Annotated in this window: 170 protein-coding genes and 1 pseudogene; 85 read left to right on the top strand and 86 right to left on the bottom strand. The window is 63.8% G+C overall.

Annotated features, from left to right (window positions below; genetic code table 11):
• The first annotated feature begins 421 nt into the window (after positions 1–421).
• The 3 genes from ACIPZG_RS08440 (at position 422) to cydB (ending at position 5268) form a co-directional block, all read left to right on the top strand.
• A complete protein-coding gene (locus tag ACIPZG_RS08440; protein ID WP_400712188.1) occupies positions 422–2746 on the top strand; it encodes an FdhF/YdeP family oxidoreductase in 2325 nt (774 codons plus the stop codon).
• Positions 2747–2845: 99 nt separating this feature from the next.
• Positions 2846–4237: a cytochrome ubiquinol oxidase subunit I gene (locus tag ACIPZG_RS08435; protein ID WP_400712185.1), complete on the top strand. Its 1392-nt coding sequence runs from the start codon at positions 2846–2848 to the stop codon at positions 4235–4237.
• 14 nt (positions 4238–4251) lie between these two features.
• Positions 4252–5268 carry a cytochrome d ubiquinol oxidase subunit II gene (cydB, locus tag ACIPZG_RS08430; protein WP_400712182.1) on the top strand — a complete coding sequence of 339 codons (1017 nt, stop codon included), beginning with the start codon at positions 4252–4254 and terminating at the stop codon, positions 5266–5268.
• A 54-nt stretch (positions 5269–5322) separates the two neighbouring features.
• Here the strand turns inward: cydB and ACIPZG_RS08425 are convergent, their stop codons facing one another.
• Complete coding sequence (locus tag ACIPZG_RS08425) at positions 5323–6111, bottom strand: formate/nitrite transporter family protein (protein WP_400712179.1); 789 nt, start codon at positions 6109–6111, stop codon at positions 5323–5325.
• Between the two features lie 358 nt (positions 6112–6469).
• Between ACIPZG_RS08425 and ACIPZG_RS08420 the strand changes: the two genes are divergently transcribed.
• Positions 6470–6628: a DUF2474 domain-containing protein gene (locus tag ACIPZG_RS08420; protein WP_400712176.1), complete on the top strand. Its 159-nt coding sequence runs from the start codon at positions 6470–6472 to the stop codon at positions 6626–6628.
• A 63-nt stretch (positions 6629–6691) separates the two neighbouring features.
• On the opposite strand, the gene glaH is transcribed toward ACIPZG_RS08420, so the two are convergent.
• Positions 6692–7678 (bottom strand): glutarate dioxygenase GlaH, encoded by a 987-nt coding sequence (gene glaH, locus ACIPZG_RS08415; protein WP_400712173.1) that lies wholly within the window; start codon positions 7676–7678, stop codon positions 6692–6694.
• Positions 7679–7843: 165 nt separating this feature from the next.
• Here glaH and csiR point away from each other — a divergent pair, with 165 nt between their 5' ends.
• The 6 genes from csiR (at position 7844) to ACIPZG_RS08385 (ending at position 13666) form a co-directional block, all read left to right on the top strand.
• Positions 7844–8536, top strand: coding sequence for a DNA-binding transcriptional regulator CsiR (gene csiR / locus ACIPZG_RS08410; protein WP_081502543.1), 693 nt, complete (start codon positions 7844–7846; stop codon positions 8534–8536).
• A gap of 192 nt (positions 8537–8728) precedes the next feature.
• Positions 8729–9283, top strand: a complete 555-nt coding sequence (locus ACIPZG_RS08405) for a helix-turn-helix domain-containing protein (protein WP_043273668.1) — start codon at positions 8729–8731, stop codon at positions 9281–9283.
• Positions 9284–9310: 27 nt separating this feature from the next.
• The gene (locus tag ACIPZG_RS08400) at positions 9311–10657 is read left to right on the top strand and encodes a glutamine synthetase family protein (RefSeq protein WP_400712170.1); all 1347 of its coding nucleotides are present in this window, start codon (positions 9311–9313) and stop codon (positions 10655–10657) included.
• An 87-nt stretch (positions 10658–10744) separates the two neighbouring features.
• Positions 10745–11518: a gamma-glutamyl-gamma-aminobutyrate hydrolase family protein gene (locus tag ACIPZG_RS08395; protein ID WP_400639874.1), complete on the top strand. Its 774-nt coding sequence runs from the start codon at positions 10745–10747 to the stop codon at positions 11516–11518.
• A 68-nt stretch (positions 11519–11586) separates the two neighbouring features.
• The gene (locus ACIPZG_RS08390) at positions 11587–12945 is read left to right on the top strand and encodes an aspartate aminotransferase family protein (RefSeq protein WP_400712167.1); all 1359 of its coding nucleotides are present in this window, start codon (positions 11587–11589) and stop codon (positions 12943–12945) included.
• 157 nt (positions 12946–13102) lie between these two features.
• Positions 13103–13666: a helix-turn-helix domain-containing protein gene (locus ACIPZG_RS08385; protein WP_008095244.1), complete on the top strand. Its 564-nt coding sequence runs from the start codon at positions 13103–13105 to the stop codon at positions 13664–13666.
• Positions 13667–13689: 23 nt separating this feature from the next.
• Here ACIPZG_RS08385 and ACIPZG_RS08380 read toward each other — a convergent pair whose 3' ends face one another.
• Entirely contained in the window at positions 13690–14016 is a 327-nt protein-coding gene (locus ACIPZG_RS08380; RefSeq protein WP_400712164.1) for a hypothetical protein, read from the bottom strand.
• A 193-nt stretch (positions 14017–14209) separates the two neighbouring features.
• Between ACIPZG_RS08380 and ACIPZG_RS08375 the strand changes: the two genes are divergently transcribed.
• A complete protein-coding gene (locus ACIPZG_RS08375; protein ID WP_400712161.1) occupies positions 14210–15016 on the top strand; it encodes a lytic transglycosylase domain-containing protein in 807 nt (268 codons plus the stop codon).
• A gap of 105 nt (positions 15017–15121) precedes the next feature.
• Here ACIPZG_RS08375 and ACIPZG_RS08370 read toward each other — a convergent pair whose 3' ends face one another.
• The 6 genes from ACIPZG_RS08370 to ACIPZG_RS08345 all read right to left on the bottom strand — a co-directional run bounded on the left by ACIPZG_RS08370 (position 15122) and on the right by ACIPZG_RS08345 (position 21532).
• Positions 15122–15892, bottom strand: a complete 771-nt coding sequence (locus ACIPZG_RS08370) for an SDR family oxidoreductase (RefSeq protein ID WP_400712158.1) — start codon at positions 15890–15892, stop codon at positions 15122–15124.
• Positions 15889–16884, bottom strand: coding sequence for an NAD(P)H-quinone oxidoreductase (locus tag ACIPZG_RS08365; protein WP_400712155.1), 996 nt, complete (start codon positions 16882–16884; stop codon positions 15889–15891). The genes ACIPZG_RS08370 and ACIPZG_RS08365 overlap by 4 nt, the downstream gene beginning before the upstream one ends.
• Positions 16885–16898: 14 nt before the next feature.
• Positions 16899–17603, bottom strand: a complete 705-nt coding sequence (locus ACIPZG_RS08360; RefSeq protein WP_400712152.1) for an ABC transporter ATP-binding protein — start codon at positions 17601–17603, stop codon at positions 16899–16901.
• Positions 17590–19368 carry a branched-chain amino acid ABC transporter ATP-binding protein/permease gene (locus ACIPZG_RS08355; protein WP_400712149.1) on the bottom strand — a complete coding sequence of 593 codons (1779 nt, stop codon included), beginning with the start codon at positions 19366–19368 and terminating at the stop codon, positions 17590–17592. Before ACIPZG_RS08355 ends, ACIPZG_RS08360 begins: the two co-directional genes overlap by 14 nt.
• Before the next feature lie 10 nt (positions 19369–19378).
• The gene (locus ACIPZG_RS08350; protein WP_400712146.1) at positions 19379–20257 is read right to left on the bottom strand and encodes a branched-chain amino acid ABC transporter permease; all 879 of its coding nucleotides are present in this window, start codon (positions 20255–20257) and stop codon (positions 19379–19381) included.
• Between the two features lie 63 nt (positions 20258–20320).
• Entirely contained in the window at positions 20321–21532 is a 1212-nt protein-coding gene (locus tag ACIPZG_RS08345; protein ID WP_400712143.1) for an ABC transporter substrate-binding protein, read from the bottom strand.
• Positions 21533–21729: 197 nt separating this feature from the next.
• Here ACIPZG_RS08345 and ACIPZG_RS08340 point away from each other — a divergent pair, with 197 nt between their 5' ends.
• The 5 genes from ACIPZG_RS08340 (at position 21730) to ACIPZG_RS08320 (ending at position 27720) form a co-directional block, all read left to right on the top strand.
• Positions 21730–22758, top strand: coding sequence for a substrate-binding domain-containing protein (locus ACIPZG_RS08340; RefSeq protein WP_400712140.1), 1029 nt, complete (start codon positions 21730–21732; stop codon positions 22756–22758).
• A gap of 59 nt (positions 22759–22817) precedes the next feature.
• Positions 22818–23702: a LysR family transcriptional regulator gene (locus ACIPZG_RS08335; protein WP_400712222.1), complete on the top strand. Its 885-nt coding sequence runs from the start codon at positions 22818–22820 to the stop codon at positions 23700–23702.
• 169 nt (positions 23703–23871) lie between these two features.
• Positions 23872–25305, top strand: a complete 1434-nt coding sequence (locus tag ACIPZG_RS08330; protein ID WP_400712137.1) for an aldehyde dehydrogenase family protein — start codon at positions 23872–23874, stop codon at positions 25303–25305.
• Positions 25306–25310: 5 nt separating this feature from the next.
• Positions 25311–26132: a shikimate dehydrogenase family protein gene (locus tag ACIPZG_RS08325; RefSeq protein ID WP_400712134.1), complete on the top strand. Its 822-nt coding sequence runs from the start codon at positions 25311–25313 to the stop codon at positions 26130–26132.
• On the top strand, positions 26125–27720 hold the full coding sequence (locus ACIPZG_RS08320) for a GMC family oxidoreductase (RefSeq protein ID WP_400712131.1): 1596 nt from the start codon (positions 26125–26127) through the stop codon (positions 27718–27720). The genes ACIPZG_RS08325 and ACIPZG_RS08320 overlap by 8 nt, the downstream gene beginning before the upstream one ends.
• A 65-nt stretch (positions 27721–27785) precedes the next feature.
• Here the strand turns inward: ACIPZG_RS08320 and ACIPZG_RS08315 are convergent, their stop codons facing one another.
• Complete coding sequence (locus tag ACIPZG_RS08315) at positions 27786–28700, bottom strand: LysR family transcriptional regulator (protein WP_400639900.1); 915 nt, start codon at positions 28698–28700, stop codon at positions 27786–27788.
• 206 nt (positions 28701–28906) lie between these two features.
• On the opposite strand from ACIPZG_RS08315, the gene ACIPZG_RS08310 reads away from it, so the two are divergent.
• The 6 genes from ACIPZG_RS08310 (at position 28907) to pgm (ending at position 38872) form a co-directional block, all read left to right on the top strand.
• Positions 28907–29929, top strand: coding sequence for a zinc-dependent alcohol dehydrogenase family protein (locus ACIPZG_RS08310; RefSeq protein WP_400712128.1), 1023 nt, complete (start codon positions 28907–28909; stop codon positions 29927–29929).
• A 490-nt stretch (positions 29930–30419) separates the two neighbouring features.
• The gene (locus tag ACIPZG_RS08305; RefSeq protein WP_400712125.1) at positions 30420–31784 is read left to right on the top strand and encodes a hypothetical protein; all 1365 of its coding nucleotides are present in this window, start codon (positions 30420–30422) and stop codon (positions 31782–31784) included.
• Positions 31784–33124: a GntR family transcriptional regulator gene (locus ACIPZG_RS08300; protein WP_400712122.1), complete on the top strand. Its 1341-nt coding sequence runs from the start codon at positions 31784–31786 to the stop codon at positions 33122–33124. Before ACIPZG_RS08305 ends, ACIPZG_RS08300 begins: the two co-directional genes overlap by 1 nt.
• Positions 33125–33242: 118 nt before the next feature.
• Positions 33243–34892: a VRR-NUC domain-containing protein gene (locus ACIPZG_RS08295; protein ID WP_400712119.1), complete on the top strand. Its 1650-nt coding sequence runs from the start codon at positions 33243–33245 to the stop codon at positions 34890–34892.
• The gene (locus ACIPZG_RS08290; protein WP_400712116.1) at positions 34889–37150 is read left to right on the top strand and encodes an ATP-dependent DNA helicase; all 2262 of its coding nucleotides are present in this window, start codon (positions 34889–34891) and stop codon (positions 37148–37150) included. The genes ACIPZG_RS08295 and ACIPZG_RS08290 overlap by 4 nt, the downstream gene beginning before the upstream one ends.
• A gap of 84 nt (positions 37151–37234) precedes the next feature.
• A complete protein-coding gene (pgm, locus tag ACIPZG_RS08285) occupies positions 37235–38872 on the top strand; it encodes a phosphoglucomutase (alpha-D-glucose-1,6-bisphosphate-dependent) (protein ID WP_400712113.1) in 1638 nt (545 codons plus the stop codon).
• A 38-nt stretch (positions 38873–38910) separates the two neighbouring features.
• Here the strand turns inward: pgm and ACIPZG_RS08280 are convergent, their stop codons facing one another.
• Complete coding sequence (locus ACIPZG_RS08280; RefSeq protein WP_400712110.1) at positions 38911–39609, bottom strand: pirin family protein; 699 nt, start codon at positions 39607–39609, stop codon at positions 38911–38913.
• 186 nt (positions 39610–39795) lie between these two features.
• Here ACIPZG_RS08280 and ACIPZG_RS08275 point away from each other — a divergent pair, with 186 nt between their 5' ends.
• Positions 39796–42300: a UvrD-helicase domain-containing protein gene (locus tag ACIPZG_RS08275; RefSeq protein WP_400712107.1), complete on the top strand. Its 2505-nt coding sequence runs from the start codon at positions 39796–39798 to the stop codon at positions 42298–42300.
• A 6-nt stretch (positions 42301–42306) separates the two neighbouring features.
• Here the strand turns inward: ACIPZG_RS08275 and ACIPZG_RS08270 are convergent, their stop codons facing one another.
• Positions 42307–42837: an NEL-type E3 ubiquitin ligase domain-containing protein gene (locus ACIPZG_RS08270; protein WP_400712104.1), complete on the bottom strand. Its 531-nt coding sequence runs from the start codon at positions 42835–42837 to the stop codon at positions 42307–42309.
• 4 nt (positions 42838–42841) lie between these two features.
• Positions 42842–43267, bottom strand: a complete 426-nt coding sequence (locus ACIPZG_RS08265; protein WP_400712219.1) for an NEL-type E3 ubiquitin ligase domain-containing protein — start codon at positions 43265–43267, stop codon at positions 42842–42844.
• Here ACIPZG_RS08265 and ACIPZG_RS08260 point away from each other — a divergent pair.
• The 5 genes from ACIPZG_RS08260 (at position 43193) to ACIPZG_RS08240 (ending at position 47696) form a co-directional block, all read left to right on the top strand.
• The gene (locus ACIPZG_RS08260; RefSeq protein ID WP_400712101.1) at positions 43193–43510 is read left to right on the top strand and encodes a hypothetical protein; all 318 of its coding nucleotides are present in this window, start codon (positions 43193–43195) and stop codon (positions 43508–43510) included. The genes ACIPZG_RS08265 and ACIPZG_RS08260 overlap by 75 nt on opposite strands.
• Positions 43511–43640: 130 nt before the next feature.
• A complete protein-coding gene (locus ACIPZG_RS08255; protein ID WP_400712098.1) occupies positions 43641–44567 on the top strand; it encodes an alpha/beta fold hydrolase in 927 nt (308 codons plus the stop codon).
• A gap of 75 nt (positions 44568–44642) precedes the next feature.
• Entirely contained in the window at positions 44643–45062 is a 420-nt protein-coding gene (locus tag ACIPZG_RS08250) for a VOC family protein (protein ID WP_400712095.1), read from the top strand.
• On the top strand, positions 45059–45838 hold the full coding sequence (locus ACIPZG_RS08245; RefSeq protein WP_400712092.1) for an alpha/beta fold hydrolase: 780 nt from the start codon (positions 45059–45061) through the stop codon (positions 45836–45838). The genes ACIPZG_RS08250 and ACIPZG_RS08245 overlap by 4 nt, the downstream gene beginning before the upstream one ends.
• A 184-nt stretch (positions 45839–46022) precedes the next feature.
• Positions 46023–47696 (top strand): MFS transporter, encoded by a 1674-nt coding sequence (locus ACIPZG_RS08240; protein WP_400712089.1) that lies wholly within the window; start codon positions 46023–46025, stop codon positions 47694–47696.
• 47 nt (positions 47697–47743) lie between these two features.
• On the opposite strand, the gene ACIPZG_RS08235 is transcribed toward ACIPZG_RS08240, so the two are convergent.
• Positions 47744–48313 carry a hypothetical protein gene (locus ACIPZG_RS08235; RefSeq protein ID WP_400712086.1) on the bottom strand — a complete coding sequence of 190 codons (570 nt, stop codon included), beginning with the start codon at positions 48311–48313 and terminating at the stop codon, positions 47744–47746.
• A gap of 76 nt (positions 48314–48389) precedes the next feature.
• Complete coding sequence (locus ACIPZG_RS08230; RefSeq protein ID WP_400712083.1) at positions 48390–48776, bottom strand: VOC family protein; 387 nt, start codon at positions 48774–48776, stop codon at positions 48390–48392.
• Between the two features lie 255 nt (positions 48777–49031).
• Here ACIPZG_RS08230 and ACIPZG_RS08225 point away from each other — a divergent pair, with 255 nt between their 5' ends.
• The 3 genes from ACIPZG_RS08225 (at position 49032) to ACIPZG_RS08215 (ending at position 50943) form a co-directional block, all read left to right on the top strand.
• Positions 49032–49520, top strand: coding sequence for a heme-binding protein (locus ACIPZG_RS08225; protein WP_400712080.1), 489 nt, complete (start codon positions 49032–49034; stop codon positions 49518–49520).
• Between the two features lie 122 nt (positions 49521–49642).
• Positions 49643–50548, top strand: coding sequence for a LysR family transcriptional regulator (locus ACIPZG_RS08220; protein WP_400712077.1), 906 nt, complete (start codon positions 49643–49645; stop codon positions 50546–50548).
• 137 nt (positions 50549–50685) lie between these two features.
• On the top strand, positions 50686–50943 hold the full coding sequence (locus tag ACIPZG_RS08215) for a hypothetical protein (RefSeq protein WP_400712074.1): 258 nt from the start codon (positions 50686–50688) through the stop codon (positions 50941–50943).
• 107 nt (positions 50944–51050) lie between these two features.
• Here the strand turns inward: ACIPZG_RS08215 and ACIPZG_RS08210 are convergent, their stop codons facing one another.
• Positions 51051–51467: a RidA family protein gene (locus tag ACIPZG_RS08210; RefSeq protein WP_400712071.1), complete on the bottom strand. Its 417-nt coding sequence runs from the start codon at positions 51465–51467 to the stop codon at positions 51051–51053.
• Positions 51467–52786, bottom strand: a complete 1320-nt coding sequence (locus ACIPZG_RS08205) for a flavin-containing monooxygenase (protein WP_400712068.1) — start codon at positions 52784–52786, stop codon at positions 51467–51469. The genes ACIPZG_RS08210 and ACIPZG_RS08205 overlap by 1 nt, the downstream gene beginning before the upstream one ends.
• A 303-nt stretch (positions 52787–53089) precedes the next feature.
• On the opposite strand from ACIPZG_RS08205, the gene ACIPZG_RS08200 reads away from it, so the two are divergent.
• Both ACIPZG_RS08200 and argE read left to right on the top strand, forming a co-directional pair.
• Complete coding sequence (locus ACIPZG_RS08200) at positions 53090–53767, top strand: DUF1028 domain-containing protein (protein WP_400712065.1); 678 nt, start codon at positions 53090–53092, stop codon at positions 53765–53767.
• A complete protein-coding gene (gene argE / locus ACIPZG_RS08195) occupies positions 53760–54920 on the top strand; it encodes an acetylornithine deacetylase (protein WP_400712062.1) in 1161 nt (386 codons plus the stop codon). The genes ACIPZG_RS08200 and argE overlap by 8 nt, the downstream gene beginning before the upstream one ends.
• 56 nt (positions 54921–54976) lie before the next feature.
• Here the strand turns inward: argE and ACIPZG_RS08190 are convergent, their stop codons facing one another.
• From ACIPZG_RS08190 to ACIPZG_RS08170, 5 genes are all read right to left on the bottom strand, one after another.
• The gene (locus tag ACIPZG_RS08190) at positions 54977–56245 is read right to left on the bottom strand and encodes a carbohydrate porin (protein WP_400712058.1); all 1269 of its coding nucleotides are present in this window, start codon (positions 56243–56245) and stop codon (positions 54977–54979) included.
• Positions 56246–56355: 110 nt separating this feature from the next.
• Complete coding sequence (locus ACIPZG_RS08185) at positions 56356–58773, bottom strand: glucose/quinate/shikimate family membrane-bound PQQ-dependent dehydrogenase (RefSeq protein ID WP_400712055.1); 2418 nt, start codon at positions 58771–58773, stop codon at positions 56356–56358.
• 237 nt (positions 58774–59010) lie between these two features.
• Positions 59011–61215, bottom strand: coding sequence for a TonB-dependent receptor (locus tag ACIPZG_RS08180; protein ID WP_400712052.1), 2205 nt, complete (start codon positions 61213–61215; stop codon positions 59011–59013).
• A 125-nt stretch (positions 61216–61340) separates the two neighbouring features.
• Positions 61341–61694: a cupin gene (locus ACIPZG_RS08175; protein WP_400712050.1), complete on the bottom strand. Its 354-nt coding sequence runs from the start codon at positions 61692–61694 to the stop codon at positions 61341–61343.
• Positions 61695–61850: 156 nt separating this feature from the next.
• Entirely contained in the window at positions 61851–62462 is a 612-nt protein-coding gene (locus ACIPZG_RS08170; protein WP_400712047.1) for a LysE family translocator, read from the bottom strand.
• A 101-nt stretch (positions 62463–62563) separates the two neighbouring features.
• On the opposite strand from ACIPZG_RS08170, the gene ACIPZG_RS08165 reads away from it, so the two are divergent.
• A complete protein-coding gene (locus ACIPZG_RS08165) occupies positions 62564–63538 on the top strand; it encodes a GlxA family transcriptional regulator (RefSeq protein WP_400712044.1) in 975 nt (324 codons plus the stop codon).
• Between the two features lie 90 nt (positions 63539–63628).
• Here the strand turns inward: ACIPZG_RS08165 and ACIPZG_RS08160 are convergent, their stop codons facing one another.
• Positions 63629–64480 carry a CAP domain-containing protein gene (locus ACIPZG_RS08160; protein WP_400712041.1) on the bottom strand — a complete coding sequence of 284 codons (852 nt, stop codon included), beginning with the start codon at positions 64478–64480 and terminating at the stop codon, positions 63629–63631.
• Between the two features lie 256 nt (positions 64481–64736).
• On the opposite strand from ACIPZG_RS08160, the gene ACIPZG_RS08155 reads away from it, so the two are divergent.
• Positions 64737–66902 (top strand): TonB-dependent receptor, encoded by a 2166-nt coding sequence (locus ACIPZG_RS08155; protein WP_400712038.1) that lies wholly within the window; start codon positions 64737–64739, stop codon positions 66900–66902.
• A gap of 19 nt (positions 66903–66921) precedes the next feature.
• Here ACIPZG_RS08155 and ACIPZG_RS08150 read toward each other — a convergent pair whose 3' ends face one another.
• The 3 genes from ACIPZG_RS08150 to ACIPZG_RS08140 form a co-directional block, all read right to left on the bottom strand.
• Positions 66922–67533, bottom strand: a complete 612-nt coding sequence (locus ACIPZG_RS08150) for a cell wall hydrolase (protein WP_400712035.1) — start codon at positions 67531–67533, stop codon at positions 66922–66924.
• Positions 67534–67581: 48 nt separating this feature from the next.
• A complete protein-coding gene (locus ACIPZG_RS08145) occupies positions 67582–68499 on the bottom strand; it encodes an AEC family transporter (protein ID WP_400712032.1) in 918 nt (305 codons plus the stop codon).
• 145 nt (positions 68500–68644) lie between these two features.
• Complete coding sequence (locus tag ACIPZG_RS08140) at positions 68645–69508, bottom strand: LysR family transcriptional regulator (protein ID WP_400712029.1); 864 nt, start codon at positions 69506–69508, stop codon at positions 68645–68647.
• Between the two features lie 139 nt (positions 69509–69647).
• Between ACIPZG_RS08140 and sodC the strand changes: the two genes are divergently transcribed.
• Positions 69648–70163 (top strand): superoxide dismutase [Cu-Zn] SodC, encoded by a 516-nt coding sequence (sodC, locus tag ACIPZG_RS08135; RefSeq protein ID WP_400712026.1) that lies wholly within the window; start codon positions 69648–69650, stop codon positions 70161–70163.
• 65 nt (positions 70164–70228) lie between these two features.
• On the opposite strand, the gene ACIPZG_RS08130 is transcribed toward sodC, so the two are convergent.
• The 4 genes and pseudogenes from ACIPZG_RS08130 to ACIPZG_RS08115 form a co-directional block, all read right to left on the bottom strand.
• Positions 70229–70828, bottom strand: a complete 600-nt coding sequence (locus ACIPZG_RS08130) for an START domain-containing protein (RefSeq protein WP_400712023.1) — start codon at positions 70826–70828, stop codon at positions 70229–70231.
• 88 nt (positions 70829–70916) lie between these two features.
• Positions 70917–71753, bottom strand: a complete 837-nt coding sequence (locus tag ACIPZG_RS08125; RefSeq protein WP_008093910.1) for a bifunctional allantoicase/(S)-ureidoglycine aminohydrolase — start codon at positions 71751–71753, stop codon at positions 70917–70919.
• A 132-nt stretch (positions 71754–71885) separates the two neighbouring features.
• The gene (locus ACIPZG_RS08120) at positions 71886–73250 is read right to left on the bottom strand and encodes an LLM class flavin-dependent oxidoreductase (protein WP_400712020.1); all 1365 of its coding nucleotides are present in this window, start codon (positions 73248–73250) and stop codon (positions 71886–71888) included.
• Between the two features lie 16 nt (positions 73251–73266).
• Positions 73267–74242 (bottom strand): annotated as a pseudogene (locus tag ACIPZG_RS08115) (aliphatic sulfonate ABC transporter substrate-binding protein).
• Positions 74243–74494: 252 nt separating this feature from the next.
• Here ACIPZG_RS08115 and ACIPZG_RS08110 point away from each other — a divergent pair.
• Entirely contained in the window at positions 74495–75373 is an 879-nt protein-coding gene (locus ACIPZG_RS08110; RefSeq protein ID WP_400712017.1) for a hypothetical protein, read from the top strand.
• On the opposite strand, the gene ACIPZG_RS08105 is transcribed toward ACIPZG_RS08110, so the two are convergent.
• From ACIPZG_RS08105 to ACIPZG_RS08090, 4 genes are all read right to left on the bottom strand, one after another.
• On the bottom strand, positions 75370–76254 hold the full coding sequence (locus tag ACIPZG_RS08105) for a DMT family transporter (protein WP_400639934.1): 885 nt from the start codon (positions 76252–76254) through the stop codon (positions 75370–75372). The two genes, ACIPZG_RS08110 and ACIPZG_RS08105, sit on opposite strands and share 4 nt — an antisense overlap.
• Positions 76255–76331: 77 nt before the next feature.
• Positions 76332–76994 (bottom strand): class I SAM-dependent methyltransferase, encoded by a 663-nt coding sequence (locus ACIPZG_RS08100; RefSeq protein WP_400712014.1) that lies wholly within the window; start codon positions 76992–76994, stop codon positions 76332–76334.
• A 26-nt stretch (positions 76995–77020) separates the two neighbouring features.
• Entirely contained in the window at positions 77021–77842 is an 822-nt protein-coding gene (locus ACIPZG_RS08095; RefSeq protein WP_400712011.1) for a phosphatase PAP2 family protein, read from the bottom strand.
• A 2-nt stretch (positions 77843–77844) separates the two neighbouring features.
• Entirely contained in the window at positions 77845–78381 is a 537-nt protein-coding gene (locus ACIPZG_RS08090) for a histidine phosphatase family protein (protein WP_400712008.1), read from the bottom strand.
• A gap of 105 nt (positions 78382–78486) precedes the next feature.
• Between ACIPZG_RS08090 and mqo the strand changes: the two genes are divergently transcribed.
• Both mqo and ACIPZG_RS08080 read left to right on the top strand, forming a co-directional pair.
• On the top strand, positions 78487–80076 hold the full coding sequence (mqo, locus tag ACIPZG_RS08085) for a malate dehydrogenase (quinone) (protein ID WP_400712006.1): 1590 nt from the start codon (positions 78487–78489) through the stop codon (positions 80074–80076).
• Between the two features lie 166 nt (positions 80077–80242).
• A complete protein-coding gene (locus tag ACIPZG_RS08080; RefSeq protein WP_400712003.1) occupies positions 80243–81289 on the top strand; it encodes a class I SAM-dependent methyltransferase in 1047 nt (348 codons plus the stop codon).
• 88 nt (positions 81290–81377) lie between these two features.
• Here the strand turns inward: ACIPZG_RS08080 and ACIPZG_RS08075 are convergent, their stop codons facing one another.
• Positions 81378–82622: a saccharopine dehydrogenase family protein gene (locus ACIPZG_RS08075; RefSeq protein ID WP_016394970.1), complete on the bottom strand. Its 1245-nt coding sequence runs from the start codon at positions 82620–82622 to the stop codon at positions 81378–81380.
• A 33-nt stretch (positions 82623–82655) separates the two neighbouring features.
• Positions 82656–83753, bottom strand: coding sequence for a carboxynorspermidine decarboxylase (gene nspC / locus ACIPZG_RS08070; RefSeq protein WP_400712000.1), 1098 nt, complete (start codon positions 83751–83753; stop codon positions 82656–82658).
• Between the two features lie 226 nt (positions 83754–83979).
• Here nspC and ACIPZG_RS08065 point away from each other — a divergent pair, with 226 nt between their 5' ends.
• The gene (locus ACIPZG_RS08065; protein WP_400711997.1) at positions 83980–84438 is read left to right on the top strand and encodes a metallophosphoesterase family protein; all 459 of its coding nucleotides are present in this window, start codon (positions 83980–83982) and stop codon (positions 84436–84438) included.
• A gap of 116 nt (positions 84439–84554) precedes the next feature.
• Here ACIPZG_RS08065 and ACIPZG_RS08060 read toward each other — a convergent pair whose 3' ends face one another.
• The 6 genes from ACIPZG_RS08060 to ACIPZG_RS08035 all read right to left on the bottom strand — a co-directional run bounded on the left by ACIPZG_RS08060 (position 84555) and on the right by ACIPZG_RS08035 (position 92452).
• Positions 84555–85472 (bottom strand): pyridoxal-phosphate dependent enzyme, encoded by a 918-nt coding sequence (locus ACIPZG_RS08060; protein WP_400711994.1) that lies wholly within the window; start codon positions 85470–85472, stop codon positions 84555–84557.
• Positions 85473–85647: 175 nt separating this feature from the next.
• Positions 85648–87351, bottom strand: coding sequence for an amidase (locus ACIPZG_RS08055; protein WP_400711991.1), 1704 nt, complete (start codon positions 87349–87351; stop codon positions 85648–85650).
• Positions 87352–87487: 136 nt separating this feature from the next.
• The gene (gene yghU / locus ACIPZG_RS08050; protein WP_400639944.1) at positions 87488–88327 is read right to left on the bottom strand and encodes a glutathione-dependent disulfide-bond oxidoreductase; all 840 of its coding nucleotides are present in this window, start codon (positions 88325–88327) and stop codon (positions 87488–87490) included.
• Positions 88328–88557: 230 nt separating this feature from the next.
• Complete coding sequence (locus ACIPZG_RS08045; protein ID WP_400711988.1) at positions 88558–89763, bottom strand: NAD(P)/FAD-dependent oxidoreductase; 1206 nt, start codon at positions 89761–89763, stop codon at positions 88558–88560.
• Positions 89764–89857: 94 nt separating this feature from the next.
• Positions 89858–90460, bottom strand: coding sequence for a helix-turn-helix domain-containing protein (locus ACIPZG_RS08040; RefSeq protein WP_008093876.1), 603 nt, complete (start codon positions 90458–90460; stop codon positions 89858–89860).
• A 39-nt stretch (positions 90461–90499) separates the two neighbouring features.
• A complete protein-coding gene (locus tag ACIPZG_RS08035; protein ID WP_400711985.1) occupies positions 90500–92452 on the bottom strand; it encodes an FAD-dependent oxidoreductase in 1953 nt (650 codons plus the stop codon).
• Positions 92453–92623: 171 nt separating this feature from the next.
• Here ACIPZG_RS08035 and ACIPZG_RS08030 point away from each other — a divergent pair, with 171 nt between their 5' ends.
• Entirely contained in the window at positions 92624–93667 is a 1044-nt protein-coding gene (locus ACIPZG_RS08030; RefSeq protein WP_400711982.1) for an ABC transporter substrate-binding protein, read from the top strand.
• 17 nt (positions 93668–93684) lie between these two features.
• The gene (locus ACIPZG_RS08025) at positions 93685–94440 is read left to right on the top strand and encodes a class II aldolase/adducin family protein (protein WP_400711979.1); all 756 of its coding nucleotides are present in this window, start codon (positions 93685–93687) and stop codon (positions 94438–94440) included.
• Between the two features lie 142 nt (positions 94441–94582).
• Here the strand turns inward: ACIPZG_RS08025 and ACIPZG_RS08020 are convergent, their stop codons facing one another.
• Positions 94583–95980, bottom strand: a complete 1398-nt coding sequence (locus ACIPZG_RS08020) for a purine-cytosine permease family protein (protein ID WP_400711976.1) — start codon at positions 95978–95980, stop codon at positions 94583–94585.
• A gap of 233 nt (positions 95981–96213) precedes the next feature.
• Here ACIPZG_RS08020 and ACIPZG_RS08015 point away from each other — a divergent pair, with 233 nt between their 5' ends.
• The 4 genes from ACIPZG_RS08015 to ACIPZG_RS08000 all read left to right on the top strand — a co-directional run bounded on the left by ACIPZG_RS08015 (position 96214) and on the right by ACIPZG_RS08000 (position 98268).
• Entirely contained in the window at positions 96214–97098 is an 885-nt protein-coding gene (locus tag ACIPZG_RS08015; protein WP_400711974.1) for an EamA family transporter, read from the top strand.
• A 74-nt stretch (positions 97099–97172) separates the two neighbouring features.
• Positions 97173–97493: a YbjQ family protein gene (locus ACIPZG_RS08010; RefSeq protein WP_008098148.1), complete on the top strand. Its 321-nt coding sequence runs from the start codon at positions 97173–97175 to the stop codon at positions 97491–97493.
• A 135-nt stretch (positions 97494–97628) separates the two neighbouring features.
• Positions 97629–97817, top strand: a complete 189-nt coding sequence (locus ACIPZG_RS08005; RefSeq protein ID WP_400711972.1) for a hypothetical protein — start codon at positions 97629–97631, stop codon at positions 97815–97817.
• A gap of 151 nt (positions 97818–97968) precedes the next feature.
• The gene (locus tag ACIPZG_RS08000; RefSeq protein ID WP_400711969.1) at positions 97969–98268 is read left to right on the top strand and encodes a hypothetical protein; all 300 of its coding nucleotides are present in this window, start codon (positions 97969–97971) and stop codon (positions 98266–98268) included.
• A 46-nt stretch (positions 98269–98314) separates the two neighbouring features.
• On the opposite strand, the gene ACIPZG_RS07995 is transcribed toward ACIPZG_RS08000, so the two are convergent.
• Positions 98315–98647 (bottom strand): hypothetical protein, encoded by a 333-nt coding sequence (locus ACIPZG_RS07995; RefSeq protein ID WP_400639953.1) that lies wholly within the window; start codon positions 98645–98647, stop codon positions 98315–98317.
• A 297-nt stretch (positions 98648–98944) separates the two neighbouring features.
• A complete protein-coding gene (gene ampC / locus ACIPZG_RS07990) occupies positions 98945–100093 on the bottom strand; it encodes a class C beta-lactamase (protein WP_400711966.1) in 1149 nt (382 codons plus the stop codon).
• Between the two features lie 121 nt (positions 100094–100214).
• Between ampC and ACIPZG_RS07985 the strand changes: the two genes are divergently transcribed.
• Positions 100215–101207, top strand: coding sequence for a bile acid:sodium symporter family protein (locus ACIPZG_RS07985; protein ID WP_400639955.1), 993 nt, complete (start codon positions 100215–100217; stop codon positions 101205–101207).
• A gap of 45 nt (positions 101208–101252) precedes the next feature.
• Here ACIPZG_RS07985 and ACIPZG_RS07980 read toward each other — a convergent pair whose 3' ends face one another.
• Both ACIPZG_RS07980 and ACIPZG_RS07975 read right to left on the bottom strand, forming a co-directional pair.
• Entirely contained in the window at positions 101253–101846 is a 594-nt protein-coding gene (locus ACIPZG_RS07980) for a DUF4157 domain-containing protein (protein ID WP_400711963.1), read from the bottom strand.
• Positions 101833–102396: a TetR/AcrR family transcriptional regulator gene (locus ACIPZG_RS07975; RefSeq protein WP_400711960.1), complete on the bottom strand. Its 564-nt coding sequence runs from the start codon at positions 102394–102396 to the stop codon at positions 101833–101835. The genes ACIPZG_RS07980 and ACIPZG_RS07975 overlap by 14 nt, the downstream gene beginning before the upstream one ends.
• Positions 102397–102484: 88 nt before the next feature.
• Between ACIPZG_RS07975 and ACIPZG_RS07970 the strand changes: the two genes are divergently transcribed.
• Together ACIPZG_RS07970 and ACIPZG_RS07965 are read left to right on the top strand one after the other, a co-directional pair.
• On the top strand, positions 102485–103216 hold the full coding sequence (locus tag ACIPZG_RS07970; protein ID WP_400711957.1) for an SDR family oxidoreductase: 732 nt from the start codon (positions 102485–102487) through the stop codon (positions 103214–103216).
• A gap of 27 nt (positions 103217–103243) precedes the next feature.
• Complete coding sequence (locus ACIPZG_RS07965) at positions 103244–103849, top strand: 2-hydroxychromene-2-carboxylate isomerase (RefSeq protein ID WP_400711954.1); 606 nt, start codon at positions 103244–103246, stop codon at positions 103847–103849.
• Between the two features lie 19 nt (positions 103850–103868).
• Here the strand turns inward: ACIPZG_RS07965 and ACIPZG_RS07960 are convergent, their stop codons facing one another.
• From ACIPZG_RS07960 to ACIPZG_RS07945, 4 genes are all read right to left on the bottom strand, one after another.
• Positions 103869–104414 carry a cupin domain-containing protein gene (locus ACIPZG_RS07960; RefSeq protein ID WP_008098170.1) on the bottom strand — a complete coding sequence of 182 codons (546 nt, stop codon included), beginning with the start codon at positions 104412–104414 and terminating at the stop codon, positions 103869–103871.
• Positions 104415–104491: 77 nt separating this feature from the next.
• Complete coding sequence (locus ACIPZG_RS07955; protein ID WP_400711951.1) at positions 104492–105697, bottom strand: MFS transporter; 1206 nt, start codon at positions 105695–105697, stop codon at positions 104492–104494.
• Positions 105698–105776: 79 nt separating this feature from the next.
• The gene (locus ACIPZG_RS07950; protein ID WP_008098174.1) at positions 105777–106310 is read right to left on the bottom strand and encodes a cytochrome b; all 534 of its coding nucleotides are present in this window, start codon (positions 106308–106310) and stop codon (positions 105777–105779) included.
• Positions 106307–107353 (bottom strand): catalase family peroxidase, encoded by a 1047-nt coding sequence (locus tag ACIPZG_RS07945; protein ID WP_400711948.1) that lies wholly within the window; start codon positions 107351–107353, stop codon positions 106307–106309. Before ACIPZG_RS07945 ends, ACIPZG_RS07950 begins: the two co-directional genes overlap by 4 nt.
• Positions 107354–107483: 130 nt before the next feature.
• On the opposite strand from ACIPZG_RS07945, the gene ACIPZG_RS07940 reads away from it, so the two are divergent.
• Both ACIPZG_RS07940 and ACIPZG_RS07935 read left to right on the top strand, forming a co-directional pair.
• Positions 107484–108005 carry a sigma-70 family RNA polymerase sigma factor gene (locus tag ACIPZG_RS07940; protein ID WP_400711945.1) on the top strand — a complete coding sequence of 174 codons (522 nt, stop codon included), beginning with the start codon at positions 107484–107486 and terminating at the stop codon, positions 108003–108005.
• Positions 108002–108754, top strand: coding sequence for an anti-sigma factor family protein (locus ACIPZG_RS07935; protein ID WP_400711942.1), 753 nt, complete (start codon positions 108002–108004; stop codon positions 108752–108754). The genes ACIPZG_RS07940 and ACIPZG_RS07935 overlap by 4 nt, the downstream gene beginning before the upstream one ends.
• A 106-nt stretch (positions 108755–108860) precedes the next feature.
• Here ACIPZG_RS07935 and xthA read toward each other — a convergent pair whose 3' ends face one another.
• Entirely contained in the window at positions 108861–109673 is an 813-nt protein-coding gene (gene xthA, locus ACIPZG_RS07930; RefSeq protein ID WP_400711939.1) for an exodeoxyribonuclease III, read from the bottom strand.
• Positions 109674–109835: 162 nt separating this feature from the next.
• Between xthA and ACIPZG_RS07925 the strand changes: the two genes are divergently transcribed.
• From ACIPZG_RS07925 to ACIPZG_RS07915, 3 genes are read left to right on the top strand one after another with little or no spacing between them, the layout of a single operon-like run.
• The gene (locus ACIPZG_RS07925) at positions 109836–110486 is read left to right on the top strand and encodes a GNAT family N-acetyltransferase (protein WP_400711936.1); all 651 of its coding nucleotides are present in this window, start codon (positions 109836–109838) and stop codon (positions 110484–110486) included.
• Between the two features lie 50 nt (positions 110487–110536).
• On the top strand, positions 110537–112279 hold the full coding sequence (locus tag ACIPZG_RS07920; protein WP_400712216.1) for an autotransporter assembly complex family protein: 1743 nt from the start codon (positions 110537–110539) through the stop codon (positions 112277–112279).
• Positions 112276–115950 (top strand): translocation/assembly module TamB domain-containing protein, encoded by a 3675-nt coding sequence (locus tag ACIPZG_RS07915; protein ID WP_400711933.1) that lies wholly within the window; start codon positions 112276–112278, stop codon positions 115948–115950. The genes ACIPZG_RS07920 and ACIPZG_RS07915 overlap by 4 nt, the downstream gene beginning before the upstream one ends.
• 9 nt (positions 115951–115959) lie before the next feature.
• On the opposite strand, the gene ACIPZG_RS07910 is transcribed toward ACIPZG_RS07915, so the two are convergent.
• The 4 genes from ACIPZG_RS07910 to ACIPZG_RS07895 form a co-directional block, all read right to left on the bottom strand.
• The gene (locus ACIPZG_RS07910; RefSeq protein ID WP_400711930.1) at positions 115960–116514 is read right to left on the bottom strand and encodes a DUF2589 domain-containing protein; all 555 of its coding nucleotides are present in this window, start codon (positions 116512–116514) and stop codon (positions 115960–115962) included.
• Positions 116515–116586: 72 nt separating this feature from the next.
• A complete protein-coding gene (locus ACIPZG_RS07905) occupies positions 116587–117249 on the bottom strand; it encodes a DUF2589 domain-containing protein (protein WP_400711927.1) in 663 nt (220 codons plus the stop codon).
• 62 nt (positions 117250–117311) lie between these two features.
• The gene (locus ACIPZG_RS07900) at positions 117312–117692 is read right to left on the bottom strand and encodes a transcriptional regulator (protein ID WP_400711924.1); all 381 of its coding nucleotides are present in this window, start codon (positions 117690–117692) and stop codon (positions 117312–117314) included.
• A gap of 281 nt (positions 117693–117973) precedes the next feature.
• Positions 117974–118432: a hypothetical protein gene (locus ACIPZG_RS07895; protein WP_400711921.1), complete on the bottom strand. Its 459-nt coding sequence runs from the start codon at positions 118430–118432 to the stop codon at positions 117974–117976.
• Between the two features lie 151 nt (positions 118433–118583).
• Here ACIPZG_RS07895 and ACIPZG_RS07890 point away from each other — a divergent pair, with 151 nt between their 5' ends.
• Positions 118584–118772: a hypothetical protein gene (locus tag ACIPZG_RS07890; RefSeq protein WP_008093684.1), complete on the top strand. Its 189-nt coding sequence runs from the start codon at positions 118584–118586 to the stop codon at positions 118770–118772.
• A 36-nt stretch (positions 118773–118808) separates the two neighbouring features.
• Here the strand turns inward: ACIPZG_RS07890 and ACIPZG_RS07885 are convergent, their stop codons facing one another.
• Positions 118809–119183: a hypothetical protein gene (locus ACIPZG_RS07885; protein WP_008093687.1), complete on the bottom strand. Its 375-nt coding sequence runs from the start codon at positions 119181–119183 to the stop codon at positions 118809–118811.
• A 196-nt stretch (positions 119184–119379) separates the two neighbouring features.
• Between ACIPZG_RS07885 and ACIPZG_RS07880 the strand changes: the two genes are divergently transcribed.
• Entirely contained in the window at positions 119380–121698 is a 2319-nt protein-coding gene (locus ACIPZG_RS07880) for an acylase (protein WP_400711918.1), read from the top strand.
• 131 nt (positions 121699–121829) lie between these two features.
• Here the strand turns inward: ACIPZG_RS07880 and ACIPZG_RS07875 are convergent, their stop codons facing one another.
• Together ACIPZG_RS07875 and ACIPZG_RS07870 are read right to left on the bottom strand one after the other, a co-directional pair.
• Positions 121830–122552 (bottom strand): UDP-2,3-diacylglucosamine diphosphatase, encoded by a 723-nt coding sequence (locus ACIPZG_RS07875; protein WP_400711915.1) that lies wholly within the window; start codon positions 122550–122552, stop codon positions 121830–121832.
• Positions 122549–123049, bottom strand: coding sequence for a peptidylprolyl isomerase (locus tag ACIPZG_RS07870; protein WP_400711912.1), 501 nt, complete (start codon positions 123047–123049; stop codon positions 122549–122551). The genes ACIPZG_RS07875 and ACIPZG_RS07870 overlap by 4 nt, the downstream gene beginning before the upstream one ends.
• Before the next feature lie 235 nt (positions 123050–123284).
• Here ACIPZG_RS07870 and ACIPZG_RS07865 point away from each other — a divergent pair, with 235 nt between their 5' ends.
• Together ACIPZG_RS07865 and cysS are read left to right on the top strand one after the other, a co-directional pair.
• Positions 123285–124988 carry a glutamine--tRNA ligase/YqeY domain fusion protein gene (locus ACIPZG_RS07865; RefSeq protein WP_400711909.1) on the top strand — a complete coding sequence of 568 codons (1704 nt, stop codon included), beginning with the start codon at positions 123285–123287 and terminating at the stop codon, positions 124986–124988.
• Between the two features lie 9 nt (positions 124989–124997).
• Positions 124998–126380: a cysteine--tRNA ligase gene (gene cysS, locus ACIPZG_RS07860; RefSeq protein ID WP_400711906.1), complete on the top strand. Its 1383-nt coding sequence runs from the start codon at positions 124998–125000 to the stop codon at positions 126378–126380.
• 111 nt (positions 126381–126491) lie between these two features.
• Here the strand turns inward: cysS and ACIPZG_RS07855 are convergent, their stop codons facing one another.
• The 5 genes from ACIPZG_RS07855 to ACIPZG_RS07835 all read right to left on the bottom strand — a co-directional run bounded on the left by ACIPZG_RS07855 (position 126492) and on the right by ACIPZG_RS07835 (position 130857).
• Positions 126492–127883, bottom strand: a complete 1392-nt coding sequence (locus ACIPZG_RS07855) for a sensor histidine kinase (protein WP_400711903.1) — start codon at positions 127881–127883, stop codon at positions 126492–126494.
• Positions 127861–128541, bottom strand: a complete 681-nt coding sequence (locus tag ACIPZG_RS07850) for a response regulator transcription factor (protein WP_008093740.1) — start codon at positions 128539–128541, stop codon at positions 127861–127863. The genes ACIPZG_RS07855 and ACIPZG_RS07850 overlap by 23 nt, the downstream gene beginning before the upstream one ends.
• Positions 128542–128709: 168 nt before the next feature.
• A complete protein-coding gene (locus ACIPZG_RS07845; protein WP_400639982.1) occupies positions 128710–129729 on the bottom strand; it encodes a branched-chain amino acid aminotransferase in 1020 nt (339 codons plus the stop codon).
• A 391-nt stretch (positions 129730–130120) separates the two neighbouring features.
• The gene (locus tag ACIPZG_RS07840; RefSeq protein ID WP_400711900.1) at positions 130121–130483 is read right to left on the bottom strand and encodes a hypothetical protein; all 363 of its coding nucleotides are present in this window, start codon (positions 130481–130483) and stop codon (positions 130121–130123) included.
• A complete protein-coding gene (locus ACIPZG_RS07835; protein ID WP_400639985.1) occupies positions 130480–130857 on the bottom strand; it encodes a glyoxalase superfamily protein in 378 nt (125 codons plus the stop codon). Before ACIPZG_RS07835 ends, ACIPZG_RS07840 begins: the two co-directional genes overlap by 4 nt.
• Positions 130858–131128: 271 nt before the next feature.
• On the opposite strand from ACIPZG_RS07835, the gene ACIPZG_RS07830 reads away from it, so the two are divergent.
• Genes ACIPZG_RS07830 through ureG form a run of 8 tightly spaced genes read left to right on the top strand, consistent with a single transcriptional unit; the run spans position 131129 to position 136681 of the window.
• Positions 131129–131962 carry an urease accessory protein UreD gene (locus tag ACIPZG_RS07830; protein WP_400711897.1) on the top strand — a complete coding sequence of 278 codons (834 nt, stop codon included), beginning with the start codon at positions 131129–131131 and terminating at the stop codon, positions 131960–131962.
• 9 nt (positions 131963–131971) lie between these two features.
• On the top strand, positions 131972–132274 hold the full coding sequence (locus ACIPZG_RS07825) for an urease subunit gamma (RefSeq protein WP_008093745.1): 303 nt from the start codon (positions 131972–131974) through the stop codon (positions 132272–132274).
• Positions 132275–132292: 18 nt separating this feature from the next.
• Positions 132293–132610: an urease subunit beta gene (locus ACIPZG_RS07820; RefSeq protein ID WP_400711894.1), complete on the top strand. Its 318-nt coding sequence runs from the start codon at positions 132293–132295 to the stop codon at positions 132608–132610.
• The gene (gene ureC / locus ACIPZG_RS07815) at positions 132607–134310 is read left to right on the top strand and encodes an urease subunit alpha (protein ID WP_400711891.1); all 1704 of its coding nucleotides are present in this window, start codon (positions 132607–132609) and stop codon (positions 134308–134310) included. The genes ACIPZG_RS07820 and ureC overlap by 4 nt, the downstream gene beginning before the upstream one ends.
• A 10-nt stretch (positions 134311–134320) precedes the next feature.
• Positions 134321–134806, top strand: a complete 486-nt coding sequence (ureE, locus tag ACIPZG_RS07810; protein WP_400711888.1) for an urease accessory protein UreE — start codon at positions 134321–134323, stop codon at positions 134804–134806.
• A gap of 20 nt (positions 134807–134826) precedes the next feature.
• On the top strand, positions 134827–135372 hold the full coding sequence (locus ACIPZG_RS07805; protein WP_400711885.1) for a HupE/UreJ family protein: 546 nt from the start codon (positions 134827–134829) through the stop codon (positions 135370–135372).
• Positions 135372–136046, top strand: coding sequence for an urease accessory protein UreF (locus ACIPZG_RS07800; RefSeq protein ID WP_400711882.1), 675 nt, complete (start codon positions 135372–135374; stop codon positions 136044–136046). The genes ACIPZG_RS07805 and ACIPZG_RS07800 overlap by 1 nt, the downstream gene beginning before the upstream one ends.
• Before the next feature lie 11 nt (positions 136047–136057).
• Complete coding sequence (gene ureG, locus ACIPZG_RS07795; RefSeq protein ID WP_400711879.1) at positions 136058–136681, top strand: urease accessory protein UreG; 624 nt, start codon at positions 136058–136060, stop codon at positions 136679–136681.
• A gap of 5 nt (positions 136682–136686) precedes the next feature.
• Here the strand turns inward: ureG and ACIPZG_RS07790 are convergent, their stop codons facing one another.
• Positions 136687–137415, bottom strand: coding sequence for a DUF899 domain-containing protein (locus ACIPZG_RS07790; RefSeq protein WP_400711876.1), 729 nt, complete (start codon positions 137413–137415; stop codon positions 136687–136689).
• A gap of 226 nt (positions 137416–137641) precedes the next feature.
• Positions 137642–138295 (bottom strand): HAD family hydrolase, encoded by a 654-nt coding sequence (locus ACIPZG_RS07785; RefSeq protein ID WP_400711873.1) that lies wholly within the window; start codon positions 138293–138295, stop codon positions 137642–137644.
• Between the two features lie 93 nt (positions 138296–138388).
• Here ACIPZG_RS07785 and lexA point away from each other — a divergent pair, with 93 nt between their 5' ends.
• Genes lexA through ACIPZG_RS07765 form a run of 4 tightly spaced genes read left to right on the top strand, consistent with a single transcriptional unit; the run spans position 138389 to position 144119 of the window.
• Positions 138389–139006, top strand: coding sequence for a transcriptional repressor LexA (lexA, locus tag ACIPZG_RS07780; RefSeq protein WP_400711870.1), 618 nt, complete (start codon positions 138389–138391; stop codon positions 139004–139006).
• Complete coding sequence (imuA, locus tag ACIPZG_RS07775; RefSeq protein WP_400711867.1) at positions 139006–139617, top strand: translesion DNA synthesis-associated protein ImuA; 612 nt, start codon at positions 139006–139008, stop codon at positions 139615–139617. Before lexA ends, imuA begins: the two co-directional genes overlap by 1 nt.
• Positions 139618–139623: 6 nt before the next feature.
• A complete protein-coding gene (locus ACIPZG_RS07770; RefSeq protein ID WP_400711864.1) occupies positions 139624–141042 on the top strand; it encodes a Y-family DNA polymerase in 1419 nt (472 codons plus the stop codon).
• Entirely contained in the window at positions 141039–144119 is a 3081-nt protein-coding gene (locus tag ACIPZG_RS07765; protein WP_400711861.1) for an error-prone DNA polymerase, read from the top strand. The genes ACIPZG_RS07770 and ACIPZG_RS07765 overlap by 4 nt, the downstream gene beginning before the upstream one ends.
• A 123-nt stretch (positions 144120–144242) precedes the next feature.
• Here the strand turns inward: ACIPZG_RS07765 and ACIPZG_RS07760 are convergent, their stop codons facing one another.
• A complete protein-coding gene (locus ACIPZG_RS07760; protein WP_400711858.1) occupies positions 144243–145064 on the bottom strand; it encodes an aldo/keto reductase in 822 nt (273 codons plus the stop codon).
• On the bottom strand, positions 145052–145957 hold the full coding sequence (locus tag ACIPZG_RS07755) for a LysR family transcriptional regulator (RefSeq protein WP_400711855.1): 906 nt from the start codon (positions 145955–145957) through the stop codon (positions 145052–145054). The genes ACIPZG_RS07760 and ACIPZG_RS07755 overlap by 13 nt, the downstream gene beginning before the upstream one ends.
• 140 nt (positions 145958–146097) lie before the next feature.
• On the opposite strand from ACIPZG_RS07755, the gene ACIPZG_RS07750 reads away from it, so the two are divergent.
• From ACIPZG_RS07750 to ACIPZG_RS07740, 3 genes are all read left to right on the top strand, one after another.
• Positions 146098–146796 carry a CoA transferase subunit A gene (locus ACIPZG_RS07750; RefSeq protein ID WP_008093761.1) on the top strand — a complete coding sequence of 233 codons (699 nt, stop codon included), beginning with the start codon at positions 146098–146100 and terminating at the stop codon, positions 146794–146796.
• Positions 146797–146831: 35 nt separating this feature from the next.
• Positions 146832–147488: a CoA transferase subunit B gene (locus ACIPZG_RS07745; RefSeq protein WP_008093762.1), complete on the top strand. Its 657-nt coding sequence runs from the start codon at positions 146832–146834 to the stop codon at positions 147486–147488.
• Positions 147489–147647: 159 nt separating this feature from the next.
• Positions 147648–149066 carry a short-chain fatty acid transporter gene (locus ACIPZG_RS07740; protein WP_400712213.1) on the top strand — a complete coding sequence of 473 codons (1419 nt, stop codon included), beginning with the start codon at positions 147648–147650 and terminating at the stop codon, positions 149064–149066.
• Between the two features lie 134 nt (positions 149067–149200).
• On the opposite strand, the gene ACIPZG_RS07735 is transcribed toward ACIPZG_RS07740, so the two are convergent.
• A complete protein-coding gene (locus ACIPZG_RS07735; RefSeq protein WP_400711852.1) occupies positions 149201–150106 on the bottom strand; it encodes a dihydrodipicolinate synthase family protein in 906 nt (301 codons plus the stop codon).
• 32 nt (positions 150107–150138) lie between these two features.
• Positions 150139–150921, bottom strand: coding sequence for an aldolase (locus tag ACIPZG_RS07730; RefSeq protein ID WP_400640000.1), 783 nt, complete (start codon positions 150919–150921; stop codon positions 150139–150141).
• Between the two features lie 152 nt (positions 150922–151073).
• Between ACIPZG_RS07730 and ACIPZG_RS07725 the strand changes: the two genes are divergently transcribed.
• Both ACIPZG_RS07725 and ACIPZG_RS07720 read left to right on the top strand, forming a co-directional pair.
• The gene (locus tag ACIPZG_RS07725; RefSeq protein ID WP_043273415.1) at positions 151074–151616 is read left to right on the top strand and encodes a helix-turn-helix domain-containing protein; all 543 of its coding nucleotides are present in this window, start codon (positions 151074–151076) and stop codon (positions 151614–151616) included.
• 10 nt (positions 151617–151626) lie between these two features.
• Positions 151627–152409 carry a helix-turn-helix domain-containing protein gene (locus ACIPZG_RS07720; protein WP_400711849.1) on the top strand — a complete coding sequence of 261 codons (783 nt, stop codon included), beginning with the start codon at positions 151627–151629 and terminating at the stop codon, positions 152407–152409.
• Between the two features lie 123 nt (positions 152410–152532).
• Here ACIPZG_RS07720 and ACIPZG_RS07715 read toward each other — a convergent pair whose 3' ends face one another.
• Complete coding sequence (locus ACIPZG_RS07715; RefSeq protein ID WP_400640003.1) at positions 152533–153114, bottom strand: LysE family translocator; 582 nt, start codon at positions 153112–153114, stop codon at positions 152533–152535.
• Between the two features lie 259 nt (positions 153115–153373).
• On the opposite strand from ACIPZG_RS07715, the gene ACIPZG_RS07710 reads away from it, so the two are divergent.
• Positions 153374–154945: a TerC family protein gene (locus ACIPZG_RS07710; RefSeq protein WP_400711846.1), complete on the top strand. Its 1572-nt coding sequence runs from the start codon at positions 153374–153376 to the stop codon at positions 154943–154945.
• Here ACIPZG_RS07710 and rarD read toward each other — a convergent pair.
• Together rarD and ACIPZG_RS07700 are read right to left on the bottom strand one after the other, a co-directional pair.
• On the bottom strand, positions 154908–155795 hold the full coding sequence (gene rarD / locus ACIPZG_RS07705) for an EamA family transporter RarD (protein ID WP_400711843.1): 888 nt from the start codon (positions 155793–155795) through the stop codon (positions 154908–154910). The genes ACIPZG_RS07710 and rarD overlap by 38 nt on opposite strands.
• Before the next feature lie 33 nt (positions 155796–155828).
• The gene (locus ACIPZG_RS07700) at positions 155829–157415 is read right to left on the bottom strand and encodes an EAL domain-containing protein (protein WP_400711840.1); all 1587 of its coding nucleotides are present in this window, start codon (positions 157413–157415) and stop codon (positions 155829–155831) included.
• A 301-nt stretch (positions 157416–157716) separates the two neighbouring features.
• On the opposite strand from ACIPZG_RS07700, the gene hppD reads away from it, so the two are divergent.
• Positions 157717–158793, top strand: coding sequence for a 4-hydroxyphenylpyruvate dioxygenase (gene hppD, locus ACIPZG_RS07695; RefSeq protein WP_400640007.1), 1077 nt, complete (start codon positions 157717–157719; stop codon positions 158791–158793).
• A 16-nt stretch (positions 158794–158809) separates the two neighbouring features.
• Here hppD and ACIPZG_RS07690 read toward each other — a convergent pair whose 3' ends face one another.
• Both ACIPZG_RS07690 and ACIPZG_RS07685 read right to left on the bottom strand, forming a co-directional pair.
• The gene (locus tag ACIPZG_RS07690) at positions 158810–159592 is read right to left on the bottom strand and encodes a CSS-motif domain-containing protein (protein WP_400711837.1); all 783 of its coding nucleotides are present in this window, start codon (positions 159590–159592) and stop codon (positions 158810–158812) included.
• Positions 159593–159741: 149 nt separating this feature from the next.
• Positions 159742–160425 carry a type 1 glutamine amidotransferase domain-containing protein gene (locus tag ACIPZG_RS07685; RefSeq protein ID WP_400712210.1) on the bottom strand — a complete coding sequence of 228 codons (684 nt, stop codon included), beginning with the start codon at positions 160423–160425 and terminating at the stop codon, positions 159742–159744.
• A 250-nt stretch (positions 160426–160675) separates the two neighbouring features.
• Between ACIPZG_RS07685 and ACIPZG_RS07680 the strand changes: the two genes are divergently transcribed.
• Complete coding sequence (locus ACIPZG_RS07680) at positions 160676–162742, top strand: response regulator (RefSeq protein WP_400711834.1); 2067 nt, start codon at positions 160676–160678, stop codon at positions 162740–162742.
• Between the two features lie 6 nt (positions 162743–162748).
• Here ACIPZG_RS07680 and ACIPZG_RS07675 read toward each other — a convergent pair whose 3' ends face one another.
• The 5 genes from ACIPZG_RS07675 to mexE all read right to left on the bottom strand — a co-directional run bounded on the left by ACIPZG_RS07675 (position 162749) and on the right by mexE (position 171607).
• Positions 162749–164353, bottom strand: coding sequence for a response regulator (locus tag ACIPZG_RS07675; protein WP_400711831.1), 1605 nt, complete (start codon positions 164351–164353; stop codon positions 162749–162751).
• 100 nt (positions 164354–164453) lie between these two features.
• Positions 164454–165509 (bottom strand): tetratricopeptide repeat protein, encoded by a 1056-nt coding sequence (locus tag ACIPZG_RS07670; protein ID WP_400711828.1) that lies wholly within the window; start codon positions 165507–165509, stop codon positions 164454–164456.
• A 252-nt stretch (positions 165510–165761) separates the two neighbouring features.
• Complete coding sequence (locus ACIPZG_RS07665) at positions 165762–167177, bottom strand: efflux transporter outer membrane subunit (RefSeq protein ID WP_400711825.1); 1416 nt, start codon at positions 167175–167177, stop codon at positions 165762–165764.
• Positions 167174–170353 (bottom strand): efflux RND transporter permease subunit, encoded by a 3180-nt coding sequence (locus tag ACIPZG_RS07660; RefSeq protein ID WP_400711822.1) that lies wholly within the window; start codon positions 170351–170353, stop codon positions 167174–167176. Before ACIPZG_RS07660 ends, ACIPZG_RS07665 begins: the two co-directional genes overlap by 4 nt.
• A gap of 12 nt (positions 170354–170365) precedes the next feature.
• Positions 170366–171607, bottom strand: coding sequence for a multidrug efflux RND transporter periplasmic adaptor subunit MexE (mexE, locus tag ACIPZG_RS07655; RefSeq protein WP_400711819.1), 1242 nt, complete (start codon positions 171605–171607; stop codon positions 170366–170368).
• A gap of 118 nt (positions 171608–171725) precedes the next feature.
• On the opposite strand from mexE, the gene ACIPZG_RS07650 reads away from it, so the two are divergent.
• Both ACIPZG_RS07650 and ACIPZG_RS07645 read left to right on the top strand, forming a co-directional pair.
• On the top strand, positions 171726–172949 hold the full coding sequence (locus ACIPZG_RS07650; protein WP_400711816.1) for an MFS transporter: 1224 nt from the start codon (positions 171726–171728) through the stop codon (positions 172947–172949).
• Between the two features lie 133 nt (positions 172950–173082).
• Positions 173083–175875: an amino acid adenylation domain-containing protein gene (locus ACIPZG_RS07645; protein ID WP_400711813.1), complete on the top strand. Its 2793-nt coding sequence runs from the start codon at positions 173083–173085 to the stop codon at positions 175873–175875.
• Positions 175876–175881: 6 nt separating this feature from the next.
• Here the strand turns inward: ACIPZG_RS07645 and ACIPZG_RS07640 are convergent, their stop codons facing one another.
• Both ACIPZG_RS07640 and ACIPZG_RS07635 read right to left on the bottom strand, forming a co-directional pair.
• Entirely contained in the window at positions 175882–176520 is a 639-nt protein-coding gene (locus ACIPZG_RS07640; protein WP_400711810.1) for a TetR/AcrR family transcriptional regulator, read from the bottom strand.
• 193 nt (positions 176521–176713) lie between these two features.
• Entirely contained in the window at positions 176714–177022 is a 309-nt protein-coding gene (locus tag ACIPZG_RS07635) for a hypothetical protein (protein ID WP_400711807.1), read from the bottom strand.
• Positions 177023–177292: 270 nt separating this feature from the next.
• Here ACIPZG_RS07635 and ACIPZG_RS07630 point away from each other — a divergent pair, with 270 nt between their 5' ends.
• Complete coding sequence (locus ACIPZG_RS07630; protein WP_400711804.1) at positions 177293–177772, top strand: isochorismatase family protein; 480 nt, start codon at positions 177293–177295, stop codon at positions 177770–177772.
• Here the strand turns inward: ACIPZG_RS07630 and ACIPZG_RS07625 are convergent.
• Positions 177762–178706, bottom strand: a complete 945-nt coding sequence (locus tag ACIPZG_RS07625; protein ID WP_400711801.1) for a LysR family transcriptional regulator — start codon at positions 178704–178706, stop codon at positions 177762–177764. The two genes, ACIPZG_RS07630 and ACIPZG_RS07625, sit on opposite strands and share 11 nt — an antisense overlap.
• Positions 178707–178853: 147 nt before the next feature.
• On the opposite strand from ACIPZG_RS07625, the gene ACIPZG_RS07620 reads away from it, so the two are divergent.
• The 4 genes from ACIPZG_RS07620 to ACIPZG_RS07605 are packed head-to-tail and all read left to right on the top strand — an operon-like array spanning position 178854 to position 182598.
• Entirely contained in the window at positions 178854–179681 is an 828-nt protein-coding gene (locus ACIPZG_RS07620) for an amidohydrolase family protein (RefSeq protein ID WP_400711798.1), read from the top strand.
• Between the two features lie 42 nt (positions 179682–179723).
• Positions 179724–181073, top strand: coding sequence for an MFS transporter (locus ACIPZG_RS07615; protein WP_008093793.1), 1350 nt, complete (start codon positions 179724–179726; stop codon positions 181071–181073).
• Positions 181070–181810, top strand: a complete 741-nt coding sequence (locus ACIPZG_RS07610; protein ID WP_400711795.1) for an SDR family NAD(P)-dependent oxidoreductase — start codon at positions 181070–181072, stop codon at positions 181808–181810. The genes ACIPZG_RS07615 and ACIPZG_RS07610 overlap by 4 nt, the downstream gene beginning before the upstream one ends.
• On the top strand, positions 181807–182598 hold the full coding sequence (locus tag ACIPZG_RS07605) for a sugar phosphate isomerase/epimerase family protein (RefSeq protein WP_400711792.1): 792 nt from the start codon (positions 181807–181809) through the stop codon (positions 182596–182598). The genes ACIPZG_RS07610 and ACIPZG_RS07605 overlap by 4 nt, the downstream gene beginning before the upstream one ends.
• Positions 182599–182645: 47 nt before the next feature.
• Here ACIPZG_RS07605 and ACIPZG_RS07600 read toward each other — a convergent pair whose 3' ends face one another.
• The 3 genes from ACIPZG_RS07600 to ACIPZG_RS07590 form a co-directional block, all read right to left on the bottom strand.
• Complete coding sequence (locus ACIPZG_RS07600; protein WP_400640024.1) at positions 182646–183119, bottom strand: hypothetical protein; 474 nt, start codon at positions 183117–183119, stop codon at positions 182646–182648.
• 74 nt (positions 183120–183193) lie between these two features.
• Entirely contained in the window at positions 183194–184738 is a 1545-nt protein-coding gene (locus tag ACIPZG_RS07595) for an MDR family MFS transporter (RefSeq protein WP_400711789.1), read from the bottom strand.
• A gap of 2 nt (positions 184739–184740) precedes the next feature.
• Positions 184741–185403, bottom strand: coding sequence for a TetR/AcrR family transcriptional regulator (locus ACIPZG_RS07590; RefSeq protein ID WP_400711786.1), 663 nt, complete (start codon positions 185401–185403; stop codon positions 184741–184743).
• Positions 185404–185611: the final 208 nt, after the last annotated feature.

The following is a 185611-nucleotide window of genomic DNA, read 5'->3' as shown; positions in this document are numbered from 1 at the left end:
GGCTTCGATGGCAGACAGCTTGAACTGCTTGGAATACTTGGTCATGTAAAACACCCCGGTGTTGGATGGGTGTCCAACATCCGGGGCGCAGTTCAAATCTCTGTAGGAGCGGCCTTGTGTCGCGAAAGGGCTGCAAAGCAGCCCCAGAATTCAACGCCAGACCCATCAAAAAGTTCAGGCACGGCAACAGTCTATTAATTAAAAGCCATCAACGTCCAATCATAATAAATGACCGGTTGATCGGTATGCTCTATCACGACCCCATGATAGAAATCACCGATCAACTGGTCATTTCTTTTGATTTGACGATAGTGCGCCGCAAAAATAGCCTGCACGGGTCAACAGTGTCGAAGTTAGTTGTTCAAACCCAATAAAACTTCGCACTGATTATTCCGCCTGTCGCGATCAAGGGTGACCCGTGATGAACGAAGAAGACCATATTAAAAGTTACAACGGACCGGCCGCCGGTTGGGGCGCGCTCATGGGCGTGACCAAGGCCTGGCTGGGCAGTGAGAACGCCGTCAAGAACGTGCGCATGATGCTCAAGACCAACCAGAACAACGGTTTCGACTGCCCGGGCTGCGCCTGGGGCGAGTCGCCCGAAAACGGCATGGTCAAGTTCTGCGAGAACGGCGCCAAGGCGGTGAACTGGGAAGCCACCGGCCGCTCGGTCGATCCGGACTTCTTCGCCCGCTACAGCGTCAGCGCCTTGCGCGAACAGAGCGACTACTGGCTCGAATACCAGGGCCGCCTGACCCACCCCATGCGTTACGACGCCACCACCGACCACTACGTCGAGATCAGCTGGGACGAAGCCTTCGCCCTGATCGCCCGGCACCTGAATAGCCTCGAATCGCCCGACCAGGCCGACTTCTACACCTCGGGCCGGGCCAGCAACGAGGCCGCGTTCCTCTATCAGCTGTTCGTGCGCAGCTTCGGCACCAACAACTTCCCCGATTGCTCGAACATGTGCCACGAGGCCAGCGGCCTGGGCATGGGCGAAACCCTGGGGGTGGGCAAGGGCACCGTGGTGTTCCACGACCTGGAGCAGGCCGACGCGATCTTCGTCATCGGCCAGAACCCCGGCACCAACCACCCGCGCATGCTCGAACCGCTGCGTGAGGCGGTGGAGCGCGGTGCCCAGGTGGTGTGCTTCAACCCGCTCAAAGAGCGTGGCCTGGAGCGCTTCCAGCACCCGCAGCACCCGTTCGAGATGCTCAGCAACGGTTCCGAGCCGACCAACACCGCCTACTTCCGCCCGGCACTGGGCGGCGACATGGCGGCCTTTCGCGGCATGGCCAAGTTCCTCCTGCAGTGGGAGCGCGAAGCCCAGGCCAACGGCATGCCACCGGTGTTCGACCATGCCTTCATCAAGGCCCATACCGACGGCATGGACGCCTACCTGGCGCAGGTCGATGCCACCTCCTGGGGGCACATCGTCGAGCAGTCCGGCCTGAGCAAGGCCGACATCGAACTGGCCGCCCGCATGTACCGCAAGGCCGAGCGGGTGATCATGTGCTGGGCCATGGGCGTGACCCAGCACCGCCACTCGGTGCCGACCGTGCAGGAGATCGTCAACCTGCAACTGCTGCGCGGCAACGTCGGCCGCCCGGGCGCCGGCCTGTCGCCAGTGCGCGGCCACAGCAACGTGCAGGGCGACCGCACCATGGGCATCGACGAAAAGCCGCCGACCTGGCTGCTCGACAACCTGCAGCGGCGCTTCGGCATCGACGTGCCACGCGGCCACGGGCACAACGCCGTGCTGGCGATCCAGGCCATGGAAGAACAGCGCACCAAGGTGTTCATTGCCCTGGGCGGCAACTTCGCCCAGGCCACGCCGGACACCCCGCGTACCCATGCGGCGCTGCGCAACTGCGAACTGACCGTGCATATCTCCACCAAGCTCAACCGCTCGCACCTGGTCACCGGCCGCGACGCGCTGATCCTGCCGTGCCTGGGCCGCACCGAGATCGATGTGCAAGCCGAAGGCCCGCAGGGTGTCACCGTAGAAGACACCTTCAGCATGGTGCACATCTCCCATGGCCAGCTGAAACCGCGTTCGCCGCTGCTGCGCTCGGAACCCTCGATCATTGCCGGCATGGCCAAGGCCACCCTGGGCGACCAGCCGATCGACTGGGAATGGGTGGTGGCCGATTACGCGCGCATCCGTGACCTGATCGCCGACACCATCCCCGGCTTCACTGACTTCAATGCGCGTCTGCAGCACCCCGGTGGTTTCTACCTGGGCAACGCCGCCGCCGAGCGCGAGTGGAACACGGCCAGCGGCAAGGCGCAGTTCAGCGCCACAGCGTTGCCAGAGGAACTGGTCAACCAAGCGGTGCTGGCCCGTGGCGACAAACCCGACCTGATCCTGCAGACCCTGCGCTCGCACGACCAGTACAACACCACCCTGTACGGCCTGGACGACCGCTACCGTGGCGTGTTCGGCCTGCGTGAAGTGGTCTTTGCCAACGAGGCCGACATCCTGCGCCTGGGCTTCGCGCCCGGTGACAAGGTGGACATGGTGTCGTTGTGGGAAGACGGTCTTGAGCGGCGGGTCAGTGGCTTCACCCTGGTGGCCTACGACATTCCCGCTGGCCAGGCGGCCGCCTACTACCCGGAGACCAACCCGCTGGTGCCCCTGGAAAGCTACGGCGACCAGACCTTCACACCGACCTCGAAGTTCGTCGCCATACGCCTTGAGCGCGCGCAGCCGGATGCCCTGATCCACGCTGTCGCCGAATAACCCTCACTTTCCTTCATCCATCGACTGCAGGCACTCGGGCGTGCGGCGCCTGTTTGGCCGCCGCCCGGGCGAGACCTGCCTGTCCACAAGGATATTGTCATGTCGAATCTGAGTGCACTGGACCTGGCGCGGCTGCAATTCGCCTTCACGGTCTCGTTCCACATCATTTTCCCGGCCATCACCATTGGCCTGGCCAGCTTCCTGGCCGTGCTCGAAGGCTGCTGGCTGAAAACCGGTAACGGGGTCTACAAGGACCTCTACAAATTCTGGTCGAAGATCTTCGCCGTCAACTTCGGCATGGGCGTGGTCTCGGGCCTGGTGATGGCTTACGAGTTCGGCACCAACTGGGCGCGCTTCTCCGATTTCGCCGGCAGCGTGACCGGCCCGTTGCTCACCTACGAGGTGCTGACCGCGTTCTTCCTCGAAGCGGGCTTCCTCGGTGTGATGCTGTTTGGCTGGGACCGGGTAGGGCGCAAGCTGCACTTCTTCGCCACGGTCATGGTGGCCATCGGCACGCTGATCTCGATGTTCTGGATTCTCTCCTCGAACAGCTGGATGCAGACGCCGCAGGGCATCGAGATCATCGATGGCCGGGTGATGCCGCTGGACTGGTTCAAGATCGTCTTCAACCCGTCGTTCCCCTATCGCCTGGCGCACATGGCACTGGCGGCGTTCCTGTCCACCGCGTTCTTCGTCGCAGCGTCCGCCGCCTGGCACCTGCTGCGTGGCCGCAACACCCCGCAGGTGCGCAAGATGCTGTCGATGGCCATGTGGATGGTGCTCATCGCCACGCCCGTGCAGGTGGTGGTCGGTGACGCCCACGGCCTGAACACCCTGGAGCACCAGCCGGCGAAGATCGCCGCCATCGAAGGGCACTGGGAGAACACGCCGGGCGAGGCCTCGCCACTGGTGCTGTTCGGGCTGCCGGACATGGACGCGGAAACCACCCGCTACAACATCGAGGTGCCGTACCTGGGCAGCCTGATCCTGACCCACAGCCTGGACAAGCAGATCCCGGCCTTGAAGAGCTTCGCCAAGGAAGACCGCCCCAACTCGACGATCATCTTCTGGAGCTTCCGGGTCATGGCCGGGCTGGGCATGCTGATGCTGGCCTGCGCGTTGCTGGCCCTGGCGCTGCGCCGCAACGGCGCGCTGTACCGCACCCGCGCCTTCCTCTGGTTCGCCTTGCTGATGGGCCCATCGGGGCTGATCGCCCTGCTGGCCGGCTGGTTCACCACGGAAGTGGGCCGTCAGCCCTGGGTGGTCTACGGGATGCTGCGCACCACCGATGCTGCATCTGGCCACAGCGCGCTGCAGATGAGCCTGACCCTGGCAGCGTTCGTGGTCATCTACTTCTCGGTGTTCACCGTGGGGATCGGCTACATGATGCGCCTGGTGCGCAAGGGGCCGTCGGCCCACGACGATCACCCGACCCCGGCACAACCGGTTTCGCTGGCCACTGCGCGTCGCCCACTGGCCGTGGCTGACTGAGAAGGAGCATGACAATGGCAATTCAAGGTATCGACCTGTCGGTCATCTGGGGCGTGATCATCGCCTTCGGGCTGATGATGTACGTGATCATGGACGGCTTCGACCTGGGGCTGGGGATCCTCTTCCCGTTCATCAGCGACTCCCGTGATCGTGATGTGATGATGAACACCGTGGCGCCCGTGTGGGACGGCAACGAGACCTGGGCGGTACTCGGTGCGGCGGCGTTGTACGGCGCCTTCCCGCTGGCCTACTCGGTGATTCTCGAGGCGCTGTACCTGCCGCTGGTGCTGGTGCTGGCCGGGTTGATCTTCCGTGGCGTGGCCTTCGAGTTCCGCTTCAAGGCCCAAGCGAGCAAGCGTCATCTGTGGGACAAGGCGTTCATCGGCGGCTCATTGCTGGCGACCTTCTTCCAGGGCGTGGCGATCGGCACCTATATTTCCGGTATCCCGGTAGTAGACCGCCAGTTCGCAGGCTCGGGCTGGGACTGGCTGGCGCCGTTCCCACTGTTCTGCGGTGTCGGCCTGGTGCTGACCTATGCGCTGCTGGGCAGCACCTGGCTGCTGATCAAGACCGACGGCATGCTCGAATCGCGCATGCGCCACTACAGCCGGCCGCTGACCTACCTGCTGGCTGCGGTGATCGTGGTGATCTGCGCCTGGACGGCCTGGCTGCATGACGACATCGCCCAGCGCTGGTTCGGCGCCAGCCATTGGCTGCGCTCGGCACTGATCGCGCTGCTGGCCGTGGTGGCGGTGGTGGTGATCCAGAAGACCTTGCGCAAGCGCCATTCGCACTTGCCGTTCATTGCCGTGGTGGGCTTGGTGTTCCTGGGTTACCTGGGGCTGGCGATCAGCATCTGGCCGAACATCGTGCCGCCAGGGGTGTCCTTGTGGCAGGCCGCTGCGCCGCTGACCAGCCAGTTGTTTGCCTTGATCGGGGCGCTGTTCATCATCCCGATCATCCTGGTGTACACGTTCTGGAGCTACCACGTGTTCCGCGGCAAGGTGCAGCCGGGGGATGCCTATCACTGAGGGCCTTTCAGGCCCTATCGCCGGCAAGCCAGGGCGAAGCCCTGGCCTGCATCCTCACTGGGTGGCGCTCGTTTCCGCTGCCGGAGCACCATACGACACGTAATACGCCAACCCCACGAAAATCGCACCCCCCACGGCATTACCCAAGAACACCGCCAGCAGGTTATCCAGCAACTGCCACCCGCTCAGGTACCCGGCAAAGATCGCCGCCGGAATCAGGAACATGTTGGCCACCACGTGCTGAAAGCCGATCGCGACAAAGGCCATGATCGGGAACCAGATACCCAGGATCTTGCCGCTCATTTCCCGGCTGGCGTACGACAGCCACACCGCCAGGCACACCAGCCAGTTGCAGCCGATACCCGACACGAAGGCATGCAGGAAGTCGGCGTCGACCTTGCTGGTGGCGCCCGCCAGGGTCTTGCTCAGGTACGGCCCTTCGGTCAGCCCGAGCAGATGGCCGAAAAAGTAGGCGACGAACAAGGCACCGAGCAGGTTGGCCAAGGTCACCCATGCCCAGTTGCGCACCACCGCCCGGAGGCGGATACGCCCGGCGAACATCGCCAGCGGCAGGCTCATCATGTTGCCCGTGAGCAGCTCGCCACCGGCCAGGATCACCAGGATCAGACCGATGGGAAACACCGCGGCGGCCAGCAGGTTGCCGAACGAGGCCCAGGGCGCCGGGATCATCGTGCTGACGTGGATCGCCAGAAGAAAGCCCAGCGAAATGAACGCTCCGGCCAGAAAGCCCAGGATCAAGGTGGCGCGGATTGGCAGGTGAGCTTTTCGAGTGCCGGCTTCGATGGCCAGCTCGGTGATCCGGGAGGGGGTATTGACAGACATTTCAACAACTCGAACGCAAGGACGACGGTTACGCCGTTGGGAGGATTAACAAAAGCAGGGAGTGAGACAGGCTGCGGTTCAATTCAGGGAAGGGGAAAAACCTACTTCGAAGAGCGCGGCACGGTATATGAGGCAATTTGACGCAGTCAAATCGATAGGGCGAATGGGTTGATAGGTGCCATCGATGAACAGGTAAAAGCTAACTGAAGCTGAGGGTGAATCATGAACGGTAGGGTAGATATTCAAGCCGGTGAAACGGCAAGACCCGTTTTCAGGGGTGTTGCACAGTTTGGGCTGATGCTCGTAGTGGGCGCAGGAGGACTGCTGTTGGCTGCACGGCTGATGATGCAGGTGGCCTATGGGTGAGGGTATGGAATGTCGCAGCAGTGGTGGCGCTTCTCGGTTTCAGCGCGTGGCGTGGTTGATCGCTATCTGGGTCGCCAGCGTCATTGCGCTGGGCGTCGTCGCGGGTGCTTTGCGTCTCATGATGGCATGGGCGGGCATGACCCCTCATTGAGAAGCGAAAAGCACGCTGCGGTGGATGGCCTCGAGTTACCAGCCCTCGAGGCCATCATGACCCTCAGTTGGAGGTCTGGCCGCGGTGGTGTTCCATTTTCGGGAAGCTGAAGTAGCCACGCTGGCGCATCAGTTCGCGACGCAGGCCAGGGTGAGCGACGAAACGGTCACGGCCATGCAGCCAGAACAGGTTGTTGATCAGCAGGAACGAGCCGACCGCTACCGGAATCGAGACCTTGCTCACGCTGTTTTCCAACGACTCGCCCAGCTGGAACAGCCAGGTGCCTTCCTCGAAGTTGTCCGGCTGCACGAACTGGTCGATGTAGCGCATGGTCGGGCGGCCAACCGAGTCGGTGTCGAACACGGCGTGGAACACGTCCTCGCGGGTGTTCTTGCTCGGTGGGGCGGTCCAGCGCATCACGCGGCGGGCCAGCGGGTGCTTGTAGAAGGTGTCCAGGTCGGCCCAGTCGTCCAGGTGCTGCAGCAGCGAATTGCCGCCCTCCATGTTCTGCTCGTCGATCTTCATCATCAGCACGTAGTCGGTGATCTGGTTCACGAAGGTGCCGTCGTTGTGCAGTTCCATCACCCGGTGTGGCTGGCGCAGGTAGCTGTCGGAGTTGTCGACGTTCTCGACCACGAAGCGCGCATAGAACTGGCCACTCATGGCATCGAAGTTCGAACGGCCAAGCAGGTGGGCCACAGCGGTGGAGAGTTTCACCATGTCGTCAGCCTGGGCGACGGTGTCCAGCCCCTCGGGCACTACCAGCAGGCCGCCGGTGCTGCGGTCGAGCAGGGTATTGACGATGACCGGGCGCAGGGTGCCCTGGCAGATGTCGTCGAGGATCTTGCCTACCTGGAAGCGCAGGAACGACTTGTACTCCAGCGCCTGCACCGGCCACTCGGCGACCGCAGCGACGAAGGCCTCGACGGTTTCCTTGGTGAAGCGCAGCTCCAGCAGGCGGTCGGACTGTGGCGTCGATTGCAGGGTGAAGCCTTGCAGCAGGGCAGGCTGCTCAAGGACGGGCATATCGAATTGGGTGATGGCGTTCATGGCGACTCCTGGAATCAACTGGTCAAGTGATGGCGCCAAAATATCGCTGAAATTTAAAAATGTCTACATTTTATGAAAACGTAACCATTAAATCTTTTTGTTAACGTTCTGCGTTGCCGGGTGGAGTTCGGTATGATGGGTCCGCCTTGCAAGAGAACCCGCTGGATGGACCTGACAGATCTCGCTGAAACCACATCCGATGCCGCCTATTCGCGCTTGAAGACCGACATTCTCCGCGGCCTGTACCGGCCCGGTGAAAAGCTGCTGATGAGCGCCTTGAAAGACCGCTATGCCGTCGGCGTGGGGCCGATGCGCGAGGTCTTGGCGCGTCTTGTGGGTGAGCGGCTGGTCAGCGCCATCAACCAGAAGGGCTACCGGGTGGCGACCATGTCGCTGGACGAGATGGTCGATGTCTATAAAGCCCGGGCGCACCTTGAGGCGTTGATCGTGGGGCTGGCGGTAGAGAAGGGCGATGAAGCCTGGGAGGCGTCCATCGTGGCGTCGTCGCACACGCTGTCGAAGGTGGTCGAGCTGCACACCCCGCAGGAAATGGTCGATGTCTGGGATGCCCGGCACAAGGCGTTCCATAACGCCATCGCCAGTGGTTGCGGCTCCAAGAGCCTGCTGCAGGCGCGTGCTTTTCTCCAGGACCAGGCTGAGCGCTACCGCCAGATCTGGCTCAAGCGCACGGTATTGTCCGAGGAAGCGTTGCGGCTCAAGCGCGAAGAGCATGCCGAACTGGTCACCACCATCCTGGGGCGAGATGCCGTCAAGGCCAGCAAGATGATGCTGGAGCACTTGATGACACCGGTCCCCATCATCACCCGCATCATCGAGCGCGAAGCCGACATCCTCTAGCGTTGCCTTCCCTTTCAGGCGTGAGCCTTCACGCCGGACCTTCCGTTTGAATCAAACCTCATGACCGTGGCGAACTCTGGATCTCATCCAGCGTTCGCCACGGCGTACGCGCATGCCTCGCTTGACTCGTGAAATTTTTCATGTATTTTTTCATGAAAAATAAGTCCAATATTTTCACGGTGGTGCTGGGCGATGACGATGCACGAAGAGGTTGAAGCGCTGGCGATCCTTATTCACGACCTGCGCAAATTCAAGAACCTGACGCTGGGCGAACTGGCTGAACGCATCGACCGTTCGGTTGGATTCCTGTCCCAGGTCGAACGGGGTGTTTCGCGCCCCACCGTGGCAGACCTGACCGCCATCAGCGAAACACTCGGTGTTTCGACGGCGTACTTCTACAACCTGAGCAAGCCGCGCGAAGTCAATTGGGTGACTCGTCCCCATGAGCGGCGCACGTTGTACCTGGGCTCGGGCATTACCGATGTGCTGGCCTCACCCACCATCGCTGGCGCCTTCTCGATGCTCGACAGCCGTCTTGAGCCCGGTGCGACCAGTGGCGAACAGTACCTGAGCGACCGTTCCGAGCAGGGCTGTTTCGTGCTCGAGGGCGAACTGACGGTCTGGCTCGACGAAGGCGACGCCGTGACCCTCAAGGCCAACGACAGCTTCCAGCTGCAACCCCACGCGCATTTCCGTTACGCCAACCTGACGGAAAAGCTCACCCGCGTGCTCTGGGTTTTCAATTGAATTCGTTCACATAACAAGGATAAGAAGATGAGTGTCATCTTTCCGGATCTGTTGACTGAAGTACGCGCTTTCCGAGCGGAACACCCAGAAGTGCGCTATGTCGACCTGATTGCACTGGATATTCCCGGGCATTTCTATGGCAAGCGCTACCCCATGGACATGCTGGAGAAAGTCGCAGCGGGCACCCCGCTGAAGTTGCCGCAGAACTGCGTATTGCTGGGCACCCAGGGTGGCCTCTACCCGATTGGTGACTATTGCTTTGCCGACGGTGACCCGGATGCACCTCGGCGCCTGGTGCCGGGTACGTTGAAACCGGTGCGTTGGGAAAAGGAAGTGATCGCGCAGATGCTGATTACCTCGGACGGCACCGCAAACCCTATCGAGTTCGAACCCCGCGAAGTGCTGGCGCGTGTGGTTGAGCGCCTCGCCCGGCGTGGCATTCGCCCGGTGGTGGCCTTCGAGCTGGAGTTCTACCTGTTCGACCGCAAGCTCAAGGACGGCCTGCCGCAGTTCCCCCGCGACACCGCGACCGAGGATGAAGACGACCAGCCGAACATGCACATCGAACGGCTGTCGCGGTTCTCGTCCGTGCTGCACGAGATGGTCGATGTCGCCAATGAGCAGGGTGTACCGGCGAACGTCATTACCGCCGAACTTGGCCCTGGCCAGTTCGAAATCAACTTCTCCCACAGTGACGACCCGCTGAGCGCGGCGGACTGGTCGGCGCTGTTCTGCCGGAGTACCCGCGGTGTCGCGATGAAACATGGCCACCGCGCCAGCTTCATGAGCAAGCCCTACCTGGACGCGCCGGGCAGCGGGATGCATGTGCACGTGAGCCTGTACGACGAAGCCGGCAACAACATCCTGGCCGGCCATGAGCAGCGCAACCTGCGCCATGCGGTGGCGGGTTGCCTGGAGCTGCTGCCCCATTGCATGCCGATCTTCGCCCCCAACCACAATGCCTATCGCCGCTACGGCGCCATGGTCAACGCGGCGAGCCGTGCGAGCTGGGGCTTCGAAGACCGTGATGCGTGCATTCGCATTCCCGAGTCCGACCCACGCAACCTGCGGATCGAACACCGCCTCGCCGGCGCCGATGCCAACCCGTACCTGGTCCTGGCGGCGATCCTGACCGGGATGGAGTTTGGCCTGGACCGCGGCGTCGAGCCTATCGCCCCGCTGAACGACGACCGCCAGAGCGGCATCGATTTCCCCAAGGACGCCTTGAGTGCAGTGGCCGCCATGCGCCAGCACCCGATGGTCAACGAGGGGCTGGGCAGTGAGTTCGTGATGGTCTATTGCGAAAACAAACGCCAGGAGCAACTGGATTTCCTGAATGAAATCAATGCGCGCGAGTATCGCTGGTTCTTGTAAGGACCGAGCGTCAAGTCGTTGCGCTGCACCCTCTACCCACAAGTTTGATTCTTACTCGCAACAGTGATTTGCCGGAGGATGAGAGATATGCCACGTGTGCCAGTTATCGGCATCACCGCATGCACCAGCATGATTGAAGAGCATGCGACCCAGAAAATCAGTGAGAAGTACGCACGCGCTGCGGCCAATGCGGCGTGTGGATTGCCTATCGTGATTCCCAGTCTCGCTGAACTGATGGATACCGCCGACATAATTGACACGGTGGATGGGCTGATCTTCACCGGCTCGCCGTCCAATATCGAACCGTTCCACTACAACGGCCCGGCCAGTGCACCCGGCACCCATCACGACCCGCTGCGTGATGCCACCACCTTGCCGCTGATGCGTGCAGCCATCGCCGCGGGTGTTCCAGTGCTTGGCATTTGCCGTGGCTTCCAGGAGATGAATGTGGCGCTGGGGGGCACCTTGCACCAGAGCGTGCATGAAACCGGCTCGTTCATGGACCACCGAGAAGGCAAGGATGAGCCCGTCTCCAAGCAATACGGCCCGCGCCACAAGATGCATATCCAGCGCGGCGGCTTGATGGACCGCATGGGGATTCCATCGGTCATCGACGTCAATTCCATACATGGCCAGGGCATCGATGTGCTGGCGCCTGGGCTCAGGGTGGAAGCCATAGCACCTGATGGTCTGGTGGAAGCGATCTCGGTTCAAGGCAGCAAGGGTTTTGCCCTGGCCGTTCAATGGCACCCGGAGTTCGAGGTCATGGACAACCCCCATTACCTGACGATCTTCCAGTCCTTTGGTAAAGCATGCCGACAACGCTCGGTACTGCGCCAGTTGATGTTGAAATCGGCCTGAATGACAGCCGACCACGAATCCAAAAGTTTCCCCGCAGTTCAACTGCGTTATTTGATGGAGAGAAGTCAATGAGTGAAAAGAATTCGCAGACCCTGGCCTGGCAAGCGATGAGCCGTGACCATCACTTGGCACCGTTCAGCGACGTCAAGCAACTGGCCGAAAAAGGCCCCCGCATCATCACCTCGGCCAAGGGGGTGTACCTGTGGGACAGCGAAGGCAACAAGATCCTCGATGGCATGGCTGGCCTGTGGTGCGTGGCCGTCGGCTATGGCCGTGACGAGTTGGCCGAAGTGGCCAGCAAGCAGATGAAGGAACTGCCGTACTACAACCTGTTCTTCCAGACCGCCCACCCGCCGGCGCTGGAACTGGCCAAGGCGATTTCCGACGTGGCGCCTGAAGGCATGAACCATGTGTTCTTCACCGGCTCCGGCTCCGAAGGCAACGACACCGTGCTGCGCATGGTTCGCCATTACTGGGCCATCAAGGGCAAGAAGGACAAGAAGGTCATCATTGGCCGCATCAACGGCTACCACGGTTCCACCGTGGCCGGTGCGGGCCTGGGCGGCATGAGCGGCATGCACGAGCAGGGCGGCCAGCTCCCGGACATCGTGCACATTGCGCAGCCGTACTGGTTCGGCGAAGGCGGCGACATGACCGAGGCCGAGTTTGGCGTGTGGGCGGCTCAGCAGTTGGAAGAGAAGATCCTGCAGGTCGGCGTGGACAATGTCGCGGCGTTCATCGCCGAACCGATCCAGGGCGCCGGCGGCGTGATCATCCCGCCGCAGACCTACTGGCCGAAGGTCAAGGAAATCCTGGCCAAGTACGACATCCTGTTCGTGGCTGACGAAGTGATCTGCGGCTTCGGCCGTACCGGCGAATGGTTCGGTACCGACTACTACGACCTCAAGCCCGACCTGATGACCATCGCCAAGGGCCTCACCTCCGGCTACATCCCCATGGGCGGCGTGATCGTGCGTGACACCGTGGCCAAGGTAATCAGCGAAGGCGGTGACTTCAACCACGGCTTCACCTACTCCGGTCACCCGGTGGCGGCGGCGGTGGGTCTGGAAAACCTGCGTATCCTGCGCGAGGAGAAGATCATCGAGCAGGTTCGCGAAACAACCGCGCCCTATCTGCAACAGCGCCTGCGCGAGCTGGCCGACCACCCGCTGGTGGGTGAAGTACGCGGCCTGGGCATGCTGGGCGCGATCGAACTGGTGAAGGACAAGGCCACCCGGGCGCGTTACGAAGGCAAGGGCGTCGGCATGATCTGCCGCCAGCACTGCTTCGACAACGGCCTGATCATGCGCGCCGTGGGTGACACCATGATCATCGCGCCGCCACTGGTCATCAGCATCGAAGAGATCGACGAACTGGTGGAAAAGGCCCGCAAGTGCCTGGACCTGACCTACCAGGCTATCCAATAAGGCCATGGCACTTCGGCAGGGGCGCAGCGCCCTGCCGGAGTGCTCGTTTCACCGCCAGGCGCAAGTCCTGGCGCCCATCGCGTCATGCGCTTGATTTGTGAATTTATTCAGGTATTTTCCATGCCAATAATTCATTTATTACTGGCCACGCTTGATCATGGTTCACACGTTAGTGCACGAAGAAATTGAAGAGCTGGCCACACTGATTCGCGACCTGCGCAAGTTCAAAGGCCTGACTTTAGGCGAGCTGGCGCAACGCATCGGTCGTTCGGTGGGCTTTCTCTCCCAGGTTGAACGCGGCGTTTCGCGCCCGACCGTGGCGGACTTGACGGCCATCAGCGAAGCACTCGGTGTATCGACGGCGTATTTCTACAACCTGGACAAGCCCCGTGGCCTGAGTTGGGTGACGCGTCCGCATGAGCGCCGTATGTTGCATTTCGACGGTGGTATCAAGGATGTGCTGGTCTCACCCACCATCACCGGTGGATTTTCCATGCTCGATAGCCACCTTGAACCCGGGGCCACGAGCGGGGAAGAATTCCTCAATGACAGCTCGGAGCAGGGCTGCTTCGTGCTCGAAGGCGAGCTGACCGTCTGGCTGGACGAGGGCGAGCCGGTAACGCTTCATGCCAATGACAGTTTTCAGCTGCAGTCCCATGCAAAGTTCCGTTATGCCAATTTGACGGACAAGCCTACCCGCGTGCTTTGGGTATTCAACTGACGGCACCAGGGCCTTTGCCGACCTCAGCGATCGGCCTCGCGCAAATAGCCATGCAATGCCTCGCCCAGCACATCGAACACCCGGGCGATCCGTTTGATCTTGCGCAGATCACCGTGCATCGCAATCCACACCTCGACGTCGAAGCCGAAACTGCCTGGCAGCACTTCGATCAGTTCGTAATCCTTGGCAATCCGCGTCGGACAGAGACCGAAACCCAGCCCTGCTTTCAGCGCGGACAGTTGCGCAAGGTGGTTATCGGAGGCGATCGCGAAATGTTGGTCCGCTTCGCACAACCCGGCTTCGACGATCCGGGGCAACCGTGGCTGGCGCTGCCTGAAGGCGTTGCGCAATGGGAAGAAAGCCCGACGCCCGAGGCGTTTGCCAATGCGCTGGTTTGAATCGAGCCTGTGCTTCAACGCCAGTCTCAAGGCCGGTTACAAGGGGAGGGGCAAGGGGTATAACTACCAGAACAACAGGCGGGGCACCCGGAACCACCCGGCAAAAGGCAGGGCCCGAGCCTGATCGGCGGCGCGCAGCGATATGATGAGTTCCCAAGCATGGCGATGGGCTCGCAAGAGCCTCCTTGGCGGCATCGGGCTGGCCGTGCTGGTCGCGCCATTGTGCGCCAGCGCCATGTTCAAGTGCCAAGCCAGTGACGGAACCATCAGCTACACAAGCCAAGCCATCACCAGCGCCCGCTGCACCCGCGAGAATGGCGCGGCGGGCGCCGCTGTTGGCGTCAAGGCAAAGGCCCAGCCACGGATCGTGCATTTCGACGACCCCGGCGCGGTGCGGGTGCGGGTGTACACCTTCATGCACAGGGGCGTTCGGCAATATGTAAGCCGGCACCCTGTCGGGATCTCGGCACGGGTCGATGTCCTTGATCTCTATTACATCAAGGGCTGCTATCTGTGCATGGCGCCGAAGGATTTCAACGTCGCTTCACTGCGCCTGGACACGCAATCCTATCGGCGCGAGATCGAAGCCGCTGCGGCTCTATATGGTGTAGACAGGGCGCTGGTCCGCGCCGTGATACATGCCGAATCGGCGTTTCGCGCCAACGCCATCTCCCTAGCCGGCGCCCAAGGGCTGATGCAGTTGATGCCCGCCACCGCCGAGCGCTTCGCCTTGGACGATCCGTTCGACGCACGGCAGAACATTCGTGGCGGTGTGCGCTACCTGGCTTGGCTGCTCAAGCGCTTCAACGGCAACCAGATGCTGGCGTTGGCAGGTTACAACGCCGGCGAAGCGTCCGTGGTCGAGTACAACGGGGTGCCTCCCTACGCCGAGACGCAAACCTACGTCACCCGCGTGCAGTCCTTGACCGAGCGTTATCGCAATCATCGCTAGTACCGCGAGGCGCCTGCGCGCGGCCCTTCAAGGCGCGCCGAACAGCATCGTCCAGTACACACCCTCATTGCTACGCGAGTTCTCGGCATAGGCGGCACCCATCGGTCAGCGCATGAGCCAGCCGCCCGCCACATCGAGTACCTGGCCGGTGATGAAGGCGCTGTCCGGCGCACTCAGGTAACACGCGGCGTCGGCCACTTCCCAGGGCTGTCCCAGCCTGTTCAGCGGCGTATCGGCGATAACCGCCTCATTGGCCGCCGAGGCGACGGTTCTCAGCAGGGGCGTTTCGATGCGTCCGGGTGCCAAGGCATTGGCCGTGATGCCATAGGCGCCCAGCTCTCCTGCCAGGTGTCGGGTGAAGCCGATGATGGCCGCCTTGGTGGCACTGTAGTGGGCGGCCACCAGGGACAGGTAGGCGCTGCCTGCCACCGAGGACATGCTGATGATGCGGCCGAAGCGTTGCTCGACCATTGCTGGCGTAAGCAAACGCGTGAGATTGAAGGCACCGTTGAGGTTGACGGCCACTACCTGCTGCCATTCTTCCGGGCTCATTTGCCAGATCGGCGCGGGATTGCCTCCATGCTTGGGGGATATGCCTGCATTGTTGATGAGGGTATCGATAGTGCCGATTTCCTCGGCCAGCAGACTGCAGGCGTGATGGCATTGTCCGAAGTCACCGACATCCGCAGCTTGCCAGGCAACCTTGAATCCTTGGGCACGCAATCGTTCGCCCTGTGCGTGTACAGCTTGCGGGTTGAGGTCGAGCAGCGCGACGCTGGCGCCTTCCTCGCAGTAGCGCTGCGCAATCGCCGCACCGATACCGCTCGCAGCGCCTGAAACGAGCACATTTCTACCCCTGTGACGACCTGCAATCATGGATTGATCTCCAACATTATCTTGCCAATGTGACGACTGCTTTCCATCAGTGCATGGGCCTGGGCGGCTTCATGCAATGGGAAAGTGCAATGGATGACGGGCAGGCATCGGCCGGCGCTGAGCAATGGCCAGACATGGGCCTGCAGGGCATCGGCGATGGCCGCCTTTTCCGCCTTGGGCCGGGCCCGCAGGGTCGAGCCGGTGAATGTCAGGCGCTTGAGCATGATCGGCATGACGTCCAGCTGGGCCTGGCTGCCCTCGAGGAAGGCGATCTGTACCAAACGGCCCTCCACCGCCAGGGCATCGAGGTTGCGTTGAATGTAGCCGCCCCCGACCATGTCCAGGATCACGTTCACGCCCTTGCCCTCGGTCTGCGCCCGGACCACCGCGGTAAAATCTTCCTCGCGGTAATTGATGGCTCGGCTGGCGCCAGCGTTGCGGCAGGCCTGTAGCTTGGTCTCACTGCCCGCAGTGGCCAGCACCTGTGCGCCGAACTGGCTGGCCAGCTGGATCGCGGTCAGCCCTATACCGCTGGAGCCGCCGTGTACCAGAACGGTTTCGCCGGTTTGCAGGTGGCCACGCTCGAACAGGTTGGTCCACACAGTGAAGTAGTTTTCCGGCAGCGCCGCGGCCTGCAGCAGCGACAAACCGTCGGGGATCGGCAGGCAGTGCGCTGCCGGCGCGCAGCAGTATTCGGCATAACCGCCGCCTGGCGTGAGTGCGCACACCTGCGCACCTACCTGCAGGCCCTGCACCGCAGTGCCGACCGCCACCACTTCGCCCGAGACCTCCAGGCCCAGGTAGGGGGATGCATCGGCAGGTGGCGGGTAGCTGCCCGAACGCTGTAGTACATCCGGGCGGTTCACACCGGCATAGGCGACGCGTATCAGCACTTCGTCCGCAGCTGGCGTGGGAATGCCGACCTCGGCCACACGCAGGCAGTCAGCGCCGCCCCCTGGGCGGTGATCAATCAACAGCATTTTCCGGCTCATGGCGTGTCGCTCCTTCATAGCCCGAGGTAGGCACGTTTCACGTGCGGGTTGTCCAGCAACGCCTGCCCTGTGCCGGTCAGCGTGATGCTGCCGTTCTCCAACACGTAGCCGCGGTGGGCGACACGCAAGGTGTGAACGATGTTCTGTTCGACGATCAGTACCGTTGTGCCCAGCGCAAGGATCTTGTCGATGATCCCGAACACCTGGGAAACCAGCAGCGGCGATAACCCCAGTGAGGGCTCGTCGAAGACCAGGAGCTTGGGGTCGGACATGAGCCCCCGAGCGATGGCGACCATCTGCTGTTCACCGCCGGACAGCGAGCCGGCATGCTGCTCCAGCCGCTCACGCACCCGTGGGAACAACTCCAGCACCTGCTCCAGGCGCTGCTTGACCGCAGGCCGGGCAGCCTTCTTGTAGGCACCCATCAGCAGGTTGTCGCGCACGCTGATGAAGGGGAACAGCTGGCGGCCTTCAGGAATCAGCGTGATGCCAGCGGCGACGATCTCGTCGGGGGCGCAGCCGTCTAGTCGGCGGCCGTCGAATTCAACGGTGCCCTGGGAAGGTTTGATCAGGCCGCAGAGGCTGCGCAGCGTGGTGGTCTTGCCGGCACCATTGGCGCCCAGCAGGGTCACCACCTCACCAGCCTTGACCTCGAGAGAGACGCCTCGCAGCACCTCGGTGTTGCCATAGCCTGCGTGAATGTTGTCAAGCCGCAGCATGGTCGTACTCCTTGCCCAGATAAGCTTCGATGACTTGCGGGTTGCTCACCACGGCTTGCGGTTCGCCATCCATCAGGACCGCACCGGTACTGATCACCACGATGCGGTCGGACAACGTCATGGTTGCCTGCATGATGTGTTCGATCATCAGCACACTGACGCCGGTGTCTCGCACGCGGAGGATGATCTCGATGGCCTTGCCGACATCGGTGGGGTTCAGGCCCGCCATGACTTCGTCCAGCAACAGCACCCGTGGCCGCGTGGCCAGCGCACGGGCCATTTCCAGGCGCTTCATGCCACCGACGGTGAGGTTGCGTGCGCGGGTATCGAGCAATGGGCCAAGGTCGGTGAGCGTGGCAACCTCGGTGGCAATCTGTCGGGCCTCGGCGGGATCGTGGGTATGCAGGAACGCGCCCAGCATGATGTTTTCGCACACGCTCAGGTCGGCGAACGGCTGCACGATCTGGAACGTGCGGCCGATGCCGGCCACGGCGAATTGCGCTGGGCTGGAGGGGCTGACCCAGTGGCCGTCGACGGTGCGTACCTTGACCTGGCCCGAGGAGGGCTGGATGAAGCCCGAGAGCTGGTTGAACACGGTGGTCTTGCCGGCACCGTTGGGGCCGATCACACCCACGATCTCGCCTTCGTTGAGGGTCAGGGACACATCGTTGGTGGCATGCAGCCCACCGAAGAACTTGTGCAGGTTTTCTGCGACCAGGATCGGTTGGCCAGCGCTCGCAGAAGGTTGTTGGACAGGGCGCGCAGGGGCAGGCGGCAGGGTGGCGCGCTTGGCGCCTGGCAGCCGGTCCACCCAGGCGCCGATACGCTGCCCGAAACGCCCGACCAGCCCCTGTGGAATGGTCAGCACGAACGCCACCAACACCAGGCCATAGACCAGGCCATGCACGCCACTGCCAGCGTCCCCCAGCCAGCCGCGAGCGAGTTCGGCCAGCGGCAGGACGATCACCGTACCGATCAGTGGCCCCGACAAGGTCCCCAGGCCGCCGATCAGGGCAAACATGGCGATCTGGATGGACAGCTCCAGCGAAAACATCGCACCCGGTTCGATGAAGGTCAGGTACATGGCGTGGAAGCTGCCGATCAGGCTGGTCAGCGCGGCCGAAAGCGCCACGGCAATCAGTTTGACCTTTACCGCGTTGACGCCAACAGCCTGGGCAGCATCCTCACGCTCGCGCACGGCAATCAGGTAGTAGCCCAGGCGCGAGTGCTTGATCTTCCAGGACACCAGCAAGGTGATCGCAAGGAAGCCGAAAGCGATCAGCAGGTAAGGCCAGCGAGCCCGGAACAGCATCCATTCGGCGCCGAGTTTGAGCGGCACGGCCAGGCCTGCGGCGCCGCCGGTGAGGTCATGCTGATTGATCACCAGCAGGCGGATCACCTCCAGTACCGCGATGGTGGCCAGCGCGAAGAAGGGGCCACGCAAGCGGAAACAGGGCCAGCTGATGACCACGGCCAGCGCGGTGGATACCGCTGCTCCCAGGAGCATGCCGACCCACGGGCTGAGGTTCAGGTGCAGCAGGAGCAGGGTGCTGACATAGGCACCCGTGCCGTAGAACACCGCATGGCCAAGGGACAACTGCCCGGCGAAACCGCCAACGATGTTCCAGGCGCTGGCCAGCGCCGCGTAGCTGCAGATCAGGATGAACAGATGGAAGACAAAGTTGGAGCCCACCGAAAACGGGATAACCAGCAGCAGCGACAGCGCCGCCAGGCTGAGGTAGATGCGCGGGTGCAGAAGGTTCATCGGTAAGCTCCTACTCTGAGCCACGCCCGGCACCGAACAGGCCGGTGGGGCGGAAAATGAGAATCGCCAGGAAGATCAGGAAGTACACGACCTCCTTGAGGTCCGGGGCGATGTAGTAGCCCGCCAGGCTGTCGACCACGCCGATCAGCAGCGAGCCAACCAAGGCGCCGGAAAGGCTGCCGAGGCCACCCAGGACCACGATGACGAAAGCGGTCAGGACGAAGAAGGTGCCAAAGGTAGGGAACACCGGGTACTGCGGGGCGATCATCGCTGCCGCCAGGCCTAGGCAGGCGCAACCCAGGCCGAAGGCGAAGATGTAGATGCGGTTCACGTTCACGCCCATCAGCAGGGCGGCGTTGCGATGCTGCGCGGTGGCCCGTACGGCGCGCCCGAGGAAGGTGTTGTGCAGGAACCAGTGCAGGCCGCCGACCAGTGCCAGCGAGGTCAGGAAGGTCAGCAACTGGCCTGTGTTTGCCCGCAGCGGACCGACCGTCAGGCTACCGGCCCCCAGGCCGCTGGGGTTGCTCACGGTGAGCACGTCGGCGCCGAACACCATCAAGGCGGCGTTCATCAGGGCGATCGACACGCCGACGGTGGCAAAAATCTGGATGTGCCCCTCGGCGGCCAACAGCGGCTGGATGATGAAGCGCTGCATACCTGCGCCCAGCACGAACAGCAGTGCCACCGCAGGCACGACCGTGGCGTAGGGATGCAGGCCGAAATGCACGTTCATCAGGTAGACCGCGTACATGCCGATCATCAGGAACTCGCCATGGGCGAAGTTGACGACCCGGACGATACCGAAGATCAGCGTCAGCCCGATGCTGATGATGGCCAGCGTGCCACCGAGCAACACGCCGTTGAGCAGAAGTTGCAGGAAGATATCCATGAAAGCTCCTCATGCGCAGGCCGCGCGCCATGCCATGGCGCGTGCCTGCGTGCAGCGAGTGGGTCAGGGCTGGCTGGCCAGGGTGGCCTGAGCGACGGCGGCGTCCTGCGGATATACGGTTTTCAGCACCCCTTGCTGCCACTGCATGATGGTGGTTTGCGCCCTTTCGTTCTGGCCGTTGGCGGCGAACTTGGCGCCGATGTTCGCTGCCGTCTGCCCGACCGGAATGTCGATGGTCTTGACGGCCTCACGGATATCGTCCGCGTCGTACGACTTGGCGTTGGCCATGGCGTCGAGGAACACCTTGGCACCGACGTAGTTGATCAGGCTGTGACCGGATCGTGGTTCGCTGCCGTAGCGCGCCCGGTAGGCCTCGGCGAACGCGGCAATACCCGGAGCGCCGGCTTCGTTGGTCTGGAACTGCGGGAAGTCGACGTCCAGCACACCCTCGATGTTCTGCGCGCCAACCACCTTGACGGTGTCCTGCATGGAGTAACCACCGCCGGCGCCGATGATGGCCTTGGGCGTGAAGCCGGCTTCGCGGATTTGTCGGAAGAACAGGGTGGTGTCGTTCTGGTAGGAGGTCTGCAGTACCACGTCGGCGCCGGCACCTTTGAGGCGCAGGATCAGCGACGACAGGTCGACGGCCTTGGCGGAGTAGGGCAGCACCTCCACCACTTGCAGCCCTTCCTTGGCGGCCAGCTCTTTCTGGAAGTTGGCAATGGTGGTGCCGTACAGCGCGTCTTCGTGGATGATCGCGATCTTCAGGCTCTTGGCGTCGACGTTCAGCTGCGGCGCAACCAGGTGGGTGATCGCAGTGATGGTGCCTTCGGCAAAATTGCGCGCCGTCGGGTTGCTGCGATAGACATTCTGCAGGCCGCGTTCGGTGATGTTGTCGGCCACTGCGCCGAGCTCGAAGTAAGGGATTGCGGCCAGTTCGGTGACCTGGGTGGCGGCGAAGGAGAGGGCGGAAGAGTAACTTCCGAACACGGCTACCACGTTGTCGCTGGAGGTAAGCCGGCGGGCGGCACTGACTGCCTGGGCGGCGTCCACGGCGTCGGCCTTGACCAGCTTGATCGGCTCCCCCTTGAGCCCGCCGGCGGCGTTGCGTTCGGCTACGGCCAGCTCAACGCCACGGTAGCTTTCGTCGCCGAGCAAAGCCAGGGACCCGCTGAGTGGGTAGAGGGCACCGATCTGCACATCGGCATGGGCTGTCAGCGAGGCCGACAGGGTAAGGGCAGCGAGGCCGTTGATGGCCCAAGGCATTATTTTCATTGTGTTGCCTCCTGGTATGGCAGCCTGGGCGCTTAAAATTGAACCGGTTCAAGTTGCCGGCCAAAAAAAACACCTTTCAAGGCGTTGGTAGCGTGGCTGTTGTCTTATTGTTGATTCAGGACGACCTGGTTCAAATATGAACCGGTTCATTTTTAGTGGTGGTGGTACACTGCTGTCAAGCAGGAGTCTCAACACCCATGACAAAAAACGACAAACCGAAGCTGCGAGATGTGGCACGGCTGGCCGGCGTCTCGCTGGGCAGTGCCTCGCGTGCGTTGTCCAACCCTGACCAGGTCAAGCCGGCCACCCTGGCCAAGGTCGACGCCGCCGTACGGCAGTTGCAGTACGTGATGGACGGTGCTGCGCGGGCCCTGGCCCTGCGGCGTACCTTCAGCGTGGCGGCGATTTTCCCGACGCTGAACAACCCGATCTATGCCGACTCGATCCAGGCCCTGCAGCAGCGCCTCAACGCCTGTGGCTACCAGTTGATCATCGCCTCCCACGAGTACGACCGCGAGCGGGAGCTCAGCAGTGTGCGCAATTTCATCGAGCGCGGCGTGGAAGGTGTATTCCTGGTGGGGACCGACCATGATGCGGCGGTGTTCGAACTGCTGCACCGCTCACAGCGCCCCTATGTGCTGATGTGGTCGGTAGATGACTGCCGTGAGCACTGTGCGGTGGGTTTCAGCAACGTGCGTGGCGGAGAGCTGATCGCCGAGCATGTGCTCGCGCTCGGCCATCGGGAGGTGGCCATTCTCACCGGCCAGCGGCAGTACAACGAACGCGCCAGGTACCGTATCGAGGGCGTGCGTCAGCGCTTTGCGCGGCTCGGTATCGAAGTGCCCGAAAACCGCATCGTCGAACAGCCGTTCAGCCTCGAGGGCGGGCGGGCCGGCTTCGAACAGGTGCTGGCCATGCAGCCGCGCCCGACAGCGCTGATCTGCACCACCGACCTGCTGGCGCTGGGCGCTTGCGAGCAGGCCAAGCGGCGGCAACTGAGTGTGCCGGCGGACATGACCATTACCGGGTTCGACGATATCAGTTTCAGTGCAATTGCCTCGCCGTCGCTGACCTCGATCAGCATCCCAATTTTTGAGATCGGCCGCATCAGCGCTGATACGCTGATCGCGCAGATCGAAGGCGTGACGGTGGACCCGGTCACCGAGCTGGATATCGCTCTGGTCGTGCGGGAAAGCAGCGAGAAGCTCGGACCGGGTCAGCCGTAGCACGGTTGCCATTGCTCAAGCGGGGAAGTGCAGGGTTGGACAAGGAAAACTATTCGCAGATGCTGGCGTTTCTCTGGGCCCACGAGCACCAGAGCTTCTCGGCTGCCGCCCGCGCCAATGACCTGTCGCCGTCGGCGATCAGCAAACTGGTGACGCGGCTGGAGAACCGGCTTTGCGTCCGGCTTTTTCAACGGGGTACCCGCACGCTGACCTTGACCGAGGAGGGCGCCGTCTACTTGCGCAGCGCTCGGGCAGTCATGGACGCCATGGCCGAAGCCGATTCGCTGGCGGAGGCTTTTCCAGCCACGCTGAGTGGTACCTTGCGGATCCACACCATGGCGACCTTCGCCAAGCACCAGATCATTCCCTGGCTACCAGGGTTCCTTGCGGATAACCCGGGCTTGTCCGTGATGATCGATGTGGGGGCCCAGTATGTCGACCAGTTCGATCAGGGCCTGGACATCGCCATCCATAGCGGCGTGCTCCCTGACTCGTCGCGTGTGGCGCGGCGAATCGGCGAGACCAACTGGATCACCTGTGCGGCGCCGAGTTATCTGCAATACCGAGGCTACCCGGAAAAGCCCGAAGACTTGCTGCAGCATGACTGCTACCACTTCGCCTTCGACAGCCCCTGGAACACCTGGGGCTACGAGTACCAGGGCGAGACGACGACCGTGCCTGTGCGCCCGCGATCCACCTTCACCCAGGGCGACCTGCTGCGCGCCATCGCCCTGAATGGCGGCGGGATCGTACGGCTTGCCGATTTCCACATAGGCGACGACCTGAAGGCTGGCCGTCTGGTCCCGGTGCTGGAGGACTATCGCTCTCGCATCGCCCAGCCCATCTACTTGGTGTACCCCGACCGCAAGAACCTCAGCCCGCGGATCAAGGCCTTTATCAGCGCGATCGAGAAGCGCATTGTCGAGCACCCCTGGAGCCTCTGAACCCAACCTCTGCCACAGGGTTTGATCCTTAGGAAAACCCCCTTTGCCTGGCGATCATACCTGCGCCGGGCCTTTGCCGATTAAGGTGTTGCCACTGTGCTTTCGGGCTCGCGCCGGCTGCGTGAACCCCAAGCTGATCAGTCCCGACACTTTGCTTTCGGAAAAGGCCATGAATAAAAACTACATTGCAGGCGAGTGGGTCGAAGGGCCCGCTATCAACCGAAACATCAACCCTTCGGATACCAACGAGGTGGTGGGCGAGTATGCCAGGGGCGATGCGCGCCAGGCCGAGCAAGCCGTGGAGGCTGCCCATGCGGCACAACCCGCCTGGGCTCGGTTGACCGCCGAGCAGCGCGGTGATGCGTTGGACCGCATCGGTTCCGAGATTCTTGCCCGCAAGGAAGAGCTCGGCATGCTGCTGTCCCGCGAGGAGGGCAAGACGCTGGTGGAGGGCATTGGCGAGGCGACGCGCGCAGGCCGTGTGTTCAAGTTCTTCGCCGGTGAGGCGTTGCGTTTATCGGGCGAGCGCCTGGCCAGCATTCGTCCGGGTGTCGAAGCCGATGTACGCCGTGAACCCGAAGGCGTGGTTGGCATCATCACCCCCTGGAACTTCCCCATTGCCATCCCCGCTTGGAAAATTGCACCGGCCTTGGCCTATGGCAACGCAGTGGTGTTCAAGCCGGCGGACCTGGTGCCGGGCAGCGCCTGGGCACTGGCGGAAATCATCAGCCGCGCCGGCCAGTTGCCCGCGGGCGTCTTCAATCTGGTCATGGGGCCGGGGTCGCAGGTCGGCGACGTGTTTGCCAAGCACCCCAAAGTCAGGGCGCTGTCGTTTACCGGCTCGACCCACACCGGGCGCTCGGTGGGGCTGGAATGCATGGCCCGGGGCGCCAAGGTACAGCTTGAAATGGGCGGGAAGAACCCGTTGGTAGTACTGAACGATGCCAACCTGGAGCAGGCCGTCGAAGTGGCGGTACAGGGGGCATTCTTCTCGACCGGCCAGCGCTGTACCGCTTCGAGCCGCTTCATTGTCGAAGACGCCATTCACGATCGCTTCGTCGCTGCGGTCGTCGAGCGGCTCACCGCGCTGAAGGTCGACAACGCCATCAAGGCAGGGACCGATATCGGTCCGGTCGTCTGCGAAAGCCAGCTGCAGCAGGATTGCGACTACATCGACATCGCCACCCGCGAGGGTGGGCGCCTGGTGTTCGGTGGCGAGCGCGTAGAGCGTGCAACCCAGGGTTACTACCTGACCCCGGCACTGATCGTCGACACCGAAAATCATATGCGGATCAACCGTGAAGAGGTGTTTGGCCCGGTGGCCAGCGTGGTCCGCGCCAGGGATTACGAAGATGCGCTGCGCCTGGCCAACGACACCGAGTTCGGCTTGTCATCCGGTATCTGCACCACATCGCTCAAGCATGCCAGTGACTTCAAGGCCCGTTCCACGGCTGGCATGGTCATGGTCAATGTGCCGACAGCGGGTGTCGACTACAACGCTCCTTTCGGCGGGCGCAAAGGCTCCAGTTACGGTGCGCGGGAGCAAGGACCGTTCGCACGCGAGTTCTACACCGCTATCAAGACCACGTACACGCAGGCTTGAGTACCATGCACGAACTATCGAATTGCCCAAGCAAAATTACCGGCAACACGCGCCTGTTCGCCATCATCGCGGACCCGATACATCACGTGAAAACACCAGAAGACATGAATGCGTTGATGGTCGCAAGGGGAGTCGACCGGGTGATGGTGCCGATTCACGTCGGCCTAGCTCAGCTTGCCGCTGCGGTCGATGGCTTGCGGGCCATGCAGAACCTGGACGGGTTCGTGGTGACGGTTCCCCACAAGAGCGCCATCGTCTCATTGTGCGACAGCGTGTCAGCAGCCGCCCGCCAGGTCGGCGCGGTCAATGTCGTGCGTCGTGATGCCGAAGGCCGGCTGCATGGCGACATCCTCGACGGCGTGGGGTTCGTGGCTGGGCTGCGCAAGGCGGCGATCGAGCCTGCCGGCATGAGCGTCTACCTGGCAGGTGCCGGAGGGGCCGCGCAGGCGATCGCTTTCGCGCTCGCCGAGGCTGGTGTGGCGACGCTGACGATCGCCAACCGCACCGAAGCCAAAGCCCAGGCGTTGGTGGATCGACTTTCAGGGCTGTTCCCGGGCGTGGCATTCCAGGTCGGTTCGCGGGATCCCGTGGGGCATGACCTGGTCATCAACGCCACCTCGATGGGGCTGCGCGAAACCGATGATTACCCGTGCGAGGTGCAGCATCTGGTGCCGGGGCAGATTGTGGCCGAGATCATCATGCAACCGGAGCACACGGCGCTGCTGGCGGCGGCTGCCCAGCGTGGCTGCCGGGTCCATCCGGGACGGCCCATGCTGCAGTGCCAAATTGAGCTGATGGCCGCGGCCATGGGGGTGCACCATGAATAGTTACGACTATGTCATCGTCGGCGGCGGTACCGCCGGTTGCATCCTCGCCAACCGCCTGACCGCGTCGGGCAAGCACCGTGTGCTGGTGCTGGAGGCCGGCGGCGAGCCCGATGGTCGCTGGATTTCGATCCCGGCCGGCTTCAGCAAGCTGATGGTCGACAAGCGTTTCAACTGGAACTTCAAGACCAAGCCCGAAGCCGGGACCTACGACCGCGAGATTGCGGTGCCACGTGGGCGTGGCCTGGGCGGCTCGACGCTGATCAACGGCATGATCTACGTGCGTGGGCAGCCAGCGGATTATGACGCTTGGGCACAAACCGGTGCCAAGGGCTGGAACTTCGAGACGCTCAAGCCTTACTTCAGCAGGATCGAGCACTATGCGTCCGGGGATGAGACGCGGGGGCATGACGGCCCGATGCATATCCACCAGGTCAGCGAGCGCTTCCCGCTGTCCAGCGCTTTCCTGGAGGCTGCGGCACAGGATGGGCAACCCTACAACGAGGACTATAACGGCCCCGACCAGACCGGTTTTGGTTACTACCAGGTGGCGCAAAAGGCCGGCCGGCGCTGGAGTGTGGTGGACGGCTACCTGAAGCCCGCCCGGGCACGGGCGAACCTGCACATCGTCACGCATGCGCATGTGCTGCGTATCGACTTGCAAGGTCAGCGCTGCACGGGCGTGACCTATGTGCATAAAGACACGCAAGTCAGTGTCAAGGCCAGCGTCGAGGTGATCCTGTGCGCGGGGGCGATCCAGTCACCGCAGTTGCTGGAGTTGTCGGGCATCGGGCAAGCCGAGGTGCTGCACGCGGCCGGCGTGCCGCTCAAGCACGCGTTGTCGGGGGTAGGGGAGAACTACATCGATCACTTCGCCACCCGCATGAACTGGCGCCTGAAAGGTGTCGTGACCCTCAACCAGCTGGCGCGCGGCTGGCGCCTAGGGCTGGCGGTGACCGAGTACTTCACTCGACGAACGGGCATTCTCACACTGGGCACGGGCCTGGTGCACGGGTTTGTCAAGACCGACCCTAGCCTGCCGACGCCGGATGTCCAGTTTTTCTTCGTGCATGCAAGCTACGCGAACGCGGCTAACCGGGTCCTGGACCGGCATCCTGGCATGACCATCGGTGTCAGCCAGTTGCGCCCAAAATCCATGGGCTCGGTGCACATCGAAAGCGGCGACCGCAACGCCATGCCGGCAATCCGGCCCAACATGCTGGCCGCGCACGAGGACCAGCAGTGCATAGTCGAAGGCATGAAAATCGCGCGTCGAATCGTCATGCAGCCGGCAATGGCGCGCTATGTCGAAACGGAGACCAGCCCAGGCCTCAATGCCCAGTCGGATGAGCAATGGCTGGATTTTGCCCGCCAGACCGGGCAGACCATCTACCACCCCCTAGGCACCTGCAGGATGGGCGAAGACGCGGCCGCGGTCGTCGACTCGCGCCTGAGGGTGCATGGCTTGCAGGGGGTGCGGGTGGTCGATGCTTCGGTCATGCCCTCCATGGTGTCGGGGAACATCCAGGGCGCGGTGATGGCCGTCGCGGAGCGGGCGGCCGACCTGATTCTGGAAGACTTCCGGGCATAGGCAGCGTGGCGTGTGGCAGGCCGGAAGGCCTGCCACTCGGTGAGTCAGCAGCTCGTGGTGTTCACCTAGAGACTATCGGGATCCCCGAAGAACATCTGTATCCGCGACCGCAACCACCGCTCCGCCGGATCATTGTCCTGCGCCCCCCGCCAAGCCATGTGCAGCTCGAAACTGCGCACCTCGATCGGCAGCTCCTCGGCGCGCAACCCGCCAGCGGCAGTCAGCGCATCCGCCGTGTAGTCCGGCACGGTGGCCACGATATCGGTCCCCGCCAGCAGACTCCCCAGGCCATTGAACTGCGGCACGGCCAGCACCACGTGGCGTTTGCGGCCGATTTCCTCCAGCGCTTCGTCGATGAACCCGGAAAGGTCGCCGGCGAACGACACCAGTGCATGCGGCCTGGCGCAGAAATCGTCCAGGGTGATGCTGCCCGGCACGCTGTCGGCGCGCAGCAGCTTGGGCATGCTGCGGCGCAGCACCTTGCGCTTGGCGTTAGCCGGCAGTTCATTGGTGTAGCTCACACCCACCGAGATTTCGCCCGAGGCCAGCAGGGTCGGCATCAGCAGGTAGTTGACCCGGCGTACCACCAGCACAATGCCCGGCGCCTCGGCGCGAATGCGCTTGAGCAGTTGCGGCAGCAGGGCGAATTCGGCGTCGTCCGACAGGCCGATGCGGAACACGGCGTTGCTGGTGGCCGGGTCGAACTCGGCGGCGCGGCTGACGGCGGTGGAGATCGAGTCCAGCGCCGGGGAGAGCAGGGCGAAGATCTCGTTGGCGCGCGCCGAGGGCTCCATGCTGCGACCGGTGCGCACGAACAACGGGTCGTCGAACAGGTTGCGCAGGCGCGACAGGGCCGCGCTGATCGCCGGCTGGCCGAGGAACAGCTTCTCGGCGGCACGGGTCACGCTACGCTCATGCATCAGGGTTTCGAACACGATCAGCAAGTTGAGGTCTACGCGACGCAGGTCGTTTCGATTCATCGGTGCGCTTCGCCTTAAATGGGGCAGAGGTGAATCTTAAGGCCAAAGGCTGTTACCCTGCACCGATTTCCGGGTGCCAATGCACAGGAAAGCCAGGTGCCCAATCGATGACAGGCATGTCGACTATTAACCGCCACTGATGGTCTAACGGCTAAAGCCCGGATAAGGTTCGTGGTAATACGAGGTTCACACAGGCGAGGTATGCGATGTCCCGCATGATCCGTTTCCACAAGTTCGGCGCTGCCGATGTGCTCCGTTGCGAGGAGCAGGCCGAACCATCCCCTGCCGTTGGCGAGGTGCAGATCCGCGTCGAGGCGATTGGCGTGAGCTGGTACGACGTGCTCTGGCGGCAGAACCTGGCACCGTCCCAGGCCCGCCTGCCGGCCGGGATCGGCAGTGAGATGGCGGGCGTGGTGACGGCGGTCGGCGAAGGTGTCGAAGATATCGCGGTCGGTGACCGGGTGGCCAGCTTCCCGGCCGCCAGTGCCAACGAGCATCCGGTGTATGGCGATGTCATCGTGCTGCCGCGCACCGCCATTACCCGTTACCCGGACGTGCTCACGCCGATCGAAGCCAGCGTGCACTACACGCCCTTGCTCATCGCCTACTTCGCCTACGTCGATCTGGCCCGGGCCAAGGCCGGGCAGACCGCCCTGGTGACCGACGCCAGCCACTGCGCGGGTCCTGCGTTCGTGCAGCTGGGCAAGGCGCTGGGGCTCACGGTCTTCGCCGCCACCAAGGAACCCGAGCAGCGCGAATACCTGCTGGGGCTGGGGGCCGACAAGGTGATCGTCACCGAAGAGCAGGACCTGCTGATGCAGGTTGGTAAGTACACCAACGGGCGCGGCGTGGACATGGTCCTCGATGGCATGGGTGGGCCACAGATGTCGCTGCTCGGCGATGTGCTGGCGCCGCGTGGCAGCCTGGTGCTGTATGGCCTGCAAGGGGGCAATCAGACACCGTTCCCGGCCTGTGCGGCGTTCCAGAAGAACATTCAGTTCTACGTGCACTGCATCGGCAACTTCACCGGCAAGCCGGAGCTGGGCATCACCCAGGATCAGGTGGCCTTGCAGCGTGCCTTGCGCGACATCAACCAGTTCACCGCCGACCAACTGCTGACACCGCAGATCATCAAGGTGTTTCCGTTCAGTCAGGTGGTCGAGGCCCATCAGTGCATGGATGAGTGTCCGTGTGGCGGGCGGGTCGTGCTGGATATGGGACAGCCCTGAGAGGGCGATGGCAACGAAATGGACCCGGGCTAAGCCCGGGTTTTTTCTGCCTGCAGAATAAGAAAATTCCTACAAATAAACTTCAATTTTCCTGTGTGCTTTCCGCGCTAAATATGTCTGTCGATGCCACTTTCCTGAAGTCGCTTTCTGTTTTCTCGATGAGTGATTGATTGCTGGGGTATTTGTCTTCTGACTGCATGGTTTTTTTACCGGCATCTGTATCTTTTATTCGTTCAGCAACGCTTGATAATGGCGCAGTGATACTTAACGCAAGGAGCGTGCGATGGAGAAGGGGTGGCCCCACACCGGGCTAGGGCGCAGGGCAGCTGGTGCGCGAAGGGGATCTTTTTTCTCGATGGCCTGGCGACAGAGTTTCGCTACTTCAGTTTTTCCTAAATATAAATAGGAATTTTCTCCTATTGATTTCGTCGCGCAGTTATTGATTTAAACATCCACTGCGCGACGTGTGACTGAAGCAGTGAGGTGACCCGTGAGCCATATTCACGATCAGGCTATGCACTATATATACCAACAAGTTCTAGAGCGTTTGTTGGGCCATATGACCCAACCCCAGCGTGCCTCATTGCAGTTGCTTATCCAGCGTTTGCTGGTGACGTCCGGAGGACCGGAATACATCGGTACTTTCAAATTGCTCGTGGTGCAGGGCGCCGATAACCGCAGCGCCCGACTGCTGGCCATCTTGCGTGCCGCGCAGTTGAGCATCGCCCTGCGCGCACCGTTGACCTTCCAGTTGGAGGTACGGGTGGTGGGCCTGCCGGCGACCGGACGCATGCTGCTGGAGCAACATCAGCGTTGTTTCGACAACCTGTTCATGCATGACGATCCGCGCGTTCACTTGCAGATGGTCACGGCGGGGAGGGTGGTGCCCTTCGACCGCCAGCCCAGGGCCTGTGAGCCCTGGACATCGGCACGCGATGCGATGTTACTGTTCGGCCATCTGATCGACACGCGGCCCGAAGCGCTGCTGGGTAGCCGCATGCACCTGGAACTGGCCGCCGCCGTGGGGCTGACCTGCGAAGACCAGCCTTGCGCAGATGCGCTGGTGACCGCCATGCCTGTGGGCGAGCGGCGCCGTTACCTGGCCTGGGCCCGCAGGGGCTTGCGCCTTGCGGGGGACACTGGCCAGCTCACTGCGACCCCTTGCCTGGCGAGCCTTGCCGAGCGACTGCGTCAGTTGCATGGGCTTGCCGGGCTACCGGTGGGCGAGCCGGAAATGCCTAGCCATGAGCCGCTTGCACAAGCGCCGATGCGGCTACTGGCCATTGATGATCTATTGCCCCAGCTGCTGTGTGAGGGGGCGCTCGATCGCATGATGGAGCAGCCTTTCGCGCCGTTGCAGGACACCATGCCGCTGGCGGCCTACCTGGACCCGCTGGCAGTGGCGCAGTTGCAGGCGCTGCGCGAGCGCTGCCTGGCGCCGGCCCGGCCACGGGAGGCGTTGCGGTTGGTTGGCCAGCGGGCCTCGGGCAGTCCGCAAAGGCCACAGCCCGCGCGCCTCACCCAGGTTCATGGCGTTGACCAGGCCCAGCTCATCTGCATGCTGTATGGCCCTTTCGCCGAACAGGGGCGGGGGTTGGAGCGCTTTCTGCAGTGTCGCCACCCCGACATGCTGGTGGCCTTGCCTTATCTGCACCGTGCCTTGCAAGGCAAACCTTGCCCTGACGCGGTCAAAAACTGGCTGGTCAATACCAGCGGTCTGTCACTTCGGCATTTGCGGGTTGTCTATGCTGGGCATCTGCAGCACGGTACTCGGCGTTTGTTGGCGGCGCTGGCGCGGCGCGATGTGCACCTGCGCTTGCTGCCCCGCCCGACGGATCGCGAGGCGTCATCCTGATGGGGCGTGAGTTCGCCTACCTCAAGGTCTATCGCTATCTGCAAGCGTTGATCGACCAAGCCGAGCGGGGCGGGGAGCCGCGCCTGCCCTCGTTGCGTGCCTTGGCCCGGCATCTGCGGGTGTCGCTGGCTACCGTGCAGGCGGCCTATGGCCTGCTGGAAAATGAAGGGCGTGTGCGGTCGGTGGCGAAATCCGGCTACTTCGTGCAGCCCCGCGGCAATGGGGGCGCAAATCGCTTGCGCCGCTGCCCCGAGCCCGTGCAGTCGAGCCTCGAAGGTTCGCTGTTCGCCCACGAGCGGCGTTTGGCGCGCCAGCGAGCGCAGGTGCACGCCGTGTCGCCGTTCAGTGCTGGCACGCGCCTGCGGGAAGTGTTGGCGCACCGCTATACCCGCACGGGCAGCCAGCCCTGGAAGCCGGAGCATGTGCACCTGGGCCCCGACGTGCAGGCATTGCTGGAAACGCTGCTGGCAGCCTTGGCGCTGCAAGGGAGCACGGTCCTGGTAGCGTCACCCTGTTGCTGGCGTTTGCTGCAGGTTTTGCAGCGCTTTGGCTTGCAGGTGCTGGAAGTGCCCCTGGATCATCATGGCAGCTTCGATCTTGCCAGCCTGGCACGGCAGCTCGGGCAAGGCACGGTGCGGATGTTGATCATGCCGTCGTGCCTGGGGCTGCCCGGCGGGCGAATGATTTCGCCGCACGATCAGCAACAGCTTGCCCACCTGCTGGCACGGCATCCGGTCTGGTTGCTGGAGAATGATCTGGACAGCGAACGCCGTTTCACCTCGTCGCCCGGCACGTATCTGCGTGACTGGGTCGATCAACGCTGGCTACTGGTGCTGGGTTCCTTGGAAGCCACGGTCGGGGCCGAGGCACCCTACGCCTATGTGCTTGGCCGGCATCCGGCCATGGGCGAAGCGTTTGCCCGGCGTGCGTATCAATTGCCGCCGCTGCGCCAGCAGGCTCTGGCCCAGATGTTCGCCAGAGGGGAGATAGACGAACACCTGAACCGCCAGCGTGTGGCCCTGGCCCGGCGCATGCGACAGCTCTGTCATCAACTGCAGGCGCACCTGGGCGGGCAACTGGACTTTGCCGTGCCCGAGGGTGGGCATGCCGTGTGGGTACGGCTGCTGGAGCCGGTGTCGGTGGATCGCGTGGCGACGGCGATGGCTGGCACCGTCTTGCCAGCACTGGCGGGCGCTCAGTTCAGCGCGCATGGGCGCTATCAACACCACCTGCTGCTGACCTGGACGGGTGAGGGGGCCGACGCGCTGCGCGAGGCGGTCTGCAAGTTGGGCGAAACACTGGCGCAGCCCGGCGGTCGGCAGGCGAAAGACGAAGGGTGAGCGAGCGCCATTCGTCGGCAGGTCGCCGTGCCTCAGGCAAGGCGATCCACGGGTGCTTGCCAGTGCGTGTTATCTGTATGTATAAACAGTATCCGTGCCTGCTGACCGACCGTGCCTTGTGATTGCCCATTCCGTCGATGACCCGCTGTACTACCTGCATAACTTTCGCCAGGTGTTGCAGTGGGTTGAACAACGCTATGCCGACCTGCTCGACGCTCAGGAACTGACCTTCCTGCAGGCCTTCGCCGCCCTGGAGCAACCGGCCCAGGCGCTGATGGTGCGCATGGTGATGCGTAAGGGCGAGCTGTTTCGCAGCGACCGTCTCGACTATGCCGAGATCGGCGATACCGTGCGCGCCCTGCAGCCACTGCAGGCGTTGGGCTGGGTACGCGAGCCCGAGCAGTTGAGCCTTGAGCAGTTGTTCGCGTTGCTGCGCAAGGACGAGCTGGCCCAGTGTTTCGCCCAGCAACTGAGCCGGCCTCGCGCCGCCAAGCGCGACCTGTTCGACCAGTTGCAAGCCCTGGCACTGGCGCCCAGGCCGCTGTCGCGATGGTACGCCGATGCGCCCGTGTGCATTCTTCAGTGGTGCCTGCAGCCGCTGTGCGACCGCATGCGCTTGCTGTTCTTCGGCAACCTGTATCAGGACTGGTCGGACTTCGTACTGACCGACCTAGGCCTGCTGCGCTTCGAACAAGTGCCGTTCAGCCCCGGCTCACGCGCCCTGCAGCAACGCAGTGAGGTCGACCTGGCGATGGCCTTGCACCAGTGTGCCGAGCGCCTGGAACAAGGTGAGGCACCTGCGGCGATCCTCGATGACCTGGCCCCGTGGCGCAGCGACAACCCGTGGCTGACCCGGCGCCATGGGCGCCTGTTGTTTGCCCTGGGCCAGCAGTGCGAGCGGCTGGGCGACTGGGACCAGGCCCTGTCGGTGTATGCCCGCAGCAGCCATGCACAAGCGCGCATCCGCCAGGTGCGAGTGCTCGAACGCAGCGAGCGCTGGCCACAGGCCCATGAATTGGCCCTGCAACTGGCGGCGGCACCCGCCAACGCGCTGGAAGTGCAGGCGCTGGAGCGCATGCTGCCGCGGCTGGCGCGCAAGCTCGGCGGGCCCGCGCAACCGCGCCGACGTACCCTGGCGCCGCAGCTGATCGAGCTGGAGCTGCCGCGCGAGTTCGCTGCACAGGGTGTCGAGGAGGCGGTGCGCCAACACCTGACGCAGGCCGGCGGGCAGGTGCACTACGTGGAAAACACGCTGCTCAACAGCCTGTTCGGCCTGTTGTGTTGGGACGCGATTTTCGCGCCGGTCCCTGGCGCATTCTTCAATCCGTTCCAGGCCGCGCCCCAGGACTTGCACGACAGCGATTTCCAGCTACGCCGTGCAGCGCTGTTCGATGCCTGCCTAGGAAGGCTCGACGATGGCACGCATCGCCAGGCCATCCTCGATTGCTTTGCCGCCAAGCATGGCCTGCAATCGCCGTTCGTGTTCTGGCAGATGCTTGATCAGGCCTTGCTCGAACAGGCGTTGGCCTGCCTGCCGCCCGCACACCTCAAGCAGTGTTTCCTGCGCCTGCTGCAGGACATCCGCAACAACCGCGCCGGCATGCCCGACCTGATCCAGTTCTGGCCCGAGCAGGGCCAGTACCGCATGGTCGAGGTCAAGGGCCCGGGTGATCGTCTGCAGGATAACCAGTTGCGTTGGCTGGCGTTCTGCGCCGAACACGGCTTGCCGGTGGCGGTTTGTCATGTGCGCTGGAGTGAGCCGGCGTGAGCTACAGGGTGGCAGTGCGCGCCCTGTGCGAGTTCGGTGCCAAGGTGGGTGACCTGGACCTGCGCTTTACCCCATCGCCCACTGCTCAGGAGGGCATCGAAGGCCACCGTCGGGTGGTGGCCAGGCGTGCCGCCGGCTATGAGGCGGAAGTCCCCCTCGAAGGCCATTATCAAGGCTTGCAGGTGCGCGGCCGTGCCGACGGCTATGACCCTGTCGCCAACCGCTTGGAGGAGATCAAGACCTACCGCGGCGACCTGACGCGCCAGCCGGCCAACCATCGCCAGTTGCACTGGGCCCAGGCCAAGGTCTATGCCTGGCTCTTGTGCCAAACGCGGCAGTTGCCCGCCATCGAGGTGGCGCTGGTGTACCTGGACGTCGACAACGACGGCCAGACGCTGATCAGCGAACACTACAGTGCCGATACCTTGCGCACCTTCTTCGAAACCCAGTGCCAGTGCTTCCTGGCCTGGGCCCAAGGCCAGGAACGCCGCCTGGCCGAGCGTGACCAGGGCCTTCAGGCCCTGGCGTTTCCCTACCCGCAGTTCCGCCAGGGCCAGCGCCAGCTGGCCGAGACCCTGTACAAGGCGGTGAGCACCGGGCGCTGCCTGATGGCCCAGGCCAGCACGGGCATCGGCAAGACCCTGGGCACGCTGTTTCCGCTGCTCAAGGCCATGGTCCCGCAACTGCTCGACAAGCTGTTTTTCCTGACGGCCAAGACGCCGGGCCGGGCGCTGGCGCTGGATGCGCTTCGGCAGATGACCGAGGCCGCCCCGCAACCCGCCTTGCGCACCCTGGAGCTGATCGCCCGGGACAAAGCCTGCGAGCACCCCGGCAAGGCCTGCCACGGCGACTCCTGCCCATTGGCCCAGGGTTTCTACGACCGCCTGCCTGCCGCACGCGAGGCAGCGGCGCAGCGCCCCTTGCTGGACCGCGACAACCTGCGTGAGGTGGCCCTTGCGCACCAGGTCTGCCCGTACTACCTGGGCCAGGAGATGGCCCGCTGGGTAGATGTGCTGGTGGCGGACTACAACTACTACTTCGACGCCCACGCCTTGCTCTTCAGCCTGGCCCAGGCCAACCAGTGGCGCGTCGCGGCGCTGGTGGACGAGGCGCACAACCTGGTCGAGCGCGGCCGTGGCATGTACAGCGCCAGCCTTGATCAGGGCCAGTTGCTCGCCTTGCGCCAGAGCAAGCCGCAAGGTCTGACCAGCGCGCTGGACCGGCTGAACCGCCAGTGGAATGCCCTGTACAAGGCGCAGCGGGCGCCTTATCAGGCCAGCGAGCGATTGCCCGATGATTTTCTGCGCGCGTTGCAGCAGTGCATCGGACTGATCCAGGAACGCCTGAACCAGCAGCCCGCCGAGCTGGACCCACAGGTGCTGCAGTTCTTCTACCAGGCCCTGCAGTTCAGCCGGGTCGCCGAGCTGTTCGATGAGCATTTCCTGTTCGACATCACCCTGCGCGAGGGCCCGCGCAAGCGCAAGTTGGCCAGCCTCTGCCTGCGCAACGTCAACCCGGCCCGTCTGCTTGGCCCGCGCATGCAGGCCGCGCGCAGCGTGACGCTGTTTTCCGCCACCCTCAGCCCACGGCATTTCTATACCGACCTGCTGGGCATGCCAGCCGACACCGCCTGGCTGGAAGTGGCCGCGCCGTTTCGTGCCGAACAGCTCGAGGTGCGCATCGCCAGCCAGGTCTCGACCCGCTACGGCGAGCGCCAGGCATCGCTGGCGCCGATCGTGGCGCTGATTGCCGATCAGTACCAGCGCCAGCCGGGCAACTACCTGGCGTTCTTCAGCAGCTTCGAATACCTGCAGCAGGTGGCCAGCCTGCTGGCCGAACAACACCCCGCGATCCCGTTGTGGGCCCAGGCACCTGGCATGGATGAAGCGGCACGCCAGGCGTTTCTCGATCGCTTCGTGGCCGATGGCCAGGGGGTCGGTTTCGCCGTGCTCGGGGGTGCCTTCGGCGAAGGCGTGGACCTGCCCGGCACGCGCTTGATCGGGGCCTTCGTCGCCACCCTTGGTCTCCCCCAGGTCAACCCGGTCAACGAGCAGTTCAAGCAACGCCTGGGCCGCCAGTTTGGCGCGGGGTTCGACTATGCCTACCTGTACCCGGGCGTGCGCAAGGTTATCCAGGCGGCTGGGCGGGTCATTCGGGGCGACCAGGACCGTGGCGTGCTGGTGCTGATCGATCAGCGCTTCGCCGAAACGCGGGTGCAGCAGATGTTTCCCAGCTGGTGGCGAACGGCCAGCGAATAATCCCGACGGGCCGTCGCGCGGCATTGCAACTCCCAGTACACTGCGTGTTCCAACCCCAACATCCGTTGAACTCGAGGTTTCTGCATGACGCTCAGTCCTTTGGCAGGCAAGCCGGCTCCGGCCAGCGTGCTGGTCGATATCCCCCGCCTGCTCACCGCTTACTACACCGGCCGCCCTGACGCCGCCGTAGCGGCCCAGCGCGTGGCCTTCGGCACCTCGGGACACCGGGGCAGTTCGTTCGATCTGAGCTTCAACGAAAGCCACGTGCTGGCGATCACCCAGGCGATCTGCCTGTACCGCCAGGAAAAAGGCATCGACGGCCCGCTGTTCATCGGTGCCGATACCCACGCCTTGTCCGCGCCGGCCGCCGCCAGCGCGCTGGAAGTGCTGGCGGCCAATGGCGTGCAGGTGATGCTGTCCAAAGACGACGAGTACACCCCGACGCCTGCGGTGTCGCATGCCATCCTTTGCTACAACCGTGGCCGTGCCCAGGGCCTGGCCGATGGCATCGTCATCACCCCCTCGCACAACCCGCCGCAAAGCGGTGGCTTCAAGTACAACCCGCCCAATGGCGGCCCGGCCGACAGCGATGTGACCAAATGGATCGAGGCCAAGGCCAACGAACTGCTGGCCGCGGACCTCGCCGGGGTCAAGCGCATGGACTATGCCCAGGCGCTGCAGGCGCCGACCACCCAACGCCATGACTACATCGAACACTACGTGGCCGACCTGGAAAACGTCATCGACTTCGACGTGATTCGCGCCGCCAACCTGCGCCTGGGTGTCGACCCGCTGGGCGGGGCAGGGGTGCGCTACTGGTCGGCGATCGCCGAGCGCTACCAACTGAACCTGGAAGTGGTCAACACCGAGGTCGACCCGACCTTCCGCTTCATGACCGTCGACTGGGACGGCCAGATTCGCATGGACCCGTCCTCGCCCTACGCCATGCAAGGCCTGATCGGCTTGCGCGAGCGCTTCGACGTGGCCTTCGCCTGCGACCCGGACCATGACCGTCACGGCATCGTTACCGCCGATGGGCTGCTGCAGCCGAACAACTACCTGGCCGTGGCCATCGACTACCTGTACCGCCACCGTCCGCAATGGCGCAGCGATGCCGCGGTAGGCAAGACCGTGGTGTCCAGCGGCATGATCGACCGGGTGACCGAGCGTCTGGGGCGTGAGCTGTATGAGGTGCCGGTGGGCTTCAAGTTCTTTGCCCAGGGCCTGTTCGACGGTTCGTTGGGCTTTGGCGGCGAGGAGAGCGCCGGCGCTTCGTTCCTGCGCAAGGACGGTACGGTCTGGGCCACCGACAAGGACGGCCTGATCCCGGCGCTGCTGGCGGCCGAAATGACCGCGCGCACCGGCCGCAACCCGAGCCAGGCCTATGACGACCTCACGCAAGCGCTGGGCAAGCCGTTTGCTACCCGTGTCGAGGCCAAGGCCGATGCGCGGCAGAAGGCGTTGTTGAGCAAGCTGGCGCCAGAGCAGGTCAAGTCGACTGAGCTGGCGGGTGAGCCGATTGTGCAGATTCTCAGCCACGCACCGGGCAACGGCCAGGCGATTGGTGGGCTGAAGGTGATGACTGCCAACGGCTGGTTTGCCGCGCGGCCTTCGGGCACCGAGGATATCTACAAGATCTACGCCGAGAGTTTTGTCGACGAGGCGCACCTGCAGCGCCTGGTGGCGGAAGCACAGGTGTTGGTGGATGCGGCGATTGCCTGATTGATCGGTGACTGGGGCCGCCAAGCGGCCCCAGTCACTCAAGCCACATCGACCAGCACGATCTCGCTGTCTTCCACCGCAGTCACCCGCAGTACCTCCTCCCGCTCGATCGCCATGCCATCCCGGGCCTTGGCCCGCACCCCGTTGACCTCCACCAGCCCCTTGGCCGGCACCAGGTAACCCCGGCGCCCGGCATCAAAGTGGTATTCGGCCGTCTCACCGGCCTTCAGCGTCGCCGCCACCAGCCGTGCATCGGTGCGAATCTGCAGGCTGTCTGCATCGCCCGCCCGACCACTGGCCAAGGTCACGAACCCTTCGCCACGTTCACCTTTGGGGAACGGTCGCGTCCCCCACGACGGTGCATCACCCACACGCTCCGGAATGATCCAGATCTGGAAGATGCGGGTATCGACCGTTTCCTGGTTGTACTCGCTGTGCACGATACCGCTGCCAGCGCTCATCACTTGCACGTCGCCGGCTTCGGTTCGGCCCTTGTTACCCAGGCTGTCCTGGTGGCTGATGGCACCTTCACGCACGTAGGTGATGATCTCCATGTCGCGGTGCGGGTGCGGCGGGAAACCGCTGCCGGCAGCGATCAAGTCGTCGTTCCACACCCGCAGGTTGCCCCAGTGCATGCGGGCGGGGTCGTGGTACTCGGCGAACGAGAAGTGATGGTGGGCATCGAGCCAGCCGTGGTTGGCGTGGCCGAGGCTTTCGAACGGTCGCAGTTGCAGCATGGTCGTGCTCCTTGAATCAGTGGAATGACGCCATGATGCGCCAATGAAACATCGAAATTAAGCGTAAATATCGACTTATGATTATCGAAATGGTCGATTGGATAAGGCGTTGTGAAATCTCCGGTTCATCGCCTAATGCACTGATCTGCAAGCATTCGCTGGCGATTTTTGGCAGATGAAGCGAACATGCCCGCTGATTCGATTTTCAACGGAGTGACCGTGGCCCACGAGCAACCCCAGGCCCCCGCCGAACTGACCCCACCCGCCCAATTGCCCTGGTTTCGTCGCCTCGCCGCGCGCCTGTTGGGCCGTGGCCTGACTCGCCTGCAGGCGCAACACCGCGACTCCTGGTTCCTCGGTCACGCCAGTGGCCAGCGTAACGGCCATGCCGATGGCCTGCGCGAAGGCTTCGAGCGGGGGCGTGCAGAAGGTTACGAGGCCGGGCGCCAGGTGCTGGTGATCCGCGATTCGCGCCCCGACAGCGCCGCCGTGCCCGGCCAGGACGACAATTTGTTCGACGACTGGCGCCTGCCGCTGACGGCCGAGCTGAAGAAACGCTTCAAGGCCGATGTGGCCCAGCGCCTGCCCGCAGAAGCCCAGCCCAGCGCGGCGCAGTGGAAGCTGATCTTCAGCGACACGCCGTCCACCTGCGTGGTGGCGGGAGCGGGGGCGGGCAAGTCGACCTCGCTGGTACTGCGCATCCTGCTGCTGCGCCACTACCTGGGCTACGAGCTGGACGCCATGACCGTGGTGACCTTCACCCGCGAGTCGCGCAAAGACTTCATCAAGCGCCTGGTGCAGGTGTTCGCCTTGTGGCAGCTCGACCTGCAACCGGCCCGCGCCCGCGAACTGGTGCGCACCTTCCACTCGCGCATCCTGCCGCTGGTGCGCAGCCTGCCGGGCTTCGGCCAACTGCGCGCCTTCGAGACCCTGGGCAACGAGATGCCCGCCGGCAGCGAGGCGCAAGCCGAGAGCAACCCGTTCGACTTGCGCCTGAACGATGCCCAGCGCCAGCAGCTCAACCTCTGTTACCGCGACCTGCTCGAAAGCAGCCCGCGCTTTGCCGAGATCGTCGCCACCCTGCGCCGTGAGGCCTTGCAGCTCAAACCGTTGGACCCGGACCATCCCGACGTGCAAAAACGCGTGCAGGTGCTGCAACTGGCCGCCCAGCGCGACGAAGAACTGTGCGATGTGATCGAGGACCTGTGGTTTGCCGCCGGCGCCTGGCCGATCAAGGGCATCGAGCCGTGCCGCGAAACCGTCGAGATCCGTGGCAGCCGCTTCCATGTCCATGGTCGCCTGGAGGGTCTCGATGCCTGGGTGGTGCTGGGCTTCGACCCGTCCGAGAGTGCCCAGTACCAGCGCCCCGGCGCAAAGCTTGCGGTGCGCGCGGAGTGGGCGGTGAAGCGCACGTTACTTCAAGCTTTCTGCGACAAGCCGTTGATCTGGCTGGACAACTACGCCATGGCCCGGCGCCTGGCCGCGTCGCTGGCGGGCGATGCCGTGGCCGGCCCTGGCTTCGAGTACAAGGTCAAAGGCGAGCTTGCCCAGGCGCCGTTGCTCGATGCCTTCGTCGGCGCTGCCACCTTCATCGAGAACCTCGGCCTTGAGGTGAATACGGCTGTGGCGGCCATGAGCTTCCCGTCGGGCGACCATGACGCGCTGTTCTTCGAAGCCCTGGCCTTGTACTGGACAGCGCTGGAAGCGCACCTGCTGAACCAGTCGCCGCCCGTGATGAGCTACAACCGCATGTTCGCCCTGTTCGGCGAGAACAACCCGGAGAACCTGCAACTGCTGCCCGACCCGCTGTTGCGGCCCCTGGCACACCTGATGATCGACGAGTTCCAGGACGTGTCGCCACAGATCGTCAGCTGGTTGCGTGCCTGCCTGGCCGAGATCCGTCGGCGTGGCCCGACCCTGCACACCGGGCGCCATGCCCAGCATTCGTCGCTGTTGTGCGTGGGTGACGATTGGCAGTCGATCTATGGCTGGCGAGGCAGTTCGCCGAAGTATTTCATGGAGTTCACCAAGGCTTTCCCGTCGCCGGCCAACACCCGGGTGATGCTGGTCGACAACTACCGCTGCCAGCAGCAGGTGATCGATGCGGCCGAGCACCTGGTCAAGGGCGCGCCGGCCATCGCCGGCAAGAAGGCCCGGGCCGCGGGCCCGGCAGCCGAGTTGCCAGGTTCGCCGGTCAAGGTGTTCGAGCGCGACGAGGCGGCGCTAGGGCAGACGCTGATCGAGCATTACCAGCGTGGCGAGTCGGTGATGATGCTGTACCGCAAAGGCAGCGACAAAGCGCTGATGAGTGAGCACCTGCACAGCGTGTTGCAGGCTGAGGCCGCGTTGCCCGCCGAACAGCGGCGCCTGCGTCAGCTCACCTACCACAGTGCCAAGGGCCTGCAGGCCGATGCGGTGTTCATGCTCGGGGATTGCCAGTACCTGACCAGCTCGCCGTACAAGAACCAGGTGTATCGCCAGGCCGGCCTTGGCCGCGCTGGCGATGCCCAGCCGTTCGACACGGCGCAGAAGGAAGAGGTGCAGCGCCTGGCCTATGTGGCGGTGACCCGTGCGGTCAGGCACTGCTATTGGCATGTGGAAGCGGCCAACGGTGAGGTGGCGGCATTGCCACGTGCGTCAAGCCAAGTGGATGGCCGGCAGGCCTTCTTCGAGGACCTGCGCGGTCAGTAGTGGCGGTCAGTCGTTCATGTCCTGCTCGCGGGTGAGTTGTTCGAACAAGGCTTGGCGTTCCTGATCGCGCCCAGCGTTCAGGCGCCGGCTGGCCTGGTCGTAGGCGTGGTCTTGCAGGGCCATTCGGCGCAGTTGGCCGCCTTCGTCCAGCGGCGCCGTGGGGAGCACCTCGGTGATTGCCTGCAGGACCACCTGAGCCAGCGAAGTCACTGCTTCGTTATCAGGGTCCAGGCAGTAATCCAGGTACTGCATGCCTTGATACCAGCGTTCGTCCACTGTGCCGAACCGCCTCGCAAAGCGCTGGATGAGGTAGCGCTGCCAGGTAGGCTGCCGTGCAACCCAGCCCCTGCGCTCGGCAGCAGTCTGGTCGAGCACGACAACCGCCCGCTCGACGTTGCTCGCCACCTGTGCCGAGATCATGGCTTCGGCGCGATAGAGCATGTCTTGGCTGGGTTCCGGGAAATCCAGCAGCGCCGCCAGGTCCTGGCGTAACGCCAGGCGTATTTCGATCAGGTCGGTTCCGCGTTCCAGCAGCATTGCGTCATCGAGCGCATCGAGGCTGTCCAGGGGGGGGAACGGCGAGGTTTTCCGGCTGCGCTTCGGCGGGCAGTCGTTCCAGTTCGCGCAGGCGTGCCAGGCGTGCCACGCGGGCGAGCTGAATGCGCTCGCCCAGCGCGTTAGTCATTTCGCGGCGATAGAGACGTCTGTAGAAGTTGAACAGGTAGGCGGGGCGTTCGGCTTCCTCGCGCAGCGCGCTGAACCCATCGGCACCGGCGTCACCGCAGGTGGGGGGGTATTGCTGCGCGATGTTGTCCAGGTGGGTGCGCAGTTCTTCATCCTGCGCGGCCTGCTCAAGCAGTTGCCAGACCTGGTTGGCCATGCCTCGCGGGTTATGCTCGGCCTGTGCCGACCCCGCCACCCGTTCGAGCACATCGCGCAGGTGGCGATTGCCATCGTTCTCGAACAGCTCGTCCCAGAGCTGTCGCTGCTGATCGTTGGCGTCTTGCAGCCAGAAGTCTTCGACAGCGGCCGACAGGTCGCTGTCGATATGGGCTTCTACTCCTGTGCCGCGCAGGCTGCGGTTGTTTTGCGCGTCCAGGTCATTGCCGTTGAAGTCCCAAAAACTGTTGTTGCGCCGTGTACTAATGGCTTCGGCGAATGGGCTGGTGAGGCTCTGCTCCAGGTCAGCCCGGGAGGCGGCGTGCGGTAATTAACTGCTCGGTACGGTCGGTCACGCACATGTGGCGGTCGGCGAGGGGTCAGCAGCAGCCGATCGGCTGGGTCAAGGTAGGGTGCCGGCCTGACGAGTACGCGCCAGGCACCAGTCAGGGAGAGAGAGCATGCGTTCGCCGTTCAGTCCCAAGGACCATCTGCTGGACCTTGACGGAATCGAGATTGCCGTGCGTTGTTGGGGGCCGGAAGACGGCATGCCGGTGCTGGCCTTGCACGGCTGGCTGGACAACGCCGCCTCGTTCGAGCGCCTGGCGCCCATGCTCGAAGGCTGTTTCGTCGTGGCCCCGGACCTGGTCGGCCATGGCCGCTCCGACCATCGCCGCCACGACAGCGGCTACTACCTCTGGGAGCACGCCGAGGACATGCTGGCGGTGACCGACAGCCTGGGCCTGGGGCGGTTTCATGTGCTGGCCCATGGCATGGGCACCGGCATCGCTTCACTGCTTGCCGCCATGACCAGTGGCATCGCGAGCATGATCTTCCTCGATGGCATGGGTGCACCGTTCACCGTCGCCGAGGATGACCGGGTGCAGCACCTGGCCCGTGCCTACCGGCTCAAACGCATGGTCCAGCGCAGCCAGCTGCAAGGCTTTGCCGCGCCTGACGGCAGCCAGTTCGACAACCTTGAAGCGGCCCTGGAACAGCGACGCAAGCGCCTGGATGGCGAATTGTCGGAAGACGCCGCGCGGCTGCTGGCCCTGCGCGACTTGCTGCAGGTGGGGGAGGGCTATTGCTGGCGGCATGACCCGCGCCTGGTGCTGCCCGAGCCGATGCCGCTGACCGAGCGCGAGGCCTGCGACCTGCTTCGGGAAATCCGTTGCCCGCTGTACCTGTTGCTCGGCCGCCAGGGCGCATTTACCGGCGGCGCATTCGAGCGGCGCCAGCCCGCCCTGCCAGACCATGCGCGGGTTTCCTGGCACCCCGGTGGGCACCATTTGCACCTGGAGGCGCCGGAGCGTGCGCTGGCCGAGCAGATATTACGCATGCTGAGCCGCCACGACGGTGGCCTGCTGCAACGCCTGGTCAACGAGTGAGCAGGATGGTCAGCGTGCAGGTTCCTGGGCTATCGTGGGCGCTGCCTTCGCGCAACCGCCACAAGGAGATCCGGCATGCGACCCTTCACCCTCAAGCACATCGATCATCTGGTTTTGCGGGTCAGTGACCTGCAGCGCAGCGTGGCGTTCTACCGCGACCTGCTGGGCTGCACGGTCAGCCGGGAGCGCGAAGACCTGGGGATGGTCCACCTGGCCACGGGGGCGGCGATGATCGACCTGGTGACCCTGGATGGCCCGCTGGGGCGCCCAGGTGGCGCGGCGCCGGGCGCTGAAGGGCGCAACCTGCATCATTTCTGCCTGCGCATCGAACCGTTCGACGAACAGGCACTGACCGCCTACCTGGAAGCCGCCGGGGTGACTGTCGAGCCGGCCGAAAAGCGCTACGGCGCCGAGGGCGAAGGGCTGTCGCTGTACTGCTTCGACCCCGATGGCAACCAGGTCGAGCTCAAAGGGCCGGTGGTGGAGGCGGTATGACGCCAGTCACGTTGTGTGAACACTGGATCGACACGCCCGAGGGCAGGCTGTTCGCCCAGGACTGGCTACCGGCTTCAGCGCAGGGCGTGCCGATCATCCTGTTGCATGACTCGCTGGGGTGCGTGGCCTTGTGGCGTGACTTCCCCGCGCAACTGGCCGCTGCCACCGGGCATCGGGTGATTGCCTATGATCGCCTGGGCTTTGGCCGTTCCGATCCGCATCCGGGTTTCTTGGCTCGGGGCTTCGTCGAGGCACAGGCGCAACAGGGGTTCGCGCAGGTGCTGGGTCAACTCGGGGTCGACGCGTTCATCGTCTTCGGCCACAGCGTCGGGGGCGGTATGGCGGTTGCCTGTGCAGCCCATTTTGCCGAGCGGTGCCAGGCGCTGATCATCGAATCGGCCCAGGCATTCGTCGAAAACCTCACCCTGCAGGGCATCCGCGATGCCGACCGCCAGTTCGCCGAGCCGGGGCAGTTGGAGCGCTTGACGCGGTATCACGGCGACAAGGCCCAGTGGGTCCTGCGGGCATGGGTGGACACCTGGCTGCAGCCAGCCTTCACCGATTGGAACCTCGATGCCTTGCTGGCGAAGGTGCGCTGTCCGATGCTCTGCCTGCACGGTGACCAGGACGAGTTTGGCTCGGTGGCGCATCCGCGGCGCTTCACCGAACGGGCCGGCGGCCCCAGCATGATGCGCCTGTTGCAAGGTTGCGGGCACGTCCCGCACCGGGAGCAGGCCGCGACCGTGCTGGCCGAGGTGCAACGGTTTCTGGGGTGATGGCATCTGCCGATGCTGGCAAGTGGATATCCCGACAAAGCCTATTATGCTTACCTTGCAGCGATTCGAGGCGGCCCGCCTCGTCGTGCTTCGCGCAACCAATGCAAGCCCTGGGGCCTGGGTGCGAAGTTGAATCGGGTATGAGGTGCTCCGGCCTGCGATAAAAACAAGACGGAGGCAACCCATGGCGGTTATCGACAGCGCATCCACGGGCAGTAGCGCGCCCCAACGTGGCATCACCAAGGAGGAGCGCAAGGTCATTTTCGCCTCCTCCCTGGGCACGGTGTTCGAATGGTACGACTTCTACCTGTATGGCTCACTGGCGGCGATCATCGCCAAGCACTTCTTCGCCGGCGTCAATGAAACCACCTCGTTCATTTTCGCCTTGATGGCCTTCGCCGCAGGTTTTGCCGTGCGGCCGTTCGGCGCCGTCGTGTTCGGCCGCCTGGGCGACATGATCGGGCGCAAGCACACCTTCCTCATCACCATCATCATCATGGGCCTGTCGACCGCCATCGTCGGCCTGTTGCCCAGCTATGCCAGCATCGGCGTGGCAGCTCCGGTCATCCTGATCACCCTGCGCCTGCTGCAGGGCCTGGCCCTGGGTGGCGAATATGGCGGTGCGGCAACCTATGTCGCCGAGCATGCGCCCAAAGGCCGGCGCGGGTTCTTCACGGCCTGGATCCAGACCACTGCGACGCTTGGCCTGTTCCTCTCGCTGCTGGTGATCCTGGCCTGTCGCACGGCCATGGGTACCGAGGCGTTCGAGGCCTGGGGCTGGCGCATACCCTTCCTGCTGTCGATCCTGCTGCTGGCGATTTCGGTGTACATCCGCCTGCAGCTCAACGAGTCGCCGGTGTTCCTGAAGATGAAAGCCGAAGGCAAGGCGTCGAAGGCGCCGTTGACCGAATCCTTCGCACGCTGGGAAAATCTCAAGGTGGTGATCATGGCGCTGCTCGGCGGCACCGCCGGCCAGGCGGTGGTGTGGTACACCGGGCAGTTCTATGCGCTGTTCTTCCTGTTGCAGACTTTGAAGATCGACCCGCAGACCGCCAACCTGTTGATCGCAGGTTCCTTGCTGATCGGTACGCCGTTCTTCATCTTCTTCGGCAGCCTGTCCGACCGCATCGGTCGCAAGAAGATCATCATGGCCGGCTGCATCATCGCCGCGCTCACCTACTTCCCGATCTTCAAGGCGCTGACCGAATACGGCAACCCGGATGTGTTCGTTGCCCAGGAGCAGAACCCGGTGGTGGTGGTAGCCGACCCTGGCCAGTGCGCATTCCAGTTCGACCCGGTGGGCAAGGCCAAATTCATCAGTTCCTGCGACATCGCCAAGAGCCTGCTGGCCAAGCGGGCGATCCCCTACGAAAACCAGAAAGCCGAGCCGGGCAGCGTGGCGCAGATCCGCATTGGTGAGCGGGTGATCCCAAGCTTCGAGGGCAGCACGCTGGCGGCGGCTGACCTCAAGACCCAGGGCGACGCTTTCACCGCGACGTTGACGGGTGCATTGAAAGAGGCCGGTTACCCGGAAAAAGCCGACCCGGCGAAGATCCATTACCCGATGGTGCTGTTGCTGCTGACCATCCTAGTGATCTACGTGACCATGGTTTACGGGCCGATTGCAGCCTGGCTGGTGGAGTTGTTCCCGGCGCGTATCCGCTACACCTCGATGTCGCTGCCGTACCATATCGGTAATGGGTGGTTCGGCGGTTTCTTGCCGACCGTGGCCTTTGCCATGGTGGCGGCGACCGGGGACATCTACTACGGGCTGTGGTACCCGATCGTGATTGCACTGATGACGGCGGTGTTGGGGATCTTCTTCATGCCGGAAACCAAGGATCGGGATATCAACTGAGCCTTGTGTGGTGGCTGCCGGCGATAGGGCCGGTGCCGCCACTGCAATCAGTCGAAGTAGCCACGCAGGGTATAGGCATAGCCAATATCCACCGCCGTGGCCTGGCCCCGGCTCCAGCGCTTTTTCATCACGAACTCGAACGCCGGCTCGTACAGGCCGTCACGCACCACCGCCCCGCCCAGCACTTCGACGTCATACCAGCCATTGTCCACCTCGACGATTGGCCGCCCAGGCACCTGGTAGCGGGCCAGCAGGTCGCCGAGGGTCTTGGGCGTGAAATGCTGCAGGATGCGCCAGGTGTACAGCATCACGGCGCGGTTCTCCACCTGTAGCACATAGCCGTTGCGCCGATGTTTCAGGCGGCTGCCGGGCTCGAGCAGGGCCGGTGGGTGGCCATCGAGGGTGAAGATGATGTGGTAGGGCAGATTGTCGACCCCGGCCAGAGGCAGCACGACGCCTTCCTGCACGGCCAGGTCGCCACTGTCGCCATGGGTGAATGCGTTGGCCAGGTCGGCAGGCAGCTGGTGTTCGTGCTTGAAACGGTCGAGCAACTGGATGTCACCGACCAGAAAGTAGTCGACCAGGTCGTTGAGCACTTCGCTGAATTCGTGGCGCATCTGTTTTCCTTATTGTGGCGCACGGGCAACAGCAGCCAATGTAGCGAATGGGTACACGGCCTGCCAGGGGGCAGTGTCAGTGTTTCTGGGCGATCTGGATCAGGTTGCCGCAGGTGTCGTCGAACACGGCAACGGTGACCGGGCCCAGGGCGGTGGGCTCCTGGGTGAACTTGACCCCGGCCTTGCACAAACGGGTGTACTCGGCCTGGATGTCGCGCACGCCGAACGAGGTGGCGGGGATGCCATCTTGCCGGAGGGCGGCCTTGTAGGTCCTGGCAGCCGGGTGCGTGTCTGGTTCCAGCACCAGCTGTACGCCGTTAGGGTCGTTGGGCGAGGTCAGGGTGAGCCAGCGGTACTGGCCCATGGGGATGTCGTCCTTGGGCTCGAAACCGAGCACGTAGTGGTAGAAAGCCAGGGCCTTGGCCTGGTCGTCGACGAGGATGCTGGTGACCACGATCTTCATAGGCGTACACCGTACCTGTGGCTCGTAGGGTTCAGTAAAGACGCTCTGGATCATTTCACCACTAAACAGTGTTTTCCGAACATGGCGTAGGAAAAAAGCAAGCGGATCACCGGATCGCCCTGGCAATGCTGGGCGTGCGCGGGTTGGGCGCGATGGGTGCTCGCGGGTAAATATCGCCTTACATTTACCCAGGTCACGCTGGCCTGGCGGGCGCGTATGGTCCTGCTGGCCATCCAGTCCACAAGGAGCGTTACCATGCGTTTGATCAAACTTGCCCTGTTCGGTTGTGCAATGCTGACAGGCCCGGCGTGGGCCACGACGTTGTCCAGCGGTGAGGCCGCGGCAATGGCCAGCAGGGTGGTCGAACGGGCCACCGAGCAAGGCTACAACGTCAGTGCCACGGTGCTGGACGCCGAGCGCAACACGTTGGCCACGATCAGGTCCGAAAAGGCCGGGCCCTATACGCCCAGAGCCTCGTTCAAGAAAGCCTACACGGCGTTGCTGGTCCAGCAGCCTACCCAGGTATTCATCCGTGAGACGCTAAAGAAACAGCCTGAAGACCTGGAGAAGTTCATCGTTGCCAACATTCGCGACAGTGATCAGCTGATTTTCCTGCCCGGCGGAGTGCCGATCGTCAAGGACGGCCGCATTGTCGGGGCAGTGGGGGTGGGCGGTGCGCCCGGCGGCCACCTGGATGATGCGCTGGCCAGGCAGGTGCTCAAGGAGATGGACTTCACCTACTGAACAAAAACCTGCTCAAGCCATAGGCAAATCCTTCATCAGTCCAAGGCGCCAGCAGCGCGGCGCCAAGGTAAAGTGACAGGAAAATTCCAACGGCGCCGCTGAGCGGCGCCAGAGAGGTGCCTGTGGCTTCCTATACCCTGCGACAACTCAAGTATTTCGTCACCACCGTCGAGGCCGGCAGCGTTGCCGAGGCCTCGCGCCAGCTGTACATCGCCCAGCCCTCGATCTCCACGGCGATCAAGAGCCTGGAAGAGAGCTTCGGCGTGCAACTGTTCATTCGCCACCACGCCCAGGGCGTGTCGCTGACACCCAGCGGCAAGCGCTTCTATGCCAAGACCAAGTCGTTGCTGCAGATGGCTCACGAATTCGAGCAGAACGCCCTGGCCGACAATGACACCGTGGCCGGGCAGATCGACATCGGTTGCTTCGAAACCGTGGCGCCGTTGTACCTGCCGCGTTTGATTGCCGGCTTTCGCCAACGCTACCCGGGCGTCGACATTCGCCTGCGCGATGGCGAACAGCAAGACCTGATCCAGGGCCTGACGGCAGGTACTTTCGATTTGGCGTTTCTCTACGACCACGACCTGGACAACACCATCGAGGCCGAGCCGCTGATGCCGCCGCATAAGCCCTATGTGCTACTCCCCGAGAAGCACCGCTTCGCAGGGCAGGCACAGGTGTCGCTGCGCGACCTGTGCCCTGAGCCGATGATCCTGCTGGACGTGGCGCCGAGCCGTACTTATTTCGTCAGCCTGTTCAACGAAATGGGCCTGACGCCGAACATCGTGTTCAGTTCGCCGTCGATCGAGATGGTGCGCGGCATGGTGGGGCAGGGCTTCGGCTTTTCGCTGCTGGTGACCCGGCCACATTCGGAGTACACCTATGACGGGCAGAAGCTGGTGACGCTGGACATTGCCGAGCCGGTGGCCCTGTCGGGGCTGGCGGCGGCGCGACTGAAGCGGGTGCAGTTGACCAAGCCGGCGCAGTTGTTCGTGGATTTCTGCCGGGAAGAGTTGGCCAAGTTTTGACAGCTTCGGCAGCTAGGCGTGCTCGCGGTAGTTCAGGCTGTCGATCACGGCCAGGGTAGATGCACTTCCGAGTGGGGGGGAGGGTGGCTTAGCGATAGCTTCAGCCAGCTATCCAACCACAGCAGAGCGTGAATCTTATGAAATGTATGGTTTTGGCTGTAACACTGATCACTGCGGGCCTGGTGCAGGCGGCAGAACAAGCGGACGGCGAGCATCAACCAAACGCCGACTTGCATGGCATCACTGACCAGGCCTCCCCCCTTGAAAGCGCGGATGCGCCGGTGAAATTGTCCCGGCAAAAGCGCGGAGTCGGCCCTGTCGTGGGTATGTCATGTGAGGGGGGATACAGACTGGTCGGCGACGATTGTGTCATGAGCAATGTCGAGTTCGAATGATCTCGATGCCCATAAGGACCTGCGCTGAACCCAACATCAGCGCAGTACCTGTGGGAGCCGGCTTGCCGGCGAATGGGGCGCAAAGCGCCCCCAGCCATGTCACTGAATCACTCCTGATCCGGCACCACCGCAATCACATCGATCTCCATCAGCCACTCAGCCTGAGCAAGGCCCGCCACCACCAACCCAGTGGAAATCGGGAACACGCCCTTGAGCCATTTACCCACTTCCTTGTACACCGGCTCGCGGAAGCGCGGGTCGGTGATGTAGGTGGTGGTCTTGACGATGTGCGACAGGTCCGAGCCTGCTTCTTCAAGCAGCTGCTTGACGTTCTTCATCGCCTGTTCGGTTTGCGCCCGTGGGTCGCCCAGGCCTACCAGGCGTCCTTCGAAGTCGGTACCGACCTGGCCACGCACGTAGACAGTGTTGCCCGCGCGAACGGCCTGGCACAGGTCGTTGTCCAGGGTCTGGTTAGGGTAGGTGACCTTGGTGTTGAACATGCGGATGCGAGTGTGAGTAGGCATCAGTGGGCTCCGAGGGTGCTGACGTTGCTGATCGAGGAAGTGTGTTGCTCATCCGCATCACGCTGTTCGCGATCGCGGTAGGCCAGGTAGGTGCGTTGGGTGGCAATGTGGCCGGCGACGTGCTTGGCGTCGTGCCACACGCCCCAGATGAACGACGAGCCACGGCGCGACAGCCAGGGCAGGCCGAGGAAGTACACGCCTGGCTCGCGGGATACGCCGCGCTGGTGCTGTGGCTTGCCGTTGGCATCGAAGGTGTCGACCTGCAGCCAGCTGAAGTCCACGCCATAACCGGTGGCCCAGATGATGCTGGTGACGCCGGCCTGGGCCAGGTCCAGTTCCCGCAGCGGGTTGCTGACGCAATCCGGGTCGGGCAGGCGGTTGCGGGCCTCGGGCTCTTCCGGCAGGTCCAGGCCGTTGCGCTCGACATAGGCATCGGCGGCATCGAGCAGGGCCAGGTAGTTCTCGTCGCCAAGGCGAATGTTCTCGGCCAGGTTGTCCTGGAAGCGCGCCACGCCGTTTTCGAACGACTGGGTCAGGCCGACCAGGGTCATGCCCTGGTGGGCGAGGGCGCGGAAGTCCACGGTGTGGCCGCCACGGGCGCCGCTGACGGCGATGGTCACGTGCTCGCGGCCCGGTTTGGCGATCTCGGCATCCCACTCGCCCAGCACACCCAGCCACCAGCAGAAGTCACGGTTGCGGTAGGCCCGTGGCGGGCGGTCGTGGGCGCCGACCGACAGGTACACCTGGCGCCCGGCACGCATCAGTTCTTCGGCGATCTGCACGCCCGAGGAACCGGCGCCCACCACCAGCACGGCGCCTTGCGGCAGTTGCTCGGGGTTGAAGTAGGCGGCGGAGTGGATCTGGTGCAGCTGCTCGTCCTTGGGCGCAATGGCCGGGATCACCGGGCGCTGGAACGGGCCGGTGGCCGCGACCACGCGGTTGGCACGGATCACGCCCTCGTTGGTTTCGATGGTGAAGCCAGGGCGGTCGGCATTGCGCACCACTTTCTTCACTTCGATACCGGTGCGCACCGGCAGGTTGTATTTGCGCACGTACTGTTCGAAGTAGTCGGCTACCTGGTCCTTGCCAGCGAACGCATCGGCGTCGAGGTTGAATTCAAGGCCGGGGAAGCGGTCGTGCCAGACCGGCCCGTTGGCCACCAGCGAATCCCAGCGACCGGTGCGCCAGGCCTCGGCGATGCGCTTGCGTTCCAGCACCAGGTGCGGCACGCCAAGTTTGCTCAGGTGTTCGCTCATGGCCACGCCGGCTTGGCCGGCGCCGACGACCAGGGTGTCGATTTCGATATTGTTCAGTGTCATGTCCGAGCCCTTGTTCAGGCGGTTTTTGTCAGGTCGGTTTGGAGGACCGCCGTTACCTGGGGCCAGACTAGGGATGCAGGGGGAATCGCGAAAATAGTATTTAGCTAGTGCTTGCCGATAAAACGGCGAAGGCCTTGATGGATAAGGCCTGCGTGAAGGTTTTGCGCTGTTTTTCGGGTGTTTTGAAGGGCGCTTTGCAGCCTTAGTTTTTTCCTCTTCAAGGCACAGGAAAAAGGTCGTTTCGCACACTAGAGGCTTCTGTTCAGATTGCCTGCAATCGCACAGAACAACAGGAGCATTCACATGACCTTTTCCATCATCGGTCGCTGCCAGGAAACCGGCCAGGTCGGTATCGCCATCAGCTCGTCGAGTATCGCCGTTGGCGCGCGTTGCCCATGGGTACGTGCCGGTGTCGGCGCCGTCGCCACCCAGAACATCACCTTGCCTGCGCTGGGGCCGCAGATCCTCGATGCCCTGGAACAGGGCCAGTTGCCGCCCGCCGCGGCATTGGACCGGGTGCTCAGCGCCAATGGCTGGAGCGAGTACCGCCAGGTCACGGTGATTGACAGCCAAGGCCAGGTCGCCCTGTTCACCGGCAAGGAAGCGTTGGGCGTGCACAACGCCGTTGCCGGTGAGCAATGCGCTGCGGCCGGTAACCTGTTGTCTTCGCTGCAGGTGATCGAGGCCATGGTGCAGGCCTTCGAAGAGGCCGGTGGGCATTTGGCTGATCGACTGCTGGCGGCCATGCACGCGGCGATGGCTGCCGGTGGCGAGGCGGGGCCGGTGCACTCGGCGGCGCTGAAGATCGCTGGCGAGTTGACCTGGCCGTTGGTGGACCTGCGTGTGGACTGGGCCGACGAAGACCCGATCGGCGTGCTCGACGGCCTGTGGCAGGCGTATCGCCCGCAGATGCAGGACTACGTCACCCGCGCCCTCGACCCGACCACCGCGCCAAGCTATGGGGTGCCGGGTGATGAGTGAGTTCAGCAGCCGCGCCTTGTTGGCGCGGTTGGTCGGCTTTGCCACGGTCAGCCGCGATTCCAACCTGCAACTGATCGGCTTCGTGCGTGATTACCTGGCTGAGCTTGGCGTGGACAGCGAGCTGTTCCTCAACCCTGAAGGTACCAAGGCCAATCTGTTCGCCACCATCGGCCCCAAGGATGTGGGCGGTGTGGTGCTGTCCGGCCATACCGATGTGGTGCCTGTGGATGGCCAGGCCTGGACGGTCGAGCCGTTTGCCCTGAGTGAGCGCGACGGGCGTCTGTATGGCCGCGGCACGGCCGACATGAAAGGCTTCATCGCCTCGGTGCTGGCAGCGGTGCCGGCGTTACTGGCGCAACCACTGCGCATCCCGGTGCACCTGGCGTTTTCCTATGACGAGGAAGTCGGTTGCCTGGGCGTGCGCTCGATGCTGGCCGCCCTGCAACAGCGGCCGCACAAGCCACGGTTGTGCCTGATCGGCGAGCCCACCGAGCTCAAGCCGGTGCTCGGGCACAAGGGCAAGCTGGCCATGCGCTGCCAGGTACAGGGCGCTGCCTGCCATTCGGCGTATGCGCCTTACGGGGTCAATGCCATCGAGTACGCCGCGAAGCTGATCGGCAAGCTGGGCGAGATCGGTGATGCCCTGGCATTGCCCGAACATCATGACCAACGATTCGATCCGCCGTTCTCGACCGTGCAGACCGGTGTGATCAACGGCGGCAGGGCGTTGAACATCGTGCCCGAGGAATGCGCGTTCGACTTCGAGGTGCGCGCCTTGCCGGGGTTCGAGGCCCAGGCCGTGGCCGACCAGTTGCAGACCTATGCCGAGGCGGAGTTGTTGCCGCGCATGCGCAAGGTCAATGCGGCCAGTGCGATTCGCCTGGCGCCGTTGAGTGCCTACCCGGGATTGGCCACGCCGGCGGACAGCGAGGCGGCGCGGTTGGTGGCGCTGCTCAGTAAGTCAGAGGAATTTGGCACAGTGGCGTTCGGCACCGAAGGTGGGCTGTTCGACCAGGCCGGCATCCCCACGGTGGTGTGCGGACCGGGCAGCATGGATCAGGGGCACAAGCCGGATGAGTACGTCAGTGTCGAGCAGTTGCAGGGGTGTGATGCGATGCTGCTGAGGCTGGTGGATTACCTCAAGCAGGGGTGATTGCGCTGGCCCATCGCCGGCAAGCCGGCGATGGGCCGCAAAGCGGCCCCACGGCCTTAGAAGGTCGCCTTGACCTGCAACCCAACCACCAGCGCGTTATCGATCTCCTTCCCGGAGAACGCCCCCGGCTCGATGATGTACTGCACATCGGGCCGCAGGTTCAGCCACGGCGTTGCCTGGTAGCCATAACTCAATTCGATCAGCTGCTCTGCACTGTCGATGTTCGGGAAGGGCTGTCCGGCATTGAACGCAGCGTCCTCCAGCACGTCGCGGCTGCGCGGGTTGGGCACGGCGCGGCCATAACCCAAGGCCACGGTGTCGCGTGGACGCCCTTCGAACGGTTTGTACAGCACCACGCCTGTGCCATACCACTTGGTGAACGGCGAGGCGGCCTCGCTCGACGCCGAATACTGGCCAAAGGCGTGCAGGCTACGGCCTGGCGAGCCGGCATCGTTCCACACCGCCTGGTCGATCAGCAGATAGTGCCCGCCACGGCCGGACACTTCCTTGTCGCTGCCAATGCGCTTCACGTCGGAGCTGTCGTAGTAGTAACCCAGCTTGTACTCACCCGGCAGCTCGCCTTGCAGCTTGTACACCAGCTCCACCGGCAGCACCGTACCGGTCGTGTGCTTTGGCCCCAGGTGCCAGGCACGGCTGGAGTTGCCGTTGCTTTGCGGGTCCACATTAAACGCTGCCACACGCAGCTGCCAGGACGGCGACAGATCATACTTCACGCGCACGCCCAAGTGGGCGTTGGGGTAGTTGGTCCAGCCGCTGCCGCCGGACATGTTCAGCGGGTGGCCGCAGAAGCCGGCGTTCATGAAGTTGCACAGGATGCCGCTGTCCAGGCCGCCCAGGTCGTTGCCCATGGCCATGTAGCCGAGCTTGACGTTGAGCGCTGGGCTGAACAGCGTGCGCTCGTAGCTCAGCTCGGTCAGGCGGGTGTACAGGCCACCGAAGTTTTCCTGGATCGGCAAGCGGTTGCCCACCAGGTCTTCCGAGGCGCTGTTGCCGCGACGGTCGTTGATCGTCAGCTGGACCTTGCCGCCGTTGTCCAGGCCATACAGCTTCGACAGGTCGAACTGCACGCCGAGCTTGAGGTTCTGCGAGTAGCGGGCCGAGCGGTGCAGGCCGCCGTGGGCGTTGTAGGCGGTTTCACCGCTGTAGTCGCCGGTGAACTTGATACCGTCATCTTCGAGCTGGTGACGCAGGCCGCCCCAGTCGCCGGTCATCGTGTTGCGGGTCATCAGGTCGCCTTCGGCCATGGCGGTGGTGCTGGCCAGGGCAATCAGCAGGGGGGAAGTGATGCGAAAAGCGGAAGGCATTGCGGGTTCTCGATTGATCTTTCAGGGCCTCATTGCCGGCAAGCCGGCTCCCACAGGTACTGCAGCGAACCTTGTGGGAGCCGGCTTGCCGGCGATGGAAACGACGCGATTTATGGCAGGGCGTAAGAAATCACATAGTCGCCACGGTCAGTCGACTGACGGGCGCCGCCGGCGGTGATGACCACATACTGCTTGCCGGTCTTCGGTGAAACGTAGGTCATCGGGCCACCCTGGCTACCCACTGGCAGACGGGCTTTCCAGACTTCGTTGCCGTTGCTGCTGTCGTAGGCGCGCAGGTAGAAGTCCTGGGTGCCGGCGATGAACACCAGGCCGCCTTGGGTCGACAGGGTGCCGCCGAGGGTCGGCAGGCCGATCTTGATCGGCAGGTGCATGCGGATACCGAGCGGGCCTGTGTCTTCCACTGTACCCACTGGCACCTGCCAGGCGACTTGGCGGGTCTTCATGTCGATGGCGGTCAGGGTGCCGAACGGAGGCGCCTGGCACGGAATGCCGGCGACCGACAGGAAGCGGTTCTTGTTCACCGCATAAGGGGTGCCCTTGAGCGGCACGGCGCCCATGCCGGTGTTCAGTGCTTCGCCACCGGAGGTGGCCTGGCCCTTGTTCTGCGACGGGATCATCTGGATCCACAGGCCCAGGCGCATGTCGTTGACGAAGATGAAACCATGCACCGGGTCAGTGGAAATGCTGCCCCAGTTCATGCCACCCAGCGAGCCCGGGAAGCTCAGCGACAGGTCGGTGCCTGGCGCGGTGTACAGGCCGTCGTAGCGCATCTTCTTGAAGTCGATGCGGCACAGCAGTTGGTCATACGGGGTGGCGCCCCACATGTCCGATTCGGTCAGGGTCTGCGCGCCGATCTGCGGCATGCCCACCGACTTGGGCTGGGTTGGGGAGTATGGCTCGTTGGGGATGTTGCTGGGCTTGACCGGTACTTCGTCGACCTGGGTCAGCGGCTTGCCGGTGGCGCGGTCGAGCACGTAGATCTGCCCGGCCTTGGTGCCGATCACCACCGCAGGGACCGACTGGCCGTCGTCCTTGGTGAAGTCGATCAGGCTCGGCTGCATCGGCAGGTCGAAGTCCCAGAGGTCGTTGTGCACGGTCTGGAACACCCACTTTTGGTTGCCGGTGGTGGCGTCCAGGGCCAGTACCGAAGCGCCGTAGGTGTGGTCCAGCTTGCTGCGTTCGACGCCGTAGATGTCGGTGGACGACGAGCCCATCGGCAGGAATACGGTGTTCATCGCCGGGTCGTAGGACATCGGCGCCCAGCTGTTCGGGGTGCTGCGCACATAGCTGCTGCCTTCGGCAGGCGCGTTGCGATCTTCCGGGTTGCCCGGGTCGAAGGCCCAGCGCATTTCACCGGTGATCACGTCGAAGCCACGGATCACCCCGCCAGGCATGTCGGTCTGGACGTTGTCGGCGACACGCCCGCCCACCACCACGGTGGTCCCGGCCATCAGCGGCGCGGAAGACAGCTGATAGTAGGAGTCCGGCACGTTGCCCAGGCCGGCCATCAGGTTGACCTGGCCGTTGTTGCCGAAGCCTTGGCAGAACGCGCCGGTGTCGGCATCGACCGCGATCAGGCGACCGTCGATGGTGTTGGTCAGCAGGCGACGCTGGCAGTTGGCACCGGCCGCGACGCTGGCGACGGTGATCGGCGAGCTGTTCGGCTGGGTCGGCTGGGCGATGGCGGCGGTGGCGTCGAAGTAGGCCATGCCGCGGCAACGCTGCCAGACCTTGGATTGGGCGTTGATCGCGTTCTTCCACAGCTCTTTGCCGGTGTCGGCGTCGAGGGCGATCAGGTTGTTGTGCGGGGTGCAGATGAACACCTTGTTGCCGACCTGCAGCGGGGTCAGCTGGTCTTCGGCACCGTTGCCGTCGCTGATCGCCACGTCGCCGGTGTGGTAGGTCCAGGCCACTTTCAGCTTGTCGACGTTGTCGCGGTTGATCTGGTCCAGTGCGGCAAAGCGGCTGCCACCTTCGGTGTTGCCGTAGTGGGCCCAGTCTTTCTGACCCTTGCCGGCTTCGACCGGGGTCATGCCCGGGCCTTTACCGGTGGGCGCGACGCTTGGGTGGGCGACGAACATGTTGCCGGCAGCGATCACCAGCACCACGGCCAGCACGCCAGCGATGCCGTAGGCACCACGGCCGGTGCTGCCGCCATTGGCGCGCACCAGCAGCGGGTAGACCGCCGCCACCACCATGCCGATCGCAGCGAACATGAACAGGCGCGAGAACAGTGGCCAGAACACCAGGCCGGCGTCGATCAGCGCCCACAGCGCGGTACCGACCAGGAATGCCGCATACAGCCAGGCACCGGCCCGTTTGCGGCGGGCGATGAGGACACCGGCGATGGCCATGGCCAGGCCGCCGATCAGGAAGTACCAGGAACCGCCCAGGCCGGCCAGCTTGATGCCGCCAGCAGCCAGGAGAAGGCCGAGCAGGGCGATGATCACGCCCAGGCCGACCAGAATGAGTTTTGTGGCGCCAGAGGCGCGCGGTGTTTCGTTCATGCCAGGGATCTCAGCAGGTGGAATGCGCGCAGTTTATGCCCTTAGCAAGCTAATTAACAAGTTAGTACATAATCTTCTGAGACTGATTGTCGCAGGGCTGAACGTGCAGGTTTGTCGCGAAAAGTCTAGAACATGCTTTGAAAATTGCAGAAAGCGGTGCTTTTGGTTCACGGCTTGAGGCGTGGTCAGACTTTTGTATTAGGCATGAAGGCCTGCTGCAGACAGGCCCTTTTTCGCTTAGAACTGATAGTTGGCGGTGAGGATTGCTGCCCTGTCGGCGCCATACTCGATAGCCGAGGAGCGTGCGGCGTTGCCGTTTTGCTGGCGCACCCGTTCCACGTAGGCTTTGTCAAACAGGTTGTTGACGTTCAACTGCAGGTCAAGTTGACGGTTCACCTGATAACCGACCATGGCGTTGTGCAGCCAATAGGCATCGAGTTTGGCGGTGGTGCTGGAGGTGACATTGCGTTCGCTGATATACCGGGCGCCATAGCCGAAGGTCCAGGCATGAGTGAGCCGGTAGGTGCTCCACAGGTTCATCGAACGGGGCGGGGTGTTGGCCAGCGCATGCCCCTTGCTGGCGAAGCTGTTGCCGCCTGCGGCCGCCTTGAGCGTCTCACTGTCGAGGAAGGTGTAGTTGGCGAACACCGTCCACCGTTCGCTTAGATGGCCCGTGAGGGCAAATTCAAGGCCTTGTACACGTTGTTTACCGGACAGCTGGGTGGAGCTGTCAGCCAGCGTCTCGCGGGCGTTGCTCTTGACGATATGGAACAGCGCTGCATCGAGCTCCAATTGTTGGTCGAGCAATGCCCACTTGCTGCCGAACTCCCAGGACTGGTTTCTTTCCGGAGCAAGCCCTTCGGTTGCCGCGTTCAGACCCCGGGCGTTACCGGCCAGTGATTCGGCCGACGGGTTGTAGGAGTTGCCCCAGGCAAGGTACACGCGGCCGTGTTCGGTTGGCTTGTAGACCAGCCCCGCGCGGCTGCTCACGGGGGTGTCCACGGAATTGAACGCCGAGGTGCGTACGTGGGCCGGGGAATAGCCTTTGGCGCTGCCGGCGAAACGGTCTTGGCGCAGGCCAAGGTGCAGGTCCCAGCGTTCACTCAGGGCCACGGTGTCGAACAGGTAGATGGCCTGGTTGTCCAGCGCGGTTTCGCTGTACCCCGTGACAGCCTTTTCCACTGGGCCGTACCAGTAACCGGGTGGGTTCCCCAGGTCGTAACCGTTGGCGGGGTAGCGCGTGGTGCCGAGGCCGTGATCGTAGGTTTTCAGGTCCAGCGTTTCGCGGGACAGCTCTACGCCGACTACCCAGTCGTGGCCCACGCCCAACAGCTGGTCGTGGCCTAGCAGGCTGGTCTGGCTGATCCACATCTGCGTGGTGGCGTCGCGGCCGTACCCCTGTGGCCCGGCCGGGCGGTAGCGCCCAGGTGGCAAACCCTCGGTATTGACGTGGGAGGCGGACACCACCGTGTCACGCCTGAGCTGTCCATAGCGGGCCAGTTGCTGCAGGCGCAATCGCTCGTTGAAGTCATGCTCCAGGTTGAGCGTGAACTGGTTCTGTTCGATGTGTTCCTTATCGAGGTTTTTCCAGCCGAAGTATTGCTTGCGCTCGACACCTGCCAGACGCTTGCCATCAAGAGCCGGTACTCCGTAGTCCGGCAGGTTGTCATCACGCTGATGCACGGCGCTCAGGGTCAGCCAGGTGGCGTCGCCTAGGCCGAGTTGCAGGGCCGGTGCAATGCCCCAGCGTTTCTGGTCGATGCCGGGGCGACCGGGCACTTCGTTGCTGTGCGCCATCAGGTTGATACGCGCGGCGCTACCCTGGCCGACATCGTTCAGTGGCTGGTTGCTGTCCAGGGTCAGGCGTTGATAGCCGGCGCTGCCCAGGCTGCCGCCCAGGTGGGTGAAAGCCTGTTGCTCGGGCTGCTTGCTGATCAGGTTGATGCTACCGCCGGTGGTGCCGGCGCCGCCGAACACTGAACTGGGGCCTTTGACGACCTCGACCTGTTCGGTGTTGAAGGTGTCGGAACGCGTGGTCTGTGCACTGTCGCGCAGGCCGTCGACCTGGATGTTGTTGCTGGCCGAGAAGCCGCGGATGTTGATGCTGTCACCAGAGCCGCCACCGCCTTCACCGGCATTGAAAGTGATGCCTGAAACGTTCGACAGCACCTGGCGCAAGCCCAGCGCCTGTTGCTGGGCGAGCACAGGAGCAGGGACCACGGTGATGGTCTGTGGGGTATCGAGCAATGGGGCAATCTGTTTGATCGACGCCGAGCGTTCGGTACGTGGGCTGCTCGCGGCTGGCGCCGTGACATCCGTCTCCTCCAGCTCGATCAAGGGTTGCGTAGCGAGGGCATTGCCACACAGGGAGGCTGCACCTAGGCCGAAGGCGGTGCTGCGCAGGGCGCTGCGGATACTGCGGTCGGTAGTGAGGTCATGCATGTTTGAACGTCCAGCGTTGGAGAGTGGAGCTGAGCTGTGAGTGATTTTTCACAGGCAAGCGGGGGCACTGCGCCACGGCCACAGGCCGCGCAGGCGTTTAAAAAGGATGAGTTGGGAGAATCAGGTCAGCTGGCAGGCCAGGGCGTTGTGCTGTCGTAGAACACGGCCAGCCAGACGGTGTGGGTGCCTTGGGCGGTCCATTCCACGCGATGTCGACAGTGCGCCGGAATGTCCAGGCAATCACCGGGTGCCAGCAACCGGGTGTGGGCTTCATGCTCCAGGCGCAGTCCGGCACTGCCGCTCAGCAGCAAGATCCATTCGCCTTCGGGCTGGTCGTACCAGAAGCCAGGCGGGCTGCACTGGCCGCTGGAAACGATGCGCTCGATGCGCAGGCCTGGGCGTTTGAGCAAGTCGTCGACCCACTCTGGCGTGGCGGGGTCACAAGGGGGGAGAGGGGTCAGCACGTTGGTGGGTATCATAGGAAAATCTCGCTCTTCGGGAGGTAATTCACTATGGACTTCATCGAAAGGCGGCGCGCTTCTTGACCGCCTATCCGGGATGTAGGAATTGTCTGAGACTTAAAGCAAAAGGGTAGATCTGGGCAAGTTTCTGGCGAAGAGGCGGTCCCGCTCGCCCTATCGCCCGAGCGGCAAGGCCACACCGATCAAGGCAAACAAGCTCCCACAGCAGCGGTTGAAGCCCTTGCCGCCCTTGGCCAACCAGGGCTTGATACGAAACGCCAGGCGCGCCAGCAGGTACTCGACTACGAACTCCACGCTGGCGAACGTGGCAGCCATGATCACGAACTGCAGGAACAAACCGCGCTGCGGGTCGATGAACTGCGGCAGGAACGCGCCGTAGAACAGCAGCACCTTGGGGTTGGCCATGGCCGACAGCAGGCCCTGGCGGAACATGCCGGCGTTACTCAAGCGTGCGGCCCGCGCATTCACTTCCAGGTGCAAGGCCGGGCTGCGCCAGAGCTGGATGCCCAGCCATACCAGGTAGGCCCCGCCTACCCACTTCAGCACGGTCAACACCGATGCCGAGGTTTGCAGCAAGGCGCTCAGGCCGAACATGGCCAAGGCAATCAATGCACTGAAACCGAACACCCCGCCAACGATGGTAAACAACGTCCGTCGCGCGCCGTACAGCGCGCCGTGGGTCAGGGCCAGCAAGCTATTGGGGCCGGGGGTGAGCGACAGGCCGATGCTAGCCAGCAGGTAGATGAGCCAGGTATCCAGTGCCATGGAAAATGCCTTGTGTGTGCGAAGGCGGCCAGTTTAAGGGACGGCCCGCAATGCCAAGGGTATTATCTGGACATCCTATGGTGCTATCTGGACATTTGGCCATGCCCCCTGATATCCGTTTGCTGATCCTGCCACTGCCGGAATTCGCCCTGCTGCCCTTTGGCGCCTTCCTCGACAAGCTGCGATTCAGTGCCGACGATGAAGACTACAGCCGCCAACGCTATTGCGCCTGGACGCTGGGCAGCCTGACCGGTGAACCGGTGATGTCGAGCAGCGGGGCGGTGCTGCAGGTCGAGGCCATCGCCCAGCAGCGGCTTGCGGACTACGACTACCTGGTGCTGTTCGGCGGCCGCAATGCCGGGGCCACGGCGCGCCTCGCGCCGCATTACAAAAACCTGCTCAAGCGCGCGACGCGGGCTGGCGTGAAGCTGGTTGGCATCGACAATGCCGCGTTTCTGCTGGCGGCCTGCGGCTTGCTGGACGGGCACAAGGTGGTGGTGCACTGGCGCCATGAAGCCGAGTTCCGCGCCAGCTTCCCTCACCTCGAAGTGCTGCGTGAACAGTTGTACTGCATCGACCGGGGGCGTATCACCTGCGCCGGCGGTACGGCTGCCATCGACCTTGCAGTGGAACTGCTGTCGCACGGCTGTGGCCGCGCCCGTGCGCTCAAGGGGCTGGCCGACATGCTGGTGGACGAGTCCCGGGACAGCCGCCATGCCCTGCGTTCGCTGGAGGCCGGGGCAGGGCAGGGGCGCCAGGTGCAGCGCGCCCTGGCGTTGATGCGACACCACATGGCGGCGCGCCTGTCCATCGAGCATCTGGCGGCCGAGCTGGGCATCAGCCGGCGGCAGCTCGACCGTCAGTTCCAGGCCAGCCATGGCATGAGCGCCAAGGCCTGGTGGCAGGAGATGCGCCTGCAGCAGGCGCGCTGGCGGTTGCTCAATTCCAGCCACAGCCTGGGGCAGATAGCCGATGAGGTGGGGCTGGGCGATGCCAGCTACCTGGGGAGATGCGTGCGGCAACGCTTTGGTTGCACGGCGCTTTCGTTGCGCAAGGGGGGCTGCGTGAGCGTCTGAACCCAACAACCCAATGCCCGCGGCGGACCTTGAGGGAGCTGGCCAGCCAGCTCCTACAGGAATCGCGCTGTGTTCCAGACGTGAAGCGGATTACTGCGGCGTGCCGAACAGCCCCGTCCAGTAGATACCGGCATCGCTCTTTGGGTCTACGGCATAGGCCGCGCCCATCTCGCGAAAATCCGGGCTCATCAGCGTGGCGCAATGCCCGGGGCTGGCCAGCCAGCCATCCACCACCTTCTGCGCACTGTCGCGCCCGGCGGCGATGTTCTCGCCGATCCGCTGGTACAGGTAGCCGGCCAGCTCCGCACGGTCGCCCGGGGTACGGCCATCGCGGTCGATGTGGTCGAAGAAATTCTGGTTGGCCATCGCCCGCGTATGGCCGGCTGCCACCCCGGCGAGGGCGCTACTCCAGGTCAGCGCCGATGTCGCCGCGAACGGCTGGCCACCACATTGACGCGGCGCCTTGCGCGCCACATTGATGGCTTGCATCAGCTTCTGCCCCTCGGCCTGCCAATCACCCAGGCGGCCGCTCAACAAGGGGCGAGCCAGCACGATGCGCCAATCGCGGCCTTCCTGGCTGACACCGATATCGACGAACTGCGGGTCGAGCACTACCTGGCAGAAGCTCTCTTCGATGGCATGCATCGCGGCGCGAGCGTCGCGCGGGCCGGATAGGCTGATGGCCTGGACGTTGACCATCGGGTAGGCGGCGCGGGTCATGGCCTGTTGCAGGTCGCGAGTGCCTTCCGGCGACAGCGCCAGGCGGGTGTCGCTATTGAGCGGTGGCAGCTCCAGCGATGCGTCGGCGCCACAGGGCTGGGCCTGGCTGCGGTAGGTATTGATCGACTCGATCAGCTGCGCCTCTTCGCCGGTGGCAGCCAGGCTACCGGTCGAGACGACCAGGCCCAGCGACAAGGCGGCAACGGATGACAGGACGCGCATGTGGATCTCCCTGTGACTGGCAGCGTCTTGGTATGCGCTGCTCATCCTACACAAGCCCAGGGTTTTTGGCCCGGAATCGTGCATCGCGAAGTAAACGCCGGCAAAGGCTTGCAGGCGGCAAAAGAGGGAGTAGACCACTGGTCGACAAAAAAGTGCGAAACATTGTTAAATATTCGTAATATCGGCTGTAAACAATACGCAATTGAAAATGATTGCGCTTGCCAGGGAGGCTTTACTTAGAACACCGGAGCCTTGCATGGCACGCTTCCCTTCGTATCGGTTGACCTTCTTCGTTGCTTGCTGTTCCGTTGCCGTCAGTGCCCAAGCGGCCGACGGCGCTATCGAACTCGATGCCACCGCCATCAATGCCGAGGCTGGACAGCCCAAGGGCGAACCACCGCCAGCCTTTGCCGGTGGCCAGGTCGCGCGCGGCGGGCAGATGGGCGTGTTGGGCAACCAGGACATGATGGACGTGCCCTTTACCATGACCAGCTACACCTCGCAGCTGATCGAGGACCAACAGGCCGAGGACATCGGCGATGTGCTGCTCAACGACCCTTCGGTGCGCCAGTCGTTCGGCTTCGGTAACCAGTCCCAGGTCTTCGTCATCCGTGGGCTGCCGCTCAATGGCGACGATGTGGCGTTCAATGGTCTGTACGGTGTGCTGCCACGGCAGATGATTTCCACCGATGCCGTGGAGCGGGTAGAAGTGCTCAAGGGCCCCAACGCTTTCCTCAACGGTGCCAGCCCCACCGGCACCGGCCTTGGCGGCAACGTCAACCTGCAGCCCAAGCGCGCGGGTGATACGCCAACCCGGCGCTACACCCAGGACATCAGCAGCGATGGCCGCCTCGGCGAGCACCTGGATCTGGGCCAGCGCTTTGGTGAGGACAACCGCTTTGGCGTGCGCCTGAACCTGTCGCAGCGCGAAGGCGAAACCGCGGTCGACGATCAGGACCAGCGCAGCAAGCTGTTCATCGTCGGCCTCGACTACCGTGGCGACAACTTCCGCCTCTCTACCGACATCGGTTACCAGAAACAGCGGGTCAACCACATGCGCAACTCGGTGCGCCTGGGCGCTGGCCTGACTGATATCCCGCGTGCGCCGGATGCCGATCACAACTACGGCCAGGACTGGTCATGGACCGAGACCGAGGACACCTTCGGCATGGTCCGCGGCGACTACGACTTCAACGAAAACTGGAGCGGCTACCTGGCCGGTGGCCTCAAGCACACACACGAAAACGGCTTCTACGGCACGCCGATCCTCACCAATGCGGCCACCGGCGCGGCCACCATCGGCGGGTCGGAGATCCCCCACAACGAGGACAACAGCACGCTGATGGGCGGCATCAATGGCCGCTTGCAGACGGGCCCGGTCAGTCATCAGCTGAACCTCGGCGCAGCCAGCATCTGGACCCAGCAGGAAAACGCCTTCGTCTTCTACAATTCGCAAGCGACCAACATCTACAACACCGACCCTCTGCCCAAACCCACCACGCCGACCTTCGCCAGTGGCAAGCTGGATGACCCAGGGGTGACTGGCAAGACCCGCAACCGCAGTATCGCCGTGTCCGACACCGTGGGCCTGTTCGACGATACCTTGCTGCTCACCGCCGGTGTGCGCCGCCAGCAGCTGCGCGTCGAGGGCTATGCCTACGATGGCGAGGGGCCGGACCTGGGCCGCAATGCCTTCTACGACGAGTCGGTCACCACGCCCGTGTACGGCATCGTCTACAAGGTCAACCCGTCGATCTCGCTGTATGCCAACCGAATCGAAGGCCTGGCCCAGGGCGCGACGGCATCGGGGCAGGTGGTCAACGCCGGCGAAGTGTTCCCGCCAGCCAAGACCAAGCAAGTGGAGGCCGGGGTGAAGCTCGATTACCAGACATTCGGGGCCAACCTGGCCGTGTTCCGCATCGAACGGCCTACCGACGGTTTCGTTGAGGGTAATGTGTTCGTCCAGGACGGCGAGCAGGTCAACAAGGGCATCGAACTCAGTGTCTTCGGCGAGCCGCTGCGAGGTCTGCGTCTGATGGCGGGCGGCACGCGCATGGACAGCGAATTGAAGAAGACTCAGAACGGCGCCAACGATGGCAATCACGCGGTAGGGGTGCCGACCTTCCAGCTCAACGCCAGTGTCGACTGGGATGTACCAGGGCTCGAAGGTGTGGCGCTCAATGCCCGCATGCTGCGCACGGGCGGGCAGTATGCGAATCCGTCCAATACCCTCAGCCTGCCGACCTGGAACCGCTTCGACGCTGGCGCGCGCTATCGCTTCAAGGTGCAGGAGAAGGAAGTCACCCTGCGGATGAACGTGGAAAACCTCACCGACAAGAACTATTGGGCTTCGGCCAATGGCGGTTATCTGACCCAGGGCGATCCGCGCCTGGTGAAGTTCTCCGGGACGATCGACTTCTGATGAGCAGGGCGTTCATCGGTCAGCGCGCCAACGCCTGGTTGGGCTTGTAGAACAGGAAATGCCGGGTCTCGGCGGTCTTGCGATAGGTTTTCGCCCAGTCGGGGTGCACGTTGCGGTCATGGAAGTACAGCGCGCCCCCGGTCGAGTCCTTGAGCTGCTGGTTGAGTGCTTTGCGCGCGATCTCCTTGGCGATGTCATAGCGCTGCGCTTCCTCGACCTGGTCGGAGCGCCCGTCGCACCACCAGGAGAACTGGCAGGACTTGCTTTCGACGCCTTGCTTGACCACCCCGCAGATGGTGTCCGGGAAGCCATCATGGCCGAGGCGGTTGAGCACCACGCTGGCGACCGCACTCATGTCCTTGGCATCGGCGCCCTTGGCTTCCCAGTAGATGGTGCGGGCAAGGCAGGTGATGCTGTCATCCATGGGCGCCTGGCCTGCCGGGTCGACGGCCTTTACCTCGCCGGGTGTCAGGGTTTCGGCTTTTTTCGGCGGCGGCGCGTCTTCCACGACTTTCTCTTCGAGCTTTTCGGCCTTGTCTTCGGCCACTGCGGCCTTGGCGGGCGCGGCGGCGTGCAAAGGGCCTGCGAGCAGGGCTGTGGTCAAACCGATCAGCATCCACGAACAGCGCATGGTCGAGCTTCCGTAGTGTGGGTTGCCTCACAGTCTAGCCAAACGCCATCACTTGAGCGTAAGCATTAACACCAAGGGCAAGGTCACGGCGGCGGCCACGGTCTGCAAGGCGATGATGGTGGCCATCAGCGGGGCGTTGCCCCCCATCTGCCGCGCCATGACATAGGACGAAGACGCCGTTGGCAGCGCCTGGAACAGCACCGCCACCACCGCCGCCTGGCCACCGAGGCCAAGCAGGCGGCACAGGCCCCAGGTGGTCAATGGCATGACCAGGAACTTGAACGTCGATGCCGCCATCAGGGGTCGCACCTGCTGACCGAGGCTGGCACCGCCGAGTGCTGCCCCTACGCAAAGCAGGCCCAGGGGCAGGGCCGCCTGGCCCAGGGCTTTGACTGTCGGTTCGATGCCTGCGGGCAGGCCCAGCCCCGTCACCCGCAGCAGCAACCCACCGGCGCAGCCGACGATCAGCGGGTTGGCGAAAATCGCCCGCAGCACCGTGGCGGGTGAGCTGTGGCGGGCGCTGAAGCGCGCGAACACCAGCACGCAGAGCAGGTTGACCAATGGCACGATGGCCGCGTTGGCCACGGCCGCCAGGGCAATCCCCGCGCTGCCGTAGATGCCCGCGGCCAGGGTGGCGCCGATGTAGTTGTTGAAGCGCACGCCGCCTTGGAACACCGAGGTGAAGTCGGCGCCGTCGTGGTTCACCGCGCCTTGGTAGAGCACCAGCAGCACGGCACCGAGCAGGGTCGAGAGCATCAGTACACCCACCATGCCAAGCACCGGCACGCCATCGAGGTTGGCGGTGGCCAGGCCGTGGAGAAACAGTGATGGCAGCAGCACGTAGTAGCTCAGGCGTTCGGCACCGGGCCAGAAGTTTTCGGCGAGAAAGCCGCGGATACGCAAGAGGGTGCCCAGGGCAATGAGCAGGATGATGGGCACCAGGGTGGTCAGCAGCAGGTGGAGCATGGCAGGTGTTCCGTGGTCGGGTACCGGCACAGGTTAGCGCGGCAGATCGTTCCGCGAACCAGGGCGAAGCCCTGGCCATTCACCTCTGCCGTCTGGGCGGGCCTCTTCGCGGGGCAAGCCCGCTCCCACAGGAAGAAGGCGCCACTCACACCTGCAGTGCTGTCTTCACCACCGCACTCAAGTGCCGCCGCTGGCTTTTTTCATGCTCCAGCAGCACCACCCGCCGTTTCAGCTGCGGCTCGCCGAAGGGCAGGCAGGTCGCTGCTGGCAGCCTCTGCACATCGTCGTCAGACATGGGAATGATTGCCACCCCCAACCCCATGACCGCCATGCGCGCCAGCGCTTCCTGACTGTCCAGTTCCATCTGTTCACTCACCTGCAGGTGCTGTCGGCGCAGTTCCTGTTCGATCTGCCGGCCGGCCCACGCACGCTTGTCAAAGCGCAGAAAAGGCTGGCTGGCCAATAGCTGTGGCAGGCTCTGGCCGGCCAGCTCATGGCTGGCGATGGCCCAGAAACGGTCTTCGAACAGCGGCGTGTAGTCGAGGTTTTGCGGGTAGGGGCTGACGGGCTCGGTGGTGATCGCCGCATCCAGTTCGCCGTCTTCGACGCGACGCGCCAACTCCGCAGACATCCCCGAGGCCACGCTGATGTGCAGGTCCGGGTGATGCGCCTTGATCCACACCAGCGCGTTAGGCAGGCGGCGGGCGAGTACCGTATGAATCGCCCCGAGCCGCAGGCGACCACGCAGGCTCGGGCCGCTGGCCAGGGCGTCGGCCAATTCGTCATACGCCGCCAGGATGGTCTCGGCGCGTGCCACGGCCAGTTGCCCAGCCTCGGTCAGCAGCACCTGGCGGCGGCTGCGGTCGAACAGCACGACCTGCAGTTCTTCTTCCAGGGTCTTGATGTGCAGGCTCACCGCCGACGGGGTGAGGCTGAGCAGGTCGGCAGCACGGGCGAAGGTGCCGTGGCGGGCGATGGTCACCAGGGTGCGCAGGGCTTTGAGGGACACGCGGGCAGGCTCCGGGGTTGAGCGGGCAATGCGGCATTGTGTTTCAGTCTGTGGCTGGATGGAATGCCTGGCGGACTGGGCAGTCCCAGCTGTTACGCGGGTAGCAACGCCCGTGTTTCACACGCCATGGAGAAACTACATGAAAGCAGCACTATTGACTGCCTTGCTGGCCTCTGCCGGCCTCGCCCAGGCCGCGCAGACGGTGGAACTCAAGCTCGCCGGGCCAGACGGCCCAGGCAAGTCGATCGGTACCATCAGCATCGAGCAGAACCCGTACGGCACTTTGCTTACGCCGGACCTGAAGGACCTGCCGCCCGGCGTGCATGGCTTCCACCTGCACCAGAACCCTTCCTGCAGCCCAGCAGAAGAAAACGGCAAGCCCGTGCCCGCGGGCGCTGCAGGCGGCCACTGGGACCCCAGCTCAAGCAATGCACACAAGGGGCCGTATGACGACAGTGGTCACCGCGGCGACCTGCCAGCGCTGTATGTCGGTGCTGACGGCAAGGCCAGCTACCCGGTACTGGCGCCAAGGCTGAAGGTCGCCGACTTCAAGGGGCATGCCTTGATGGTGCATGCCGGGGCAGACAATCACAGCGACCATCCCGAAAAGCTGGGCGGTGGTGGTGCCCGTGTCGCCTGTGGCGTAGTGCAGTAACTGGCGTTTCAGGGCAGCGCCGCTGCCTGCTGCAGGTTCATCGACCGGGTTTCCAGCGCCAGGCCTCAGCGCTGGCGCTCGGCGACCGCCCGCAAGGTCCGCAAGGTGACCACTGGCGCATCGACCACGAAGCGGTTGGCCAGCCAGCCTGGCACGTCGCCAGCCGGGTCGGCCTTGAGCTGGTAGGTCACTTCGGTTTCTCGCTCGCCCAGCGGCTTCATCACCCATTCACCGCTCAGGTGCTGCACGCGGATCAATCCCGGCTCTTCGGGCAGCTTGCCGGGCTCGGCGCTCAGGTGCCGCACCAGCGTGCCGTCGTCCAGGCGCTCGGTGGTGACCTTGAGGATGATGTCGCGCGGCAATGTCGGCCAGGGCAGGTTGGTGGTCAGGTAGACCCAGGTGCTGTCGCCGTCGACCTCGACCAGGCGCATCTGGTCACAGGCATACAGCCACTTGCAGGCGACCCGCAGGTTCTCCTGCAGGTCGACGAGGGTGCTCACGCTGGCCTTGATGGTGCTGACGCCGCGAAACTGCTGGTAGGGGGAGTCCGCCACGCCGCTGAGGTAGACGCGAATGCCCTCGCGGTCGTAGGCCAGGCTCCAGCCATCGTCGGCCAGGGCGCAGGTGGACAGCAGCAGGGCGGCAAGCAGCAGGCAGCGGTTCATGGCAAGTACCGCGCAACAGGGGAACCTGCAGTATGCGCGGCAAACCAAAAGCCCGCCAGAATGGCGGGCTTCTTCAAGCAGCCTGGGCTTAGCGCTGCGGGTTGAGCGTCAGGTGCACGTGGCGGTTGACGTCCTTGTACAGCAGGTAGCTGAAGTTGCCTGGACCGCCGGCGTAGCAGGCTTGCGGGCAGAAGGCGCGCAGCCACATGAAGTCGCCGGCTTCCACTTCGACCCAGTCCTGGTTCAGGCGGTACACCGCCTTGCCTTCGAGCACGTACAGGCCGTGCTCCATCACGTGGGTTTCAGCGAACGGGATCACGCCGCCCGGCTGGAAGGTGACGATGTTGACGTGCATGTCGTGGCGCATGTCGGCCATGTCGACGAAACGGGTGGTTTTCCAGCGGCCTTCGGTGCCCGGCATTTCGATGACGGTGGCGTTGTCGCGGTGGGTGACGAACGACTCGGGGATGTCCAGGCCCTCGACCTTCTGATAGTGCTTGCGCAGCCAATGGAAGGTGACGTTGGACTTGCTGTTGTTGCGCAGGCTCCACTCGGCGCCCGGCGCCAGGAAGGCATAGCCGCCCGGTACCAGGGTGTGGTGTTTGCCTTCAACGGTGATGTCCAGCTCGCCTTCGACGATGAACACCACGGCTTCTGCGTTAGGGTCCAGCTCAGGGCGCTCGCTGCCGCCTTCCGGGGCCAGTTCGACGATGTACTGGGAGAAGGTTTCGGCAAAACCGGTCAGCGGGCGGGCGATGACCCACATGCGCATCTTGTCCCAGAACGGCAGGTGGCTGGTGACGATGTCGCGCATCACGCCTTTGGGGATGACGGCATAGGCTTCGGTGAACATGGCACGGTCAGTCAGCAGCTCGGTTTGAGCCGGGTGCCCACCGTGGGGGGCGAAGTAGGAGTGATTCGACATGGACGGTCTCGACTTGTTGTTCTCTCCCCGTGCCTTGGACCACACCGGCCGGTGCGTGCAGGGGATGTACGGACAGCATATGGGGCAGTCCGTGGCATCCACAAATTAAATGTTGAAATACCCGGTATTTGCTTACTGAATGCGGACCTGCTGGCCTGCGTGGGCCTCGGGTAGCCAGTCGCCCTTGCCGAACAGCTTGTGCCGCAAGGTGCCATCGCGGTAGCCCAGCGGGTAGCGGCCGCGACGTTGCAGCGCTGGCACCAGCAGTTCGACGACATGGGTCAAATCATCCGGTTGCACGGCGTAGGTCAGGTTGAAACCGTCGATGCCGGTCTGGTCGAGCCAGTGTTCCAGCTGGTCGGCGATTTCCTCTGGGTCGCCCACCAATACCGGGCCACGGCCACCGAGGCCGACAAATTCAGCAGCCTCGCGCACGGTCCAGCGCCTGTTCGGGTCGGCGGCGGTGAAGGCCGCCAACGCGGCGCGGCCAGCGTCGTTCTCGACGTACTCGATGTGGGTGTCGGGGTCGAGGCCGGCGAAGTCGATGCCGGTCCATCCCGAAAGCAGGGCGAGGGCGGCGTCCAGGTCGACATAGCGGCGGTACTCGGCAAAGCGCGCCTGGGCCTCTTCACGGGTGGGGGCAACGATCAGCAGCGCCTGGGCGTAGATCAGCACTTCGTCGCGGCCACGCCCGGCCACTTCACTGGCCTGGCGGATGCCGTCGGCATAGCGGCGCAGCACCGTGGGCGTCGGCCCGCAGATGAACACGCACTCGGCATGCCGCGCGGCGAACTGTTGGCCACGCGCCGAGGCACCGGCCTGGAACAGCACCGGGGTGCGTTGCGGCGACGGTTGGCACAGGTGCATGCCGGGCACCTGGAAGTGCTCGCCGGCGTGATTGATGGCGTGCACCTTGCTCGGTTCGATGTAGCGACCCGTGTCGCGCTCCAGCTGCACGGCGTCGTCGTCCCAGCTCTTTTCCCAGAGCTTGTACAGCACCTCCAGGTACTCCTCGGCCAGGTCGTAGCGCTGGTCGTGGCCGAGCTGGCGGGCCAGGCCCAGGTTGCGCGCGGCGCTGTCCAGGTAACCGGTGACGATGTTCCAGCCGACCCGGCCATTGCTCAGGTGATCGAGGGTCGACATGCGCCGGGCGAATGGGTAGGGGTGTTCGTAGGTCAGCGAGAAGGTCACGCCAAAGCCCAGGTGCTCGGTCACCCCGGCCATGGCCGGCACCAGCAGCAGCGGGTCGTTGACTGGCACTTGCACGCCGCCGCGCAGGGCGGCTTGCGGGCCGCCCTGGTAGACGTCGTAGATGCCCAGCACATCGGCGATGAACAAGGCGTCGAACAGCCCGCGTTCGAGCAGGCGCGCCAGGTCAGTCCAGTAGTCCAGGCGGTTGAAGGCCACGCTGGTGTTGCGCGGGTGGCGCCACAGCCCAGGCGACTGGTGGCTGGCGGCATTCATGCTGAAGGCGTTGAAGCGGATCGGGCGGGGCATGGCGCAGGCTCTCAGGTCAAGGCAGCACGGAGGTCGGGTAGACCGCATCGGCTACCTGCAGCTTGTGCGGGATCAGGCCCAGGCCCTGGAAGGTGTCGGCCAGCTTCTGCTGTTCGGCGACGATCTGCGGGGTGATGGCCACGGCGTTGTAGTTGCGCCGTTCGCTGGCCACTTGCAGGACGCTGGCGTTGATGCCCAGTTGTGGCGACAGCAGGGCGGCAACCTCGGCAGGCTTGGTGTTGGCCCACTGGCTGACCTTGCCCAGTTCGACGAAGAAGGTCTTGAGCAGGTCGCGGTGCTGGTCGGCGAAGGCGGCGGTGGACAGGTAGAAGGTGCGGTTGTTGGACAGCCCGCTGCCGTCACGCAGGTTCTTCAGCCCCGGTTGGCTTTGCGCAGCGGCGAGGAACGGGTCCCACAGGGTGGCGGCCTGGACGCTGCCCGACTGCAGCGCGGCCACGGCATCGGCGGCGTTGTTGACGTAGGCGGGGGTGATGTCCTGATAGCTCAGGCCGGCTTGCTCCAGCGCCACGGCCAGCAGGTACTGGGCGTTCCAGCCACGGCCGGTGGCTACGCGCTTGCCTTTGAGGTCTTGCACGCTGTTGAGCTGGTCCTGTTCACGCACCACCAGGCCGATGCCGCGCGGGTAGGGTTGTTCGGCGGCCAGGTAGACCACAGGTTTGCCGGCGGCCTGGGCGAACACCGAGGGCGCATCGGCGGCGTGGCCCAGGTCGATGGCGCCGGTGCTCAGCGCTTCGAGCAGTTGCGGGCCAGCGGCGAATTCGTGCCAGGTCACCTTCACGCCTTGCTGGGCCAGGGCTTTTTCCAGGGCGCCGCTGCCTTTGAGGATATTGATGCTGTTGAATTTCTGGTAGCCGATGCGCAGGGTCTTGGCGTCATCGGCAAAGGCGTTGGACCAGGGCAGCGCTGGCGACAGTGGCCAGGAGGCCGCCGACGAGCAGGCGGCGCAAGGGCGAGAAGGCACGGGCAGGCATGGGGGAAGCTCCTTGAACGGCGGGTAATGGATGCACTCAGCCTAAGGAGGTGGCGTTTGGCTTTCAATTTTTTATTCCATTTGGTTAGATCGTTTTGTTCTTTTTATATCCTTTTGCATTAGCTCGATTCCTGTGGCAGCCGGCAAGCCGGCTCCCACAAGCACACCCTTAAGCTTTCTCCGTAGCCGTTCATTGACATTTTTTTCACATCCCATTGCTAGGATCCCCAGCACTTACAGGAGCCTCAAACCCATGCCCATCCTGCGCCAGCGCGGCACCCGTATCGCTCTGACCACCACCGCCGCGGTGCTCACCGCCACCCTTGGCTTCTTCGCCTGGCAAAGCTTCTACCCCGTCCAGGCCAGCAACGGCTGGGATGTCGATGTACTGCACCGTGACGTGACCAAGGCCGCCTCGCTGCTGCTGCAGGCCGATGGCAGCCTGCTGGTCAGCCGCGAGCTGGACAAGGGTCGCGGCAGCATCCTCAAGATCACCGCCCAGGGCGAGCGCGTGGTGTTGATCGATAACCTCTCCAAGCCTGACGGCATGGTCGCGGCCCAGGGCGGCTGGGTGTTCAGCCAGGAAGGCGGGCTCGCGCCGGTCAGCCTGTCGCGTGACGGCCAGGTCACGCACTTGTTCGACGGTGAGAGCGTGCAGGGGCTGTGGAACGATGGCGACTACCTCTACGCCATCGAGGATCGCAAGGGCAATGGCCGACTGATGCGCTACCAGTGGGCCAGCGGCCAGCTTGATGTGTTGCGCTCGAACCTGACTGAAACCGAAGGCCTGACCCGTTGCGCCGATGGCCGCCTGCTCTATACCGAAAAAGCCACCGGCAAGGTCCGCGCGTTGACCGAAGATGGCCAGGACCCGGTGGTGGTCGAGGGCCTGCGCAACCCGACCTTCCTGCTGTGCGACCAGCGCGGGCTGTGGATCAGTGAAGACAACACGCACCGTGCTCGCCTGCTGCGCATCGATGCCGACGGCACCCGGCACACCGTGCTGACCTTCCTCAAGGCGCCCCAGGCCATCACCCCGGACGGCAAGGGCGGCTATCTGCTGGCCGAAGGTGGCCGCAACCGGGTGCTGCACCTGACCCCAGCCCCTGAGCAAAGCACCGCCCAGCGTTAACTGGGCAAGCGGCGCCTGCGCCCGGGCAGCAGCCCCAGCACCAGCATGCAGCCCAGCAGGATCACCAGGCCGCCCGCGGCCTGCAGCAGGCTCAACGCCTCGTTCAGGAACAACGCGCCAATCACCACGGCCACCAGCGTCACGACGAACTCGACGCTGATGGCACGGGTCGCGCCGATGCGCGCCACCAGGCCGAAATACAGCACATAGGTGGTGGCGCTCATCACGCAACCGCTGAGCAGCAAATAGAGCCAGTCGCTGGCCTGTGGCACGGTTGGCACCGGTACCAGCAACAGCAGGGGCAGCGTCAATACGCCGCCGACCAGGAAGGCGCCGCCGGTCACTGTCCAGGGATCTTGCCCGCGCAGGTGCAAACTGGCGTAGTTGCTGCCAAAGGCGGCGCACACGCAGCCGAACACCGAAGCGATGCAGCCGTGGATGAAGGCTTCGTTCACCGGTTGGGCCGGGAAACCCACCAGCATCACGATGCCGAGCACGCCCAGCAGCAATCCGGCCAGCCCCTGCGCGGTGATCTTCTCCAGGCCCCAGGCACGGCCGATGAGCATCGAGAACAGCGGGATGGTGGCGATGAAGATCGCGGCCATGGCCGTGCCGATCAAGGGCGTGGCGTAGGACAGGCCGATCAGTTGGCCGGCCACGGTGGTGGCGCCGACTACCAGCAAGGGTTTGAGCAAGGGGCGCAGTTTCAGGCGGCGGCCGAGCAGGGCGCCCAGCACCGCGAGCGTGCTGCCCGCGATCAGCGAGCGGAAACTCACCGCACCGGCCCAGCCGAAGGCGTGCACCACCTTGAGCACCACCAGGAATGAAAAGCCCCAGGCGATGGCCAGGAACAGGTAGGCGGCGAGATCGCGTGGGCGCATGGGGCGGGGTCCGTCCTAGAGGGGGCAGCGCAGGCTAGCGGGTTGATCGGGGGGAGATCAATCCGGCTCGTCGAGGGTTATTCAGCCACCAGCAGCAGCGACTGCGGCACTGCACTCTGCGGATGTTGCGGCTCCTGCAGACTGGCCAGCCTGAACCCCGCCATGTCCAATGCATTCAGCCAACTGGCCAGGGTTCGGAAGTACCACGGCATAGGCCGCCAGTCCCCGGCAAAGCCTGCAAAACACTCTTCGCGCCATCCATCCTGGTAGTCACCGTTGGCCACGCTCCAAGGGTGCAGGGTCTGGATCAGCAGTGCGCCGTACGGCAGCAGCAGTGCTTTCATGGCGGCGAGCAGGGGAATGATGTCCTGTTGCAGCAAGGCGAAATTGGCGCAGATCACGTCATAACCTGTACCCATGTCAGCAGCGTTTTCGGCGAGCTGTTCATAGCTGGCCTGGTACACCTGTGGCGAACCGGCCGCTCGCGCCGCAGCGACCAGCGCGGCATCGCCATCCACGCCCGTGGCGTCGATGCCCCGGTCAGCCAGGGCGCGCAGCAACCAGCCTTCACCACAACCCAGGTCGAGCACCCGCCCAGGCTGGCGACCGAGTATGGCCAGCAGGATGGCCTGGTCGGTCACCTGTCGGCGGCTTTCGATAGCGCCACTGCGCACGGCGTCGATCCAGGCCTGGGCGTTGTGCTGCCAGCTTTGCAGCAAGGCGGTTTCGCGGCTGTGCATTGCACCCTCCAGTGCAGTGGGACAGCTCAAGCATAGGCGTCCGCCGCAGGATTGTCCGAGGCCGGTTGCTCAGCGCCTTGCAAGGCCGGCCTGCCGTAGAACAGCAGGGCGGTCGCCCAGCTGGTGAACCAGACGAAGATCCCGGCCCAGAAGGTATGCGACATGTAGTGCCAGCCTTGCAGAACCCGGGTGGTGCCGTAGACGAAACCGATCAGCAGGATCGCCACCAGCAGTTTGCGCGCATGCTGCCAGCGGTAGCGCAGGGCCACGAAGTACAGCGCCAACAAGGTAAAGCCGCTGGAGGCATGGCCGCCTGGCCAGCAGCGGCCATCGCCCGCCTTGCTCAGCAGGGTGAAGTTCTCGTACCACTCCTTGCGCAGTTCATGGCCACCGTACAAGGTGGTTTCCACGGGGCAGTACACGCTGGTGTGGCTTTTCAGGTAGTGGATGACCGTGGTGCTCAAGGCGAAGGCAACCACGACGAACAGGAAATCGCGACGATGCTGGGCGGTGAAACGCAATACCGGGCTGATCCTGGCCTTGTTCAGCATGCGCGTCACCCACATGTCCGGGTGATGCTGCAAACGCGGCCACACGAACGACAGCAGCGAGCCGATCACGGCCAGTTCACCTGTCCAGTCCGGAAGGATGCGCGGCCACTTGTGGGTGACTTTTTCGAACCATTGGTCATGCAGCAGCGGGAAGCTGCCCGTGGCCGGATCGATCAGCAGGTTGCTTATCCAGCGGTCCAGTTCGGTGAGGTCAAACAGCAGGAAGACGATCAGCGAGAGCACCAGCGGCAGCAGCAAGTTGTTGATGTAGAACGTGGTACGTGAAGGATTTGGCATGGTTACTTCCCTGTGCTGCTGACCAGTTCGCGCCATTGTTTGGCATTGAGTTGGCCTAGGATGTGGGGCTGGCCATCGCTGCTCTTGGTGACGAACAGCGCGCTGGCATAGCCGCTGTCGCGCTGGCCACCGGAAACGTCCAATTGCCGCTCCAGTTCGTCGATGCAGCCGCTGTGGGTGACCAGAACCAGGTTGCGACCCTCGCGCTTGTGGGCGACTGCCGAGTCAGCAAATGTTCCGTCGCATTGCACCAGCCAGTCTTGGGTCTCGATGGCCTTGCCAAAGATGAAAAATGCGGTCTGCCGGGTGCGCACTTCCGGGCTGCTGAGCCGGTCGGCCGTGCCCAGCCCCAGGCGGCGAATGCCATCGCCCACGGCCATCGCCGCTTGACTACCGTCGACGGTAATGCCGCTGGGGTCCGCGAGGCAGGCATGGTTGGAGCGATCGCAACGCTCGGCATGGCCTATCACCCGAAACTGGCCGGCACCATAGCCTTTAGCTTGTGGCGCTGAAGTGAAGTGGATGTGAAAAATATGCACGGCGCCGGATGCAGCGAGTGCCGAGTGGAAGCCGGTTATACCCGACTAAATCCGTCAGCTAAGCTTGTTCTGCACTTTACCGACAGCTAGCGCGCGGGAGTAATCATGAACATCACGCTCAAAACGAAGCTGTTGCTGGCCGGCATGACGTTGGCCTGGGGCATGCTCAACGTCCAGGCCGCCGAGAGCCGAAAGGTCGATGTGATGCTGGTGGGCGGCGGGATCATGAGCTCGACCTTGGCGGTCTGGCTCAACGAGCTCGAGCCGGGTTGGTCGATGCAGATGGTCGAGCGGCTAGACAAGGTCGCCGAAGAAAGCTCCAACGGCTGGAACAACGCCGGCACCGGTCATTCCGCCCTGGCGGAGCTCAACTACACACCGGAAAAAGACGGCAAGGTCGACATCACCAAGGCGGTGGAGATCAACGAGTCGTTCCAGATCACCCGGCAGTTTCTCGCCTGGCAAGTCAAGCAAGGCGTGCTGAAGAACCCGCACTCCTTCATCAACACCACCCCGCACATGAGTTTCGTCTGGGGTGACGACAATATCCGCTTCCTCAAGAAACGCTACGAAGCGCTGCAGGCCAGCCCGCTGTTCAAGCCCATGCAGTATTCCGAAGACCACGAGCAGATTCGCAAGTGGGTACCGCTGATGATGGAAGGGCGCGACCCTCAGCAGAAACTGGCGGTGACCTGGACGCCCATCGGCACCGACGTCAATTTTGGCGAGATCACCCGGCAATATGTGGCCTACCTGCAAACGCGGCCGAATTTCGACCTGAAGCTGTCCAGCGAAGTCGAAGCGATTACCCGCAATGAGGATGGCTCCTGGCATGTGGAGTACAAGAACCTCAAGGACGGCAACAAGGCCGCCACCGATGCCAAGTTCCTGTTCATCGGTGCCGGTGGCGCGGCATTGCCGCTGCTGCAGAAGTCCGGCATCGATGAAGCCAAGGACTACGCCGGCTTCCCCGTGGGTGGCTCGTTCCTGGTGACCGACAACCCGGCCATTGCCCAGCGGCACATGGCCAAGGCCTACGGTATAGCCGCCACCGGCGCACCGCCGATGTCGGTGCCGCACCTGGACACCCGGGTCCTCGATGGCAAGCGGATGATCCTGTTCGGGCCGTTTGCCACGTTCTCGACCAAGTTTCTCAAGCAGGGCTCGCTGCTCGACCTGCTCGCCAGCGTGAATGTGCACAACACCTGGCCCATGGTGCGGGTGGGCGTGCGCGAGTTCGACCTGGTGCAGTACCTGGTGGGCCAGGTGCTGCAGTCCGACGATGACCGCTTCGAGGCGCTGCGCACCTATTTCCCGGAAGCCAAGCAGCAGGACTGGCGCTTGTGGCAGGCGGGGCAGCGCGTGCAGATCATCAAGAAAGACCCGAACATGGGCGGTGTGCTCAAGCTCGGTACCGAAGTGGTCACGTCGAAGGATGGCAGCATCGCAGGCCTGCTCGGCGCGTCACCAGGCGCCTCCACCGCGCCGCCGATCATGCTCGACCTGATGGGCAAGGTGTTCAAGGACAAGATGGCCTCGGCGGACTGGCAGGCGAAGATCAAGCAGATCATTCCCTCCTATGGCATCCGCCTGAACGATCACCCCGACCAGGTGCAGAAGGAGTGGGCCTATACCAATGAGGTACTGCAACTGAGCCCGCCGTCCACCGTCGAAACGCAAGCGACCGTCCCCTAGCCGGAGGTACCGGCTGGGCTAGCCATCGTCTGCCGACGAGTAGCCCTTGGGTTGAAACCCAAGGGCTAAACTTACGGCGAGGCATAACCATCCATTCCAATGACCACCGCCCCCCGGGCCGGACTTCCCTCGTCGACGGTGGCCTTCTTGCAGAGGAGGGCAGGTCATGGACGAGGCAAGGCTTCAGGATTTCATGGGCAAGCTGGTGGGCGACATGGGCGCGGCGGCGACGCTGGCCAATGTCATTCTCGGTGACGAACTGGGGCTCTATCGGGCCATGGCCGACAGTAAGCCGACGACGCCCGAAGCGCTGGCGGCCAAGACCGGTTGCCACCCGCGGCTGGTGCGCGAGTGGCTCAATGCCCAGGCAGCGTCCGGTTACATGACCCATGACAAAGGGCAATTCGTGCTGCCCGAGGAGCAGGCCATGGCGCTTGCGCTGGAGGACTCGCCGGCCTACATGGCCGGAGGCGCGGCGGTGGTGGCGGCGCTGTTTCACGACAAGGACAAGCTGGTGGCGGCCATGCGCGGTGACGGCGGGCTGGCCTGGGGCGACCATCACCCGTGCATGTTCAGCGGTACCGAACGGTTCTTCCGGCCGGGTTATCGGACTTTCCTCGTGGCCGAGTGGCTACCCGCGCTCGACGGTGTAGTGGGCAAGTTGCAGGCTGGGGCCAAAGTGGCCGATGTCGGGTGCGGGCATGGCGCCTCGACCCTGGTCATGGCCCAGGCGTTTCCGGCATCGACGTTCACCGGCTATGACTACCATGCACCTTCCATCGCCACGGCCAGCGAGCGTGCGCGCGAGGCGGGGCTGGAAGGGCGCGTGAACTTCCAGCAGGCCTCGGCCAAGGATTACCCGGGCCACGATCATGACCTGGTGTGCTTCTTCGATTGCCTGCATGACATGGGCGACCCGGTCGGCGCGGCGCGGCATGCCTACCGGGCGCTGAAGGCCGACGGTACGGTGATGCTGGTGGAACCCTATGCCGAGGATTCGCTCGATGGCAACCTGACGCCGGTGGGGCGGTTGTTCTATGCGGCGTCGACGTTCATTTGCACGCCGAATTCGCTGTCCCAGGAAGTGGGGCTGGGGTTGGGGGCGCAGGCGGGGGAGGCGCGGTTGCGGGCGGTGTTCGAGGAGGCGGGGTTCACGAAGTTCCGGCGGGCGACGCAGACGCCGTTCAATCTGATTCTGGAGGCCAGGAAGTAGCTAGCGGCCCCATCGCCGGCTTGCCGGCGATAGGGCCGGAGCAGGCAAAAAGAAGGGGCGCCGTGTGGGCGCCCCTTCTGTTTACCGCTTAGGCTTCAGCGTCCCAAGGACGATCGCCTTTCTCATCTTTCACGCGTGTCGGCAGGCCCATGACGTCCAGCGCCTTGAGGAACGGCTCGGCTGGCAGCTCCTCGACGTTGACCATGCGCTTGGCATCCCACTCGCCACGGGCGACCAGCAGGGCCGCAGCCACTGGCGGTACACCGGCGGTGTAGGAGATACCCTGGCTGTCGGTCTCGGCGTAGGCTTCCTCGTGGTCAGCCACGTTGTAGATGAACACTTCGCGCGGCTGGCCGTCCTTGGTGCCCTTGACCAGGTCACCGATGCAGGTCTTGCCGGTGTAGCCCGGGGCCAGCGAGGCTGGGTCGGGCAGCACGGCCTTGACCACTTTCAGCGGTACCACTTCCAGGCCTTCGGCGGTCTTGACCGGCTGCTCGGAGAGCAGGCCAAGGTTCTTCAGCACGGTGAACACGTTGATGTAGTGCTCGCCGAAGCTCATCCAGAAGCGCACGTTCGGCACGTTCAGGTTCTTCGAGATCGAGTGGACCTCGTCGTGACCGGTCAGGTACAGGTTCTGCGAGCCAACCACCGGCAGGTCGTCGGTACGCTTGACTTCGAACATGGTGTTGCTGGTCCACTGGCTGTTCTGCCAGCTCCATACTTGCCCGGTGAACTCGCGGAAGTTGATTTCCGGGTCGAAGTTGGTGGCGAAGTACTTGCCATGGGAACCGGCATTGACGTCGAGAATGTCGATCGAATCAATGCTGTCGAAGTACTGTTGCTGCGCAAGTTTTGCGTAGCTGTTCACCACACCCGGGTCGAAACCGACGCCGAGAATGGCGGTAATGTTCTTTTGTTGGCACTCTTCGAGGTGTTTCCACTCGTAGTTGCCGTACCACGGCGGGGTCTCGCAGATCTTGCCCGGCTCTTCGTGGATGGCGGTGTCCAGGTAGGCGACACCGGTATCGATGCAGGCACGCAGCACCGACATGTTGAGGAACGCGGAACCGACGTTGATCACGATCTGCGATTCGGTCTCGCGGATCAGTGCCTTGGTCGCCTCGACATCGAGGGCGTTGAGCGAGAAGGCCTGGATGTCGGCGGGAACCTTGAGGCTACCCTTGGCCTTGACGCTGTCGATGATGGCCTGGCATTTGGAGATGTTCCGTGACGCGATAGCGATACGACCCAGTTCGTCGTTATGCTGCGCGCACTTGTGGGCCACCACCTTGGCGACACCTCCTGCACCAATGATAAGAACGTTCTTCTTCAATTTACCTTTTGCTCCTTACTTGAGTGCCGGTCTTTACGACAGGCTGGAAACGTAGTCTTCGAAACCGAACTCGCGCACCACTTCGACGCTGCCGTCGAGTTGCTTGACCGCGATGGACGGCATCTTCAAACCGTTGAACCAGTTTTTCTTGACCATGGTGTAACCCGCGGTGTCGACGAACGACAGGCGGTCGCCGATGGCCAGCGGACGATCGAATTGATACTCGCCGAAGATGTCACCGGCCAGGCACGACTTGCCGCAGACCATGTAGGTGTGCTCGCCATCGTTGGGTGCCATCTTGGCATTGAGGCGGTAGATCAGCAGGTCGAGCAGGTGCGCTTCGATCGAGCTGTCGACCACGGCCAGGTGCTTGCCGTTGTACAGGGTGTCGAGCACGGTCACTTCCAGCGAGGCGCTGTTGGTGATGGCGGCTTCGCCCGGCTCCAGGTAGACCTGCACGCCGTATTTTTCCGAGAAGGCTTTCAGGCGCGCGCAGAACGCGTCGACTGCGTAGTCTTCGCCGGTGAAGTGGATGCCGCCACCGAGGCTGACCCACTCGACCTTGTGCAGCAGGTGGCCAAAGCGCTCTTCGATGTGCGAGAGCATCTTGTCGAACAGGCCGAAGTCACCGTTCTCACAGTTGTTGTGGAACATGAAGCCGGAGATCTGCTGGATAACCTTCTCGATCTTTTCCGGGTCCCACTCGCCCAGGCGGCTGAACGGCCGGGCCGGGTCGGCCAGCAGGTAGTCGGAGCTGCTCACCTGCGGGTTGACGCGCAGGCCACGGACCTTGCCTTCGGACTGTTCGGCGAAGCGCTGCAGCTGGCCGATCGAGTTGAAGATGATCTTGTCGCAGTTCTCGAGCATTTCCTCGACCTCGTCGTCGGCCCAGGCCACGCTGTAGGCGTGGGTTTCGCCGGCGAACTTCTGGCGGCCGAGCTTGAGCTCGTAAAGCGAGGAAGAGGTGGTGCCGTCCATGTACTGCTGCATCAGGTCGAAGACCGACCAGGTGGCGAAGCACTTGAGGGCGAGCAGAGCCTTGGCACCGGAGTGTTCGCGCACGTAGGCGATCTTCTCCATGTTGCCCAGCAGCTTGGTTTTATCGATGAGGTAGTACGGCGTCTTGATCATTTAAAGGCCCCCGGCCAGGCCGGCCAAAAAAAGGACACGCATTGTGCCTTCACTTGCTGCATATCGAAAGAGTGAGATCAGCATTTCGTCGCGGTCGTGACTGTTGGGGCAGGTTTTTTCCGATGGCAACGGGCTTATTTGAACAGGCCTGTGTGAACATCCTAATCACCGGCTATGCAGATGAAGAAGAATCTGATGAACAGCCGTTCGCGAACAGGAGCTGAGCATGAAAGTTGGCGTCATATCCGACACCCACGGTTTGCTGCGCCCCGAGGCGGTCGATGCGCTGAAGGGGTGCGACCTGATTGTGCACGCCGGCGACATCGGCAAACCCGAAGTCATCGAGGTGCTTGGGGCCTTGGCGCCGCTGCAGGTCGTGCGTGGCAACAATGACCTGAAATTGCCTTGGGCGGCGCAGATAGCCGATCAGTTGCGCTTTGAGATGGGGGGCCGGCAGGTTCTGCTGGTTCACGACATTGCCGACGTGCCGGGCGCGTTGGATGAGGGGGTGCGGGTCGTGATCACCGGGCATTCGCACAAGCCGCTGATCGACTGGCGGGAGGGGCGGTTGTTCCTGAATCCCGGGAGTGCCGGGCCACGGCGGTTCAAGTTGCCGGTGACGGTGGCGGTGATTGAAATCGAAGGGGAGAAACTGGTGCCGCAGATCATTCCACTCTTGCGGTGAGTGTACCGACCCTTTCGCGGGACAAGCCCGCTCCCACAGGTACCGCGCTGCCCTTGAACAGAGTGGTAAACCTGTGGGAGCGGGCTTGTCCCGCGAAAGGGCAGGAACAGCCCACCTTAATCGACCTGCTTCAACCAATCCTGAATCTGCCCAAGCGTTGCCGTAGCGCCGCCACACACCACGACCAGCACATTCTGGAAACCCGCCAACTTCCCAGGCGCGTAAGCCAGCGCCAACGCCGCCCCGCAGGCAGGCTCCACCAGCACCCGATGATCGCTCAGGAACCGCTCGCACGCCTCCAGTGCCGCGCGATCGGTGACCAGAACGCTCTGCACCGGATGTTCGCGCACGCACGCCAGGGCCTGGTCGGCAACACGCTTGGCGCCCAGCGAGGTCGCCACCGACGCGATACGCTCCAGCTCCACCGAGTGACCGACCTGCACCGCAGCGTGAAGCGAAGCCGCACCTTCGGTTTCCACCGCCAGCACTAGCACATCATCCCAGCCGTTGCGCTTGAGCCCTTCGACCACGCCACTGAGCAGGCCGCCGCCGCCGACCGACAGCACCACGGCGTCGGGTTTGATCCCGGTGGCAGCGACCTCGTCAACCAGGCTGGCATGCCCGGTCCACAGCAGCGGGTCGTCGAAAGGGTGGATGAAGGCATCATCGGCCCCGACCAGGGTCTGTGCCAGCTCATTGGCCTCCTGCCAGGAGCTGCCATGCACCACCACCTTGGCGTCCTCCAGGCGCAGCAGCTCCTTGGCGCGGTCGCTGGTGGTCTCAGGCACCACCACCGTCACCGGCACGCCGAGCTTGCGACCGGCATAGGCCACTGCCAGGCCGGCATTGCCACCGGAGGAGGAAACGAAATGTCGCGCGCCACGGGCATGGTGGACTTCGCAGGCATGGCCCACGCCACGCAGCTTGAATGAACCGCAGGGCTGCAGGGCATCGAGCTTGAGCCATATGCTACGGCCGGCGGCCAGCGATAACGGGCGGGATTCGATCAGGGGGGTGTGGATGTGCAGGGTCATCAAGTAGCTCCACGACGCTTCATTCGGTATGAGCAGAGAGTGCCAATGCTCGAGGTAGGGCCGAATGGTAGCGCGGGGCGACAGGTGCATGTCGTTGAATTTGCGGTGTGGTTGAAATCGAGCGCCGCCCGCGCGGCGCTCGATTTGTGCATCGACACAAACTTCCAGCGAACGATCACCCCAGCGCGGGGGTACGCGGCGGAATCATGCGGCGAGAGCCGGTCGATTCAAACGCGGCAGCGAAGCTCAACAGGTTGTTGTCGCTGTAGGACCGGCCCGCAAAGGTCAGGCCTACCGGCATGCCGATATCGGCCATCACGCCCATTGGCACGGTGACGGTCGGCACACCCAGGTGGCGAATGGCGAGGTTGCCGTTGGCTACCCAGATGCCGTTGCTCCAGGCGATGTCCGCCGACTCGGGGTTGACGTCGGCATCGGCCGGGCCTACGTCGGCCACGGTCGGGAACAGCACCGCGTCCAGGCCCAGATTGTCCATCCAGTCTTCCAGGTCGATCTTGCGGGTTTTTTCCAGGCCGCGCAGGCCATCCGGCAGGGTCTCGATCTGGTCCCAGGTCTTCAGACCGCGCTTGGCCATGTTGACGTACTCGTCCATACCGGCGGCCAGGTCGTCCTCACGGTTGGGCAGGGTGCCCGGGTCGTGGGGGAAGATCAGCGGGCCATCGACATCGGCCAGGCGGTTGAGCTTGGGGTCGTTGTTGGCACGCAGGAAATCATCGAATGCCCAGCCCGACAGTTCCCACAGTTCGTCATGGAGGAATTCCTTGCTGACGATGCCGCGGTTGTACACGGTCGGTGCGCCAGGGCGGTCGCCTTCGCAATTGGACACCAGCGGGAAGTCCACTTCGACTACCTCGGCGCCGGCCGCTTCCAGGGCCTGACGCGCCTGTTGCCACAGGTCGATGACGGTGGCGCGAGTGTTGATGCGCTGACCGGTCGGGCCACCGATGCCCGGTTTTTCCGAGGTGCCGGCCTCAGGGTCGGCATTGATGTACATGCGCGGTACGCCGAAACGCTTGCCCTTGAGCGAGCTGGCGTCCACCGCCAGGTCCAGGTAGGACGCTGGGCGTACGCTGGATGCGGCCGGGATCGGTACCCAAGGCTGCAGGCGCCACAGGTCGCCACGCTTGTCGGCGTCGTCGGCCACCACCACGTCGAGGATTTCCAGCAGGTCGGCCATGGTCCGGGCATAAGGCACCACCACGTCCATGGTCGGGGTCAGCGGCCAGTTGCCGCGTACCGAGATCACGCCACGCGATGGGGTGTAGGCGCACAGGCCGTTGTTCGAGGCAGGGCCCCGGCCGCTGGACCAGGTTTCCTCGGCCAGGCCGAAGGCGCTGAAGCTGGCGGCGGTGGCGGTACCGGCACCGTTGGACGAGCCAGAGGCGAACGGTGCGGTCAGGTAGTTGGCGTTATACGGGCTTTCGGCGCGGCCATAGACGCCACGCTGCATGCCGCCGTTGGCCATGGGCGGCATGTTGGTCTTGCCCAGGCACACCGCACCGGCGGCGCGCAAGCGCTCGATGGTGAAGGCGTCGCGCTGCGCCACCAGGTCCTTGAAGGCCGGGCTGCCGGAGGCGGCGGTCAGGCCTTTGACCAGATAGCTGTCCTTGGCGGTGTAGGGGATGCCATCGAGCGGGCTCAAGGTCTGGCCCTTGGCGCGGCGGGCGTCGGAAGCCTCGGCCTCCTTGAGTGCTTCTGGATTGCGCACCACCACGGCGTTCAGTGCGGTAGCGGTATTGGCTCCATCGTAGGCGTCGATACGCGCCAGGTAGGCCTTGACCAACTCGACCGCTGTCGTGCGGCCCGATTCGAGCGCGTCGCGCAGCTCGGCAATGGAAACCTCGGTTACCTCGATCATGCTTTCACCAAAAATTGTGCAGGTGGGGGCTTTTGCGAGGAGTGTACAAGAAGGCAGTTGGGGAGGGAGGTTTGCGCGGCAGAAATGGTTTTTTGCAAGGGGGCATTGTCGGGGCCGCCCAGCGGCCCCGGCGTGGTCAATCCAGGTCGGTCGCGGCATGCCGCTCAGGCACCTGGCTGGCTTCATCGCCCCAGGTGCGGTTGACCCGTGTGCCCCGTTGCACCGCTGGTCGCTGGGCAATTTCCTCGGCCCAACGCTGCACCTGCGGGTACTCGTGCACGGCCAGGAACTGCGCCGCGTCATACAGGTTGCCGCGCACCAGCTGGCCGTACCACGACCACACTGCGATATCGGCAATGCTGTATTCGTCGCCACCGAGGTAGCGGCTTTCGGCCAGGCGGCGCTCGAGTACATCGAGCTGGCGCTTGGCTTCCATGGTGAAGCGGTTGATGGCGTACTCGAATTTCTCCGGCGCATACACATAGAAGTGGCCGAAGCCGCCACCCAGGTAAGGCGCCGCTCCCATCTGCCAGAACAGCCAGTTCAGGCACTCGGTCCGTGCGGCCGGTGCCTTGGGCAAAAATGCGCCGAATTTCTCGGCCAGGTACAGCAGGATCGAGCCCGACTCGAACACCCGTACCGGCGGCTCGACGCTGCGGTCGAGCAGGGCGGGGATCTTGGAGTTGGGGTTGACCTGGACGAAGCCGCTGGAGAACTGGTCGCCCTCACCGATGCGGATCAGCCAGGCATCGTACTCGGCACCGCCGTGGCCAAGGGCGAGCAGCTCTTCGAGCAGAATGGTCACCTTGACCCCATTGGGCGTGGCCAGGGAGTACAGCTGCAAGGGGTGCTTGCCTACCGGCAGGTCCTTGTCATGGGTTGGGCCGGCAACAGGGCGGTTGATGTTGGCGAACTGGCCGCCGGACGCTGCGTCGTGGCGCCAGACCGCAGGCGGGACATAGGGGGGCTTGCTCATGCACGAACTCCTTGAATGGCGTGAAGCTGTCACTGCATCTATGCCATGGGTTCGGCGCAATTCGCAAATGCATTGTGGGCACTCACGCGATCCCTGTGGGAGCCGGCTTGCCGGCGATAGGGCCGGGGCAGGCAAAGTTGAACTGCCTGCTCGGGCCTCATCGCCGGCAAGCCGGCTCCCACAGGTGAATCACTTCCACAGGGGAATCACAGTGCCTGTGGGAACACAACTCAGGCCACCGGAATGGTCGGATCCGCTGCGGCCAGCGCCGCCGCGCGGTCGTTGGCCGCTGGCGGATAGATCCAGACCGTATTGATCTGCGACTTCAGCACCTTGGCCTCGGCCTTGTCGGTCGGTGGCGACACCTGGCGGTCCCAGCCCTCGGTGTACACCGCACCCCAGGCACCCAGATCGAGGCAAGTCACGTACTTGGGCTGGCTATAAGTCATCGGCGCCACGCCGATCAGCTCGGCCACGGCATTGTTCCCTGCATACCGGCCCAGCGGAATGGCATGCTGGCAGGACATCACCGCGTGGTTGCCCACCTCATCGCACGCCGCGTAGGCCACATCACCCGCCGCATACACCGCATCGTTGCCTTTGACCTTGAGGTTGCCATCCACATGCAAGCGGCCCTGGCGGTCGCGTTCGCCGCTGATCTGTTCGGTCAGCGGGTTGGCCTTGAAGCCCACGGTCCAGACCACTGTGCTCGCCGCGATGCGCTGGCCGTTGTCCAGCAGTACACCGTCGCGGTCCACCGAGGTCACGGTGGCGCCGCAGATCCATTCGATGCCCAGTGCCTCGGATGCCTGCTCGATAGCCGGTCGAATACCGTCACCCAGCGCAGCACCGATTTTCGCGCCGCGGTCGACCACCACCACACGTAGCCGTGCCTGCTCGCCGAGGATGTCGCGCAAGCGCGCCGGCAGTTCGGTTGCGGTCTCGATGCCGGTGAAGCCGCCGCCCGCCACTACGACGGTGTTGCGCTCGGGCGTGTCGGGGAGGTTGGCCAGTGACTTGAGGTGGGTTTCAAGGCGTGCGGCGCTGTCGATCTTGTCGACATCGAAGACGTGCTCGATACCGACCATGTCCGGGCGGTTGAGCACGCTGCCGCAGGCCATGATCAGGCGGTCGTAGCCCAGGCTGCACTCGGTGCCGCTCTGGGTGCGGTAGCGTACCTGCTTGGCGGATTCGTCGATGTGGAACGCCGTGCCTTGCACGAATCGCACGTTCACCGACTCGAACAGCTCATGCAACGGGGCGGCCATGGTGTGCACTTCAGGCTCGTAGAAGCGTGGGCGCACGTGTAGTTCAGCCTTTGGCGCGAGTAGCGTCACCGCGACATCCGTGCGGCCGTGCAGGTCCAGTTGGCGGACCGCGCTGAGGGCGCTCCACAGGCCTGCGAAGCCGGCGCCAATGATCAGGATATTGTTCATCGTTGTGCTCCTGGAGAGTCCGGTTAAACAAGGTAGTCCTTGTTCACGGCCAACGATGTGGCGGGCGACGAAACGCGCACCCTGGCGCTACAACTCAGAACGTCGGCGGAGTGATCACCCAGATCACCACGGCATCCACCTCGCCCGGATTGCCGTAGCGGTGCGGTTCCTGGCTGGGAAAACTGAAGCTGTCACCTTCGCCCAGCTGGAAGTGCCGTTCGCCCACCCACAGCTCGAAACAGCCTGAGAGGATGTAGCCGGCTTCTTCACCTTCGTGGCTGTAGCTCTGTTGGCTGTAGGTGCCTGGCGGGAAGCGCGAATGCAGGATCTCCAGCTGGCGGTTGGGCTGGGGCGTGAGCAACTGGTCGACGATGCCGTCTTCGTAATGCACGCTCAACCGGCTGTTGCGCCGCACCACGTAGCCCTGGTCTTCGGGGGCGGTGCTGGCTTCGCTGGCGAAGAACCACTGGATGGTCACGCCCAGGCTGCGGGCAATGTTGAACAGCGCCGGGATCGACGGGTACGACAGGTTGCGTTCGAGCTGGCTGATGTAGCCCGCCGTCAGCTCGCTCTGCGCCGCCAGCTCCGCCAGGGTCATGCCGCGGCGCTTGCGCAGGCCGCGGATACGGGTGCCGAGAAACTGGGGGGCGGCGCCGCCGTCTTCGGCGGCGGGCGGGGTCTGTGGCAGCTGGCTCATGCGCTTCGGTCCATCGGGAAAGCGGCAGTATGTACAGCGTCAGACGGACCAGGCAACTGTCAGGCCATCATGGATCGCTTCTTCGACGGTACGCGGCGCCAGGCAGTCGCCGATGCGCCGAACTTCGACCAGGTCGGCCAGCTCCTCGGCCAGCGTGTCTTGCGGCTGGTGGCCCAGGCACAGCACCAGGGTATCGATGTTGTCGTAGATCATCGGTTCACCGCTGGCCGTGTGCTGCAGGTACACGGTGTTGTCGTCGCAGCCGTACAGGCGGGCATAGGGGGTGATCGGGATGCTCAGGCGGTGCAGTTCCCCGGCCATCTGGTCGCGCACGTACAGCGGCAGGCTTTCACCACAGTGGGTGCCATTGACCGCCAACTGCACCTGATGCCCTTCGCGGACCAGGCGTTCGGCGATACCAGGGCCGATCCAGTCGCTGCGCCAGTCCACCACCAGCACCGAACGGCCTGGCGTGACTTCATTGCGCAGCACTTGCCAGGCATCCACCACCTGCAGCTCACCGCTGCGTTCGAACGATGGCCAGTAGGGTGTGGCGCCGGTGGCGGCGATCACCAGGTCGGGGCGCTCGCGCTCGACCAGGGCGCGGTCGACTCGCGTATTACGTACCACACGTACACCGGCCAACTGCATTTCGCGCTGCAGGTTGGTGCTGGCTCCGCCGAATTCACTGCGTCGGGGCAGCAGTTGCGCGAGCTGTACCTGGCCGCCGAGCTGCGCGCTGGCCTCGTACAGCGTTACCGCGTGCCCGCGCGCGGCGGCCACGGCCGCGGCTTTCATGCCAGCAGGGCCGCCGCCTGCCACCAGGATGCGCTTGCGTACGGTGGCGGGCTTGAGCGTGCCGTACTGCAGTTCGCGGCCGGTTTCCGGGTGTTGAATGCAGGAGATCGGCAAGCCTCGGTGAAAGTGGCCGATGCAGGCCTGGTTGCAGGCGATGCAGGCGCGCACGTCCTCCACATGCCCCTGTTCTGTCTTGCTCGGCATCTGCGGATCGCAGATAAGCGCTCGGGTCATGCCGCAGACGTCGGCCTGGCCACGGGCCAGGATCAGCTCCGCTTCCTGCGGCTGATTGATGCGCCCGGTGACGAACAGCGGAATGTCCAGGCGCTGCTTGAAGGTGCCGGCCTCGCGGGCCAGGTACGCCGGCGCGATGGCCATCGGCGGCACGATGTGCACGGCGCCGCCGAGCGTCGCCGAGGTGCCGGCGACGATATGCAGGTAATCGAGTTGGCCCTGTAGCGCTTCGGCCGCAGCCAGTGATTCATCTTCGCTGAGCCCTTCGCTGTCGCGCTCGTCGGCACTGATGCGCAGGCCGACGATGAACTGTTCGTCGGTGGCCGCGCGCACCGCGTGCAGTACCTCGCGCAAGAACCGCAGGCGCTGTTCAAGGCCGCCGTTGTAACCGTCGCTGCGCAGGTTGACCCGCGGGTTGAGGAATTGCGCCGGCAGGTAGCCATGGCTGGCCACCACTTCCACGCCATCCAGTCCGGCCTGGTGCAGGCGGCGGGCGGCGTTGGCATACCCCTGGACGATCTCGTCGATCATCGCCTGGTTCAGGGCCCGGGGCATCACGCGAAACCGCTCGTTGGGCACCGCTGATGCCGAGTAGGCGACGGCCAGCAGCCCGTCGGCGGATTCCATGATCTCCCTGCCTGGGTGGAACAGCTGCGACAGCACCACCGTGCCATGGGCATGGCAGGCTTCGGCCAACTGCCGGTAGCCCTCGATGCAGGCATCGTCGGTGGCCATCAGGACATGGGAGGTGTAGCGGGCGCTGTCATGCACCCCGGCCACCTGCAGCACGATCAGCCCCACACCTCCGGCAGCGCGGGCGCTCTGGTAGGCGATCAGCTTGTCGTTGACCAGGTTGTCGGTGGGCAGGCACGTATCGTGGCCGGTCGACATGATGCGGTTCTTCAGGCGCTTGCCGCGAATCTGCAAGGGCTCGAACAGGTGGGCAAAGGCGGTCGACATGCGGGCGGCTCCGGTGTTGTTCTTGTTTTTCTCATGAAAGTGTAGCTTCAGTAAAAAATCAACTTGTTTTTTTACTGGCGCCCGACTAGCTTTTTCTCACCCACGGCAGTGGGTCGTGACCTCACAACAACAAGAAAACGGGCCCTTCGGGCACCGGCAGGAGGCAACTCGATGCAGGCATTTCCTCGCGTTACAGGCCTTTGCGCAGCGCTGCTGGCCATCGGCCTTGGCAGTGCGCAAGCGGCGCCGCAGATGGTCGTGGTCGGCTATGGCGGTGCGGGTCAGAAAGCCCAGGATGTGGCGATCTTCCAGCCTTTCAGTGCCCAGGACGGCCGTCAGTTGATGCAAAGCGAATACAACGGCGAAATGGCGCGCATCCAGGTGATGGCCGATACCGGTAACGTCGATTGGGATGTGGTGCAGATCGAGGGGCCGGACCTGGCTCGCGGCTGCGAGGAGGGCATCTACGAGCACCTCGACTGGCAACGACTGGGTCATGCCGCCGACCTGATTCCCGACGCAGCCCAGGATTGCGGCTCGGCGGCGCTGGTGTGGAGCGTCGCGATCGCTTACGACCGCAACAAGCTGGCCGCGGCGCCCAGTTCATGGGCGGACTTCTGGGATATCAAGAAATACCCAGGCAAACGCGGCCTGCGCAAGCGCGCGGTGTACAACCTGGAGTTCGCCCTGCTGGCCGACGGCGTCAAGGTGGAGGACGTGTACAAGGTGCTTTCCACGCCGGCCGGTGTCGATCGGGCCTTTGCCAAACTCAGCGAACTCAAGCCCTATGTCCAGTGGTGGGATGCCGGCGCGCAACCGGCCCAGTGGCTGACCGCCGGTGACGTGGTGATGACGTCGACCTACAGCGGCCGCATCGCTGTCGCCGCGCAGCAGGGCAGCCCGCTGGCGCTGGTCTGGCCGGGCAGTCTGTATGGCATGGACTACTGGGCGATCATCAAGGGCTCGAAACACGTCGATCAGGCCAAGCGGCTGATCAGCTACGCTAACCAGCCGGATACCCAGGTGCGTTATGTCGAGCAGATTCCCTATGGGCCGACCAACACCCAGGCAGCCGCCAAGCTCGACCCGGCACTGGCCAACTGGGTGCCGACATCGCCACAGAACCTGCAGGGCGCCTTGGCGATGAACGTCGTCTTCTGGGTCGACCATGGGGAGGAGCTGGAGCAGCGGTTCACTGCCTGGGCCAGCAAATGAACGAAGGACGAACGACCATGACTGACACTGAACAATCGTTGCGCCAGCAATTGGCTGCCTGTTACCGGCTGATTGCACACTTTCGCATGTCGGACCTGATCTTCACCCATATCTCGGTGCGTCTGCCGGGCCCGGAACATCACTTCCTGATCAACCCCTACGGCCTGCTGTTCGACGAAATCACCGCGTCGAGCCTGGTCAAGATCGACCTGCAGGGCAGGGCGGTGGAGGCCAGCCCGCACCGGGTCAACCCGGCTGGTTTCGTCATCCACAGCGCCATCCACGCCGCCCGCGAGGATGCTCAGTGCGTGCTGCACACCCATACCCGTGCCGGCTGCGCGGTGGCGGCACTGGAATGCGGGTTGCTGCCGGTCAACCAGATGTCCATGGAGTTCTACGGCAAGGTTGCCTATCACACCTATGAAGGCATCGCCCTGGACCTGGACGAGCAGCAGCGGCTGGTGGCGGACCTCGGCGACAAGCCGGTGATGATCCTGCGCAATCACGGCCTGTTGACCACCGGGCGCACAGTGGCCGAGGCGTTCTTGCGCATGTACTACCTGGAGAAAGCCTGCGAGATCCAGCTGGCGGCGCAAAGCGCCGGCCAGTTGGTGCTGCCGTTGCCCGCGGTGTGCGCGCATACCGAGCGGCAGTTCAATGAGCCGATGCGGGGATTGAAGCAGGGGGAGCTGACGGACCCGGACGCGGTGCAGTTGGCCTGGGGGTCATTGTTGCGGATGCTGGACAGGACGGCGCCGGATTACCGCGAATGAAACATCGAGACCTGTAGAGCACCTGTGGGAGCCGGCTTGCCAGCGATGAGGCCAGAACAGGCACCGCCGGCTCGGCCCTATCGCCGGCAAGCCGGCTTGCTCCCACAGGGATCGCGCTGGGCACGAAGGCCCACCTCGGATGTCAGCGCGCCTCAGGTACGATCAGACCGGCCGGGGCCTCGCCAGCACGGTGGCGAGCCACCCAGTAGTAGAGCAGGCTGGGCACCACCAGGCCGATCAGCCACGACACGTCTACCCCACCCAGGTGAGCGACCATTGGGCCGGTGTACAGCTTGGTGTCGATGAACGGCATCTGCACCAGTACACCCACGGTGTAGACGCTGATACCCGGCCAGTTCCAACGACCATAGCGACCCTCGGGGTCGGCCAGTGCGGGCACGTCGTAGCGTTCCTTGGTGATGAAGTAATAATCCACCAGGTTGACCGCGCTCCAGGGCACGAAGAAGGTCAGCAGGAACAGGATGAACGACTTGAACGCACTCAGGAACGAGTGCTGGCCGAGTAGGGCTACCAAAGTAGCGGCGCCGACGATGAGCAGCACGAACAGCAGGCGCTGCGCGCGGCTGATGGACAGGTTGCCCCGGAAACCACTGATGATGGTGGCGATGCACATGAAGCTGCCGTAGGAATTCAGGGTGGAAATGGTCACCTTGCCGAAGGCAATGCAGAAGTACAGCAGTGCTGCCGTGGTACCGGCGCCGCCCAACCCGACGATGTACGCCACTTCGCGCCCCGAGAACTGGCCGCCGGCAATCGCTGCGGCGAACACGCCGAGAATCATCGAAGCTTGCGCGCCGATCACCGAACCCAGCCCTGCGGCGAGGAAGGTCTTGAGCGGCGAGGTGCTGCTGGGCAGGTAGCGCGAGTAGTCGGCTACGTAAGGACCGAAAGCGATCTGCCAGGACGCGGCCAAGGAGACGGCGAGCAGGAACGAAGCCCAGCTGAAATGACGGTTGTCGAGCAACTGGCCGATGTCGGCGATCAGCAGGATACGGCTGAACAGGTAGAAGAAGGCGATGATGCCCAACACGCTGGCGACCCGGCCGATCCAGTGGATCACCCGGTAGCCGGCCAGGGTGGCGAGGACGATCACCGCGGCGAAGATCAAAATACCGGTGCTGTCGCTGACGCTCAGCAACTGGCCGATGGCCTGGCCCGACAGGACCGTGCCGGTGGCGGTGAAGCCGAGGTACATCAGGCACACCAGCACCATCGGGATGGCGGCGCCGTAGACCCCGAACTGCACACGGCTGGAGATCATCTGCGGCAAGCCCAGGCGCGGGCCCTGGGCCGCATGCAGGGCCATGACCCCGCCACCGATCAGTTGCCCCAGCAGCAGGCCGATCAGCGACCAGAACACGTCGCCGCCAAGCACCACGGCCAAGGCGCCGGTGACGATTGCGGTGATTTGAAGGTTGGCACCCAGCCACAGGGTGAACTGGCTGTACACCTTGCCATGGCGTTCGGCCTCGGGAATGTAGTCGATCGAACGCCGTTCGAGCACGGGTTTGCTGGACATTGCGGGCTCCGCTTCGTTGTTGTTGTGTAGGGGAGGGGCCACTGGCGGCACGTCGCATGCGTGGCCTGATAGCGATATGAGCATGTCTATACAAGTAGGGTCAAGTGAAGCTTGCAGGTCGCAACAGCCGTACTGTTATGCCAGGCTGGCCGGCAACTGTGCCGGTCCGCCGCCGAGCGTTGGCCGTATGCTGTAACGAAATATGTCTAGAACGGCTGATGAGGGATACTGCAATGCCACTCAAGGACTTGCTGATCGCACTGGTGGTGATCATTGCCTGGGGCGTCAACTTCGTGGTCATCAAGGTCGGCCTCGATGGCCTGCCACCGATGCTGCTGGGGGCGTTGCGTTTTCTGTTGGTCGCTTTCCCGGCGATTCTGCTGGTCAAGCGGCCGAAGTTGCCGTGGCGCTGGCTGTTCGCCTATGGCGCGACGATTTCGTTGGGCCAGTTCGCGTTCCTCTTCCAGGCGATGTACAGCGGCATGCCGCCGGGGCTGGCGTCCCTGATACTGCAATCGCAGGCGTTTTTCACCCTGGGGTTCGCCGCGCTGTTTCTCGGCGAGCGCCTGGGCCTGGCCAGCGTCATGGGCTTGCTGGTGGCCGCCAGCGGCCTGGCGCTGATCGGCAGCGAAGACGGCGGCCATGTGCCGATGGTGGCGCTGCTGCTGACCCTGTGCGCGGGGGCCATGTGGGGCATGGGCAACATCATCACGCGTCGCTTCGGTTCGGTGGACCTGGTCGCGCTGGTGATCTGGGGTGGACTGATTCCGCCGCTGCCGTTCCTGGCGCTGTCGTGGTGGCTGGAAGGGCCGGAGCGTATCGGCCATGCCTTGGTCAACATCAGTTGGCATTCGGTGCTGGCGCTGGCCTACCTGGCGTTCGTCGCCACCATGCTGGGATACAGCCTGTGGAGCAAGCTGCTGTCGCGCCACCCCGCCGGCAAGGTCGCGCCGTTCTCGCTGCTGGTGCCGGTGATCGGCCTGAGTTCCTCGGCCTGGTTGCTGGGTGAGCGGCTGACGGCAGTGCAGGGGTGGGGGGCGCTGCTGGTGATGCTCGGGTTGCTGGTCAATGTGTTCGGGCCGAAGCTGGGGCAGCGGCTGCGGGCCGTCAGCGCTTAAGGTTGGGCAAGTGCCTCGACGCCCCCTGCGCTTTGTTAGACTTGGCTTCTTTTGTCAGGCTAATGGAGCTTGCGATGATCATTTCCACTACCAGCCAGCTCGAAGGCCGCCCGATTGCCGAGTACCTCGGCGTGGTCAGTTCTGAATCGGTGCAGGGCATCAACTTCGTGCGCGATTTCTTCGCACGATTTCGCGATTTCTTCGGGGGACGTTCGCAGACCCTGGAAAGCGCATTGCGTGAGGCCCGCGAGCAGGCCACCGAAGAACTCAAGGCACGGGCACGGCAGTTGCACGCTGATGCAGTTGTCGGTGTCGACTTCGAGATCAGCATGCCTTCGGTGCAAGGGGGCATGGTCGTGGTGTTCGCCACCGGCACCGCCGTGCGCCTGAAATAGACAGCGCCGCCACTGGTCGGGTCTGCGGGGTTTGTCCGGGCAGTCTGCAAATGACCGGCTAGTCTCACTTTCACAGGCTGCGTTTTTCCAGGCAAACCTTCTGCCGGCGCGGTCGCCACTGGAGGGAGACAGGGCATGAGCGAGTCCTTTTTCGAAGACATGAACGATGCATATCCGATCAACAGCCAGGTGCGTTGCGGTCAGGCGGCCTTCCGCCTGGGCTTCGCCCACATGACCCTGGACGATTCGCAAGAGCTGCAGCCGGCACACCTGCAGCGCAGCAAGAAGGGCCGCTTCACGCCTCGGGTACCGCCGAAAAAGTGATCCCGCTCACACAACCCCGCCCACTGGCGGGGTTTTTCTTGGCGTTGTTTGACCCTGCTCATGGTATCGGCGGGTTGCGCTCGCCGAACCCTGGCAGTTGTGGTTTTCTGGCGCGACATCTCAGGCATATCAGGCAAGGAAGGAGTGAGCCATGCGAGTCAGGGAAGCAACCTACTGGCAGTGGGCAGATGCGCAATTGCACAGCCGCTGCCACGATGAAGCATTGAGCGATGGCACCACCCTGGATATACAGGTGCGCCTGTCACGGCTTGGCGCCACGCAACTGTTTCTTGGGCTGTACGGCGAGAATGGCAGGGCGTTGCTGGAAGAGTATTACCCGTCACGGCCTGGCGAGACCATGACGCGCGCGCTGGTGTGGGGTGTCGAGCGGGCGAGGGCGCTGGCGACCGGTGCCCTGGAGTTACCGCAGCAGCATCGACGGCGGGCATGAAAAAGCCCGGCCTATGCGGGCCGGGCTCAGTAAGTGGTGCGATCACTCAGTTGAGCGGATCGATCACCTTGACTGCCTGCCGCTCACGGGCGGCAGGCCATTCTTGTTGCAGGGTCTGCAGTACGCGGCCGACGAACTCGGTGTCGGCGGCGGCCTTCTTGCCGACGTAGCCCAGGCCACGACGGTAGACCTTGAAGCGGGCGCGCATGCTGGGCAGGTGCGCTTCGAATTCGGCTTCAATAGTGTTCGGCGGCAGGCGGTCGATACGCACTTCGCCGGTTTGGCTGACCCACAGCAAGTGGTCGTCGAGGCTGTCCTTGCGCATGGCGAACAGCTGAGCCAGTTGGTCGATCGTAGGATTGTTGTTCAAGTTCATCATAAAGCCCCCATTACCCATTGTTTTAGTGATTTTTCACAGTTGGCGCTACACATGTAGCGCGCTACCTAGGCTGCTACAGCAGCATCGCAACAGGGGCTTTCTCACGCTGCCTTTTGGACAGTTCCCTCTCCACGGACGGCCTGCGTTACCGCGCAGGCCGTCTGGAACACCCTTGCCACCGCTCCCGATCGGGGAGACGGCTTCATCATGCACAAGGGCGATGAACGGCGTCAACCGTTTTGTAGTGAATATTTTTATGCACTACATCTTGTCCGACAATCCGCTCTCGAGGGGCTTTCACTGGCCAGGGCTGGAGAGAATCCGGTAGGCGGCACGCACGCGCGCTTCATTGGGGTAGTTACGGTTGGCGAGCAATATGATGGCCTTGCCTTCGGCTGGAATGAACGCGGCATAGGCGCCAAAACCACTGGTCGATCCGGTCTTGTTGTACCAGGCATCGGGCACGGCGGGCAGGGGTGGGTCGAGACGGTGGGTAGCCTGGGGTTCTCGGATCAGCCTGGGGCCGTTGCCATCGACCAGGGTGTCGAGCGAAACCGGCAAGGGGTAGCGTTCCCAGCCGAGCCCTTGGGTCATCGCGCCTACCTGGAAGTAGCCGGCCTGGGTAATGGCGGCAGCTTTGCGCAGCGCCGGCGGAAGTTCGGCGGGCTGCATGTGCAGACGCACGTAGCGCAGCAGGTCGCGGGCGCTGGTCTTGATGCCATAGGCCTCATCGGCATAGGGACCCGGGTTGACCCGCACGGGACGGTTTTGCGCATCGTAACCCTGCGCATACAGCCCTTGCGCGTTCGCCGGCACGTGCAGGTAGGTGTGTTGCAAACCCATCTGCGACAACAGGCCCTGGCTCATCAGTTCCGCGAACGGGTGCTGGCGTGCGCGTGCGGCGAGGTCGCCGAACAAACCCAGACTTGGGTTCGAATAGCAGCGCTGGGTGCCGTGGACGCTCCGTGGCTTCCAGTTGCGCAAGAAATCCAGCGCTTGGCTGTCGGTCTGTACATCGTCGGGAAACTGCAATGGCAGGCAGTCGGCGCTGTAAGCCCCCAGTTCCAGTACGCTGGCGTCACCCAGTGGAGTGCCGGCCAGGGCTGGTTGGTAGCGCCGGGCCGGTGCCTGCAGATCGAGCTTGCCCTCAGCGCTGGCCAAGGCGGCGAGGGTGGCGGTGTAGGTCTTGCTCAGCGAGCCGATCTCGAACAGGGTATCGGCGCTAACCGGTACGGCTGTGGCCTTGCTGGCCACGCCATAGCTGAAGTAATGCGCCTGGCCATTGGCGAAGACTGCCACAGCCATGCCGGCGATGCCGTGCTCCCGCATCATGGGCTCGATCACGTCGTCCACCTGGGCCTGCAGTGATGTGCCGGCATGTGCAGTGGCGCTGACCAGCGCAAAGGCAGTGGCAACAAGAAGCGGTGCGAGTCGAGCGAGTGGCATGCAAAAAGGTCCTTTTCGGATTTGTGTCCGTTGAGCGACACCGGTGGGGGTTCCGGCGTTAGCGGGAAAAAGCCTCAGACCTTATCGTTTGCCCTTGCATAACGACAAGACGGAAACTGATATGAAGTATTTGCGCATGTTGTTCGACAACTTCACCCTGGCGTTGCTCGGCGTGGTGTTGATTGCCACCGTGCTGCCCTGCTCGGGCGACGGCGCGGTCTATTTTGGCTGGCTGACCAACCTGGCCATCGGCCTGCTGTTCTTCCTGCATGGCGCCAAGCTGTCGCGCGAGGCGATCATTGCCGGCGCGGGCCACTGGCGCCTGCACCTGCTGGTGTTCTCCTGCACCTTCGTGCTGTTCCCATTGCTGGGTATGGCGTTCAAGCCGGTGTTCGTGCCGTTGGTGGGCAACGAACTGTACCTGGGCGTGCTGTACCTGTGTGCCTTGCCGGCCACCGTGCAATCGGCCATTGCCTTTACCTCGCTGGCGCGCGGCAACGTGCCGGCAGCCATCTGCAGCGCTGCTGCCTCAAGCCTGTTGGGGATCTTCCTGACGCCGCTGCTGGTGATGATGTTGTTGGGCGCCAGTGGCGATACCGGTTCGGGCCTCGATGCCGTGCTGAAAATCACCCTGCAGTTGCTGGTGCCCTTCGTGGCCGGGCAGATCGCCCGGCGCTGGATCGGCGCCTGGGTCAAGCGTAATGCACGCTGGCTGAAGCTGGTGGACCAAGGCTCGATCCTGCTGGTGGTCTACACCGCGTTCAGCGAGGCGGTGGTCACCGGGCTGTGGCACACGGTTTCGACGCAGCACCTGGCCGGACTGTTCGTTGTCTGCGGCATCCTGCTGGCAGTGGTCCTGTTCGGTACGCGCCTGCTCGGCAAGGTGCTGGGTTTTAACCTGGAAGACCGCATCACCATCCTCTTCGCCGGCTCCAAGAAGAGCCTGGCGACAGGGGTGCCCATGGCCCAGGTACTGTTCGTCGGCAGTGGCATCGGGGCGATGATCCTGCCCTTGATGCTGTTTCACCAGATCCAGCTGATGGTCTGTGCGGTATTGGCTCAGCGGTACGCCAGCCGGGAAGCCGCGGGCGAGGAGGCCGCAGCTTCTTCCTGACTCAGGTGTGAATTCACCCGGCCTCTTCACACAGGCCCGTGCAAGCTAACGGGCCTGTCCTGAGCCGCGCTCGCGCAATGCCTTGGCGACCTCGGCCTCGATCTTGTAGGCCGGCCCCTCCAGCGTCTGGTAGTCGCGCGTGTAGCGCTGGGCGAACTCCTCTACTCCCAGTTCCTGATACTGCTGCACATGCTTGAGCTCGTGCGCCCACAGCGCCACATTGTCCTCGGCATCGCTGGCATGGCGGAACATGATCGTGTCGATCAGCGTCACCGCGTTTACATCGGGGTTTTGCAGCAGCGCGTTGGCGGCGCTCAGTTGCTGCTCGTCGCCCACCCGGTAGCGTGCGGCGTCGAGCACGGCAAAGTCGTACCAGGGTTCGAGCTGGACGCGGATGTGCAGGGGAATAGGTTCGCTGCCGCTGGCGGTGGCCTCGTCGCGGGCCTGGCGCAAGGCATAGGCCAGGCTGCTGGAGGCCATGACCTCGACATCCTTGAGCACCTGGCCAGCCTGGCCGGGGTCGAATGGTGCGCAAAAACAGCCCATCAGGCATATCTGGTACTGGCCGGGCGGGCAGGCTTGCTCCGCTGACGCCGACATACTCGCCAATAACAGCAACAGCAGGTTAGTGGCTTTCATTCAGTGCCCTGTCAACGACGCCGCGGCTGGCTTCCAGCACCTGGGACTGCACCGATTCGCTGGCCAGCATGCGTCCGACCACCAGCGCGCCGACGCACTGGCTGATCAGGGCCCAGGCCAGGGCATCATCGGCCAGGGTTTCGCTCCAGGCGGCGTGCAAGCTTGTCAGCCAATGTTCGGCCTCTTCGCGTACCGGTCGTTCAGCCCGGGCGATTTCCACGCCCAAGGGCGGCAATGGGCAGCCGCCTTCGGCATCGTGCAGGTGTGCCAGGCTCAGGTATTGCTGGAGGCAGCGCGCCAGACGCTCGCGGCTGGCACCTTTCTGAGCCAGGCGGCCCAGCGGGCTGTTGCTCAGTTCCTGGCGGACCACTTCGGTGAACAGATCATCCTTGGACGGGAAGTGGTTGTAGAAAGCGCCGCCGGTGAGGCCTATGGCTTTCATCAGCCCGGCGACCCCCGTGCTGGCGAAACCGCCGCGCTTGGCCAGTGCACCGCTGCTGGCCAGCAGCTTGTCGCGGGTCTGTTGCTTGTGTTCGCTGGAGTAGCGCATGAAAAACCTCTGAGCGCTGGCTTGACGTTGGGGGCGATCATAACATAGCGTTCGTTTACTAAATGATCGTTCATCAATGGAGGTGCACGTGACAAAACAACAAAAAGTGGTGCTGGTGGTGGGTGCGGGAGACGCCACCGGTGGAGAAATTGCCAAGCGGTTCGCCCGCGAGGGGTACGTCGCCTGCGTTACCCGGCGTCAGGCCGAAAAACTGCAACCCTTGGTGGACGAAATTCGCGCCGCTGGCGGGCAGGCCCATGGCTTCGGCTCAGATGCGCGCAAGGAAGAGGAGGTGGCCGAGCTGGTCGAGACGATCGAGCGCGATATCGGGCCAATCGAAGCCTTTGTCTTCAATATCGGCGCCAATGTGCCCTGCAGTATCCTCGACGAAACCCCGCGCAAGTACTTCAAGGTCTGGGAAATGGCGTGCTTTGCCGGCTTCTTGACCGCCCAGGCGGTCGCCCGACGCATGGTCACCCGCGAGCGCGGCACGCTGCTGTTCACCGGTGCCACCGCCGGCACCCGCGGGGCGGCCGGCTTCGCCGCCTTCGCCGGGGCCAAGCATGGGTTGCGCGCCCTGGCCCAGAGCATGGCGCGGGAACTGGGGCCGCGTAACATCCATGTTGCCCATGTGGTGGTGGACGGTGCCATCGACACGGCCTTCATCCGCGACAGTTTCCCTGAGCGCTACGCCCTCAAGGAGCAGGACGGCATCCTCGACCCTGCACACATCGCCGACAGCTACTGGTTCCTGCATGCGCAGCCGCGCGATGCCTGGACGTTCGAACTGGACCTGCGCCCGTGGATGGAGCGCTGGTAAGCCCTGACTCATCAAGGAGTGCATCACATGAGCAAGACAGTCGAATTCTTCTTCGACCTGGGCAGCCCTGCCAGTTACCTGGCCTGGACCCAGCTACCCGACCTCTGCGCCCGGCAGGGCGCAACGCTGAGCTACCGGCCCATGTTGCTGGGCGGCGTATTCCAGGCCACCGGCAATGCTTCGCCGGTGATGATCCCAGCCAAGGGCCGCTACATGTTCACCGACCTGGCCCGATTTGCCGCGCGCTATGACGTGCCGTTCGGGCTGCCGCCGGGGTTTCCGCTCAATACCCTGGCCTTGATGCGCGGCGTGATCGGCACTCAGTTGCATGCGCCGGCACGCTTCGAGGCGCTGCTGGCAGCGCTGTTCAACGGGCTATGGGCGCAGCGGCGCAACCTGGGCGAGCCTGCCGTACTGGACGAAACGCTCGGCGAGGCCGGTTTCGACCCGGCCCAGTTCCACGCCCTGGCGGCAGACGGTGAAGTGAAGGCGTCGCTCAAGCAGGCGACCATTGAGGCGGTGGCGCGCGGGGTGTTTGGCGCGCCGACGTGTTTTGTCGAAGGGCAGATGTACTTCGGCCAGGATCGCCTGGATTTCGTCGAGCAGGCACTGGCTCGACCGGCTCACCTCTAGCGGTACCGCCAGCCAGGTATCAGAAGTTGGCCGGGGTGTTGGCGCTGATGATCTCGGCCTCATCCTGGCCAATGTTCTTGAAGCTGTGCGGCAGGGTCGTGGGGATGTAGTAGCCATCGCCAGAGCTGAGAATGCTCACCTGGCCATCGACCCACAGTTCAACGGTGCCGCGGGTGACCAGGCCACATTCCTCGCCTTCGGCATGCACGATGGGTTCGCCCGAGTCGGCGCCGGGTGCATACAGCTCACGCAGCATGCGCATCTGCCGTGCCTCGACGCTGGCACCGACCAGCAGCATGCGCAGGCCATTTCGGCCCAGGTCCGGCTGTTCGCTGGCGCGGAACACGAAGCGCTCTTCCCGGACCGGTTCGTCGAAGCTGAAGAACTCCGCCAGGGTCATGGGAATGCCTTCGAGCAGTTTTTTCAGGGAGCTGACCGAAGGGCTGACGCGGTTCTGCTCGATCTGCGAGATCGTCGAGTTGGTCAGCCCGCTGCGGCGGGCCAGCTCCCGCTGGGAGAGGTTGTTGCGTTCACGCACCAGTTTGAGTCGTGTCCCCGTGTCCATAGCCGCCTTAATCAGAGGTGTTAAAAATAATGGGCGACGCATTAAAACACACTCTGCTCAGTTGCGCGCTGTGCTTGTCAGGCCCGGTGCTCGCGCGGCATCGGCCATAGCCCGACCAGCAGCAACAACAGGGCCACGGCAAGGAAGGGCAGGCGTGGGTCGAGGGCATAGACCAGTGTTCCGGCCAGCGGCCCGATCACTGCCCCCATACCTTGTGCCGCGCCGATGGAACCGGCGGTCGAGCCCTGTTCCGAGGCCTGCATGGCATTGGCCGCCAGTGCCGAGAAGGCCGGGAACACGAAGCCCATGCCCGCGGCAGCAATGAAGTAGCACCCCCACAGCCACGGCGCGGTGGTGGCCAACGCGCCCGCCGCGAAGCCCAGCGCCGAGACACTGGCGCCGACGCGGATCATTTTCAGCGGTGGCCACTGCAACTGGCGCAGGATGACCTGGGCCAGGATCAGCGCCACGCCGACGGTGGTCAGTGCTATACCCGCGGTTTGCGCGGCCTCTGCCGGACCTAGGTGCAACCGGTCGAGGGCGAAGAAACCTACGATGATCTGCGAAACCGTGACGCTCAGCATCGCGCTGAAGGCCACCAGCAGCGGCCGACGCAGGCGCGGGTCGGTCAACCGCACCGGGCTGGGTGCATGGCTGTGGGCCAAGGGTTGCGGTTTGAGCTTGAACAGCAGCACCAGGAACGCACCGGCCGGCAGCAATGACATCACATGGATCGGCAGGCTCAGGCTGTGCTCGGCCAGCAATGCCGCAAGTGCAGGCCCCAGTACCAGGCCGATGGCACTGGCCGCGCCCAGTGAGGCCATGGCTCGGGCACGTCGCTGCGGTTCGACATGGTCAGCGATCAGGGCGTTGCAGGCCACCGGGATGGCGGCGTAGAAAGCGCCGATGGCGCCCCGGGCGAGCATCAGGCCGACAAATGCCACGGCTGCTGACGGCAGCCAGCGCAAAGCACCTTCGATGAACAGGCACAGCAGCCAATAGGCGAGGGTGAAGCCGGCACTGCCCAGCAGCAGGATACGCCGCCGGCCAAGGCGGTCGGCGGCGCGACCCCAGCGGCGGGCCAGCAGTACCCAGACGACCCCGGCCACGGTCACCGCCGCGCCGGCTTGCCAGGTGGCCATGCCGAGCAGACGGGCGATGGGGCCGATCAGGGCGACGAACGCCATCATCGACATGGTGCACGCCATGGTCACCAGCAACAGCGGTCGCAAGTCCAGGGTGGTGGCGGGAATGAGGGTGGCAGAGTCCTTTGCGGCATTCATGGGGCTGTCCAGGGCAGTTCGACAGGCAAGAGTAATGAGAATGCTTGCCGGGTGTCGAGCCTGCCTGGGCAGCCTGCCATCATTCGCTGCGGCGCAACGGGCCCGGCCACATGCTGCGCAGCACGCCGTCGCGGCGTACCAGGGCATGCATCAGTGCGGCCCCCAGGTGCACCACCACGGTGGCGAACAACAGGTAGCCGGCCCAGCCGTGGGCCTGGCGCAGCACCGCATACAGCTGCAGGTCGTGCGGGGCGATGGCCGGTAGCTGCAAGGGGCGCGGGTAGCCGCCTGCCGACAACATGGCCCAGCCAAGCAGTGGCATGGCCAGCATCAAGCCGTACAGCAGCAGATGCGAGGCGCCTGCGGCGAAGCGTTGCAGGGACGGCAAGTCTTGGGGCAGCGGGGGATGGGGCAGGGTCAGGCGCAGGCCGATGCGCACCACGACCAGCAGCAGAAGCGCCAGACCCGTGGCCTTGTGCAGCTCGACCAGCAGGGGGTGGCGTGGCGACAGGTCGGCCACCATGCTCACGCCAATGAACAGCATGGCAATGATCAGGATCGCCATCAGCCAGTGCAGCAGACGGTGCAGCGGGTGGAAAGCGTGCGGATTCATGGCTTGGCTCCTGTGCCGAGCGATTCGCGGCTACGGCGGTTGAACGATTCCGAATAGGCAGCCGAGCGGGCGGCGAGGATCGGGTCGGCGGAAGGTTCGATGCCGGCGGGCAGGATCAATGGGTCGAAGTTCAGGTCACGGCAGGCGCCTTGTTCAGGGCCATCGACCTGTTCGATCACCAGGGTTCCGGCGTCGACGCTGCGTCGTTCTGATGGCCATGGGCGTGCCGGGTCGTCCACTGCATCGCCGGGCTCGGCCAGGACCAGGCGCAGGGTCCAGCGCAGGGGGCCTTGGGCCAGGCGCTGCTGCAGGTCATGTTGCAAGAACTGCTTGTCGTCGACCTGGCCAGGCAAGGGCGAGAAGCGCGTCTGCGGCTCCAGCTGCCAGCGCACCGGGTGGGCGGCGCCGCCGGCATCGATCAGGCGGAAGGCATTGATGCTGTGGTACTGGGTGCTGGCAAAGCTGTCGCTGGGCTTGTAGCTTGCGGCCCATTGGCGGAAGGCCGCGCTTTCAGGGTGGGCGGCAAAGAACGCCTGCATCTTCGCCGGGTCCGGTTTACCGGTGGCGGGGACCGGCGCACCGGCCAGCACCTGGTCATAGAAACCTTGCGGGTTGCTGACGGCCAGCACCGGCGGGTTGTTCATCCCGGTGCGCCAGACTTGGCCGTCGTCGGTGCTCAGCTGGATCGCCAGGCTGCGCACTGGCACGCCGGTATCAGGTGCGAACGGGTTGGCGCCGCCAATGGCGAAGCGGCCGATCACCGGCACGCGGGCTTGGCTGAAGGCGCGGGCGGTCGACAATGTGGCGGCCTGACCCGAGGGCTGGAAGTAGCCGCTGACGCACAGCCCCTTGGCGTGGTTCTTGCGATAGCCGGCGTAGTGGCCGGCTTGGGCCTCGAAGGTGTCGATGATGCGCTGGGGGGTTAGTCGGGGCCCGCCGATCCAGCCGGCGGCGTAGGCGAAGCCGGCGCCCAGGGCCAGCATCACGGCGCCGATGCCGGCCAGGCGCAGGGCCTTGGCGGGGCCGTGCAAAGGTGAGTTCATGATGAAATTCCAGTTCAGTGAAGGTGCCAGTACGACGGGGCAGGGGAATACTTATTCCCTCGCGGGGAATAAATTTTGTTGCCAGGCGTCTGCCCCATACACTGACAACCCCAAAGGCCGGTAACTTGCCATGCACGACCTGGACGAACAGCAGTGGCGCGAACTGCTGCAGCGCTTGCGCCGCTTTGCCTTGTGGCTGACCCGTGAGACTGGCAGCGCCGACGACCTGGTCCAGGCCACCGTCGAACGCGCTTTGAGCCGGCGTGACCAGCAACGTGACGAGGAGGCATTGCGGGCCTGGTTGTTCACCATCCTTTACCGCTTGTTTCTCGACGGCAAACGCCGTGAGCGCCTGCACGCCCGTTGGTTGTCCTGGTTCGGCCGTGCCGAGCAGGATTGCGAAGCGGTGGGGGGCAATATCGAAAACATCGTCCTGGCCCAGGCCGACCTGCAGGCGTTTGCCCACTTGTCGACTGAACAGCGTGCCCTGCTGCTGTTGGTCAGTATCGAGGGGCTGAGCTACAAGGAGGCTGCCGAGACCTTGAACATTCCCATCGGCACGGTGATGTCGCGCCTGTCCCGCGCCCGTGCCGCCTTGCGCGATCTGACCGAAGGCAATCCCAAGCCTGCGGCCTTTCGGAGACTGAAATGACACGCCTGATACCCAGCGAAGACGAACTGCACGCCTATGTCGACGACCGCCTTGCACCGGCGCGCCGTGCCGAGGTGCAGGCGTGGCTGGCAGCCAATCCACACGAAGCGGCGAGGATCGAGGCCTGGCGCAGCGATGCCCGGCGTTTGCGCGCGGCGCTGGCGGGCTTCGGCGATCAGCCGGGGGGCGCGCAGCTCGATCTGGCTCTGGTGCAGCGGCGCTTGCGCCAGCGTCGGCAGCGGCGTCTGGCGTCGGCTGCGGTTCTGCTGCTGGCCCTTGGTGTGGGCGGGTTGGGTGGCTGGCAGGCGCGGCAGGCGACCTGGGCGGGCAACGAGCTGCCCATGGCCGATGCGGTCCAGGCGCACCGTTTGTTTGCCGGCAGTGAGGCGCTGGATATCCAGGCCAGTGATCCGACACGGTTGCGCGAATGGCTTGGCAGCCATTTCAATCGGGTGGGGCAGTTGCCCGACCTTAGCGGTTATGGTTTTCAACCAGTGGGCGCGAGGTTGCTGAGCAACGAGCAGGGGCCGGCGGCGTTGCTGGTGTTTCAGGATCGCCATGGCCAGCGCATCAGCCTGTTCCTGCGGTCACCGGGCGACCGCTACCGGCGCATGCCGGATGGGCAGCGGGTCGATGGGCAGCTGGAAGCGCGATACTGGTCGCATGGGGCGTACAACTTTGCCCTGGTCAGCGCGGCGGACGATGTGCGCGGGGCGGGAGTGGGGGAGGCGTTGCGGTTGGGTTTGTAGCGGGTGTCGCGAGGTGGCCTGGCGGAAGATATTCAGTGTTCATGAGATCGAGCGCCGCCCGCGCGGCGCTCGATCTCAAGGGCACCCACTACTTAAAGGCAGGCACTTAGCTCAATTCCAGCCAGATCGGCGCATGATCCGAAGGCTTCTCCATCGCGCGCAGCTCATAGTCCACGCCCGCAGCCTTGATCCGTGGCACCAGGTGCTGCGAAGCCATGATCAGGTCGATACGAAGCCCACGCTTGGGCTGATCCTCAAAACCACGGCTGCGATAGTCGAACCAGCTGAAACGGTCGGTCACGTCCGGGTACAAGTGGCGGAAGCTGTCCACCAGGCCCCAGCCCTTGAGACGCTCCATCCATTCGCGTTCCTCGGGCAGGAAGCTGCACTTTCCGGTCTTCAGCCAACGCTTGGCGTTGTCCGCGCCAATGCCAATGTCGCAGTCCTGGGGCGAGATGTTCATGTCCCCCATCACCAGCACTGGCTGGTCTTGCTTGAACTGCCCTTCGAGCAGCGCCTGCAGATCGCTGTAAAAGCGCTGCTTGGCCGGGAACTTGGTGGGGTGGTCACGGCTTTCGCCTTGTGGGAAGTAGCCGTTCATGATGGTGATCGGGTTGCCATCGGCATCGGCGAAAGTGCCCCAGATGAAGCGGCGCTGGGCGTCCTCCTCATCGCTGGCAAAGCCCTTGTACAGAGTCAGCGGCGCCTGGCGCGAGAGCAGGGCGACGCCGTAGTGGCCCTTTTGCCCGTGGTAGTGCACGTGGTAACCCAGCGCCTGGACATCGGCCAAGGGGAACTGATCGTCGCTGACCTTGGTTTCCTGCAGGCCGATCACGTCCGGCTGGTGCTTGTCGATCAGCGCCGCCAGCTGGTGCGGGCGGGCCCGCAGGCCGTTGATGTTGAAACAGACGATCTTCATGGAAAGACGATCCTGGTAAAAGGCCGGATGCTAGCCGACATCGGCCTTGATCTCCAGCATGGCAGCATCGCCAAGGCGCTGCTAACGTGCAGTCAGGGGTGAACGATGCGCACTGCGGCACCTCCAAGGCACTGTATGCCCATTCCAGGAGGACTACTTGCAATGCCCGAAGCCACTGTCGCCCAGGCCCGCATCTGCTCGCTCGATGATGGCTACAGCCGCGAGGCGCGCTCGCTGCTGTACCACGCCTACCGCCACGAACCTACCTTTGCCTATATTTTCGAAGCCCAGCGCCCGGGCTATGAGCGACGCTTGCGGGTGATGGTGCGCGAGTGGGTACGCCAGCACTTCTATCTGCAATTGCCTGCCATCGGCCTGCTGCTGGAAGACCGCTTGATTGCCCTGGCCCTGATCGTGCCGCCGCAACGCAGGTTGGGTGTGGCCGACAGCTGGGCCTGGCGCCTGCGCATGCTGCTGGGCACTGGCCAGCGCTGTACCCGACGCTACATGGACTACCAGGCAGCGCTCGCCAGCTGCCTGCCGACGGGCAAGGTGCATATGCTGCCGCTGCTGGGCGTGCACCCGCAGTTTCGTGGCGGCCACTACGGCGAACAATTGTTGCAGGCTGTGCACGACTGGTGCGCGGAAGACCCTAATACCCAAGGTGTGGTGCTGGACTCTGGCAATGAGCATTACCTGGCCTTCTATGAGCGCCAGGGCTACGAAGAGATAGGCGAGGTTGCCGTGGGGCCGATCCGTGAGCGGGTGTTCTTCCACCCCCATCCGCGATCCTCCATGCCAAGAACTGCATGAGGAGCGGCAGACGGCTCCCTTGAGCAGCTGGCTCTGGTAGCATGCGCGCCATGACGTATTCAGGAAGACTAACCTGGGGCCTGGTTATCTGGGCCGCCAGTTTTGCAGCATGGGGCCAGAGCGAGTTGCTGGTGCAGGTAAAGCCCGCCAACAAGGCGCTCAAGGCCAATGTCGAAGGCTATATCGGCAGCCTGGGAGACCGCGATGAGGAAGCGCTGTTGCGCTTCAGCCGCGGGGCACAGGAGCAGGCGCGCAAGGCCGCGCAGGCACTTGGCTACTATCAGGCGCAGATTGACACCGAGGTCAAGCCGCCGACCAAGGCCGACCAACCGGCAAAGCTCATCATCCACATCGAGCCAGGCGAGCCCGTGCGCTTGCGCAACGTGACCGTGCGTATCGAAGGGCCGGCCAGCGAGATGAAGGCTTTTCGCGTGCCCGACAGCAAAGCCCTGCGCGCGGGCGAACCGCTTAACCATGGCCTGTATGAGGACGCCAAGCGGTTGATCCAGAACCAGGCGTCTCGCTACGGCTTTTTCAGTGGGCGCTTCAGCCGGCAGCGCCTGGCGGTCGACCCGCAGGCCGGGGTGGCCGACATCGAGCTGGTGTACCAGAGCGGCCCGCGGTATCGCCTGGGCGCAGTGGTGTTCAGTGGCGACTCGCCGCTGGATGAGGATTTGCTGCAACGCATGGTTTCATTCAAACCCGGCACGCCGTACGACTCGGAGCTGATCGCCGAACTCAACAACGACCTGCAATCGAGCGGCTATTTCGAAGGTGTGCGGGTCGACGCCGCACCCACCGCTGCAGTGGCTGAAGAAATCCCCGTGGATGTCCGCCTGGATATCCGCAAACCGAGGACCATGGGGCTGGGTCTGGGCTTCTCGACCGACGTCGGTCCGCGCGGCAAGGCTAACTGGACGCGTCACTGGGTCAACCCCCAAGGCCACAGCTACGGCTGGGAAACCGAACTGTCGGCGCCTCGGCAGAACGTCGGCCTGTGGTACGACGTGCCTTTGGACCCGCCACTGACCGACAAGCTGCGGTTCGCCGGTGGCTACCAGAACGAAGAGATCGCCGGCACCGATACCCTCAGTCAGCTGCTGACCGTTGGCCCTGAATGGCACAGCAAGTTGCCCAGCGGCTGGCAGCGGGTCATTTCCCTGAAGTACCAGCACGAAGAATATCGCCTGGGCGATGACTCGGGGCTGAGCACTTTGCTGATGCCGGGCGTGAGCTTCTCGTACCTGCGCAGTGACAACCGCATCGATCCGCACAATGGCTATCGCTTGCAGTTCGACACGCAGGCGGCCAAGGAGGGGGTGGTGTCGGACACCAACCTGCTGCATGGCAATGTCCTGCTCAAAGGCCTGACCACCCTTGGCCATCACCATCGTTTCCTGGGGCGGGTGCAATTCGGTGGCAGCGCAACCAACGGCTACAAGAACAACATCCCGCCGTCACTGCGCTTCTTCGCCGGTGGCGATCAGAGCGTGCGTGGCTACGACTATCAGACGCTGTCGCCGAAAAACAGCGACGGCGACCGCATTGGTGGCCGCTACCTGGTGGCGGGAAGTGTCGAGTACCAGTATTCGCTGACCGAAAAATGGCGGGTGGCAACCTTCGTCGACCAGGGCAATTCGTTCAATACCCTGGAGCTTCCCAGCCTCAAGACCGGTGTCGGCTTCGGCGTGCGTTGGGTTTCGCCGGTTGGGCCGCTGCGACTGGACCTGGCCAAGGCGCTCGATGACGACGGCGGTATTCGCCTGCACTTCTCCATGGGGCCTGAGCTGTGATGCGTGCGTTGAGAATCATTCTGCTGGGCGTGCTCGGCAGTGGACTGCTGGTGGCCCTGGCCCTGAGCGTATTGCTGGGCACCGAAGGTGGCGGCCGCTGGGCGCTCGGGCAGGTGCCGGGCCTTTCGGTAAACGACTTCAAGGGACGCCTGGCTGGCAGTTGGCAAGCCAGCCAGTTGAGCTGGAACGACGCCGGCAACCGTGTCGAGGTGCAAGCGCCGAAGTTGAAGTGGTCGCCCGGCTGCTTGCTGCGGGCCACGCTGTGCATCGAACAGCTGCAGGCCGAACGTATCGACATGGCCTTTGCGCCAAGCGATCAGCCTGCCGAAAGCGGCCCGGTGCAGTTGCCGATGCTACGCCTGCCGGTGGCCATCGAGCTCGGTGAGGTCAAGGTAGGTCAGGTGCGCCTGGACGGCAGCGACCTGCTGGGTGACCTGCACCTGGCGGCGCACTGGACTGCCACCGGGTTGCGTATCGATAGCCTGAATCTGCAGCGCGATGACCTCCAGGTGAGCCTGCAGGGTGACCTGCAGCCTGAGGGCGACTGGCCCTTGCAACTGCAAGGGCAGGTGCAACTCCCCAAGGTGGAGGGGCAGGCCTGGCAACTGGCACTGACCGCCAAGGGTGAGCTGCAGAAAACCCTGGAGCTCGACGCGACCAGCAGCGGCTACCTCGCTGCGCACCTTACCGGCAGCGTGCAGGCGCTGGCCGAACACCTGCCGGCCAAGGTGCAGATCCGCTCCGATGCCTTCAAGCCAACGGCGTCGCTGCCCGACACACTGCAGTTGAATCAACTCAAGCTCGATGCCCAAGGTGACCTGCTCAAGGGCTATCAGCTTGCCGGCAGCGCCAGCCTGCCCGCCGAGCAGGCGCCAATCGCCTTGGCCCTGACCGGCAAAGTCGATGCCAAGGGGGCGAAACTGGATGCCCTGGATCTGACGGCCAGCGACAGCCAGCGCGTCAAGCTGCAAGCCAGTGCCGACTGGCAGAAGGGCCTGGTGGCCGATGCCCAGCTCGACTGGCAGGACTTCCCCTGGCTGCGCCTGTATCCGCTGGAAACCCCACCCCAGGTCACGCTCAAGCGCCTCCATGCCCAGGTGCAGTACCGCGACGGCAATTACCAGGGGGCGTTCAATGGCGACCTCGATGGCCCTGCGGGGGCCTTCAACGTGACCAGCCCGTTCGACGGTGACCTGGGGCAGGTGCGCTTGCCGCAGCTGGCCCTCACGGCGGGCCAGGGCAAGGCCGCCGGCAGTGTCGCAGTGCGCTTTGCCGACGCCCTGGCCTGGGACGTCGACCTGCAGTTGTCGGCGCTCGACCCGGCCTACTGGCTCGCCGAGTTGCCCGGTACCCTGGCTGGCCCGCTGCGCAGCAAAGGTGAGATGAAGGGCGAACAGCTCAGCCTCGATGCGCAGCTCGACCTCAAAGGCCGCCTGCGCGGCCAGCCGGCGTTGCTCAAGGTCGAGGCCCAGGGCGCCGGCAAGGCCTGGACCCTCGGTGCCCTCGCCGTGCAGCTGGGCGACAACCGCATCCATGGCAGCGGCAGCCTGCAACAGCGGCTGGCCGGGCGTGTCGACCTCGACCTGCCGCGCCTGGGGCAGCTGTGGCCCCGGCTGCAAGGGCAGGTGAAAGGCCGGCTGGATGTGGGCGGTACGCTCGATGCACCCCAGGGCAACTTGACCTTGCTGGGCCAGCAACTGGCACAGGCGGAAAACCGTATTCAACGTCTGGACCTTGATGCCCGCCTGGACAGCGTCCAGCGTGGCCTGATCGACCTCAAGGCCAACGGCATCCGCCTGGGTGATACCGTGCTGGGCACCCTGCACGCCAATGCCAAGGGCGATATCCGCCAGCAGGCCCTGACCCTTGCCCTCGATGGCCCGCAGCTGAAGCTCGACCTGGGCCTGGACGGTCAACTGAACAAGGGTGATTGGCGCGGGCGTCTGGCCAGTGGCAGGATCCAGGCCGGTGGCCAGGATTGGCAACTGCAAGCCCCGGCGCGTCTGCAGCGGCTGGCCAGCGGCCAACTGGACTTCGGCGCGCACTGCTGGCGCTCCGGGCAGGCCAGCCTGTGTGGCGAGGATCAGCGCCTGGCGCCGGAGCCGCGCCTGCGTTATCACCTCAAGCAATTCCCGTTGCAAAGCCTTGCACAGTGGTTGCCGAAGGACTTTGCCTGGCAGGGCCTGCTCAATGCCGACGTCAACCTGGACATTCCAGCCAGTGGCCCGAAAGGCATGGTGAGTATCGATGCCAGTGGCGGCACCCTGCGGGTGCGTGACAAAGGGCGCTGGATCGATTTCCCTTACCAGACGCTGCGCGTCGACAGTAGCCTGGCACCGCGCCGTGTCGATACCCGTCTGGCATTCCGTGGCGAGCGTCTGGGCGAGCTTAGCTTGAACACCCGGCTCGACCCGCTGGGCAAGGACAAGCCACTGTCGGGTGATTTCCGTCTGGCTGGCCTGGACCTGTCGATCGCCCGGCCATTCGTGCCGATGGTAGAGCGCCTGGCCGGGCAGTTGAACGGCAGTGGCAGCTTGTCCGGCACGCTGCTGGCACCGCAGGTCAACGGCAACCTGATGCTCAGCGGTGGCGAAGTCAGTGGTGCGCAATTGCCGGTCAGCCTGCAGGACCTGTCGCTGAAGGCCATGATCGCAGGCGAGCAGGTGCATCTCAATGGCGGTTGGCGCAGTGGTGACGCAGGGCGCGGGCAGTTGAACGGCCTACTGACGTGGGGTCAGGCCCTGGGCATGGACCTGCGTCTGCAGGGCCAGCAGTTGCCGGTTACCGTAGAACCTTACGCAACGCTCGAAGTGGCCCCGGATCTCACCCTGCGGCTGATCGACGACAAACTGGCAGTGACGGGCAAGGTGCAGGTGCCCAAGGGCAAGATCACGGTGCGCGAGCTGCCGCCGTCCACCGTCAAGGTGTCGGACGACACGGTCATCGTCGGCCACCAGACCGAGGAGGGCAAGGCGCCGATGGCCATGGCCATGGACGTCGATGTCGAGGTGGGGCGAGACAAGCTGTCCTTCAAGGGCTTCGGCCTGACCGCCAACCTGCTTGGCCACGTGCACATCGGCGACAACATGGACACCCGTGGGGAGCTGAGCCTGGCCGATGGTCGCTACCGGGCTTACGGCCAACGCCTGACCATCCGCCGCGCCCGCTTGTTGTTCGCCGGTCCCATCGACCAGCCGTACCTGGATATCGAAGCCATTCGCCAAGTCGATGATGTGATCGCCGGCATTCGCCTCAGTGGCAGCGCCGAGCAACCCACCACCAAGGTGTTCTCAGAGCCCGCCATGAGCCAGGAGCAGGCCCTGTCCTATCTGGTACTGGGCCGCCCGCTGGGCACTTCGGGTGAGGATAACAACATGCTGGCCGAGGCGGCCTTAGGCCTGGGGCTGGCTGGCAGTGCCGGGATTACCGGCAGCCTGGCGTCGAGCCTGGGAATCGATGATTTCCAGCTGGACACCGAAGGCTCCGGAACCACCACCAGCGTGGTGGCCAGCGGCAACCTGACCGAGAAACTGAGCCTGCGTTATGGGGTAGGGGTGTTCGAGCCGGCCAATACCATCGCCCTGCGCTACAAATTGAGCAAGAAAGTCTACCTGGAAGCGGCCAGCGGCGTGGCAAGCTCGCTGGATATCTTCTACAAGCGGGATTTCTGATGGTCGCGGTCAGCGACGTGTGGCGGCCTCGATGAACTCGTTGGTATCGGCAGGGGGTGGGGAGGGGGTGCGCGTGGGGGTGATCAACTTGGTGTACTCCTCAATGAGGCGGTTGAGCGCCTCGGGCGGCTCGGTGGCGTGGAACTGCATGCGGATCTGAACTTCGTCGGGATCGCGCCCCTCGCCCTGACGGCCGTAAGCGCCGATGGTGACTTTGAAGCTTGCAGCGCTGGCGCTTTCACGCTCGGCCTGCAGCTGCTGGAGCGCCTGCGTGCCATTGACCCGCACCGAAAGATCGACCTGCATGCGCTCAAGCGCAAGGCCCTTGGGCGATACCAGGGCGAACAAGGGCACGCGCATCATATGCTGATCGTCCATGGCCACTTCGACCATCCTGGCTTTCATGGGGGTACCGAGGGCTTGGCTGTCGCAATCGAAAAACTGGTCGAACAGGTTGATGTATTGCTGGGCGATCAGGCTGTTGGCGGCGGCGGCCGCTTCTTGCAGGCCGCGGGTGATATCGCGCAGGTCGATGGCGGTCATTGGGACGGCTGGCTTTTCCAATCAAATGGCTCCTCGCTCAGGCGGCACCCCGCTGTCACCAGCGGAGTGTAGAAGGGCAATTGAACGTTTTTTTTACGGCTGGTCAGGCGTAGCGCCTGGGGTGTCGTCACTTGCCGGAGCAATTTTAAGGCTGTCGTCCGTCGAAATGGCATCCTGGTTTGCGAGCGTCGCGCCTTTCAATACGGTCGGTTTGACGGCGGCATCGGTGAGGAAGTCGATAACGCGCATCATCGCTTCGGGTGGGTCCTGCCGGCGCACGGTGGTGTTGAAGGCGTAGCGGGCACGCGTGTCGGTCTTGCGGGTTTGCGTGGCTTTATGGCTGATGCTGCCTTTGACATCCAGCTTGAATGGTCCCCAACCCAGTGAAGCAGCAAGGTCGCCACTTTTGCTGGTGTCGCTGACATCCTCGGCCATCTGGCTGATGGTCAGTTCGAACTCGACATTGCCTTCTTCGATGGTGATGTTCGGGTGGGTGATGGCCGCTACCAGCGGCACCTTCATGCTTTTGCTGGCGATGCCCTGGTATACGCCCTGTTCGTCGACGATGGTTTCGTCGTAGTCGAACTGGAGGGCGACCGCTTTGCCGTCCTGTATGCAAACCTGCATGAGGAAATCTGCATAAGACTTGCTGGCGGCCACTTGGGCCTGGACCATGGCTTGAAGTGGCCCGGCGATCATCCGATCCATGGGCAAGGCATTGATAACGGAGCCGATGAGACTGCTGTCTATGGACATTACTGGCTTTCTCTTTGTAGGGGTTGTTTCAGGTGTGACGGTCGATGGTCACGGACGGGCGCTCAGCGAGGGCAAGGCTCCTGGCGACGGATATTGCCGATTTGACGAAGGCTCAGGCCGTACTTGTCGGCTAGCAGGCTGCGTGACAAGCCATCGGCACTTTCTTTCTGAATTTGCAGGTTGCGTAGCTGGCGCAGGAAATGATCTGGCTTGGGGATTTCCAGGGCCACCCCGGCAAAACGTTTGATCAGCGCGTCCAGCGCATCGCCTGGCAACAGCTCGGCAAGCTTGCTGCGCTCTCGGTGCTTGGGAATGTACTTGGGCCTGCCGCCGTAGGCGCAGGTCAGCTGATAGGCATTTTCGATACCAATGCATTCGATCAGTGCCTGCAGCGAATGCGGCAGTTGGCTGGTGTCGATGGCGGAGAGATCTGGAAATTCCATGTGAGGCTTCCTCGCGGTGGATGGGGCGCGATTGCTTCGAAGATCCGTAATGGCGGGTCGGTGGTCGCCAGCGGTGAAGTGTCGTTGGCGTGGATTGATTCTCAGTGACCGGTAAAGGCTGTCGCTAGGCGCCAAGTGGTCAGGCGGTTGTAGCCTTGGTGGGCGGGTGTTGAAGGCAGTAAGTTCTTCGTGTGTAGGACATCTCTTCAACGATGCTCTGGAAGCCTTGAACCCTCGTGAGCTGACCTTTCCTGCAGCCAGATGGGTGCCTGAACCTCCAGTTAGTCGCAGGGGTAACTGCTCAGCAGGCGTGCGCTACCGAGGTAGGCCTGCGGATGGTCGACCATGCTTTGCGGCAGCGTGCGCCAGTCGACCTCCAGACAAAGGGCATTGAGCGTGTGTTGATCGAGCATGCCGATGACCTGGCCAGGGAATTGACGTCGATAGCGCGCAACGCTTTTGCCCAAGGCCTTGACCTGATCGGCCTGGGCCAAAGTCTGCTCGGCCAGCGCCGGCAGCCGAAGCTGCTCGAGGGTGAAGTGCGGCCGCTGCGCCTGCGCATGCAGGTAGCCAGCCGTACGGGTTCGCTGCCACAGCTGCTGCCATTGGCTGGTACCAGCGCTGGCCGCCAGTTGGTTACCCAGCTGGAGCAGTTGCTCGGGCGTAACCTGTTCGGTGTCGAGGGCGTGGGTGGGCAGGGCAGGAAGCAGCAGTAGAGTGAACAGGGCCTGTTTGAGCATGATGGCTCCAGCATGGGTTCGGGAAAACCAATGCTTTCAGCTCGGCTGTGCCACGCTAAGCAGGAAATGCAGCGCCGGTGGGCAAGGGCGTTGTATCATTGCGGCCGCTCGTTGCGAGCCATTTTGATTCTGATGTTGCAAGGACCTTTCAATGACACACGTGCAGCGCCTCAAATATTCACTCCTGATCATCCTGGTGGTGCTGGGCCTCATGCTGGGCCTATCCCATCTGCAGAAAGAGGGCACGATCAGTGAACAGACCTTCCAGATGCTGGCCATCGCCATTGCCGTGGTCGTGGTCGTGATCAACGGGATCATGCGGCGCAAGGTCAAGCCCTGACCTGTGCCGGCCGGCAAGCGCTGGCCGGCCATGGCCTCAGCGCGTGCAGGGCTGTTCCAGCATGGCGCGTGCCTGAGGGTCCAGGCTGTAGCACTTGTCGCTGCCAAGGCTTATCACGCCTTCTGCGCAAAGGCGTTTAAGTACCTCGCGCACGCTCAGGAACGACAGCGGGATGTCCAAAAGCTCCAGCTGTGCGTGCACCCCACGCACGCCAATGCTGCGGCCCGAGCGACCGGCATTGTGCAGGGCATCGATGACCTTCAGGCGGATCAGGCTGGTACGCAGGCCATAGGCACGCAGCAATTCGCGAATCTGCTCGTTGCCGACGCGCTCCTCCCCACAGGCCTCCTTGCCTTGGGTCGCCTTGGCCGGTGCACGCTCGGTGAGCATCGAGGGTTGCGGGTTGTACATGTGAATGCTCCTTTTCATGGACTGTCCCGAAATGTGGGTGCCTCACTTACTAGGACGAATGAGATCGGCAAATCTGCAGCCTTTGCGAAAAAAAGATGCATGACCGATTTCCATAAAGACGATCGTCCTGCCCACTGCGCGTAAAATTTTCATCCTGCCATTCGTCTGATCGGAAATGACCCCCTGAATCCGAGGAATGCCCGTGTTGTCAATTTCGCGTCCCTTGACCTGTGCAGGCCTGGCGGCTGCCTTGGTCATCTCCAGTTTTGCCGTGCAGGCGCGGGAATCCAGCGCCGATGCCAGCGCACAGATCCGCCGCACCAGTTTCGGGGTGCCACATATCCTGGCCAAGGATGAGCGCGGCCTGGGTTACGGAATCGGCTATGCCTATGCCCAGGACAACCTGTGCCTGCTGGCCAACGAGGTGTTGACGGTCAATGGTGAGCGTTCGCGCTATTTCGGTGCCCAGGGCAAAACCTTCGAGCAGCGTGACAACCTTGCCAGCGACCTGTTCTTCACCTGGCTCAATACACCCACTGCAGTGAACGCGTTCCTCCAGGCCCAGCCAGCGTCGGTGCGTGACCTGCTGGAAGGTTACGCCAGCGGCTTCAACCGGGCCCTGGGCGAGCGTCGCAGTCAGGGGTTACCTGCCGAATGCGGGACGGGCGAATGGCTGCGACCGATCACCAGCCTGGACCTGGTGAAATTGACGCGTCGCTTACTGTCCGAGGGCGGTGTCGGCCAGTTCGCCGAGGCCTTGGCCGCCGCGCAGCCACCGCAGCTGGCCAGCCAGCAGGTAGCGCCTGGTTTCGGTGCGGCGCTGGCCCAACAGCAGCGCTTTGCCTCGGAGCGGGGCAGCAACGCCGTTGCAGTAGGCGCCCAACGTTCGGCCAATGGCCGGGGCCTGCTGCTGGCCAACCCGCATTTCCCGTGGATGGGCGGGATGCGTTTCTACCAGATGCAGCTGACCATCCCCGGCCAGCTGGATGTGATGGGTGCTGCATTGCCTGGCTTGCCGATGATCAACATCGGTTTCAACCGGCACCTGGCCTGGACTCATACCGTCGACACTTCCAAGCATTTCACCCTCTACCGCCTGCAACTGGACCCGAAGGATCCGACCCGTTACCTGCTCGATGGCCAGTCGTTGCCACTGACCCAGCAAGCCGTGAGTGTCACCGTAAAGGCCGCTGACGGTACCTTGAGCCAGGTGCAGCGCCAGATCTACAGCTCGAAATTCGGGCCGGTGGTGCAGTGGCCCGGGCGCCTGGACTGGGATACCCAGGCCGCCTACAGCTTGCGCGACGCCAACCTGGACAACACCCGCGTGCTGCAGCAGTGGTACCGCATCAACCGGGCCGACGGCCTCGATGCCTTGAAGGGCTCGATCGAGCAGTTGCAAGGCATTCCATGGGTCAACACCCTGGCCGTGGATGCGGGTGGCCGGGCGTTGTACCTCAACCAGTCGGTGGTGCCGTATGTCGATCAGCAACTGTTGAGCCAATGCAGCAACCCTGACGCGCAGGGCCCCTTGGTGGTGCTGGACGGGTCGCGCAGCGCTTGTCAGTGGAAGGTCGATGCGCAGGCCGCGCAGCCGGGCATCTTCCCTGCACACCTGCTGCCGCAGCTGGAGCGCAGTGACTTCGTGCAGAACTCCAACGACCCCGCCTGGATGGCCAACCCGGCCCAGCCGTTGACCGGTTATTCCCCATTGATCAGCCGCAACGACCAGCCACTGGGCATGCGCGGGCGCTTCGCCCTGCAGCGCCTGCAGGGTAACGCCAGGATTGGTGTCGATGACCTGCAGCGGATGGTGCTCGATGACGAAGTCTACGTGGCAAGCCTGGTGCTGCCGGACCTGCTGCAGTGGTGCAAAGGCGCCGAGGCGGATGTGCAAGCGGTGTGCGCAAGCCTTGCCACCTGGAAGGGCAAGGCTGACCTGAACAGCGGCATTGGCCTGGTGCATTTCAGCAACATCGTCGAGGCGCTGGCCAAGCAACCGCAAAGCTGGCGGGTCGCCTTCGACCCGGCAGACCCGCAGCACACGCCACGCGGCCTGGCGGTGGAACAGGCAGCCGTCGCCAAGCTGCTCCACGAAGCAGCACTGGCTTCGCTGCAGCAGGTGGCGAAATCCGGTGTGGAGCAGGGCAGCCAGTGGGGGCAGATCCAGCAGGCGGCCGATGGCACGCCGGTGCCGGGCGGTCCGCAGGGGTTGGGGGTGTACAACGCGATCTTCAGCGTGCCGCATGGGCCGGGCAAGCGTCTGGTGGTGAGTGGCACCAGCTACCTGCAGCTGGTCAGCTTCACCGATGAGGGGCCACAGGCGCGTGGCTTGCTGGCGTTCTCGCAATCCAGCGAGGCGGGTTCGGCGCATGCAAGCGACCAGACCAAGGCGTTTTCCGCCAAGCAACTGGCGCCGATGCCGTTCACTGAAGCGCAGATAAAAGCTGATCCTGAGTACCGGCAATATGTGATCAGCGAGCGGGACAAGGGGGCGGTGGCGAGCCGGCCTTAAGCTATATGCCTGTACTGGTCTCATCGCTGGCAAGCCAGCTCCCACAGGTACTCCACTGAGCTAGAGAACAGTGAAGTACCTGTGGGAGCCGGCTTGCCGGCGATGCGGCCAGTACGGCAAAGCCATCACCTTCAGGAAAACTCGAACGGCTCCAGCTGAAAGCCCTGGGCATCCACCTGCAGGGTCCAGCCCCGGCGGTCCCAGTCCCCCAGCACGATGCGCCGTGCCGGCTCACCGTCGACCACCAGCTTGTGTATCGCCGGGCGGTGGGTATGGCCATGCACCAACGTGCGCACGCCGTGCGCCGCCATCACCTTGGGAACTTCCTCAGGTGTGACGTCGACGATTTCGTTGGCCTTCATCTGCACCTGCGCGCGGCTTTCGCTGCGCAGCTTGCGCGCCAGCTTGTGCCGCGTGGACAGTGGCAGATGGCGCAGGATCCACAGGGTCAGTGGGTTGCGCAAATAACGGCGCATCTTCATGTAGCCGAGATCGCGGGTACACAGGGTGTCACCATGCATCAGCAGCACCTGCTCGCCGCCCAGCGCGATCACGCTGGGGTCGGCAAGCAGGGTGCAGCCCGCCGCCTTGCAGAAATCCTGGCCAATCAGGAAGTCACGGTTGCCGTGCATCAGGTAGATCGCCGTGCCGCTGTCGCTCAGCCGGCGCAGGGCCTGGCAGATCGACTGCTGAAAGGGCGTCATGGCGTCGTCGCCGATCCAGGCCTCAAAAAAGTCGCCAAGGATGTACAGCGCCTTGGCATGGCGTGCGCGGCCGTCGAGCAGATCAAGAAACGCCCGGGTGATGTCCGGGCGTTCTTCTTGCAGGTGCAGATCGGAGATCAGCAGTATCACTCAATGATCTCGGCTTTCTCGATGATCACGTCGTCTTTCGGTACGTCCTGGTGGCCAGCTTTGGAACCGGTGGCGACCTTCTCGATAGCGTCGACGATTTCACGGCCTTCGGTCACTTCGCCGAACACCGCGTAGCCCCAGCCCTGCACGTTCTTGCCGCTGTGGTTGAGGAAGTCGTTGTCGGAGGCGTTGATGAAGAACTGGGCCGAGGCAGAGTGCGGCTCCATGGTACGGGCCATGGCGATGCTGTACTTGGTGTTCTTCAGGCCGTTGTCGGCTTCGTTCTGGATGCTGGCGCGGGTTTTCTTCTGGCTCATGCCTGGCTCGAAGCCGCCGCCCTGGATCATGAAGCCCTTGATCACACGGTGGAACACGGTGTTGTCGAAGTGGCCTTCTTTAACGTATTGAACGAAGTTCGCAACAGTTTGCGGAGCTTTTTCGGCGTTTAGTTGCAGGACGATATCGCCGTGGTTGGTGCTCAGTTTGACTTTGGACATGCTGAAATTCGCTCTTTCAAGGCAATCGGAATTAGGGGCGCAGTGCGCGGGTTTATCACCTGACGCAAGATCGGGCGAGCGCGACACATGGGGCGCGTAGGCCATTTTGCACGGGTTGCAATAAAACGCACCAGTTTGTCGGTGCTTGGCTGTCAGCAGCTTGGCTGCTTCGGCTATGATAGGCCCTTTGATTCAATCGGCCTACCCAGGCCGGACACGTGCATTCAAGGATCCTATGAGCAAGCCCACTGCCGACAACGCGCCCAACGCCGCTGCCAAAGGCGCCCCCGCTGTCCCTGCGAACTTCCTGCGGCCGATCATCCAGGCCGACCTGGACTCGGGCAAGCACAGCAGCATCGTCACCCGCTTCCCGCCGGAGCCCAACGGCTACCTGCACATCGGCCACGCCAAGTCGATCTGCGTCAACTTCGGCCTGGCCAAGGAATTTGGCGGCGTCTGCCACCTGCGCTTCGACGACACCAACCCGGCCAAGGAAGACCAGGAATACATCGACGCCATTCAGAGCGACGTCAAATGGCTGGGCTTCGATTGGGCCGGCGACGTGCGTTATGCCTCGGACTACTTCGACCAGTTGCACGACTGGGCCGTCGAACTGATCAAGCGTGGCAAGGCCTATGTCTGCGACCTGACCCCTGATCAAGCCAAGCAATACCGTGGCAGCCTGACCGAACCCGGCAAGAACAGCCCGTTCCGCGAGCGCAGCGTCGAGGAAAACCTCGACCTGTTCGCGCGCATGAAGGCCGGCGAGTTCAAGGACGGCGAGCGCGTGCTGCGCGCGAAGATCGACATGGCTTCGCCGAACATGAACCTGCGCGACCCGATCCTTTACCGCATTCGCCATGCCCACCACCACCAGACCGGTGACAAGTGGTGCATCTACCCGAACTACGACTTCACCCACGGTCAGTCCGATGCCATCGAAGGCATCACCCACTCGATCTGCACCCTCGAGTTCGAAGGCCACCGTCCGCTGTACGACTGGTTCCTCGACAACCTGCCAGTGCCGGCGCACCCACGCCAGTACGAGTTCAGCCGCCTGAACCTGAACTACACCATCACCTCCAAGCGCAAGCTCAAGCAGCTGGTCGACGAAAAGCACGTCAGCGCCTGGGACGACCCGCGCATGTCGACCCTGTCGGGCTTCCGTCGCCGCGGCTACACCCCGGCCTCGATCCGCAACTTCTGCGAAATGATCGGCACCAACCGTTCCGACGGCGTGGTCGACATGTCGATGCTCGAGTTCAGCATCCGTGACGACCTCGACCGCGCCGCGCCGCGCGCCATGTGCGTGCTGCGTCCGCTGAAGGTGGTCATCACCAACTACGAGCAAGGCAAGGTCGAGCAGCTCGAACTGCCACGCCACCCGAAAGAAGACATGGGCGTGCGCGTGTTGCCGTTCGCGCGCGAGCTGTACATCGACCGCGACGACTTCATGGAAGAGCCGCCGAAGGGCTACAAGCGCCTGGAACCGGCCGGTGAAGTGCGCCTGCGCGGCAGCTACGTGATCCGCGCCGACGAGGCGATCAAGGATGAAGCCGGCAACATCGTCGAGCTGCGCTGCTCCTACGACCCGGACACCCTGGGCAAGAACCCGGAAGGCCGCAAGGTCAAGGGCGTGATCCACTGGGTGCCGGCCGAGGGCAGCGTCGAGTGCGAAGTGCGCCTGTACGACCGCCTGTTCCGCTCGCCGAACCCGGAAAAGGCTGAGGAAGGCGGTAGCTTCCTGGACAACATCAACCCGGATTCGCTGCAAGTGCTGACCGGCTGCCGCGCCGAGCCGTCGCTGGGCCAGGCGCAGCCTGAAGATCGCTTCCAGTTCGAGCGCGAAGGTTACTTCTGCGCCGACCTCAAGGACAGCCAGCCGGGCCGCCCGGTGTTCAACCGCACCGTCACCCTGCGTGACTCCTGGGGTAGCTAAGGAACCGCCGTGCTTAACATCTACAACACGCTGAGCAAGACCAAGGAAGCCTTCAAGCCGCTCGATGGCAACAAGGTGCGCATGTACGTGTGCGGCATGACCGTGTACGACTACTGCCACCTCGGCCACGGCCGCAGCATGGTGGCCTTCGACCTGGTCACTCGCTGGCTGCGCAAGAGCGGCTATGAGCTGACCTACGTGCGCAACATCACCGACATCGACGACAAGATCATCAACCGGGCCAACGAGAACGGCGAGTCGTTCGATGCGCTGACCGCCCGCATGATCGACGCGATGCACGAAGACGAGCGCCGCCTGAACATCCTCAAGCCGGACCAGGAGCCGCGTGCCACCGACCATATCGCCGGCATGCACGCGATGATCCAGACCCTGATCGACAAGGGCTATGCCTACGCGCCGGGCAATGGCGACGTGTACTACCGGGTCGGCAAGTTCGTCGGCTACGGCAAGCTGTCGCGCAAGAAGATCGAAGACCTGCGTATCGGTGCCCGCATCGAAGTGGACGAGGCCAAGCAGGACCCGCTCGACTTCGTCCTGTGGAAAGGCGTCAAGCCGGGCGAGCCGTACTGGGATTCGCCCTGGGGTCCGGGCCGTCCGGGCTGGCACATCGAGTGCTCGGTGATGTCCACCTGCTGCCTGGGTGAGAGCTTCGACATCCACGGTGGCGGCAGCGACCTGGAGTTCCCGCACCACGAGAACGAGATCGCCCAGAGCGAGGCAGCCACGGGCAAGCAGTACGCCAATGCCTGGATGCATTGCGGCATGATCCGTATCAATGGCGAGAAGATGTCCAAGTCGCTGAACAACTTCTTCACCATCCGTGACGTGCTCGAGAAGTACCACCCGGAGGTGGTGCGCTACCTGCTGGTGGCCAGCCACTACCGCAGTGCCATCAACTACTCCGAAGACAGCCTGCGCGACGCCAAGGGTGCCCTGGAGCGCTTCTACCACGCCCTGCGTGGCCTGCCGCGTGCTCCGGCCAAGGGCGGTGAAGAATTCGTCGAGCGCTTCAGCGTGGCGATGAACGATGACTTCGGTACTCCGGAAGCCTGCGCCGTGCTGTTCGACCTGGTGCGTGAGATCAACCGCCTGCGAGACAGCGACCTCGACGCCGCTGCTGGCTTGGCAGGTCGCCTGCGTGAGCTGGGTGATGTGCTGGGTGTACTGCAGTTGGAAGCCGATGACTTCCTGCGCGCAGGGGCGGAGGGCAAAGTCGATGCCGCTGAAGTCGAAGCCTTGATCCAGGCGCGCCTGCAGGCGCGTGCGGACAAGAACTGGGCGGAATCCGACCGTATCCGCGACCAGCTGACCGCCATGGGCGTGGTGCTGGAAGACGGCAAGGGCGGCACGACCTGGCGTCTGGCTGACTGAATGATGTAGGCCCAATCGCCGGCAAGCCGGCTCCCACAGATGAGGCAGGGTGACTGCTTTCTTTGTGGGAGCCGGCTTGCCGGCGATTGGGCTGCGTAGCAGCCCCTGCTTCTACCTGGCCACCCCGGCCAACGGGCAATGCAACACCAGCTTCGCCCCACCCAGATCGCTGTCTCCCACCTCCAGCCTGAACCCATGCAGGTCGACGATCGCCGCGACGATCGATAACCCCAGCCCGAACCCTGGGTGACGATGACCTTCCTCACTGCGATAGAACCGCTTCAACACGGCGGTACGTTCTTCTTCGGGAATCCCCGGCCCGCTGTCCTCGATGGCAATGTGCACGCCCAGCTCGTCCTGGGTCGCGCGGATGGCCACCTGGCCCCCTTCAGGGGTGAACTTGATACCGTTGCCCACCAGATTGGCCAGTGCCTCGAACAGCAACTCGCGGTCACCGTGCAGGGCTGGCAATTGTTCCGGTTGCTGCAGCTGCAAGCGAATGCCGCCGTCCTCGGCCAGAGGCAGGTAGAAGTCATGCAGCTCCACCAGCAACCCATGCGGATCCAGCTCGACGAAGCCCGCACGGCGTTGGCGGTCCTCCAGCTCACTGATGCGCAACAGGCCGCGAAACCGTGCCATCAGGGTGTCGGTTTCGCCAATGGCCTGGTCCAGCGCCTCGGCTTGGGCTGAATCCGCATCGCTCTGCTGGCGGATGCGATACAGCTGGGCACGCAGGCGGGTGAGGGGGGTGCGCAAGTCATGGGCGATGTTGTCGCATACCCCTTTGACCTCATGCATCAGCCGCTCGATACGGTCGAGCATGGCGTTGACGATAGCCGCCAGCATGTCCAGTTCGTCGCGCCGCGCCGACAGGGGCAGGCGATGGGTGAGATCGCCTGCGACGATCAACTCGGCCTGGGCCTGAATCGCGCGAATGCGCTTCAGAGGCCTGCGGCGCAGCAGGTACCAGCCGGCAAAACCAGGAATCAGCGTCAGGGAGATCCCCCACAGCAGCGCATGCAGGATGATCCGAGTGACCACGAACAGCGAACCGTTGTCGCGGAACAACACCAGCCAGCGGCCATCCTGCACCTTGATCGCTACGGCGTCGCAGCTGTCGCGCGGCATGTGCGGGTCATCGGCGTCCAGGCAGCGCTTGAGTTCGTGCACCTTGCCGTCCAGGCCAAGACCCGTTGGTATGGCACGGATGCGCCCGCCAACCGGGTTGAGCTGGGCGTCGAACAGGCCATAGGCATCGAACGCCCGCTCTTCGAAGGCCTGGCTGGCGATCAGGGCGTCGTCCAGTTGCTTGCCGCTCATGTGGGCGAACAAGTGCTGGCGCTGCAGCATGGAGTGGCGGGTGAGTTTGTTCAGGTAGCTGGAAACCTCGAAGTACAGCACCCCCATGAGGATGCTGCTCCAGGCCACGAAGAGGAAGCTGTACAACGCCAGCAAACGGCTGGTCGAGGAGCTCCAGCCCTTAGACGGGTTCAGCAATGGCATAGCCCGAGCCCCGTACCGTACGGATCAGCGGCGACTGCCCGGGGGAATCGATCTTCTTGCGCAAGCGGCCGATGTGCACGTCGATCAGGTTGGTGCCGGGGTCGAAGTGATAACCCCAGACCTCCTCGAAGATCATCATCCGCGTAATCACCTGGCCACTGTGGCGCATCAGGTACTCCAGCAGTTTGTATTCGGTGGGCAGCAGGTTGAGGGTCGCTTCGCCGCGCCGGGCCTCGTGGCTGATCAGGTCCAGTTGCAGGTCAGCGACCTGCAGGCGGGTCTGGGTCATGGGCACGCTGTTGCGCCGCAACAGCACTTCCACCCGGGCGGCCATCTCGTCGGAGGCGAACGGCTTGGTCAGGTAGTCATCACCGCCAGCGCGCAGGCCACGCACACGTTCGTCGACGTCGGACAGGGCGCTGATCATCAGGATCGGCGTGGCGATCTTGAGGTTGCGCAGGGTGGTGACGATCGTCAGGCCATCGACCTCGGGCAGCATGCGGTCGAGGGTGATCAGGTCGTAACCGCCGGCGATGGCCTTGGACAGGCCTTCGCGGCCGTTGTCGGCCCAATCCACTTCCAGACCGTGGCTGGTCAGTTCGGCGACGATTTCCTGGCCGGTGACGGCGTCGTCTTCGATGGTCAGTACGCGTGGCATGCTCGTTCCTGGGCGTCTAGAGGAGACTTGATTGTGCCAAAGAATAGCCAAACGGCGATTTAAGAAAAATTCATCTTCTGCTAAGGCCCTATCGCCGGTCCATTCAGCCAAAAAAAACGGGGCATGCCAGCGACTGGCATACCCCGTGGTTCAGCCTGTTACGAAGGCTCAGGCGACCTTGACGATCCATCCGGCTGGCGCTTCGACGTCACCGCTCTGGATGCCGGTCAGCTCGTTGTAGAGCTTCTGGGTGACCGGTCCGACTTTTTCCAGGTCGTGGAACACGTGCAGCTTGCCGTTGTACTCGATGCCGCCGATCGGGGTAATCACCGCAGCGGTGCCGCAGGCACCGGCTTCGATGAAGCGGTCGAGCTTGTTGATCTCGACATCGCCTTCGATCACGGTCAGGCCCAGGCGCGAGGACGCCAGTTCCATCAGCGACAGGCGGGTGATGCCGGGCAGTACCGAGGCCGATTTCGGGGTAACGAACTCGTTGTTGGCAGTGATGCCGAAGAAGTTGGCCGAACCGACTTCCTCGATCTTGGTGTGGGTCAGCGGGTCGAGGTAGATGGCGTCGGCGAAGTGCGCCTTCTTGGCTTCAGCGCCTGGCTGCAGGCTGGCCGCGTAGTTGCCACCGACCTTGGCCGCGCCGGTGCCCTGCGGGGCTGCGCGGTCGAAGCTGGAAATCTGGAAGTTGTGCGGCTTCATGCCACCTTTGAAGTACGAGCCAACCGGGATGGCGAATACCGAGAAGATGAACTCGGGGGCGGTACGCACGCCAATGTTGTCACCGGTACCGATCACGAACGGGCGCAGGTACAGGGCCCCTTTGCCGTGCGGCGGAACGAAGCGCTCGTTGGCCAGGACCACTTGCTTGCAGGCTTCGATGAACACATCGGTCGGCACGTGCGGCATCAGCAGGCGTGCGCAGCTGCGCTGCATGCGGGCGGCATTCTGGTCTGGGCGGAACAGGTTGATCGAGCCGTCTTTGCAACGGTAGGCCTTCAGGCCTTCGAAGCACTGCTGGCCGTAGTGCAGGGCAGTGGAGCCTTCACTGATATGCAGCACATTGTCTTCGGTCAGGGTGCCTTTGTCCCACTCACCATTGCGCCACACGGACAGGTAGCGCTTGTCGGTCTTGATGTAGTCGAAACCCAGCTTGTCCCAGTTAATGCTCTCGTTACTCATGACACCCTCGATTGTATTGCAGATGCCCGATCGCTCGGGCTGCTGTTATATGCGCACCACGCCACCATAATACATCCGTCGCGGATCGGAAACGGCCAGTCACGAATTGCCGGGGACAGTAGGTGCATGTCGGCGGATTTTTAGTGTTCATGAGATCGAGCGCCGCCCACGCGGCGCATCGCGAGCAAGCTCGCTCCTACATTTGTTGCAACGTGCCACGGTCTGTAAGGCCATGGTTGTCCGCTTTTTAGCGCCCGCCGAAATATCGCGTCGAGCCAGCAAGGCTGACAACCATGGCCTATCAGGCATCGGCACGTTGCAACAAATGTAGGAGCGAGCTTGCTCGCGATGCGCCGCGCGGGCGGCGCTCGATCCCATAGGCGCTGCAATTCTATCGGCAGCCCTCAAGTCGCTTGTTCCAGTCGCCCGCGTGGCTGCGCGCGCAGGCTTCTTCACTGTCGAAGCGCACGTGCCAGGCGGGGTGATCCAGCTGAATGCCGGCCTCGTCGAGCGCCTGGGACGTCAGCATGAGCATGCGCGCTTTTGCCTCCCCAGCCAGCGCTGCGGCCTTGTCGGCCTCGCGCTCGAAGACCCAGGTGATGCGCAGACTGGCCGGGAACTGGTCAGGGTCCAGGCGATGGGTCAGCCAGGTAAAGCCCACGATGTGCGCCTTGGCCGTTTCGCAGGCATCGGTCAGGCAGGCGACCAGTTCACGCTCAAGGCGCGCCAGTTCGCGCTTGCTCATGGGTTTCACTGTGCGGCCTCGTCGTCGATCTGCTGGCAGAAGCGCAGCAGGTTGCCGAACGGGTCGTGGATCTGCATCTGCAGGCCCCAGTCGACCGGCTCAGCATGTGGGCGGGAATAGCCATATTGCTTGTCTTGCAGCTCACGCTCCAGTGCGCGCAGGTCTTCGGTCCGGGCAAACACGGTCGAGCCTGGGCAGGCATCACCGTGGTGTTCGCTCAAGTGCAGGATCAGCCCGTCACGGTGGATTTGCGCATAGAGCGGCAGGTCCGGGCTGAAGCGGTGCTCCCAGTCCAGGGTGAAGCCGAGGAAATCGAGGTAGAACTCCTTGGCCTTGTCGACCGAAAAGATGCGCAGCACGGGGATGGCGGGTGCGAGGGACATGGCGGTTCCTTGGCCGTGGGTAAACCGCGACTGTAGCGCAGCACCCGAATGGGGCCAAGCGGTGCGCCCGCATTGTGCGCCTGGTCCTTTGTATGCCCCATGGCAGAGCCATCGCCCCGAAGATTTCATCTGCCTTCACCTGCGAAGTTGGCCCGCTACCTGCTATATCCCAGCCAGTGAATTTGATCGAGTGGTCAGGCCAATCACGCGTTCGCGCAGTGGCCTGATCCCTCCAGAGAGCCGAAAGGCCAGTAATCTCGGGGGCTGTAGGATGTCGCTCGCCGTACAGGTAGATAAATCTGAAAGGGATGCAGGATGGAGCGCCCACCTGCAATTGCGCTTTATCGAGCGCGATGGCGTGACCCGCCTTGGTGCGCGTCGTCACTTCGGACCTCTTTTGGTGCAGCGCCCGTTCTATCCGGAAGGCGCGCCCTGCCACGTTTATGTGCTGCACCCACCCGGCGGCATCGTCGCCGGTGACCGGCTGGAGCTGGACATTCACCTGGAGCCCGGCAGCCATGCGCTGCTGACCATGCCCGGTGCCAGCAAGTTCTACCGCAGCATCGGTCCGACCGCGTACCTGGCCCAGCGTTTTCACCTGCAAGCCGGCAGCACGCTGGAGTGGCTGCCCCAGGACAGCATCTTCTTCTCGGGCGCTCGTGCCAGCCTGGACAGCCGCTTCACCCTGGAGCCCGGTGCCCGGCTGCTGGCCTGGGAAACCCTGTGCCTGGGCCGCCCGGTAATGAACGAGCGCTTCGACCAGGGCGCCCTCGACAGCCGCCTGCGCATCGAGCTGCCCGACGACCCCGGCCTGCACGAGCGCCTGCGCATCAGCGGCGGCCAACTGGCCAAGCTGGGCGGGCACCCGTTGTCCGCCACCTTCTGTGCATCACCTGCGGACCCGACCGTACTGGAGCAGGCCAGGGCCGTGCTCGATGAACTCGACACGCCCGCCGGCGCGACCTTGCTCGGCTCGCTGCTGGTGATCCGCCTGCTCGACCACGACAACCAACACCTGCAACGGACCCTGCAGCGCCTCTGGCACGTCCTGCGTCCGGCCGTTCTCGGCCTGCCCGCGTGTCCGCCGCGTATCTGGGCCACTTGAGAGAGCGCCATGGAGCTGACCCCGAGAGAGAAAGACAAACTGCTGCTGTTTACCGCCGCACTGTTGGCGGAACGGCGCCTGGCCCGTGGCCTGAAACTCAACTACCCGGAGGCGGTGGCGCTGATCAGCGCAGCAGTGCTCGAAGGCGCCCGCGACGGTCGCACGGTGGCCGAGCTGATGAGCCTGGGCCGCGAAGTGATCGGCCGCGAGCAGGTCATGGCCGGCGTTGCCGAGATGCTTCACGACGTGCAGGTCGAGGCCACATTCCCCGACGGCACCAAGCTGGTGACCGTGCATGACCCCATCGTCTGAGCTGGCCAGGAGCCCCGCATGATCCCAGGAGAAATTCAGGTCGCCGACGGCGACATCGAGCTCAACGCCGGCCATGCAACGGTCAGTGTCAGCGTGGCCAACCATGGCGACCGGCCGGTGCAGGTCGGCTCGCATTATCACTTCTATGAGGTCAACGATGCGCTGGTGTTCGAGCGCGCGCCGACCCTTGGTTTTCGCCTCGATATTCCGGCCGGTACCGCCGTGCGCTTCGAGCCGGGCCAGTCGCGCACCGTGCAACTGGTGGCCTATGCCGGCAAACGCGAGGTCTACGGCTTCCAGGGCAAGGTGATGGGCGCGCTGGAGGGCAGGGCATGAGCCGGATTTCCCGCAGGGCCTACGCCGACATGTTCGGCCCCACGGTCGGCGACCGCGTGCGCCTGGCCGACACCGCGCTGTGGGTGGAAGTCGAGAAGGACTTCACCGTCTATGGCGAAGAGGTCAAGTTCGGCGGCGGCAAAGTCATCCGCGACGGCATGGGCCAAGGCCAGATGCTGGCCGCCCAGGCCATGGACCTGGTGCTGACCAACGCCTTGATCATCGACCACTGGGGCATCGTCAAGGCCGATATCGGCGTCAAATACGGGCGCATTGCGGCCATCGGCAAGGCCGGCAACCCCGACGTGCAGCCGGGCGTGACCGTGCCAGTGGGCCCAGGCACCGAAGTGATCGCCGCCGAAGGCAAGATCGTGACCGCCGGCGGTATCGATTCGCACATCCACTTCATCTGCCCACAACAGGTAGAGGAAGCACTGACCAGTGGCGTGACCACCTTCATTGGCGGTGGCACCGGGCCGGCCACCGGCACCAACGCCACCACCTGCACCCCGGGGCCGTGGTACCTGGCGCGCATGCTGCAGGCCGCCGATTGCCTGCCGATCAACATCGGCCTGCTGGGCAAGGGCAATGCCTCGCGGCCCGAAGCCCTGCGCGAACAGATCGCCGCTGGCGCGGTGGGCCTGAAGCTGCACGAGGACTGGGGGTCGACGCCGGCCGCCATCGACTGCTGCCTGGGCGTTGCCGAGGAGATGGACATCCAGGTGGCGATCCACACCGACACCCTCAACGAGTCCGGTTGCATCGAAGACACCCTGGCCGCCATCGGCGACCGCACCATCCATACCTTTCACACCGAAGGTGCCGGTGGTGGTCACGCGCCGGACATCATCCGCGCGGCGGGGCAGGCCAACGTGCTGCCGTCCTCGACCAACCCGACCCTGCCGTACACGATCAACACCGTCGACGAGCACCTCGACATGCTCATGGTCTGCCACCACCTGGACCCGAGCATTGCCGAGGACGTGGCCTTCGCCGAATCACGCATCCGCCGCGAAACCATCGCCGCCGAGGACATCCTGCACGACATGGGCGCCTTCGCCATGACCTCGTCCGACTCCCAGGCCATGGGCCGCGTCGGCGAGGTGGTGCTGCGTACCTGGCAGGTGGCGCACCAGATGAAGCTGCGCCGTGGGCCGCTGGCACCGGACACCGCTTACAGCGACAACTTCCGGGTCAAGCGCTACATCGCCAAGTACACCCTCAACCCTGCGCTGACCCACGGCATTGCACATGAAGTCGGTTCGATCGAGGTGGGCAAGCTGGCCGACCTGGTGCTGTGGGCACCGGCCTTCTTCGCGGTAAAGCCCGCCCTGGTGATCAAGGGCGGGATGATCGCCACCGCCCCCATGGGCGACATCAATGGCTCGATCCCGACCCCGCAGCCGGTGCACTACCGGCCCATGTTCGGCGCGCTCGGCGCGGCCCGCCATGCCACGCGCATGACGTTCCTGCCGCAGGCCGCCATGGACCGTGGCCTGGCCCGGGAGCTGGGGCTGCAGAGCCTGATCGGCGTGGCTCACGGTTGCCGACGCGTACGCAAGGCCGACATGGTCCACAACACCTTGCAGCCACTGATCGAAGTCGATTCGCAGACCTACCAGGTGCGCGCCGATGGCGAGTTGCTGGTGTGCGAGCCGGCCCGTGAGTTGCCATTGGCCCAGCGTTATTTCCTGTTCTGAAGGAGCGAAGATGATTGTTCTGACCCGCCGCATCGGCGCAGCCGACACGGTTACCGGTACCCTGACCCTGGACGTCGACAGCCGTATCAAGAGCCGGCTGCGCGTGATCCTGGACGACGGCCGCGAGGCCGGCCTGATGCTCGAACGCGGCCACTTGCTGCGCGGCGGCGAGCTGCTTGCCGATGCTGCCGGCAGCCAGGTGGTGCGCGTGCTCGCCGCCCCCGAACGGGTGTCCACGGTACGCTGCGACGATCCGCACCTGTTGGCCCGTGCGGCCTACCACCTGGGTAACCGCCATGTGCCGCTGCAGATCGAGCCTGGCTTGCTGCGCTACCAGCACGACCATGTGCTCGACGACATGCTGCGCGGCCTGGGCCTGGCGGTGGACACCGAGCAGGCACCGTTCGAGCCAGAAGCCGGTGCCTACCAGAGCGCGCCACACAGCCACAGCCACGGCCACGATCATCCGTTCGTGCGCCTGCCAGCCCATTCCTGACCTGCCCAATGGAGCAACCCATGAAAAAGACTTTCGCCCTTGTCCTGCTGCTGGTCGCACTGCCGGCCTTCGCCCATCCCGGCCACGACAGCAACCCGCTGCACGATGGCCTGCTGCACCCGCTGACCGGTCTCGACCACCTGCTGATGCTGCTGGGTACTGGCGTGCTGGCCGCGCTGACCCGGCGCAACCTGAGCCTGCCACTGACGACCCTGGCGGCGATGTTCGCCGGGGCCGTGTGCGGCCACCTGTTTGGGGGTGTAGTGGGTATGGAAACGTTGATCGCCGTGTCCGTGCTGGTCGCCGCCGCCGCCGTGCTGTTGCCCAGCCGCCAGCTGCTATTGGCCTTGGCGATGCCGGTTTTTGCCCTGTTCCATGGCTGGGCCCACGGCGTTGAAGCCACCCCCAGCGCGTTCTGGCAGTTCAGCGCCGGCTTCGTCACGGTCAGTGGCCTGCTGTTGGTGGTGGGCTTTGCCGTCGGCTGCCTGCTGCGCCGTCACAGCGGCCTGCAAAAGGCGTTCGGCGGCGGCATGCTGGCCGGTGCCGCGCTGGTGTTGGCCGGTTGATGAACAGCGACCTGGCACTGCTGCGCCTGCTGCAGCTGGCCAGCCCCGGGTTGCCGGTGGGTGGTTTCACCTACTCGCAGGGCCTGGAGTGGGCCGTGGAAGCGGGCTGGGTGCGTGACGCCCCCGGTTTCAGCGCCTGGCAGCATGAACAGCTGCACGACACCTTGGCCTGTCTCGACTGGCCGGTCCTGGCGCGCCTCTACCACGCCTGCCAGGCCGATGACGCCGAAGCGTTCGGCCACTGGAGCCGCTTTCTGCTGGCCAACCGCGAAACCGCCGAGCTGCGCCTTGAAGAGCAGCAACGCGGCTCGGCGTTCGCTCGGCTGCTCGATGGCTGGCAGTTGGGCCAGGCCCCAGCCTGGCGTGCCAGTCTCGCACTCAGCCAGCTGGGCGGTATGGCCTGGCTGGCCGTGCACTGGTCGATCCCGCTGCGCCAGCTCGCCCTCGGCCATGCCTTCGCCTGGCTGGAAGGGGCGGTCATGGCCGGGGTCAAGCTGGTGCCGTTCGGCCAGCAGGCGGCGCAGACCCTGTTGCGGGACCTGGCGGCAGCCTTGCCGGCGTTACTGGACCAATCCCTGGCCCTTGAAGATCACCAGCTTGGCGGCGGTCTGCCGTTGCTGGCGATTGCCTCATCGCGTCACGAAACCCAATACACCCGTTTGTTCCGATCCTGAGGACTGCCTACATGCAAAGCTATCAGCAACCCCTGCGCGTCGGTGTCGGCGGCCCGGTCGGTTCTGGCAAGACCGCGCTGCTCGAATGCCTGTGCAAGGCCATGCGCGACCATTACCAGATCGCCGTGGTCACCAATGACATCTACACCAAGGAAGACCAGCGCATCCTGACCGAGGCCGGGGCGCTTGAACCCGAGCGTATCGTTGGCGTCGAGACCGGTGGCTGCCCGCACACCGCGATCCGCGAGGATGCCTCGATGAACCTGGCTGCCGTGGAAGGGCTGGCGCGCAAGTTCGGCAACCTGGAAGTGATCTTTGTGGAAAGCGGCGGCGACAACCTGAGCGCCACCTTCAGCCCGGAGCTGGCCGACCTGACCATTTATGTCATCGACGTGGCCGAGGGCGAGAAGATCCCGCGCAAGGGCGGCCCTGGCATCACCAAGTCCGATTTCCTGGTGATCAACAAGACTGACCTTGCACCGTATGTGGGTGCCTCGCTGGAGGTGATGGAGCGCGACACCCACCGCATGCGCCCACAGCGCCCGTGGACCTTCAGCAACCTGAAGAAAGGCGAGGGCCTGCAGGCGGTGATCGACTTCATCGTCGAGCGCGGCATGCTCGGCGTGAGGGGCTGAGCCCTTCACTCATGGCAGCAGTGCGGCTTCCCGGTTTGCCCCTCGTAGCGATCGTGGTGCCGCACCCAGTCCATGGTCCCGGCCTCGTTGCGCCCCAGGGGCGCGATGTCGAGGAAGTTGTAGGTATTGACCAGGATGTCCAGCCCGCGGGCATAGGTGGAGTAGGTGTGATACACCGTGCCATCCTGCTCGCGGTAGAAGGCGCTCAACCCCGGGAGCTCGGCTTCGTTGCCGGTATAGGGTTCATAGTTGTATTGCCGTTCGCCTTCAGTGCCGACACTGACCCCGAAGTCTTCATTGAAGCCGCTGCCTTGCGACGAATACCACGGGAAACGCCAGCCCATGCGCTGGCGAAACGCCTGGAACTCGGCATAGGGCGCGCGCGACACGGCGACCAGCGACACATCGTGATGGGCCAGGTGCAGGTTGGCGCCGTCGAAGTGGTCGGCGAGGAACGAACAGCCGGGGCAGCCTTCGCTCCAGCCTTCGACGAACATGAAGTGGTAGAGCAGCAACTGGCTGCGCCCGGCGAACAGGTCGGCGAGGCTCAGTTCGCCGTCCGGGCCCTGGAAGCGATAGGGTTGTTCGACCTTGACCCAGGGCAGGGCACGGCGGGCTGCGGCCAGTTCATCGCGCTGGTGGGTGAGGGCTTTTTCGTGCAGCCACAGTTGGCGGCGGGCGGCCAGCCATTGGCTGCGTGAGACGACCGGGTGACCCTTTTCTGAATGGCTCATGGCGGTGACTCCGCGCTTGGGGATTCATGAGTGGTCGAGTGGGTAAAGGGCGTTTCGACAGGCAGAAAAGCAGGGCGACGAATGGCAGGTTTGCCACAAACCTCAGGGCCAGTGAAGAACCTGTGGGAGCCGGCTTGCCGGCGATAGGGCCCGAACAGGCCGACGTTTGCCTGTCAGGGCCTCATCGCCGGCAAGCCGGCTCCCACAGGGATCGCGCAGTTCCCTTCTACATGGCCTCGATCAGCGCCCACAGTCGCGGATCATCGAAATCATCCACCACCAACTTTGCCCCGGCAGCCAGCAACCGCTCGGCCGTCTGTGTAGTCGCAATCCCCACGGTAAAGATCCCCGCAGCACTGGCCGCCTTCACCCCCGGCAACGAATCCTCGAACGCCAGCGCCTGCCCGGCGACCGCCTGCAGTCGCTCCAGCCCGGTCAAGTAGGGCAATGGATCAGGCTTGGCCCGTGCCAGCTCCTCGGCCACCAGCACATGTGCAAAACGCTCGCCCAAACCCATGGCCGCCAGCATGTGCTCGGCGTTGAGTCGGGGCGCATTGGTCACCACGCACATGCCAATCCGGCGCCCTTGGGCATGCTCCAGCAAGCGCAACAGGCCCGGCATGGGGGCCAGCGCCGGCGCCAGCGTACGAAACAGCGCTTCTTTGCGTTCGGCCAATGCCTGGCATTCAAGGGGGCTGGCCTGCGGAAACAGCTCGGCAAACAACTCGCCATTGGCCCGGCCACTGACCTGGGCATCGAACTGTGCCTGGGTCAGCTCACGCCCGTCGTACTCGCGCAGCAACTGGCGAAACGCCTGCAAATGCAGGGTGTCGGTGTCGGTCAGGGTTCCGTCGAGGTCGAACAGCAGGGCAGTCAGCATCAGGTATCCAGTTAGTTAAAAACACAAGCACGTGGATGATAGCGAAAGCCGACGACAAAGGGGGCTGTTCAGTGTGCGCCGAAAAGAGTACAAATGTGCTCCATGGACAATCTCACCCCAAAACGCCGGGCAATCCTCGTGTTCATCCGCGAGCGCATTGCCGATCATGGCCAGCCACCGAGCCTGGCCGACATCGCCAGCCGCTTCGGCTTCGCTTCGCGCAGCGTGGCGCGCAAGCACATCACGGCCCTGTGCCAGGCGGGCTACATCGACGTCACGCCGAACCAGGCGCGCGGTATCCGTCTGGCCGAGCCTTTGCGTCGCCCGGAAATCCTCGAAGTGCCCGTGCTCGGCCAGGTCGCGGCAGGCGCCCCTATCGGGCCGGATCTGGGCATCCACGAACAGTTGCTGCTCGACCCGAGCCTGTTCCGCCGCACCCCGGACTACCTGCTCAAGGTGCGCGGCGACTCGATGGTCGATGACGGCATCTTCGACGGCGACCTGGTAGGCATTCGCCAGCAGGGCGACGCCCGTGACGGTCAGATCGTGGTCGCCCGCCTGGACGGCGAAGTCACCATCAAGCGCCTGCAGCGCCAACCCGGTGGCTATCGGTTATTGCCACGCAACCCGGCCTATGCACCGATCGATGTCGGGCCTGAGCGCGAATTCTTCATCGAAGGCGTGTTCTGTGGCCTGTTGAGGCGTGACTGATGGGCGCGGTGGTCGATCTCGATCGGCTGCTGGATCAGCGCCAGGTCTGGCGCGGACGGCAGACCCAGGCACGCCCGAGCGGTCTGCAGCCCACTGGCCATGCCGAGCTCGACGGGCGCCTGCCCGAAGGCGGCTGGCCGGCCGCAGCGCTCAGCGAGTTGCTGTTGGCCAGCCCAGGCTGCGGAGAGCTGCAATTGCTCTGGCCTTCGTTGGCACGGCTGACGGGCGAGGGCGGGCGGGTCGTACTGGTGGCACCGCCGTTCATACCCTACGCGCCTGCCTGGCAAGCGGCGGGTATCGACTTGCGCTGGCTGGTTCAGGTCGATGCCGAGCCGCAGGACGCACTCTGGGCCGCCGAGCAGTGCCTGCGTTCTGGCAGTTGCGCCGCCGTGTTGTGCTGGCCCCATCGGGCCGACGACCGTGCCCTGCGACGCCTGCAGGTGGCCGCCGAAACGGGCCAGGCACTGGCCATTGCCTGCCGCCCTCAATCGGCGGCGCACAACCCTTCACCGGCTGCGCTGCGCATTGCCATCGACACCTTTCCGGCCCAGTGGCGCGTGCTCAAGTGCCGCGGTGGACTGCCGCCGACTGCGCCGATCGGGCGGGGCTGATGCACCATGCTCTGGGCCTGCATTCTCTTGCCGCAATTGGCGCTGGACTCGATCCTGCGCGAACGTGACGACGCCGATTCGCCCCTGGTCTTGATCGGCGGGCCGAGCCAGCGTCGCGCGCTGCAGGCGGTCAACCCGGCCGCAGCGGCACTGGGCCTGCGTGCCGGGCAGAGCCTTACTGCCGCCCGAGCCATGGCTGACGGCTTCCATTGTGTCGAGGCCGACGCCGCACGTATCGAGCAGCTGCAGCAGTTGCTGGCCGCCTGGGCCTACCGCTTCAGTGCCCAGGTGAGCCTGCATTACCCGCGGGCCCTGTTGCTGGAGGTGGGCTCCAGCTTGCAGCTGTTCGGCCCCTGGCCGTTGTTCGAGGCGCGGCTGCGCGAGGAACTGTCAGCGCTGGGGCTGCGCCAACGTATCGTGCTGGCGACCAACCCGGTGGCGGCGCGCATGCTTGCCAATGGCCATGACGGCCTGGCACTGACCTGTCCCGAAGACACCCGTGCCGCGCTGGCACGCATGCCCATCGCGCGCGTGGGGCTGCCCCCGGAGGCGGCCGAAGCGTTTGCCCGCATGGGCCTGCACCAGCTGGGTCAGGTGCTGGCCTTGCCGCGTGACGCTTTGGCCAAACGCTTTACGGCACAGGTGCAGTTGCACCTGGATCAATTGCTCGGCCTGCGCACGCTGGGGCTGGGTTTCTATCAGCCACCCGACCGCTTCGAGACGCGGCTGGAACTCAATTTCGACGTCGAGTCGCATCAGGCCCTGTTGTTCCCGCTGCGGCGCATGCTCAACGACCTGGCCGCCTTCCTTGCCGGGCGTGATTGCGGTGTGCAGCGATTCTGCCTGTACCTGGAGCACGCCGAGGGGCCCGACACGCAGCTGCAGGTTGGCCTGCTGGCCGCCGAGCGCGATGCGGCGATGCTGTTCGAGCTGGCGCGCGGTCGCCTGGAGCCACTGCGCATTCCGGCCCCGGTGCGCAACCTGCGCCTGGTGGCCACGGACCTGCCGCCGTTCGTGCCCCAGCATCAGGCGCTGTTCGACCCCCGCGCGCAACAGGCGCAACCCTGGGAGCAATTGCGCGAACGCCTGCGCGCCCGCTTGGGCGATGAAGCGGTCAAGGGCCTGCGCGCCGAAGCCGACCACCGCCCTGAATGCGCCTGGCAAGGGGCCGAGCAAGGGGCGCTCGGCAGCCTGGCAGTCCCGCCCGGCAGCCGCCCTGGCTGGTTGTTGCCGCAACCCCAGGCACTGGACGCCCAAGGTCACACCGTGCTGAGCCAGGCCGAGCGAATCGAGTCGGGCTGGTGGGATGGCGGCGATGTGCGCCGTGACTATTACCGCATCGAAACCCGCGAAGGGCTGCGTGGCTGGGCATATCGCGACCTGGCGCAACCCGGCCCGCTGTGGCTGCAAGGCTGGTTCGCATGAGTACAGCGGACTACGCCGAACTGCATTGCCTGTCCAATTTCAGCTTCCAGCGCGGTGCCTCCAGTGCCGAAGAGTTGTTCCGTCGCGCCCGTGAACAGGGTTACCAGGCCCTGGCCATCACCGACGAGTGCACCCTGGCCGGCATCGTCCGCGCCTGGCAGGCTGCCAAGGTGCAGCAGGTACGCTTGATCGTCGGTAGTGAAGTACGCCTGCAGGATGGCCCGAAACTGGTGCTGCTGGTGGAAAACCTCACCGGCTATCAAAACCTGTGCGCCTTGATCACCCGTGCCAGGCGGCGGGCGGAGAAGGGCGATTACCAGCTGTTCCGTGATGACTTGCAGCAGCACCATGCCGGGCTGCTGGCGCTATGGATCGCCGATGACCCGAGCGATCGGGCATCGGGCGAGTGGCTGCAGGCGTTGTTCGCCGAACGTTTGTGGTTGGGAGTGCACCTGCATCGGCGCAGCGATGATGAAACCCGACTGGCCCGCTTGCGCGAGCTGGCGGTGCAACTGGGCCTCCGTGCCGTGGCTTGTGGTGATGTGCACATGCATGTGCGCGGTCGGCGTGCCCTGCAAGATTGCATGACCGCCATCCGCCAGCACTGCAGCGTGGCCGAGGCCGGGCGTTACCTGTACGCCAATGGCGAGCGCCACCTGCGTACCCTGGCGCAAGTGGCCGAGCTGTACCCGGCCGACCTGATCGCCGAAACCCTTTGCATCGCCGAGCGTTGTCGCTTTGACCTGGGCGAGTTGCAGTACCAGTACCCGCGCGAGCTGGTACCGCAGGGCCACACTCCCGCCAGCTGGTTGCGCGAACTGTGCGAGCGTGGCTTGCCCCTGCGCTGGCCGTCAGGGCCTGGCGAGAAGGTCCGCGCGGTGCTGGCCAAGGAGCTCTCGCTGATCGAGGAACTGGGTTACGAAAGCTATTTCCTCACTGTGCACGACATCGTCGCCTTTGCCCGCCGCCAGCATATTCTCTGCCAAGGGCGTGGTTCGGCAGCCAACTCGGTGGTGTGTTTCGTGCTGGGCATCACCGAACTGGACCCCATGGAACACCGCCTGCTGTTCGAACGCTTCCTGTCCCGCGAACGTAACGAACCTCCCGACATCGACGTGGATTTCGAACACGATCGGCGCGAAGAAGTGATCCAGTATGTGTTCCGCCGCTATGGTCGGCACCGTGCCGCACTCACCGCGGTGGTCAATACCTATCACGCGGCCGGTGCCGTGCGTGATGTCGCCCGGGCGTTGGGCCTGCCCGCCGACCAGGTGGATGCCCTGGCCAAGTGTTGCGGCCGCTGGAGCGACCGCATCCCCGATGAGCAGCGCCTTGCCGAGGCGGGTTTCGAGCCTGCCAGCCCGTCCTTGCAGCGTATTCTGCTATTGGCCGAGCAGTTGATCGGCTTCCCGCGCCACCTGTCCCAGCACCCCGGCGGTTTTGTCATTTCCGAGCAGCCACTGGATCACCTGGTGCCGGTGGAAAACGCGGCCATGGCAGAGCGCACGGTGATCCAGTGGGACAAGGACGATCTGGACATGGTCGGCCTGCTCAAGGTCGACGTGCTCGCGCTGGGTATGCTCAGCGCCTTGCGCCGCTGTTTCGACCTGCTGCAACGCCACCGTGGCAGGCAGTTGACCCTGGCGACCATCCCCGCTGAAGACCCGGCCACCTATGCCATGATCAGCCGCGCCGAAACCATGGGCGTGTTCCAGATCGAATCGCGGGCGCAGATGGCCATGTTGCCGCGGCTCAAGCCCAACACCTTCTATGACCTGGTGATCGAGGTGGCCATCGTGCGCCCTGGGCCGATTCAAGGGGACATGGTGCATCCCTACCTGCGCAGGCGCTTGAAGCAGGAGCCGGTCACCTACCCATCGCTCAAGCTCAAGGAAGTGTTCGAGCGCACCCTGGGTGTGCCGTTGTTTCAGGAACAGGTCATGGAGCTGGCCATGGTCGCCGCCGACTACAGCCCCGGCGAGGCCGACCAGTTGCGCCGGAGCATGGCGGCCTGGAAACGCCACGGTGGCCTGGAGCCGCACCGCGAGCGGCTGATCCAGGGCATGCTGCGCAACGGCTACGACCTGGCGTTCGCCGAACGCATCTTCGAGCAGATCAAAGGCTTTGGCAGCTATGGTTTCCCCGAGTCGCACGCGGCCAGTTTCGCCCTGCTGTGTTATGCCAGCAGCTGGCTCAAGTGCCACGAACCGGCGATCTTCACCTGTGCCCTGGTCAACAGCTGGCCGATGGGGTTTTACAGCTCCGACCAGTTGCTTCAGGAAGCACGGCGACAGGGGATCGAGGTACGGCCGGTGGATGTGTTCCACAGTGAGTGGGACTGCACCCTGGAACCTGTCGGCCAGGGTGCCCTGGCCATTCGAATGGGGTTGCGGCAGATCCGCGGCTTCGCCGAGGCCGATGCCCGTCGGTTGGAGCAGGCGAGGGCGCAGCGGCCCTGGCGTGATGTCGAGGACTTGTGCCTGCGCGCCGGTCTCGACAGCCGAGCCCGTGCGCGGCTGGCCGATGCGGGTGCGCTGCGTGCATTGGCCCGCGACCGCCATCAGGCACGCTGGCAGGTGGCTGCCGTGCAACCGCAGTTACCGTTGTTCGCCGACCTTGAGGCGGCACCTGAGGTTGCGGTGGCCTTGCCGGCGCCCACCGTGGGTGAGGACCTGGTGGCCGATTACGACACGCTGGGCACGACCCTGGGCCCTCATCCGCTGCGTTTGCTGCGCCCGCGACTGCGCGCGTTGGGCTGTCGCAGCTCGGGTGAACTGGCAGGCGTCGAGCATGGCGATGCGATTGCCGTGGCCGGCCTGGTGGTGGGGCGGCAGCGCCCGCAGACGGCCAGTGGTGTGACCTTCGTGACGCTGGAGGATGAGTTCGGGATGGTCAATGTGGTGGTCTGGCGTGAGCTGGCCGAGCGGCAGCGGCGGGCGCTGGTGGGGTCGCAACTGCTCAAGGTGAGTGGGCGGCTGGAGCAGGAGAATGGGGTGCGGCACCTGATTGCGCGGCGGCTCGAAGATATCAGCGTGTTGCTACAGGGGCTGGATGTGCGCAGCCGGGATTTTCACTGATTGCACTGGCCTCATCGCCGGCAAGCCGGCTCCCACAGGGAACGTCACAGGCCTGTAGGAGCTGGCTTGTCGTGGCGACGAACCGCAGCGATTGGGCTGCAAAGCAGCCCCCTGCAATGCCAATCAGACCATCGCCAGATGCTGCTTGCGCGTCGGCCCCGGAAACGCCCGGTCAATGGCGCGCAAGTCCTCACTGGTCAAGGTCAACGCCCCAGCCGCCGCGTTCAACCGCACATGTTCAGGCACCACGGCCTTGGGAATGGCAATCACCCCGTCATCACGCGTCACCCAGGCCAGGCTGACCTGCGCCGGCGTCGCCCCATGGCGCTCGGCGATCTCGCTCAGCAGCGGATGCTGCAACAGACGCCCGGCCTGGGCCAAAGGACAGTAGGCCATGGTCGGCAACCCGCGTTGCCGGCTCCAGGGCAGCAGGTCGAACTCGATGCCACGCTGCACCGGGTTGTACAGCACCTGGTTGGTGGCGCAGTCAGGGTTGTGCAGCTCGCGCAGGTCATCGACATCGAAGTTGGAAACACCCCAGCGTCGAATCTTGCCTTGTTCACGCAAACGCTCGAACGCCTCGACGGTTTCCTCCAGCGGGTATTGGCCACGCCAATGCAGCAGATACAGGTCGATCACGTCCGTACCCAGCCGCTGCAGGCTGCGCTCACAGGCCGTCGGTACGCCGCGTCGGCTGGCATTGTGCGGGTATACCTTGCTGACCAGAAACACCTGGTCGCGACGCCCGGCAATGGCTTGGCCGACCACCTCCTCGGCACCCCCTTCGGCATACATCTCGGCGGTGTCGATCAGGCCCATGCCCAGGTCGATGCCTTGTTGCAGGGCGGCCACTTCGGCGGCCCGCTGGGCCGGGTCTTCGCCCATGTACCAGGTGCCCTGGCCAATGGCCGGCACGCTGCAACCTGCCAGTTTCACGTAACGCATGTCACCTCCGGAGCTTGGGTATGGGAAAGCAGCACCTCGAGCAGCGCCTGCGCTGCGGTGGAAAGCTTGTGGTCGCTCAGGGCCATCACACTGATACGCCGTTCGATCGCGGGTTCGACCAGGGTGACGCAACGTGCGCCAAGTTCCTGCATCTGGTTGATGCACAACGCCGGCACGGCGCTGACGCCCAGGCCGCTGGCGACCATGCGGCCGATGGTGGACAGCTGGTGGCTTTCGAACGCCACCGCCAGTTTGCCGTGCAAGGCGGCGACATTCTGCTCAAGCAGCAGGCGCACCGCCGAAGGGCGTTGCAGGGCGATGAAATCCTCGGCCAGCAACTGTGCCCACGTGACCTCGCGTTGGGCGGCAAGCGGCGAATCGGCGGGCACGACCGCGACGAAACGGTCCAGGTACAGGGGATGGAAATTCAAGCCTTCGCTGTTGTCGGGTTCGAAGCCAATGCCCAGTTCGACGCGGCGGTGACGCACCAGTTCGAGCACTTGTTCGTTGATCACGTCGTGCACCGTGACGTTGACCTTTGGGTAGCGTTGGCGAAATACCTTGAGGCTGTGCGGCAACAGGTTGCCAGCAAAGGCTGGAATGGCCGCGACCGCTACCCGGCCCAGCTGCAGGGTGAAGCGCTGGCGCAGCATTTCCTCGGTGTCGTCCCAGTCGGCCAGCAGGCGACGGGCCAGGGGTAGCAGCACTTCGCCCTCGGCGGTAAGGCTGACACTGCGGGTGGTGCGGGCGAGCAGGGCGCCGCCAAGGTTGTCTTCCAACGCCTTGATGGTCAGGCTCAGGGCCGGCTGGGAAACGTGCAGGTGTTCGCCCGCCTGGGCAAAGCTTTGGTACTTGGCCACGGCGACGAAGGCGCGCAGTTGCTTGACGTTCATGGCAGGCTCACGGTTTGTTTTGGAAATATTATCAATCGATGATGAAAACAAAATTAACAAATCAGTCGCCAGCGGTGAAGATGCATGCACTCGCTCACCGACAGCCTCGTCGGTTCAACAACTACAAAAGGCGGATCAGCATGGCCGGATTGGACAAGCGCGTAGCTACTTATGAACAGGCCCTTGAAGGTCTGACCGACAACATGACGGTACTGGCCGGCGGCTTCGGCCTGTGCGGCATCCCGGAAAACCTCATCAACGAAATCTGCCGTCGTGGCGTCAAGGGCCTGACCGTGGTCTCCAACAACTGCGGCGTCGATGGCTTCGGCCTTGGCGTACTGCTCAAAGACCGGCAGATCCGCAAGATGATTGCATCTTATGTAGGGGAAAACGCCGAGTTCGAGCGCCAACTGCTCAGCGGCGAGCTGGAAGTCGAACTGACCCCGCAGGGCACCCTGGCTGAGAAAATGCGCGCTGGCGGCGCCGGCATCCCCGCATTCTTCACCGCCACCGGCTACGGCACCCCGGTTGCCGACGGCAAGGAAGTGCGCGAGTTCAACGGCCGCAAATACATCCTCGAAGAATCCATCACCGGCGACTTCGCCATCGTCAAGGGCTGGAAGGCCGACCACTACGGCAACGTGGTGTACCGCAACACTGCGCAGAACTTCAACCCGCTGGCGGCCACCGCCGGCAAGATCACCGTGGTCGAAGTGGAAGAGATCGTCGAGCCCGGCGTGCTGCTGCCCAGCGAGATCCACACCCCGGGCATCTATGTCGACCGGGTCATCGTCGGCAGCTTCGAAAAACGCATCGAAAAGCGCACCGTCAAGGCCTGAGCGCCGTCCACCAGAACAACAAAGAGATCCTGACCATGGCACTGACCCGCGAACAGATGGCGCAACGCGTCGCCCGTGAACTGAAGGACGGCTACTACGTCAACCTCGGCATCGGCATTCCGACCCTGGTGGCCAACTATGTACCTGCCGATATGGATGTGATGCTGCAGTCCGAAAACGGCCTGCTCGGCATGGGCGAATTCCCAACCGAAAGCACCATCGATGCCGACATGATCAACGCCGGCAAGCAGACCGTCACCGCCCGCCGCGGCGCCTCGATCTTCGACTCGGCGCAATCGTTCGCCATGATCCGTGGCGGCCACGTCGACCTCACCGTACTGGGTGCCTTCGAGGTGGATGTGCAAGGCAACATCGCCTCGTGGATGATCCCTGGCAAGCTGGTCAAAGGCATGGGCGGCGCCATGGACCTGGTGGCCGGTGCCGACAACATCATCGTCACCATGACCCACGCTTCCAAGGACGGCGAGTCCAAGCTGCTGTCGCAATGCAGCCTGCCGCTGACCGGTGCCGGCTGCATCCGCAAGGTGCTGACCGACCTGGCCTACCTGGAGATCGAGGACGGCGCCTTCATCCTGCGCGAGACTGCGCCGGGCGTGAGCGTCGAGGAAATCATCGAGAAAACCGCTGGCAAACTGATCGTCCCGGACGATGTGAAAGAAATGACCTTCTGATTTCACCCGCTGTGCAATGACCCTGTTGGAGCGGGTTTACCCGCGAATGCGAAGGCCACGATACCCAAGCATTTGCAGGTAGACCTGTTCCCGCAGGTTTTTTGCGTTGTTTCTGCAATTCGATAAAACCAATAAAAGGATGTAACCGTGGAAGTAACCATGGCCGCTGAACTGCAAGACAGCCGCTCCGCCCGCTTTGCCCTGCGCTGCTCCAGCTGGGCCGAACGCTGGTTCCCCGATTCCTGGGTATTCGCAGCCCTTGCGGTGATGCTGGTAAGCCTGGGTGCCCTGGCCATGGGCGCCAAGCCCACCGACACTGCAAAGGCCTTCGGCGATGGCTTCTGGAGCCTGATCCCGTTCACCATGCAGATGGCCTTCGTGGTCATCGGTGGCTACGTGGTGGCCAGCTCGCCGCCCGCCGCGCGGCTGATCGACCGTCTCGCGCGGCTGCCGAGCAATGGCCGTTCAGCCGTGTGCTGGGTAGCGCTGATCTCGATGCTGACTTCACTGCTCAACTGGGGCCTGGCCCTGGTGTTCGCAGGCCTGTTGGCGCGCGCGCTGGCGCGCCGCACCGAGCTGAAGATGGATTACCGCGCCGCCGGCGCCGCCGCTTACCTGGGCCTTGGCGCCGTTTGGGCGCTGGGCCTGTCGTCTTCTGCGGCGCAGCTACAGGCCAACCCGGCCAGCTTGCCACCGTCGATCCTGTCGATCACCGGGGTGATTCCGTTCACCGACACCATTTTCCTGTGGCAGTCCGGGGTGATGCTGGCAGCGCTGATCGTCGTCTCGCTGGTGATCGCCTATGCCAGCGCTCCCGGTCCGAATAGCGCGCGCAGCGCCCAGGACTGCGGCGTCGATCCTAGCTTCTCGGCCCCGGCAACGCCCCAGCGCACCCGCCCAGGCGAGTGGCTTGAGTACAGTCCGATCCTGATCCTGTTGCTGGTGGCCCTGGCGGGCGGCTGGCTGTACCAGGAGTTCGCCACCAAACCTGCGATCACCGCGATTTCCGGGCTCAACACCTACAACCTGCTGTTCATCATGCTCGGTGCCTTGCTGCACTGGCGCCCGCGCAGTTTCCTCGATGCTGTCGCCCGCGCCGTGCCGACCACCACCGGGGTGCTGATCCAGTTCCCGCTGTATGGCTCGATCGCGGCGATCATGACCCAGGTGAAGGGCGTGGACGAGCAGACCCTGGCCCACCACATTTCGCTGTTCTTCACCCAGATCGCGACCCATGACACCTATGCACTGTTGATGGGTGTGTATTCGGCGGTGCTGGGCTTCTTCATCCCCTCGGGCGGTGGCAAATGGATCATCGAAGCGCCCTACGTGATGATGGTGGCCAACGACCTGCAGTACCACCTGGGCTGGGCCGTGCAGATCTACAACGCCGCCGAGGCGCTGCCGAACCTGATCAACCCGTTCTACATGCTGCCGCTGCTGGGTGTCCTGGGGCTGAAGGCGCGCGACCTGATCGGCTTCTCGTTCGTGCAGCTGCTGGTGCATATCCCACTGGTGCTGGTGCTGCTGTGGGCGCTGGGTACCACCTTGGAGTATGTGCCGCCGGTGATGCCTTGAAGTGATGGGGTGCTGAGGACCTGCAGAGAACTTGCAGAGAACCTGTGGGAGCCGGCTTGCCGGCGATAGGGCCCGAGCCGGTTTGTGCCTGCCTTGGCCTCATCGCCGGCAAGCCGGCTCCCACAGGGATCGCGTTAGAGCGGGGTGACGTGCTGGCTGTTCAGGTCTTTGAGCAATGCCGCCAAGTTTGCCCGCCCTTGCTCATCCAGCCCGAACACCGGCCGACGGGGTTCACCCACCGGCAGCCCGGTCAGGGCCAAGCCGGCTTTGATCGTTGCCGGCAAGCCGCCCTTGAGAATGAAGTCGAGCAACGGCAACTGGCGATAGAACAGCGCGCTGGCTTGCTTCAGGTCACCTGCCAGCACGGCCTGATAGAGCTGCTGGTTCAGCGCCGGGATCAGGTTCGGCGCCGCCGTGCACCAGCCTTTGGCCCCGGCCACGAACGCTTCCAGCGCCAATGGATTGCAGCCGTTGTAGAACGGCACCTGACCTTCACCGAGCAGCTGCAGCTTGTGCATGCGCTGAATGTCGCCGGTGCTCTCCTTGACCATGGTCACGTTGGCGACCTCACGCACGATCCGCAGGATCAGCTCCACCGGCATGTCGGTACCGCTGGTGGCGGGATTGTTGTAGAGCATGATCGGGATATCGATGGCATGGCCGATGGCCCGGTAGTGCTGAAGGATTTCCGTTTCGCCGAGCTTCCAGTACGCCGCCGGCAGCACCATCACCGCATCGGCGCCGTGGTCCTGGGCGAAGCGCGCACGGCGCACGGCACCGGCGGTGGTCAGGTCGGACACGCTGACGATGGTGGGGACGCGCCTGGCGACCTGGGCAAGGCTGTATTCGGCCACTTGCTGCCATTCGTTGTCGCTCAGGTAGGCGCCTTCGCCGGTGCTGCCCAAGGGGGCGATGGCCTGCACGCCACCGTCGAGCAGGCGCTCGATGGACTGGCCGAGGGCCGGCAGGTCGAGGCACTCGCCGTCGGCGCTGAACGGGGTGATGGTGTAGCCGATGATGCCGTTGAATTCTGTGGTCATGGTTGTGGGCTCCGCAAACAAGGCATTCTGGGTCAGTTCAGGCAGTCGGCGTGGGCACGCAGGCTCTGCCGGGCAAAGTAGTTGAACGCAGCGCCATGGCGCTTGGGCCGGTCGATCCAGTCGTGCGCTTCGCGCCCCAGCGCCGGGGCGATGGGCTTCACGGTACCGGCGGCCATGGCCAGTAACTGAAGACGTGCGGCGCGCTCGATCAACTGGGCGTAGACGCAGGCCTGTTCGATGCTAGTGCCGGTAGAGAGCTGGCCGTGGTGCGAGAGCAGGATGGCGCGCTTGTCGCCGAGGGCGGCACTGATCAGCTCACCTTCTTCGTTGCCCACCGGCACCCCCGGCCAGGCTTCGAGGAACGCGCAATCGTCGTACAGCGGGCACAGGTCCATGTGCGAGACCACCAGCGGCACTTCGAGCATGGACAGGGCCGCGACGTGGGTCGGGTGGGTGTGGATGATGCAGTTCACATCCGGGCGCGCGCGGTACACCCAGCTGTGGAAGCGGTTGGCCGGGTTGGGCATGCCCTGGCCTTCGAGGACTTCCAGGTCCTCATTGACCAGCAGCAGGTTGCTGGCACTGATTTCGTCGAAACCCAGGCCCAGTTGCTGGGTGTAGAAGGTGCCTGGCTGCGGCCCTCGGGCGCTGATCTGCCCGGCAAGGCCAGAGTCGTGGCCATGGTCGAAGAGAATTCGGCAGGTCAGGGCCAGCTTTTCCCGTACAGTCCACGTATTATCGGCAAGCGAGCCTTGCATCTGCGTCAGGGCTTTTTGCACCAGCTGGTCTTTGCTGTGTGTCAGGGTCTTGGCCATGGGGGTGTCCTCTGTGGCGTGATGGTCGATGTCAGTGCTTGCCCGCCTCGATGCTTTGGTCGGTGGAGAGGCGGTCAATCGCATGACACAAATTATCCTATATGACACAAAGTGTCATGAGCAAGTGGGTTCGCCTGGGAAAGTTGCTTCACATGTCTATCCGATTGAAATTGCTGAGAAAAAAACTGGGTATCACGCTGGAGGTTTTGGCCGGGAAGGCCGGCATGACCAAGAGCTACCTCTCCAAGGTCGAACGGGGCTTGAGCACGCCGTCGATCGCGGCCGCGCTGAAGCTGGCGCGGGCGCTGAACGTCAATGTCGAGGAGCTGTTCGCCGAGGAGCAGGCCGGGCAGAGCCGCTACAGCCTGGTGCGCCAGGGCGAGCGTCAGGCCCTGGTCGGCGATGGTCATGGGCCGGGCTACGCGGCGCTGACCCACCAGGTCGGACAGCGCAGCCTGTTGCCGTTCCTGATCCAACCGCCGACCGAGTTCAGTGACCCGACCTTCAAGGAGCACCAGGGCGAAGAGTTCCTGTTCGTGCATGAGGGGCAGGTGGAAGTGGACTTCATGAACGAGCGCGTCTTGCTGGCGCAGGGCGATGCGCTGCACTTCAATGCCCAGACCCCGCACCGCCTGCGATCGGTAGGCGCCCGCCCGGCGCAGTTGCTGGTGGTGGTGCACGACAACGGCGAGTGAGGGCCGATCGATGATCGAGGTATCGCGGTTCTGGCGGGATCCGGCTTTGCCCTTCGTCGAAGCCCGGCGCGTGGGGGACGGGCGCAAGGTGTGCTATGCGGCCCATTCCCATGAGAGTTTTTCCATCGGTGTGATCACCGGTGGGCAATGCACCTACTTGAGTGGAGCTCGCCAGGTCGAGCTGAGCGCCGGCTCCACGGTGCTGATGAACCCGGGCGTGGTGCACGCCTGCAATCCGGTCGCGGGGCAGGGCTGGTCATACCTGATGCTGTACGTCGACATGCCGTGGTTGCAGGCGCGTGGCTTCTTGCTGCCGACGCAGACCTGGAGTAGCACGCCGGCTTTGTACCACCGGGTGCTGCAACTGTTCGCCGATCTGTTCGATAACGCGAACGAGGATCGGGAGGCCGGGCTGGCCTGCTTTTTCAACGAGCTGCCCGGTTGCTTGCACGCCGTTGAGGGGCCTGCACGTACCGAGCACCCGCGCCTGGAAACGGCTGCCGCGTTCATTCGCGCACACCGGGCCGACCCGCTGAGCCTTGAAGATATCTGTGCTGCCAGCGGCCTGTCCGGGTCCTATCTGATACGCGCCTTCCGCCAGCGTTTTGACCTGACGCCGCATGGTTACCTGCTCGACCAGCGGGTGCAGCATGCGCGCGCGCAACTGCGCAGGGGCAGGGCGATTGCCGAGGTGGCGGTGGAGGCGGGGTTTGCCGATCAGGCGCACCTGCAGCGGGCGTTCAAGCAGCACCTGGCGGCGACGCCTGGGCACTATCGCAATGCTGCGGGTTGAAGGCGGGCTGTACCGGCCTTTTCGCGGGACAAGCCCGCTCCCACAGGTACAGCGGAGTTCTCAAGCCCTGTGGTGTACTTGTGGGAGCGGGCTTGTCCCGCGAAAGGGCCAGAACGGCCAGCATCAGAAAACCAGATACCCCGCACTGATCACCAGCAGCACAGCCAAGCCGCGATTGAGCAACCGCAAGTAACGCGGCTCACTCAACGACTGCCGAATAACGCTCCCCGCCCAAGCCCAACTGGCCACCGAGACAAAACAGATCGGTGCATAGATCCAGGTAAACCACCACAGCAGCTGCTGCTCCCCGCCGGTATAGGCACCCACGCCCGCGACCGCTGCCAGCCAGGCCTTCGGGTTCAGCCACTGCATCACGGCGCCATGCCAGGCCGAGGGCGCCTGATGCTGATGGGCACCGCCCAACTGGCCGTTGTCGCTAGCCAGTTTCCAGGCCATGAACAGCAAAAACGCCACGCCGCCCCAATGCAACGCCACGCCCAGCAACGGCCAGCGTATCAATAGCTCGTGCAGGCCCAGTCCCACCAGCACCAGCAACAGGCAGAACCCCAGTGTTGCCCCTGTCACATGTGCCAGGCTGGCGCGCAACCCGTGGCGAACGCCACTGCCCAGCGCAACGATGTTCACAGGGCCAGGTGATATGGAAGCCGCCAGTGCGAAGGCGGCCATGGAAAGTGACAGGCTCATTGAATTTCTTCCGCGGTGAAGGATGTCCGGGCATCCTGCCGCCCCGCCAGGCAGGCGTATTGAAGAAAAGTACCCAGCGGCTTTGTTACAGGTTTTGTAATAGTTTTGCGCTATCAGAAAAACCTGCTGTGCTTGTAGGATCACCGTCCCTAATTGCTATCAAGGTCCCCATGAGCACCTTCGCGGAGCCCCCCAGTTCCCGGCCATCCCGGCCATCTTTCCCCCGTCCCCGTGACACCTTCTTCGTGAGTACCCGCTAATGGAATGGCTAGCCGACCCCACGGCCTGGTTAGGCCTGTTGACGCTTATCGTCCTCGAATTGGTGCTGGGTATCGACAACCTGGTGTTCATCGCCATCCTGGCTGACAAGCTGCCACCGCATCAGCGCGACCGCGCGCGGGTGATCGGCCTGAGCCTGGCGCTGATCATGCGCTTGGGCCTGTTGGCCAGTATCTCCTGGATGGTCACCCTGACCGCGCCGCTGATCGAGGTGTTCGACAAGAGCTTCTCCGGCCGTGACCTGATCATGCTGTTCGGTGGTGTGTTCCTGCTGTTCAAGGCCACCATGGAGCTGCATGAACGCCTTGAGGGCCACGTCACCCAGGCCAGCGGTGCGGTACGCCATGCGGCGTTCTGGCCGATCGTGGCGCAGATCGTGGTGCTGGACGCGGTGTTCTCGCTGGATGCGGTCATTACCGCTGTGGGCATGGTCGAGCATCTGTCGGTGATGATGATCGCGGTAATCTTCTCGATCGGCATCATGATCGTCGCCAGCAAGCCACTGACCCGCTTCGTCAACGCCCACCCGACCGTGATCATGCTGTGCCTGGGCTTCTTGATGATGATCGGTTTCAGCCTGACCGCCGAAGGCCTGGGCTTCCATATCCCGAAAGGCTACCTGTACGCGGCGATTGGCTTCTCGATCCTCATCGAGCTGTTCAACCAGTTGGCCCGCGCCCGTCGCAAGCGCAGCCTGCAGCAGCACCGGCCGCTGCGTGAGCGCACGGCCCACGCCGTGCTGCGCCTGCTCGGCGGGCGTCGGGTCGAGGCTGACGAGGTAGGCGAGGAAATCGCCGACCTGGTGGCCGGTGGCGAAGAGCAGGTGCTGTTCGACCGCCGTGAACGGGTGATGATCAGCGGGGTGCTGAACCTTGCCGAGCGGCCGATCCGTACCGTGATGACCGCCCGTGCCGAAGTCGATGTGCTTGACCTGGCGCAGCCTGCTGCCGCCATCTCCGAGGCCCTGGCCAACTCGCCGTACTCGCGTCTGCCATTGATTCGCGACGGCCGCATCGACGAGCCGCTGGGGTTCGTGCACAAGAAAGAGCTGCTCAAGGAGTTCTTGTCGGGTGCAGAGCCCGACCTTGAACGCATGGCCCGCGCACCGTTGAACCTGCTGGAGAGCTTCAGCATCCTCAACGCGCTGGAACAGATGCGCTGCCAGTCGACGCACATTGCCTTCGTGGTCAACGAGTTCGGTGACTTCACCGGCCTGTTGACCATGACCGATATCCTTGAGTCGATCGCCGGTGAACTGCCGGATGCCAGTGAGGTGGAAGGCCCGGCGATCGTGGAGGAGGGCGACAGCTTCGTGGTCAGCGGTGCCCTGAACCTTAGCCAGGTCCAGGCCCGTACCGGCTTTGCCGCCCGTGCGACGGAGGACTACCAGACCCTGGCGGGCCTGGTGATGAGCCTGTTGGATCGCCTTCCGGTGGTCGGTGACCACCTGGCCTGGAACGGCTGGAGCATGACCGTGGTGGCGGTGGAGGAGCGGCGGGTGCGTCAGGTGCGCCTCACACCGAACGTCGACGCTGACGCAGCAGGTGCTTGAATCCTTCGAGCACCAGCACCAGGACTGCGGCCCAGATCGGCAGGTAGGTCAGCCACTGATCCGGGCCGATGGTCTCGCCCAATAGCAGCGCAACGCCGACCAGCAGCACAGGCTCCACGTAGCTGAGCAGGCCGAACAGGCTGAACGGCAGCAAGCGGCTGGCCAGCACGTAGGCGATCAGGGCCGAGGCACTGATCGCCCCGAGCAGCGGGATCAAGCCGTACAGGCCAGGGTGCGCCAGCAGGTCGGCACGGGTCAGCGGCCCTTGGCTGACGAAGTACAGGGCCCAGGGCAACAGCAGGCACATGTCGCACCACAGACCACCCAAGTGGTCGGTGCGGCAGCGTCGGCGCAGGACGAAGTAGATCGGGTAGCCGATCGTCACCAGCAGCGTTTCCCAGGCAAAGCTGCCGTTCTGGTACAGCTCGTGGCCCACGCCCAGTGCGGCGCAGCTCACCGCCACTTTCTGCAGGCGCGACAGACGTTCTCCATAAGCCAGGCGACCGGTCAGCACCATCGCCAACGGCAGGAGAAAGTAACCCATCGATACTTCCAGGCTGCGCCCGTGCAGCGGCGCCCAGAGGAACAGCCACAACTGCACACCCATCAACCACGAGGTGCCGACCATGCCCAGCAGCAGGATAGGCGTCTGGCGCACGCGTGCGAGCAAGTCTCCAACCCGCTTCCAGTCCTTGCTCATCAGCATGAACAGGGTCAGGCAAGGGAGCGTCAGCAGGGTGCGCCAGCCGAAGATTTCTTCGCCATCGAGGGGGGCAAGCAGAGAGGTATAGAAGTACATCACGGCGAACAGACAGGACGCCATGACCGAACAGAGAATGCCTTTTGACACGAATGCCTCGGATAGGGGGAGTGAGCGGGTGGATCAGCCGCGCATGATCTCAGGGGGCGCGCCCTGCGGCAACTGCTCAACCCCTGGCCGGGTGGCCAATGCCTGGAGAAATTCGGCTGCCGGCATCGGTCGGCCGAACAGGTAGCCCTGCTGGAAATCGACGCCGTGTCGGGCCAGGTAGTCGCGCTGGACCTCGCTTTCCACGCCTTCGGCGACCAGGCCCAGGCCCAGCTTGCCGGACAGTTCGATGATGCTGTCGAGGATGTGCAGCGAGAGCGCATCGCCACCGATCATGGCCACGAAACTCTGGTCGATCTTCAGGTAATCGACCTGGAACTGGCGCAGGTAACTCAGGCTCGACTGGCCGGTGCCGAAGTCGTCGAGGGCAATCATCACGCCCATTTCATGCAACTTCTCGAACAGCTCCAGGGCGACCGGGGAGGCCTCGATCAGCTTGCGTTCGGTCAGTTCCAGGGTCAGCACCACACGTCCGGGCGGGAAATGTTGCAAGAAGGTGCGGCAATCGTCGAGCAGCTCGAAGTTGCGGCAATGGTCGGCGGTGATGTTGATGCCAATGTGAAAGCCATCCTCCATCAGCGCAGCATAGGGGGCCAGGCTGTGGGCGGTGTGCAGCATCAGCGCCCGGGTCATCTCGACGATCTGCCCGCTGTGCTCGGCATAGGGGATGAACAGGTCGGGGCGTACCAGGCCTTCCTGCGGGTGGTTCCAGCGCATCAACACTTCGGCGCCCGCCCAGCGGTAATCGTCCTTGCGCACCACCGGCTGGAAATACGGCAGAAACTCGTCGGCCTCCAGGGCGCGGCGCAGTTCGGCACGCGGCGAGTTGGCGTGGCGGATCTGCCAGCGACAGGCGATGCCGGCCACCACGCCCAGCAACAGCAGCAGGCTGAGCAGCGCCAGGTAGTGGCTGCGCAGCATCTGGCCAGGGGTACCGTCGCTGTAGCCGCCGTGCACACTGAACGGGTAGCGCGTCGAACTTTGCGTCACTTCGGCGACGGGGGCGCGGGGTAACGGGCCTTGGTGCACCAGGCCGTCCTTGCCCATCCAGTCATCGCCCACTCGCAGTTGCAGTTCCTGGTTGGGGCCGATCAAGCGCAGTGCGGTCAACAGGTGTTCGCCGTCCACGGTGGTGATGGCGCCGCGTTCGCCATCGCTGGCACGGTACACCAGCAAGGCATGGCCCGGGGTGACCGAGTTGCCATCCATCAGCCACAAGGTGCCATCGGTGTAGTCGCGGGGATCGACAGGCTCATCGAAATCGCCGAACAGCGACGTGCAATAGAGGGTATTGTGCTGGAACAGGTTGGTCGAACGCACGAAGGCATTGCGCGTGAGCTGGCCGCGCAGCGCCAACTGGGTCTGCTCGCACGGGCTGCCGGCCAGGGGCAGCAGGGCCTGCGCGGTACTGGAAAGGTTGTCGAGGATGTGTTCGATTTGCTCCACCACCTGGCGCGTGGTGGCCTGGCTGTCGGCACGCAGCTCGCGCTCGATTTGCCAATTCATCACGATCAGGCCGAATCCCAGCGGCAACGCGCCAACAATCCAGGGGAGCAGGGTGCGCCAGCTCCAACGGGCAGGGCGTTTAACGGTAAGGGGCATGCTGGCCTAATCTTGTGAAAGGTAACCTGCAGAGGATAGCCGTTTGTCGGCGCCGAGGGAGAACAAAAGCGCGACAAGAGAATTTACGCACTGTAGAATCGGTTTACGAATACAACAATAAGGTCCTTCATTTGCTGAAGGATCAACCCCACCGAGAATGGTCCATATGACATACCCTGGGTTCAAGCTGATCATTGGTGACTTCCTCGCCCGCAGCGTGCGCGGTATCCCGTGCTCACCGCCATTGCCGTTCCACATCCCACGCATTCAATAATCTTTCGCTGCAGATGAGGACACGAACATGGCTGATATCTTTGAAAATCCAATGGGCCTGATGGGCTTCGAATTCATCGAACTGGCTTCGCCGACCCCAGGTGTGCTTGAGCCGGTATTCCAGATACTCGGCTTCACCAAGGTGGCCACTCACCGCTCCAAGGATGTTCACCTGTACCGCCAGGGTGGCATCAACCTGATTCTCAACAACGAACCCAAGAGCATCGCCTCGTACTTTGCAGCCGAGCATGGTCCCTCGGTTTGCGGCATGGCCTTCCGCGTGCGCAATGCCCATGAGGCCTATGCCCGTGCGCTTGAGCTGGGGGCCCAGCCGGTGGAGATAGAAACGGGCCCGATGGAGCTGCGTCTGCCAGCGATCAAGGGCATCGGCGGTGCGCCGCTGTACCTGATCGACCGCTTCGAAGAAGGCAGCTCGATCTACGACATCGATTTCAACTTCATCGAAGGCGTCGACCGTAATCCCGTGGGCGCGGGCCTTAAAATCATCGACCACCTGACCCACAACGTCTACCGCGGGCGCATGGCCTACTGGGCCGGGTTCTACGAAAAACTGTTCAATTTCCGTGAGATCCGCTACTTCGACATCAAAGGCGAATACACTGGCCTGACGTCCAAGGCCATGACTGCGCCCGACGGGATGATCCGCATTCCACTGAACGAGGAATCGTCCAAGGGTGCTGGCCAGATCGAAGAGTTCCTCATGCAGTTCAACGGTGAAGGCATCCAGCACGTGGCGTTCCTCACCGATGACCTGCTCAAGACCTGGGATGCCCTGAAGGGCTACGGCATGCGCTTCATGACTGCGCCGCCGCAGACCTATTACGAAATGCTCGAAGAGCGCCTGCCAGGGCACGGTGAGCCGGTCGACCAACTGCAGGCCCGCGGTATCCTGCTTGACGGTGCTTCCGAGTCCGGCGACAAACGTCTGCTGCTGCAGATTTTCTCGGAAACCCTGCTGGGTCCGGTGTTCTTCGAGTTCATCCAGCGCAAGGGTGACGACGGCTTTGGTGAAGGCAACTTCAAAGCGCTGTTCGAGTCTATCGAGCGCGACCAGGTTCGTCGTGGTGTGCTCAACGCTGAGTGAGCCCAGCGTAACGCCGTCAACGCGGGTTGACGGCGTTACCGCCTCGAGGGCCACGTCGGAACATGGCCCAGTAGATGATGGAGCCGGTGACTATTCCGATCAGCACCAAAGAGGGGAGCACCAGGATCATCGACTGGCGAGCCTCCTGGGCGGAGTAGCCTTGTGCATAGCCGACCTTGACGGTATAGCCGTACTTTTCCGATACAGCCGTTTGGAAATACTCGGACTGAGAAGGGCGAGACAGGCCGCGCGTGTCTCCATCCCAGATGTAGGCGTCGCCAAATTCGAGCAGCAAGGTCAGCCCGTCCTGGAATCCACGTAGTTCATCGCGCAGTTGCTCGGCATAGGTAGTTGCCGTCGCGCTGAAGTCATCGCGCCGAATCTGGTAGATGAGAAGGCTGTTCGGCGTGAGTTCGGAGTCGACTAACAATTGCAGCGGCGTTTGCATATCCGCGAAATTGACCGCGCCGTCGGGCAGGCCTGCCATTGAACTGCAGGAGACCTCGCGATTTTGGCTCAAAGTGAGCGAGCGTAGGTACTGCGACTCGGCGACTTGTTTGATCAGCGTTGGTTTCACTTCTGCACAGGGCTTGCCTGAAAGCGCCAAAACGTTGCTGACATGCGCATGTAACCTGTCCAGCGACAAATCGACCGTATAAATGGCTTCCTGCAAGGAAATTCGCGCGTTTTCCGCGAGTTTGCGGTCCTGCTGGTAGACCATCACCGCCAGGCCTGAGGCGACAGGTACCAAGCTGATAGACAAGACCAGCAGAACTTCCAGCAGGGAGCGACCGATCATGGTGGTTCTTGACATAGGCCTGCGGCCCTCCGCTTCCAGGCTGTCCGGGATGGGCAGTCGAGCGAAGAGCCTAGGAAAACGGTGGCAGGTCTACTGTAATCCACGGCCGTTTATGGCTGGGCAAGCGATATGTTGATGCGTAGGACTTGTCATGGGCTGAGCTGTTCCAGCACTTTCTTGGCCAGCAAATGCGTAGAGTTTGGATTTTGCCCTGTGATCAGACGTTCATCGGCGACCACGAATGGCGCCCAGGGATCGTCATGCTTGCTGTAAATACCTCCGCGAGCCCCCATTTCGTTTTCAGTCAGGAACGGTACAACTTTGTCCAGTTCGACAAGCTTTTCCTCGGTATTGGAGAAGCCTGTGACCTTACGGTCCTTGAGCAACAGCGTGTTGTCGCTGAGCTTGATGTTCAGCAGGCCGACCACGCCATGACACACTGCAGCGATGATGCCCTTGTTTTCGTAGATTCTGCGCGCCAGCTCCTGCAACGGCTGATTATCAGGGAAGTCATACATCACCCCATGTCCGCCTGTGTAGTAAATGACGCTGTAGTCCTCGGCCTTGACCTTGCCCGGTGGCAGTGAGGCGCCCAGGCGATTCATGAACGACTTGTCGTCGTACCATTGCCAGTCCAGCTCTGGCGCCAATTGCAGGCTATGCGGGTCGATCGGCACGTAGCCGCCCTCGGGGCTAACATAGTCAACGCTGTACCCCGCTTTTTGCACCACATCAACGAAATGCACGGCTTCACCCAGCCACAGGCCGGTGGCCCGGTTCAGTTCCGGGTACTTGGCGGTGTTGGTCAACACCACGAGAATTTTCTTGCTCATCACCACACTCCGGTCTGTAGTAATAAGGAAAGTTGCGCCATGACGCAGGGAAACCTAGTGAGCATAGCTGCCGGTTGCAGCTACGCCCACCAATAGTGGCTGTGTGCTACTGTTGTTGGGGCCGACTACCCGTGAATATCCTGTTGATCCAATGGCGAGCCTTTGCCCATACCAGGGACTGCGGCGCTGAAAGAGGAGCAGATGATGTGCGAATCGCTTGTTTGTTCAGCGTTACGGTGGAATCACGACAATGGTCGCTAAAAACGGTCGGAGCAAACTGTCGGCGCAACACATTCAATTGACTCCGTTGGCCGCATCGGCCAGCGGTATGGGCGAGTTGATCGCCGCACATGATTGGCAGCGAACCCCGCTTGGGCCATTGCCGCTGTGGCAGGCACCGTTACGTTTGGCGGTCGACGCCATGCTCATGTCGCCCTTTCCCAGCGCTGTGGTCTGGGGACCAGACCTGACGGTGATTCACAACAGTGCGTACGTCAGGTTGCTCGATGGCCTGAACGTTGCCCTGGGCAAGCGATTCGACGCGTTGTGGGAAAAAAACTGGAAAGAAGTGGGGCCGTGGGTGTTCAAGGCACTGCAGGGTCATGCCAGCTTTGTCGAAGACCAACCGCTGTGGGTCGTTTCCGCCAATGACGGTGTCAAGGCCTGGTACGCCTTCAGTTATACGCCGATCTGCGACGAGCAGCGGGAAGTGGCGGGGTTTCTGCACACGGTCATCGAAACCACCGCCAGTGTCGATGCGCTGAACAATTGGCGCGAGCAGGCCCAGGCCTTCGAGCAACAGATCAAGCGCTATCTGGTCGATCGCGAATCGATCTGGCAACTGTCACGCGACGCCATGATCACCGTGACCCGCGACCTCAGGTTGCAGGCGGCCAACCCCGCCTGGCTGCGTATTCTCGGCTGGACCATGGCCGAGGTGAATGACATCCCGATCCTGCAGCTGGTGCACCCGGCCGACCGGGCCGAAGTGGAAGTGGCGGTGATCGATTTCGTGCGTGACCAGGGCGCCGAACAGTTGGAAACCCGCCTGCGCCATAACGATGGGCATTACCGCTGGTTCCGCTGGACGGCCAAGTTCGACGGTACCTTTCTGACCGCCGTAGGGCGTGACATCACCGATGACCGCGAGGAGGCGATGCGCCAGTCTCAGGCCCTGCTGCGCGGCAACCAGCAACTGGAAGTGGTGAGCCACCTGGCAGGCGGCATGGCCCATGAGATGAACAACTTGTTGTCGGGCATCAGTGGCAGCCTGGAGTTGCTGCAGCGACGGCTGAGCCAAGGGCGCCTGGAGCGGATCGATCATTATGTCGTCCTGGCCCGCGATTCGGTCCAACGTGCCATGACCCTCACCCATCGTTTGCTGGCCTTTTCCCGTCACCAGCCGCTTTCACCGAAACCGCTCGATATCAACCGCCAACTGTCCACCATGGAATCCTTGCTGCACCAGGTATTGGGGGCGGAGATGCGCTTGCGTTGGCAGATGGACGTGGAGCCTTGGACGGTCTGCCTGGATGACTCGCAACTGGAAAGTACCTTGGTCAACCTGTGTGCCAACGCGCGCGATGCCTGCCTGGGGCGTGGCATTGTGACGGTGCGCACGACCAACACGCGTCTGACTACCGCGTTTCCCGATGCAACCGGCCTGCCGCCGGGCGACTACGTCGCCGTGCATGTCTCGGACGATGGTCATGGCATGCCGGCCGAAGACGTGGCTAGGGCGTTCGAGCCGTTTTTCACCACCAAGCCCGTTGGGCGCGGGGCCGGAATGGGGCTGTCGATGATCCATGGGTTCGTCGGCCAGTCCGGTGGCTACATGTGGATAGAGTCCATCCTGGATCAGGGAACAACGGTTTCCATGCTGTTTCCACGTTGTGCCGAAGCCATCCCTGAAGTGCCGCCTGCACGTGTGCCGACCGTACAGCGGGCCAACGGGCAGCGCGTGCTGCTGGTGGACGATGAGCACAACCTGCGTCTGTTGATGCGTGAATACCTTCGCGAACGGGGTTTCGAGGTGTGTGACGTGACAGATGCCAATTCAGCGTTGGATCGCTTCCGCCACAAGGGTTCCTTCGACCTGGTCATCACCGATATCGGTTTGCCGGGCGGGTTCAGCGGGCGCCAGGTCGCCAGGGCGATGCGCATGATCAAGCCGGAACAGAAGATTCTGTTCATCACCGGCTATACCCAACCCACTTTGGAACCGCAGCTGCTCGAAGCGCCCGGTACAGCGCTGTTGCTCAAACCTTTCCCGTTGGAGGCCCTGGCCAACCAGGCGATGCTGATGCTCACCGAATGAACCCGATCAACGGCCACCGAGCATCTGCGCGACCTGTGCCTGCAGTTGTTTGAGTTCGAACGGCTTGCAAATCAGTTGCATGCCAGGCGCCAGAAACCCCTCCCGAGCCGTTGCGGTTTCAGCATAACCGGTGATGAACAGCACCGGCAGCTGTGGGCGCAAGGTGCGGGCGATCTCTGCCAGCTGCCTGCCGTTCATGCCCGGCAGGCCAACGTCGCTGACCAGCAGGTCGATGACTTCGTTGGAGCGCAACACTTGCAGCGCTTCGCTGGCATTGCTGGCGCTGTGGCAGGGGAAACCGTCTTCCTGCAGGGTCTGGCATAACAGCTGGCGCACATGCGGGTCATCTTCGACCAGCAATACACAACGCCCGTTGCCGCCCGTAGGCGGCCCTGGCGCAGTTTTCTGCACGGGCGTGCGACCGTGATGGCGTGGCATGAACAGTTCTACCCGCGTGCCATGGCCGATCTGGCTGCGCAGCACCACATGGCCTTGGGATTGTTTGCTGAAGCCGTACACCATCGACAGGCCCAGGCCGATTCCCTGGCCCACCGGTTTGGTGCTGAAGAACGGCTCGAAGGCATGCTCCAGGGTGCTTTCCGACATGCCCTGGCCCTCATCGATGATGCTCAGGCAGGCATAATCGCCAGCGCTCAAGCCGGTGCCCGACAGTGGTTGCGTCCTGACTTGCCGGTTGCTCGCTTCGATACGCAGTATCCCGCCGCTGGGCATGGCTTCACAGGCGTTCAGCAACAGGTTGTCGATGGCTTCCTGCAGCTGTGTCTGGTCTGCCTGTACCGGCCAAAGGTCGGGGGCCAGCTGCAGTTGCAGGGTCACGCTGGCCGTGAGCACCGAATTCAGGCGCTGCGTCTGTAGCAATGTGGGCAGGTCGATGCGCTGGCTGTGCAGGGACTGGCGGGACGAAAACGCCAACAGCCGGTGGGTGAGCTGGGCCGCGCGCGACACCGCTTCCAGGCCCATGTGCAGGACGCCCTCCAGGCCCTCGCTGCGCCCCTGTTTCAAACGTCGTTCGATCAGTTCGAAACTGCCACCAATACTGGTGAGCAGGTTATTGAAGTCGTGCGCCACACCGCCTGCCAATTGGCCGATTGCTTCCATCTTGCGGACCTGGTGTGTGGCCAGCGCTTCACGCTGTTGCGCTTCGCTGCGAGCGTCCAGGCGCTGCTGCAGATCGATTAACTGATCACGTGCCAGGTACTGGCGCCGGCGGGTGCGCAGGGCGGTCTGGGTCAGTTGCAGCAATTGCGCTTCTTCGAACGGCATGACCAGCAGGGTCAGGTTACCCAGAGGGTGGTCGGCGGGCGTGGTGGCGGTGGTTGAGGTTGCGGTGAGCATCACGATCGGCAGGTCGGACCACTTGGGTTGCTGAGCGATGAATTGCTGCAGAACAGCCCCAGGGCTTTCGTTCAGTGTGTTTTCGGCAATGATCGCCAGCCCTGCGCCTTCGACCAGACCCGCTTGCAGGCCGGACATGTCGCGGGCGCACAGGCTTTGCACGCCCGCGGCCGTCAGCAGCCGCGAAGTGTCCGCGGCAACCTGCGTGGGCGCCAGGATCACGGCACGTTCGTCCAGTGACACAGAACTGGCCAATGCGTTTCTCCTTTGACAGTGGGCAAGGCCGATGCTGGGTCATGCCGTCAGGGGTCTGATACCCACTGGACCACAGCCACTTGCCAAGGGTTCAACGCAACTACAGGCCCTGCTGCAGATACGGATCGTCCGGGTTCTGCCGCTCCAGCTCGGCCAGCAGTACTTGCACGTTCTGCAGTTGCCCGGTCTCTTTCCAGTACTCGATGAGCAATACCCGTGCGGCGCGGTTGGCCGGTTGCCGGCTGAGCAAGGTTTCCAGTTGCTTTTGCGCCGCATCAGCCTGCTCCAGGTCGTGCAGGGTCACCGCCAGGGTATAGCGATAAGCGGCGTTGTCCGGCTCCAGCTCGACGGCGCGTGACAAGGCAAGCAGGGCATATTCGCGCTGATCGTGGCGGATCAGCCAGCGCCCCAGCTGGTTTTGCAGGAACGCCGAGTCCGGGCGCAAGGCCAGCGCCTTGGCCAGTACCTGCCTGGACTGGTCATGGTGACCCTGGCGTTCGAGCAGGCGAACCTGAGTGGCCAGCGCGTCGGGGCTGTCCGGGTCCACTGCCAGGCTGCGTTGCAAGGCGATGGCTGCCTGCGTGTAGTCATTTTCGTGCAGGTACAGACGCGCCAGGTGCACTTGCGCTGCGGCGTCGTCGGGTTGTTGTTCCAACACCTGCTGGTACTGCTCCAGTGCCGCTTGCAGCGGGCCGAAATACAGGCCGATGGCATCGGGGTCGAGGCCGAGCAGGGCATCGACCGCAGCAAAACGTACACTTTGCTCGTCATCGTCCAGCAGCGGCCCCAGTATCAGGCTGCGCTGCGCTGCCGGGACCAGCCGGCGAAGACTGGCGATGGCGGCGCGGCGCACCAACGGTTCATCGGCGTCCAGCCCGGCACGCGCCAGTTTCAGCGCTTGTGGCGAGGGATAGTTGGGCAGTTCGGCAAACAGCGCGGCACGGCGGATCGGTGCCAGGTCGTCACGTTGCAGTTGCTGGTACAACACCCGCGCGGCGCCTGGCCGGCCTTCGTGGGCCATGCGCAAGGCCTTGGCATAGCTTTGCGCAGGAACGACCGGTGGCGCTGGCGGCGTATCCCGACGAAGGTAGCCGATGGTGACCGATACCAGGATCAGCAGCAGCAAGGCGATCAGGTAGCGGTGGCGTATGGGCATCGTGCGAACCATGGCGGAGGGAAGGAAGAGCTTGGGGCAGAATGCCGTGGGCTGCAAGCACCGTGGCTTGCCTGCACCGGCCCTATCGCCGGCAAGCCGGCTCCCACAGGTAGCTGGAAGTTGCCACCCTGTGGGAGCCGGCTTGCCGGCGATAGGGCCCGTGCAGCCCACATAAAAAAGCCCCGCGGGCCAAGGCCTGCGGGGCAAAAGGTTGGGAGAGACCAACCAAAGGAGTCGTTGCAAAGGGGAGGTTCAGCGCACGCTGGCGACCGTCTCAGGCTGCCAGCCGCCACCGAGCGCCTTGTAGATCGACACGATGCCGCGATACAGCTCGACTTCACCCACTGCCTGCGCGTCTTCGGCGCTCAAGCGTTCACGTTCGGCATCGAGCAGCACCAGGTAGTCCACCGTGCCTTCGCGATAACGCACCGAGGCCAGCTCCGCCGCCTTGCGGCTGGCGTCGCTCTGGCGCATCAGGGACAACAGCCGCTGCTGGGTCTTGTCGTAGTCGCTGAAGGCGTTGGCCGACTCTTCCAGAGCCAGCAGCACCTGCTGTTCATAGCTGGCCAGGGCCCCTTCGGCATCGGCCTTGGCGCCGCGCAGGCGGGCCCGCACGCTGCCCAGGTCGAATGCCGCCCAGGTGATGCTCGGCCCCAACGCCCAGGCATTGGCCGCCGCCGAACCGATCTGCGAACCGCGTGCCGCGGTAAAGCCGAGGAAGCCACTGAGGCTCACCCGAGGGAACAGGTCGGCGGTGGCCACGCCGACATTGGCGGTGGCCGCCGCCAGCTGGCGCTCGGCGCTGCGGATATCCGGGCGGCGGCGCAGCAGCTCGCCGGGGTCGCCCACCGGCAGGGCCTTGGCGATTGCGGGCAGGGCCTTGGGCGAAAGGTCCACGCTCAAGGCGTCCGGGCGCTGGCCGAGCAGGGTGGCGATGCGGTGGCGCGCCCTGGCCTGTTCAGCCTGCAGTTGCGGCACGGTGGCCTCGACCCCAGCCAGACGCGCATCGGCACGCACCACGTCGAGTTCGTTGCCGACCCCGGCGTCTCGCAGGGTCACGGTGATGTTGCGCGACTCTTCCTGGGTCTTGAGGTTGGCCACGGCGATCTTCTCGCGCAGTTGCGCCCCGCGCAGCTGGCCGTAGGCGTCGACCAGCTCGGCGATCAGGCTGACCTGCAGCTGTTGCAGGTCGGCCTGAGCGGCCGCTTCCTGGGCTTCGCTGGCCTCGATCTGGCGCTGAATGCGGCCGAACAGGTCGAGCTCCCAGGCCATGTCCAGGCCCAGGTCGTAGCGTTCGCTGTTGACCCGCTGGTCGGTCTGGCCGGGGATCTGGCCCTTGCCGATTTCGCTGCTGACGCGGCTGGTGACCACCGGCAACTGGTCGTTGGCGGCGTCATCGCGGATCGCCCGTGCCGACTTGAGCCGGGCAAAGGCCACCCGCAGGTCGCGGTTGCCGTCCAGCGATGCCTGCACCAGCTGGTTCAGCACCGGGTCGTCGAACTGCTTCCACCACACGCTCTCGAAGCGGCTGCGGTCGAAGGCCTTGGCTTGCAGCTCGGTATCGACACGTGCAGGCTCGGTGTCCGGCGCCTTGTAGTCAGGGCCTACCGCACAGGCCGCGAGGGCCAGGGCCAGCAGGCTCGGGGTCAGGGGTTTGAGCAGATTCATGCGTGGCTCTCCAGCGAGTGAGCGCGCTCGGCCTTGCGGGCTTGACGACGCTCGACGAAACGGCGGATCAGGAAGAAGAACACCGGGGTCAGGAACAGCCCGAACACGGTCACACCGATCATCCCCGAGAACACCGCGACACCCATGGCGTGGCGCATTTCAGAACCGGCACCGGAGGAGAACACCAGCGGTACCACGCCCATGATGAAGGCGATGGAGGTCATCAGGATCGGCCGCAGACGCAGGCGGCAGGCTTCCAGCACCGCAGCCAGTGGGTCCAGCCCCTTGGCCTGCTCGTCCTTGGCGAACTCGACGATCAGGATCGCGTTCTTGCACGCCAGGCCCACCAGCACGATCAAGCCGATCTGGGTGAAGATGTTGTTGTCGCCCCCCGAGACGATCACCCCGGTAATGGCCGACAGCAGGGTCATCGGCACGATCAGGATCACCGCCAGCGGCAGGCTCCAGCTCTCGTACTGGGCCGCCAGCACCAGGAACGCCAGCAGTACGCAGAGCGGGAACACCAGCAGGGCAGTGTTGCCGGAGAGGATCTGCTGGTAGGTCAGGTCGGTCCATTCGAAGGTCATGCCGTTGGGCAGTTCCTCTTTCAGCAGCTTCTCGATGGCAGCTTCGGCCTGGCCGGAGCTGTAGCCCGGCGCCGCCGCGCCGTTGATTTCCGCGGTGATGAAACCGTTGTAGTGCATCACACGGTCAGGCCCGGAGGTGTCGCTGACCTTGAGGAAGGTCGCCAGCGGGATCATCTCGCCCTGGTTGTTGCGCACCTTCAGCTGGCCGATCTGCTCGGCATCGAGGCGGAACTGCTGCTCGGCCTGGACGTTGACCTGGTAGGTGCGGCCAAAGCGGTTGAAGTCGTTGGTGTACAGCGAGCCCAGGTAGACCTGCAGGGTGTCGAAGATGTCGGTGATCGCCACGCCATGGGTCTTGGCCTTTTCCCGGTCGATGGCGGCATCGACCTGCGGCACGTTGACCTGGTAGCTGGTGAACAGCCCCGCCAGTTCCGGCACGTTCTGGCTCTTGGCGATGATGTTCTGGGTTTCCTTGTACAGCGCTTCGTAGCCCAGGTTGCCGCGGTCCTCGATCTGCAGGCGGAAACCACCAATGGTGCCCAGGCCCTGTACCGGCGGCGGTGGGAAGATGGCGATATAGGCGTCCTGGATGTCGGCGAACTGGGCGTTCAGCGCGGCAGCGATGGCGGCAGCCGACTGGCTCGGGTCCTTGCGCTCGTCGAACGGCTTGAGCGGGGTGAACACGATGCCGCTGTTCGGGCTGTTGGTGAAGCCGTTGATCGACAGGCCAGGGAAGGCTACCGAGTCGGCAACACCGGGTTGCTTCAGGGCAATTTCGCTCATGCGCTTGATCACAGCCTCCGTGCGGTCGAGGCTGGCAGCGTCAGGCAACTGGGCGAAGGCCACCAGGTACTGCTTGTCCTGGGCCGGCACGAAACCGGTTGGGGTGGACGAGAAGCCCAGGTAGGTCAGGCCCATGAGGCCGGCATACACGAACAGGGCGATGCCGCTGGAGCGGATGACCCGGCGCACGCCGCCGACGTAGCGGTGGCTGGCGCGATCGAAGAAGCGGTTGAACGGGGAGAACAGCCAGCTGCCCAGCAGTTTGTCGAGGAACCGCGAGAAACGGTCCTTGGGCGCATGGTGGTCCTTGAGCAATACGGCAGCCAGGGCTGGCGACAGGGTCAGCGAGTTGAACGCCGAGATCACGGTGGAGATGGCGATGGTCAGGGCGAACTGCTTGTAGAACTGCCCGGTAAGGCCGGAGATGAACGCGGCAGGTACGAACACCGCGCACAGCACCAGCGCCGTGGCGATGATCGGCCCGGTCACTTCGCTCATGGCTTTTTGCGTGGCTTCCAGGGGTTTCAGGCCCAACCCGATATTACGTTCGACGTTCTCCACCACAACGATGGCATCGTCCACCACGATACCGATGGCCAACACCAGCCCGAATAACGACAGGGCGTTGAGCGAGAAGCCGAACAGGTGCATCACCGCAAAGGTACCGATCAGCGACACCGGCACGGCCAGCAACGGAATGATCGAGGCGCGCCAGGTCTGCAGGAACAGGATCACCACCAGCACCACCAGCACCAGCGCTTCGAACAGGGTGTGCACCACCGCTTCGATGGAGCCGCGCACGAAGATGGTCGGGTCGTAGACGATGCTGTAGTCCATGCCTTCAGGGAAATCTTTCTTCAGCTCGGCCATCTTCGCCCGCACTTCATCGGAGATCTCGATGGCGTTGGAGCCTGGGCGCTGGAAGATCGGGATGGCCACGGCCGGCTGGTTGTTCAGCAGCGAACGCAGGGCGTACTGGCTGGAGCCGAGTTCGACCCGGGCGATGTCCTTCAGGCGCGTGATTTCGCCATCTTTACCTGCACGAATGATGATGTTCTCGAACTCCTCCTCGTTGACCAGGCGGCCCTGGGTGTTGATCGACAGCTGGAAGCTGGTCGAGCCAGGGGCGGGTGGGGCGCCCAGTTGGCCGGCGGCAACCTGGCGGTTCTGCTCGCGAATGGCCGCGACCACGTCGCTGGCGGTCAGGTTGCGCGAAGCGGTCTTGTTCGGGTCGAGCCAGACCCGCAGCGAGTAGTCGCCCATGCCGAACAGCTGCACGTCACCGACGCCGCCCAGGCGCGCCAGCTCATCCTTGATGTTGAGGATGGCGTAGTTGGACAGGTAGAGCATGTCGTAACGGTTGTCCGGCGAGGTCAGGTGCACGACCATGGTCAGGTCGGGCGAAGCCTTGTCGACGGTGATGCCGATACGTGTCACTTCCTCCGGCAGCTTGGGCTGGGTACGGGTGACGCGGTTCTGTACCTGCACCTGCGCGTTGTCCAGGTCGGTGCCCAGGGCGAAGGTGATGGTCAAGGTCAGCTTGCCGTCGGCGGTGGACTGCGAGGACATGTACAGCATGTTCTCGACCCCGGTGATGGCCTGCTCCAAGGGCGCTGCGACGGTTTCGCCGATGACCTTGGGGTTGGCCCCGGGGAAGTTGGCGCGTACCACCACGGTGGGCGGTACCACTTCCGGGTATTCGCTGATCGGCAGCTGGAACAGCGAGATGGAGCCCGCGATCAGCAGGACCAGCGACAGCACGGCAGCGAAGATCGGCCGGGTAATGAAGAATTTCGAAAAGTTCATCGGTGTGATCCCTTAACCGCGCGGCGACTGAGCGCTGGCGACTTTCTCAGTGGAGCCCGCTACCTTCTGCGCGGTGTTGCTGGCCTCGAGGGCCTGGCGCTGCTGGGCGAGGGCGGCGAGGGTCTGTTCGCTGGCCATCGGTGCCTCGATCGGGGTTACCGGCGAGCCTGGGCGAACCCGTTGCAGGCCCTTGACCACGATGCGGTCGTCCTTGGCCAGGCCGCTGCGCACGATGCGCAGCCCTTCGAGTTTTGGCCCCAGTTCGACGGCGCGATAGGTCGCCTTGTTGTCCTTGTCCATGACCAGCACGAACTTCTTGCCAAGGTCGGTGCCGACCGCTTCATCGTTGATCAGCATGGCGTCGTACTGGGCGCTGCCGACCAGTTTCAGGCGCGCATACAGGCCCGGGGTGAACTGGCCGTCGCGGTTGTCGAACACGGCACGGCCACGGATGGTGCCGGTGCGCGGGTTGACCTGGTTGTCGACGAAGTTCATCTGGCCCAGGTGCGGGTTGCCGGTTTCGCTGGTCAGGCCCAGGTACACCGGGGTGCTCTGGCCGCGCTGGCCGTCGCGCGCCAGCTGGGTGTACTTGAGGTACACGCGCTCGTCAGCGTCGAAGTAGGCATACACCTTGTCGGTGGAGACCACGCTGGTCAGCGGCGTGACATCGGCGCTGACGATGTTGCCGGCGGTGAACTGGGCGCGGCTGACGCGGCCGCTGATCGGTGCGGTGACGCGGGTGAAGCTCAGGTTCAGGCGCGCCAGGTCGAGCTGGGCCTGGATCGCGTCGACCCCGGCGCGGGCTTCGGCGGCGGCGCTGCTGCGCGATTCGGCAAGTTCGGCGGAGATCGCGTTGCTGTCGCGCAGGCGCTCGCCACGGCGGGCTTCGTTGGCGCTGCGAATGGCAGTGGCCTTGGCCTGCTGCAACTGCGCTTCGAGGCGGCGGACTTCAGCCTGGAACGGGCGTGGGTCGATCTGGAACAGCAAGTCGCCTTTCTTGACCTGGGCGCCCTCGGTGAAGGCTACCAGGTCGATCTGGCCGGAGACCCGTGGGCGTACTTCGACGGTTTCCGGGGCTTCGAGGCGTCCGGTGAATTCGTCCCATTCGTTGATCGGCTGTTCGATCACCTTGGCCACGCTGACCTTTGGCGCGGCGGGCGCCTGCACAGCGTCCGGGGTTCGGCCACAAGCGCTGAGCACCACCACTGCCAGGGCAGCGAGGGGGAAGCGCAAGGGTTTGAGTGAGTGGTCCATGGAGAACTCCGCCAAGATATTAGTAGTGGGCGGAGTGTGAGTGCCTTGCGCGTGGCGCACGAATCGAACGCAGCGAAGGTTATTATCACGGGCAATGATAGGTCGGCATGTTTCATCGATGGCCGGCACAGACATCCTGCATGTGATCCAAGGCCCAATCGTGAACACCACCCCCAAATTCCCCAGCCCCCTCGGCATCGTCTGGCTGGGCGTACTGCAAATCCTGGTCTGGGGCGGTTCCTTCTTCCTCATGGCGGTCATGGCCGACCCGATCAGCCGCGACACCGGCTGGCCCAGCCAATGGGTCTACGGCGCACTCTCGCTGAGCCTGATGGTTTCGGCCCTGTTGGCCCCACTAAGCAGCCGTCTGGTCGCCCGTTACGGCGGCCGCCCGCAAATGGCCGCCAGCGGCGCAGTAGTCGCGCTGGGCCTGCTGATCATGGCCGCCAGCCACAGCCTGGCGTTGTTCCTGCTGGCCTGGGCGGTGATTGGCGTGGGCATGGCCATGGGGCTGTACGAAGCCCTGTTCGCGACCCTTGGCGGGTTGTATGGGGAGGGTGCAGGCAAGGCCATCACCGGTATCACGCTGATCGCCGGTTTCGCCTCGACCCTGTCCTGGCCCATCGTGGCATTGGCCATCGAGCACCTGGGCTGGCGGGTGACCTGTGTCTGCTACGCGCTGGTGTTGATCGTGGTGGTGGCGCCGCTGTACTGGCGGGTCCTGCCCGCGGGTTGCCGGGTCGAGCTGCGCAAGCAACAGCAGAGCGCTGACGGGGGCGAGGTGGACCGCCAGCTCTACTTGCTGCTGACCAGCCTGTTCGCCATCGGCGCGATCATCATGACGGCCATTGCCGTGCAGCTGGTGGCCGTGCTGCAGGGCCTCGGGCATTCGCTACTGGCGGCCATCGGCCTGGCCGCGATGCTCGGCCCCAGCCAGGTAGCCTCGCGGGTGCTGCAGATTCTTGCAGGCAAGCGGCATCCGGTCTGGACGGCGCTGGCCTGGGTGAGCCTGGTGCTGGTCGGCCTGCTGCTGGTCACGCTGGTGCCGGCGGCCACCGCCGTGGGCCTGCTGGTGTTCGGTTGCGGTAATGGTCTGCGGGCGATCGTGCGGGGGTTGCTGCCGCTGGCGATGATGCCACCTGCGCAATATGTGCTGCTGATGGGGCGCATGTCGCGGCCATCGCTGATCGGGCAGGCGTTGACGCCGCTGGTGGGGGGGTACCTGTTCGAGCATTTTGGCGCGATGGGGGTGCTGGTAACGCTGTGCCTGCTGGCGTTGGTCAACGTGGGGTTGGTGCTGGCAGTGATGCGCAGGGTACGCCGCAGCGCCTGCTCGGATTGATACTTCCGACCAGCCGCATTGGCGCGCAGGCGCCGGGTGCACTAGCGTTTTGTTCAACTTCGCCAGCAGCGTTCATTGCGCTGGGTCCGCGAACGTCGACGTCAGTCCTCCCTCGCTGTGAGACCAGACACCTATGCAGGACCCGCGCCCGAACCCGACGCTGCCCCTGGAATACTGTGCCGAACGGCCGATCGTCAGCGACTTCCTGCAGCAGGCAAAGCGTGCGCCCGATGCCCCGGCGATCATCGGCGAGAGCGCAAGCTGCAGCTATCAGCAGCTGCAGCGGATCAGCCAGGGCATCGCCAGCTTCTTGCTCGAACACGGTACCGCTGGCACCGACCGGGTGCTGATCGTCTGCAGCCGCGGCGCGGGCCTGGTCTATGCCATGCTCGGCGCGCTACGCGCCGGCTTGCCCTTCAGCGTGGTCGATGTGGCCTACCCGGCAGCCCGCATTGCGCAGTTGGTCGATAACCTGGAGCCCTCCTTCATCCTGCTCTGTGGCGACGCACAGATCGCCGTCCCGGCAGGCCGAAGCCCGGCGCAGCTTGTCCGGGTACCGGAAGCACCCGCCCAGGCCTTGCAGCAGTTCCCTGAGCAGTCCAGGACCCTGCCCGAAATCGATGCCAGCCGTCCCGCCTATATCACCTTCACCTCCGGCAGCACCGGCACCCCAAAAGGGGTCGTGACCCATCACGCACCTTTGGTGCATTTCATCGACTGGCATGTGCGCCGCCACGGTTTCACCGAGCACGATCGTTTTTCGCTGCTGTCGGGGCTTGGGCACGATCCGGTCTACCGGGATATCTTCACGCCCTTGTCGATTGGCGCGGCGGTGGTCTGTCCGGCTCAGTGCACACTCACCCACCCGGCGCAGCTGGCAGCCTGGATACACCACCATGGCATCTCGGTCATCCACCTGACACCGCCCCTGGGCAAGCTGATCGCGACCGGCGCAAGCATCGACCCGCAGCCGTTCGGTCAACTGCGCTGGCTGTTCTGGGGCGGCGATGCACTGAGCCCCACGCTCTACCAGACGATGCGGACGATCGCACCCAATGCCACCAGCGTGAATTTCTATGGCACCACGGAAACGCCGCAGGCGATGGTGTTCCATCCACTCGATGGGCAGCCTGGGCAGACGGCGATACCGCTGGGCAAAGGCATCGACGACGCCCAGGTGCTGGTGGTGGGCGAACAGCAGCAATTGGTCGGCGAAGGCGAGGTGGGCGAAATCCTTATCCGCAGCCCGTATCTGTCGATGGGTTACTGGCGGGACGCGGCGCTGACCGCGGAAAAATTCGTGGTCAATCCGTTTACCGGCGAGCAGGGCGATACCTGCTACCGCACGGGCGATCTGGGCACCTATCTGCCTGACGGCAGTGTCGCTTTCCTCGGCCGCGCCGACTGCCAGGTGAAGATTCGCGGCCACCGCATCGAGCTGGCAGAAATCGAAAGCGTGCTCGCCAGACAGCCGCAGATCGAGCAGTGCGTGGTCGTGGCCAGCGCCGACAGTGCAGCGCCAAGGCTGATCGCCTACTGCGTCGCGCGATCCACCGTTGCGCCTGCGCAGTTGCGCGAGGCCCTCGCCGCGCAGTTGCCGGACTACATGGTGCCAGCGCTGTTCGTGTTCATCGAGGCGATACCGCTGACGCCCAATGGCAAGATCGATCGGCGGGCATTGCCGGCGCCATCTGATGGCCATGCCGGTGAGGCGCTGACGCCGGTGACGCAAAAATTGGCCGACGCCTGGGCCAAGATACTTCAGGTGCCGAGTATCGACGCCAACTTGAGTTTCGTAGAGCTGGGCGGCGATTCGTTGTCGTTCGTTCAGGCTTCGAGGGTGCTTGAAGAACTGATCGGGCAATTGCCGGCACGCTGGGAACTGATCCCGGTGAAGCGGCTGGCCGAACTGGTCGGTCAGGCCAGGGCGCCCAGGCACGCGCTGCGGGCGATGGAGATGCCGGTATTGATGCGCATGTTGTCGATCCTGTTGATCGTCATGGGGCACTTGGGCGTGCTCGGCAAGTGGGTGATCACGGGCGAAACCACCGCGCTGTTCCTGGTGTCCGGCATCGGCCTTGCCAGGTTCCAGGTCAATGCGATCAATGAGCGTGGCGACGCCCGCGTGCTGCTCAAGTCGATGCTCGCCATCGCGTTGCCAACCGTGCTGTATACCGCGCTGGTGCAGTGCCTGTTCGACACGGTGCACTGGCAATCGCTGCTACTGATTTCCAACTGGTTCCCTGCCGAACGGGTCGGCCATTTCAGCTACTGGTACATCGAAGTGCTGGTGCAGATGCTGCTGATCGTCGGCCTGATCCTGTCGATCAGGCCGGTGCGCCTGCTGATCATGGCCGACCCGTTCCGCCATCTGTTGCTGGCCGCGTGCGTTCTGGTGGTGACGGACCTCGTGCTCGGCCGCTGGGTGTTCGACGCCACGCCGCTCTACAACCGCGTCCCCCAGCATTACCTGGCGGCCATGGTGCTGGGCATGGCCGTGCAATACGCCGATTCGACGTCGCGCAAATGGCTGGCCAGTGCAATGGCCGTGTTGGTGATCGGCGAACTGGAGATCGCCACCCTCGCAGGCTACGGGTGGGAGGCGTGGCTGAGCGGGGTGCACATCGACATCGCCTTGCCGGCGGTGCTGGCACTGATCTGGTTCAGGTCGGTGCCGGTACCCGCTGCTGTGGCACGGGGCGGTGCGCTGATCGCCTCGTCGACCCTGTTCATCTACCTGACGCATTACCAGTTCCAGTCCGTGGCCCGACGTATCAGCGATCAGCCACTGGTCGCGGTGGCCTTGGCCATCGTCGGCGGCATCCTGGTGGCCTACTGCTGGAACGCTTCGCTAGGCCTGGCCCTGAAACGCTGGAGGCGGGCACGCAAGAAGCGCGAAGCCGATACCCTGGAACCTGTCACTTGAGCGGCGTCAGGGGGGGCCTGGCGCCAGGCCATTGAGCAGCAAGCGTACCGAGGAAGCCGTTGCGGCCTGGTAGTCGATACGTTGCTGCGTCTCTTTCGGCGCGTGCCAGCATCGGTCGATGCACGCTTGGGCAATGGCCCAGACCGACGGCAGCACGTGCTCTGGGTTGACCGCTGCCAATTGCCCGCTGCCGACCCATTGGCGAATGTGGGCGGTATTTTCCTGAGCCTGGCAGGCCCAGCGTTCGAGAAAGTCCCCCGGAATGCGTCGGCCACCTTCCTTGAGTTCCTGCAGCAGCACTTTCGAGGCGAACGGGCGCCCCTCGAACAGGCGGATCATCACGCTGACCATGCGGCTCAACGCTTCCAGCGGCGGGTCGTCGTGGCGAAAAGGTGCGCAGGCGTCCAGGTAGCGGGGGGCGATGTCTTGCAGCACATGGCTGTAGATGTTTGCCTTGGACTTGAAGTAGTAGAGGACGTTGGACCTGGGCAGGCAGGCCAGGGCGGCGATGGCCGAGAGCTTGGTTGCGGCATAGCCCTGTTGGGCGAACGCTTCGCTGGCGGCATTGAGGATGGTGCTGCGCACGGGCTCGGCCGATGGCTCTTCGCAAGCCTTGGGCATTTCTCGCGGCAATTCGAACGGCATGATGTACACGGCAAGGCTTCCCTGAAGCGCGCAAAGCCGTAATATACAAAAATATATAGCGAAAGTGTGTCCGTGCCGGCCCATTCGCGGAACCTGCACTGCTATCGAAGTCAGTGACAGACCTGTGGGAGCTGTTAGAAATTGAGCAAGACAGTTGCTCCCACAGGGATCGTGCAACCTTTAGGTACTGGAATTAGCGGCGGTAGTAACGATGATCCGCTTCATAGCGATGATGCATGGCCCGCTCATGCCGGCGTTCCCAGTCGCGGCGGCGTTCGTAGTCACGGCGCGCCTGCTCCCGGCGCCATTGCTCGCGGCGCCACTCTTCACGGCGCCAGTCGTGGCGATCGTCATGCCGGTAGTGGTCATGCTCGTAGCGATCATCATGGGCCAGCAGTGTCGCCGGCTGCTGCGCTGCCACGCTGGCCAGGCTTGGCCACGGGTTTTCGGCGGCCTTCTCGGCGGGCACCTCAGTGGCGCGTACAGGGGTTGAAACCTTCATCGGTGTTGCAGATGCCGAGCCCATTGCCGCGAACGCGAACAGGCTGACAAGCACTATCCGTGGGACATGGATTTTCATGAGCGAAGACAACCTCTGCTGAGTATTGGGCATTAGGCCAAGGGCCTGTTCACATAGACCAGCAATCCGGAAAAAGTTCTAGAAAACCGTCACTTAAAACACCAATAGGTGGCCACTCGCTGCTGGCCGAATGCAGTCAGCGGCTGCCAGGGACGCTATACTTCGCACCTTTACCCAGGCCTCGGAGCGCTCATGCGGCAGGTTTTACTCATCGTCGATGTCCAGTCCACCTTCAGCCCGCCCGAGTGGCTGGTCGATGGCATACGGGCGTTGTCCGCGACGATTCCTACCATCGCCTCGATCGAGCTGCACGACGAGCAGATCACCCCGTTCGACAAGCAGCTCGGCTGGCACCCGGCAGCCCAGGACGAGAGCCTGGTCGAGGCCGACCGGGTGTTCGTCAAGCACGGCTATGGGCAGACTGCAGAGACGATCGAGCACCTGCGCCAACTGGGGGCGGAGCGGGTACTGGTGTGCGGGCTGCAGACCGAAACCTGCGTGCTTGCTGCCGGCTTCGCCTTGTTCGATGCGGGGCTGGTGCCGACCTTGATCACCGACCTGACAGTAGGCTCCTCGCTCGACCGCTCAGGGAAAATGGGCATCGAGTTGTGGAAGCATCACTTCGGCAATGTCACCACCCGGGCCGAGGTACTGGCCGGGCTCACCGCCTGACCCCTTCGATACTGCGGCCCAGCTTGTGGGCCTGGGCCTGCAATACCCGCATCAGCTGCAACGCCGCCTGCGAGGGGGGCTCGAAGCGCGAGTAGACGAAACTGATGTCGAAGTGAATGTCTTGGGCCAGCGGCACCACGGCCAGGCCGCTGTCCTGCGCCACGAACTCGTCGATCAGGGTGATGCCCATGCCTTGCTTGACCAGCGCCACCGCTTCATTGGCATTGGTGAACGACAGCAGCGAATCCAGCTGCAAACCCTGCCGGCGTATCGCTTCGGCCAGCAACCGGCCGAACGGCATGTCCGGGCGGAACAGCAACAACGCATGACCCACCAGCTGCTGCAGCGTCAGTGAAGGCTGCTGCGCCAGCACGTGATCGGCCGGCATCACGGCCACCATGCGCCCGCGCATGAACGCCTGCGAATGCAAATGATCGTGAACCACCGGCAGGGCGGCGATCGCCAGATCCACCTTCTTCGCCAGGATCTGGTTGGGCATCTCGCCCATCAGCGAGGTCTGCCACTCGATCTGCAGCGCGGGCGACTCGCGCTTGAGCTGGGCCAGGGCCATGGGGATGACCACCGTCGACAACGAAGCGCTGCAGCACAGGCGCAGGCTACGGTGCGTACCCGCCGCCAGTGACAGCGCGCACTCATTGACCTGCAAAGCCGCCTGGTACACCCGTTCGACCTCACGAAACAGCACCTGCGCCTCCTCGGTGGGTACCAGGCGGTTGTTGATGCGCTCGAACAGGCGATAGGTCAGCCGCCCTTCGATGTAGCCGATCAGCTTGCTCACCGCCGGTTGCGAAACATACAGCAGCTTGGCCGCGGCGCTGATCGAACCGGTCAGCATCACCGCGCGAAACACTTCCATATGGCGCAGTTTGAACTGCATCGTGCTGGCATCCGCACCTTCTTTGCCGGGCTGCATGGGTATTACCTCTGGTTATGGTCTTCGCCATCTGTGTATGAGCGCAACGCACACGCCCGCAGTATCTTGAGCCCAGGCCAATCGCCTGGATGGCGAACGATAACAAGATCTGCAGGCAAGCGCAGTGGCGCTTGAAGGAGCCGCCTTTTGAACATCTTTGATGAACCGAAGATCGATTGCCATAACCATTTGTTTGACCCTGCGCGCTTTGCCTATCACCCGGATGCGCCTTATGCACCGTCCGGCCAGGAAGTTGCCCCGCTGGAGCAGTTCAACCAGGTGATGGATGCCTACGGTGTGCGTCATGCCCTGCTGGTGGGCCCCAACAGCGGCTATCACACCGACAATCGCTGCCTGTTGCATGCACTGGCCAGCGGCCAGGGTCGCTTCAAGGGGGTGGCGGTGGTCGATCGGCAGATCGGCCTGGAGCAACTGGCCGCTCTGCGTGAGCAGGGCGTGGTGGGCGTGGCGTTCAACCCCGCGATGCATGGCCTGACCCGGTTGCAAGAGGCCGAGCCGCTGCTGGGCAAGCTGGCCGAACTGGGCCTGTACGCCCAGATCCAGGTTTGCGAAGACCAACTGGTCGACTTGCAAGGCCTGATCGAGCGCAGCCCGGTGCGCGTGCTGATCGACCACTGCGGTCGCCCGCAGGCCGCTGCCGGGTTGCAGCAGCCCGGTTTCCAGGCGTTGCTGAGGCTGGCTCGGCTTGGCCGTGTCTGCGTGAAGCTCTCCGGTATGCAGAAGTTCGCGGCCGCCCATGCGCTGCACACGCAGAGCGCCGCCTATGTCCAGGCGCTGATCGAGGTCTTTGGCCCGGATGCCTGTGTCTGGGGTTCGGACTGGCCCTTCATCCGCCAACCTGCGCGGGTCGATTACGGCCCGCTGCTGAAACTGGCCGAGCGCTTGATGCCAGACCCTCGGCTGCGCCGAACGATCATGTGGGACACGCCAAGGCGCCTGTTCGGCTTCGCCTGACCCCCCACGCATTGCCATTCCAATAACAAGAGAGCAATTGTCATGACCGTTGAACAGCACCTCGGCCAAGGCGTGCTAGACACGCCCGCGCGCCTGCAACAAAGGACTCGCACCCGCTTCATGATCCTGGCGTTGATCTCGGGCGGCACCATGATCAATTACCTCGACCGCAGTGTCATGGGGATCGCCGCGCCCAGTATCAGCGCCGACCTGGGCCTCAACGCCGCGCTGATGGGGGTGATCTTCTCGGCGTTCTCGTGGACCTACGCCGCGGCGCAGATTCCCGGTGGCATCCTGATCGACCGCCTCGGCACCAAGTTCACCTACTGGCTGGCGCTGACCCTGTGGTCGCTGTTCACCGGGCTGCAAGGCCTGGCCCAGGGTTTTCTGTCATTGCTGGGCATGCGTTTTCTGGTGGGCGTGACCGAGGCACCGTGCTTTCCCACCAACAGCCGGGTGGTGGCGACCTGGTTCCCGCAGAGCGAGCGAGCCAGGGCAACCGGCATCTACACCTTTGCCGAGTACACCGGGCTTGCGTTCCTCACGCCGCTGCTGTTCTGGGTGCTGCACGCCTATGGCTGGCGCTTCCTGTTGATGGCGGTCGGTCTGCTCGGGGTGCTGTACGGTCTGGTGTGGTGGCGCAAGTACCATGAGCCGCATCAGTCGACCTCCGCCAACCAGGCCGAGCTGGACTACATCGCCGCCGGCGGCGGCGTGGTCGACGGCGGACAGAAAGCTACCGTGTTCCGCTGGTCGCAGATCCCGGCACTGCTCAAGCACCGCAACATGCTGGGCATCTGCCTGGGGCAGTTCGCCTGCAACTCGACCAACGTGTTCTTCCTCACCTGGTTCCCCACCTACCTGGTCACTGAGCGTCACATGCCCTGGCTCAAGGTCGGCTGGGTCGCGGTGCTGCCCTTCATCGCCGCGTCGCTGGGTACCCTGGCCGGTGGCTGGCTGTCGGATGCCTTGCTGCGCCGCGGCTACTCGCTGAACGTGGCGCGCAAGCTGCCAGTGATCGCCGGCCTGCTGACCGCCTCGGTGATCGTGCTGGCCAACTATGTCGAGTCCGACGCGCTGGTGATCACCATCCTTTGCGTTGCCTACTTTGCCCAGGGCATGTCGGCGCTGGCCTGGATGATCGTTTCCGATATCGCCCCCAAAGGCCTGCTGGGGCTCAGTGGCGGGCTGTTCAACCTGTTCGCCAACGCCGCCGGCATTGTCACCCCGCTGACCATCGGCCTGATCGTCAGCGCCACAGGCTCGTTCGTCTGGGCCTTGGCCTTCGTGTCCACCATCACCGCGCTGGGTGCGCTGTGCTACCTGTTCATGGTGCGCGACCTGCGTCGCCTGCCGGATATTCCCTCTGTCGAAAATGGAGCAAGACAATGAGTCAATCTTTGCAAGGGCAAACGGCAATCGTCACCGGCGGCATGCGCGGCATCGGCCTGGCCATTGCGCAACGGCTGCAGGCGGCCGGCGCCCAGGTGGTGATCTGGGACTTGGCGGTCGACGGCTGGGACAGTGCTGCCAGCGGCTTCGAGCCGGTGCTACGCCAGGCGGTGGACGTGGCCTCGCTGGCGTCTGTGCAGAGCGCATTCGCCGAGGTGCTGGAGCGCCTGGGGCAGGTCGAGATCCTGGTCAACAATGCCGGCATCAACGGTCCGGTGCTGCCGTGCTGGGAGTACGCCCCAGAGGCCTGGGACAAGGTCATCGCCGTTGACCTGAACAGCGTCTTCTACTGCTGCCGCACGGCCATACCGCACATGCGCGAGCGTGGCTACGGGCGCATCGTCAATGTCGCTTCGATGGCGGGCAAGGACGGCGTTCAGTTCATCTCGGGGTATTCCGCGGCCAAGGCCGGGGTCATCGCCTTCACCAAGGCCGCGGCCAAGGAGCTTGCGCAGGACGGCGTGCTGCTCAACTGCATCGCGCCGGCCATGGTCGAAACGCCGCTGATGGCCGAGATGACCGCGGAGCACATTGCCGCGAGCAAGGCCAAGATCCCCATGGGGCGGTTCCTCAAGGCCGAGGAGATCGCCAACATGGTGGCCTGGATCGCCGGTCCCGAATGCAGTTTCACCACCGGCTTCGTGTTCGACCTCAGCGGCGGCAGGGCGACCTATTGAAAGCGCTGGGAGTGGCCCACCTGACGGCCTTGGACCTGGCCCCGGCTGTGTTGGTGCGCGAGGCCGGCCGGGCCGGTTTCGCCGCCGTGGGGCTGCGCCTGCACCCGGTGCAGCCGGGTGCGCGGGCCTACCCGGTGGCGCAAGGCAGCCAGGCCATGGGCGAGCTGAAGGCGGTGATGGCGGGTGAGGGCGTGCAGGTTGCCGATATCGAGTTCGTCGCGCTGACACCTGCGTGTCAGGTAGCCGACTGCGAAAGGTTGCTGGCGGCAGGCGCCGAGCTGGGTGCGCAGAGCCTTACGGTTTCCGGGGACGACCCGGATCTCGCGCGGCTGACCCAGCGCTTCGCGGCATTGTGCGAGTTGGCCAGTGGCTACGGGTTGCGTGTGGACCTTGAGTTCATGCGTTGGCGGCCGGTGGCCACGCTGCAACACGCGCTTGCCGTGGTGACGGCGGCTGGGCAGGGCAACAGTGGCGTGCTGCTGGATGCCTTGCACCTGTTTCGTTCGGGGGGCGATGTCGCGGCCCTTGCCGGCGTTGACCCAGGTTACCTGCGTGCCGTGCAACTGTGCGATGCGCCGCGGCTGGCGCCGGTGGACGCGCTGATCATTCAGGAGGCACGAGAAGGGCGGCTGTTGCCGGGGCAAGGGCAACTGCCGCTGGCTGCGTTGCTCGGGGCGTTGCCTTTGGACGTGCAGATAAGTGTGGAAACACCAACGCGGCAGCACGCTGGCAAGCAGCACGTACGGCGGGCGTATGACGCTACCTGCTCCTGGTTAGCGTGCCTGTAAATGAAGAGGGGAGGGGCTGCAGCCAGCGCCATCCCCTGTGGGAGCCTTCAAGGATTGACCTGATACCCCCGTCCTTGCAGGCAACCGCTGAAGGCATTGGCATGTGCCGAGCTTTGTGCTTCGCCTTGGTTACGCCGGTCCTGGCGACGCTCCTGGCGCTGGCGTGAGCCACCGACCACGGCACCGGCCGCCGCCACTTCGCCAGCACGGTTCTGGCGATACTCTTGCTTGGCGTCGTCGCCGACCCGGTCATAGAGCTCATCGTGCTGGTTACCGCGCACCTGCGCCCCGACCGCGCCCGCTGCGGCGCCTACTGCCGCGCCTTTCACCCGGCCACCGACATGCGGGCTGGTGCTGCTGGTGGCACTGTTCGCGGCGTTGGTCGCCACCGTATTGCAATCATTGATGTCCAGCTGCGTCTGCTGGCTGCTCTGACCCTTGAGCGGTACTACTGATTGGGCCTGGACTACCGGGGCTGCACACAGCAGTACCAGCATGTAACTCAACGTGAGCGCACGCATGGCACACCTCCACTAAATATGAACCGTATCATTGAGAATAGCCCGGTCTGTTCCGGGCCGGGAGACCGCAGCCCTCATGAGGTTGCAGCCGAGCGCAGAGGCACCTCGCGCAGCATCCACGACAACGCGAATGCCACGCAGGTAATCACTGCAGCCAGCAGGAACACGCCATGCATCGCTGCGGAGAACGCCTGCAGGTAGGCCTGCTGCAAGGGGGCCGACAGCGCATGCACCGCTGTTGGCGAAAGGCTCGCGGGGCCACCGGTGGCGGCAGCGAAATCGCTGGGCAGGCGGTCGAGCAGGGTATGGGCGAACAACGCGCCGAACACCGACACACCGACCGCCCCGCCTATCGAGCGGAACAGGGTGGCGCCCGAAGTCGCCACACCCATGTGGCGCCGTTCCACGCTGTTCTGCACCGCCAGGATCAGCACCTGCATGACCATGCCCAGGCCTGCACCCAGCAGGCCCATGTACAGGTTCATCAGCATCTTCGGCGTGTCCAGGTCGATGCGGCTCAACAGGCCCAGGGCAATCACCTGCAGCAGCGTGCCCAGGATCGGGAAGATCCGGTAGCGTCCCCAGCGGCTGATCAGCCGCCCGGTGATGGCCGACACCACCAGCAAGCCACCCATCAACGGCAGCATCTGCAAGCCGGCACTGGTCGGAGTGGCGTCCTTGACCACCTGCATGTAAAGCGGCAGGAAGGTCACCGAGCCGAACAGCGACACGCCGACGACCAGGCCGATCAGCCCGGCGAGCACGAAGGTGCGGTGGCGGAACAGGTGCAGCGGCATGATCGGCTCGACGGCGCGGCGCTGCTCGTAGATGAAGCCGGCCAGGCCGACCACGGCGAACAGCCCCAGGCACAGAATGTCCAGCGATGCCCACGGCACCAGGCTGCCGCCGAGGCTGGTGATCAGTACCAGCGAACCCAGGGTAACGGTGAGGAAGAAGGCGCCGATGTAGTCGACCACGTGCTTGACCGGGGCGACATGCGGGCGGAACACGTAACCGATGACCAGCACCGCCAGCAGGCCCAGCGGCAGGTTGATGAAAAAGATCCAGTGCCACGACAGGTGCTCGACCAAAAAACCGCCGATCAGTGGCCCGACCACAGTCGCCAGGCCGAACACACCGCCGAACAACCCCTGATAGCGGCCGCGTTCGGCAGGCGCAATGACATCGCCGATGGCGGCCATCGCCACCACCATCAGGCCGCCGCCACCCAGGCCCTGCAAGGTGCGGAACAGCACCAGCTGGGTCATGTCCTGGGCCACGCCACACAAGGCCGAGCCCAGCAGGAACAGGGCAATGGCGATCTGCAGCACCCGCTTGCGCCCGTAGAGGTCGCCGAACTTGCCGTACAGCGGCACCACCACGGTCGAGGCCAGCAGGTACGCGGTAACCACCCACGACAACCAGCGCAGGCCACCGAGGTCGCTGACAATGGTCGGTAGCGCGGTGGAAACGATGGTCTGGTCGAGGGCGGCGAGGAACATCACCAACATCAAGGCACCGAGCAACCACGGGATGGACGTCTGCCTATCCACGTAGGTACGCGCAGGTGAGGGGCTGGCTTGTTCTGGGAGGGCAGTCTCAGCGGCTCGTCCGTGCATGATCAGCAACCCTCGCCTTGGGCGTACAGACGCCCGGTTGCTTCAAGGCCCGCCAGCGCGAATTGGTACAAGTGCGTGCTCACCTGATCGGCAGGCATGCCAAGGATCTCGTGCAGCGCTCCAGACGTTGCGCGCGGGCCGATCAGCAGCATGGCCCAAGGCGCCGTGACGCACAGAATGCAGCGGGTCAGCGCCGGTGCGTCTGGCGGGATGGCGGTGATTTCGCTGAACAGGCCCTTGAGCAGTGCCAGCTTCATCGGCGCCCCGGTCTGCAGGTGCGCCTGGCCGTGCGGGCTGGGCGCCAGGATTTCGGCGGCGAGCACGCGCAGGTGCCAGTTGTTGTGCCCCTGCAGCGCCTTGTTCACCACCAACTCGACCAGCGCGCGCAGTTTCTCTGTCGCTGGCTGCTCGGCGAGGGTGATGCGCTGCAGATCGGAAATATCCAGAAAACGCCGCCGGGCTTCATCGAGCACGGCCAGGTAGAGGCCGCTGCGGCTGCCAAAGTGATAGTTGATCGATGCCAGGTCGACTTCGGCCTTGGCTGCCACGGCCTTGTTGCTGGCTTCGGCGTACCCGACAGCCGCGAACAGTTCGCCGGCCGCCTGGAGGATACGGGCGCGGGTAGCTTCGCCGTCCTTGCGCGGTTCACGAACGGTTGTCGCCATGGCTTTTCTCTCCGTTGAGCAATGGAAGAAGCCTGAGCGAGTTTTAAGTTAAATTCAATTTAAATTTAGTGATGATGACAAAAGGCAAAAGCCCGCTTTAAAGCCGACCGGACGGCGCTCACCGCTAGGGAGAGAGGCGGTTCCTATGGTATACAAGCCGTTACCGACACCACCATCGCCCGCCACCTGGATGCGTCGACGCTTGGCT

This window comes from Pseudomonas sp. NPDC089395 (assembly GCF_044749525.1).
Taxonomy (GTDB): domain Bacteria; phylum Pseudomonadota; class Gammaproteobacteria; order Pseudomonadales; family Pseudomonadaceae; genus Aquipseudomonas.
Note: the sequence above shows the minus strand (reverse complement) of the source record. Positions and strands in the feature narration are given on the sequence as shown.

What these genes read in the sequence shown, in the direction of transcription:
- ACIPZG_RS08370 (WP_400712158.1), bottom strand. Translation starts at nt 15,892, where the DNA reads ATGATTGCAGGTCGTCACAGGGGTAGAAATGTGCTCGTTTCAGGCGCT.
- ACIPZG_RS07870 (WP_400711912.1), bottom strand. Translation starts at nt 123,049, where the DNA reads ATGTCCAAAGTCAAACTGAGCACCAACCACGGCGATATCGTCCTGCAA.
- ACIPZG_RS07700 (WP_400711840.1), bottom strand. Translation starts at nt 157,415, where the DNA reads ATGCCCCTTACCGTTAAACGCCCTGCCCGTTGGAGCTGGCGCACCCTG.
- ACIPZG_RS07625 (WP_400711801.1), bottom strand. Translation starts at nt 178,706, where the DNA reads ATGCAGCCCGGCAAAGAAGGTGCGGATGCCAGCACGATGCAGTTCAAA.
- ACIPZG_RS07640 (WP_400711810.1), bottom strand. Translation starts at nt 176,520, where the DNA reads ATGCCGTTCGAATTGCCGCGAGAAATGCCCAAGGCTTGCGAAGAGCCA.
- ACIPZG_RS07600 (WP_400640024.1), bottom strand. Translation starts at nt 183,119, where the DNA reads ATGCGTGCGCTCACGTTGAGTTACATGCTGGTACTGCTGTGTGCAGCC.
- ACIPZG_RS07850 (WP_008093740.1), bottom strand. Translation starts at nt 128,541, where the DNA reads ATGCCACGCGTACTGACCATCGAAGACGACGCCGTCACCGGCCAGGAA.
- ACIPZG_RS08315 (WP_400639900.1), bottom strand. Translation starts at nt 28,700, where the DNA reads ATGAATCGAAACGACCTGCGTCGCGTAGACCTCAACTTGCTGATCGTG.
- ACIPZG_RS08310 (WP_400712128.1), top strand. Translation starts at nt 28,907, where the DNA reads ATGTCCCGCATGATCCGTTTCCACAAGTTCGGCGCTGCCGATGTGCTC.
- ACIPZG_RS08045 (WP_400711988.1), bottom strand. Translation starts at nt 89,763, where the DNA reads ATGAACAATATCCTGATCATTGGCGCCGGCTTCGCAGGCCTGTGGAGC.
- ACIPZG_RS07650 (WP_400711816.1), top strand. Translation starts at nt 171,726, where the DNA reads ATGGCCGGCACAGACATCCTGCATGTGATCCAAGGCCCAATCGTGAAC.
- nspC (WP_400712000.1), bottom strand. Translation starts at nt 83,753, where the DNA reads ATGATCAAGACGCCGTACTACCTCATCGATAAAACCAAGCTGCTGGGC.
- ACIPZG_RS08165 (WP_400712044.1), top strand. Translation starts at nt 62,564, where the DNA reads ATGCCCCCTGATATCCGTTTGCTGATCCTGCCACTGCCGGAATTCGCC.
- ACIPZG_RS08200 (WP_400712065.1), top strand. Translation starts at nt 53,090, where the DNA reads ATGACCTTTTCCATCATCGGTCGCTGCCAGGAAACCGGCCAGGTCGGT.
- ACIPZG_RS08190 (WP_400712058.1), bottom strand. Translation starts at nt 56,245, where the DNA reads ATGCCTTCCGCTTTTCGCATCACTTCCCCCCTGCTGATTGCCCTGGCC.
- pgm (WP_400712113.1), top strand. Translation starts at nt 37,235, where the DNA reads ATGACGCTCAGTCCTTTGGCAGGCAAGCCGGCTCCGGCCAGCGTGCTG.
- ACIPZG_RS07855 (WP_400711903.1), bottom strand. Translation starts at nt 127,883, where the DNA reads ATGCCATTGCTGAACCCGTCTAAGGGCTGGAGCTCCTCGACCAGCCGT.
- ACIPZG_RS07665 (WP_400711825.1), bottom strand. Translation starts at nt 167,177, where the DNA reads ATGAATCTGCTCAAACCCCTGACCCCGAGCCTGCTGGCCCTGGCCCTC.
- ACIPZG_RS08130 (WP_400712023.1), bottom strand. Translation starts at nt 70,828, where the DNA reads ATGAACCGCTGCCTGCTGCTTGCCGCCCTGCTGCTGTCCACCTGCGCC.
- ACIPZG_RS07845 (WP_400639982.1), bottom strand. Translation starts at nt 129,729, where the DNA reads ATGAGTAACGAGAGCATTAACTGGGACAAGCTGGGTTTCGACTACATC.
- ACIPZG_RS08125 (WP_008093910.1), bottom strand. Translation starts at nt 71,753, where the DNA reads ATGTCGAATCACTCCTACTTCGCCCCCCACGGTGGGCACCCGGCTCAA.
- ACIPZG_RS08035 (WP_400711985.1), bottom strand. Translation starts at nt 92,452, where the DNA reads ATGTCGACCGCCTTTGCCCACCTGTTCGAGCCCTTGCAGATTCGCGGC.
- ureG (WP_400711879.1), top strand. Translation starts at nt 136,058, where the DNA reads ATGCAAAGCTATCAGCAACCCCTGCGCGTCGGTGTCGGCGGCCCGGTC.
- ACIPZG_RS08030 (WP_400711982.1), top strand. Translation starts at nt 92,624, where the DNA reads ATGCAGGCATTTCCTCGCGTTACAGGCCTTTGCGCAGCGCTGCTGGCC.
- hppD (WP_400640007.1), top strand. Translation starts at nt 157,717, where the DNA reads ATGGCTGATATCTTTGAAAATCCAATGGGCCTGATGGGCTTCGAATTC.
- ACIPZG_RS08065 (WP_400711997.1), top strand. Translation starts at nt 83,980, where the DNA reads ATGAAAGTTGGCGTCATATCCGACACCCACGGTTTGCTGCGCCCCGAG.
- ACIPZG_RS08025 (WP_400711979.1), top strand. Translation starts at nt 93,685, where the DNA reads ATGACTGACACTGAACAATCGTTGCGCCAGCAATTGGCTGCCTGTTAC.
- ACIPZG_RS08325 (WP_400712134.1), top strand. Translation starts at nt 25,311, where the DNA reads ATGCACGAACTATCGAATTGCCCAAGCAAAATTACCGGCAACACGCGC.
- lexA (WP_400711870.1), top strand. Translation starts at nt 138,389, where the DNA reads ATGTGCTCCATGGACAATCTCACCCCAAAACGCCGGGCAATCCTCGTG.
- ACIPZG_RS07670 (WP_400711828.1), bottom strand. Translation starts at nt 165,509, where the DNA reads ATGCCCATACGCCACCGCTACCTGATCGCCTTGCTGCTGCTGATCCTG.
- ACIPZG_RS08275 (WP_400712107.1), top strand. Translation starts at nt 39,796, where the DNA reads ATGCCCGCTGATTCGATTTTCAACGGAGTGACCGTGGCCCACGAGCAA.
- ACIPZG_RS08400 (WP_400712170.1), top strand. Translation starts at nt 9,311, where the DNA reads ATGAGTGTCATCTTTCCGGATCTGTTGACTGAAGTACGCGCTTTCCGA.
- ACIPZG_RS07595 (WP_400711789.1), bottom strand. Translation starts at nt 184,738, where the DNA reads ATGCACGGACGAGCCGCTGAGACTGCCCTCCCAGAACAAGCCAGCCCC.
- ACIPZG_RS08210 (WP_400712071.1), bottom strand. Translation starts at nt 51,467, where the DNA reads ATGCCTACTCACACTCGCATCCGCATGTTCAACACCAAGGTCACCTAC.
- ACIPZG_RS07920 (WP_400712216.1), top strand. Translation starts at nt 110,537, where the DNA reads ATGACGTATTCAGGAAGACTAACCTGGGGCCTGGTTATCTGGGCCGCC.
- ACIPZG_RS07805 (WP_400711885.1), top strand. Translation starts at nt 134,827, where the DNA reads ATGAAAAAGACTTTCGCCCTTGTCCTGCTGCTGGTCGCACTGCCGGCC.
- ACIPZG_RS08110 (WP_400712017.1), top strand. Translation starts at nt 74,495, where the DNA reads ATGCCCATCCTGCGCCAGCGCGGCACCCGTATCGCTCTGACCACCACC.
- sodC (WP_400712026.1), top strand. Translation starts at nt 69,648, where the DNA reads ATGAAAGCAGCACTATTGACTGCCTTGCTGGCCTCTGCCGGCCTCGCC.
- ACIPZG_RS08160 (WP_400712041.1), bottom strand. Translation starts at nt 64,480, where the DNA reads ATGCGCGTCCTGTCATCCGTTGCCGCCTTGTCGCTGGGCCTGGTCGTC.
- ACIPZG_RS08245 (WP_400712092.1), top strand. Translation starts at nt 45,059, where the DNA reads ATGACGCCAGTCACGTTGTGTGAACACTGGATCGACACGCCCGAGGGC.
- imuA (WP_400711867.1), top strand. Translation starts at nt 139,006, where the DNA reads ATGGGCGCGGTGGTCGATCTCGATCGGCTGCTGGATCAGCGCCAGGTC.
- ACIPZG_RS07995 (WP_400639953.1), bottom strand. Translation starts at nt 98,647, where the DNA reads ATGATGAACTTGAACAACAATCCTACGATCGACCAACTGGCTCAGCTG.
- mqo (WP_400712006.1), top strand. Translation starts at nt 78,487, where the DNA reads ATGAACATCACGCTCAAAACGAAGCTGTTGCTGGCCGGCATGACGTTG.
- ACIPZG_RS08055 (WP_400711991.1), bottom strand. Translation starts at nt 87,351, where the DNA reads ATGATCGAGGTAACCGAGGTTTCCATTGCCGAGCTGCGCGACGCGCTC.
- ACIPZG_RS07635 (WP_400711807.1), bottom strand. Translation starts at nt 177,022, where the DNA reads ATGAAGGTTTCAACCCCTGTACGCGCCACTGAGGTGCCCGCCGAGAAG.
- ACIPZG_RS08340 (WP_400712140.1), top strand. Translation starts at nt 21,730, where the DNA reads ATGACAAAAAACGACAAACCGAAGCTGCGAGATGTGGCACGGCTGGCC.
- ACIPZG_RS08405 (WP_043273668.1), top strand. Translation starts at nt 8,729, where the DNA reads ATGACGATGCACGAAGAGGTTGAAGCGCTGGCGATCCTTATTCACGAC.
- ACIPZG_RS08095 (WP_400712011.1), bottom strand. Translation starts at nt 77,842, where the DNA reads ATGCCAAATCCTTCACGTACCACGTTCTACATCAACAACTTGCTGCTG.
- ACIPZG_RS07770 (WP_400711864.1), top strand. Translation starts at nt 139,624, where the DNA reads ATGCTCTGGGCCTGCATTCTCTTGCCGCAATTGGCGCTGGACTCGATC.
- ACIPZG_RS07735 (WP_400711852.1), bottom strand. Translation starts at nt 150,106, where the DNA reads ATGACCACAGAATTCAACGGCATCATCGGCTACACCATCACCCCGTTC.
- ACIPZG_RS08080 (WP_400712003.1), top strand. Translation starts at nt 80,243, where the DNA reads ATGGACGAGGCAAGGCTTCAGGATTTCATGGGCAAGCTGGTGGGCGAC.
- ACIPZG_RS07740 (WP_400712213.1), top strand. Translation starts at nt 147,648, where the DNA reads ATGGCCGCTGAACTGCAAGACAGCCGCTCCGCCCGCTTTGCCCTGCGC.
- ACIPZG_RS07750 (WP_008093761.1), top strand. Translation starts at nt 146,098, where the DNA reads ATGGCCGGATTGGACAAGCGCGTAGCTACTTATGAACAGGCCCTTGAA.
- ACIPZG_RS07935 (WP_400711942.1), top strand. Translation starts at nt 108,002, where the DNA reads ATGACACGCCTGATACCCAGCGAAGACGAACTGCACGCCTATGTCGAC.
- ACIPZG_RS07720 (WP_400711849.1), top strand. Translation starts at nt 151,627, where the DNA reads ATGATCGAGGTATCGCGGTTCTGGCGGGATCCGGCTTTGCCCTTCGTC.
- ACIPZG_RS07610 (WP_400711795.1), top strand. Translation starts at nt 181,070, where the DNA reads ATGAGTCAATCTTTGCAAGGGCAAACGGCAATCGTCACCGGCGGCATG.
- ACIPZG_RS08350 (WP_400712146.1), bottom strand. Translation starts at nt 20,257, where the DNA reads ATGGATATCTTCCTGCAACTTCTGCTCAACGGCGTGTTGCTCGGTGGC.
- ACIPZG_RS07760 (WP_400711858.1), bottom strand. Translation starts at nt 145,064, where the DNA reads ATGCGTTACGTGAAACTGGCAGGTTGCAGCGTGCCGGCCATTGGCCAG.
- ACIPZG_RS08365 (WP_400712155.1), bottom strand. Translation starts at nt 16,884, where the DNA reads ATGAGCCGGAAAATGCTGTTGATTGATCACCGCCCAGGGGGCGGCGCT.
- ACIPZG_RS08240 (WP_400712089.1), top strand. Translation starts at nt 46,023, where the DNA reads ATGGCGGTTATCGACAGCGCATCCACGGGCAGTAGCGCGCCCCAACGT.
- ACIPZG_RS07905 (WP_400711927.1), bottom strand. Translation starts at nt 117,249, where the DNA reads ATGTCCATAGACAGCAGTCTCATCGGCTCCGTTATCAATGCCTTGCCC.
- ACIPZG_RS08150 (WP_400712035.1), bottom strand. Translation starts at nt 67,533, where the DNA reads ATGCGCTGTTCGTGGATGCTGATCGGTTTGACCACAGCCCTGCTCGCA.
- ACIPZG_RS07955 (WP_400711951.1), bottom strand. Translation starts at nt 105,697, where the DNA reads ATGAATGCCGCAAAGGACTCTGCCACCCTCATTCCCGCCACCACCCTG.
- ACIPZG_RS07885 (WP_008093687.1), bottom strand. Translation starts at nt 119,183, where the DNA reads ATGTACAACCCGCAACCCTCGATGCTCACCGAGCGTGCACCGGCCAAG.
- cydB (WP_400712182.1), top strand. Translation starts at nt 4,252, where the DNA reads ATGGCAATTCAAGGTATCGACCTGTCGGTCATCTGGGGCGTGATCATC.
- ACIPZG_RS07765 (WP_400711861.1), top strand. Translation starts at nt 141,039, where the DNA reads ATGAGTACAGCGGACTACGCCGAACTGCATTGCCTGTCCAATTTCAGC.
- xthA (WP_400711939.1), bottom strand. Translation starts at nt 109,673, where the DNA reads ATGAAGATCGTCTGTTTCAACATCAACGGCCTGCGGGCCCGCCCGCAC.
- ACIPZG_RS07975 (WP_400711960.1), bottom strand. Translation starts at nt 102,396, where the DNA reads ATGCGCTACTCCAGCGAACACAAGCAACAGACCCGCGACAAGCTGCTG.
- ACIPZG_RS08060 (WP_400711994.1), bottom strand. Translation starts at nt 85,472, where the DNA reads ATGACCCTGCACATCCACACCCCCCTGATCGAATCCCGCCCGTTATCG.
- mexE (WP_400711819.1), bottom strand. Translation starts at nt 171,607, where the DNA reads ATGGACCACTCACTCAAACCCTTGCGCTTCCCCCTCGCTGCCCTGGCA.
- ACIPZG_RS08360 (WP_400712152.1), bottom strand. Translation starts at nt 17,603, where the DNA reads ATGCTGCGGCTTGACAACATTCACGCAGGCTATGGCAACACCGAGGTG.
- ACIPZG_RS08105 (WP_400639934.1), bottom strand. Translation starts at nt 76,254, where the DNA reads ATGCGCCCACGCGATCTCGCCGCCTACCTGTTCCTGGCCATCGCCTGG.
- ACIPZG_RS07820 (WP_400711894.1), top strand. Translation starts at nt 132,293, where the DNA reads ATGATCCCAGGAGAAATTCAGGTCGCCGACGGCGACATCGAGCTCAAC.
- ACIPZG_RS07630 (WP_400711804.1), top strand. Translation starts at nt 177,293, where the DNA reads ATGCGGCAGGTTTTACTCATCGTCGATGTCCAGTCCACCTTCAGCCCG.
- ACIPZG_RS07790 (WP_400711876.1), bottom strand. Translation starts at nt 137,415, where the DNA reads ATGAGCCATTCAGAAAAGGGTCACCCGGTCGTCTCACGCAGCCAATGG.
- ACIPZG_RS08175 (WP_400712050.1), bottom strand. Translation starts at nt 61,694, where the DNA reads ATGATACCCACCAACGTGCTGACCCCTCTCCCCCCTTGTGACCCCGCC.
- ACIPZG_RS08170 (WP_400712047.1), bottom strand. Translation starts at nt 62,462, where the DNA reads ATGGCACTGGATACCTGGCTCATCTACCTGCTGGCTAGCATCGGCCTG.
- ACIPZG_RS08040 (WP_008093876.1), bottom strand. Translation starts at nt 90,460, where the DNA reads ATGAGCCAGCTGCCACAGACCCCGCCCGCCGCCGAAGACGGCGGCGCC.
- ACIPZG_RS07830 (WP_400711897.1), top strand. Translation starts at nt 131,129, where the DNA reads ATGTCGCTCGCCGTACAGGTAGATAAATCTGAAAGGGATGCAGGATGG.
- ACIPZG_RS08255 (WP_400712098.1), top strand. Translation starts at nt 43,641, where the DNA reads ATGCGTTCGCCGTTCAGTCCCAAGGACCATCTGCTGGACCTTGACGGA.
- ACIPZG_RS07895 (WP_400711921.1), bottom strand. Translation starts at nt 118,432, where the DNA reads ATGCTCAAACAGGCCCTGTTCACTCTACTGCTGCTTCCTGCCCTGCCC.
- ACIPZG_RS08260 (WP_400712101.1), top strand. Translation starts at nt 43,193, where the DNA reads ATGCTCGGCCTGTGCCGACCCCGCCACCCGTTCGAGCACATCGCGCAG.
- ACIPZG_RS08300 (WP_400712122.1), top strand. Translation starts at nt 31,784, where the DNA reads ATGGGGCGTGAGTTCGCCTACCTCAAGGTCTATCGCTATCTGCAAGCG.
- ACIPZG_RS07690 (WP_400711837.1), bottom strand. Translation starts at nt 159,592, where the DNA reads ATGATCGGTCGCTCCCTGCTGGAAGTTCTGCTGGTCTTGTCTATCAGC.
- ACIPZG_RS08395 (WP_400639874.1), top strand. Translation starts at nt 10,745, where the DNA reads ATGCCACGTGTGCCAGTTATCGGCATCACCGCATGCACCAGCATGATT.
- ACIPZG_RS07965 (WP_400711954.1), top strand. Translation starts at nt 103,244, where the DNA reads ATGAGCAAGACAGTCGAATTCTTCTTCGACCTGGGCAGCCCTGCCAGT.
- ACIPZG_RS07725 (WP_043273415.1), top strand. Translation starts at nt 151,074, where the DNA reads ATGTCTATCCGATTGAAATTGCTGAGAAAAAAACTGGGTATCACGCTG.
- ACIPZG_RS08000 (WP_400711969.1), top strand. Translation starts at nt 97,969, where the DNA reads ATGCGAGTCAGGGAAGCAACCTACTGGCAGTGGGCAGATGCGCAATTG.
- argE (WP_400712062.1), top strand. Translation starts at nt 53,760, where the DNA reads ATGAGTGAGTTCAGCAGCCGCGCCTTGTTGGCGCGGTTGGTCGGCTTT.
- ACIPZG_RS07680 (WP_400711834.1), top strand. Translation starts at nt 160,676, where the DNA reads ATGGTCGCTAAAAACGGTCGGAGCAAACTGTCGGCGCAACACATTCAA.
- ACIPZG_RS08270 (WP_400712104.1), bottom strand. Translation starts at nt 42,837, where the DNA reads ATGCTGCTGGAACGCGGAACCGACCTGATCGAAATACGCCTGGCGTTA.
- ACIPZG_RS07710 (WP_400711846.1), top strand. Translation starts at nt 153,374, where the DNA reads ATGGAATGGCTAGCCGACCCCACGGCCTGGTTAGGCCTGTTGACGCTT.
- ACIPZG_RS08185 (WP_400712055.1), bottom strand. Translation starts at nt 58,773, where the DNA reads ATGAACGAAACACCGCGCGCCTCTGGCGCCACAAAACTCATTCTGGTC.
- ACIPZG_RS08330 (WP_400712137.1), top strand. Translation starts at nt 23,872, where the DNA reads ATGAATAAAAACTACATTGCAGGCGAGTGGGTCGAAGGGCCCGCTATC.
- ACIPZG_RS07980 (WP_400711963.1), bottom strand. Translation starts at nt 101,846, where the DNA reads ATGAAAGCCACTAACCTGCTGTTGCTGTTATTGGCGAGTATGTCGGCG.
- ACIPZG_RS08180 (WP_400712052.1), bottom strand. Translation starts at nt 61,215, where the DNA reads ATGCATGACCTCACTACCGACCGCAGTATCCGCAGCGCCCTGCGCAGC.
- ureC (WP_400711891.1), top strand. Translation starts at nt 132,607, where the DNA reads ATGAGCCGGATTTCCCGCAGGGCCTACGCCGACATGTTCGGCCCCACG.
- glaH (WP_400712173.1), bottom strand. Translation starts at nt 7,678, where the DNA reads ATGAACGCCATCACCCAATTCGATATGCCCGTCCTTGAGCAGCCTGCC.
- ACIPZG_RS07950 (WP_008098174.1), bottom strand. Translation starts at nt 106,310, where the DNA reads ATGAATCCGCACGCTTTCCACCCGCTGCACCGTCTGCTGCACTGGCTG.
- ACIPZG_RS07800 (WP_400711882.1), top strand. Translation starts at nt 135,372, where the DNA reads ATGAACAGCGACCTGGCACTGCTGCGCCTGCTGCAGCTGGCCAGCCCC.
- ampC (WP_400711966.1), bottom strand. Translation starts at nt 100,093, where the DNA reads ATGCCACTCGCTCGACTCGCACCGCTTCTTGTTGCCACTGCCTTTGCG.
- ACIPZG_RS08440 (WP_400712188.1), top strand. Translation starts at nt 422, where the DNA reads ATGAACGAAGAAGACCATATTAAAAGTTACAACGGACCGGCCGCCGGT.
- ACIPZG_RS08345 (WP_400712143.1), bottom strand. Translation starts at nt 21,532, where the DNA reads ATGAAAATAATGCCTTGGGCCATCAACGGCCTCGCTGCCCTTACCCTG.
- ACIPZG_RS08155 (WP_400712038.1), top strand. Translation starts at nt 64,737, where the DNA reads ATGGCACGCTTCCCTTCGTATCGGTTGACCTTCTTCGTTGCTTGCTGT.
- ACIPZG_RS07945 (WP_400711948.1), bottom strand. Translation starts at nt 107,353, where the DNA reads ATGAACTCACCTTTGCACGGCCCCGCCAAGGCCCTGCGCCTGGCCGGC.
- ACIPZG_RS07730 (WP_400640000.1), bottom strand. Translation starts at nt 150,921, where the DNA reads ATGGCCAAGACCCTGACACACAGCAAAGACCAGCTGGTGCAAAAAGCC.
- ACIPZG_RS07890 (WP_008093684.1), top strand. Translation starts at nt 118,584, where the DNA reads ATGACACACGTGCAGCGCCTCAAATATTCACTCCTGATCATCCTGGTG.
- ACIPZG_RS07615 (WP_008093793.1), top strand. Translation starts at nt 179,724, where the DNA reads ATGACCGTTGAACAGCACCTCGGCCAAGGCGTGCTAGACACGCCCGCG.
- ACIPZG_RS08420 (WP_400712176.1), top strand. Translation starts at nt 6,470, where the DNA reads ATGGGTGAGGGTATGGAATGTCGCAGCAGTGGTGGCGCTTCTCGGTTT.
- ACIPZG_RS08235 (WP_400712086.1), bottom strand. Translation starts at nt 48,313, where the DNA reads ATGCGCCACGAATTCAGCGAAGTGCTCAACGACCTGGTCGACTACTTT.
- ACIPZG_RS07755 (WP_400711855.1), bottom strand. Translation starts at nt 145,957, where the DNA reads ATGAACGTCAAGCAACTGCGCGCCTTCGTCGCCGTGGCCAAGTACCAA.
- ACIPZG_RS08100 (WP_400712014.1), bottom strand. Translation starts at nt 76,994, where the DNA reads ATGCACAGCCGCGAAACCGCCTTGCTGCAAAGCTGGCAGCACAACGCC.
- ACIPZG_RS08390 (WP_400712167.1), top strand. Translation starts at nt 11,587, where the DNA reads ATGAGTGAAAAGAATTCGCAGACCCTGGCCTGGCAAGCGATGAGCCGT.
- ACIPZG_RS08225 (WP_400712080.1), top strand. Translation starts at nt 49,032, where the DNA reads ATGCGTTTGATCAAACTTGCCCTGTTCGGTTGTGCAATGCTGACAGGC.
- ACIPZG_RS07685 (WP_400712210.1), bottom strand. Translation starts at nt 160,425, where the DNA reads ATGAGCAAGAAAATTCTCGTGGTGTTGACCAACACCGCCAAGTACCCG.
- ACIPZG_RS08335 (WP_400712222.1), top strand. Translation starts at nt 22,818, where the DNA reads ATGCTGGCGTTTCTCTGGGCCCACGAGCACCAGAGCTTCTCGGCTGCC.
- ACIPZG_RS08020 (WP_400711976.1), bottom strand. Translation starts at nt 95,980, where the DNA reads ATGTCCAGCAAACCCGTGCTCGAACGGCGTTCGATCGACTACATTCCC.
- ACIPZG_RS08120 (WP_400712020.1), bottom strand. Translation starts at nt 73,250, where the DNA reads ATGCCCCGCCCGATCCGCTTCAACGCCTTCAGCATGAATGCCGCCAGC.
- ACIPZG_RS08005 (WP_400711972.1), top strand. Translation starts at nt 97,629, where the DNA reads ATGAGCGAGTCCTTTTTCGAAGACATGAACGATGCATATCCGATCAAC.
- ACIPZG_RS07940 (WP_400711945.1), top strand. Translation starts at nt 107,484, where the DNA reads ATGCACGACCTGGACGAACAGCAGTGGCGCGAACTGCTGCAGCGCTTG.
- ACIPZG_RS08145 (WP_400712032.1), bottom strand. Translation starts at nt 68,499, where the DNA reads ATGCTCCACCTGCTGCTGACCACCCTGGTGCCCATCATCCTGCTCATT.
- csiR (WP_081502543.1), top strand. Translation starts at nt 7,844, where the DNA reads ATGGACCTGACAGATCTCGCTGAAACCACATCCGATGCCGCCTATTCG.
- ACIPZG_RS08385 (WP_008095244.1), top strand. Translation starts at nt 13,103, where the DNA reads ATGGTTCACACGTTAGTGCACGAAGAAATTGAAGAGCTGGCCACACTG.
- ACIPZG_RS08010 (WP_008098148.1), top strand. Translation starts at nt 97,173, where the DNA reads ATGATCATTTCCACTACCAGCCAGCTCGAAGGCCGCCCGATTGCCGAG.
- ACIPZG_RS07985 (WP_400639955.1), top strand. Translation starts at nt 100,215, where the DNA reads ATGAAGTATTTGCGCATGTTGTTCGACAACTTCACCCTGGCGTTGCTC.
- ACIPZG_RS08320 (WP_400712131.1), top strand. Translation starts at nt 26,125, where the DNA reads ATGAATAGTTACGACTATGTCATCGTCGGCGGCGGTACCGCCGGTTGC.
- ureE (WP_400711888.1), top strand. Translation starts at nt 134,321, where the DNA reads ATGATTGTTCTGACCCGCCGCATCGGCGCAGCCGACACGGTTACCGGT.
- ACIPZG_RS08355 (WP_400712149.1), bottom strand. Translation starts at nt 19,368, where the DNA reads ATGAACCTTCTGCACCCGCGCATCTACCTCAGCCTGGCGGCGCTGTCG.
- ACIPZG_RS07715 (WP_400640003.1), bottom strand. Translation starts at nt 153,114, where the DNA reads ATGAGCCTGTCACTTTCCATGGCCGCCTTCGCACTGGCGGCTTCCATA.
- ACIPZG_RS07745 (WP_008093762.1), top strand. Translation starts at nt 146,832, where the DNA reads ATGGCACTGACCCGCGAACAGATGGCGCAACGCGTCGCCCGTGAACTG.
- ACIPZG_RS07785 (WP_400711873.1), bottom strand. Translation starts at nt 138,295, where the DNA reads ATGCTGACTGCCCTGCTGTTCGACCTCGACGGAACCCTGACCGACACC.
- ACIPZG_RS08015 (WP_400711974.1), top strand. Translation starts at nt 96,214, where the DNA reads ATGCCACTCAAGGACTTGCTGATCGCACTGGTGGTGATCATTGCCTGG.
- ACIPZG_RS07660 (WP_400711822.1), bottom strand. Translation starts at nt 170,353, where the DNA reads ATGAACTTTTCGAAATTCTTCATTACCCGGCCGATCTTCGCTGCCGTG.
- ACIPZG_RS07900 (WP_400711924.1), bottom strand. Translation starts at nt 117,692, where the DNA reads ATGGAATTTCCAGATCTCTCCGCCATCGACACCAGCCAACTGCCGCAT.
- ACIPZG_RS07960 (WP_008098170.1), bottom strand. Translation starts at nt 104,414, where the DNA reads ATGGACACGGGGACACGACTCAAACTGGTGCGTGAACGCAACAACCTC.
- ACIPZG_RS07880 (WP_400711918.1), top strand. Translation starts at nt 119,380, where the DNA reads ATGCCCGTGTTGTCAATTTCGCGTCCCTTGACCTGTGCAGGCCTGGCG.
- ACIPZG_RS07590 (WP_400711786.1), bottom strand. Translation starts at nt 185,403, where the DNA reads ATGGCGACAACCGTTCGTGAACCGCGCAAGGACGGCGAAGCTACCCGC.
- ACIPZG_RS08435 (WP_400712185.1), top strand. Translation starts at nt 2,846, where the DNA reads ATGTCGAATCTGAGTGCACTGGACCTGGCGCGGCTGCAATTCGCCTTC.
- ACIPZG_RS07865 (WP_400711909.1), top strand. Translation starts at nt 123,285, where the DNA reads ATGAGCAAGCCCACTGCCGACAACGCGCCCAACGCCGCTGCCAAAGGC.
- ACIPZG_RS07645 (WP_400711813.1), top strand. Translation starts at nt 173,083, where the DNA reads ATGCAGGACCCGCGCCCGAACCCGACGCTGCCCCTGGAATACTGTGCC.
- ACIPZG_RS08425 (WP_400712179.1), bottom strand. Translation starts at nt 6,111, where the DNA reads ATGTCTGTCAATACCCCCTCCCGGATCACCGAGCTGGCCATCGAAGCC.
- ACIPZG_RS08205 (WP_400712068.1), bottom strand. Translation starts at nt 52,786, where the DNA reads ATGACACTGAACAATATCGAAATCGACACCCTGGTCGTCGGCGCCGGC.
- ACIPZG_RS08230 (WP_400712083.1), bottom strand. Translation starts at nt 48,776, where the DNA reads ATGAAGATCGTGGTCACCAGCATCCTCGTCGACGACCAGGCCAAGGCC.
- ACIPZG_RS07825 (WP_008093745.1), top strand. Translation starts at nt 131,972, where the DNA reads ATGGAGCTGACCCCGAGAGAGAAAGACAAACTGCTGCTGTTTACCGCC.
- ACIPZG_RS08280 (WP_400712110.1), bottom strand. Translation starts at nt 39,609, where the DNA reads ATGCTGCAACTGCGACCGTTCGAAAGCCTCGGCCACGCCAACCACGGC.
- yghU (WP_400639944.1), bottom strand. Translation starts at nt 88,327, where the DNA reads ATGAGCAAGCCCCCCTATGTCCCGCCTGCGGTCTGGCGCCACGACGCA.
- ACIPZG_RS07835 (WP_400639985.1), bottom strand. Translation starts at nt 130,857, where the DNA reads ATGTCCCTCGCACCCGCCATCCCCGTGCTGCGCATCTTTTCGGTCGAC.
- ACIPZG_RS07925 (WP_400711936.1), top strand. Translation starts at nt 109,836, where the DNA reads ATGCCCGAAGCCACTGTCGCCCAGGCCCGCATCTGCTCGCTCGATGAT.
- ACIPZG_RS08250 (WP_400712095.1), top strand. Translation starts at nt 44,643, where the DNA reads ATGCGACCCTTCACCCTCAAGCACATCGATCATCTGGTTTTGCGGGTC.
- ACIPZG_RS08375 (WP_400712161.1), top strand. Translation starts at nt 14,210, where the DNA reads ATGAGTTCCCAAGCATGGCGATGGGCTCGCAAGAGCCTCCTTGGCGGC.
- ACIPZG_RS08215 (WP_400712074.1), top strand. Translation starts at nt 50,686, where the DNA reads ATGAAATGTATGGTTTTGGCTGTAACACTGATCACTGCGGGCCTGGTG.